Source organism: Arthrobacter sp. 2RAF6 (assembly GCF_052115205.1).
Classification (GTDB): Bacteria; Actinomycetota; Actinomycetes; order Actinomycetales; family Micrococcaceae; genus Arthrobacter.
Map to the genome: position 1 here is coordinate 56,930 of NZ_JBFRGF010000002.1, position 189,734 is coordinate 246,663.

The 189,734-nt window shown below is 63.6% G+C and carries 175 protein-coding genes, 4 tRNA genes, 1 other RNA gene, 1 pseudogene and 1 riboswitch (1 of these 182 cut by a window edge); of the genes and pseudogenes, 71 read left to right on the forward strand and 110 right to left on the reverse strand.

Annotated features, from left to right (window positions below):
• On the forward strand, nucleotides 1-520 hold the final stretch of the coding sequence (locus AB4Z38_RS01745) for a hypothetical protein (RefSeq protein WP_441428113.1). The gene continues 944 nt to the left of window position 1, outside the view; 520 of the gene's 1,464 nt are visible here — the last part of the coding sequence; its start codon lies off the left edge, out of view; it ends in the stop codon at nucleotides 518-520.
• A gap of 11 nt (nucleotides 521-531) precedes the next feature.
• Here AB4Z38_RS01745 and AB4Z38_RS01750 read toward each other — a convergent pair whose 3' ends face one another.
• The 4 genes from AB4Z38_RS01750 to AB4Z38_RS01765 form a co-directional block, all read right to left on the reverse strand.
• Nucleotides 532-1,245, reverse strand: coding sequence for an HAD family hydrolase (locus AB4Z38_RS01750; protein ID WP_253257138.1), 714 nt, complete (start codon nucleotides 1,243-1,245; stop codon nucleotides 532-534).
• An 11-nt stretch (nucleotides 1,246-1,256) separates the two neighbouring features.
• Nucleotides 1,257-2,771: a glutamate--tRNA ligase gene (gene gltX, locus AB4Z38_RS01755; protein WP_441428114.1), complete on the reverse strand. Its 1,515-nt coding sequence runs from the start codon at nucleotides 2,769-2,771 to the stop codon at nucleotides 1,257-1,259.
• A gap of 86 nt (nucleotides 2,772-2,857) precedes the next feature.
• On the reverse strand, nucleotides 2,858-3,634 hold the full coding sequence (locus AB4Z38_RS01760) for a fumarylacetoacetate hydrolase family protein (protein WP_441428115.1): 777 nt from the start codon (nucleotides 3,632-3,634) through the stop codon (nucleotides 2,858-2,860).
• Between the two features lie 55 nt (nucleotides 3,635-3,689).
• On the reverse strand, nucleotides 3,690-4,472 hold the full coding sequence (locus AB4Z38_RS01765) for an MBL fold metallo-hydrolase (RefSeq protein WP_441428116.1): 783 nt from the start codon (nucleotides 4,470-4,472) through the stop codon (nucleotides 3,690-3,692).
• A 154-nt stretch (nucleotides 4,473-4,626) separates the two neighbouring features.
• Here AB4Z38_RS01765 and AB4Z38_RS01770 point away from each other — a divergent pair, with 154 nt between their 5' ends.
• Nucleotides 4,627-5,367: an SGNH/GDSL hydrolase family protein gene (locus AB4Z38_RS01770; protein ID WP_441428117.1), complete on the forward strand. Its 741-nt coding sequence runs from the start codon at nucleotides 4,627-4,629 to the stop codon at nucleotides 5,365-5,367.
• A gap of 117 nt (nucleotides 5,368-5,484) precedes the next feature.
• On the opposite strand, the gene AB4Z38_RS01775 is transcribed toward AB4Z38_RS01770, so the two are convergent.
• The 12 genes from AB4Z38_RS01775 to ilvD form a co-directional block, all read right to left on the reverse strand.
• On the reverse strand, nucleotides 5,485-6,597 hold the full coding sequence (locus AB4Z38_RS01775; RefSeq protein ID WP_441428118.1) for a branched-chain amino acid aminotransferase: 1,113 nt from the start codon (nucleotides 6,595-6,597) through the stop codon (nucleotides 5,485-5,487).
• Nucleotides 6,598-6,732: 135 nt separating this feature from the next.
• Nucleotides 6,733-7,797, reverse strand: a complete 1,065-nt coding sequence (locus AB4Z38_RS01780) for a 3-isopropylmalate dehydrogenase (RefSeq protein WP_441428119.1) — start codon at nucleotides 7,795-7,797, stop codon at nucleotides 6,733-6,735.
• Between the two features lie 71 nt (nucleotides 7,798-7,868).
• Entirely contained in the window at nucleotides 7,869-8,657 is a 789-nt protein-coding gene (locus tag AB4Z38_RS01785; RefSeq protein WP_441428120.1) for a class F sortase, read from the reverse strand.
• A 72-nt stretch (nucleotides 8,658-8,729) separates the two neighbouring features.
• The gene (locus AB4Z38_RS01790; protein ID WP_441428121.1) at nucleotides 8,730-9,494 is read right to left on the reverse strand and encodes a hypothetical protein; all 765 of its coding nucleotides are present in this window, start codon (nucleotides 9,492-9,494) and stop codon (nucleotides 8,730-8,732) included.
• Nucleotides 9,495-9,928: 434 nt separating this feature from the next.
• A complete protein-coding gene (gene metG / locus AB4Z38_RS01795) occupies nucleotides 9,929-11,488 on the reverse strand; it encodes a methionine--tRNA ligase (protein WP_441428122.1) in 1,560 nt (519 codons plus the stop codon).
• A 77-nt stretch (nucleotides 11,489-11,565) separates the two neighbouring features.
• On the reverse strand, nucleotides 11,566-12,321 hold the full coding sequence (locus tag AB4Z38_RS01800) for an ABC transporter ATP-binding protein (RefSeq protein WP_441428123.1): 756 nt from the start codon (nucleotides 12,319-12,321) through the stop codon (nucleotides 11,566-11,568).
• Nucleotides 12,318-15,122, reverse strand: a complete 2,805-nt coding sequence (locus AB4Z38_RS01805) for an ABC transporter permease (RefSeq protein WP_441428124.1) — start codon at nucleotides 15,120-15,122, stop codon at nucleotides 12,318-12,320. The genes AB4Z38_RS01800 and AB4Z38_RS01805 overlap by 4 nt, the downstream gene beginning before the upstream one ends.
• A gap of 210 nt (nucleotides 15,123-15,332) precedes the next feature.
• Nucleotides 15,333-16,928 carry a phosphoglycerate dehydrogenase gene (gene serA / locus AB4Z38_RS01810; RefSeq protein ID WP_236811602.1) on the reverse strand — a complete coding sequence of 532 codons (1,596 nt, stop codon included), beginning with the start codon at nucleotides 16,926-16,928 and terminating at the stop codon, nucleotides 15,333-15,335.
• Nucleotides 16,929-17,112: 184 nt separating this feature from the next.
• Nucleotides 17,113-18,138 carry a ketol-acid reductoisomerase gene (gene ilvC, locus AB4Z38_RS01815; RefSeq protein WP_078108575.1) on the reverse strand — a complete coding sequence of 342 codons (1,026 nt, stop codon included), beginning with the start codon at nucleotides 18,136-18,138 and terminating at the stop codon, nucleotides 17,113-17,115.
• An 80-nt stretch (nucleotides 18,139-18,218) separates the two neighbouring features.
• Entirely contained in the window at nucleotides 18,219-18,731 is a 513-nt protein-coding gene (ilvN, locus tag AB4Z38_RS01820) for an acetolactate synthase small subunit (protein WP_028264679.1), read from the reverse strand.
• A gap of 2 nt (nucleotides 18,732-18,733) precedes the next feature.
• Nucleotides 18,734-20,635, reverse strand: a complete 1,902-nt coding sequence (locus tag AB4Z38_RS01825) for an acetolactate synthase large subunit (RefSeq protein ID WP_441428125.1) — start codon at nucleotides 20,633-20,635, stop codon at nucleotides 18,734-18,736.
• Nucleotides 20,636-21,042: 407 nt separating this feature from the next.
• Nucleotides 21,043-22,764 (reverse strand): dihydroxy-acid dehydratase, encoded by a 1,722-nt coding sequence (gene ilvD / locus AB4Z38_RS01830; RefSeq protein ID WP_441428126.1) that lies wholly within the window; start codon nucleotides 22,762-22,764, stop codon nucleotides 21,043-21,045.
• Nucleotides 22,765-23,078: 314 nt separating this feature from the next.
• Between ilvD and AB4Z38_RS01835 the strand changes: the two genes are divergently transcribed.
• From AB4Z38_RS01835 to AB4Z38_RS01850, 4 genes are all read left to right on the forward strand, one after another.
• On the forward strand, nucleotides 23,079-24,188 hold the full coding sequence (locus AB4Z38_RS01835) for a sunset domain-containing protein (RefSeq protein ID WP_441428127.1): 1,110 nt from the start codon (nucleotides 23,079-23,081) through the stop codon (nucleotides 24,186-24,188).
• Nucleotides 24,189-24,245: 57 nt separating this feature from the next.
• Nucleotides 24,246-25,355 (forward strand): PQQ-dependent sugar dehydrogenase, encoded by a 1,110-nt coding sequence (locus tag AB4Z38_RS01840; protein ID WP_441428128.1) that lies wholly within the window; start codon nucleotides 24,246-24,248, stop codon nucleotides 25,353-25,355.
• 113 nt (nucleotides 25,356-25,468) lie between these two features.
• A tRNA-Lys gene (locus AB4Z38_RS01845) sits at nucleotides 25,469-25,544 on the forward strand.
• A 70-nt stretch (nucleotides 25,545-25,614) separates the two neighbouring features.
• Nucleotides 25,615-25,690: transfer RNA gene (locus tag AB4Z38_RS01850), tRNA-Lys, on the forward strand.
• Between the two features lie 98 nt (nucleotides 25,691-25,788).
• On the opposite strand, the gene AB4Z38_RS01855 is transcribed toward AB4Z38_RS01850, so the two are convergent.
• The gene (locus AB4Z38_RS01855) at nucleotides 25,789-26,277 is read right to left on the reverse strand and encodes a MarR family winged helix-turn-helix transcriptional regulator (RefSeq protein WP_441428129.1); all 489 of its coding nucleotides are present in this window, start codon (nucleotides 26,275-26,277) and stop codon (nucleotides 25,789-25,791) included.
• Nucleotides 26,278-26,385: 108 nt separating this feature from the next.
• On the opposite strand from AB4Z38_RS01855, the gene bcp reads away from it, so the two are divergent.
• The 7 genes from bcp to AB4Z38_RS01890 all read left to right on the forward strand — a co-directional run bounded on the left by bcp (nucleotide 26,386) and on the right by AB4Z38_RS01890 (nucleotide 35,470).
• Entirely contained in the window at nucleotides 26,386-26,859 is a 474-nt protein-coding gene (bcp, locus tag AB4Z38_RS01860) for a thioredoxin-dependent thiol peroxidase (RefSeq protein WP_441428130.1), read from the forward strand.
• 118 nt (nucleotides 26,860-26,977) lie between these two features.
• Nucleotides 26,978-27,059, forward strand: a tRNA-Leu gene (locus tag AB4Z38_RS01865).
• Nucleotides 27,060-27,190: 131 nt separating this feature from the next.
• Nucleotides 27,191-28,858: an ABC transporter substrate-binding protein gene (locus AB4Z38_RS01870; protein WP_441428131.1), complete on the forward strand. Its 1,668-nt coding sequence runs from the start codon at nucleotides 27,191-27,193 to the stop codon at nucleotides 28,856-28,858.
• Between the two features lie 79 nt (nucleotides 28,859-28,937).
• Nucleotides 28,938-30,443, forward strand: coding sequence for a malate:quinone oxidoreductase (locus tag AB4Z38_RS01875; protein ID WP_441428132.1), 1,506 nt, complete (start codon nucleotides 28,938-28,940; stop codon nucleotides 30,441-30,443).
• 64 nt (nucleotides 30,444-30,507) lie between these two features.
• Nucleotides 30,508-33,732: an efflux RND transporter permease subunit gene (locus AB4Z38_RS01880; protein WP_441428133.1), complete on the forward strand. Its 3,225-nt coding sequence runs from the start codon at nucleotides 30,508-30,510 to the stop codon at nucleotides 33,730-33,732.
• Between the two features lie 128 nt (nucleotides 33,733-33,860).
• Complete coding sequence (locus AB4Z38_RS01885) at nucleotides 33,861-34,994, forward strand: LLM class flavin-dependent oxidoreductase (protein ID WP_441428134.1); 1,134 nt, start codon at nucleotides 33,861-33,863, stop codon at nucleotides 34,992-34,994.
• Complete coding sequence (locus AB4Z38_RS01890) at nucleotides 34,991-35,470, forward strand: MarR family winged helix-turn-helix transcriptional regulator (protein WP_441428135.1); 480 nt, start codon at nucleotides 34,991-34,993, stop codon at nucleotides 35,468-35,470. The genes AB4Z38_RS01885 and AB4Z38_RS01890 overlap by 4 nt, the downstream gene beginning before the upstream one ends.
• On the opposite strand, the gene AB4Z38_RS01895 is transcribed toward AB4Z38_RS01890, so the two are convergent.
• Both AB4Z38_RS01895 and AB4Z38_RS01900 read right to left on the reverse strand, forming a co-directional pair.
• Complete coding sequence (locus tag AB4Z38_RS01895; protein ID WP_441428136.1) at nucleotides 35,467-36,273, reverse strand: transglutaminase-like domain-containing protein; 807 nt, start codon at nucleotides 36,271-36,273, stop codon at nucleotides 35,467-35,469. The two genes, AB4Z38_RS01890 and AB4Z38_RS01895, sit on opposite strands and share 4 nt — an antisense overlap.
• Nucleotides 36,274-36,339: 66 nt before the next feature.
• The gene (locus tag AB4Z38_RS01900) at nucleotides 36,340-36,819 is read right to left on the reverse strand and encodes a hypothetical protein (protein WP_441428137.1); all 480 of its coding nucleotides are present in this window, start codon (nucleotides 36,817-36,819) and stop codon (nucleotides 36,340-36,342) included.
• 64 nt (nucleotides 36,820-36,883) lie between these two features.
• On the opposite strand from AB4Z38_RS01900, the gene AB4Z38_RS01905 reads away from it, so the two are divergent.
• The 4 genes from AB4Z38_RS01905 to AB4Z38_RS01920 are packed head-to-tail and all read left to right on the forward strand — an operon-like array spanning nucleotide 36,884 to nucleotide 39,345.
• Nucleotides 36,884-37,261 carry a hypothetical protein gene (locus tag AB4Z38_RS01905; protein WP_441428138.1) on the forward strand — a complete coding sequence of 126 codons (378 nt, stop codon included), beginning with the start codon at nucleotides 36,884-36,886 and terminating at the stop codon, nucleotides 37,259-37,261.
• 15 nt (nucleotides 37,262-37,276) lie between these two features.
• Nucleotides 37,277-37,945, forward strand: coding sequence for a DUF1684 domain-containing protein (locus AB4Z38_RS01910; RefSeq protein WP_441428139.1), 669 nt, complete (start codon nucleotides 37,277-37,279; stop codon nucleotides 37,943-37,945).
• A gap of 41 nt (nucleotides 37,946-37,986) precedes the next feature.
• On the forward strand, nucleotides 37,987-38,841 hold the full coding sequence (locus tag AB4Z38_RS01915) for a fumarylacetoacetate hydrolase family protein (RefSeq protein ID WP_441428140.1): 855 nt from the start codon (nucleotides 37,987-37,989) through the stop codon (nucleotides 38,839-38,841).
• Between the two features lie 12 nt (nucleotides 38,842-38,853).
• Nucleotides 38,854-39,345, forward strand: a complete 492-nt coding sequence (locus AB4Z38_RS01920; protein ID WP_441428141.1) for a GtrA family protein — start codon at nucleotides 38,854-38,856, stop codon at nucleotides 39,343-39,345.
• A gap of 89 nt (nucleotides 39,346-39,434) precedes the next feature.
• Here AB4Z38_RS01920 and AB4Z38_RS01925 read toward each other — a convergent pair whose 3' ends face one another.
• From AB4Z38_RS01925 to AB4Z38_RS01950, 6 genes are all read right to left on the reverse strand, one after another.
• Complete coding sequence (locus AB4Z38_RS01925; RefSeq protein WP_441428142.1) at nucleotides 39,435-40,592, reverse strand: cysteine desulfurase family protein; 1,158 nt, start codon at nucleotides 40,590-40,592, stop codon at nucleotides 39,435-39,437.
• Between the two features lie 4 nt (nucleotides 40,593-40,596).
• Nucleotides 40,597-41,493 (reverse strand): carboxylating nicotinate-nucleotide diphosphorylase, encoded by an 897-nt coding sequence (nadC, locus tag AB4Z38_RS01930; protein ID WP_441428143.1) that lies wholly within the window; start codon nucleotides 41,491-41,493, stop codon nucleotides 40,597-40,599.
• Nucleotides 41,486-43,339, reverse strand: coding sequence for an L-aspartate oxidase (locus AB4Z38_RS01935; protein ID WP_441428144.1), 1,854 nt, complete (start codon nucleotides 43,337-43,339; stop codon nucleotides 41,486-41,488). Before AB4Z38_RS01935 ends, nadC begins: the two co-directional genes overlap by 8 nt.
• Nucleotides 43,340-43,376: 37 nt before the next feature.
• Nucleotides 43,377-44,684 (reverse strand): quinolinate synthase NadA, encoded by a 1,308-nt coding sequence (gene nadA, locus AB4Z38_RS01940; protein ID WP_441428145.1) that lies wholly within the window; start codon nucleotides 44,682-44,684, stop codon nucleotides 43,377-43,379.
• Complete coding sequence (locus AB4Z38_RS01945; RefSeq protein WP_441428260.1) at nucleotides 44,681-45,391, reverse strand: NUDIX hydrolase; 711 nt, start codon at nucleotides 45,389-45,391, stop codon at nucleotides 44,681-44,683. Before AB4Z38_RS01945 ends, nadA begins: the two co-directional genes overlap by 4 nt.
• 100 nt (nucleotides 45,392-45,491) lie before the next feature.
• Nucleotides 45,492-45,971 (reverse strand): Lrp/AsnC family transcriptional regulator, encoded by a 480-nt coding sequence (locus AB4Z38_RS01950; RefSeq protein WP_441428146.1) that lies wholly within the window; start codon nucleotides 45,969-45,971, stop codon nucleotides 45,492-45,494.
• 176 nt (nucleotides 45,972-46,147) lie between these two features.
• Here AB4Z38_RS01950 and AB4Z38_RS01955 point away from each other — a divergent pair, with 176 nt between their 5' ends.
• The 5 genes from AB4Z38_RS01955 (at nucleotide 46,148) to AB4Z38_RS01975 (ending at nucleotide 50,939) form a co-directional block, all read left to right on the forward strand.
• Nucleotides 46,148-47,530 carry an amino acid permease gene (locus AB4Z38_RS01955; RefSeq protein WP_441428147.1) on the forward strand — a complete coding sequence of 461 codons (1,383 nt, stop codon included), beginning with the start codon at nucleotides 46,148-46,150 and terminating at the stop codon, nucleotides 47,528-47,530.
• 190 nt (nucleotides 47,531-47,720) lie between these two features.
• The gene (locus AB4Z38_RS01960) at nucleotides 47,721-48,758 is read left to right on the forward strand and encodes a thiamine pyrophosphate-dependent dehydrogenase E1 component subunit alpha (RefSeq protein ID WP_441428261.1); all 1,038 of its coding nucleotides are present in this window, start codon (nucleotides 47,721-47,723) and stop codon (nucleotides 48,756-48,758) included.
• Nucleotides 48,751-49,782 (forward strand): alpha-ketoacid dehydrogenase subunit beta, encoded by a 1,032-nt coding sequence (locus AB4Z38_RS01965; RefSeq protein ID WP_441428148.1) that lies wholly within the window; start codon nucleotides 48,751-48,753, stop codon nucleotides 49,780-49,782. The genes AB4Z38_RS01960 and AB4Z38_RS01965 overlap by 8 nt, the downstream gene beginning before the upstream one ends.
• The gene (locus tag AB4Z38_RS01970; protein ID WP_078108520.1) at nucleotides 49,775-50,104 is read left to right on the forward strand and encodes a biotin/lipoyl-containing protein; all 330 of its coding nucleotides are present in this window, start codon (nucleotides 49,775-49,777) and stop codon (nucleotides 50,102-50,104) included. The genes AB4Z38_RS01965 and AB4Z38_RS01970 overlap by 8 nt, the downstream gene beginning before the upstream one ends.
• Before the next feature lie 4 nt (nucleotides 50,105-50,108).
• The gene (locus AB4Z38_RS01975; RefSeq protein WP_441428149.1) at nucleotides 50,109-50,939 is read left to right on the forward strand and encodes an alpha/beta fold hydrolase; all 831 of its coding nucleotides are present in this window, start codon (nucleotides 50,109-50,111) and stop codon (nucleotides 50,937-50,939) included.
• A gap of 20 nt (nucleotides 50,940-50,959) precedes the next feature.
• On the opposite strand, the gene AB4Z38_RS01980 is transcribed toward AB4Z38_RS01975, so the two are convergent.
• Nucleotides 50,960-51,373: a MarR family transcriptional regulator gene (locus tag AB4Z38_RS01980; RefSeq protein ID WP_441428150.1), complete on the reverse strand. Its 414-nt coding sequence runs from the start codon at nucleotides 51,371-51,373 to the stop codon at nucleotides 50,960-50,962.
• 82 nt (nucleotides 51,374-51,455) lie between these two features.
• On the opposite strand from AB4Z38_RS01980, the gene AB4Z38_RS01985 reads away from it, so the two are divergent.
• Entirely contained in the window at nucleotides 51,456-52,109 is a 654-nt protein-coding gene (locus AB4Z38_RS01985; RefSeq protein ID WP_441428151.1) for a phosphoribosyltransferase, read from the forward strand.
• A gap of 88 nt (nucleotides 52,110-52,197) precedes the next feature.
• Here the strand turns inward: AB4Z38_RS01985 and AB4Z38_RS01990 are convergent, their stop codons facing one another.
• The 6 genes from AB4Z38_RS01990 to AB4Z38_RS02015 all read right to left on the reverse strand — a co-directional run bounded on the left by AB4Z38_RS01990 (nucleotide 52,198) and on the right by AB4Z38_RS02015 (nucleotide 56,627).
• Nucleotides 52,198-52,362, reverse strand: a complete 165-nt coding sequence (locus tag AB4Z38_RS01990) for an RNA polymerase sigma factor (protein WP_441428152.1) — start codon at nucleotides 52,360-52,362, stop codon at nucleotides 52,198-52,200.
• Nucleotides 52,340-52,675, reverse strand: a complete 336-nt coding sequence (locus AB4Z38_RS01995) for an RNA polymerase sigma factor (RefSeq protein ID WP_441428153.1) — start codon at nucleotides 52,673-52,675, stop codon at nucleotides 52,340-52,342. Before AB4Z38_RS01995 ends, AB4Z38_RS01990 begins: the two co-directional genes overlap by 23 nt.
• 678 nt (nucleotides 52,676-53,353) lie before the next feature.
• Nucleotides 53,354-53,494, reverse strand: coding sequence for a hypothetical protein (locus AB4Z38_RS02000; RefSeq protein WP_441428154.1), 141 nt, complete (start codon nucleotides 53,492-53,494; stop codon nucleotides 53,354-53,356).
• A gap of 281 nt (nucleotides 53,495-53,775) precedes the next feature.
• Complete coding sequence (locus AB4Z38_RS02005) at nucleotides 53,776-54,240, reverse strand: hypothetical protein (protein WP_441428155.1); 465 nt, start codon at nucleotides 54,238-54,240, stop codon at nucleotides 53,776-53,778.
• 328 nt (nucleotides 54,241-54,568) lie between these two features.
• Nucleotides 54,569-56,023, reverse strand: coding sequence for a 4-hydroxyphenylacetate 3-monooxygenase, oxygenase component (hpaB, locus tag AB4Z38_RS02010; protein WP_441428156.1), 1,455 nt, complete (start codon nucleotides 56,021-56,023; stop codon nucleotides 54,569-54,571).
• Nucleotides 56,024-56,090: 67 nt separating this feature from the next.
• Nucleotides 56,091-56,627 carry a flavin reductase family protein gene (locus AB4Z38_RS02015; protein ID WP_441428157.1) on the reverse strand — a complete coding sequence of 179 codons (537 nt, stop codon included), beginning with the start codon at nucleotides 56,625-56,627 and terminating at the stop codon, nucleotides 56,091-56,093.
• A gap of 148 nt (nucleotides 56,628-56,775) precedes the next feature.
• Here AB4Z38_RS02015 and AB4Z38_RS02020 point away from each other — a divergent pair, with 148 nt between their 5' ends.
• On the forward strand, nucleotides 56,776-57,510 hold the full coding sequence (locus AB4Z38_RS02020; protein ID WP_441428262.1) for an IclR family transcriptional regulator: 735 nt from the start codon (nucleotides 56,776-56,778) through the stop codon (nucleotides 57,508-57,510).
• Nucleotides 57,511-57,654: 144 nt separating this feature from the next.
• On the opposite strand, the gene AB4Z38_RS02025 is transcribed toward AB4Z38_RS02020, so the two are convergent.
• The 6 genes from AB4Z38_RS02025 to AB4Z38_RS02050 form a co-directional block, all read right to left on the reverse strand.
• Nucleotides 57,655-59,073: an MFS transporter gene (locus AB4Z38_RS02025; RefSeq protein ID WP_441428158.1), complete on the reverse strand. Its 1,419-nt coding sequence runs from the start codon at nucleotides 59,071-59,073 to the stop codon at nucleotides 57,655-57,657.
• An 89-nt stretch (nucleotides 59,074-59,162) separates the two neighbouring features.
• Nucleotides 59,163-62,183, reverse strand: a complete 3,021-nt coding sequence (locus AB4Z38_RS02030; RefSeq protein WP_441428159.1) for an AAA family ATPase — start codon at nucleotides 62,181-62,183, stop codon at nucleotides 59,163-59,165.
• Nucleotides 62,180-63,367 (reverse strand): exonuclease SbcCD subunit D, encoded by a 1,188-nt coding sequence (locus AB4Z38_RS02035; protein WP_441428160.1) that lies wholly within the window; start codon nucleotides 63,365-63,367, stop codon nucleotides 62,180-62,182. The genes AB4Z38_RS02030 and AB4Z38_RS02035 overlap by 4 nt, the downstream gene beginning before the upstream one ends.
• Nucleotides 63,368-63,456: 89 nt before the next feature.
• Entirely contained in the window at nucleotides 63,457-64,383 is a 927-nt protein-coding gene (locus AB4Z38_RS02040; RefSeq protein ID WP_441428161.1) for an MIP/aquaporin family protein, read from the reverse strand.
• Nucleotides 64,384-64,526: 143 nt separating this feature from the next.
• Nucleotides 64,527-64,877: a DUF202 domain-containing protein gene (locus tag AB4Z38_RS02045; protein WP_441428162.1), complete on the reverse strand. Its 351-nt coding sequence runs from the start codon at nucleotides 64,875-64,877 to the stop codon at nucleotides 64,527-64,529.
• Nucleotides 64,874-65,230, reverse strand: coding sequence for a YidH family protein (locus tag AB4Z38_RS02050; protein ID WP_059387628.1), 357 nt, complete (start codon nucleotides 65,228-65,230; stop codon nucleotides 64,874-64,876). The genes AB4Z38_RS02045 and AB4Z38_RS02050 overlap by 4 nt, the downstream gene beginning before the upstream one ends.
• A 77-nt stretch (nucleotides 65,231-65,307) precedes the next feature.
• Here AB4Z38_RS02050 and AB4Z38_RS02055 point away from each other — a divergent pair, with 77 nt between their 5' ends.
• The gene (locus AB4Z38_RS02055) at nucleotides 65,308-66,393 is read left to right on the forward strand and encodes an ADP-ribosylglycohydrolase family protein (RefSeq protein WP_441428163.1); all 1,086 of its coding nucleotides are present in this window, start codon (nucleotides 65,308-65,310) and stop codon (nucleotides 66,391-66,393) included.
• A gap of 12 nt (nucleotides 66,394-66,405) precedes the next feature.
• On the opposite strand, the gene AB4Z38_RS02060 is transcribed toward AB4Z38_RS02055, so the two are convergent.
• The 3 genes from AB4Z38_RS02060 to AB4Z38_RS02070 all read right to left on the reverse strand — a co-directional run bounded on the left by AB4Z38_RS02060 (nucleotide 66,406) and on the right by AB4Z38_RS02070 (nucleotide 68,378).
• The gene (locus AB4Z38_RS02060; protein ID WP_441428164.1) at nucleotides 66,406-66,954 is read right to left on the reverse strand and encodes a DUF4395 domain-containing protein; all 549 of its coding nucleotides are present in this window, start codon (nucleotides 66,952-66,954) and stop codon (nucleotides 66,406-66,408) included.
• 66 nt (nucleotides 66,955-67,020) lie between these two features.
• Nucleotides 67,021-68,046: an exonuclease domain-containing protein gene (locus AB4Z38_RS02065; protein ID WP_441428165.1), complete on the reverse strand. Its 1,026-nt coding sequence runs from the start codon at nucleotides 68,044-68,046 to the stop codon at nucleotides 67,021-67,023.
• Nucleotides 68,047-68,117: 71 nt separating this feature from the next.
• Nucleotides 68,118-68,378 (reverse strand): DUF4235 domain-containing protein, encoded by a 261-nt coding sequence (locus AB4Z38_RS02070; RefSeq protein ID WP_441428166.1) that lies wholly within the window; start codon nucleotides 68,376-68,378, stop codon nucleotides 68,118-68,120.
• Nucleotides 68,379-68,540: 162 nt separating this feature from the next.
• On the opposite strand from AB4Z38_RS02070, the gene AB4Z38_RS02075 reads away from it, so the two are divergent.
• Nucleotides 68,541-69,935 (forward strand): Nramp family divalent metal transporter, encoded by a 1,395-nt coding sequence (locus AB4Z38_RS02075; protein WP_441428167.1) that lies wholly within the window; start codon nucleotides 68,541-68,543, stop codon nucleotides 69,933-69,935.
• Nucleotides 69,936-70,229: 294 nt separating this feature from the next.
• Here AB4Z38_RS02075 and AB4Z38_RS02080 read toward each other — a convergent pair whose 3' ends face one another.
• Complete coding sequence (locus AB4Z38_RS02080) at nucleotides 70,230-71,471, reverse strand: MFS transporter (protein WP_441428263.1); 1,242 nt, start codon at nucleotides 71,469-71,471, stop codon at nucleotides 70,230-70,232.
• Nucleotides 71,472-71,673: 202 nt separating this feature from the next.
• On the opposite strand from AB4Z38_RS02080, the gene AB4Z38_RS02085 reads away from it, so the two are divergent.
• Nucleotides 71,674-72,438, forward strand: coding sequence for a VTT domain-containing protein (locus AB4Z38_RS02085; RefSeq protein ID WP_441428168.1), 765 nt, complete (start codon nucleotides 71,674-71,676; stop codon nucleotides 72,436-72,438).
• A gap of 77 nt (nucleotides 72,439-72,515) precedes the next feature.
• Here the strand turns inward: AB4Z38_RS02085 and rdgB are convergent, their stop codons facing one another.
• The 6 genes from rdgB to clpS all read right to left on the reverse strand — a co-directional run bounded on the left by rdgB (nucleotide 72,516) and on the right by clpS (nucleotide 76,934).
• A complete protein-coding gene (gene rdgB / locus AB4Z38_RS02090) occupies nucleotides 72,516-73,157 on the reverse strand; it encodes an RdgB/HAM1 family non-canonical purine NTP pyrophosphatase (RefSeq protein WP_441428169.1) in 642 nt (213 codons plus the stop codon).
• On the reverse strand, nucleotides 73,154-73,912 hold the full coding sequence (gene rph / locus AB4Z38_RS02095; RefSeq protein ID WP_078108499.1) for a ribonuclease PH: 759 nt from the start codon (nucleotides 73,910-73,912) through the stop codon (nucleotides 73,154-73,156). Before rph ends, rdgB begins: the two co-directional genes overlap by 4 nt.
• Before the next feature lie 83 nt (nucleotides 73,913-73,995).
• The gene (locus AB4Z38_RS02100) at nucleotides 73,996-74,793 is read right to left on the reverse strand and encodes an MBL fold metallo-hydrolase (protein WP_441428170.1); all 798 of its coding nucleotides are present in this window, start codon (nucleotides 74,791-74,793) and stop codon (nucleotides 73,996-73,998) included.
• Nucleotides 74,790-75,860, reverse strand: coding sequence for a glutamate racemase (gene murI, locus AB4Z38_RS02105; protein ID WP_441428171.1), 1,071 nt, complete (start codon nucleotides 75,858-75,860; stop codon nucleotides 74,790-74,792). The genes AB4Z38_RS02100 and murI overlap by 4 nt, the downstream gene beginning before the upstream one ends.
• Nucleotides 75,861-75,964: 104 nt before the next feature.
• Nucleotides 75,965-76,531: a DUF2017 domain-containing protein gene (locus AB4Z38_RS02110; RefSeq protein WP_441428172.1), complete on the reverse strand. Its 567-nt coding sequence runs from the start codon at nucleotides 76,529-76,531 to the stop codon at nucleotides 75,965-75,967.
• Nucleotides 76,524-76,934 (reverse strand): ATP-dependent Clp protease adapter ClpS, encoded by a 411-nt coding sequence (gene clpS / locus AB4Z38_RS02115; protein ID WP_441428173.1) that lies wholly within the window; start codon nucleotides 76,932-76,934, stop codon nucleotides 76,524-76,526. Before clpS ends, AB4Z38_RS02110 begins: the two co-directional genes overlap by 8 nt.
• 269 nt (nucleotides 76,935-77,203) lie before the next feature.
• Here clpS and AB4Z38_RS02120 point away from each other — a divergent pair, with 269 nt between their 5' ends.
• Together AB4Z38_RS02120 and AB4Z38_RS02125 are read left to right on the forward strand one after the other, a co-directional pair.
• Nucleotides 77,204-78,532: a nicotinate phosphoribosyltransferase gene (locus tag AB4Z38_RS02120; RefSeq protein WP_441428174.1), complete on the forward strand. Its 1,329-nt coding sequence runs from the start codon at nucleotides 77,204-77,206 to the stop codon at nucleotides 78,530-78,532.
• Complete coding sequence (locus AB4Z38_RS02125) at nucleotides 78,533-79,159, forward strand: isochorismatase family protein (RefSeq protein WP_441428175.1); 627 nt, start codon at nucleotides 78,533-78,535, stop codon at nucleotides 79,157-79,159.
• A gap of 25 nt (nucleotides 79,160-79,184) precedes the next feature.
• Here the strand turns inward: AB4Z38_RS02125 and AB4Z38_RS02130 are convergent, their stop codons facing one another.
• The 8 genes from AB4Z38_RS02130 to AB4Z38_RS02165 all read right to left on the reverse strand — a co-directional run bounded on the left by AB4Z38_RS02130 (nucleotide 79,185) and on the right by AB4Z38_RS02165 (nucleotide 88,895).
• A complete protein-coding gene (locus AB4Z38_RS02130) occupies nucleotides 79,185-80,963 on the reverse strand; it encodes a DEAD/DEAH box helicase (protein ID WP_441428176.1) in 1,779 nt (592 codons plus the stop codon).
• 257 nt (nucleotides 80,964-81,220) lie between these two features.
• On the reverse strand, nucleotides 81,221-81,559 hold the full coding sequence (locus AB4Z38_RS02135; protein WP_284984673.1) for a DUF3039 domain-containing protein: 339 nt from the start codon (nucleotides 81,557-81,559) through the stop codon (nucleotides 81,221-81,223).
• A 36-nt stretch (nucleotides 81,560-81,595) separates the two neighbouring features.
• The gene (gene nagB, locus AB4Z38_RS02140) at nucleotides 81,596-82,378 is read right to left on the reverse strand and encodes a glucosamine-6-phosphate deaminase (protein ID WP_441428177.1); all 783 of its coding nucleotides are present in this window, start codon (nucleotides 82,376-82,378) and stop codon (nucleotides 81,596-81,598) included.
• Nucleotides 82,379-82,471: 93 nt separating this feature from the next.
• Nucleotides 82,472-84,043, reverse strand: a complete 1,572-nt coding sequence (locus AB4Z38_RS02145) for a transporter (RefSeq protein WP_441428178.1) — start codon at nucleotides 84,041-84,043, stop codon at nucleotides 82,472-82,474.
• The gene (locus AB4Z38_RS02150; RefSeq protein ID WP_441428179.1) at nucleotides 84,025-84,816 is read right to left on the reverse strand and encodes an ABC transporter ATP-binding protein; all 792 of its coding nucleotides are present in this window, start codon (nucleotides 84,814-84,816) and stop codon (nucleotides 84,025-84,027) included. Before AB4Z38_RS02150 ends, AB4Z38_RS02145 begins: the two co-directional genes overlap by 19 nt.
• Nucleotides 84,817-84,972: 156 nt before the next feature.
• On the reverse strand, nucleotides 84,973-86,076 hold the full coding sequence (locus AB4Z38_RS02155; protein ID WP_441428180.1) for an NADH:flavin oxidoreductase/NADH oxidase: 1,104 nt from the start codon (nucleotides 86,074-86,076) through the stop codon (nucleotides 84,973-84,975).
• Nucleotides 86,076-87,041 (reverse strand): co-chaperone YbbN, encoded by a 966-nt coding sequence (locus AB4Z38_RS02160; RefSeq protein ID WP_441428181.1) that lies wholly within the window; start codon nucleotides 87,039-87,041, stop codon nucleotides 86,076-86,078. The genes AB4Z38_RS02155 and AB4Z38_RS02160 overlap by 1 nt, the downstream gene beginning before the upstream one ends.
• 36 nt (nucleotides 87,042-87,077) lie before the next feature.
• Nucleotides 87,078-88,895: a hypothetical protein gene (locus tag AB4Z38_RS02165; protein ID WP_441428182.1), complete on the reverse strand. Its 1,818-nt coding sequence runs from the start codon at nucleotides 88,893-88,895 to the stop codon at nucleotides 87,078-87,080.
• 299 nt (nucleotides 88,896-89,194) lie between these two features.
• On the opposite strand from AB4Z38_RS02165, the gene AB4Z38_RS02170 reads away from it, so the two are divergent.
• Entirely contained in the window at nucleotides 89,195-90,385 is a 1,191-nt protein-coding gene (locus AB4Z38_RS02170) for an AI-2E family transporter (protein ID WP_441428264.1), read from the forward strand.
• A gap of 26 nt (nucleotides 90,386-90,411) precedes the next feature.
• Here the strand turns inward: AB4Z38_RS02170 and AB4Z38_RS02175 are convergent, their stop codons facing one another.
• Together AB4Z38_RS02175 and AB4Z38_RS02180 are read right to left on the reverse strand one after the other, a co-directional pair.
• Entirely contained in the window at nucleotides 90,412-91,206 is a 795-nt protein-coding gene (locus AB4Z38_RS02175; protein WP_441428183.1) for an alpha/beta hydrolase, read from the reverse strand.
• A gap of 150 nt (nucleotides 91,207-91,356) precedes the next feature.
• Nucleotides 91,357-91,689, reverse strand: a complete 333-nt coding sequence (locus AB4Z38_RS02180; RefSeq protein WP_284751215.1) for an ATP/GTP-binding protein — start codon at nucleotides 91,687-91,689, stop codon at nucleotides 91,357-91,359.
• 67 nt (nucleotides 91,690-91,756) lie between these two features.
• On the opposite strand from AB4Z38_RS02180, the gene nucS reads away from it, so the two are divergent.
• The 3 genes from nucS to AB4Z38_RS02195 all read left to right on the forward strand — a co-directional run bounded on the left by nucS (nucleotide 91,757) and on the right by AB4Z38_RS02195 (nucleotide 94,271).
• Nucleotides 91,757-92,452 (forward strand): endonuclease NucS, encoded by a 696-nt coding sequence (nucS, locus tag AB4Z38_RS02185; RefSeq protein WP_284984681.1) that lies wholly within the window; start codon nucleotides 91,757-91,759, stop codon nucleotides 92,450-92,452.
• Nucleotides 92,453-92,516: 64 nt separating this feature from the next.
• Complete coding sequence (gene nagA / locus AB4Z38_RS02190; RefSeq protein ID WP_441428184.1) at nucleotides 92,517-93,764, forward strand: N-acetylglucosamine-6-phosphate deacetylase; 1,248 nt, start codon at nucleotides 92,517-92,519, stop codon at nucleotides 93,762-93,764.
• A gap of 303 nt (nucleotides 93,765-94,067) precedes the next feature.
• Nucleotides 94,068-94,271, forward strand: coding sequence for a cold-shock protein (locus tag AB4Z38_RS02195; RefSeq protein ID WP_028264741.1), 204 nt, complete (start codon nucleotides 94,068-94,070; stop codon nucleotides 94,269-94,271).
• Between the two features lie 73 nt (nucleotides 94,272-94,344).
• Here AB4Z38_RS02195 and AB4Z38_RS02200 read toward each other — a convergent pair whose 3' ends face one another.
• The 14 genes from AB4Z38_RS02200 to AB4Z38_RS02265 all read right to left on the reverse strand — a co-directional run bounded on the left by AB4Z38_RS02200 (nucleotide 94,345) and on the right by AB4Z38_RS02265 (nucleotide 107,817).
• A complete protein-coding gene (locus tag AB4Z38_RS02200) occupies nucleotides 94,345-96,837 on the reverse strand; it encodes a bifunctional lysylphosphatidylglycerol flippase/synthetase MprF (RefSeq protein WP_441428265.1) in 2,493 nt (830 codons plus the stop codon).
• Nucleotides 96,838-96,905: 68 nt separating this feature from the next.
• On the reverse strand, nucleotides 96,906-98,177 hold the full coding sequence (locus tag AB4Z38_RS02205) for an alpha/beta hydrolase (protein ID WP_441428185.1): 1,272 nt from the start codon (nucleotides 98,175-98,177) through the stop codon (nucleotides 96,906-96,908).
• 5 nt (nucleotides 98,178-98,182) lie between these two features.
• On the reverse strand, nucleotides 98,183-98,614 hold the full coding sequence (locus AB4Z38_RS02210) for a DUF2550 domain-containing protein (RefSeq protein ID WP_441428186.1): 432 nt from the start codon (nucleotides 98,612-98,614) through the stop codon (nucleotides 98,183-98,185).
• 10 nt (nucleotides 98,615-98,624) lie between these two features.
• Nucleotides 98,625-98,909, reverse strand: a complete 285-nt coding sequence (locus tag AB4Z38_RS02215; RefSeq protein WP_059387616.1) for a F0F1 ATP synthase subunit epsilon — start codon at nucleotides 98,907-98,909, stop codon at nucleotides 98,625-98,627.
• Between the two features lies 1 nt (nucleotide 98,910).
• Nucleotides 98,911-100,365 carry a F0F1 ATP synthase subunit beta gene (gene atpD / locus AB4Z38_RS02220; protein WP_234747854.1) on the reverse strand — a complete coding sequence of 485 codons (1,455 nt, stop codon included), beginning with the start codon at nucleotides 100,363-100,365 and terminating at the stop codon, nucleotides 98,911-98,913.
• 86 nt (nucleotides 100,366-100,451) lie between these two features.
• Nucleotides 100,452-101,339, reverse strand: coding sequence for a F0F1 ATP synthase subunit gamma (locus AB4Z38_RS02225; RefSeq protein ID WP_441428187.1), 888 nt, complete (start codon nucleotides 101,337-101,339; stop codon nucleotides 100,452-100,454).
• 81 nt (nucleotides 101,340-101,420) lie between these two features.
• On the reverse strand, nucleotides 101,421-103,058 hold the full coding sequence (gene atpA, locus AB4Z38_RS02230; protein ID WP_078108478.1) for a F0F1 ATP synthase subunit alpha: 1,638 nt from the start codon (nucleotides 103,056-103,058) through the stop codon (nucleotides 101,421-101,423).
• An 83-nt stretch (nucleotides 103,059-103,141) separates the two neighbouring features.
• Nucleotides 103,142-103,969: a F0F1 ATP synthase subunit delta gene (locus AB4Z38_RS02235; protein ID WP_441428188.1), complete on the reverse strand. Its 828-nt coding sequence runs from the start codon at nucleotides 103,967-103,969 to the stop codon at nucleotides 103,142-103,144.
• Nucleotides 103,969-104,529: a F0F1 ATP synthase subunit B gene (locus tag AB4Z38_RS02240; protein WP_441428189.1), complete on the reverse strand. Its 561-nt coding sequence runs from the start codon at nucleotides 104,527-104,529 to the stop codon at nucleotides 103,969-103,971. The genes AB4Z38_RS02235 and AB4Z38_RS02240 overlap by 1 nt, the downstream gene beginning before the upstream one ends.
• Nucleotides 104,530-104,583: 54 nt before the next feature.
• Nucleotides 104,584-104,802 carry an ATP synthase F0 subunit C gene (gene atpE, locus AB4Z38_RS02245; protein WP_028264751.1) on the reverse strand — a complete coding sequence of 73 codons (219 nt, stop codon included), beginning with the start codon at nucleotides 104,800-104,802 and terminating at the stop codon, nucleotides 104,584-104,586.
• Between the two features lie 82 nt (nucleotides 104,803-104,884).
• A complete protein-coding gene (gene atpB, locus AB4Z38_RS02250; protein ID WP_441428190.1) occupies nucleotides 104,885-105,685 on the reverse strand; it encodes a F0F1 ATP synthase subunit A in 801 nt (266 codons plus the stop codon).
• 81 nt (nucleotides 105,686-105,766) lie between these two features.
• A complete protein-coding gene (locus AB4Z38_RS02255; protein WP_441428191.1) occupies nucleotides 105,767-106,105 on the reverse strand; it encodes a hypothetical protein in 339 nt (112 codons plus the stop codon).
• Nucleotides 106,092-106,580: a hypothetical protein gene (locus AB4Z38_RS02260; RefSeq protein WP_441428192.1), complete on the reverse strand. Its 489-nt coding sequence runs from the start codon at nucleotides 106,578-106,580 to the stop codon at nucleotides 106,092-106,094. Before AB4Z38_RS02260 ends, AB4Z38_RS02255 begins: the two co-directional genes overlap by 14 nt.
• Nucleotides 106,581-106,707: 127 nt before the next feature.
• Complete coding sequence (locus AB4Z38_RS02265) at nucleotides 106,708-107,817, reverse strand: MraY family glycosyltransferase (RefSeq protein ID WP_441428193.1); 1,110 nt, start codon at nucleotides 107,815-107,817, stop codon at nucleotides 106,708-106,710.
• 213 nt (nucleotides 107,818-108,030) lie between these two features.
• Between AB4Z38_RS02265 and AB4Z38_RS02270 the strand changes: the two genes are divergently transcribed.
• On the forward strand, nucleotides 108,031-108,927 hold the full coding sequence (locus AB4Z38_RS02270; protein WP_441428194.1) for a glycosyltransferase: 897 nt from the start codon (nucleotides 108,031-108,033) through the stop codon (nucleotides 108,925-108,927).
• Nucleotides 108,928-108,949: 22 nt separating this feature from the next.
• Here AB4Z38_RS02270 and AB4Z38_RS02275 read toward each other — a convergent pair whose 3' ends face one another.
• From AB4Z38_RS02275 to argS, 10 genes are all read right to left on the reverse strand, one after another.
• Nucleotides 108,950-109,744, reverse strand: a complete 795-nt coding sequence (locus AB4Z38_RS02275) for a WecB/TagA/CpsF family glycosyltransferase (protein ID WP_441428195.1) — start codon at nucleotides 109,742-109,744, stop codon at nucleotides 108,950-108,952.
• Nucleotides 109,741-110,571 (reverse strand): L-threonylcarbamoyladenylate synthase, encoded by an 831-nt coding sequence (locus AB4Z38_RS02280; protein WP_441428196.1) that lies wholly within the window; start codon nucleotides 110,569-110,571, stop codon nucleotides 109,741-109,743. Before AB4Z38_RS02280 ends, AB4Z38_RS02275 begins: the two co-directional genes overlap by 4 nt.
• Nucleotides 110,572-110,583: 12 nt before the next feature.
• Nucleotides 110,584-111,456 (reverse strand): peptide chain release factor N(5)-glutamine methyltransferase, encoded by an 873-nt coding sequence (prmC, locus tag AB4Z38_RS02285; protein ID WP_441428197.1) that lies wholly within the window; start codon nucleotides 111,454-111,456, stop codon nucleotides 110,584-110,586.
• A gap of 18 nt (nucleotides 111,457-111,474) precedes the next feature.
• Nucleotides 111,475-112,548 carry a peptide chain release factor 1 gene (gene prfA / locus AB4Z38_RS02290; RefSeq protein ID WP_441428198.1) on the reverse strand — a complete coding sequence of 358 codons (1,074 nt, stop codon included), beginning with the start codon at nucleotides 112,546-112,548 and terminating at the stop codon, nucleotides 111,475-111,477.
• Between the two features lie 177 nt (nucleotides 112,549-112,725).
• On the reverse strand, nucleotides 112,726-114,870 hold the full coding sequence (gene rho / locus AB4Z38_RS02295) for a transcription termination factor Rho (protein WP_441428199.1): 2,145 nt from the start codon (nucleotides 114,868-114,870) through the stop codon (nucleotides 112,726-112,728).
• A 301-nt stretch (nucleotides 114,871-115,171) separates the two neighbouring features.
• Entirely contained in the window at nucleotides 115,172-116,146 is a 975-nt protein-coding gene (gene thrB / locus AB4Z38_RS02300) for a homoserine kinase (protein ID WP_441428200.1), read from the reverse strand.
• A 2-nt stretch (nucleotides 116,147-116,148) separates the two neighbouring features.
• On the reverse strand, nucleotides 116,149-117,255 hold the full coding sequence (gene thrC / locus AB4Z38_RS02305) for a threonine synthase (protein WP_441428201.1): 1,107 nt from the start codon (nucleotides 117,253-117,255) through the stop codon (nucleotides 116,149-116,151).
• On the reverse strand, nucleotides 117,256-118,572 hold the full coding sequence (locus tag AB4Z38_RS02310) for a homoserine dehydrogenase (protein WP_441428202.1): 1,317 nt from the start codon (nucleotides 118,570-118,572) through the stop codon (nucleotides 117,256-117,258).
• Nucleotides 118,565-120,043 (reverse strand): diaminopimelate decarboxylase, encoded by a 1,479-nt coding sequence (gene lysA, locus AB4Z38_RS02315; protein ID WP_441428203.1) that lies wholly within the window; start codon nucleotides 120,041-120,043, stop codon nucleotides 118,565-118,567. The genes AB4Z38_RS02310 and lysA overlap by 8 nt, the downstream gene beginning before the upstream one ends.
• Before the next feature lie 5 nt (nucleotides 120,044-120,048).
• Nucleotides 120,049-121,698, reverse strand: coding sequence for an arginine--tRNA ligase (argS, locus tag AB4Z38_RS02320; RefSeq protein WP_441428204.1), 1,650 nt, complete (start codon nucleotides 121,696-121,698; stop codon nucleotides 120,049-120,051).
• Between the two features lie 232 nt (nucleotides 121,699-121,930).
• On the opposite strand from argS, the gene AB4Z38_RS02325 reads away from it, so the two are divergent.
• From AB4Z38_RS02325 to AB4Z38_RS02350, 6 genes are all read left to right on the forward strand, one after another.
• A complete protein-coding gene (locus tag AB4Z38_RS02325; protein ID WP_284984702.1) occupies nucleotides 121,931-122,350 on the forward strand; it encodes an FMN-binding protein in 420 nt (139 codons plus the stop codon).
• Nucleotides 122,351-122,354: 4 nt separating this feature from the next.
• On the forward strand, nucleotides 122,355-123,227 hold the full coding sequence (locus tag AB4Z38_RS02330) for an FAD:protein FMN transferase (protein ID WP_441428205.1): 873 nt from the start codon (nucleotides 122,355-122,357) through the stop codon (nucleotides 123,225-123,227).
• A complete protein-coding gene (locus AB4Z38_RS02335; protein WP_441428206.1) occupies nucleotides 123,224-124,747 on the forward strand; it encodes an FAD-dependent oxidoreductase in 1,524 nt (507 codons plus the stop codon). Before AB4Z38_RS02330 ends, AB4Z38_RS02335 begins: the two co-directional genes overlap by 4 nt.
• Nucleotides 124,748-124,847: 100 nt before the next feature.
• Nucleotides 124,848-124,920, forward strand: a tRNA-Arg gene (locus AB4Z38_RS02340).
• 347 nt (nucleotides 124,921-125,267) lie between these two features.
• Nucleotides 125,268-126,284: a M4 family metallopeptidase gene (locus AB4Z38_RS02345; protein WP_441428266.1), complete on the forward strand. Its 1,017-nt coding sequence runs from the start codon at nucleotides 125,268-125,270 to the stop codon at nucleotides 126,282-126,284.
• Nucleotides 126,285-126,317: 33 nt separating this feature from the next.
• Nucleotides 126,318-126,641 (forward strand): protealysin inhibitor emfourin, encoded by a 324-nt coding sequence (locus AB4Z38_RS02350; RefSeq protein WP_441428207.1) that lies wholly within the window; start codon nucleotides 126,318-126,320, stop codon nucleotides 126,639-126,641.
• Here AB4Z38_RS02350 and AB4Z38_RS02355 read toward each other — a convergent pair.
• Nucleotides 126,638-127,606 carry a GlxA family transcriptional regulator gene (locus AB4Z38_RS02355; RefSeq protein WP_441428208.1) on the reverse strand — a complete coding sequence of 323 codons (969 nt, stop codon included), beginning with the start codon at nucleotides 127,604-127,606 and terminating at the stop codon, nucleotides 126,638-126,640. The genes AB4Z38_RS02350 and AB4Z38_RS02355 overlap by 4 nt on opposite strands.
• 81 nt (nucleotides 127,607-127,687) lie before the next feature.
• Here AB4Z38_RS02355 and AB4Z38_RS02360 point away from each other — a divergent pair, with 81 nt between their 5' ends.
• From AB4Z38_RS02360 to hrpA, 3 genes are read left to right on the forward strand one after another with little or no spacing between them, the layout of a single operon-like run.
• Nucleotides 127,688-127,852 carry a hypothetical protein gene (locus AB4Z38_RS02360; protein WP_441428209.1) on the forward strand — a complete coding sequence of 55 codons (165 nt, stop codon included), beginning with the start codon at nucleotides 127,688-127,690 and terminating at the stop codon, nucleotides 127,850-127,852.
• A 60-nt stretch (nucleotides 127,853-127,912) separates the two neighbouring features.
• Complete coding sequence (locus AB4Z38_RS02365) at nucleotides 127,913-128,899, forward strand: helix-turn-helix transcriptional regulator (RefSeq protein ID WP_441428210.1); 987 nt, start codon at nucleotides 127,913-127,915, stop codon at nucleotides 128,897-128,899.
• Nucleotides 128,900-128,912: 13 nt separating this feature from the next.
• Entirely contained in the window at nucleotides 128,913-132,896 is a 3,984-nt protein-coding gene (gene hrpA, locus AB4Z38_RS02370) for an ATP-dependent RNA helicase HrpA (RefSeq protein ID WP_441428211.1), read from the forward strand.
• Between the two features lie 333 nt (nucleotides 132,897-133,229).
• Here hrpA and AB4Z38_RS02375 read toward each other — a convergent pair whose 3' ends face one another.
• From AB4Z38_RS02375 to AB4Z38_RS02385, 3 genes are all read right to left on the reverse strand, one after another.
• Complete coding sequence (locus tag AB4Z38_RS02375; protein WP_441428212.1) at nucleotides 133,230-133,658, reverse strand: HIT family protein; 429 nt, start codon at nucleotides 133,656-133,658, stop codon at nucleotides 133,230-133,232.
• Complete coding sequence (locus AB4Z38_RS02380; RefSeq protein WP_441428213.1) at nucleotides 133,655-134,857, reverse strand: NAD(P)-dependent alcohol dehydrogenase; 1,203 nt, start codon at nucleotides 134,855-134,857, stop codon at nucleotides 133,655-133,657. The genes AB4Z38_RS02375 and AB4Z38_RS02380 overlap by 4 nt, the downstream gene beginning before the upstream one ends.
• Nucleotides 134,858-134,934: 77 nt before the next feature.
• Nucleotides 134,935-135,789, reverse strand: coding sequence for a sulfurtransferase (locus AB4Z38_RS02385; protein ID WP_441428214.1), 855 nt, complete (start codon nucleotides 135,787-135,789; stop codon nucleotides 134,935-134,937).
• A gap of 115 nt (nucleotides 135,790-135,904) precedes the next feature.
• On the opposite strand from AB4Z38_RS02385, the gene AB4Z38_RS02390 reads away from it, so the two are divergent.
• Nucleotides 135,905-136,993 carry a PLP-dependent cysteine synthase family protein gene (locus AB4Z38_RS02390; protein WP_441428215.1) on the forward strand — a complete coding sequence of 363 codons (1,089 nt, stop codon included), beginning with the start codon at nucleotides 135,905-135,907 and terminating at the stop codon, nucleotides 136,991-136,993.
• Nucleotides 136,994-137,022: 29 nt separating this feature from the next.
• Here AB4Z38_RS02390 and AB4Z38_RS02395 read toward each other — a convergent pair whose 3' ends face one another.
• A complete protein-coding gene (locus AB4Z38_RS02395) occupies nucleotides 137,023-137,679 on the reverse strand; it encodes an MBL fold metallo-hydrolase (protein WP_441428216.1) in 657 nt (218 codons plus the stop codon).
• Between the two features lie 109 nt (nucleotides 137,680-137,788).
• Between AB4Z38_RS02395 and AB4Z38_RS02400 the strand changes: the two genes are divergently transcribed.
• Nucleotides 137,789-138,271, forward strand: a complete 483-nt coding sequence (locus AB4Z38_RS02400) for a Fur family transcriptional regulator (RefSeq protein WP_284983667.1) — start codon at nucleotides 137,789-137,791, stop codon at nucleotides 138,269-138,271.
• Here the strand turns inward: AB4Z38_RS02400 and AB4Z38_RS02405 are convergent.
• From AB4Z38_RS02405 to AB4Z38_RS02425, 5 genes are all read right to left on the reverse strand, one after another.
• On the reverse strand, nucleotides 138,268-139,185 hold the full coding sequence (locus tag AB4Z38_RS02405) for a metal ABC transporter permease (RefSeq protein WP_441428217.1): 918 nt from the start codon (nucleotides 139,183-139,185) through the stop codon (nucleotides 138,268-138,270). The genes AB4Z38_RS02400 and AB4Z38_RS02405 overlap by 4 nt on opposite strands.
• Nucleotides 139,186-140,019, reverse strand: coding sequence for a metal ABC transporter ATP-binding protein (locus AB4Z38_RS02410; RefSeq protein ID WP_441428218.1), 834 nt, complete (start codon nucleotides 140,017-140,019; stop codon nucleotides 139,186-139,188).
• A 118-nt stretch (nucleotides 140,020-140,137) separates the two neighbouring features.
• Nucleotides 140,138-141,094 carry a metal ABC transporter solute-binding protein, Zn/Mn family gene (locus tag AB4Z38_RS02415; protein WP_441428219.1) on the reverse strand — a complete coding sequence of 319 codons (957 nt, stop codon included), beginning with the start codon at nucleotides 141,092-141,094 and terminating at the stop codon, nucleotides 140,138-140,140.
• Between the two features lie 124 nt (nucleotides 141,095-141,218).
• Nucleotides 141,219-142,289, reverse strand: coding sequence for a hemolysin family protein (locus AB4Z38_RS02420; RefSeq protein ID WP_441428220.1), 1,071 nt, complete (start codon nucleotides 142,287-142,289; stop codon nucleotides 141,219-141,221).
• Nucleotides 142,286-143,767 (reverse strand): hemolysin family protein, encoded by a 1,482-nt coding sequence (locus tag AB4Z38_RS02425; RefSeq protein ID WP_441428221.1) that lies wholly within the window; start codon nucleotides 143,765-143,767, stop codon nucleotides 142,286-142,288. Before AB4Z38_RS02425 ends, AB4Z38_RS02420 begins: the two co-directional genes overlap by 4 nt.
• A gap of 542 nt (nucleotides 143,768-144,309) precedes the next feature.
• Between AB4Z38_RS02425 and AB4Z38_RS02430 the strand changes: the two genes are divergently transcribed.
• The 5 genes from AB4Z38_RS02430 to AB4Z38_RS02450 all read left to right on the forward strand — a co-directional run bounded on the left by AB4Z38_RS02430 (nucleotide 144,310) and on the right by AB4Z38_RS02450 (nucleotide 150,612).
• A complete protein-coding gene (locus tag AB4Z38_RS02430) occupies nucleotides 144,310-148,113 on the forward strand; it encodes a multifunctional oxoglutarate decarboxylase/oxoglutarate dehydrogenase thiamine pyrophosphate-binding subunit/dihydrolipoyllysine-residue succinyltransferase subunit (protein WP_441428222.1) in 3,804 nt (1,267 codons plus the stop codon).
• Nucleotides 148,114-148,248: 135 nt separating this feature from the next.
• Nucleotides 148,249-148,848: a GDSL-type esterase/lipase family protein gene (locus tag AB4Z38_RS02435; RefSeq protein ID WP_364533440.1), complete on the forward strand. Its 600-nt coding sequence runs from the start codon at nucleotides 148,249-148,251 to the stop codon at nucleotides 148,846-148,848.
• Nucleotides 148,849-148,968: 120 nt separating this feature from the next.
• A complete protein-coding gene (locus AB4Z38_RS02440; protein ID WP_441428223.1) occupies nucleotides 148,969-149,817 on the forward strand; it encodes a DUF4097 family beta strand repeat-containing protein in 849 nt (282 codons plus the stop codon).
• A complete protein-coding gene (locus tag AB4Z38_RS02445) occupies nucleotides 149,817-150,431 on the forward strand; it encodes a PadR family transcriptional regulator (protein ID WP_441428224.1) in 615 nt (204 codons plus the stop codon). Before AB4Z38_RS02440 ends, AB4Z38_RS02445 begins: the two co-directional genes overlap by 1 nt.
• Before the next feature lie 106 nt (nucleotides 150,432-150,537).
• Entirely contained in the window at nucleotides 150,538-150,612 is a 75-nt protein-coding gene (locus tag AB4Z38_RS02450; RefSeq protein WP_369299106.1) for a 50S ribosomal protein bL37, read from the forward strand.
• 79 nt (nucleotides 150,613-150,691) lie between these two features.
• Here the strand turns inward: AB4Z38_RS02450 and rsrA are convergent, their stop codons facing one another.
• Nucleotides 150,692-150,949, reverse strand: a complete 258-nt coding sequence (rsrA, locus tag AB4Z38_RS02455; RefSeq protein WP_028264789.1) for a mycothiol system anti-sigma-R factor — start codon at nucleotides 150,947-150,949, stop codon at nucleotides 150,692-150,694.
• Entirely contained in the window at nucleotides 150,946-151,785 is an 840-nt protein-coding gene (locus AB4Z38_RS02460) for a sigma-70 family RNA polymerase sigma factor (RefSeq protein ID WP_441428225.1), read from the reverse strand. Before AB4Z38_RS02460 ends, rsrA begins: the two co-directional genes overlap by 4 nt.
• A 215-nt stretch (nucleotides 151,786-152,000) precedes the next feature.
• On the opposite strand from AB4Z38_RS02460, the gene AB4Z38_RS02465 reads away from it, so the two are divergent.
• The 7 genes from AB4Z38_RS02465 (at nucleotide 152,001) to AB4Z38_RS02495 (ending at nucleotide 159,212) form a co-directional block, all read left to right on the forward strand.
• Nucleotides 152,001-152,516, forward strand: coding sequence for a DoxX family protein (locus tag AB4Z38_RS02465; RefSeq protein ID WP_441428226.1), 516 nt, complete (start codon nucleotides 152,001-152,003; stop codon nucleotides 152,514-152,516).
• A 6-nt stretch (nucleotides 152,517-152,522) separates the two neighbouring features.
• Nucleotides 152,523-153,917, forward strand: coding sequence for a 3-phosphoshikimate 1-carboxyvinyltransferase (gene aroA / locus AB4Z38_RS02470; protein ID WP_441428227.1), 1,395 nt, complete (start codon nucleotides 152,523-152,525; stop codon nucleotides 153,915-153,917).
• 2 nt (nucleotides 153,918-153,919) lie between these two features.
• Nucleotides 153,920-155,035 (forward strand): ribosome small subunit-dependent GTPase A, encoded by a 1,116-nt coding sequence (gene rsgA, locus AB4Z38_RS02475; protein ID WP_441428228.1) that lies wholly within the window; start codon nucleotides 153,920-153,922, stop codon nucleotides 155,033-155,035.
• A gap of 59 nt (nucleotides 155,036-155,094) precedes the next feature.
• Nucleotides 155,095-155,907: a histidinol-phosphatase gene (gene hisN / locus AB4Z38_RS02480; protein WP_265977183.1), complete on the forward strand. Its 813-nt coding sequence runs from the start codon at nucleotides 155,095-155,097 to the stop codon at nucleotides 155,905-155,907.
• A 160-nt stretch (nucleotides 155,908-156,067) separates the two neighbouring features.
• A riboswitch (SAM riboswitch) is annotated at nucleotides 156,068-156,180 on the forward strand.
• Nucleotides 156,181-156,215: 35 nt separating this feature from the next.
• Nucleotides 156,216-157,640, forward strand: coding sequence for an aminotransferase class V-fold PLP-dependent enzyme (locus AB4Z38_RS02485; protein WP_441428229.1), 1,425 nt, complete (start codon nucleotides 156,216-156,218; stop codon nucleotides 157,638-157,640).
• A 49-nt stretch (nucleotides 157,641-157,689) separates the two neighbouring features.
• A complete protein-coding gene (locus AB4Z38_RS02490; RefSeq protein ID WP_441428230.1) occupies nucleotides 157,690-158,469 on the forward strand; it encodes a class I SAM-dependent methyltransferase in 780 nt (259 codons plus the stop codon).
• Between the two features lie 29 nt (nucleotides 158,470-158,498).
• Nucleotides 158,499-159,212 (forward strand): metal-dependent transcriptional regulator, encoded by a 714-nt coding sequence (locus AB4Z38_RS02495; RefSeq protein WP_441428231.1) that lies wholly within the window; start codon nucleotides 158,499-158,501, stop codon nucleotides 159,210-159,212.
• Between the two features lie 86 nt (nucleotides 159,213-159,298).
• Here the strand turns inward: AB4Z38_RS02495 and AB4Z38_RS02500 are convergent, their stop codons facing one another.
• A complete protein-coding gene (locus AB4Z38_RS02500; protein WP_441428232.1) occupies nucleotides 159,299-160,750 on the reverse strand; it encodes an MFS transporter in 1,452 nt (483 codons plus the stop codon).
• Between the two features lie 74 nt (nucleotides 160,751-160,824).
• Between AB4Z38_RS02500 and AB4Z38_RS02505 the strand changes: the two genes are divergently transcribed.
• Both AB4Z38_RS02505 and AB4Z38_RS02510 read left to right on the forward strand, forming a co-directional pair.
• On the forward strand, nucleotides 160,825-161,199 hold the full coding sequence (locus AB4Z38_RS02505; protein ID WP_441428233.1) for a hypothetical protein: 375 nt from the start codon (nucleotides 160,825-160,827) through the stop codon (nucleotides 161,197-161,199).
• A gap of 121 nt (nucleotides 161,200-161,320) precedes the next feature.
• Nucleotides 161,321-161,461 carry a hypothetical protein gene (locus AB4Z38_RS02510; RefSeq protein ID WP_172465476.1) on the forward strand — a complete coding sequence of 47 codons (141 nt, stop codon included), beginning with the start codon at nucleotides 161,321-161,323 and terminating at the stop codon, nucleotides 161,459-161,461.
• A gap of 82 nt (nucleotides 161,462-161,543) precedes the next feature.
• On the opposite strand, the gene AB4Z38_RS02515 is transcribed toward AB4Z38_RS02510, so the two are convergent.
• Both AB4Z38_RS02515 and AB4Z38_RS02520 read right to left on the reverse strand, forming a co-directional pair.
• Complete coding sequence (locus tag AB4Z38_RS02515) at nucleotides 161,544-162,542, reverse strand: S1C family serine protease (protein WP_441428234.1); 999 nt, start codon at nucleotides 162,540-162,542, stop codon at nucleotides 161,544-161,546.
• A 111-nt stretch (nucleotides 162,543-162,653) separates the two neighbouring features.
• Entirely contained in the window at nucleotides 162,654-163,124 is a 471-nt protein-coding gene (locus tag AB4Z38_RS02520) for a MarR family winged helix-turn-helix transcriptional regulator (RefSeq protein WP_441428235.1), read from the reverse strand.
• Nucleotides 163,125-163,247: 123 nt separating this feature from the next.
• Between AB4Z38_RS02520 and AB4Z38_RS02525 the strand changes: the two genes are divergently transcribed.
• The 6 genes from AB4Z38_RS02525 to AB4Z38_RS02550 are packed head-to-tail and all read left to right on the forward strand — an operon-like array spanning nucleotide 163,248 to nucleotide 169,796.
• Complete coding sequence (locus AB4Z38_RS02525; protein ID WP_441428236.1) at nucleotides 163,248-164,189, forward strand: SDR family NAD(P)-dependent oxidoreductase; 942 nt, start codon at nucleotides 163,248-163,250, stop codon at nucleotides 164,187-164,189.
• Between the two features lies 1 nt (nucleotide 164,190).
• Complete coding sequence (locus AB4Z38_RS02530) at nucleotides 164,191-165,087, forward strand: amidohydrolase family protein (RefSeq protein ID WP_441428237.1); 897 nt, start codon at nucleotides 164,191-164,193, stop codon at nucleotides 165,085-165,087.
• Nucleotides 165,080-166,300, forward strand: a complete 1,221-nt coding sequence (locus AB4Z38_RS02535; RefSeq protein WP_441428238.1) for an acyl-CoA dehydrogenase family protein — start codon at nucleotides 165,080-165,082, stop codon at nucleotides 166,298-166,300. Before AB4Z38_RS02530 ends, AB4Z38_RS02535 begins: the two co-directional genes overlap by 8 nt.
• A gap of 28 nt (nucleotides 166,301-166,328) precedes the next feature.
• Nucleotides 166,329-166,784: a MaoC family dehydratase gene (locus AB4Z38_RS02540; RefSeq protein WP_441428239.1), complete on the forward strand. Its 456-nt coding sequence runs from the start codon at nucleotides 166,329-166,331 to the stop codon at nucleotides 166,782-166,784.
• A 44-nt stretch (nucleotides 166,785-166,828) separates the two neighbouring features.
• The gene (locus AB4Z38_RS02545) at nucleotides 166,829-168,196 is read left to right on the forward strand and encodes an MFS transporter (RefSeq protein ID WP_441428240.1); all 1,368 of its coding nucleotides are present in this window, start codon (nucleotides 166,829-166,831) and stop codon (nucleotides 168,194-168,196) included.
• 40 nt (nucleotides 168,197-168,236) lie between these two features.
• On the forward strand, nucleotides 168,237-169,796 hold the full coding sequence (locus tag AB4Z38_RS02550; protein WP_441428241.1) for an acyl-CoA synthetase: 1,560 nt from the start codon (nucleotides 168,237-168,239) through the stop codon (nucleotides 169,794-169,796).
• A 728-nt stretch (nucleotides 169,797-170,524) separates the two neighbouring features.
• Here AB4Z38_RS02550 and ssrA read toward each other — a convergent pair.
• From ssrA to AB4Z38_RS02615, 13 genes are all read right to left on the reverse strand, one after another.
• Nucleotides 170,525-170,893, reverse strand: a transfer-messenger RNA (tmRNA) gene (ssrA, locus tag AB4Z38_RS02555).
• Between the two features lie 152 nt (nucleotides 170,894-171,045).
• Nucleotides 171,046-171,516 (reverse strand): SsrA-binding protein SmpB, encoded by a 471-nt coding sequence (smpB, locus tag AB4Z38_RS02560; protein WP_028264808.1) that lies wholly within the window; start codon nucleotides 171,514-171,516, stop codon nucleotides 171,046-171,048.
• Nucleotides 171,517-171,580: 64 nt separating this feature from the next.
• Nucleotides 171,581-172,936: a peptidoglycan DD-metalloendopeptidase family protein gene (locus AB4Z38_RS02565; protein ID WP_441428267.1), complete on the reverse strand. Its 1,356-nt coding sequence runs from the start codon at nucleotides 172,934-172,936 to the stop codon at nucleotides 171,581-171,583.
• Nucleotides 172,937-173,010: 74 nt separating this feature from the next.
• A complete protein-coding gene (gene ftsX, locus AB4Z38_RS02570) occupies nucleotides 173,011-173,925 on the reverse strand; it encodes a permease-like cell division protein FtsX (RefSeq protein ID WP_441428242.1) in 915 nt (304 codons plus the stop codon).
• Entirely contained in the window at nucleotides 173,922-174,686 is a 765-nt protein-coding gene (gene ftsE, locus AB4Z38_RS02575) for a cell division ATP-binding protein FtsE (protein WP_059387583.1), read from the reverse strand. Before ftsE ends, ftsX begins: the two co-directional genes overlap by 4 nt.
• Before the next feature lie 171 nt (nucleotides 174,687-174,857).
• Nucleotides 174,858-175,973, reverse strand: coding sequence for a peptide chain release factor 2 (prfB, locus tag AB4Z38_RS02580; RefSeq protein WP_441428243.1), 1,116 nt, complete (start codon nucleotides 175,971-175,973; stop codon nucleotides 174,858-174,860).
• A gap of 67 nt (nucleotides 175,974-176,040) precedes the next feature.
• A complete protein-coding gene (locus AB4Z38_RS02585; RefSeq protein WP_441428244.1) occupies nucleotides 176,041-176,493 on the reverse strand; it encodes a pilus assembly protein TadG-related protein in 453 nt (150 codons plus the stop codon).
• A gap of 23 nt (nucleotides 176,494-176,516) precedes the next feature.
• Nucleotides 176,517-177,035, reverse strand: coding sequence for a hypothetical protein (locus tag AB4Z38_RS02590; protein ID WP_441428245.1), 519 nt, complete (start codon nucleotides 177,033-177,035; stop codon nucleotides 176,517-176,519).
• A complete protein-coding gene (locus AB4Z38_RS02595; RefSeq protein ID WP_441428246.1) occupies nucleotides 177,016-177,432 on the reverse strand; it encodes a TadE family protein in 417 nt (138 codons plus the stop codon). The genes AB4Z38_RS02590 and AB4Z38_RS02595 overlap by 20 nt, the downstream gene beginning before the upstream one ends.
• A gap of 4 nt (nucleotides 177,433-177,436) precedes the next feature.
• Nucleotides 177,437-177,700: a hypothetical protein gene (locus tag AB4Z38_RS02600; RefSeq protein ID WP_441428247.1), complete on the reverse strand. Its 264-nt coding sequence runs from the start codon at nucleotides 177,698-177,700 to the stop codon at nucleotides 177,437-177,439.
• Nucleotides 177,701-177,811: 111 nt separating this feature from the next.
• Complete coding sequence (locus AB4Z38_RS02605) at nucleotides 177,812-178,750, reverse strand: type II secretion system F family protein (RefSeq protein WP_441428248.1); 939 nt, start codon at nucleotides 178,748-178,750, stop codon at nucleotides 177,812-177,814.
• Entirely contained in the window at nucleotides 178,747-179,598 is an 852-nt protein-coding gene (locus tag AB4Z38_RS02610) for a type II secretion system F family protein (protein WP_441428249.1), read from the reverse strand. The genes AB4Z38_RS02605 and AB4Z38_RS02610 overlap by 4 nt, the downstream gene beginning before the upstream one ends.
• Nucleotides 179,598-180,821 carry a CpaF family protein gene (locus AB4Z38_RS02615; RefSeq protein ID WP_441428250.1) on the reverse strand — a complete coding sequence of 408 codons (1,224 nt, stop codon included), beginning with the start codon at nucleotides 180,819-180,821 and terminating at the stop codon, nucleotides 179,598-179,600. The genes AB4Z38_RS02610 and AB4Z38_RS02615 overlap by 1 nt, the downstream gene beginning before the upstream one ends.
• Nucleotides 180,822-181,472: 651 nt before the next feature.
• On the opposite strand from AB4Z38_RS02615, the gene AB4Z38_RS02620 reads away from it, so the two are divergent.
• The 6 genes and pseudogenes from AB4Z38_RS02620 to AB4Z38_RS02645 form a co-directional block, all read left to right on the forward strand.
• Nucleotides 181,473-183,851 carry a polysaccharide deacetylase family protein gene (locus AB4Z38_RS02620; RefSeq protein ID WP_441428251.1) on the forward strand — a complete coding sequence of 793 codons (2,379 nt, stop codon included), beginning with the start codon at nucleotides 181,473-181,475 and terminating at the stop codon, nucleotides 183,849-183,851.
• Between the two features lie 342 nt (nucleotides 183,852-184,193).
• Nucleotides 184,194-184,370: a hypothetical protein gene (locus AB4Z38_RS02625; RefSeq protein WP_441428252.1), complete on the forward strand. Its 177-nt coding sequence runs from the start codon at nucleotides 184,194-184,196 to the stop codon at nucleotides 184,368-184,370.
• 94 nt (nucleotides 184,371-184,464) lie between these two features.
• Nucleotides 184,465-186,561, forward strand: a complete 2,097-nt coding sequence (locus AB4Z38_RS02630; RefSeq protein ID WP_441428253.1) for a lysozyme — start codon at nucleotides 184,465-184,467, stop codon at nucleotides 186,559-186,561.
• A 140-nt stretch (nucleotides 186,562-186,701) separates the two neighbouring features.
• Nucleotides 186,702-187,766 carry a substrate-binding domain-containing protein gene (locus AB4Z38_RS02635; protein ID WP_441428254.1) on the forward strand — a complete coding sequence of 355 codons (1,065 nt, stop codon included), beginning with the start codon at nucleotides 186,702-186,704 and terminating at the stop codon, nucleotides 187,764-187,766.
• 92 nt (nucleotides 187,767-187,858) lie between these two features.
• The gene (locus AB4Z38_RS02640) at nucleotides 187,859-189,493 is read left to right on the forward strand and encodes a DUF2142 domain-containing protein (RefSeq protein ID WP_441428255.1); all 1,635 of its coding nucleotides are present in this window, start codon (nucleotides 187,859-187,861) and stop codon (nucleotides 189,491-189,493) included.
• Between the two features lie 142 nt (nucleotides 189,494-189,635).
• Nucleotides 189,636-189,734 (forward strand): annotated as a pseudogene (locus AB4Z38_RS02645) (IS5/IS1182 family transposase); the annotation flags it as partial.

Below are 189,734 nucleotides of genomic sequence, written 5' to 3' on the forward strand. Positions count from 1 at the left end.
CAACAGCCAGGATCCAGCGTCCCCGGGCGTGGTTCTTGGAACCCAAATGCTCGCCGATGGAACCGCAAAGATCCGCGTGGGCATGGACGGCGTACCCGGCGACCCTGAGCATCCGGGTCTCCTCAAGGCGACGGCCAGCATGACGGACGGCACATCCCGCTTGGCTGCGGGCACGGACTCGTTGATGACGGGAATCAAGGGCAGCCCTGCTGATCCCGCCTCCCCCGGTCTCCTGGACGGTTCCACTGCGTTGGCGGCGGGCGCCTCCAAGTTGTCCGATGGAAATGCCAAGCTGGCCGCGGGCTCGGCCCAGTTGTCCACCGGCGCCGACAAACTCGCGGACGGAAATGCGCGAATCGCGGCGGGCACAGCGGAACTGCATCAAGGAGCTGCGGCGGTATCGCCGTCGAGCATGGCCGAAAAGTCGGACACCGGCACGGCGCTCGGACTGGTGGGCGTCCTGGGAGCGGGTTCGGTCGGAACGTTCGTCTTCCTGCGGAAGTTCCGGCTGGGCGCGTAGCCGCGGAAGCCTCAGGCGAGCAGTCGCGTCAAGGAGTCTATTTCCCGGCCGGAAAAGTCGGAGGCGAGCTCGCCGGTGCGGTTCAGCCAGATGCCCAGCAATCCGGCGGCCGTGGCGCCGTCGGCGTCGAGAAGGCGGTTGTCGCCCACAAAAAGGGTCTCGGCCGGGGTGGTGCCCAAGCGACGGACCCCTTCCAGGTAAATGGCGGGGTCCGGCTTGGGCACGCCTACGGTGTCCGTTCCAACAAGGACCGAGACCCGGGCGAGTCCCGCACTGTCGAGCTTGACGCGCTGGTAGTCATGGACGTTGTTGCTCACGGCACCATAGGGGATGCCCGCGGCATCCAGTGCATCGAGGACGGGCAGGACATCGCTGAAGGCCCTGACATAACTGGGCTGCAGGCGCGAGTAGTCATTGAGCCACGTGTGGGAGTCCTCTCCCCCGAGTTCCACGCCGAAATGCCCGAGGGCTGCGCGGCCGCGCAGGAGGCGCTGCTCGTTGAACGTCAATTCACCGGCGAGGTACCGGTCATAGAAATGCGTGGTTTCGTGGGTGAAGATCCGTCCGAACTTCTCCCACCCGGCCTGGTCCAGGCCGGGCAGGAGGTGTTCGCTCACGTCACGAAGGGCCGTGGTCATGGCGTACTCAAGGTCCACCAGGGTGTCGTCGATGTCGAACAGGACACCCCGGACCGTGCCGAATGACTCATGAAGTGCGTTGATCACGGAGTGCCTGACTAGCCGCGAAATGCGCGCAAGCGGGTGAGCGAGGAATCCTTGCCCAGGATGACCATAGATTCGAACAGCGGCGGCGAGATCCGGCGGCCGGAGATTGCCGTGCGCACTGGGCCGAACGCGAGGCGCGGCTTGATGCCGAGATCCTCCACCAGGGCCTGCTTGAGCGCTGTCTGGATGCCTTCAGCTGTCCAGTCCGCGAGGGGCTCCAAGGCCGCCAACGCAGCGTCCAGCACCTCGCTCAGGTTCTCCGGCAGACCCTTGCGGGCGTCGTCGGCGACGTCGATTGCTTCGTCGTTCTTGAACAGGAAGGCGAGCATCTCGGGAGCCTCGCCCAGCAGGGTGATCCGTTCCTGGACCAGCGGTGCGGCCTCGGCAAGGATCTCTTCCTGGCGCGAAGTCAGGATCTCCCCCACGAAGCCTGCGGCACGCAGGTACGGCACGAGCCGCTGACGGAAATCTTCCGGAGTGAGCATCCGCACGTGCGTTCCGTTGATGGCTTCGGCCTTCTTGATATCGAAGCGTGCGGGGTTGCCCAGGACGTGGTGGATGTCGAAGTTGGCCACGAGCTGCTCTACCGTGAAGATGTCCTCGTCGGCGCTCAGGGACCAGCCCAGGAGGGACAGGTAGTTGAGCAATCCTTCGCGAATGAAGCCGCGTTCACGGTGCAGGAACAGGCTGGATTCCGGATCGCGCTTGGAGAGCTTCTTGTTGCCCTGGCCCATGACGTAGGGAAGGTGGCCGAACTCGGGCATGTACTCAGCCACGCCGATGGCGTAGAGGGCACGGTACAGGGCGATCTGCCGCGGAGTCGAGCTGAGCAGGTCTTCGCCGCGGAGGACGTGCGTGATGCCCATGAGTGCGTCATCAACCGGGTTCACCAGCGTGTACAGCGGGGCTCCGTTGGCACGAACCACGGCGAAGTCGGGCACGGAGCCCGCCTTGAACGTGATCTCCCCGCGCACAAGGTCGTTGAAGGTCAGGTCTTCGTCCGGCATGCGCAGGCGCAACACGGCATTGCGGCCCTCGGCCTTGTACTGGGCGAGCTGCTCCTCGGTAACGTGGCGGTCAAAGCCGTCGTAACCGAGCTTCGGATCGCGGCCGGCGGCGCGGTGCCGAGCTTCAATCTCCTCGGGAGTGGAGTACGACTCATAGATGTGACCGCCGGCCTTGAGCTTGGCGATGACGTCCTGGTACATGTCGCTGCGCTGCGACTGGCGATACGGTTCGTGCGGCCCGCCAACCTCGACGCCCTCGTCCCAGTCGATGCCGAGCCACTTCAAAGCGTCAAGCAGTTGGTGGTAGCTTTCCTCGCTGTCGCGGGCCGAGTCGGTGTCCTCGATCCGGAAAATCAGTTTGCCACCGGTGTGCCGCGCGTAGGCCCAGTTGAAGAGGGCCGTACGGATCAACCCGACGTGCGGAGTTCCCGTGGGTGAGGGGCAGAACCGGACGCGGACCGGGGTTTCGGCGTTCACGGCAGGAATGGCGGCAGAGTTCGACGCAGCAACAGTAGTCATAATGGTTCCAACTTTACCCCGTGCCGCCGGGCGGAAAGCCCAGTGCCACTTGGCAGAAAGCCACTCTCGGGCGGGCCGCCAAACCTCTATCGGCGGACTACCGGGTTGGACAAGCGGCCGATGCCTTCGATCTCGATCTCGTAGCGGTCGCCCTCCTGGACCAGGCCGACGCCGGCAGGAGTCCCGGTCATGATGACATCACCCGGAAGGAGGGTGAAAGCCTGCGAAACGATCGACACCAGCTCCCGCACGCTGCGGATCATCTGGTTCGTGCTGCCGTCCTGGCGGAGTTCACCGTTGAGCCAGCCCTTGATGGCGAGGTCCTCGGGGTCGAGTTCGGTCTCGATCCACGGGCCGAGCGGCGCGGAGGTGTCAAATCCCTTGGCACGTGCCCATTGCAGGTCTGTCTTCTGGACGTCGCGGGCCGTGAGGTCGTTGCCGCAGGTGTAGCCGAAAATGACATCGTCCACCCGGTCTTCGGGCACATCCTTGCAAATGCGGCCAATGACAACGCAGAGTTCGGCCTCAAAGGATATTTCCTCCGAGAACTCAGGCAACACGATGGGATCGTTGGGGCCAACGACGGCGGTGTTCGGCTTCAAGAACAGCAGGGGGTGCTGCGGGACCTCATTGCCGAGTTCTCGGGCATGCTCGGCAAAGTTCCGTCCGACGCCGATGACCTTGCTGCGCGGAATGATCGGTGCCAGCAGGCGCACGTCTTCCAGCTTGTGGCGGACCGAGGTCCGCTCGACGCCGTTGAAGAAGGGGTCGCCATGGATGACAGTGATGACTTCACTGCCGGGCTCACCTTCGACGACGCCGTAGACGGGATCAGAATCAACAACAAACCGGGCGATACGCATGGGTTCTAGCGTACCGTCCGCAGGTGGCCACTATGCGCGCTGTGGGAGGTGTCCGCTAGCCGCGCAGATAGTCCAATTGCGCCGCCACCGAAGTTTCAGCCGCCCACCGCACGGAAGGATCGACGTCGGGATACACCGCATCGGTGACGGCCTGGACCTCGGCTTGGGTCCCGAGCCGCGCGAGGACTTCGCGGATCTGGTCCAGCCGCATCTCCCTGTGGGCCCGGTACTCGCGGCACACGGCGTCGACAGCCGGCAGCACTGGTCCGTGCGCGGGCAAGAGCGTTGCCGGACCAAGGCTTTCGAGTGTGTCGAGGCTGGAAAGGTAGTCCCCCAATCTTCCGTCGGGATAGTCCAGGACGGTCGTTCCGCGTCCGAGGATGGTATCGCCCGTCAGCACAGAGCCATGCGTTCCGTCGCCCGGAAGGTGGAAGCAGACCGAATCCGACGTGTGGCCCGGCGTGGCAAGCACCCGGATCTCAACGCCTGCAGCCTCGATGACCTCGCCACCGCGCAACGGTTCGCCCCCGTGGCAGTGCGCAGGATCCGCCGCGCGGACGGGCGCGCCGGTGAGTTCGTGGAAGCGGGCAGAGGCTTCCGTATGGTCCTTGTGGCGATGGGTGATGAGAACGAGCTCCATAGTTCCTGTGGCGGCCAAGGCCGCGAGATGCGGTTCGTCAAGCGGCCCGGGATCGACGACGACGACTCCGGCAGCTTCCGGCGCGGCAATGACGTACGAGTTGGTGCCGTCGAGGCTCATCGGACCCGGATTTGGCGCGAGCCGCGAACGGGTGAGCAGGCTGCTGTTCTGGAAAGAGGCGTCATTGACCGGATTCACTTCTCCATCTTGGCACACGCCCATGCGCCGGACCCGGCAACGGGAAGCCCGGTTCCAAGAGGCAGGAGGCAAGAAGCAGGCACGGCACACGACGTAGCATGGTGCCAAAGCACTGGGACGGATACATCTGGACAGTTGCGGAGGAGGAGTCGAGGTGTTGCGGAGTCGAACCCGACGAAGACAACCTCTGCGGACGACGACGGCGATCGCCACGGTCTGCTTTTCCGTCCTCGCACTCCTCAGCGCCTGTTCCTCCGATACTGGACCCCGGTCCGCCGCGGCCCAGGCCCAACCCACCGTGGTGATCATCGGAGACTCCCTCAGCACGGGTCACGGCACCTCCCCTGCCGAGGCATGGCCCAATCTGGTGGAGAACGATCCCGGGTTTCAACAGTTCCAAGCGACCATCGTCAATGCCGCGCATGATGGCAGCGGCTATGTCAGCGTCGGCGAGAACGGATCGACCTTCGGTTCCCAAGTGGACACGGCGGTAACCGACAAGACCCGCTTGGTGTTGTTCTTTGGTTCAGAAAATGACATGGGCACCGGCCCCGGAGAAACCGAGGCTGCGGCCGCCCGGGCGTTCGCCTCAGTCAAGTCCCGCGCTCCCCGAGCCGACATCCTGGTGGTCGGGCCGCCGTCGTACACGAGCACGCCCGAAGCGGAAAGGCTCGACATCCGCGACCAGGACAAAGCGGCTGCCCTGAAAGCCGGCGCCGAGTTCGTTGATCCGATCGACCTCGGCTGGATCATGGACGATGCCGCGGACCTCATTGGTCCCGACGGCGATCACCCGTCCGCCGCGGGCCAGCACTATCTGCAGGCCACGATGGAAGCTCTCATCGGAGCGCGGATCCAGCAAGCCAGCCCCGGTAACACCCCGCTCGCTGGTTAAACGGCGACGGCGACCCGCCCACCAAAGTGGGAGGCCGCCGTCGGACACTCTCAAAGAAGGGCCCACGCCGGCGAGGGACCCGAGCCGAGCTTGCGAGGCTTGGGAGCCGGTGGGGACTTAGGCCAGGCGGGTGAGCCAGCCGTGCTTGTCCTCGACCGTTCCGGTCTGGATACCGAGCAACTGCTCGCGGATGGCCATGGTGGTTTCGCCTGCCTTGGCGTCCTCGGAGCCGATGAACTCGGTCTTGTCCTTGAGCACGCCGATCGGGGTGATGACGGCCGCGGTTCCGCAAGCGAAGACCTCGGCGATTTCGCCGGAAGCCACGCCATCACGCCATTCCGCGAGCGTGATCTTGCGCTCGGAAACCTCGCGGCCCATGTCCTTCGCCACCTGGATGACGGAAGAACGGGTCACGCCTTCAAGGATGGTTCCGGTGAGTGCCGGTGTGGCGAGTGAGCCGTCCTTCATGACGAAGAAGACGTTCATGCCCCCGAGTTCCTCGACGGCGTCGTCGTTGAAGTGGTCCAGGAAGAGGACCTGCTTGCAGCCGTTCTCCTCGGCTTCCATCTGGGCAATCAGGGATGCGGCGTAGTTTCCACCGCACTTGGCTGCACCGGTTCCGCCACGGCCGGCGCGCGCGTACTCACGGGAGATCCAGATGGATACCGGCTTGAGTTCGCCGCCGAAGTAGTTGCCGGCCGGAGAGGCGATGACCCGGAAGGAGACCTCGCGGGCGGCGCGGACACCTAGGAATGCCTCAGTGGCGATCATGAACGGGCGCAAGTACAAGGCTTCGCCGTCGCCGGACGGAACCCATTCCTTGTCCGCCTGCACGAGTTCGCGGATGGCGCCGAGGAAGTATTCCTCGGGCAGTTCCGGGAGGGCCAGGCGGCGGGCCGACTTGTTCAGGCGCGCGGCGTTGGCCTCGGGACGGAACGTCCACACTGAGCCGTCAGCGTGGCGGTATGCCTTGAGGCCTTCGAAGATCTCCTGGCCGTAGTGCAGCACTGCAGCCGAAGGATCCAGTGAAATCGGTCCGTAGGCCTCGACGCGGGCACTGTGCCAGCCGCCCTTGCCCTCTGCGTCGACGCTGTAGTCGACAATGACGGTGTTGTCGGTGAAGTAGTCGCCAAATCCCGGGTTTGCCAGGATAGCTGCACGCTCCTCAGCAGACTTCGGGGTCTCCGAGAGCTGCTGGCTGAATTCGACGCCGTGGGCAGTCTGAGTCATGTTTCCTCCAGTCGGCTACCAGGCAGAGCGAACCATCTCTTGGAGGATATGGTTCAGCGACGGACCACGGCAGCAGGTAAATAATTCAAGTAAAGCTTACGCCCGGGCACAGACCCTCAAGTGCCAGTGCAGGCCCTAAAGTGCGGCCGCAATAGCGTCGCCGATGGCCGCGGTGCTGCGGCCATCGCCATTGCGGCTTTCGATGTCGGCGACGACGGCGGCTTCGACCCTGCGGGCAGCGGTCGTGTAGCCGAGGTGGTCCAGCAACAAGGCCGCGGACAGGATGGCCGCGGTGGGATCCGCTTTTTGCTGTCCGGCGATATCCGGGGCGGAGCCGTGGACGGGTTCGAACATGGAGGGCGCGGTGCGGTCCATGTTGATGTTGCCTGAGGCTGCCAGTCCGATGCCTCCGGTGATGGCCGCGGCAAGGTCGGTGATGATGTCTCCGAAGAGGTTGTCGGTGACGATCACGTCGAACCGGGAGGGGTCGGTCACCATGAAGATCGTCGCGGCGTCGATGTGCAGGTAGTCGTGGGTGACCTCGGGGAATTCCTTGGCCACGGCCTCGACGGTGCGCTTCCACAAGTGGCCCGCGAAGACGAGGACGTTGTGCTTGTGGACGAGGGTCACGTGCTTGCGGGGCCGCTCGCTGGCGCGGCGGAAGGCGTCCCGGACGACGCGCTCGACGCCGTGGGCCGTGTTGAGCGACACTTCGGTGGCAACCTCATGGGGCGTCCCTCCGCGCAGCGTACCGCCGTTGCCGACGTACGGACCCTCGGTACCTTCTCGAACCACGATGAAATCGATGATTCCGGGATTGGCCAGCGGGCTGCCCACCGTGCCATAGAGCCGCGAGGGGCGCAGGTTCACAAAGTGGTCCAGGCTGAAGCGGAGCTTGAGCAGCATCTCGCGTTCAATGATGCCGGAAGGAATGCGGGTGTCCCCCGGGGCGGCGCCGACAGCGCCGAACAGGATGGCATCGCGGGTACGCAGATCGGCCAGGACCTCGTCCGGGAGGGTCTCGCCGGTTTCAAGCCAGTGCTGGGCTCCAAGCTTGTATTCGGTCTGCTCCAAGGTGACGCCTTCTTCGGCGACGACCTTTTCCAGGACCTTGAGGGCTTCGGCAATGACTTCGGGGCCAATGCCGTCGCCGGGAATGACAGCCAGGTTGATCGTTGCGGAGGGATGCGTTGCGCTCATGTTTTCAGACTGCCAATGCATCCACATGTTGGTCAAAATCGTCTCACCATTCGGAATCCATTCAGTTTTCCTCAACGGCCGGGAACAGGTGAAGCAACCACCGCGACATTCTTGCCCCAGAGATCCTGCGTGTAGCAGCTGATCAGGACCAGGCGGTTGGGCACCGCCGTCCAGATGGGACTGTCCTTCAAGGTCGATTTTGTGTATGTCGTGACGGATTCGACTTTGTATGTCATCGCTCCGGTTGCCGTGACCACTTTGAGCTCATCCCCGGGGGCTGCTGCCGTGCTGAGATGGTTGAACGGCGCATCGAGACCTTCCCAACTGTGCCCGATGACGTAGGTGGTATTCGTTGATCCCGCCCCGGGGGTTCCGAACGTACTGAGCCAATATCCGTCCATCGTCTCTGGCGGCTCAATGCTCTGCCCGCCAGCGGGGTCCGGTCGCAGCGGGTGAACCACCACATTGAGGCCAACCGCCGGGTATGTAATCTGCAATGGGGCCGAAGCCGCAGGTAGAGGCGTTCCCGCCCCAGTGGCCGGAGCGCCCACCGCCGCACGGTTCGCCTCTGGCTTGTTCACAGGAGCCGGCGACGAAAGCGCCCGTTGCCCTGCGACGGAATCGGGCGCAGAACCCTGGGGCGAAGGCAACGGGACGGCCGGGGCGATCACGAGGGACGTCCCTGCCGTCTGCCCCGCGCCGAATGCGGCCGGGTTCGCGGGACCGGATACGCCATAGACCAGCCAGGACGCAAGCAGCCCCCCGACGCAGATCGCCAACACGAAAAGATCCCTGGAACTGACCAGCTGGCCGCGGATCCCCACCGCGCGAGACTGCCGCGTGTAGCGGTGACTGGCCATGATCACTCCTCGGGATGGTGGAGCAGGTGGTTGGGTGCCGCACATCGTATTGCGGCACCCACCGGGGTTTGCCTAGCGGGCGGCCTTCCGTACCCGCACACCGCTCCTCACGATTACGAACGCGGCCACTGCGCCGAAGAGACCAGTCAGGCCGGCAAGCCAACCGGGGATACCTGCGTCCGCCTTCCCGCCAACGGCCGTCTGGACGTTGTAGCCCACGTTGGTTACCGGGGCGGCTGCGGCCCCTGCACCTGCCGCGGCCGGAGCGATGGCTGCAGGCACGGGGGCTGCCGGCACAGCGACGGGTGGAACCACAGGCGTGACGACCGGTGGGGCCACGGGCCCTGCCTGCTCCACCGGCGGGCTGACCACCGGATCCACCGGCGGGCTCGTCACCGGCGGGCTGACCACCGGGTCCGTCGGCGGGGTGACCACCGGATCCACCGGCGGGCTCGTCACCGGCGGGCTGACCACCGGATCCACCGGCGGGCTCGTCACCGGCGGGCTGACCACCGGGTCCGTCACCGGCGGGCTGACCACCGGATCCACCGGCGGGCTCGTCACGACGCAACCGGCGTTAAGGATGGCGATGTTTTCCGGGGTCAGGTTTTGACCGTTGGGCATAAAGTCGCCCGCGTTTACGGGAACGATGTCGGCAGTGTCTGCGACATGCCCGGACAGCGCCGTCAGGCTGATGGTGACTGCTACGTAAGGATGCGACGCCGAATGGGTGGCGTGGCAGATGGTGATCTTGTCTGAGGGTGCAGCGTTCGCCGACACTGTGGCACCCAGCAATCCCAGGCCCACAACCCCCATGGTGGCAATAGTTCGTCTCATTTCGGTCCTCCAACCACATCAGGTTCGAGCTGACCAGACTTTGCGGAGTAACCGTCTTCGAGACCCAGGAAAGACAAATACGGGAGACCTCAACAAGCGAGATGAATCTTGACAGTTACTCCCCAGAAAGTGTCATCAGTTCGCTTGCTTTTCAGGCTAGGTTTCCGGCTACTAATTAACGCGAGTGGCGGGTACGCGTTTACAGGTAGGATCCAGGCCGCCTTGTCCCGGCCGCTACCTGCTCCGGCTGGATCTCCACCCGCCGGCGCGAAGGTACCACTTGGAAGTCCAGCCACCCGACGGATCCGCCGCTGAACACCGACCAGTCATGTGACGGGAAAGAAACACCCCCTCACCCGGCGAGGTGAAGGGGTGTCACGCACCGCGTATGTGAGCGGGCGTCCGCCCAAAAGGCGATATAAGTGAGCGGGCGTCTAGGACTCGGCAGGCTCCTCGTAACGCGGGAAGACCGGGGCCGGGGCCGGGAGCTCAGTGCCGGGGACGATCGGCGTTGCGATGGCCGCGAACTGGCGGGCCTCGCCTTCCGGCTGTCCCAGGACGTCAAGCAGCCTGGCGGCCGACGTCGGCATGACCGGCTGGGTGAGGATCGCCACGATGCGGACAACCTCCAGCGTGACGTACAGGACTGTGTTCATGCGCTCGACGTCGGTCTTGCGCAGCACCCACGGGGCTTGCTCGGCGAAGTACGCATTGGTGTCGCCCAGCACGGCCCAGATTGCCTCGAGGGCTCGGCTGAATTCCTGCTTCTCGAAAGCGGCGCGGGCCACGTCCAGCAGTCCGGCGGCCTGGGAAAGCAGCGCGGTGTCCTCTGCCGAGAAATCGCCGGGAACGGGAACCTTGCCTTCGCAGTTCTTGGCCACCATGGACAGTGAACGCTGGGCCAGGTTGCCGAAGTTGTTGGCGAGGTCTGCGTTCATGCGGCCCACGATCGCCTCGTGGTTGTAGCTGCCGTCGGCGCCGAAGGGCACTTCGCGGAGGAAGAAGAAACGCACCTGGTCCAGGCCGTACTGCTCGACGAAATCCTTGGGCGCCACCACGTTGCCGAGGGACTTCGACATCTTGACACCATTGTTGGTCAGGAAGCCATGGATCATGACGCGCTTCGGCAGTTCCAGGCCCGCGCTCATCAGGAAGGCGGGCCAGAAGATCGCATGGAACCGCGAGATGTCCTTGCCGATGACGTGGACGTCCGCGGGCCAGAACTTACGGAACGCCTCCGATTCGGCATCCGGGTAGCCGATGCCCGTCAGGTAATTGGTCAGGGCATCAACCCACACGTACATAACGTGCTTGTCGTTCCCCGGCACCGGGACGCCCCAGTCGAAGGTCGTCCGGCTGATGGACAAGTCCTGCAGCCCCTGCTTGACGAAGCTGATGACCTCGTTGAAGCGGTACTGGGGCGCGCCGAATTCCGGCTGCTCCTCGTACAAGGCCAACAACCTGTCCTGGTAGGAGGACAAGCGGAAGAAGTAGCTCTCCTCCGCAGTCCACGTCACTTCGGTGTCGGTACCGCGCGAGTAGCGGACGCCGTCGTCCTTCAGTACGGTCTCGTCCTCGGTGTAATAAGCCTCGTCGCGGACCGAGTACCAGCCCTCGTACTTGGACAGGTAAATGTCCCCCTTGACTTCCATCTTCTTCCAGATGGCCTGGGAAGCGGCGTAGTGATCGGCGTCCGTGGTGCGGATGAAGCGGTCGTAGGTAATGCCCAAGGCAGCGTGGGCGGCCTTGTAGATTTCGGCATTCCGGTCCACGAGTTCCTTCGGCGTGATGCCTTCCTTCTCCGCCGCCTGGGCAATCTTCATGCCGTGCTCGTCCGTACCGGTCAGGAACATCACGTCATAGCCATCGAGGCGCTTGAACCGGGCCATCGCGTCGGTGGCGATGTACTCGTAGGCATGCCCGATATGCGGCTCGCCGTTCGGATACGTAATGGCGGTGGTGATGTAGAACGGGGGTTTATCTGGAGACGTCACGCTACGAAGTTACCTTCTCTTGGAGATGGAAAGACCGGACCGGTCGCATGCGACGGCCGGTCCGGAGGCATCGGCTATTAGTTCAATTCAGTCAGCGTATCGCTGAGCCTGACAAGCTCGTGGTCGTGCGACGCCACGAGCACGGCAATCCCGTCCTTGGTGGTGTCCTTCAGGATGCTGATGATGCGGTTTGCCGAGGTACGGTCCAGGCTGGCCGTTGGTTCGTCGACCACCAGGACGCGGGTGCCCAGGATCAAGGCCCGGGCGATCGCGACACGCTGGCGCTCACCGCCGGACAGCTGTGCCGGACGGTGGCGCATACGCCGGCCCAGCCCCACAAGGTCCAGCAGGTCCTTGGCCATTTCGGTGCGCTGCTCCACTTCGCCGTCGGGAACGGCCGGCAACAGCACATTCTCCAAAGCGCTCATGCCGTCGATCAGGGCGCCGCCCTGGTCCACGTACCCGATCAGGGCGCGGCGGCGGTCGGCGATTTCGTCGTCGCCCATCTTCTCGAGGGAGTCGCCCTCCCAGAGGACACGGCCCGACGTCGGAAGCGTCAGTCCCGCTCCCACTGTCAGGATGCTGGTCTTGCCTGAGCCGCTTCGCCCGGCGACGCAGTGCATCTCACCGGCGTGCAGGCTCAGGTTGAAGTCCTCGACGACGGTGACTGGCTCCGCGCCACCCTTGTCGCCGCCGTAGCGGATGGTGATGTTGCTCAACTGCAGGGGCATACCGTGGTCCGCCGCCCGCACGATGGTGTTGGCGCGGGTCTGGAACGACTCGTCGGTGGATTCCGTGGTCGCGGTCAGATCGGGTTCGAGATTGTCAGTCATTTGACCACTTTCGTTGCAATGGGAATCCAGCAAATTACGGCCAACACTCCGGCCAAGGCGGCCCAAAGTGCGGCATAAGGAGCGAGCAACAGGCCCAGGCCCAGCGCCCCCAGGACGCCCAGGATCAGGGCCACGGCTCCGACCAAGGCATTTTCGAAGAATCGGACCTGCCCCAGCATGTCCGGGTTCCAGCCCATGGCCCGGAGCGTGCCGAGCTGCTCGCGCCTGGCATGGAGTTCGAACCGGCCCGTGACCAGGGTCAGCACGAGGCCCACGAGCACCCCGCAGACTGCCAGGATGACACTCGGCAGCGCGACGGTAGCGGAGGCAAGCCCGCTGAGGGCGCTGGCTCCAGCTGCGCGCGGGATGTCGATGAGCAGGGCGATCAGGGCACCGACGGCCGCCCCGAACACGCCGACGGCCACGGCCAGCGCTACTGAGCTGAAACGGTGGGTGACCAGTTGGCGGTACGCAAACGTCAGCGGTGAATCCACCGCGATGAGGCGTTCATCGTGTTGGGGTTCCTGGTCAACGACGTCCCGGTGCCGCAATTGCTGGGCTGCGATGTAGGCGGCAGCGCAGTAAATGAGCAGCACGGACGCGGAAACAATGACCGTAGCCAGATTCCAGCTCAGAAGGCTCAGCGCGATTCCTGCCACGGCAACGATCCCCGCACCGATGCCGAATTCCTCCAGGACCCAACTGCGGATCTTCCTTTGGGTCCAGCCCATGGCACGGAGGATCCCCGCCTCGCTGCGTCGCTGGCGGATATAGCTGACTGTGGAAGCGCCGGTCAGGAGGGTGGCTCCGCACAGCGTCAGGAAGAGGAGGGTGATGTTGGTGCCCGTCAGGGAACCGGAAACGGCATCGGCGGCATCCTGCCGCACCCACGACTGCTGGACGGTGCCCAGTGCGGATTCCTTGCCGGCGTCGTCCTTGGAGTATCCCGGGACGAAGATGTTGGCGTCTTCACGCGCGGAGCCGGCCACCACTGTGGCTTCGAGACCCATGTCGCGGATCTGGGCTGCGAGCTTGTCGACCTCCGGTTGGGCTTGCTTCCAGTTGCCCGGCGCGCTGGCGCGGACCCGGACCGCATCGATCACGTTGGCGTTGGAATCGTAACCGCGCGCGGCAGCAAGGCCGTAGTAGTCGGTAATCGCCCCGGCAGACTGGCTGACCAGGCCCGTGTCGCTCAGCGAGGGCTTGAGGCCCTTAACTGGGGTGTCATTGCCGGACGCGTCCTTCTGGAGCGTCATCGGGGCCGGATCGTAGCCACCCAGGGGCAGCTTGTTGACGTCGCCTGCTGCTTTCTGGATCTGGGCCGGATCAAACGTCCCGTAGACCATCGGCAGCGGGGTAGCGGGCTTCGATCCTGTGGAAAGGTTCTCCCGGTACGAGCGCTCGTCGACAGGCTTGCGCTGGCTCTGGTCCACAATTGCCCCGAAAGCCGATTTCTCGGGCAGCTTGTTGACGGTAACCCAGTCCCCCGGGGTGGCGGACTTGCCGACGGCTCCATTCGCGGAGGTTTCGCCGTCCTTGTACTTGGGTGCGGCTGCGAAGTCCGTGCTCCACTGGGCTGGCTGGTACAGGCCTTGGCTGAAGTTGCCCATGTTGCCCAGCAACTGGCTGTGGTCCGTGGATCCTGGCCATGACAGGGCGAACGGCGACTTTGACACGAAGGGCAGGTAGTCCTTGTCCAAGGAACGCGAGACTGTGCCGACGTCGTTGACGACCTTGCCCGAATCATCGATTTCCTCGATCTTGACCGAGTATTTCAGATCCAGTGAAGTTCCCTGCCGGACGATCAAAGGAATGGCCTGCGAGGCATCCGTGATCTGCCCGGACAGCTTTGCCTGCTGGTACTGGGTCATGAGGGGTGCCCAGTATTTGAGCTTGACACCCATGAAATCCGGCCCTTGTTCGAGTTCCTGCTGCGTAGGGCTCTTGGCGAAGAGTTGTTCGAAGTAGCGGCCGATGGCACCGGCGTTGCGGGTGTCCGCCGGCGGCGCCTTTTGCAGCGGCGCGAGGAAGTCTCCGGCCGAGCCCAAGAGGGCGCGTTCAGCGGTCGGGTCGACGGCGACCACCGACTCGGTGACCTGTGGAGCCATGGGCAGCGCCACCGAAAGATTGAAGAGGTTGTGTTCCGAGCCACCGGCAGGAGCAGGGAACTTAATGCCGGTCTCCCCCGCAGGGCCGGCGATGCGGATGCTCTTGCCCCCGGCAGTCTGCTGCTCTACGACCTGCCCCTTGCCGAGCGTGCCTTCAGCACTGGTCTGGAAGAGGGTTTGCTGGGACACTCCGTCGGAGCTCACGGCAGTGGCGGTCAGGCGGTACTTCTTGGGCTGCGCGGGAAGCACGGATTCCGGCGCGGGCCAGCTCTTGGAGTCCGTTCCGGTCGGATCTCCCGCTGTGGCTCCGCCGGCCAGCCCGGCGTTGTAGCCGAGGTAGTCCATTGCATCGAGACGCGGGGTTTCCAGGTTCTGCGTCACCCGGGAAACGAGGCTGATGGGTGCCGCGACGGACGCACCGCTCAGCCCACGGATCTTCTCGAGTTGCGGGAAGCTGATGCCGCCCTGCCCGTTCGCGATATCCGGCTGGAGGAGTGCCCCGCCGTCCTTCGTATTCGCGGACTTGGCCTGGACCAGGATGTCGTACAGGCCGCGTGAGTTCTCATCCACTGTCCGGTTCAGCGCGGCCTGCGACTGGCTCTGGATGAATACGGACAAACACATGGCGACGATCAAAATGGCCGCGGTCAACAGAAGCACACGGCTTCGGATGAACCTCTGGACGGCGTTCATAGGGCTCCCTGAGTCCTGGATTGCGGGTGTGCACACTGCTGTCCCTGGAACCATGCCGAGGCAAGAGAAATCCACCGGGTGCGTGCAAAAGTTATTGGCCGGCCTGCCGCCGGTTCCGAATTTCGGACCAAGCCATTGTAGGCAGACCGGCCAATGATATGTGGCCGATGTGAACTGCGGCACACTTTTCTAGCTCAAACGGTGAGGACGCTAGTCCTCCAGATCCACTTCACGAACCATGTCGGCGCCGATGCCTGCCTTGATGGCTTCAAGGACCTGCTGCGGCACCGAAGTGTCGATCGTCAGCAGCGCCAAGACCTGGCCGCCTTCGCTCTGGCGGGCCACCTGCATGCCACCGATATTGATGTTGTTCATGCCCAGGATGTGGCCGATGGTACCGATGACACCGGGCCGGTCCGCGTAGGAAACAACCACCAAGTGCTCGCTGATCGGGATTTCGACGTCGTAGCCGTTGACGCCTACGAGCTTCTGGACCTGCTTGGGCCCGGTGAGCGTGCCCGCCACGGAAATCTGGGAGCCGTCGCTCAGTGCCCCGCGGATAGTCAGGACGTTGCGGTAGTCCTCGGCTTCCGGCGTCGTGATCAGGCGGGTGTTGATACCGCGCTGCTCGGCGATGACGGGGGCGTTGACGTAGGAGACCTGCTCGGTCACGACGTCGGCGAACACTCCCTTGAGCGCTGCCAGCTCAAGGACCTTCACGTCCAGGCTGGCGATTTCGCCCGCGACCTCGACGTCGATCTGCGTCAGGGATGCGTGGGTCAGGGCAGTGAAGATCCTGCCGAGCTTCTCGATCAGCGGGATTCCGGGGCGGACGTCGGAAGCGATCACGCCACCTGCAACGTTGACTGCATCCGGGACGAGTTCGCCGGCGAGGGCGAGGCGCACGGACTTCGCCACGGAGACGCCGGCCTTTTCCTGGGCTTCGTCCGTGGACGCGCCGAGGTGGGGCGTCACGATGACATTGTCCATGCCGAAGAAGGGAAGGTCGGTGCTCGGCTCCTTGACGAAAACGTCAATGCCGGCGCCGGCGATCTGGCCGTCTTCCAAAGCCTCGTGGAGGGCTTCCTCGTCGATCAGGCCGCCACGGGCGACGTTGACAACGTAGGCCGTTTCCTTCATCTTCTTGAAGGCATCGGCGCCCAGCATGCCCACGGTTTCCGGGGTTTTGGGCATGTGGATGGTGATGAAGTCCGACTTCTCAAGCAGCTCGTCCAGGGTGACGAGCTTGACGCCGAGTTGCGCCGCGCGTGCGGAGGTGATGTAGGGGTCGTAGGCGAGGATTTCGGTCTCGAAGCCTTGGAGGCGGGCAGCCACGAGCGCTCCGATGCGTCCGAGGCCGATGATGCCGATCTTCTTCTCGAAGAGTTCGATGCCCGTGTACTTGGAGCGCTTCCACTCGCCGCCCTTCAGGGCGGAACTGGCCTGCGGGATATGGCGGGCGAGGCTGAGGATGTGGCCGACCGTAAGTTCGGCGGCGGACACAATGTTCGACGTCGGGGCGTTGACCACCATGACACCGGCCTGGGTGGCGGCCTTGATGTCTACGTTGTCCAGGCCGACACCGGCACGTGCGATGATCTTGAGGTTCTTGGCTGCGGCAATTGCCTCGGCGTCCACCTGGGTGGCTGAACGCACGAGGATGGCGTCGACGTCGACGATTGCGGAGAGCAGCTGGGAGCGGTCCGCGCCGTCGGTTTGGCGGATCTCGAAGTCCGGACCAAGGGCCTCGATCGTGGCGGGCGAAAGTTCCTCAGCGAGGAGTACTACTGGCTTGGTGCTAGTCACCGGTGACCTCTTTAGCTCTCTTTTTCAGGTGGGGTTTTGGTGAAACGATTCTTTGACGACGAAGGCCGGACCCGGTATACCGGGTCCGGCCTCCATGCCGGGCGGCTTCATTTCGAGCCTATCCCGAACGGCGTTCTGTGTTGAATTGCTACGGCTCCTGCCGCGGCTTCAACGGGTGCCTTGACTAGCGGGCTGCTGAGCCTTCGACGTAGTCCTCGTCCTGCTGCTGCCAGGAGAACAGGGAACGCAGCTCGCGGCCGACACCCTCGATCGGGTGCTGCTCTGCCTTGGCCCGCAGTTCCTTGAACTCGACTGCGCCGTTGTCCTGGTCGTCGATGAAACGCTTGGCGAAGGCACCGGACTGGATGTCGGCGAGGACGCCGGCCATGTTTTCCTTGACCCGGGGGTCGATGACGCGCGGACCGGAGACGTAGTCGCCGTACTCTGCGGTGTCGGAAACACTCCAGCGCTGCTTGGCGATGCCGCCCTCCCACATGAGGTCAACGATGAGCTTGAGCTCGTGAAGAACCTCGAAGTAGGCGATCTGCGGCTGGTAGCCGGCTTCCGTCAGGGTCTCGAAGCCGTACTGGATCAGCTGGGAGACACCGCCGCACAGGACAGCCTGCTCGCCGAAGAGGTCGGTTTCGGTCTCTTCGGTGAAGGTGGTCTTGATGACGCCGGCGCGGGTGCCGCCGATTGCCTTCGCGTAGGACTTGGCCAGTTCCCAAGCGGAACCGGAAGCGTCCTGCTCGACGGCGATGATGTCCGGGATACCGCGGCCGGCTTCGAATTCGCGGCGCACGGTGTGGCCCGGAGCCTTCGGGGCGATCAGGATGACGTCAACGCCCTCGGGCGCCTCGATGTAGCCGAAGCGGATGTTGAAGCCGTGGGCGAAGGCAAGGGCCTTCCCGGCGGTCAGCTTGTCCTTGATGGAGTCGTTGTAGATCGCGCGCTGGTGCTGGTCCGGCGCCAGAATCATGATGACGTCGGCCCATTCGGCGGCGTCGGCAACGTTCTTGACCGTGAAGCCTGCGTCCTCGGCCTTGGCGATCGACTTCGAGCCTTCCTTGAGCGCGATGACAACCTCGACGCCGGAGTCGCGCAGGTTCAGCGCGTGGGCGTGGCCCTGGGAACCGTAGCCGACAATGGCAACCTTGCGACCCTGGATGATCGACAGGTCTGCGTCGTCGTCGTAGAACATTTCAGTCACTTGCGTAACTCCTCTTGAGTGGTTTGTAGATATTGTCTGTGGTTCGGTATCGGGCTACTTCGCAGTACCTAGGACCGTGCCTAAGCGCTGCGCAAAGCCCTGTCACTCATGGAGCGGGATCCCCGCCCAACGGCCAAGGTGCCGGACTGCACTATTTCGCGGATGCCGAACGGCTCAAGCACTGAAAGCAGCGCTGCAAGCTTTTCCGGGGTCCCGGTTGCCTCAATGACCACCGAGTCTGTGGAAACGTCAACCACTGAGGCACGGAACAAGTCTGCAGCTTGGGTGACCTGCAGGCGTGTCGCGGCATCCGCACGTACCTTGACCAGGATGTGGTCACGTTGCACGGAAGATTCTGAAGTCAGCTCGACAATCTTGATCACGTTGATCAGTTTGTTGAGCTGTTTGGTGACCTGCTCGATGAGGTCGCCATCGGCGTCGACGACGACGGTCATCCGGGAAATCCCGGACACCTCGGTGGGGCCGACGGCCAGGGAGTTGATGTTGAAGGCCCGCCGGGCGAAGAGGCTGGCCACGCGGGTCAGCACGCCGGGCTTGTCTTCGACCAGAACGGACAGTGTGTGGCGGCTCATGGCTAGTCCTCCTCTTCCCATTCCGGGGTCATGTTGCGGGCAACCTGGATCTGGTCGTTCGAGACTCCGGAGGGGACCATCGGCCACACCATGGAGTTCGGGCTGACCACGAAGTCGATGACCACGGGACGGTCATTGATTTCCAAGGCCTTCTGGATGGTTGCGTCGATGTCCTCATCCCGCTCGCAGCGGAACGCGGCACAGCCGTACGCGTCTGCCAGCTTGACGAAGTCCGGGATACGGACGGTGTCGTGGCCGGTGTTCAGGTCGGTGTTGGAGTAGCGGCCTTCATAGAAGAGGGTCTGCCACTGGCGCACCATGCCCAGCGAGGAGTTGTTGATGATGGCAACCTTGATGGGAATTTTGTTGATGGCGCAGGTGGCCAATTCCTGGTTGGTCATCTGGAAGCAGCCGTCGCCGTCGATCGCCCAGACCACCCGGTCGGGTTCGCCGACCTTGGCGCCCATGGCTGCCGGCACGGCATAACCCATGGTGCCGGCACCGCCGGAGTTGAGCCAAGCATGGGGACGCTCGTACTTGATGAACTGGGCGGCCCACATTTGGTGCTGGCCAACGCCTGCAACGTAGATGCCTTCCGGACCCGTGAGCGCACCAATGCGTTCGATGACCCGCTGGGGGGCACTGAGTCCGTCGTCCGGTTCAGTCCAACCCAGGGGGTAGGTATCGCGGAGGTTGTTGAGGAACGCCCACCAACCGTCGAGGTCCGGGGTGCCGGACTGTTCGAAAGCGTTCCGGACGGCCTCGCTCAGTTCCGGAATGATCTCCTTGACGGAGCCCACGATCGGAACGTCAGCCGTGCGGTTCTTGGAAATCTCCGCGGGGTCGATGTCCGCGTGGATGATCTTGGCGTGCGGAGCGAAGGTGCTGAGGACACCTGTCACCCGGTCATCGAAGCGCGCACCGAGGGTGATCAGCAGATCGGACTGCTGCAGTGCGGTGACCGCGGAAACCGTGCCGTGCATGCCCGGCATGCCGACGTGCTGCGGGTGGGAATCCGGGAACGCGCCGCGGGCCATGAGGGTGGTCACCACGGGTGCGCCGGTCAGCTCTGCGAGTTCGCGTAGTTCGGCCGAAGCGTGCGCCTTGACCACACCCCCACCGACATACAGGACAGGCTTGCGTGCCGCAGCAATCAGCCGGGCAGCCTCGCGCACCTGCTTGTTGTGGCCACGAACCACCGGCCGATAGCCCGGCAAATCGATCTTGGGTGGCCAGGAAAAGGTCATGGTGCCCTGCTGGGCGTTTTTGGCGATGTCCACCAGTACCGGACCGGGACGCCCGGTGCTGGCAAGGTAGAAGGCTTCGGCCATGACATGCGGAATGTCATTTGGATCCGTCACAAGGAAGGAATGCTTGGTGATCGGCATGGTGATGCCGACGATGTCTGCTTCCTGGAAAGCATCCGTGCCAATGACCGAAGCCGATACCTGGCCGGTAATGGCAACGAGGGGCACGGAGTCCATGTGGGCATCCATGATGGCGGTAACGAGGTTGGTGGCACCGGGGCCCGAGGTGGCGATGCAGACGCCAACCCGTCCGGTAACCATGGCGTAGCCTTGGGCTGCGTGGCCGGCTCCCTGTTCGTGACGGACCAGGACGTGATTCATCTTGGAGGCCATCAAAGGGTCATAGGTGGGGAGGATCGCGCCACCGGGCAAACCAAAAATATCGTCCACGCCGAGTTCTTCGAGCGAGCGGACAATAGCTTCCGAGCCGGTCATCACCGTTGGGGGTACAACGTTGTTCGGCCCGAGTACAGGAGAGAGAGTTGCAGCATTGTCGACGACGGCGTCAGCCGTGCGGTCGACCTTTTCCGGAGCCTTGGGGGCTCCAGCGGACTTTGCAGCCATCAGCGAGGGGCTGATCGGCGATCCTTTGCTCATCGGACTCTTCCTTTGGGGATCTTCAATTAGTGAAAGTTACTGCGTGGGTACTGCGTTCATTCGGGTTCTTGCTTCGCGCCGTCCCCTGCGGGAAATAAAAAAACCCCTCAGCCTTGCGGCTCTTCGAGGGGTTGCGCGTGACGGTTCGTTACCAGTCGGGCTAGGAGGCCACGCGCTTGGTAAGTACGACAGTGCCCACGGTGGCGCCGACAGTAACGAATGCGATCATGCGTTCAGTGTTCCCTCTTTGTGAGATAAGTGTCAAACGGTGAAGATCTCATCTCACTATGTGGACCCCATTGTCCACGGACTGGTCCTACCCCGGCCGCCCAACTGACTCGCAGTTGTTGTCGTTATGAGGCGTCAAAACGACAACAAGTGCGAGTCAGTTGGGCCGGAGCCCGGAATCAGCCGCAGTACGCGCCTGTGGAGGCGCTGTGCACCAGTTTGGCGTACTTGGCGAGGACGCCCTTGGTGAACTTGGCAGGGAGGGGCTCCCAGCCGGTCTTGCGGGACTCGAGTTCGGCTTCGTCCACCAGGAGGTCGAAGGAACGGGCGGCGATGTCCACGCGGATCTTGTCGCCGTCCTTGACGAAGGCGATGGGTCCGCCGTCGACGGCTTCTGGCGCAACGTGCCCGATGCAGAGACCGGTGGTACCGCCCGAGAAGCGGCCATCGGTCAGCAGTAGCACGTCCTTGCCCAGGCCCGCCCCCTTGATGGCGCCGGTGATGGCGAGCATCTCACGCATGCCCGGGCCGCCCTTGGGTCCTTCGTAACGGATCACGACGACGTCCCCGGCCTTGATCTCACCCTTGTCCAAGGCGTCGAGGGCACCCTGCTCGCGTTCGAACACGCGGGCGGTTCCTTCGAAGACATCGGCGTCGAAGCCGGCGCTCTTTACGACCGCACCTTCCGGGGCCATGGAACCGTGCAGGATGGTGATGCCGCCGGTCTTGTGGATCGGGTTGTCCAGGGCGCGCAGGATCTTGCCGTCGAGGTCCGGCGGGTTGATGGAGGCCAGGTTCTCGGCAAGTGTCTTGCCCGTGACCGTCAGGCAGTCCCCGTGCAGCAGACCGGCGTCGAGCAGCGCCTTCATGATGACCGGCACGCCGCCGATCTTGTCGACGTCGGTCATGACGTAGCGGCCGAAGGGCTTGAGGTCGCCCAGGTGCGGGATCTTGTCGCCGATGCGGTTGAAGTCATCCAGGGTCAGGTCGACCTCGGCTTCCCGGGCGATCGCGAGCAGGTGCAGGACGGCGTTGGTGGAACCACCGAAGGCCATGGTGACGGCGATGGCGTTCTCGAACGCCTTCTTGGTCATGATGTCCCGGGCGGTGATGCCGAGGCGGAGCAGGTTGACCACTGCTTCGCCGGACTTGCGGGCAAAGTCATCACGACGGCGGTCTGCCGAGGGCGGGGCAGCCGAGCCCGGCAGGGACATGCCGAGGGCTTCGCCGATGCACGCCATCGTGTTGGCCGTGTACATGCCGCCGCAGGCGCCTTCGCCGGGACAGATGGCGCGTTCGATGCGGTCCAGGTCCCCCTTGCTCATCTTGCCAGCGGCGCACGCGCCCACGGCCTCGAAGGCATCAATGAGGGTGACTTCCTTTTCCGAGCCGTCCTCGAGCTTGACCCAGCCCGGCATGATGGAACCGGCGTAAAGGAAGACGCTGGCGAGATCCAGGCGGGCGGCTGCCATCAGCATGCCCGGGAGGGACTTGTCGCAGCCGGCCAGCAAAACGGAGCCGTCAATGCGCTCGGCCTGCATGACGGTTTCAACGGAGTCGGCAATGACTTCGCGCGAGACAAGGGAAAAGTGCATGCCCTCGTGGCCCATGGAAATGCCGTCCGAAACGGAAATGGTGCCGAACTGCATCGGGAAACCACCGCCGGCGTGAACGCCTTCCTTGGCGCCCTGGGCGAGTCGGTTCAGCGAGAGGTTGCACGGCGTAATTTCGTTCCACGAACTCGCGACGCCGATTTGCGGCTTGGCGAAGTCGTCATCGCCCATGCCTACGGCCCGGAACATGCCTCGCGCGGGGGCGGCATGGATGCCGTCCGTTACGACCCGGCTGCGTGGCTTGATGTCCGGCTGGTTGTCTGTCGCAATTGGGGTGTGGTCACTCATGGGCACGAGTCTATGACTCTTGAGCTGTGGCCAACGAACATGATTGGTGGGTTAAGGCGAATTTAGCGCTATTTCATTCAATATTTCATTCAAATAATGGACAGTCGTCTCGATATGTGAGACATCAGTCTCATTGCCGGCCGCGGTTCCATCGGACAGGAACGCGGGCGCGCTAAAGGCCGCGAATCGATTGACTAACCTAGACAGCCCCGTGACACGGACGTAACGTCAAATCACGACAACTGCGCCACTCGAACAGACATGCGCCAATTGAACAGACATGCGCTAATTGAACAGACAGAAGGGCTCCTCCCATGGATTGGTTGATCTGGGTCATCGTCATCGTGTTGATCGTCGCGATTGTTTGGTGGCTCCTGAGCCGCAATAGCGCGAAGTCTTCCTCGGGAGCCATGGCCCCGGCTTCACCGTCGCCGACCGCCTCCTCTCCACAGATGGACGTCACAGCAGCCGCCTTGACGGGTTCCGCCCCATTGGTGGCAGCGGCCGCGACCGCTGAACAAGACCTGGCTGAGCAACGCACGGCCGCACCCGAAGCCGAGCCCGCACCCGAAGCCGGGCCGGAAGCGGCAACTGAGGTGGGCGGCGTCGACGTCGACGACTGGGAGCGCCCCGACCCTCCCCTCAAGACCGGAATGGCCGCCCCGGAAGAGTCCTCCGCGTCCGGAACCTCTGCGGAAGAACCCGTGTTCGAGGAGCCCACGCTCTCGGAACCCGTGCTGTCCGAGGACGCGGTTTCCGAAGCCGCACTTTCCGAGGCCGCAGTTTCCGAAGCCGCACTTTCCGAGGCCGCCGGGCCGGTTGCTGCCGAGCCGGAACTTGAGGGAGGCGTGACGGCCGACGACGTTACAGCGGCCGACGGCGGACCCGCCGCTCCCGCCGCTGCCGGCGCTCCGCCGTCGTCGAGCACGGAACCAGCCACCCCCGGACAGTTGGCCGACAGCGCCGAGTGGGAAGCCACCTGGAGCGAAGGCGGCGCACCCGCGGCCCCCGTTCCGATCCACCACCGCGAATACACGGACGCCCACGCAGCGACGCTTCCCGGTGCGGAATCCGCCGCGGCGGAGGCCGTCGACACGGCGGAAGGGGTGCAAGAAGACCAGGCCGAAACTCCCGTCGCGGTCCCGGTGCCTGTTGAGGCAACCACCCTGGCCCAGGATTCCGCGGGCGCGTCGCCGCTGGGCGGGCATCTCGCCGCCGAGCAGCCGTACGGTGAAGGCTCGGCTGCGGCAGGCGCTGACGGGAGCGGCCCCGACGGCTACACAGTCAAAGGCAACGCGGACACCATGACCTACCACGATGAAGACAGCCCGTCCTACGACGAAGTCAAGGCCGAAGTCTGGTTCATTTCGAGCGCCCATGCCGAGGCAGCGGGTTTCCGGCCGCCTCGCAGGAACCGCCGCTGAGAGCCCCCAGGACCTGAAGACCCAGGGAAGTAAGCGGCCCTGCAAGCAGGACAACTAATGAACCAGGCAAAGGCGGGTTCCGGGAGCGTTTTCCGGTCCCGCCTTGCGCTTGTCCGGGCTGCGACAGCCGTGGCATGCCTCGCCGCTTTGCTACTGAACGCCTGCACAGGGAGTCCTCCGGGTCCAGGGCCCGGCCAAGGCAACGGACCGGAGTTGCTTCGGAAGCTTGACCTCAACCTGACACTCCCGTGGTCCATCGTGTTCCTCGACGACGGCACTGCCATCATCTCCGAACGCGACACCATGCTGATCAAATCGGTCCGGAACGATCTTGCCACGACGGTAGGCGAGTTTCCCGGCGTCGTGCCCGGCGGCGAAGGCGGACTGCTGGGGCTGGCGCTCTCCCCGACGTTCGCCAGTGACCGCCTGCTCTACGCCTATTTCACCGCTGAATCGGACAACCGGATTTCGCGCACCCGCCTCGAGCAGGCCGCGGACGGGCGGTTGGGTCTCGGCACACCCGAAGTCATCTTCTCCGGCATTCCCAAAGCCTCGACCCACAACGGCGGGCGCATCCGTTTCGGCCCCGACGGGTTCCTCTACGTCGGCACGGGCGATGCGCAGCATCCGGAGCGGGCACAGGACCGGAATGCGCTCGGCGGGAAGATCCTGCGGCTCACCCCCGAGGGGAAAGCCGCGCCGGGCAACCCGTTCGGCAACAACCCCGTTTACAGCTACGGGCATCGCAATGTGCAAGGTCTGGCATGGGACAGCTCCGGGAGGCTGTGGGCGAGCGAATTCGGACCCGACGTCAACGACGAACTCAACCTCATCGAAGCGGGCGGCAACTACGGTTGGCCACAAGTGACCGGGGCGCCCGGCCGCACCGGCTACATCGACGCCAAAGTGGTCTGGCCGTCGACGGCGGATGCCTCGCCGAGCGGACTGGAAATCGTGGACGGAACGGCGTTCACCTGCGCACTGCGCGGGCAGCGTCTGTGGACGGTACCGCTGAATGGAGAAACGGCGGGGAATCCCGTGGCATACCTCACAGCAGGCTATGGACGCCTACGGGACGTTTCGCTTGCGCCGGACGGCACACTTTGGGTCCTCAGCAACAACCAAAACCCTGACTTTGCACTGGTCCTGAAGCCTCCCCGCCGGTGACGCGCAGGAGGCCCGGGCCGATTTCACACTTCGGCAAGTGTCGTGTAGAGTTACATGTCGTTGCGGAGATCAACGAGGGAAGAAAAGCCCTCAGCTGATCGAAATCGACAAATGCACCTCTAGCTCAATTGGCAGAGCAATTGACTCTTAATCAATGGGTTCCGGGTTCAAGTCCCGGGGGGTGCACCAAAGGGAAGGACCCTTGAGCGGCAGCAACCGCTCAAGGGTTATTTCTTTGCGTTGCGAGCAACAAACAATTGCACCTCTAGCTCAATTGGCAGAGCAATTGACTCTTAATCAATGGGTTCCGGGTTCAAGTCCCGGGGGGTGCACCAAGGGAAGATCCCTGGATGGCTGAATGGCTGTCCAGGGATCTTTTTGCTTTCGGCCTGCTTCGCCCCGGACCAGCTTCGCCGGCAAGGGCTGCGGAAGCCTAGTTGGAGGCTTCGCCCGGCGCCGCGACTGAATCCGCTGCTGCCACAATGTCGTTTACGACTGCCGAGGAATGGTTGTTCGCCAGTTCGCGTACCAGCGACTGGAGCTCCCGCCGCAGTTTGGCGGTGTCCACGGGTACAGGTGCAAGCACTTCGCGCTCCAACTGCGTGGCGAGCCCGAGGGTGTGCTCCCCTGCCTGGGTCAACCTGACCACTTGGCTCCGGCGGTCGGACACGCTGCGGGCGCGGCTGACGTGGCCGTGGGCCTCCAGCCTGGTGAGCGTCTTCCCCATTGTCTGAGCCTGAACCCTGACAATCTGTGCGAGCATCGACTGGGTGGTCGGTCCGTTGACGGCAAGTACTTCCATGACAATGACCCCGGCATGGGTCAGGTCCATACCGCGCAGTTTCTCGTTCCAGGCATGCTCCACGAGTCGCGCGGCCGTGGAGAGCAGGCGCCCGGTGGGCCACCGTTCCATATCAGGCATAAGGGCCAGTATATAGACCGCTGCGGGCGGTTCAGGCCGGGGTTCAATTCGTGAAGCGACCAGCCCGTCACTAAGCTGAGTGATCGCGAACGCTAGCAAGGAGCACAAATGGCTGAACGACTCATTCCGGGCGACACTGCGCCGGACTTCACTCTCAAGGACCACCGGGGTCTCGAGGTGAGCCTGGCCTCCCACCGCGGCCGCAATACGGTCATCTACTTCTACCCCGCGGCTTCCACGCCCGCATGTGCCAAGCAGGCCTGCGACTTCCGCGATTCGCTCGCAACCCTTCAGGCCGCCGGTTACGACGTGCTTGGCATCTCTCCGGACAAGGTGAAGGATCTGGAAAAGTTTGCGGCCGAAGAGTCACTGACCTTTCCCCTGCTGTCCGACGAAGGGCACCACGTGGCTGACGCCTATGCGGCTTGGGGCGAGAAGAAGAACTACGGGCGCACCTACCAAGGGCTGATCCGCTCAACGATCGTGGTGGACCCCGACGGCAAGGTGGCCGTGGCCCAATACAACGTGCGGGCCACCGGCCATGTCGCCAAACTCCGCAGGGACCTCAAACTCGACAAGTAGCCACCGCACAGCCGCATGGGCGAGGCTGCAACGGCTCGCGCGAAACCGCGGGTACAATGGAGGGCGGTATATGACCGGAGCGGGAATCCCTGGATCCCGGTCCGGGTACCAAACACCAGCGCGAGTGGTGAAATTGGCAGACACGCAGGATTTAGGTTCCTGTGCCTTCGGGCGTGGGGGTTCAAGTCCCCCCTTGCGCACATTCAGGAAGTGCCCCGGTCCCTGGCCGGGGCACTTCCTGTTTCCAGCTGGGACTCAGTGCCCTGAACTAGACTGGGCTGCGGTCCGGCTGCCGGGCCCCAGCCCGTCCAACTGCCTTGAGGGGACAAGAGTGGTAAGCAGCAAGCTTCGCCGAGTCACGCTACAAATCGGCGCGGGCCTTCTGGCCGTGGCCTTGACCTCGTGCACGGTAAGTCCTGGACCGACACCGTCGACATCGGCTGCGGGCAGCGCTTCGGCAGAGCCAAGCAAGACTTTCAACTTCGGCACCCCGTCGATGCCGCTTGGGCTCGATCCCGCCGTGACGAACGACTCCGAGTCGTATCGCATCACCCGGCAAGTGATGGAAGGCCTCGTAGGGGTCGACGCGTCCACTGGCCAACCAACTCCCCTGCTTGCCACCTCTTGGTCGCAAGGGAATGACGGACTCAGCTACGACTTTAAGTTGCGGTCAAAAGTCACCTTCCACGATGGAACCGTCTTTGACGCCGCCGCCGTCTGCAGCAACTTCAACCGTTGGTTCAACTTCCCTGCGACCGTGCGCCAGCAGGCACCGGGCATCGCATTCAAGAGCGTCTTCAAATCCTTCTCGGACGACGCTTCGCTTTCGCTCTTCAAGAACTGCAAGGTTGTCGCTCCCGACCACGTCCAAATCAACCTGGCGAAGCCCTTCACGGGGTTCCTTCAGGCCTTGACGCTGCCGGCGTTCGCGATGTCATCGCCGAAAGCAATGGCCGACGGCAAGGCCGACGTCCTGGACAAGAAACTGTCAGGACAACCGGCGTCGGCCTACGCCTCCCACCCGGTGGGCACGGGCCCTTACGTTTTCTCCTCATGGAGCCAAAACCGCATCACACTCACCAGCTACAAGGGCTATTGGGGCGACCGCGGCGAGATAGCCACGGTCAACTTCATTCCGTTCGACTATCCGCAGGCCCGGCTCCAGGCCCTGCTCGCAGGAACCATCGACGGCTACGACCTCGTCACCGCCGGCACCTTCGACCAACTGGTCAAGAAGGGCATGCAGATCGTCCAACGGGATCCGTTCTCCGTGATGTACCTGGGGATGAACGAGTCCGTGGCGCCCCTCCAGAATCTTGGGGTGCGCCAGGCAATCGAGATGGCCATCGACAAAGACACCCTCATCCACAAGTTCTTCATCGACAACACGTCACCGGCGACCCAGTTCGTTCCCCCCAAGCTGAGCGGCTTCAACAACAACGCACCGTCCTTGGGATACGACCCGGACAAGGCCAAGCAACTGCTCGCCAAGTCCGGCTACAAAGGCGAGGAACTCAAGTTCTACTACCCGCTCAATGTCACGCGCGCCTACCTTCCCACTCCGGAGAAGATCTACGCGGAGATCAGCGCGGAGCTCACCGCCATCGGACTGAACATCAAGCCGGTGCCCGTGAATTGGGACGACGGCTACCTCCAGAAGGTCCAATCCCCCGGTGACCATGCGCTCCATTTGCTCGGCTGGAATGGCGCCTACGCGGACCCGGACAACTTCGTGGGCACGCTCTTCGGTGAAAACAACGGGGAGTTCGGCTACAGCGATCCACAAGTGTTCTCAAAGATCGACCGGGCCCGGGGACTCCCCGACGGCGCTGACCGCAACTCCCAGTACCAGACCATCAATGCCCAGATCGCTGCGACCGTCCCGGCAGTACCCATCGCCTTCCCCATCTCGGCTTTGGCCCTTTCCGACCGCGTCGAGAAGTACCCCGCGTCGCCTGTCTTAAACGAAGTTTTTACAAACGTTCGGCTGAAGTCTTGACGTCCCGCCGCAATTTCAGTTATGCGCCCACGCGGGGATATTCTGTGACAGCCAGTGCCGCCGCTATCGGAGATTGATCGTGACCTTCATTTCCAAGACACACCACGCTGACGTCGTCCTTATTGGGGGCGGGATCATGAGCGCAACCCTGGGTGCGTTCATCAAGCAACTCGAACCCAGCTGGACCATCTCCCTCTTTGAGCGACTTGACGAAGCCGGCCTGGAAAGCTCCGGACCGTGGAACAACGCGGGAACCGGGCACGCAGCGCTCTGTGAGCTTAATTACTCGCCTGCAGCGAAGGACGGCTCCGTTGACCCGTCCAAGGCCCTCCACATCAACGAGCAATTCCAGCTTTCCCGGCAGTTCTGGTCCCACCTCGTGGACAACAAGTTGATCGGCTCCCCCAAGGGCTTCATCAACACCGTTCCGCATATGAGCTTCGTCATCGGCGACAAGCACGCAGACTTCCTCAAGACCCGCTACGAGGCGCTCAAACCCAACACGCTCTTCCGCAGCATGGAATACACGGAAGACCAGGCACAGATCGCCAAGTGGGCTCCGCTCATCGTAAGGGGCCGCGACGCCAAGCAGCGCGTTGCCGCCACCCGCGCCGCGGAAGGCACCGACGTCGACTTCGGCGCCCTGACCCGCGAACTGACCGGCTACCTCGCTGCCAACGGCGTTGAAGTCAACTATGGCCACGACGTCACCAATGTGAGCAAAGCCTCCGACGGCGGCTGGGACCTTTCGCTCAAGCACCCCGCTTCCGGCGAACACGGCCAGATCCACGCCAAGTTCGTCTTTGTCGGCGCCGGCGGCGGAGCACTCCACCTGCTCCAGGCATCGGGCATACCGGAAAGCAAGGGCTATGGCGGTTTCCCGGTATCCGGGCAATTCTTCCGCTGCACCGACGAGGCCATTGCCGGCCAGCACAGCGCCAAGGTTTACGGCCAGGCCTCGGTGGGCGCCCCGCCCATGTCCGTACCGCACCTTGATACCCGCTACGTTGGCGGCAAGCGTTCCCTGCTTTTCGGCCCGTACGCCGGTTTCTCCACCAACTTCCTCAAGACGAGCAGCTACCTTGACCTGCCGCTGTCCATCCGCCCGAGCAACATCATCCCGATGCTGGCCGTGGCCAAGGACAACATGGACCTGACGGCGTACCTGATCAAGGAAGTCGCCAAGCGCCACGATGCCAAGGTGGAGTCCCTCCGCGAGTACTACCCCCAGGCCGACGGCGGCAACTGGGAGCTCATCACCGCAGGCCAGCGGGTGCAGATCATTAAGAAGGACTCCAAGAAGGGCGGGGTGCTGCAGTTCGGCACCGAAGTCATCACGGCTCGCGACGGCTCCATCGGAGCACTGCTTGGCGCCTCCCCCGGCGCTTCCACCGCAGTCCCGATCATGATCGAGATGCTCCAGCGGTCCTTCCCGAAGAACTTCAAGGGCTGGCAGTCCAAGCTCAAGGAAATGATGCCGGGCTACGGCGTCAAACTGAACGACAATCCGGACCTTGCGACCGAGCTGGAAGCGAGCACTGCCCGTTCGCTCCAACTTGAGCCTGCCGACGCCGTTCAGCACTAGCAACCGTCCGGGCTGCGGCCGGTTCGAAACAAGAAACAGACCGTAGATCCCAGGAGACAGTGCAATGTTCCGTCTGGCAAAGCTTTCACTGGCGAACAGGGCACTGATCGCGCTGATCACCGTCTTCGCGGCGGTGTTCGGCGTGATCACCATGTCTTCCCTCAAACAGGAACTCATTCCCTCGATCGAGTTCCCGCAGATCTCGGTGATCACGGCCATGCCGGGCGCGTCCCCGGAAGTTGTCGACAAGCAACTCAGCCGCCCGCTCGAAACCGCGCTGAACAGCGTCGAGGGCCTGGAATCGACCACGTCGACCTCGCGGAACGGTGTTTCGCAGATCACCATGGTGTTCACGTACGGTTCCAACCTGGACCGCGCGCGCAACCAGATCGATCGCGCCATTTCCAACGCCAAGCGTGTCCTGCCGGCCGACGTCGAGCCCCGGTCTTTTGCCGGCAGCATCAGCGACTTCCCGATCGTCTACCTGGCGGTGTCTTCGGACAAGCCCCTCAGCGAGCTCAACACTGACCTGCAGCGGTTGAGCGTTCCCCGGCTCCAGAAACTGGACGGGGTCCGCAGCGCCGATGTGACAGGTGGCGCCACCCAGCACATCCTGATCCAGCCCAAAGCCCAGGCCATGGCCGCGAACGGCGCAACGGTCCAGTCGCTCACGAGTGCCCTCAAGAACAACGGGACACTGGTCCCGGCCGGAACCATCGAGGATCAGGGCAAGACGCTCTCCCTGCAGATCGGCAGCCCGGTGGACTCCCTCGACGTCATCAAGGGCTTGCCGCTCACCGGCGCCAAGGGCGGAACCACGATCGGCACCGTTGCCGACGTGAGCATCAAGGACGACGCCGCAACCTCGATTACCCGGACCAACGGGAAGCCGACGCTGGCCCTGTCCATCACGAAGAAGCCCGACGGCGATACCGTCGCCATTTCGCACGCTGTCAAGGATTCCATTCCCCAGATGGAAGCCGAACTCGGCTCCAATGCGCACTTCACGCCGGTGTTCGACCAGGCACCGTACATCGAAAAATCCATCAAGGACCTCACCACGGAGGGCCTTCTCGGACTTGGCTTCGCGGTGGCAGTCATCCTCGTGTTCCTGATGTCCGTACGCTCCACGCTCGTGACGGCGGTATCCATTCCGCTGTCGCTCCTGATCACGTTCATCGGCATATCGGCAACCCACTACTCGCTCAACATCCTCACGCTTGGCGCATTGACCATCGCAATCGGCCGCGTGGTGGACGACTCGATCGTGGTGATCGAGAACATCAAACGGCACCTCAGCTACGGCGAGCACAAGCTCGCAGCCATCCTCAATTCGATCCGGGAAGTTGCCGGCGCCATCACGGCGTCCACCCTCACCACGGTTGCCGTCTTCCTGCCGATCGCCTTTGTGGGCAACCTGGCGGGCGAACTGTTCCGGCCCTTCGCCCTGACGGTGACCATCGCCCTGTTGTCCTCGTTGCTCGTCTCCCTCACCATCGTTCCGGTGCTGGCGTACTGGTTCCTCAAGTCGCCGTCGCCAGCCTCGGCTGCGGAGGACGTCCGGGCTGCGGAGAACGCCCGAACCAAGGCGCACGAGGCAGAGCAGCGCAGCCGCCTGCAGCGCGGCTATTTGCCCATCCTGGTCAAAACCCAGAAGCACCCTGTCGTGACGATCGTCGCCGCGGTCCTCGTGTTGGGTGGAACTGCTGCCATGTCCCCGCTGTTGGCCACGGACCTGCTCGGAAACTCCGGCCAGAACAGCATGACCGTGCGCCAGGTCCTTCCTGCCGGCACCAGCCTGGAGCAGACCGGCGCCGCCGCTGCGCAGGTGGAATCGGTCCTGCGCGGGATCGACGGGATCAAGGACGTCCAGGTCACTTCGGGCAACGCCCAAACGGGATTCGCCGCACTCACCTCAAGCGGCGCTTCCAACTCGACGTTCACCGTGGTGACGGACGACAAGGCTGACCAGCAGAAACTACAGGACACAGTCCGGTCCCGGCTCGCCAGCGCCTCGGCTCCCGGGAAGGTCACTGTGGGTGCACAGCAAGGCGGCCTGGGCACGTCCTCCAGTGTGGACATCACCATCAACGCCGCCAACTCGGCGGATCTCAAAACCGCAAGCGACACCGTAGCGAAGGCCATGGACGGAGTGCCCGGGAGCGCCGAGGTGGCCACCAACCTGGATGCCAGCCAGTCGGTGGTCCAGGTAAAGGTTGATCGGGCCAAGGCCGTTGCCGCCGGCCTGAACGAAGAACAAGTCGCCGGCGTCCTGGCGTCCGCGGTCAGTCCCATCCCCGCTGGCACCGTCCGTATCGACACCACGGACTTCCCGGTACAAATCGGCGAAGGCACGCACTTCAGCAGCATCGCCGATGTCAGGGGCATCAGTCTCCCGACGCCGGCCGGGCCCGTTCCCCTGTCGAGCATCGCTTCCGTAGACCAGGTAGATACCCCGGTCTCCATCACCAGCAGCAACGGCCAGCAGAGCGCGAAGGTGACCGTCACGCCGTCGGGCTCCAATCTTGGTTCCGTCAGCACGGCAGTCAGTGACCGGCTGGCCTCCGTGCAGCTGCCGGCAGGCGTTACCGCCACGATCGGCGGCGCCACCACGCAGCAGGCGGACTCGTTCCGGCAGCTGGGCCTCGCACTCCTGGCCGCCATCGCCATTGTCTATGTCATCATGGTGGCCGCTTTCAAGTCCCTCATCCAGCCCCTCATCCTGTTGGTGTCCGTGCCTTTTGCGGCCACGGGCGCCATCGCTCTGCTCCTGGTCACAGGTGTCCCGCTCGGATTGCCTTCCCTGATCGGCATGCTGATGTTGGTGGGAATCGTGGTGACCAATGCGATCGTCCTGATCGACCTCATCAACCAGTACCGCAAACCACACGACGGCCGGCCCGGGATGAGCGTGGCGGATGCCATCACGCACGGCGCCCGGCAGCGACTACGTCCCATCCTCATGACAGCGCTTGCTACCGTATTCGCCCTGACGCCCATGGCTTTGGGCCTCACGGGAGGCGGCGGGTTCATTTCCCGGCCGCTCGCGATCGTGGTCATCGGCGGCCTTGTTTCGTCCACGGCATTGACGCTCGTCCTTGTGCCTGTCCTCTACAAACTGGTCGAAGGCCGGCGGGAGAAGAAGTCGCTGCTCAAGGCACTCACGCAACGTCCCGACGTCGCGAAGGACGGCATCGCAGGACACGGTGAGGGCGACGAGCTGGACTGGACCACTGGAATGATTCCCAAAGTCACCGGCCGCCGATCGGCCTCGAGCCCTGCCGAGTAAAGCGACACACAACGGGAACAAAATGATGCCGTACCCTGTTGCAGGCAGTGATACATGCAAATGCATCTATCTTGGGATAGACTGTTGGCAGAGCCCGGACACCAATCGGACAGGCAGAAAGGCACATCATGGAGATCGGCGTATTCAGCGTCAGCGACATCACCACTGACCCCACCACGGGCCACACCCCCACGGAGAACGAGCGCATCAAGGCCGCCGTGGCGATCGCCAAGAAGGTGGAAGAGATCGGCATGGACGTCTATGCGATCGGCGAGCACCACAACCGCCCCTTCTTCTCATCGTCCCCCACCACCACGCTGGCGTACATCGCAGCGCAGACTGAACGCATCACGCTGTCAACGTCCACCACGCTGATCACCACGAACGATCCGGTCAAGATCGCCGAAGACTTCGCGATGCTCCAACACTTGGCGGATGGCCGCGTGGACCTCATCATGGGCCGCGGCAACACCGCCCCCGTCTACCCTTGGTTCGGCAAAAACATCCAGGACGGGATTGAACTCGCGGTGGAGAACTACTCACTGCTGCGCCGGCTCTGGGATGAGGACACCGTCAATTGGAGCGGCAAGTACCGCACCCCGCTGCAGAACTTCACCTCCACGCCCCGCCCGCTCGACGGCGTCGCGCCCTTCGTCTGGCACGGCTCCATCCGCAGTCCGCAGATCGCGGAACTCGCCGCGTACTACGGCGACGGCTTCTTCGCCAACAACATCTTCTGGCCTAAGGAGCACTACCAGCAGCTGATCGGCCTGTACCGCGAACGTTATGAGCACTACGGCCACGGCAATGCAAACCAGGCCATCGTGGGCCTCGGCGGGCAGTTCTTCATGCGCAAGAACTCCCAGGACGCCGTGAAGGAGTTCCGCCCCTACTTCGACAATGCACCGGTGTACGGCCACGGGCCCTCGCTCGAGGACTTCACGTCCCAGACGCCCCTGACCGTAGGCAGTCCGCAGGAAGTCATCGAAAAGACCCTGACTTTCCGCGAGTACTTCGGCGACTACCAGCGCCAACTGTTCCTGGTGGACCATGCCGGCTTGCCGCTCAAGACGGTCCTGGAGCAACTGGACCTCTTCGGCGAAGAAGTCCTGCCGGTCCTGCGCAAGGAATTCGAGGAACGCAAGCCGGCCCACGTGCCTGACGCGCCTACCCATGCATCCCGGGTGGCAGCCTCCGTAATCGCCTCGGCCAGGGATGACGCAGCCGATGCTGTCAGTGACAGTGTAGGGCGGACCCTGTGACGACCACAGCGCCCACCTCGTCCGCCGTGCGCCTCGCCGCCGAAACCTGGGAGTCCTTGTTCCGCTCCCAGGTGGCGGTGATGCGCCGCCTCCAGTCCGGGCAGGCATTCAAGAAGCTGCCCATCAAGGAGTACGACGTCCTGTTCACTCTTTCCCGCTGCCCCACGGGCAAGCTGCGCCTGAACGAGATCAACGATCACGTCCTGCTCAGCCAATCCAGCCTGAGCCGGCTGGTTGACAGGTTGGAGAAGCGCGGGCTCGTGGAGCGCAGCATCGCCCCCGACGACGGCCGCGGGATCCTGCTGGGGCTTACCGCGGCCGGGCAGGAACTACAGAAAGAGATCGGCCGCGAGCACATCCGCGACATCGCCGAACTTGTGGCTCCCGCCCTGACAGCCGAGGAGCAGCGTGAGCTTCTCCGCCTGACAGAGAAACTGCAAGCGTTCGTCGCACACAAGCAGCCGCGCGAAATCTAGCGGAGGACGACGAGCTTTGCCGGATCCTCATCCGGCAGCTCGTCGGCCACCACTGCGGTGACCTTCAAGCTCTTCAACGACAGGCTGCCGCCCACCGTGGAGAGGAACGCGGTGTCGGAGGAATCGCGTCCGGCCGTGATGCGCAACATGGATTCGCGCGGAGCCAGTCCGGTGGGATCGATCACGTACCACGTTCCGTCGATGTGGGCCTCAGCCACGGCATGGAAGTCCATGGGGCTCAACCCGGGCGCATACACCGCGGCGAGCCGGGCGGGGATGTCCTTCGAGCGCAGGAGGGCAATGGCGAGGTGGGCGAAGTCCCGGCAAACACCCTTTCGGTGCAGAAGCGTCTCGACCGCGCCATCCGTCCCCCGCGAGGAACCGCTGACGTACCGCAGCTCGTCGTGGACCCAGTTCCGGACTGCCTGCAACAGCTCCTCGCCGTGCAGCCCGCCGAACTCGGCGTACGACGTCGGAAGGAGCCGGTCGGACTCGGCATAGCGGCTGGGCCGCACATAGCGGATGAGCTCCATACGGGAGGACTCATCGGGGACACCAAAGCCCTCCACCGAGGCGCGGTAATCAACAGTTACCTCGCTGGGTTCGGCGAACTCCATGTACTGGAAACGTCCACCGTGATGGTCCGTCAGCTCGGTGAACGGAACAGCTTCGCCTTCCACCGTGACTGACAGCTCTTCGGTCAACGACTCATAGCCAGGATTGCTGGCCACGGCTATTGCCATGGCCACTTTCGTGTTGGCGACGGTCTTGAAAACGAGCTGGGCAGCAACGTTGCGTTCCATGGATCTCCGGAGTGTTGCGGCTGGACAACCCCCACTGTCGCCGATCTGTGTGTGTCAATCGTGGTTCTACAGACTGACCTTCAGAGACAATAGCATCCGCTGGACGTTGGCGAATTCCGAACTCTGGTCAACGTACTTGGCGGCTTGGTCCAAGGTGTCAAAGGACTTCGCGGGAGCAACGACTTCGTCCGTCGCGAAGGCATGCACGGCGGGCATGTCCCCGAAGTAGTAGTTGCCCTTTCCTGCGGGCCCCACCACAAGGTTCCGCAGCTGGCAGGCCTGGCCATCAGATCCGGCCACCAAGTTGGTGATGCCGTACGAACCGAAGAATTTGTAGCCTTGGATGACCCGGAACACCACGTGCGGGGGGATCGTGGCATCTCCGTCCGCATGGGGCAGGTCAATGGGCACGCTGCTTACCACCACGTAGGGACGCTTGGCGGCCGGATTGCAGTCAGCCGGACTCGCCGAGGGCAGTCCCGTGTGCAGGGTCGCCAGATACCCGCCCTTTGCGTCTTTGACCTCAATCTTCAGTGCGCCCGGCATGGAACCCGCGTCGGGCGCGACCGATTGCGCAATCCAGTCACTCGGGAGATCGAAGCTGACCTTCTTGGCCGCATCCGAGTATGTCTTCCACGCGGAGGCGGTCGCTCCCGACGTCGCTGTACTTCCTGCAGAGGGGCTCCCCGACGTGGTGGAGCCGCTCGACGGCGGGGCCGTACTGGAGCCCGACGGCGCCGCGCTCCCGGGTGCCGCACTGTTGGACCCGGCAGTCCAGACGGGTCCGCCCTTGCCCTCGGAACTACAGCCAGCCGTGGCGATCACGATGAGCGCACCGAGGACGGCGACTGAAAACTTCAACGGGATCCGCTTTGCTCTCATGCGCACCAGCCTAGCGGCGCCGAGCCGCAGCCTGCCCGTCCGGATCGGCGTTTCGCTCGTGCAAACCGGGCCGATGCACGCCGGGCCGCTTCGGCCTGCGGCGTAGGACTAGGCTGGACCCATGGCTCCCGATCAGCTTGATGAGGACGAAATCAGTGTGGCGGACATCTCCGCGGTGGACATCGCCGACTGGCGCTTGCGCACATTTGCGATGTACGACGACGTCCGCAAGATCGCGATGGACGATCCTTTCCAGGCCCATGTCTACTGGCGCCAGGAACGGGACCGCATGTTCGGAACCCATCCGGCCTCGGCACTTACTCACGCCAGCAAGCAGGCTTTTTCGGGCCTGCGCACCGCGGACTACGATTCCCGGTTTCGCCGCTATGCCTCCCTTTCTCCGGAAGGCGCAGGCCAGGAGATGAACGTCCGGACCGGAACCGACGGCGTGGTGCCGTTTGTCCGCCTCGGCACCTTCGACCTCGACGAGCTTGGCTCACTGGCCGTGTGGCGCCTGCGCAGCTACGGCGGCGGCATCTTCGTACCCTTCCGCGACGCCACAGCCGGAAAACCCGGAGGGAGCTACGGCGCAGGCCGGTACTTGCTGGACACCATCAAGGGCGCTTTCCACGGCCTTCGAGGATCCGGGCAACAGGAGTTCGTGCTGGACTTCAATTTCGCCTACAACCCGTCCTGCGCATACAACGAGGCCTGGGCCTGCCCCTTGGCCGGGCCGGCGAATCGCCTGGCCGCGGATATCCCTGTGGGGGAGCTCTACCTGCCCGTCTAAACCGTCCCGTCTCAATAGGCGCAAGGACGTAGGATGTCTTCATGACTTTCTCACGTCGACGCCGGATAGCCCGCGTCCGCCCGCTCTCACCCACCTCGCCGGACGAACACTTCTTCGTCGCGAACGACGCGGCCGACTTCGCTTCCGCAGAAGGCCGGAACTGGACTGTGGTGGACAGCCCGTTCCCCGGCTCGCCGGCAAATGGCAGCAGTGCCGGGCGGCCCGGGTGGGTTGGAGGCGCCGAGGTTTCCGAGGATGCGTTCACGTTCCTGGCGCCGTCTGTTCCCGCCAACGTGTTCGGCATGGCGCACAACACCGGCCAGCCGGGCCGTGACCTGCCCGCGCAGGCATTCCACAAGGCCGCCACAAGTGTCATCGGACCGGGCGACGCCATCGAACTCGCCTCCGACGTCGGCTACGTAGACCCCGAAGCGGAACTGACCGTCGTCGTCGGACGCAAGGTCCGCGGCCTCACACTCGATAACGCACGCGACGCCATCCTCGGTTTCACGATCGGCAATGACGTCTCGGCGAGGGACCTGCAAAAGACCGACGAACTGTGGATCAGCGCGAAAAGCCAGGACACGTTCACTCCTGCGGGACCGTGGATCGTGACGGACCTCAATGACGGCGACCTTTCGATCGGCATAGTGCACAACGGCAGGGAATTGCGCACGGCAAGCACCGCAGACCTCGGATGGAAAGTCGACGAGATCCTTGTCTACCTCACCTCGTTCATGACCTTGCACCCCGGGGACCTGGTCCTCACGGGCTTCCCGGCCGAGTGCGCCAGGATCGAGCCCGGAGACCTTGTGACCTGCCGGATTGAGGGCATTGGAGAGCTCAGCAACCCCGTTATCGCAGCGTCTTGGGAGAAAATTCCCAGCTTGATATGACAGGCTTGAGCCATGGAGCCTCCTGCCGTGCCGGCAATTGAGACGCGGCAGACGTCCCTTTCCAGGCCAAATACAAGCAAGCGCCGCAAAGGCGTGCTGCGCTATCCGGTAGTCAGGCAGCTCATCCGTTTCACCGGCGTCGGGATCATCTGTACCGTCACCTCGCTGGCGCTGTACGCGCTTTTCCGGCCGTGGATGGGACCCCAACCTGCCAACGCCGCAGCTCTGATCATCACTTCTCTCATGAACACGGCCCTGAACCGGCGGCTGACCTTCAAGATCAGCGGCAACCGGAAGAGAACGCAGGACCACCTGAACGGGCTCATCGTGATCGCCGTGGCGCTGGTCATCACGGGCGGGAGCCTGGGCGTGCTGCATGCGTTACGGCCCGAGGCCACCCTCGCCGAGGACCTCTGGACCACTACGCTGTCCGGGTTCGTCGCGACGGCCGTGCGGTTCACGATGCTGCGGCACTGGATTTTCCGCAGGGCCCGCCACGTTTGATTGACTGCCGGGTTCCCAACTGGCTAGCAGTAGATGCCGTTTTGAGCCCTCTAAACGACACCTACTGCCAGTCAGTTGGGTGGGGACGGTCAGCGGCGACCGAGCCCCTGCACGCTCCCGACGGCGGCAGCCACGGCTTCGGCGGCTTGCTCCAGTTCCGCTGACGTCACCGTGGAGTCGAAGCTGAACCGGACAGCAGTGTAGGCCACCTCAGGCTCGATTCCCAAGGCCAGCAGGACCGGCGACGGAGCGTCGGATCCAGCGGCGCAGGCCGATCCGCTCGAGCACACCACCCCAAGCCGCTCCAGTTCAAGCAAGACCGACTCACCACTCGTGCCGGGGAAGCAGAAGGACGCTACCGATGGCAAGCGCTGCGAAGGGTGGCCGGTCAGCATGGCACCGGGAACAGCCTCAAGGACAGTGCGGATGAAGGCATCCCGCAACTCCGAAACACGGCCAGCCAGCTCGGACTGCCCCGCGTGGGCGAGGGTCAGCGCAGTGGCCAGCGCGACGGCACCCGCCACGTTTTCAGTCCCGGAGCGCCTGCCCCGCTCCTGGCCGCCGCCATGGACCAGCGGCTCAAGGCGCAACCTGCCCTTGGCATAGAGCACGCCGCTGCCCTTGGGCGCGCCGAGCTTGTGGCCCGAGATGCTCAGGGCGTCTACTCCCAGTTCCTTGACGCCTGTGGGTAGCCAGCCGGTAGCCTGGACGGCGTCCGTATGGAACGGCACGCCATGTTCCGCAGCTACCTCGGCGAGTTGGCGCACGGGCTGCACGGTCCCGATCTCATTGTTCGCATACATGATGCTGACGAGGGCTGTCGCCGGACCCAGCACAGCCCGGAGCGCCTCCGCCGTCACGACACCGTGCCGGTCCACGGGGACCACGTCCACCTCGAACCCATGGACGCGTTGCAGGTAGAGCGCGGATTCCTCGACGGCGGGATGCTCTATGGCGCTGATGACTACGCGGTTCAGGCCAGGATCCGCCGCACGTCTCGCGAGGGCGATTCCTTTCACTGCCAGGTTGTCCGCCTCGGTGCCGCCGGAAGTGAAGGTGATCTCCCCAGGCCGGCAGCCCAGGGCCTTTGCAACCGCCGAACGCGCCCCGGACAACGCGTTCGCAGCAGCCTCGCCGAGGCTGTGATGGCTTGAGGGATTGCCGAACTCCCCCGTCAAATACGGCCACATCGCTTCGAGCACTTCCCTGCGGACGGGCGTCGTCGCTGCTGCGTCGAGGAAGATCATGGCGTCAGCCGAGACCCAAGGAGGGGTCCGGCGTCACATCGAGCGTCACGTCCAGGCCCAGATCCAGCGCGTTGACGCTGTGCGTGAGTCCGCCGATGGAAATGACATCGACTCCCGCGGCGGCGATGTCCGCCACAGTGTTGACGTTGACGTTTCCGCTCGCCTCGACGACGGCGCGGCCAGCCACCTGATTCACGCCGGCACGCAGCTCCTCAAGGGAAAAGTTATCCAGCATGATCGTGTCCACCCCGGCCGCAAGGACGGGTTCGATCTGCTCGGCGCGGTCCACTTCCACTTCGAAGTGCGTGGTGTGTCCCAGCTGGGCCTTGGCGGCCTTGAGCAGTGCGGTGAGCTTGGCGGAGTCGCCACCGGTCATCACGGCCAGGTGGTTGTCCTTGGCCAGAACGGCATCGGACAGGCTGTAACGGTGGTTGGCTCCCCCGCCGCAGCGCACGGCGTAGCGTTCGAGCACCCGCAACCCGGGCGTGGTTTTCCGCGTGTCCGTGATGCGGGCCTTGGTGCCATCGACCAGCTTGACGAACTCCGCAGTCTTGGTGGCAATGGCGCTCATGCGCTGGGCAAGGTTGAGCCCGACGCGTTCGGCGAGCAGCACCGAGCGGGCGCGGCCGCTGACCCGCGCGAGGTGGGTTCCGGCGTCGAACGCTTCACCGTCTGCAAGCAACAGCTCCACTTCGGTGTCCGGGTCGACGAGCAGCATGGCGTCCCGGAACACCGTCCCGCCGCTGAAGACCCCTGGAACCCGGGCATCGAGCACGGCGGTGGCACGGGCTTCGGCGGGAATGAGCAGCTGCGACGTGATGTCGCCGCTCGGCGCGTCCTCCGCGAATGCCCGCTCCAGAATGTCCCGGACGGGTGCTGCGGGGAGGGTCAGGCTAGTCATTGACGAGGCTCGCTTTCCGGCGGATCGTGTATCTCTGAACAATTTCTTCACGTCGGGTTTCGACGGCGTCACTCCGGTAATGCGCCCCCAGCGACCCCCGGCGCGCCCCCGCAGCCCGCACCAACAACTGCGCGGCCAGGAGCAAATTAGCATCCTCGTGCCCGCGCGGATCCGCAGAGTCAGGCATATTCTCAGGAAGCACGACGTCGGCCCAAGCGTCGAGTGCCTCAGCGGCTTCCCGGAGCAACCCCCCGGTCCGGAGAACCCCCGCTTTGGCAGTCATAAGCCGCCGAAGGGCAGTCCGGGAGAAGGGCTCAGGGACCAGCTCAGGCTGCCACGCGGTGAGCGCCCCTGCCGGCTCGGTGGTTCCCGACGGGCCAAGTATGAGTGTGGCGTCGAGCTGCCGTCCAGCGTTGGTGCGCTGAGCGCCGTCGTGCGGTATCCCGGAAGCGTGCGTAAAAGCGAGGCCGCCCGCGGCCGTGGGCCCACGCGATCCGGGTTCCCTGGCCGAGCTTGCGAGGTTAGGGAGATCGTGGGGAGCACGCGGAGGGGTGCCGTTCGACGGCGCCCACCCAAGGAACCCCTCGCCAAGGAACCCCTCAACAGCCCGCCGCCCGAACACGAGCCCTTCGAGCAAGGAGTTGCTGGCCAAACGGTTCGCACCCTGGACCCCGGTGCAGGCAACTTCGCCGGCGGCAAGTAACCCGGGAACCGAAGTACGGCCGAACAGATCGGTGACTACGCCTCCCATCCAGTAGTGGGCGGCAGGGGCAACCGGAACGGGCTCGAGGGTCCATTCGAGGCCGGCTTCGCGGGTCCGTGCGCTGAGCGTGGGGAAGCGCTTCTCAAGGAAGCCCTCCCCCTTCTTCGCTTCCACGACCCGGGCGTCGAGGAAGACGTGGCCGTTGGGATCACCGAGTGAAGCCAGGTGGAGGGCGATGCTGCGGGAGACGACGTCGCGCGGCGCCAGTTCGGCGTCGGGGTGGTAGCCAGGCATGAATCGCTCGCCGTTCGCATCCACCAGGATGGCGCCTTCGCCGCGGACCGCTTCGGAAATGAGGAGCGGATCGGCGCCGAGGGGAGCTGATCCCCCGGCAGCGGGGAGAACCATGCTCGTGGGGTGGAACTGGAAGAACTCGAGGTCTGCGAGCTCGGCGCCTGCCCGCCATGCGAGCGCGAGTCCGTCGGCCGTTGCGACCGAGGGATTGGTGGTCTGGGCGAACAGCTGGCCCGCCCCGCCTGTGGCGAGCAGCACGGCATCACCGAATGCGCTCTCAAGGCGGCCGTTGCGCAAAAATTCGACGCCGGTCACGCGCCCCTCGGACTGGATCAGGGAAGTCGCTTGGGCATGTCCCAGCACCTGGATTTTCCCGGCGTCCTGCGCGTCAAGGACCGCCAGGATGAGCGCGTTCGCGACCCCGGCCCCGGTGGCGTCTCCGCCGGTGTGCAGGATCCTCGGCGCGGAGTGGGCGGCTTCGAGGCCCAAGGCAGGATCGCCGTCGTCGTCCGCGTCGAAACGGACACCGAAACGCTCGAGCCCCATGATGTCGAGGCGCGCTTCGGTGCACAGCACCCGCACGGCCTCCCCATTGCAGTGGCCCGCGCCGGCCTTGAGGGTGTCCGTGATGTGCGCGGCGACGGTATCGCCGGGGGCGGGCTCGTCCAGCACAGCCGAAATCCCGCCCTGGGCAAAGAAGGTGTTGCTGTCCGCAAGCGCCCCCTTGCTGAGCAGGACGACGTCCGCACCGGCCTCGGCGGCCAGCAGCGCGGAGTAGAGGCCGGCGATGCCGCTTCCGACGACGACGAGCCGCCGCGCCGGAGCGCCGGGAATGCGTTCTGCAGTCATGTGAGGCTCGATTCGACTGGTTGGTACGGGGTGTGGCCTAGAGCGGCCGTGCTGCGAGCATGCGTTCGAGGGCGATCTTGGCGTTGTCCTTGACGGAGTCGTCCACTGTGATGCGGTTGACCACGCGGCCTTCCACCAGTTCCTCGAGTACCCAGGCGAGGTAGCCGGGGTGGATGCGGTACATCGTGGAGCAAGGGCAGATCACCGGGTCAAGGCAGAAGATGGTGTGCTGCGGGTTCTCCGCGGCCAAGCGGTTCACCATGTTGATCTCGGTACCGATCGCGAAGGTGGTGGGTTCCGTTGCGGCGGCGATGGCCTTCTTGATGAAGTCGGTGGAGCCTGCGCCGTCTGCCGCGTCAACAACCTCCATGGGGCACTCGGGGTGCACGATGACGTTCACGCCCGGGAATTCGGCGCGTGCCTTCTCGATCTGGCCCACGTTGAAGCGCTTGTGGACGGAGCAGAAGCCGTGCCAGAGGATGACTCGGGAATCCAGCAGGGTCTGTTCGTCGTTTCCGCCGAGCTCCTTGCGCGGGTTCCACATGGGCATCTGCTCCAGGGGCACGCCGAGGGCCTTGGCGGTGTTGCGGCCCAGGTGCTGGTCAGGGAAGAAGAGGACCCGCTGGCCGCGTTCGAAAGCCCATTCGAGGACCGTCTTGGCATTGGAGGACGTGCAGACGATGCCGCCGTTGCGTCCGCAGAAGGCCTTCAATGCAGCCGAGGAGTTCATGTAGGTAACCGGGATGACCGGGGCACGGCCTTCGGAATCGGGGGCGGTCCCGAAGAGCTCCTCGAGCTGCTCCCAGCATTCCTCCACCGAGTCCTCGTCCGCCATGTCCGCCATGGAGCAGCCAGCGGCCAGGTTCGGCAGCATCACGGCCTGGCCCTCGCTGGACAGGATGTCCGCAGTCTCTGCCATGAAGTGCACGCCGCAGAAGATGATGGCCTCGGCGTCGGGCCTGGTCAGGGCAGCGTTGGCGAGCTGGAAGGAGTCGCCCACGAAATCCGCGTACTGGACAACTTCGTCGCGCTGGTAGAAGTGGCCCAGGATGACGGCCCGGTCCCCCAGCGTCTCCTTGGCGGCGCGGATCCGGGCGTCGAGCTCGGCGTCGCTGGCCAACTTGTACTCTTCGGGCAACTGGCCTTGGCGGGGCGTGGCCTCCGGGGCGTTGTCGGAGCTGGACGCGCCGGGACCGTAAGCCGGGATGCCGGCGAGGGCTTCAGCGAGGTCGTACTCCCACGGGCCCTTGGCCAGAGCGGGACTGCACGTCGACCCGGCCGTGGAACGGCCGCTTTCGGCTTCTTCCCGCGTGATCAGCTGGATAGCTGTGTTGACGCTGCTCATGGTGTACTCCTGTTGTCTGGCCCGAGTCCGGGCGTGCCGGTGAAGCGGTAGAGGCGGGGCGGGCGGTGTTTTCCGCCTTGGAGGTATTCACCGGTTTCCTCGATTTCCGGTGTTCCCTTGACTTGCCGGCGGAAGTTTGCCGGATCCAGCTGACGGTCCAGGACAGCCTCGTAGACTTCGCGGACCTGTGCCAGGGTGAAGAATTCTCCCAGCAAGTGATAGGCGATGGACCCATAGGCCATCTTGTTGCGCAGCCGCCACAGGGCGTAGTCCACGATCGCGTTGTGGTCGAAGGCCAATTCCGCGAGCCGGTCCGCCCGGAACCAACGGACGTTCTCGGACTCGTCGGCCAGGGCGGCTTCCGTGGGCTGCACCAGGGCCCAGTAGACAATCGAGACGACCCTTTGCGCGGGCGAGCGGTGCAGGCCGCCGAAGGCGTAGAGCTGCTCAAGGTATTGAGGGGCCAGCCCGGTGGTCTCGCGCAGGTTCCGGGATGCGGCATCCTGGAGGGATTCGTCGTGCTGCAGCGGGCCACCGGGCAGTGCCCACATGTCTTTGAACGGTTCGCGGATGCGGCGCACCAGCGGTAGCCATAGTGTGGGTCGGCCGGAGCTTTCACTCGGGCGGAGGGCGAAGATCACCGTCGATATGGCCAACGACGGCGGCGCGAGCCTGCGCTCTGCGACATTGGCGGAGGTGGCGTACACGGTATTCACCCCGCTTCTTTGCTGTAGGACGAGAAAGCTAGTTATAGTCAAAATGACTAGAACTAATGGTACGACTGTCAGCGCACAGTGTCCAAATGTTTCAGCCCGCATTCTCCTTGGCAGCAGCTTCCAGGAGGGGCAAAGTGCGGCCCTGGAAATGGGTATTCAGCACAATCACCGAGGACGAACGGAGCACGGTCTTCGTGGCGATGAGCTTGTCCAGGACCCGTTGCAGGTCCGAGTTCGACTTACCCACCACCCGCACCATGAGATCCGAACTACCGGAGACGGTGTGGACCTCAATGAGCTCGGGAATGGCGGCCAGAGCTTCGACGACGGCGTCGTGCCCCAGGTCCTGGTTGATAGTCAGGGAGCAGAAAGCGACCACAGGATAGCCGAAGCCGGCGGGATCGGGATGCGGAACCCAGGGGGCCACCACCCCGCGCTCGGCCATCCGGTCCAGCCGGGACTGGACCGTGGCGCGGGCGACCTTCAAGACCCTGGATGCCTCAAGGACAGACGCCCGCGGGAAGTCGGTGAAAAATCGGACAATTTTGGCATCCAGCTCGTCGACAACCATCAGTTATTCCTACTTCCGCCCATGAGCTGTACATATCGGCACTCCATGCCCAGATGCCGCACCAGATTGTAATCATCCTCTCACGAGTGTTTTTCGCCACTTTCCTCCGGAAGCGGTAAATTCGATAAGTCCTACGAGGACCAGCTGACAAACCATCCACAAGAAGGCAAACACGAATGACAACGAAGTCCACCGCTGTTCGACCCTCCATTCCTTCGCAAGGCCTTGGCCACTCGATGAAGCCGCGCCAGCTCACCATGATGGGCCTGGGCAGCGCCATCGGCGCGGGACTCTTCCTCGGCTCGGGTGCCGGAATCCACGCGGCTGGCCCGGCCGTACTCATCTCCTACCTTGTGGCGGGCACCCTGATCATCGTGGTGATGTGGGCGCTGGGCGAGATGGCGGCCGCCAACCCCAACAGCGGCGCCTTCTCGGTCTACGCGGAAAAGGCCCTGGGAAAGACGGCCGGATCCACGGTCGGCTGGCTTTGGTGGCTGCAGTTGGTGGTGGTCATCGCCGCAGAGGCGCTCGGCGCAGCAGGGCTGCTGTTCTCCGTCTGGCCGGTCGTTCCTGTCTGGGCGCTGGCCTTGGTGTTCATGGTGGCCTTTACCGCGATCAACCTCGCCGGGGTCCGGAACTTCGGTGAGTTCGAATTCTGGTTCGCCATCCTGAAGGTCGCAGCCATTGTCGCCTTCCTCGTCATCGGCGCGGCCTTGCTGTTCGGCTGGCTACCCGGCGTAGCTTCCCCCGGCCTCGGAAACCTCACCGGCAACTTTGCACCGTCCGGCTGGTCCGGAATTGCGGCGGCGCTCTTCGTCGTGATTTTCGCCTTCGGCGGCACCGAAATCGTGAGCGTGGCTGCTGCGGAGACGCAGAACCCCGCACACAGCGTCGGCAAAGCCATCCGCACGGTGGTGTGGCGCATCCTGGTCTTCTACATCGGTTCTGTCTTCGTCATTGCCGCAGTGCTGCCCTCCGACTCCGAAGGCTTGAAATCACCGTTCGCCGGTGTCCTGAACCTTGCCGGCATCCCGGGGGCAGGCACGGCTATCACCCTCGTTGCCGTCGTGGCCCTGCTTTCCGCGCTCAACGCCAATCTGTACGGTGCCTCGCGCATGGTCTTCTCCCTGTCTGAGCGCGGCGAAGCGCCGGCTTTCCTGTCGCGACTGCGCGGCGCCCGGGTGCCCATGGCCGCCGTCGGGGTTTCCGTTGCTTTCGGCTTCATCGCGACCATCCTGGAACTGCTCTTCCCCGACCACGTGCTTCCTGCCTTGCTCAACCTCGTAGGCTCCACCTGCCTCGTGGTCTGGGGAACGGCGCTCGTGTCCCAGTTCATCCTGCGCCGCCGCGCCGACCGCGAAGGAACCGAACTGCCGCTTCGCATGAAGGGTTTCCCTTTCCTCACGATATTCGGACTGGCGCTGCTTGCCCTGATCTTCGTGGTGGGCTTCTCGAATGCCGAGAGCGCGGGCCAGCTGATCGGCACGTTCCTGTTGATCGCGTGCATCGCCGTGGCCTGCAGGATCGGCGCGAAGGCGAAGTCGGCCCGAAGCGCCTAAGCAAAGCAACTAGCTCGCAGTTGTTGTCGCTCTGAGCCCTCATAACGACAACAACTGCTAGTCAGTTGGGTGAGCGGGTGCTGCACAAACTGCTATGCATTCCGACGGGAAAGCTAGCAGTCCATGGCAGTTTGACTAGGGCTAAATAGGCGGATTGCCTACGATCCAAACAGTGACTACGGTCACGTCCATGGACTCACTTCTTCCCGTCGTGGCCGCAGCCGACGCCGCGCCCTTGTCCCCCGGACAGCTCAGGGAACTCTATTCCCTGATGGCTGCCGTCCGATACCTGGATACCTCGGCCGTCGCATGGCAGCGTCAGGGAATCATCCCCGGCTACGCTCCGGAACTCGGCCAGGAGGCCGCCCAGGTCGGCAGCGCCTACGCCCTCGACACTGCACGCGACTTCGCCTTTCCGACGTACCGCGAAATGGGCGTCGCCAGGACCATGGGCGTGGACATGGTGGCGTACATGTCCACCCACAAGGCAACCTGGCACGGCGGCATGTACGATCCCCTGGCAAGCCGACTCGCGCCCATCCAGGCCGTCGTGGCAGGCTCTGTGCTTCATGCCGTTGGCTGGGCCCACGGCCAGACCTTGAGCGGCGAGCACGGAGTGGCCCTCAGCTACTTCGGCGACGGCGCCTCCTCCCAAGGAGACGTCCACGAAGCAATGAACTTTGCCGCCGTGATGAAAGCACCCGTTGTCTTCTTCATCCAGAACAACGGCTGGGCGATTTCCGTGCCCACGGAGCGGCAGGTGGCCGGCGGCTCGGTAGCTGCACGAGCCGCCGGCTACGGGATCCCGGGCATTCAGGTGGACGGCAACGATGTGGTCGCCGTCTATGAGGCCACCCGCAACGCCTTCGCCCACTGCCGCGCAGGAAACGGTCCGGTTGTGGTCGAGGCCATGACCTACCGCCGCGGGCCGCATTCCACGGCCGACGATCCCGGCCGGTACCGAAGCCTCGACGACGAGCGCATCGACGCCGGCGAGGACCCGCTGGAACGCCTCCGCAAGCGTTTGCTCGCCGAAGGCGTAGCCGACGAGGCATTCTTCACCGCCGCCAACCAGGCAGCCCGGGCAGAGGAAGAAGCCGTGCGCACTGGAATCGAAGCCCGCGGCCCCCGGCCCGGCAACGAAATGTTCGATTTCGTCTTCCAGGAAACCACCCCCGCCCTTGAAAACCAGGCCACCCGTTGGCGCGAGGAGTCCGAACATGTCTGAGGGCACCACTGCCATTCTTGAAGCCGGGGCACGGAACGAACAATCCGTCAAACTTTCCATGCAGCAGGCCCTCAACCGGGCGTTGGACGAAATCCTCTCCACCGATCCGATGACGGTGGTCTTCGGCGAGGACTGCGGCCAATTGGGCGGGGTCTTCCGCATCACCGACGGACTGCAGGCCAAGCACGGAGAATCACGGGTCTTTGACACCCCTCTCGCAGAATCGGGCATCCTGGGCATGTCCGTGGGTCTGGCCATGGCCGGCTTCCACCCGATTCCGGAAGTGCAGTTCGACGGCTTCGCGTATCCCGCGATCAACCAGATCGTGTGCCAGATCGCCCGGATGAACTACCGCAGCCGCGGCACCCTGCCGATGCCTATCACGCTCCGGGTCCCCAGCTTCGGCGGCATCCGCGCCCCCGAACACCACGGCGAAAGCCTCGAGGCGCTCTTCGCGCACGTCCCGGGCCTCAAGGTTGTTTCGCCGTCCGACCCACACGATGCGTACCACTTGCTCAAGTACGCGGCCTCGCGGCCGGACCCGGTGATCTTCATGGAACCGAAGTCCCGGTATTGGCAAAAGGGCGACGTCGACACACCCGACGGCGGTACCCTCACCGGCGCCCGCATTGTCCGGCCGGGCCGCCACCTGACCCTCGTAGCCTGGGGTGCCATGTTGGCGCGTTGCCTGCAGGTCGCGGAACTCGCCGCGGAAGACGGAATCGACGTCGAGGTCCTCGATCTGCGCTGGCTCAAGCCGATCGACGCCGAAGCACTGGCGACGTCCGTCGGAAAGACGCGGCGCGCCGTCGTCGTGCATGAAGCTCCGCTCACCTCCGGACTGGGGGCCGAAGTGGCCCAACTCATCACGCAAAGCTGCTTCGACACGCTCAAGGCGCCCGTCGAACGGGTCACGGGCTTCGACGTGCCGTATCCCTCCGGCGACCTGGAGGACGAATACATTCCGAACATTGACCGCATCCTCCTGGGGATCCAACGAGTACTGGAGTATCGACGTGGCTGAAATCAGCTTCCCCCTGCCCGATCTTGGCGAAGGCCTCATCGAAGCGACCGTGCTGGACTGGCTCGTCTCCCCCGGCGACCAGGTGGAACGGAACCAGCCGCTCGTGGAGCTGGAAACCAGTAAATCCGCCCTCGAGTTGCCGAGCCCGCAGGCGGGTAAAGTGATCCGTATCCACGGCGCGCCGGGCGAGACAATCAACGTCGGTGAGCCGCTGGTGGTGTTCGAGGTGCCGGACAATACTGCCGGCATCGTGGGCACCGTTCCCCAGGATGACGCACCGAAGCGCAGGGTCCGCCTGAGCGCTGTACTTGATGAGGACTGACACCATGAGCGGCAGGCACACGGAAGAGCACATCCACACCGTGGAAGGAACGGATCCGCATCTGTTCGTGGAAGTCCATGAGCCTGCCGAAGGCACCGACGCGGGGCTGCGTCCTGTCCTGCTGCTGCACGGTTTCTCCTCGTCCACCAAGCTCAATTGGGGCGACACCGGCTGGATTTCCGCCCTCAAGTCCGCCGGCCGGCGTGTCATCACGGTAGACCTTCCAGGGCACGGCCAGAGCAGTTCGCCCGAGGACCTGGACTCCTACTCCCCGAGCCGGATCCGCGCGGACCTGCTCCAGATAGTCGCCGACGCCGGTGCGCGCCCTGTGCGCGCCGGTGACCCTACCAGCGGGCTCGACGTCATCGGCTATTCTTTGGGCTCCCGGCTCGCCTGGGAATTCGGGGCAACCCAGCCCGAACTCGTGCACCGGCTGGTGTTGGGCGGCCCGAACAAGGAAGACCCCCTGGCGTCCTTCGATCTCGCGGCAGCCCAGCGCTACCTCGCGGACGGCACACCCATTGAAGACGAGTCCACCGCAGGCTTGCTCAAGATGGCACAACTCTTGCCGAGCAACGATCTTTTTGCGCTCTTGTCTCTCGTCGAGGCCATCAAGGGCGAACCATTCGATCCTGCCGAAGCCGTGCCCCACATGCCGATGCTCCTGGTGGCCGGCGAAAAGGACGAACGCGCCGTCACCATGCCGGAGCTAGCTTCGATCGCTTCCCACGCCGGGGGCCTGGTTGAACAGCTGCTCGTGCCGGGGCGGAACCACAGCAACGCCGTGACCAGCCGGGTTTTCAAGGACGCTGCACTGGCGTTCCTCGGCGTCTGAGTGGTGGCAGAGCGGCGGCGTTAGCCGGCCAGCCGCTCCGCATTGAGCGTCATGCGCTCCAGCACGCTGACGGCCATGGCATATTCATCGATACCGATCCCCGTCGAGAGGTCCCGCCGGGATTCTTCAACGAGCCTTTGGGCTTCCGTGTGTTTTGCATGGCCCAGTTCGCTGAGGCTGATGCGATCGTCCACCATGATGATCATGCCGCGGCCTACGAGCGCGGCGAGTTCGCTTTCGCGACGTCGTGTGTCACCGCCCCAAAAGGGGCTGAGAGTTCCGTCAAGATCCTCGGGGCTAAGGGGTGTCTCAGCCAGGATATTGAGGGTCTGCCACTGCCTCCGGCTGAGTTTCAACCTCGCCAAGGTGCTGTCCAGATGCGCCTCCAATGCGGCATCCAGGCGTTTGGTCCAGTAACCGATGGGCTTGTTCACATGGCCCATCGTGGCAGCGCAGAGCGGGCCCGGCAACACAGGTAGGCTTGATTCAGCGCTGGATGACGTGGAAGTGAGACGAATGGGCATGCGCTTCAAGGACCGCGCGGACGCCGGACGCCGCGTGGCAGCAGGGCTTCCGCAGCTCCGGCAACGCCCGGACACCATCCTGCTGGGCCTAGCCCGTGGTGGAGTCCCCGTGGCGGCCGCTGCCGCCGTCGAACTCCACCAGCCATACGGTGCCATTCTGGTGCGTAAGCTCGGCATCCCGGGGCGTGAAGAAACAGCCTTCGGCGCCCTGGCCTGGTCCAACAGCAGGATCGTCCGCATACTCAACCGGCCCCTCGCCGAACGTATGCTGCGGCACGGAATCACCCAGGCTTCGCTCGACGCGGTGGAGGTACGCGAGCGGGGAGAACTCCTGCGGAGAGTGAAGACCTACCCGGGTATCAACTTCGACCTCTCGGGCAAGACTGTTGTTCTTGTCGACGACGGACTCGCCACGGGCGCCACGATGCGTGCCGCCGTCGAGGCCGTCCGCGCGGGCGGGGCCGCGACTGTCGTGGCCGCCGTCCCCGTGTCGTCCCTCGAAGCCCAAGCGTCCATCAGCCGGGTGTGCGATTTCATGATGTGCCTCCACACGCCGGGCAAGTTCCACGCCGTGGGCGCGTTCTACGAGCACTTCGAACAATTGACCGACGACGACGCGGTGCGGCTGTTGGAGCAGTCGGGGTAGTCATGGGTCGACGACGCACTCGCATTTCATGAGGGTAGCTGCCGCGAGAGAAGAGAAACTAAACTGAGTGTCCGGTAGGCAGGTGGGTTCATGCTTCCGAAAGCAAGCTCCTCAGTTGTGCCCTTGCCCGGCTCAGACGCTTCCACATTGCTCCTTCGCTGCACCCGCAGAGGATCGCCGCCTCTGCGGCGGACAGACCGATCCAATAAGTCAGAACGATGGCCGCCCTGTCATCGGGGTGCAGCTCTTCCATTTGCGATCTCCAGATCCGGCTGCTCGCAGGAATCTGGGGGACTTCGGGAGATCCTGCCTATCGCAAGGATCAGCTTGTCCTTCTGGGCACGGCGTCGGTATTCGGTGCCAATCAGATTCCGCGCCGTTACATAGAGCCATGAAGCTGAATCTGTGCATTCGCACCCGAGGATCTTCCAGGCCAGCAAGAATGACTCGCTGCAGATGTCCTGAGCCGTTTCATGATCGTCCACTCTCCGCTTCACAAACGCGAGGAGTCGCGGATAGTGGATCCTAAAGTAATCAGCAAAATCGTCCTCGGGATGTTCCCCCACAGCGCCCCAAGCCGCCTTCCTTAGCTCACTTGCATACGCCGCCGTACATCGGCACGGATACTGTGGATGTCGCTCCCGTCACGCGGTCGGTGACCCTAATTACAACGCAGGCGGGTCCGAGGACAAGGATCATCCCCGGGAACTCTGTTCTGCGGTTCTGGCACCCCTTGATGGAGTAAGATCGATGCACAACCATATTCCCTTCCCGCAAGGCAGGTTTAGTCCCCCAATCCTTGCTGGAGACAACCATCAGAACAGCGTCGTCGGGCCCCTCAATGCTCACAGCACGCTCGCCGATGCCCGGCTCCAGAGTCAAAGGCGCTTTCCATCCGCCGTACCGGACGCCAGCGATGGTGACCGCAAAACCGCTTAGATCGTCCTTGATCGGCCACGTATAGCCCGCCGGGCTGCCGATCCAAGACCTGGATGCGACCCCTAGCGCGCTGGGCGTGTCTGATCCCGGAGGTTCCGGCTCGCGGTCTGCGTCCGCACTAAACGCGTCGGGACATTCGAGGCTCGACGCTAATGTCAGCGCCGGCGGAGAAAACCCTTCCGTTCGTCGCGATGTACCGGAGGGCTCGCATGCCGAGAGCCCCAATGTCACTGATGCTGCGAGTGCCATCCATTGGCCCGATTTCATTCGATTTGTACCCCTCCCCGGCGAACGGCAACCAGTCTCTATATCAACAACAACACCCCGGTCGCAACGCCCGCAATGCCTTCGAGGATTCCAAACGGTGTAATAGCGCGCACGACTTTGTCGGCCGCCGACGTATCGCAGGCGAAGGATTCGTCAAAGGTGGTCACGACGGTGGTCATCAAACGACCTGCTGCGAAGGCCAAGAAAGTGTATACGGTCACCGGCCATTGCCCTTGTGAGAGGGTCCACAGTGCACACACGACAAACAGTGGCGATGCCATAGTTGTCACGCATCAGGACCGTCGCCGTCGTGAGCGCCCCAAGCACAAGTCCGACGGAATGGGCCAAGATTGTGACCTCCGATTGTCCAGGCTTACCTGCCAGCCGAAACTCCGAGCGGCGCTGAGTTTGCCCGCGACCGCAAGAAGAAAGACCATCGTCACTGCGATTCGTAGAACGGTCATACAGCTGCCTCGACAACCGGAATGGATCGCGCGACTCCAAGCAGGGAAGCCAAGCCAGGAAGGTACTGAGGGCTTGATCGAATCGCCAAGGAAGCCCCACTCGGCAGGCTAACGGCAAGGGAATGCTGAGAATCAGTGTCCCAGTGGACAGGACCCACGATTGTGTCCCACTGGCCGGAACCGGGACCCGGCACCCAGTGGCCGTCGAAGTAGAGGGCGCTAAGCTTCCCCAACTTAATCTTGATGGGCGGTTTCGTCTCCACGCATGTCAACGCGGCCCCGGCCGGTGAGTAGCAAATTGAGAGCATCTTTGCCTGCGCGAATCCAGACCCAGTCTTGTACCTCACGATTAGCTGATCAGGGTCATCATGGAACTCGATAGTCGAGTCGCCCTCCGCGACGCCGAAATATGCGTAGCCGTCGGGGAGAGTTCTCAGCTTCAAAGAACTGACGGAGATCATTGTCACATCCTTCCCTTGCTTGTCCCGCCGCCCAAAGGGTGGCAGGACAACATAATTGCCGGGCTTTATGACCTAGTAGTTGCGCCAGATAGCAGATTCCTGACTCCTTGTCGTAAAAGCGCGACCCGCTATCTTTGCCAGTCGACTCATGGCGAAGGGACGGGGTGTGGGCATGTCGGCTTGAGTGCCGCACTTGCGGGCCTGGCTTCTCCCGGTGCACAACAGAGGCCGGGGCGACAGCGCAACCACCCTGCGCCTCCCGGTCCCGGACGGCACGAAAACGACGACGGCGAAACCCGCCGCCGTCGTCGTACGTGCCGTGGCGCGCTCAGTCCTTTCGCTCGAGGAACTCCCGCACGCGGGCGCGGGCCGGCTCGCGGTCATAACTGTTCACAAGGGCGGCCGCCATGCGGACAGGGTCACCGAAGAAGAAGTACTCATACAGGGCCTGGCGCCCGGCGAACGCGGAAATGCTGGCATCGAAAGCGAGCTTGAAGAGGCGCACGCGCTCTGGCCCGGTCAGCGTCTTCGCCTGCATGTACAGCTCGATGTCCGGCAATGCCTCACTGGCCACGTCCGCTTCGCCCGGCAGGGCCATGAGGCCGGATGCCGAGAACTTCCGGATGATGGCGGGGAAACGCTGGGCAACCTTGGGGTACCAGTTGCGGGCCGCATTCAGCGTGGGCCAATGCGGCAGGAACACGCCGTCCGGGCTTGGTGCCGCCTGGGCTTCAGCGGCGACCATGAGGGCCTTGCCGATTTCAACGGTTTCGATAAGCTCCGCAAGGTCTTCCTGGATGTGCTGGAAACCGTCAATCCCGATCGACGCCGCAATCTCCGAGGCAAGGCCCAGGAAGAACTCGCTCTTGGCGATGGTCCGTGTGACCACTTGGTGGGTCATGAGGGCCCCGGCGCCGGTCTCGGAGTAGAAGGCATTGCACAGTTCGGGATGGCCGAGCATGAAGATGCGCTCGTTGGGAACGAACACATGGTCGAAAACGACGACGGCGTCCATCTCCTCGAAGCGGCTGGCGAGCGGCTCGTCGTGGGTGCCTCCGCCGTTGTAGAGCGAGGTCCGGCACAGGTAACGCATGCCGGGCGCATCGTTCGGGAGGGCGAACGCGTAGGAGTAGGGAGCATCTTCCGGCGTCGAGCGCAGAAGCGTCGAAGGGAATACGAGGAGCTCGTCGGCGATCGGCGCGATCGTGGCGAGCATCCGCGCGCCGTGGACCACGATTCCATCTTCGCGCTCCTCCACCACCCTGGCCGAGAGCTGGCCGCCGAGCTGCTCGGAACCTGACACCGAACGGTTGACCTGCGGCGGGATCAGCGTGTGCGTAGCCAGGAGATCGTTCTCGCGGCAATGCTCGTAGTATTTGCGGATGTTTTCGCCGAACATCGGATCGGCCTGGGCAAACCATTTTTCTGCGGCCGCGAGCGCCGTGAGGGCGCCATTCATGTAGTCACCCGTCCGGCCCAGGAATCCAAGGGAGTACTCAGCCCAGGTGCGGATGGCCGCATGCCGATGTTCGAGGTCTTCTTTGCTGCGCGGTATCAGGAACGAGGCACTCACCCGGTCACCCGTCGTCGGGGACTCGTAGGTGAGGGCGTCCGCATACTTCGGGTCATGCTGCATGTCGAAGAGCTTTGCGTACGTGCGGGCCACATTCCTGAAGGACGGGTGGTCGGCGATCTTCTCGGTGACCACTTCGCCGTCGATCAGGACGTGGGGGTTCATCGAGTTGAGCTTGTCCAGGTACTGCTGTCCGGTCCGGATTCCCATGGTTGTCTCCAATGATGGTTGAGCTGAAACGGCGTGTGGCTGCGACGCTTGGCGGGCGCCGGGGCAACTACAGAAGATCCTCCATTCCCAATTGGCTTTCCGGGATGGTGGTGAAAGAGCTGTTGGCGAAGGCGAGCGCGTCGCCGCTGCGGTAGTTGAAGTCCACCACTTCACCCAGGTAGAGGGTGTGGTCTCCGCCGTCGTAGGCCGCCCATGGCGTGCATTCGAAATAGGCGAGGACGTTGGATAGCCGGGGCGCGGTGTCGCCTTCGACCCACCGGGGCTCGGGACCGGGACGGCCCGAGAAATGCAGGGCGAGCTGCTTCTGTTCCGCCCCCAGGATATTGACGCTGAAGGGGCGCCCGGCGAGCTCGTCGTGGGCTTTGGTGTTGCGGGCGATGCTGACCAGGACCAGGGGTGGTTCCATGGACACAGAGGTGAAGGAATTGACGGTGATGCCATGCCGCTTGGTGGCGCCGTCGAACGTCACGATGGCAACGCCTGTGGCGAAGCGGCCAAGGCTGCCGCGGAAATGATGTGCCCGCGGACGCGACGTGCGGTTCAGGGGTCCCTGCTCCGCATTCTGGCTGGACTTGGCAATCATCGTCGATTCCTGCTTGGAGATTGTTCCATATGTGAATTTGTTCTATATTTGAACAACAAATTCTCATACAGAACCATAGTCTTTTGTGTGCCACGGCACAAGACGGCGGGTTAGCCACGTAAGGCCCCAACATAGGATGGAGCGCATGATGTCTCCCAGCGCCGCGAAAAGTCTGCAGGAAACGACGGCGACCGTCTCGCCGTCACAGACCCTCTCCCGCGGAGTCCAAGCCCTGGAAATCCTGGCCGCCGCCGAACGCCCCCTGACGATTGCAGAACTCGCCGGCGCCCTGGGCGTTCATCGCTCGGTGGCTTACCGGATCCTTCGGACGCTGGAGGATCACTCCCTCCTGGTGCGCGACGACGCCGGACGCGTTCAGCCCGGTCCGGGCCTTGCGGTCCTGGCCCGGGGCGTCTCCCGCGACCTCCAGACGGCCGCCCTCCCGGAGCTGACCCAGCTTGCCAACACCCTGAACATGACGGCCTTCGTAGCAGTCTGGGACCATCAGGATTGCGTCACGCTGGTCACGGTGGAGCCCCGCCACTCAGCCGCGACGTTGGCACAGCATCCCGGCACGCGCCACCCCGTGAACACCGGGGCACCCGGAATCGCGATCCAGTCCACCATGAGCGAGGATGAATGGGCCACCCGCGCTCCGGGCCTGCCGTATCGCCCGGAAGCGGCAGAAGCGCGCCGGCTCGGCTATGCGGCAAGCCACGACGAAGTCATCGCAGGCTTGTCATCCTTGGCCGCCCCCATCAAGGTGCCGGGCGGCCGGCCCGCGGCGATCGCCGTCGTCTACATCCGCCGCGAACAGGATCAGGCCGCCGTTGGCGAAGCATTGGCAGCGAGCGCAGCCCGCATAGAGTCCCAGCTGGCCTAAGGACCCCGCGTTTCACCCTTTGGTGAGTGCGTTCGTTCTCTTTCTTCCAACGCTCGCTCACTTTTAAGGCCAAAGCCGGGAACGCTCGTGCAGATGATCTGAGCGAGGGTTGCCAAAAAGTGGCCCATAAGTGAGCGGGCGTCGTTATTGTTGGGTGCTTGGCCTGCGCCGGAGGACCAGTCCTGCGACGATACCGAGCACCAGGAGCGCGCCCGAAGCAGCCGTGGACACCACAAAAGCGGCGGCGGGACCTTGGGTTTGGGCCAACTGCCCGGCAAGGTAGGCGCCCAACGCCGTACCCGCCACGATGCCGCTCGCCAGTGCGGTCATCACGGTTGCCATACGGCCGGCCGGTGCCACGACTCCCCCGATGCTGAAGACTGTCACCATGACGGGTCCTACGGGAATTCCGAGCACCAAAAGAACGATGACCATCGGCCAGATCCCGGCGGGAAGGAACAACAGAAGACAGAACGCCGACATCGCGGCCGCGGCGAGCACCCAACGGATGGCCAGCCGAAAGCGCTGCGGCCAATAGGCAACAGACAGCGCAGCGACGGCGGAGCTGAGGCCCATGACGGAATACATCAGCCCCGCAATTTCCGCCGTGGCGAACTGGGCGGAGAACGCGCTCAACGCATTCTGCGTCGCACCAAAGAATGTTCCCATGCAGACCATGGCCAGCACCGGAACAGCGACCTTCAGCCAGGCCAAGGAACGGACACTTGACTTCTGCTTCGCAGGGACGCTCCCGACGCCGGTGCCCGCCTTGCGCTTTGCCGGCACCACAGCCAATTGTGAAGGATGCACGGCGAAAGCAGGGACGAGCGTGGCGGTAAGGACGGCCGCCAATGCGAGCGGAAGCCAAGGGGCTACGAGGCTCGCGAGAATACCGACCAGCGCAGGACCGAGGACGAAAGTGACTTCGTCCGCGGTTCCCTCGTAGGACAACGCGGTATCAAGGTCTGCGCGGCCGGACGCCACACTTCCAGTGCCGGCGGCATTCTCGCCGGCTCCGGGCTTCGAATTCCGGGTGTTCAGGTTCAGGGTAGTCAGCGCCATCCAACGGACACGGGCCATGGGCCCCACCTGCGGGCAACTCGCTCCGGCAAGGAAAGCCGTCACCAAAATGGCTATCGCGTCCGTGGGGGTGTTGAAATCGGGCGTCAGGTACGCGGCAACGAGCAATGCGATGACGGTCACGGCGTTGACAGCCGCGGCTACGAGCAGGACAGGACGCTGGCCTGACCGGTCAGCGAGCGAGCCGAGTACCGGTGCGCCCAAGGCCGACCCGATACCGACGGCTCCGGCGGCCAACCCGCCGATGGCGTAAGAATGGCTGACGGCCGTGACAAGGGTAAGGGTGCCGACGGTCAGCATGGCGAGGGGCAGCCTCGCGAACAGTCCCAGCGGCAGGAAGTTGCGGCCAGCGAGCTCTGGCAAGCGGGCGAAGCGTCCGGGCAGACGCGAGCGGCGGGGCGCGGCCGACGGGGGCGCAGAAGGAAATGAAGGGGCAGCCTGGAGTGCGGTGTTCGCCGCGGAGTTCTGTGGGGAGGAGTTCATGATTCCGGGTTCGCTGAATGATGCGCATCGTCCCTCCTCCCGATGCGCGCGACCCGGTGTAACCCTCCAAGTCTACCGGACGGCCCGCCCTAGGCTGCCGCGGCGTCGACGATTCGCACGGTGGAGCCGTTCCGGTTCTTGATTACCTGAAGCTGGCTGCTGATTCTCTGTTTCATCTCGGCAACGTGGCTGACCAGCCCTACTACCCTGCCGCCGTCGCGCAGTCCCTCCAGTGCATCCATGACCTGCTCGAGGGATTGCTCGTCAAGGCTCCCGAAGCCTTCATCCACGAACAAGGTTTCGATGTCTACGCCGCCGGCCTCCTGCTGCACAACATCCGCGAGCCCCAGGGCCAACGCGAGCGAAGCCATGAACGACTCCCCTCCGGACAACGTCGCAGTGTCGCGCCGCTGACCTGTCCACTCATCCACGACTTCCAGGCCCAGGCCGGATTTCGCGCCACGGGCTGCCTTGGCGTCCGTGTGCTGCAGGGTGTACCGGCCATCGCTCATGGCGATAAGCCGCTCCGACGCAGCTGCCGCGACTTGTTCGAGCCGGGCAGCCAGCACGTAGCTGTTGAGGCTCATTTTGTAGCCGTTGTCGCCTGCCCCTCTGGCGGTTTCGGCGAGCTCGTTGAGTACCCGGGCGCGTTCGCGGGGGCCGCGTCCCGAGGCCGCAGCTTCTTCGTACTGCGAGCGGATCGCAGCCAGGCCGGCCACCGTCCTGTCTGCGAGTCCTGCTGCAAGATCCAGGCGGCGGGCAGTTTCTTCAGTCTGTCCGGCCTCCTGTTCGAGGGCAGCGAGCTCGACGGCGGTCAGGGGCACCTCCCCGATCTGCACTTCTTTGGCAGCGAGCATGAGATCCTCGGACTCGAAGAGTTCCGCGAGACGGGCGCTCTCGGTCTCCGCCGCCCTGATGGTTTCGTCGAGCCGGGCGGCGTGCTGCTCGTCGAGGATTTCGAGCCGCGCGGCCTCCGCGGTGTGGAATCCGTGTGCCGAAAGGGCACGGTCCAAGGCTGTGGATGCATCATCCAAAGCCTCCCGGGCTCGTTCCGACTGCACGCCTGCAGTCACAGCGGACTGCAGGAGTTCGCGTTGCCTGGTCAGGGCCTCAATCCGGCCGTGCAGTGTGTCGAAGCCATCACGAAGCCCGCGAAGCAAGGTGTCCAGGGACTCACGTTGTTCGCTTAGCAGGACCATGGTTGACCCGGCCTGCGCCGCAGCCGTGTCCTCCTGGAGTTGTTCTTCCTCCAAGCGGGCAATGCGTTCCGTCATCCGGACGAGGTCTGCTTTGCCCCGTTTGAGCCCTTCCACGGCAGAACGCGCCGAGGCCAGGGCGTCTTTGGCCAAGGCCTCCGCCGAAGCGGCTTCCTGTGGATCGATGTCTCCGCCCTGGGCGGCGAGCACGGCAACTTCCTGCTCGGCGGACGCTAGCTCGCCTGCCGCTTGGAGAAGTTCGTGCTCGCTCTCGTCATAGCGTTCGTGGGCGGATTGCTCTTCCTCGGCAAGGGCCAGGGCGGTTAGCCCCGCTGGCGCCGGAGAAGGGTGCTCGGCGCTTCCGCAGACAGGGCATGCTTCGCCGTCATGCAGCTTTGCGGCGAGCTCGGCGGCGGCATTGGCCAGCCGGGATTCGCGGAGATCCAGCCAGAGTTGTCGGAGGTCCTGGGAAAGCGCCCGGGCAAACGCGTGGCGCTTCACTGCCGCGGACTGCGAATCAAGGGCGCCTGCGTAGCGGGCTACGGTCCTGACGGCGTTCTGCGCTGCCGCGGCTTCGCTTTCGCGAAGGGGCAGCTCCAAAGACTCCACTTCCAGCGGGCCCAGCTCACCTTCCAAGGCAACCGCCTCCGAGCGAAGCCCGGCCAACGCAAGGGACCGCACCGCTTTGGCCGACTCCCTCTGCCGTGCAGCGAGGTCGAGCGCATCAAGCCTTGCAGTGATGTCTTCGAGCTTTTGTTCGTCCCCGACCCTGGCCTCTACGACAGCCATCGTCTCTTGAATCTTGGCCAGCGACGTGCCGGGATCGCTCGCGTCAAGAGAGGCGGCAAGCAGCTTCGCCGTCGCCGACTCCGCCTTCGAGCCCGCCAGGTCGAGGGCCTTCGCGGCGCGGTCTACGGCATCGAGCTGTCCGCCGAGGACGGCGGCTTTGCGGTGGCGTCCAAGTCGCTCGCGGAATTCCTGCACTTCTGCCGCGCGTGCGGAGAGCGCTTCGTGCCGGCGCGTGGCGGCGTCGAGCTTCGCGTGCCGTTGAACCCGTTCCCTGGCGGAGTTGAGCTTGTCCGCCATCTGAAGCCGGACGGCGTCGGCAGAGCCGGCAGCTTGCTGCCGTTCGAGAGATTCGGTCCGGGCCCGGGCCGCGAGGTTCCTGAGCCGAAGTTCAGGTGTGGACTCACTGGATTCGGAGTCATCAGGATCCGGGTCAACGGCGTCTTCGATGCCGAGTTGCGCGTACTCCGCCTCCGCCCGCTGCACGAGCAACTGAAGTCCATTCTGGTTGTCCTGAACTTTTGCGCGCGCGGCGTTTGCTTGGAGTGCCAGCTGCTGCTCGATCGCTTCAAAACGCTGGGTTCCGAAGAGCTTCTGCAGAAGATCCAGCCGGTCGGACGCCTTGGAACGCAGGAAAGCCGCGAAGTCTCCCTGCGGGAGCATGACCACTCTGGTGAACTGTTCCCGGTCCATACCCAGGACGTCACCGATTTCCATGCCGGCTTCGTCGTTGCGGGAGGTCTTTTCTTCCCACGAGCCATTAACCCGTTCGCGCAGAAGCGTTTTGGCCTGTTGGGTGGTGAAGCCCTTGCGCCCACGGGCACTTGGCCTGTCCCACGCCGGGGAGCGGGTGACCTCGAAGCGTCTGCCTCGCGCCGAAAATTCGCAGACGACCCGGGGCTCCGCTGCCGGTTCAGCGTGGTCGCTCCGCAAACGTTTGCCGTCCTGGCGGGCGCCCGGCACGGAGCCGTACAGCGCAAAGCAGATAGCGTCGAGTACACTCGTCTTTCCCGCGCCCGTGGCACCGTTCAAGAGGAACAGCCCTTGGGCCCCCAGGTGGTCGAAATCAATCGATTGAACCCCGGCAAACGGCCCGAAAGCCTCAATTTCAAGGCGGTGGATTCTCACAGCTCCGCTCCTTCCAACCGGACCGCTTCCAAGGCTTCACGAAGTGCCGAAAGTTCTGCTTCGTCAGCAGGCCTTCCCCGTACATGGTCGAGGAAGCCGCAGCAAACACCAAGATCGTCCTCGGCCTCGGCGAGCCTGCTGCTGTAGCTGGCTTTGGCCTTGCCCTCGGCGTCTTCAGGGTCAAAGCCCAGCACCAGCGTGTCCGGGAACCGGGCACGCAGCTGTTCCATGGCCTGCGCGGGCCGCACGGAGTCCGTGAGAGTGATCTGGCAATACGCGGTCTCGGCCCAGGAATATTCCCCTGATTCCAAAAGCTCAGCGAGCTTCCCGCGGAGAATCGCCAGCTCCCGTGGTGCTTTCCACAGAATTTCCTCGACGCTCTCAACACCGTCGACGCCGACGTCAATCAGCCAGGCACCCTTCCGGTGCTTGGCCTCGGAGAACGAGTATGCCAGCGGCGAACCCGAATACCGGACGTGCTCCGAAAGTTCCTGGCGCCCGTGCAGATGCCCAAGGGCCGTATAGCCGAAGCCATCGAAGAGATCCAAGGGCACTGCCCCCAAACCGCCGATACTCAAATCGCGTTCGCTGTCCGAGGTGATGCCGCCGCTCGCGAAAGTGTGTGCCAGCACAACGGAGTGCACCGGTCCTGTCTCGCTTCTCCGGGCAATGTCCTCACGGATGAGTTGGACCGCGGCTTGGGTGACGTCAAAGTGACTCGCCGTTTGGGTACCGAGCCGTTCGGCGACAAGCCTTGGTTCAAGGTACGGAATCCCGTAGACGGCAAGCACCGGGGCACCCGTCCGAGCCGCGCGGTGGTTGCTGTCCAGTGGAAACGTGACAGGGGAATCGAGATCCTCTACGCGGGTCCGCAGGTGGACTCCTCCGCGCTCCAGCAGGCGTGAAGCGAAACCAAGGCGGATTGCGGAATCGTGGTTGCCGCTGGTCAGGACCACCTTGGCTCCGGCGTCCGTGATCCGCACGAGGGCGTCGTCGAGCAGCTTAACGACATCCAGGCCGGGAAGGGCACGGTCATAGACGTCCCCCGCAATCAGGACGACGTCCACCGACTGCTCCCGGATGACTGCGAGCAACTGCTCGATGAAGTCGCGCTGGGCGTCGAGCATACCGACGCCGTGGAACGAGCGTCCCAGATGCCAATCCGAAGTGTGCAAAAGCTTCATGTTTTCAAGCTAACTGGAGGCACTGACATTATTGGCGCGGCGCGGCGGCACCGGCCGTAACAGGGCCCTCCCGGCAGCTAATTCCTGCGTCAGCCCCGCTTGCCGTCGAAGAAGTCACGGGCCGGGTCGACGTCGGGCTTTTCTTCGGCTGGAGCCGCGGCGGGCGCCGCAGCCGGCGTGGAAACCCCGGCCGCTCGTTCCGGGGCAGCCGCTTCGGCGTGGTCGTCGGACTTTTCGTCCCAGCCGTCGGCCGGAAGCGGTTCTTCGACCTCTGCCACGACTGCCGGAGTGGACTCACCGAAACCGCGGAAGATGAGGCCTGCGATCGCCGCACCCACAAGCGGTGCGACCCAGAAGAGCCAGAGCTGCTCCACTGCCCAGCTGGAGCTGAAGATGGCGGATGCGGTGGCACGGGCCGGGTTGAAGGCAAGGTTGCCGGTTGATTGGCCCAGCTGCAGCAGGACTGCGACAGTCAGGCCGACGGCGAACGGTGCCGCGATCTTGCTGGGATTGCGTCGGGCAGTGACGCCCAGGAAAACCCCCACCAGGAGCGCAGCGCCGAGGACCTCAATGAGCATCACGCCGGTCACGGGAACCTGGAAGCTCGAATGGGTGCCGAATCCGGACGTTGCCGTGTCGAAGACAGTCCGGCTGTCGGTGATCCCGGGAACGGTCCGCACGACGGCGAAAATCGCCAGTGCGCCCAGCAAACCGCCCACGATCTGGGCCCCAAGGTATACGGCCCCATCCACAAGCTTCATCCGGCCGGCAACCAAGTGGCCCACCGTGATGGCCGGATTGAAGTGCCCGCCCGACAAATAGCCGAAGGCAAGCATGGCGGCAGTAACCGTCAGGCCGCTGGCCAGCGACGCCGGCATCGGAACCGCCTGGGGGTTGATGAAGATCAGCACACCCAAGCCAATAACCACAAGGAACAGCGTCCCCAGAGCTTCAGCGGACGCCCGGGCAAGGAGCCGGGTACCGCGGGAGGAGGGAACGGACACAGTTGTGGTCATGTCGAATGATTCCTTAGTTCGAAGTTCGGGTGGTCTGTTGCGGAGGAGAATGCTCCACGCACGGCAACGAGCCATGCCGCGGACCGCGCATTTGCCCTGCTGGCATCCTGTCAGCCGAGTCTGGACGCTTCCTGAATCCGAGCCTAGCCGCCCAACGCGATTGCGGCGACCGCAGCGCAGGCGAGCGCGACAATGGACAGGGCGCTTGCAAGCATCAAGACAGCCGACGCTTCCTCCGCGCCATGGTGCAGCTGATGGGACCTGACCCAGACGACGCAGCACAGGACGATCGTCGCTGCGGCGGCCGTCAGGGCGCAGATTCCCTGGTAGTCGAGTCCCGGTATCCCGGTGGGAAGTTGCCCCGCGCCGGACTTGGCCGTCAACCATCTTCGCCAGATGAAGAGATCCACCACCAGAAGCGAAATCAGGGTCCGGCGCCAAGCGAGCGTGGTGCGCTCAGGTTGCAGCCCCGGATCCTTGGCGTCAATGGTCAACGCGCCACCAGGATCAGCACGGCAAAGGTGAAGGCTGCCACGGCAACCACGATGGTCATCAGCAACATGACCCGTGAGAACGGCAGGGCTTGGTCGTTGCGCATCGCTGCCTCCATCTGCGCCCACCGGCGGTAGGCAAGCGTCGCGAGGCCCGCGCCGATCATGGAAAGCACAACGCACAAGACGATGCGCACGGGCTGCGGCGCGATGTTCGGAGCAAGCTGGTCGATGGCGACGGCACCAGCCAGCAGCGCCAACGACGTACGGATCCATGCAAGGAAGGTCCGCTCGTTTGCGAGGGAGAATCTGTAGTCCGGGGTCTTTCCGGTTTTCCGCCACGCGGGTTCACGCATCACTGCCTCCTGGTTCACGAGCCACCGTATCAGCGGGGATGTGCAGACCGGCGAAGCAGCCACGGTAAATTACCACTATGAGTGCTGAACCGTCCCCCACCGCCGTGCCATCCTTCGAGTCCCGGGTTCACGGCTGCCTGCTGGGAGGCGCCTTGGGCGATTCGCTCGGCTACGCCGTCGAGTTCGACGACGTAGCCGCCATCCGCTCCCGCTTCGGCGCCGCGGGCCTCACCTCTTTTGGCCAGCTCGACGGCGGCAGCCACTTTTCCGACGATACCCAGATGACGCTGTACACCGTTGACGGCCTCGTGGAAGCCCTCGAATGGGCCAACGACGGCGTAGCGGCGGATGAAACTGCATGTCTCTGGTTGGCTTACCTGCGATGGCTCGCCACCCAAGGTGTGGCCTTGCCGTCGTCGGCCCCCGTTCCCCAACCGCGTTGGATCGACAGCCAGGAGGTACTCCGGCACCGCAGGCATCCGGGCAAAGCGTGCCTGAGCGGGCTCGCCACGGGACAGATGGGGACCAAGTTTCGCCCTGTCAATCCGGAATCGAAGGGCTGCGGCACGGTGATGCGGTCCGCCCCCTTTGGACTGGTCCCCCATATTTCCGAAGCCACGGTCTACAAGCTGAGCACCGATGCCGCGTCCTTGACCCACGGACACCCTTCGGCGCGGCAAAGTGCCGGTGCCTTCAGCGTGCTGGTGCACAAACTGAGCGCGGGCTCGGATGTACGGACAGCGGCTGAGCATGCGTTGAGTGTGGTGTCAGCACTGCCGGATCCAGCTCCCGAGCTCCTGGACCGCCTCCGCCAGGCACTGGAACTGTCTTCCGCCGGCTCGTTGCTCAGCCCGGAGGAACTCACTGAGCAATTGGGCGAGGGCTGGGTCGCAGAGGAGGCACTCGCCGTCGGGCTCTATGCGGTGCTGGCAACCAGCGCGGCAGCGGAGACACGGCGTGATCCGGCCGCCCATTTCCGCCAGGCCATAGCCGTGGCGCTAAACCACAGCGGCGACAGTGACTCCACCGCGTCGATCGCGGGCAATATCCTCGGAGCACTCCATGGCGAAGAGGCGCTGCCCTCGGACTGGCTTGAAGCCCTTGAAGCTCCTGACGTCATCCGCGGGATGGCGCAGCGGCTTATCGCCGTCACCGTGGGCTAGGAGGAAAACGGGTCAAAGCCTGCGAAGGGCGATGTTGTTGCACGCTTCGCAGACGTCCTCGGGAATGAACCCGTGCCGCTGCAGCAAGCCGAAAATCGCACAGCCGAGGCAGAATCCTACAAACGACTCAAGCGACGCCGCCACAATCAGCAAGGCGAGCAGGATCCAGGCACCCAGCGCGAGACCGGTGAAGAACAGGACCACGGCCGCTGTGCTGAGCACCGCTCCGATTCCCTGTGCGAAACGCTTGGGCGGGCCCGGAACAAGCTTGGCGGGACCCACCCGGGGTGCCAGGACCTTGACAGACAGCAAGGCAAACGGCGAGATCCTCGGTCCGAACAGCACGCGGAGCCAGAAACCGGCAGCAATCAGCACGAGTCCCCAGCCAAGGCCGCTCACGAGGGTGGCCACCGCCGCCAAAACCACAAGGCCAGCCGTGATCCTCGCAGCGTACTCATTGACGGGATTGGGGAAAGCGAAGACGGCGCGCCAACCGGTGGCCGCCGCAGCCAGCGTCCCTGCGGTGGGCCGCACGGTGTCAGGCTGATTTCCCTGTGTCATGGCTCAAGGCTAGGAGCGCGGGGAAGCTACGGGAAGCTTTGTTGCTCCGTGTGAATTTTGGCGCGGCTAGCGCCCGCCGACCATCTGCAGGAACTCACCCTCGGAAAGAACCTCGATCTGCTGGCCTCGGCTGTGCAACTCCAGGACCCGCTTTGCTTTGCCCGTAAGGCGCCCGTTCCGGAGATCGCTGGCTACAAAGCCGTCACCCACCACCAGGACCGTGGTCCTAGCGGTCACGCGGCTCTCCGGTCGCGCGCCCATCTCCGCTGCCCGCTGTTTCGCTTCCGGCCGGGCAATCGCAAGCTCACCGGTGAAGACGACGGTCTGCCCGAACAGGGGGTGGCCCGGTTCCGCTGCAGGATTGGGCGCCGGGTTGGTGCCCTCTTCCGGCCAATTGCTCCAAGCGCGCCCAAGCTGGCCCGCACTACGCTCGATGCTGGACTGGCCTGCGACCGCGTCGCGCCCTCCGGCGACGGCCGCGAGCGCAGCGAGCGTTTGCTTGGACAGTCCGTCTCCTGACTGGAAGGCCTGCTGCTTGGGTATGGCCAGGCCGAGGGACAAGTAGAGCTCAGCGATGCTGTTGGCGTTGTTCCGGTGCGCGATGTCCACCAGGATTCCGGCGCACGCCCGGGCGTCCTCGGCGGCGTCGTGATGGTTCACGAGTGGCACGCCCGCCTCCTCCGCGGCGTAGGGCAAGGAATTGGATACCAAGGAGTAGCAGCGCCGGGACAACATCACCGTGCAGACGTACTCGTATGCGGGGCCAGGCAGGCCGGAAACTTCGAGTCCGGAACGGATGACTCCCAGATCGAACGCCGCATTGTGGGCGGCAAGGATGTCTCCGCCGATGAAAGCCCCGATTTCAGGGAAGAGTTCGCCAAAGCGTGGAGCCCCTGCAACGTCCTCGGCGCGAATGCCGTGGATCCGGGTGTTGTGGTACTCGAAGTGGTCGTGGTTTTCCGGCGGCCGCATGAGCCATGAAGCTTCCTCCACCACGACGCCGCCACGGACCTTGCTCAGCCCGACCGAGCACGGAGAACCCCTGAAGCCGTTCGCAGTTTCAAAGTCGATCGCCGTAAAGTCCAATGCCACTGGTCAAGGTTACAGGTGGAAAGAGGTCCAAATGGCGCTGGTGATGGCCGCCACTTGCTACGGACCATCGTTCAGACCTCGTCCGCCGTCTCCTGCAGCTTGTTCAGCGCCTTCTTGGTTGCTCTTTGGGTCAGGACATGGATGACCGCTCCCGCGGCGCCCCCGGCGAAGGCGAACAACACCACGCCCGGTAGCGAGTCCTCCAGATTGCTCGCATCCTTGGGCGCGGGCTTCCCGGTGGACTTGCTCCAGATGGCCTCCAGGGCCTTGTTCGCCGCAATTCCGGCGCCCATGCCCACAACAAGGCCAAGTAGTTTGATCAGGACGTTCATCTCGTTCCTCCGATTGTGGCCTCACGGGCCCGTTCACGCGCCTTCGGTCCTGCCTGTCGCGCTTGTGGCCAAGCAACCCCCGGTCTTTTGCCCTAAACTAATAGACTACTGGGGATAATCAGCATGCTTAGTATCAGCATAGGTGATGAACAGGAGGACAAAGTGAGTTCTGTCGAATCCACTGAACCTGAATTCCCCGAGACTCCGTCGAGCAACAGCAAGCCAGACGATTCTTCCGGCGGCGATCAGGGTCCTTCGGGCGGAAAGCCCTCGCCGATCCGGCGGTTCCTCGGTTTGCTCGGTCCAGGCCTGGTCACCGGCTCGGCCGACGACGACCCCTCAGGTATCGCGACCTATGCCCAGGCCGGTGCCACTTTCTCCAACGGGATGCTCTGGACTGCGCCGGTGACTTTGCCGATGATGATGGCCGTCCAGGAAATCTGCGACCGTACCGCCCTGGCCACCGGGGACAGCCTGGGCAGGTTGGCCCGCCGGAAGTTCTCCCGCAAGCCACGTGTGGTGATCGGAATCCTCATCGTGGCCTTGCTCGGGGCGAATACCCTGAACGCGGCGGCGGACCTGATGGCAATCGGGCAGGGCATGGAGATGCTCGGGGCCGGCCCGGGCCACCTCTGGAGCGCCATTGCAGGAGTCGGCATAGGGGTTGCCCTGATGGTCGGGGGTTTCGACATCATTTCCAAAACCTTCAAGTGGCTCTGCATGGCGTTGATGGCGTATGTGGCGGTCCTGTTCGTCGCCAAGGTGGACTGGGGTGACGTCGTAGCCGGCACGTTGGGCCTGCAGTTCCGGCCGAGCTTGGAGTACGTGGCACTGATTGTCGCTGTCCTGGGCACCACCATCTCCCCGTACCTGTTTTTCTGGCAAAGCGCCCACAGGATCGAGGAACTCCGCGAGGAAGACGACGGGAACGCTCAAGAAGTCAGCCTGGAGGAAAGAGCCCAGGCATCGGCTGAGCGCAAGCTCCGCAACGCCCGCGCCGACGTCTTCACCGGCATGTTCTTCTCCGTTCTGGTCATGTTCGCCATCATTGCGGCAACCGCAGCGACCCTCGGCAAGAACGGCACGGACGTCAAGACCGCCGCGGACGCCGCCAAAGCACTGGAACCCATCGTGGGACCGGCCGCCAAATTCCTTTTCGCAGCCGGGTTCATCGGCTCAGGCATCCTGGCAGTCCCCGTCCTCGCCGCCGCCGGATCCGCCGGACTGGCCGGTCTCCTCGACAAGAACTGGGGATTCGACCGTCGCCCCAGCAAGGCACGCACCTTTTACGTGCTGTTAGGCGTGGGAACCATCGGCGGCGTCATCATCAGCCTCTTCGTCTCCGACCCCATCGGACTGCTGGTCTTGAGTGCCATCATCAATGGGATCGCCGCCGCACCGTTCCTCATCGTCACCATGCTCATCTCCCGGGACAAGGACCTCATGGGCAAATATCGCAACGGAAGACTTGCGGCCACACTCGGCTGGTCAACCACCGCCATCATGGTCGTCGCCGGCGCCGTCGGCATCTGGACCACAGTCACCGGCTCAGCCTAGGAGGGCTCCATGAGCGGACACGCCAGCCCCTCTTCCGAACCGGCGGGCACCTCAGACAACAAAAAGCCTGATGATCCTGCACGCCAGTTCAGCGGGTTGACCGGCCCTCCCCAGGGGCGTGTCCTCACCGAAGTGGACTATTTTTTCGCTCGGGGCAGCGCGGCTTTGGTCAGCCGGAAAAGCGCATAGACGTTGGACTTGAAGGCTTGCGGTACCTCAAACCACCGGCCGGAGTGCACAAGATCCTCAGCACACTTACGTTCCTGATCGAACACCTTGGACGGGCCGGAAGCGCTAGCGTCTCGGTTCCTTGGCTGTGGGGACTGCGACTCGATTCTCCCGGGGGCCGGCGGGGTAGCCGCCGTGGCGGCTGGCCAGGATGATTGCAAGCGCTGCCGCCGTCGGGACGGCTGCGGCTAGCGGCACCCACAGGGCGCCGACGGTAGTCAGGGCCAGAGCGCCGTAACCGGCGCCGACGGCGATGCCGAGTTGAATGGTCACCACGGTCAAGCCGTTCGCGGCGTCCTTGTGCTCTCCGCCGGCGCGAAGGATTGCTGCCTGGTTGTAGATACCGATGGCCCCAAAGGCCGTTCCCCATATGGTCACCAGGACGAGTTCACCCAACCACGTGCCGCCCAGGAACGGCAAAAGGCCGAAGGCCAGCACGAGCAGGGCGACCGCGGAAAGCAAGGAGCGCCGCGGATGGGAATCGGCGGTGAGGCCGGCGATCCAGATCCCCACGAGGCTGGCGGCCCCCACCACGGACAGCGAAATGCCCGTGAAGGCATCCGGCAGTCCGGAGACGTGGAGGAACGGCGCGATGTAGGTGAAGAGGGTGAAGTGACCCAAAAGCAAGAGAGGCCAGGCTGTGGCTACCGCGATTACGCCGGGCAGCTTCAGGGCTCCGCGGAGGGTCGGCGTCGTATTGCCGTCCTCGTCGGGGGCTGCGGGGAGCACCCAAACGGCCAGCAAAGCGAGAACCGCACCGACGCCAGCCAGGATAAGGAAAGAAGCCCGCCAGGTGAGCACGGATCCCATGAGTGTGCCGATAGGAGCTCCGACGGCCAGCGCGATGCTGTTACCGCTGAAGACCATGGCCATGGCTTTTCCGACAGAGTGCGCTGGAACGATCCTGGCAACGTAGGGGGCCATGCTTGACCACAGCATCCCGTGGGCCACGCCCCCGAGGAGCCTCGCGGCAACTGCCAATCCCAGGCTCGGGCTCGACGCCAACAGAACATTGCTGAGTGCGAATGCGAGCACGGTGGCGATCAACAACGCCTTGCGGGGGACTCGTCCGCCGAGCAGCCTCGACAAGGGAAGCGCTGTGAAAACGATGACTGCTGCATAGGCGGCCGTCAGCGACCCTACGGCCGATTCGTCTACTCCCAGGTCCCGGCTGATCTGGGGCAGCAGCCCGGACGGGAGGAGTTCAGTGGTAACGGCGGTGAAGCCTGCTGCGGCGAGGATCAGAAGACCTCCCCACGGGAACACCGGCGCTGACGCAGCAGCGACCGTCGCCGGTGTCCTGGATATGGCTGCGTCTCGCTTCAAAAGTTTTTCCTCGTCAGTCATGTTCAGTTAGCTGCGGACTCAGAAGTCTTCGTGTCTTCTGTCCACCTCCACCACGCTACCCATGCGGGCCGACTGGAGGCAGTGTCTGGCAGACACCCCCAGCCGATGCCCCAAGGGCCCGACGGCGGTTGTCCCGTACCCTTGAAGGGTGACCCTTTCTGCGATGAACGACTTTGCCGTATCCGCTTTGGGGGGTGCAGGACAGGTGCAGCCGCATATGTCCGCGCTCCTCCCCGACTGGTTGAACCCCCAAATCTTCCTGGCCGACCCGGCTTTGGCTCCATGGGTGGTCCTGCTCGTGTGCGGCATTGTGTTCGCCGAGACGGGACTGCTGGTGGGCTTCTTCCTGCCCGGCGACTCGATGCTCTTCACCGCAGGGCTCCTCGTGGCCACGGACACTATCAAGTTCAATATCTGGGCACTCGCCGCCCTCATCGTTGTGTCGGCGATCATCGGCAACCAGAGCGGCTACTTCATTGGCTCCAAAGCCGGACCTGCCATCTTCAACAAGCCGGATTCCAAGCTATTCAAGCGGGAGAACGTCGAAAGCGCGCACGCCTTCTTCGAAAAGCACGGCGGCAAGGCCCTGATCCTGGCCCGTTTCGTTCCGATCATCCGCACTTTCGTCCCGGTGATTGTCGGCGTCGCGCAGATGGACAAGCGCAAGTTCTTCATTTTCAACGTCATCGGGGCGGTGCTCTGGGGCGGTGGCGTCACGCTGCTCGGCTACCTGCTTGGCGACAAGGTGCCGTGGGTCCGGGACAACCTCGACATCATCTTCGTGGTCATCGTCCTTATCTCGGTGGTCCCCGTGGCCGTCGAGGTCATCCGCGGCTTGCTGGCCAAGCGCAGGGCCACGGACCGTGGAACTGAACCCGTCGAGGAGCTCATCGAGGGACACGAAGCTGGAAAGCACGGCGAGCGCTAAGCCCACTGGCTTATAGAACGAGGCACCCCGCAGTTCGTTTGCGGGGTGCCTCTGCCGTTAAGGCCTACCCACGAGTTTCAGCGCAAGGCGTCCACAATGGCCGGGAGCAGTGCCCTGAACGCCTTGCCGCGGTGGCTGATGGCGTTCTTCTCCTCGGAACTCAGCTCGGCGCAACTGCGGTCCAGCCCCTGCGGCCGGAGCACGGGGTCGTAACCGAATCCACCGGCACCGCGCGGTTCACGCAAGAGAGTGCCTTCCAGCTGGCCGTACTCGACCACCTCGCGCGCCCCGCCGTCGACGGCGGCCGGTACAGCGAGTGCCGCCGCGCAGACAAAGGCGGCTCCCCGGTGTGCGTCGGGAACGTCCGAGAGTTGCGCCAGCAAGAGCTGGAGGTTGGCGGCGTCGTCACCGTGCCGGCCGGACCAGCGGGCCGAAAAGATGCCCGGGGCTCCACCCAGGACGTCCACGGCCAGCCCCGAGTCATCGGCAATCGCCACCATTCCCGTGGCCTCAGCCACGGCCCGTGCCTTGAGAAGGGAGTTCTCGGCGAACGTCACGCCGGTCTCGGCAACATCGGGAGCTCCGGCGGCAGCCGCGTCAATCACTTGGGTATCGACGTCGAGTCCTGGCACCTGCCCCCTGAGGAGTTCCCTGAGTTCGCGCAGTTTTCCCTTGTTGTGGGTGGCAAGAACGAGCCTCGGCGCAGTGTCGATGCTCACGGGGCCTCGGCCAGGGTCTCGCGCTGGATTGCTGCCAACTCCCCCGTGCCGATGAGGGCAAGGTCCAACAAGGCATTCAGTTCATCGCGGTCGAAGGGGGCTCCCTCGGCGGTGCCCTGGACTTCCACGAACTTGCCGGAGCCCGTGACCACCACGTTCATGTCGGTTTCCGCACGAACGTCCTCGACGTAGGGCAGGTCCAGCATCGGGATACCGTCGATGATTCCCACGGAGACAGCAGCGATGGTGTCGATCAGCGGCTGCGCGTTCTTGGCGATCATCTTGTTCTCGCGGGCGAAGCGGATCGCCTCGGCGAGCGCCACGTAGGCGCCGGTGATCGCGGCGGTGCGGGTGCCGCCGTCGGCCTGGAGGACGTCGCAGTCCAGCACGATCGTGTTCTCGCCCAGGGCTTTGGTGTCGATGATGGAACGCAGCGAGCGCCCGATCAGGCGCGAAATTTCGTGGGTTCGCCCGCCGATCCTGCCTTTGACGGACTCACGGTCGGAACGGGTGTTCGTGGCCCGCGGCAGCATGGCGTATTCGGCCGTGACCCAACCGCGACCTTCGCCTTTGAGCCAGCGCGGGACGCCCTCGGTCAGGGAAGCCGTGCACAGCACCCGGGTGTTGCCGAATTCGATCAGGGCCGAACCTTCAGCCTGCTTCGACCAGCCTCGGGTGATGCTGATGGGACGGAGTTGATCGGGCGTACGGCCGTCGGCACGGATGACGGGGACAGATGTGGCTTCGGAAGTCATACTGCAAGCTTAGCGATCCCCCCGGCCTCCGCTGGACTGCTCAGTCGGACTACGCAGCTGGACTGCTAAGTCGGACTCCGGGTTCAGACAGTGTAGTGGACTCCGGCAACCGCGACGGCGACATCGCCGGCGAACTCGGGCCGCGCCTCCGCCATGACTTTGGTCTGCGATGTCCAGACCGGGATGTGGGTCAGCAGGAGGCGCCGGGCTCCGGCGGCTGTCGCTGCCTGGCCCGCGCGCTTGCCGGTCAAGTGCACATCCTTGATGTCATCGTCGCGCCCTTCTTCAAAGGCGGCCTCGCACAGGAAGAGATCGGCGTTTCGGGCGGCGTCCTCAAGGCCCTGGCACGAGTCGGTGTCTCCCGAGTACGTGAGGATCCTGCTCACCGCTTTGCCTTCTTTGTCCGGCTCGGTGACCTCGACGCGCAAGGCGTAGGCCTCTTCCACCGGGTGGTTCACGGCATACGGCGTCACGGTGAACGGTCCGAGCTGCACGGATTTGCGTTCGCTCCAGTTGCTGAAGTCGAATTCCTCGTGCATTCCGGGGTCCAGGTCCAAGCCGTAGGCAGTGGCCATGCGGTCGGCTGTCGCGGCGGGACCCCAGACGGGGATCCTGTCCCGTCCCCAGCCGCCCGGCTTCCAGCGGACAGCCACGTGCAGTCCGCAAAGGTCCATGCAATGGTCGGGGTGCAAGTGGGTCAGGAAGATGGCGTCGATATCTTCGAGGTCCGTGTAGCGCTGGATGGCCCCGAGGGCACCGCTGCCGAGGTCCATGACGATCTTCCACTGGCGTTCGCCATCGTGCGCGGTCAGCAGATAGCACGACGCCGGAGAGCCGGGACCGGGGAAGGAACCCGTGCAGCCAACAATGGTCAGTTTCACTGGATGCGGCCCCCGCGGGCCGCGCCGAATTCGTTCACGGTGAACACTGCAGGGTCAACGAAATTGGACGTCCTCGCATGATGGCCTCCCGCGCGGGCGGCTTCCAACATTTCCGGGGTGATACGCGCGAGGCTTCCGGTCGGGTACTGGGCGGCTACATGGTCCACGTGGCGCACGGAGAGGACCTCCGGGCCGAGGAAACGGCGCGCCAGGGTTTCGAACTGCACGGCGTCGCCGGTGGCCATGAAGTCGTGCCGGGGCAGGCCGGGATCGGTGCGCTGGATCCCGTGGGTGGCCAAGGCGCGGTAAACGTCCTTGGCAGTCTCCTCGGCGCTCGACACAAGAGTGACGTCTTCCCCCATGACGAAGGAGATCACACCGGTGAGCAAGGGATAGTGCGTGCAACCCAGCACGACGGTATCCACACCGGCATCCCTGAGCGGTTCCAGGTATTCGTGGGCCGCAGCCAGCAGCTCGGGACCGGTGGTGATGCCGGCCTCCACGAAACTCACAAATTCCGGACAGGCCACCGAGGTGATGCTCAGGTCCGGGGCAGCGGCGAAGGTGTCTTCGTAAGCGCGGGAACCCACCGTGGCCGATGTCCCGATGACGCCGATCCGGCCGGATCTCGTGGCGGACACCGCCCGGCGGACTGCTGGCTGGATCACCTCGATGACGGGAATCCCGTAGCGGGCCGTATAGCGTTCGCGGGCATCGCGCAAGACTGCGGCCGAGGCAGAGTTGCAGGCGATGGTCAGGAGTTTTACGCCGGAGTCCACGAGTTCGTCCATGACGCCGAGGGCATTGGCACGGACTTCGGCGATGGGGAGCGGCCCGTACGGTCCGTTGGCAGTGTCCCCTACGTAGATGATTGACTCGTTGGGCAACTGGTCAATGATGGACCGTGCCACGGTGAGTCCGCCGACTCCGGAATCGAAGACACCGATGGGGCGTGATCCCAGCAAGGGGTTGTGTGCTTTGCTGTTCAGTGTTTCCGGCTTGCACTGGGATTCAGGCGCCGCTGCGGCGCTCTCCCCATCCGATACCGGGTCCGATGCTGAGTTCATGATTCTTAGAGAATAAGCCAAGGCATGTGCTGCAGCCATGACATGTGGCGGGGGCCTCGTGTCTGTTTTGTCACACGGACGGCCAAAAGCCCCGCCAATTCCACTCAGGGCTTCCGGTCCATCGAGGCCATCATGGCCTGGACCAACGATTCCTGGAGCCAAGTAGTGAAGTTGTAGACGAGCGCCAGATAGCTCTCTACGTCTTCGGCCTGGGACCAGTCCTGCATGGCGTGGACGTGGTCAGCATCCGCTTCGTCGCGGATATCGAGGCGCTCCGCCAGCACCAGACGAACATCGTTGAGGGCCATGGACCAGAGTTTCGCCTCTTCCGGGGTGAGGACGAGCTCGTTTCGGTCCAGCCCCATCGCGGCTGCCCGAAGCGCGCCGATTTTTCCTTCCCGCAGCGAACGCTCGGTGAGCTGGCGGAACTCGAGGGACGCGGCGTCGTCGTTCTTCATGACGTTCGGCAAGAGCCGCAACAGGGCGCGATCGGACGGTTCCTTGACGTTCATATCCAGGCCGATCAAGGCCGTCAGGGGATCTTCGTTGCTGGACAGCTGCGGTTCCAGCATTGAAATGACATCGTCCAGGAGTCCGCGCAGGAGTTCGCGCTCGGCGGGCTCAAGGTAGCCGGCGATGCCTTTGAGTCCGTACTTGAAAGCCTTAGCCACGTGCGCCGCCCTTGCGTCCCCGGCCGTCGCCGCTGCTGCTTGCCTTTTCAACCGTTGCCCACAAGCCGAAGCCGTGCATGGCAACCGCGTGCTGCTCCACTTGTTCCTTGCCACCGTACGCCACGATGGAACGGCCCTTCTTGTGGACCTCGAGCATGAGTTTGTTGGATTTGGCCTCGGAATAGCCGAAGTAGCTCTGGAACACATAGCTCACATAGCTCATGAGATTGACGGGATCGTTCCAGACAACCAGGTTCCAAGGGATGTCAGCAGCGCTGAGGACGTCGGTGGACGACTGCTCCGAGACATCCGTCCGTTCCTCTCCCTTTAAGCCTGCGTCTGTCACGGTGCAGGTGGCTGTATAGATGCCGGGGGCTGTGCCGGGGCCGACGGTAGTGGTCATCTGTCCATTCTAATGGTGGTGGACGGGCCCACACTGGCGAGGGACCCGGGTCGAGCGGAGCGAGACCTGGGAGCCAGTGGGTGGCCCACACTGGCGAGGGGCCCGGGTCGAGCGGAGCGAGACCTGGGAGCCGGTGGATGGGCCCACGCCGGCGAGGGGCCCGGGTCGAGCGAAGCGAGACCTGGGAGCCGGTGGATGGGCCCACGCCGGCGAGGGGCCCGGGTCGAGCGAAGCGAGACCTGGGAGCCGGTGGGGACTAGAGTGAATTCGTGAGTAGATCCGTCGCCTGGGACCACCCCCGCACGTCGTTGTACACCGATCACTATGAGCTGACCATGCTGGAAGCCGCCCTCCATTCGGGCGCGGCGCACCGGCGCTCCGTCTTTGAGGCCTTCGCCCGCCGCCTGCCCGACGGGCGCCGCTACGGCATCGTCGCCGGCACCGGCCGGCTGCTTGAGGGAATCAAGGACTTCCGTTTCGGAAACGCCGAGCTCGCGTTCCTCGATCAGCACAAAGTAGTTGACAGGCAGACACTGGACTTCCTCGCCGACTACAGGTTTTCCGGCGACATCTGGGGCTATCCGGAGGGCGAGGCCTACTTCCCCGGCTCCCCCATCCTGATCGTCGAATCCACGTTCGCGGAAGCGTGCATCCTGGAAACGTACATCCTGTCCGTGCTCAACCATGACACCGCGATTGCTTCGGCTGCCTCCCGGATGACCAGCGCGGCCGGCAACCGGCCGTGCATCGAGATGGGCTCCCGACGCACTCAGGAGGAATCCGCGACGGCGGCAGCCCGCGCCGCGGTCATCGCCGGTTTTGGCAGTACCTCCAACCTTGAGGCCGGCCGCCGTTACGGCATCAAGACCGTGGGCACGGCCGCCCACTCGTTCACGCTCCTGCACGATACCGAGCGCGAGGCCTTCGAAGCGCAGATCGCCGCCTTCGGACCGGGGACGACGCTTCTGGTGGACACGTACGACGTCGAGGTCGGGGTACGGACAGCGGTGGAACTCGCGGGTGACAAACTCGGGGCAGTCCGCCTCGACTCCGGCGACCTCGTGGCCCAAGCCCAATGGGTCCGTGAGCTGCTGGACAACCTCGGCAACACCAACACCCGGATCGTCGTCACCTCGGATCTCGATGAATATGCCATCGCAGCCCTGCAATCGGCGCCTGTGGATGTTTACGGCGTAGGTACCTCCCTCGTCACGGGATCGGGAGCCCCGACGGCCAGCATGGTCTACAAGCTGGTCAGCCGGACCAACGATGCCGGGGAATTCGTTCCCGTGGCCAAGGTTGCCAAAAACAAGGCCAGCGTGGGCGGCCGCAAATACGCCCTTCGTAAACTCAACGAACTCGGCATCGCCACCCAGGAGATCGTGGGCATCGGACACCGGCCGGAAGACGACGGCAACGACCGCCCGCTGCTCCAGCAGTTCATCAAGAATGGCGAACTGCTCCCGGGATGGACGGGACACGAGGGCGTGGTCCGGGCACAGGAGCGCCATACTGCGACCATGGCAGAACTCCCCCCGGTAGTCCGGAGGCTGCAGCGCGGCGAGCCAGCTATCCCCACCGTCTACGAGGAGGACTGAATGTCCCGTGCCCTGATTATCGTCGACGTCCAGAACGATTTCTGCGAGGGCGGGTCCCTCGCAGTGGAAGGTGGCGCCGCCACGGCTGCCGCCATCAGCGAATACCTTGACGCGAACCACCAGCACTTCGACCACGTCGTGGCCACGCAGGACTGGCACGTGGACCCGGGCAGCCATTTTTCGGAAACACCGGACCTCGTGGACAGTTGGCCACCTCATTGCCGCGCCGGGAGCAAAGGCGCCGAACTCCACCCGGATCTCGACGCCGAGTACATCCAGGCCTACTTCCGCAAGGGGCAGTACACCGCGGCCTATTCAGGGTTCGAAGGAGTCCTGGCACCCGAAGACGAAGTTCCCATGGGCGAACTCGCGCCCGGTGCCGTCCCCTCCGTCGAGCTGGACGAGGACGCCCTCGGCCTCGACGACTGGCTGCAGAGCCACGGAGTTGAGGAAGTGGTGGTAGTGGGCATCGCTACGGACTACTGCGTCAAGGCCACCGCACTGGATGCCGTGCAGGCGGGCTACGCCGTGACCGTTATCGGTGAACTCACCGCCGGAATCGCGGAGGATCTTGACCAGACCTACGCGGAAATGGAAGAAAACGGCGTCGAACTGGGTCAGAGCTAAGGACCGGGAGCCCTGCGAAGCAGAGCTACTTCCGTCCGATGAACCAATCCTGGAGCTTGCGCAGCCGCGACTGCAATTGCTCCTCGTTTGCCTGCGCGACTGCCGGACCGCCACACACCTCACGCAACTTGTTGTGGACGACGCCGTGCGGGGTACCGGTGCGCGCCGACCAGGCCGCGACGTTCTTTGCGAGCTCATTGCGCAGGTCCATCAGCATGCGGTGATCCGGAACCGCGGGTGACGCGGCGGCAGCCAACGGAGATTGGCGCTTCTTCCTCGACTGCTGATCATGCTGCCGCTGCCGGAGCAACGTTCCCACTTGTTCGGCGTCGAGCAGCCCGGGGATCCCGAGGAAATCAAGTTCGTCCTCGGAGCCGATATCGGCTCCCGTGCCGAATTCGCCACCGTCGAACAGCACCCTGTCAAAGGATGCCTGGGAATCGAGGGCCTCGAATTTGCCCTTCTCCAGGGAGTCCGAGGCCTTCTCTTCGCGGTTGGCCTCGGCCATCAGGCTCTCTTCGGGGTTGAAGAGGCCGTCCGCGTCTTCCTTCTCTGGCCGGTCCAGCGCGTGGTCCCGCTCGGCTTCCATGGAGTTGGCCAGGGCCATGAGGGGCGGCACGGACGGCAAAAAGACCGACGCCGTTTCCCCACGTCTGCGGGCACGGACGAAGCGGCCCACGGCTTGGGCGAAGAACAGCGGCGTGGACGTGGACGTCGCGTAGACGCCGACTGAAAGCCTGGGGACGTCAACGCCTTCGGACACCATGCGGACGGCCACCATCCAGCGCTTGTCGCTCGCGGTGAACTCCTCGATTTTGTGCGAAGCCTTGGAATCATCGGACAAGATCACCGTGGGCGACTGGCCCGTGATCTTCTTGAGCTGACCGGCATAGGCGCGGGCGTCGTCGTGATCCGTCGCAATCACCAGGCCACCGGCGTCGGGCACGGTACGCCGCACCTCACTGAGGCGCTTGTCGGCGGCAGCAAGAACGGCGGGGATCCATTCGCCGCCCGGGTTCAGCGCGGTACGCCATGCCTGGGAGGTGATGTCCTTCGTCACAGCAGCCTCGCCGAGGGAAGCCGCCATTTCGTCGCCCGCGCTGGTCCGCCAACGCATCTGGCCCGAATACGCCATGAACAGCACGGGACGGACAACGTGGTCCCTCAAGGCATTGCCGTAACCGTAGGTGTAGTCCGCCTTCGAACGGCGGATGCCGTCGCGGTCTTCGGCGTATTCGACAAAAGGGATGGGAGAGGTATCGGAACGGAAAGGCGTGCCCGTCAGGGCCAGGCGCCGCGCAGCAGGATCGAAGGCCTCGCGCAATCCGTCGCCCCAGGACAACGCTTCGCCACCGTGGTGGATTTCGTCGAGGATGACCAGCGTGCGTGCGGCCTCGGTCTTGGCCCGGTGGAGCATGGGCTTGCTGGCCACCTGCGCATAGGTCACCGCGACGCCGACGAAGCCCCTGCCGTGCTGGCCGTCGGAATTCTTGAAGTTCGGATCGATGGCAATGCCCACCCTGGCCGCGGCGTCCGCCCACTGCCGTTTCAGGTGGTCGGTAGGAGCGACGATCGTCACGCGGTTCACGCTTCCACTGTCAAGGAGCATTGACGCAATCCGCAGGGCGAAGGTGGTCTTGCCTGCGCCTGGCGTTGCCACGGCGAGAAAATCGCGCGGGCTGGCGTTCAGGTACAGGTCCAGCGCTTCCTGCTGCCAGGCGCGCAGCTTCGGGGCGGTTCCCCAGGCTGCGCGTTCCGGATACGCGGGGGGCAGCGCAGGGCCGCCGAAGAGTGTTTCAGTCACGCGGCTTCCCCTCGACTGGCGTCCGCCTGACTCGCGGCAATCAAGCCGGGGGCCACGCCGCCAGGCACAGCTCCATACAGGCTGCTGCGCGACGCAGCAACGATTCCAAGCAAGGCCGCTGCAGCCAGCGAAACCCAAATAACCACAAAAACACCAATCTGTTCCGGATGCGCCGAATCACGCAGGGCAGCAAACAGGCAGGGGAAATCGCTCCCCCGCCTAATACCAGGAATTACCCGACTACTGGGGCTTACTCGCTACTTGGAGTTGCCCGAGCCGCCTTTGTCTCCGCCGTCGTTACCGGGGCGAAGTCCTTCATAGATTTCTTTGCACTCGGGGCAGACCGGGAACTTCTGCGGGTCCCGGCCAGGGGTCCACACTTTGCCGCACAGGGCAATCACGGGTTCGCCTGTCAGGGCGGACTCCATGATCTTTTCCTTGCGGACATAGTGCGAGAAACGCTCCCGGTCACCGGGTTCCACTTCCTGGCGCACTTCCTCGCGCTCAATGGTTGCAGTGGAAGTTCCGGCTCCGGAAAGCTCGCGCATGGGATCGTTTTCGAATGGGTCCGGAGGCAGCGTCGTCATGCCATCCATCTTAGCCGCTGATGCTTCGCGATCAGATGCAACGCGTCAGATGCTCTGCCATTTCGGCTTGTTGTCATAGGTGTGGCGATAGTAGTCGGCGAGCTTGAGCGAGGACGCCGCAGCCTCATCGATCAGGATGGTGGCGTGCTGGTGCATCTGCAGCACCGATGCCGCGCAGATGGCTGCCACCGGCCCCTCGACGAAGTCCTTCACCGCCTGGGCTTTCTGGGCCCCCGTGGCAATCAGGACCACGTGCCGGGCATCCATGATGGTTCCCAGTCCCTGGGTCACCACGTGGTGCGGAACGTCGTCGATGCTCTTGAAGAACCGCGCGTTGTCCTTGCGGGTCTGCTCGATCAGCGTCTTGATCCGGGTCCGCGAAGCGAGCGATGAGCCTGGCTCGTTGAAACCGATGTGCCCATCCGTCCCCACGCCAAGGATCTGCAGGTCAACGCCGCCGAGTGCCCGCATGGAGTCCTCGTACGCTTGGCAGGCCGCAGGAAGGTCGGCCGCGGTACCGTCAGGGCTGTGGACATTGGCGGGGTCGATATTGACCCGGTCCGTGAATTCACGGCGGATGACTTCGCGGTACGACTCCGGGTGCCCGGGTTCGAGCCCGACGTATTCATCAAGGGCGAAAGCGTGTGCCTGGCTGAAGTCGAGGCCTCGTTCCTGGTGGCGGCGCGCCAGTTCGTCATAGACAGGGAGCGGAGAGGACCCTGTGGCAAGGCCCAGGACGGCGTTCGGCTTTCGAAGGAGCAGCGCCTCGATGGCATCCGCGGCAAGCGCCCCGATCTGCTTGCTTCCCGGAAGGATGACAACTTCCATCGTCCACGACCTTTCTAGCTGTGTTTCCCGGATCGACTGATTCAAACTCGAGGTTATCCCATGTCCCATAACTTGTCATTGTTGCTCATGGAATCAACGATTAACGGTCAATTGCGCGAAGAGCTCCGGCCCGCGCCGGTCAAGCCAGCGTCCGCCGATCCGGACACCCGACACGAACAAGCCCACCCCAAGAACCGTACCAATTGCCAGGTTGATCCATCCCCACAGCGGATCGCCTGTGATCGACTGGACAATCACCAGGACAAGTTCAGGAAGGACCAGGAGGAAAAGCACCGCCATTCCCCCGAACTGGACCGCCAGCGTCTGGGCAACGTTTCCCGGCGGCTTCTTGAACGGGCTGTCACCGGGCAACGGGACGCTGGACGTGTACCGCGCCGACACGATGGAGGCCAGGCCCAGGCCTGTGAATAGCACCCCCAGGGAAAGACCCAGGACACCGGGCAACCAGCCCCATTCTCCCGTCAGGAAAAAGGGCCCGACGGCGAAGATCAACACCACCGGGAGGGCGAATACCAGGCAGGCCAAGGCCCTGCCGAGCCGGTCGTGGATGCCGCGGACCCCGGTGGCCAGATGCAAGGCAAATGCGGTGTTGTCGTAGGAAACATCCGCGGCAATGGACCACGCGAGGACGAAGGCAGCCATTGGCCCCAGGATCACCAGCATGGAGTAGCTTCCGGACTGCCCGGACTGGAACAGGAAGATCACGGGCAACAGCGGGACCACGATCAGCGAGGCCGCGTAGCGCGGATCGCGGATCCAGTAGCTGAGGGAGCGTGCGGCAATGGCCCCCGTGGGATTTGCCGGCAGCAGTCCGAACAAGCCAAGTTTCCCGCCGCGCTTTCCCGACCCACCGGAATATGGCGGAGTGACCAGCGCCCGTTTGAGCAGGGCATTCCAGGCGGCAAACAACACGAGGAGAGTGGAGAGGGCGATCAGGGCCTTCAGGCCGGCGGCACCAACATCTCCGGACGCCAGGTCGCCGCCAAGAGACCAGGAAGCTCCGAGCGGAGTCCAGGAGACCGTCCGGGCAAGTTCGGGGAGATAGCCGGTGGAACCTGACACTCCCCTGAAGACGCTGGCTACGATCGGTCCCATCAGCACGAGTGGCACAAAGACCACAATGCTGCTCACGTCCTTGAAACGGCGGGACGCTGCGAGGCTGGCCGTCGCCGTCGTGGTCACTTTCGACAGGACCACGCAGCTCAGCAAGCCCAGCACGGCACCCAGCAGGGCTCCGAGCACCGCCGGCACGCTTCGCCACCATGTTGCCGCGGTGAATAGCGCCACGAGCATCGTGGACAGCCCGGGCACTCCGATGAATCCGGCGAGGGCAAGCCCGGTCAGCAGTTGGCGCATGGGGATCGCCGACGTCGTGAAGCGGGAAGGGTCGAGGGTCATGTCCGCGGCCGAGGCCATCAGGGGCACCACAGCCCAGGCCAGGATCGCGGCGGCACCACCGAGGACGACGGCGGTATGCGCCGTCTCGGGGTCGCCCCACCGCAGGGCGATGAGCGTCCCCACGAGGGTCGCGACGACTCCCAGCGCATAGAGCCCACCGATCGCGATTCCCACAAGCTGGCCCGGGCTGCGTCGGAAGCCGTTCAGCAGGAGCCGCCACTTCAGGCTCAGAAGGTGCGCAACCATTCCAAGCCCCCCGACTGGTTTCCGCCGCCCACCAGCTGCACAAAACGGTCCTCGAGCGTGGCGCCGTCGCGGACCGCATCTACGGTTCCGGCGGCGAGGACCCTGCCTGCAGCCACAACGGCCACGTGGTCGCACATGCGCTGGACGAGGTCCATGACGTGGCTTGAGACGATGACCGTCCCTCCCGAGCCCACGTAGTTGTCAAGAATTCCCCGGATGTTGGCGGCCGACACAGGATCCACGGACTCAAAGGGCTCGTCCAGCACCAGCAGCCTGGGCGCATGGATGAGCGCCGAGGCGAGGGCAATCTTCTTTGTCATGCCAGCGGAGTAGTCCACCACGAGGGTGCCGGCGTCGCCGCTCAGGTCGAGCGCGGCCATCAGCTCTCCCACTCTGTGGGCAACAACGTCCCTGTCCATGCCCCGAAGCAAGCCGGCGTAGGTGACCAGCTGTTCACCCGTCAAGCGGTCGAAGAGGCGGACTCCGTCGGGCAAAATCCCCATCAGCTTCTTGGCTTCAAGCGGTTTCGCCCAGACGTCCACGCCGTGGATGTACGCCGTCCCGAAATCCGGCCGCAGGAGCCCGGTGGCCATGGACAACGTCGTCGTCTTACCCGCCCCGTTGGGACCAACGACCCCGTAGAAGGAGCCGGCCGGCACATCCAGGCTGATGCCGTCGACGGCGATCTTGCCGCCGAAGCGTTTCGCAAGTCCGCGCAGGGCCAAGGCAGGCACCGGGGAGCTAGGAGGAGAACCGGGAAGCTGGACAGTCATGCAGCCAGCCTAGCCCCGGGGACGCTTCCGGGGGTCGTCCCGGAGGGGGAACTACTGAGCCGTTTTCCGGAGCCACCTCATCCCAAAGGACTAGTCCCCACCGCCACCCTAGCCTCGCAAGCTCGGCCAGGGAACCCTGGCGGCGTGGGCCCACGCCTAGAAGCTGTGCCGCGGAACCGCGCGCTGATACTGCGGTGCCCAATCCAAGGGGAAGCCGAGTTCAAAAGCCGCACGAAGCCACCAGTGCGGATCGCGGAGGGCTGCCCGTGCCATGAATACGCCGTCGGCTTGGCCCGTGGCCACCGTGTGTTCGGCCTGTCCTGGGGATGTCAGGAAGCCGACTGCCCCGGTGGGAACCCCTGCTTCGCGCCGGATCTGTTCCGAGAATCCCGTCTGGTATCCAGGACCCGCCTTGATCCGCTGATGGGCCACAGCGCCACCGCTGGAGACGTCCACCAAGTCCACGCCGTGCTCGGCCGCCGCCCGCGCGAGGCGCACAGAGGCGTCAATGTCTACGCCACCCTCGGCCCAATCACTGGCGGAAATCCTTAGCAACAACGGCATCGAATCAGGGATGACAGCACGGACGGCATCGATGACCTCAAGCATCAAGCGGTTTCGGCCGGCCTCGCTGCCTCCCCACGAATCGTCGCGCTTGTTGATCAGGGGGCTTTGGAATTCGTGCAGAAGGTAGCCATGCGCGCCGTGGATCTCCACAGTGTCGAACCCGGCATCCACGGCCCGTGTGGCTGCCGCCGCGAAATCCGAAATCACGGCGTGGATGTCCGCTTCGCTCAAGGCAAGAGGCCGTGCAAGCCCGGAAAACGCCTCGTTACCCGGACCTCGTGCAACCCACCCGCCGTCGGACTCCGCTACGGATCCGCTCTCTTCAGCGAAGGGCCAGTAAGTGGAAGCCTTGCGGCCGGCGTGCGCCAACTGGACGCCGATCTTGCCGCCCACGGCACTGTTGCGGTGGACGAAGTCCACAATCCGCTCCCAAGCGGCGGCCTGCTCGTCCGTGTACAGTCCGGCGTCCCGCGGGCTGATCCGCCCCTCGGGGCTGACGGCCGCCGCCTCCGTGAGCATGAGGGCTGCGCCGCCCGTGGCAAACGCTCCAAGATGCACCAGGTGCCAATCGTTGGGTACGCCGCCCCCGCCGTCGGGCGAGCAGCTGTACTGGCACATCGGGGAAACCCAGCCACGATGCGGCAACGTCAAAGAACGCAATTGAAGCGGGCTGAACAACGCCGGCTGCGTCATTAGAAGAGGACCCGCGCCAGACCTTGCCGGGCCTTGGCCACTCGTGGGTCCGAAATGCCGACGACGTCGAACAGTTCCAGCAGGCGCACACGCGCCGTCTCACGCTCGGGACCGAAGTTGCGGCCGATGAATGCGATGATGCGGTTGAACGCGTCCTCGATGTGCCCACCCGAGATGTCGAGGTCGGCCACCGTGAGCTGTACGTCGATGTTGTCCGGCTCCTCCGCCGCCCGCTGACGCATGGCTTCGGCTTCCGTTGCCGTCAGGAGCTCGAGCCTGCCCATCAGTTCCACTTGGGCGAGTCCGGCCTTCGCCTCGGCATCAGCCGGTTTCTCGGCCAGCGCCTGGCGGTAGGCCGTGGCCGCAGCGGCGTAGTCTCCGGCTTCAATGGCATCGAAGGCTGCCTGGTGCAGCGGCGGCAAAGGACGGGCCTCCGCGCCAGCGGCGCCCGCGCCGATACTGCCCGTTACTCCGTTGGCTTCAGCCACCTTGAGGAGTTCATCGATGAGGCTGCGGATTTCCTGGTCCGAAGCGGGCCCCTCGAAGAGCGGCACGGGCTGGCCCTTCAACACGGCGACGGCGGTGGGGATGGCCTGGACCTGGAATGCCTGCGCAAGCTGCGGGAACGCATCAACATCCGCTGCGGCCAGCACGACTTTGCCCGCGTAGCCTTCAACCACCCCTTCGAGGCTGTGGAGGAGGGTCGAGGCCTCCAAGGAGCGGTTGGACCACAGAAGGAAGAGCACGGGAATCTGGGCGGACAGCTGGACGAGGTCCTGGAAATTGGCCTCGGTGGCATCTACGCGAAGTGGCTGGCTGCTTCCGGAGCTTCCACTAGAGGCAGCCGGGACACCGCTCGGTACCGCCGGCGCAGGGCGCCGCAATGCAGAGAGGTCGACGGCGCCGCGCAGGTTGAGCTGGCTGGCAGCGGCTGGAGAGACGGGACGGGATCCTGGCGAACTCATACCGTCCACTCTAGCCGCTGCGCCAACAGCATTTGCCTACTGGAAGCTGGCTCCCACCAGGCCGCGGACCGCGGCAACGAGCTTCATGGGAGCAGTGGAGCCTGCCGGCGGAACGTAAATGGCCACCGACTCCGCGAAGGTCTGCACGAGGCCCACTTTCGTTGAATCCCCGCCCGCAAGCACTGCTGCAGCTTTCTCCACGCCGATGGTGTCACCGTCGGCCTTGGGCTTGCTGGTGAAAGCGAAGTCCAGCTTTCCCACCACCACGGCGCCGCCGTCGGAGGTCCGGAACACCGCTGTGTCCGCCGGAGAGGGCGTGTGCGTGAAGGTGAAATTGCCGTTGGTGCCGGACTTGACGGTACTCGCCTGGTAGTCCAGGACATCGGCGATGTAGGGCGAATTGGTGCCTTCCACGAGCTTGTCCTTGAACGCCGAATCCGCCTTGGTCAAGCGATCGCCCAGGGCGGCCATCGCTTCGGTCCCGCTGTACTGCAGCCCGGACTTGTCTCCGGCCGCCATCTGCGCGGTTCCGCCCAAGGGGATCGCCGGGAAGGACGTTCCGGGCTGCAGCGGGGACGTGCTCTTCAGCTTGTAGTTCTCCCGCGGCGAGGCCTGCACGAGAGTCAGGACCTGGGGAACTACGTTGCCATCGCCCTGGGTCAAGGCGATCACTGTGCGTGGCCAGGTCCGCTGGGTGGAGATGACGCTGCCCAGCAATTTGCTGGACCGGACGGGCATCCGCGCCTCGTGCGTGGCAACCTGGGAGCGGATCTTGTAGTTCTGCGTACGCACCTGAAGTTCCGTGCCGTCAACCCTGGGGGCAAGCTTGGAGGCGTCACGTGCAGCATCTCCAGCCGCAACTGCGCCGGCGACCTGGTCCAGGATGCGCTTGAGCTGCGCGTCCACCAAGTCCGGGGCGGTCTGCGCACCGGCGGTCCCCGCAGGGCTCGCCGTCGCGGATCCAGTCGGAGAAGTCGCGGATCCGGAGGGAGAAGGAGTCTCGGCCGCTTGGGCGCCTGCCGCGGTGCCACCGACGAGGGCCGTCACAACAGCTGCGGCTACAAGCGAAATACGAAGTGCGGGTCCACCGCCTGTGCCCTTTTTGGTGTCCTCGGCGGGTGCGTCTTCGCCGGCGATGTCCTTGTTGGCCTCCTTGGCGGTGCCTTCGCCGACGGCCTCCGGGTCGGTTTCCGTGTTCCCGCCGCCCTGTGGACCGTTCGGGCGGGAGCCCGTGCCCCGGCCCCTGGTGAACTTGCTGACGAACGGCAACGCCGCACCCGCCGCGATGAGGATCGCGCCAATCACAATGAGCGGGACGGCCCACGGCATGGTGGCATCATTGGCGAACGTTATGGCGACCGACGACGGCGCCGGCTTGGTTCCGTCGCTAGCCAGGAGGAGGGACCAGTTGCCACTCGCGGGAGGGGTAAAGGTGTAGTCCAGCTGTCCGTTGGCGTTCTCGGTTTGCACCCACAGGTCCGATCCGGCAGGCGACGGAGCGCTTGCTTCGCCGTCGGTGCCGGCGACCTGGAGGGACTTGCCGTCCTCGGAGACGCCGGTGATGCTGTTGTGCGCGGTCTTGCCAACCCACGCATCGACGTCGTCGGGACGTCCGACAGCCAACACGAACTTGCCGTCGCCCTTGATGCTGATTTGTCTGGGACCACCCTTGTGGGTCAACACGTCTTGGGTGATCACGGTCAGCGGAGCGGCTTTGGAGTCGCCGGGGGCGGAAGCGGTTACGGTCTCGGCCGGGGCCCAAAAGGTCAGCTGGCCAATGCCGGCCAACAGTGTCAGCAGGCCAAGCAGCACCAGCGAAACTGCAGTCTTCAATCGCACAGGAATACCAATCATCAGCGGTCGTTGAACTTCAAGGGTAACGGTTTTGTTACCAAGGAGTCAGTTCGGGGCCCTCCCGAAGGGCTTCCCGCGGCACGGCTCACCCTCTAGAATTCGCCAATTCCGGCCTGCTGATAGTGTGGCGAACAACATGACATCGGGCACTCCTGGAGCCTGACCGCGGAACGAAAAGGCAGCTGAAGCACGTGAAAGAGCGCAAGGATCCCACCCCCGCCGGACAAGGACCGGGGACCGGCCCGGATGGCTTGGCCGATGGGTCTGGCCGGGACGGCAGGGATCACGGCGAGGGCCTGATGGCGCCCTTCGTACGCCGCCTCCGCCAGCCCATTCCCGGCGCCCAACCACGGGTCCGCTTCGAAATGCCTCCCGAACTTGAGCACGATGCAACAACCGAGCCCGCCGAGGATGAATCCGACGGTCCACGCTTCGGTTCCCCCGGCCCGAGGATGTCCGCGCAACATCCGCTGTATGTCGGCTTCATGGGCACGGCCGGCGTCGGCGTCGCCCTCATGCTGTATTACATCGGCACCAATACCGTCCAACTGCTGTTGTGGATAGTTACGGCCCTGTTCATCGCCCTGGGACTGGACCCCGTGGTCCGCTGGCTCGAAGACCGCAAGGTGCCGCGCCCTGCCGGCGTCGTCATCGCCGTCGGAGTCCTCGTTGCCGGAGTAGCGGCGTTTTTCGCCACCCTTATCCCCACCATCGTGGAACAGGTCTCGCAGATCGTGCGGCAGGCTCCGGACTGGATCCGGGGCTTCGTGGATTCGGATTTCTTCCGCTCCCTCGACAGCCAATTCGGCGTGCGCGACAAGATCAGCCAGGAGCTCGACAAGTTCGTCAAGAACCCCGACGCCATGGGCGGTATTTTCGGCGGCGTCGTCGGTTTCGGATCCACGGTGGCCAACGGGGTCTTCGGGACGCTGATCGTCCTGGTCCTCAGCCTGTACTTCCTCGGTGCCCTGCCTGCCATGAAGAGATGGGGATACCGGCTCGCACCGCGGTCACGCAGGCCCCGGGTGGAGGCGCTGTCCGAGGAGATCACACGCTCGGTGGGCAACTATGTGATCGGCCAGGTTTGTGTTGCCTTGCTCAACGCGTTGTTCGCGTTCATCGTCATGAGCATCCTGGGAATTCCGTTCAGCGTCCTGCTGGCTTTCGTGGTTGCCCTGCTTGCGTTCATCCCCTTGGTGGGCGGAATGATTGCCGCTGTGGTGGTCATCCTGGTAGCCCTGACCGCCGGCTGGCAGACCGCCGTGATCTACGCAATCTGCTACTTCGCCTATCTGCAGTTCGAGGCTTACTTCATCTCCCCGCGCATCATGCAGAAGGCCGTTGCCGTTCCAGGTGCTGTTGCCGTGATCTCCGTGATCGCGGGCGGCAGCCTACTGGGCGTGCTCGGCGCCTTGATCGCCATCCCGACGGCGGCAGCCATCATGCTGCTGATCAAGGAAGTCTTCATCGTCCGCCAGGACCGCCACTAGGCCGTAACCATTTAGAACGGGGGCCATTAGGCCGTCGCCACTGGGCCTGTCCAGTGGCGCGGCAGGCCATCGGGCCCGGCACCGGCTTCCGTCACGTCGTCCACGATCTCGTCCAAGACCCGGGCCGCGTACTTCTCGCCGACCCATAGGTGCTTGGCTCCGTCGATCCCCAAGACCCGGGCCTGCGGCACCAAGCTGAATCGTTCGGCGGCCTCGGCGGGCTGAAGATAGTCGTCGTGTTCCGGAACCAGGACTGTCAGCGGCTTTCCCGAAGCAGCCCATTCCTTCAAGTGCACGTCCGTCGCCCGGTGCAGCGGCGGAGACAGCAGGATGGCTCCCTCCACTTGGGAAGCCACCGGCTCAACGGCACCGTACATCAAGGCCAGCTCGGTGCCGAAGGACCAGCCAACCAGCCAGCGATGAGGAAGCCCGCGTTCAACCGCGAAGCGAACAGCAGCCTCGACGTCGTACCGCTCACCGATTCCTTCGTCGAACTTCCCCTGGCTGGTACCCCGAGGCGAATGCGTTCCCCGCGTATTGAAGCGCAGAACCGCGAGGCCGGCCAGCGCCGGAAGCCGATAGGACGCCTTCCGGTAGACGTGCGAATCCATGAATCCGCCGTGCGTAGGCAAGGGGTGCAGCGTAATAAGCGTGGCCGAGATCTCTCCGGACTCCGGCAGCGCCAGCTCACCCACAAGCAACTTGCCGTCTTCGGTGAGGAACTCCACGTTTTCGCGGTGCGCCGGCAATACGGTTGATGCCCTGATGTCCGTGGCAGACTCCGGCTGGCTGAAAACGAGGGAAGCAGGATCGAAACTCATGTTTCCAAGCTTAAGTGCTCGGCGGCGGGGCCGTCGTCGTGGAATCCCCGCTTTTGGCCGTTCGCGCTGTCCGGATTCGTTGTCTTTCCAGGTATTCCGAGGCGCCACCCCGGCCAAAGGTAGGGAGATTCAGCGGGCCATCTCTAATGCTTAGCGGTACCTGTAGGTTCGGCCTGTCCAGCAGTTGTTGTGCCAGTGGCGGCGTTCCGCCAACCCCGCGGCATCGCCGAAGAGGTGCGTCTCGGACCACACCACCAAGTGGGCGATTCCGGGCATGATGGCCATCGAACAACCGGGACATATATAGGTCTTCTCGGCATTGCGTGCGGTCATGGTCCGGACCATCCAGTCGCCGTCGGGGGCGCTTTCCCTGCGGGCAATGCCCGAACGGGCACGTTCCAGATCCAGTTCCGGCGACTCGCCTGTCCGTTTCCAGCTTGCCTTGGCTGATTCGGTGCGTCGGGGGCGGTTGGAGCGGGGCATGACTCCATTCTGCCCCAGTCGCTAGTTGCGCGCGGCAGGAAGCTGCCGAGGAAGTAAAGTGGAGCGGGTGCGACTCGTCATAGCCCGTTGTTCCGTAGATTACGTTGGCCGCCTCAAGGCCCACCTTCCGCTTGCCACCCGGCTTTTGCTCGTCAAATCCGATGGTTCCGTGCTGGTCCACTCCGACGGCGGCTCCTACAAGCCGCTTAACTGGATGAGCCCGCCCGCTACCCTGCGGGTGACCACGCCGGAGGAGACTGAGGTCGAAGAAGGCGTGGTGGAGCAGTGGACCGTGCAGTCGGCCAAGACCGATGACCGGCTCATCATTAACATCTACGAGCAACTCCACGACACGTCCCACGACCTTGGAACGGACCCCGGGCTCATCAAGGACGGCGTCGAAGCCGATCTGCAGCGACTGCTCGCCGAGCAGATCGAAACCCTTGGTGCCGGCTATTCGCTCATCCGGCGCGAGTACTTCACTGCCATCGGTCCGGTGGACATCCTCGCCCGGGACGGCGACGGCAGGACAGTCGCCGTCGAACTCAAGCGGCGCGGCGACATCGACGGCGTCGAGCAACTCACGCGCTACCTTGAACTGCTCAACCGCGATCCGCTGCTGGCCCCGGTGCGGGGCATTTTCGCCGCCCAGCAGATCAAGCCGCAGGCAAAGGTCCTTGCCAATGACCGCGGAATCGACTGCATCACGCTGGACTATGACGCCATGCGCGGCGTAGACGACAGCGAGTCGCGCTTGTTCTAGGCGTCCCGGCCCTCATCCCGCGTAGACCGGGTCAGGCGCGGGCCACGGCAACTAGAATCAAAGCATGACTGTCCCAGACCGGCCTCTGTCTTCTTCTGCGCCTGTGCGCCACTTGATTACCGGAACCATCGTCAGCGACGGTGCGGTGATCGAAGACGGCCTGGTAGCGGTGGAGGACGACCGCATCGCCTTTGCCGGTCCGGCCGCCGAATTCCACGAAGCAGCCTTCGAAGGGTTCGAGGAAACTCCCCGTACCGATTTCCCTGCTGAGCGGTACATCGTTCCCGGATTCGTGGATGTGCACTGCCATGGCGGCAACGGAGGCGACTTCCCCGGGGCCGATGAATCCTCGGCTCGCAAAGCCATCGATTTCCTGCACCGCTCCGGTACCACCACCCTCCTCGCCAGCATGGTCACGGCACCACGGGAGGATCTGCTCCGCGGCATCGAGCTTTTCGTACGCTTGGCCGATGAAGGACTCGTAGCGGGAATCCACCTGGAGGGGCCTTTCCTCTCCCATGCCCGCTGCGGCGCCCAGAACCCCGCCTATCTGCTGGAGCCGGACCTGGACCTCATGACCGAGCTGGTTGAAGCCGCTGCCGGCAAGCTCGCCACCATGACCTACGCCCCCGAACTTCCCGGCGCCGCGGCGCTCGTGGACCTGATGACGTTCCACGGAGTGACGCCCTCTCTCGGCCACACGGATTGCGACGACGCGACGGCGGCAGCCTCGCTCACTGCGGCGCGGGAGGGTTTGGAATCCGCTGGTTTCGACGGCGTCAGCTCTTTGCCGACTGTCACGCACTTGTTCAATGGAATGCCTCCCATGCACCACCGCTCCCCCGGGCCCGTGGCTGCGTCCCTGCGGACGGCCCAGGAAGGCAAGGCCGTCGTGGAACTGATTGCGGACGGCACCCACCTTGACCCGAGCACCGTCGCAACCGTTTTTCAGCTCGTAGGCGGCGCAAACGTTGTCCTCGTGACCGATTCAATGGCGGCGGCCGGACTCTCCGACGGAAACTATATGCTGGGGCCCTCCCCGGTGACCGTAACGGACGGCGTGGCTACCTTGGATGCGACGGGATCCATCGCCGGTGGCACTGCCACCATGCTCGACGTCGTCAGGCGCACCGTTGCGGCCGGCGTCGGGCTCGCCGACGCGGTTGCATCGGCGACGGCGGTTCCCGCCGCCGTCCTGGGGCTCTCCGATGAACTTGGCGGCCTTCGCCGGGGCCTGCGGGCCGATCTCGTCGTCGTGGACAAGGAGCTCCGACTCGCGGGTGTATTGCGCAATGGGGATTGGCTCGCATAGGCCGAATTTGCAGACTCCCAATGCCGCATCCCGTGGCGGGCGCGCTTTCTTCCGTTACCTTCTTTTTACTTAAAATTTGTCGGAATTCCCCAGCAGACCGTTGACCTCCAGTATCCGCCATGAAAGTGTTGTAGCAGTCTTTGTGTAGGTGTGATTCATGCTCGCAAGACGTGTTGCGAGCGTGAAGCTCCTGCTAAGCCAACCAAGCTTTGCTTGGACGGAAAACCAGGTCTTCTCGCGGAGTAACCAAGGCCGGCACGCGGTGTGCCGGACTTAAAAGTTCCACAATGAGGAGAAACAAAAATGGCACTGGGCACCGTCAAGTGGTTCAACGCTGAAAAGGGCTTCGGCTTCATTACCCCGGACGACGCAGAAGGCGACGTCTTTGTCCACTACTCCGAGATCCAGACCGGCGGATTCCGCACGCTCGACGAGAACCAGCGTGTTCAGTTCGAGATCGGTCAGGGCGCAAAGGGCCCGCAGGCCACCGGCGTAACCGCCGTCTAGTTTGACTCTTTGAATTCTGCCTGGCAGGTTCAAGGAAGGGGTTCCGCACAGGTTGCGGGACCCCTTTTCCTTTTCAGGCAACGAGGGTGCGGAGAAGCCTTGCAGTTTGCCGGACGGACAGTCCTGGCAAATATGCCCGGCTGAGGGCGGCGCCGATCGCGGGAATCTCCAGACTGTCTTGGTAGTACATATACAAAGTCCTGTACTCCGGCTGGAACCTCGATTTGAAGCGGGCCAGCGAGCGGAATCCGTAAACAGGCTCCAAGGTCCTGCCAACGAGGTCGAGAATGCCCGCCAAGCCGGCTTCCCCGCCGGAGAATTCCTCGGTCTCCCCGGCCAAAGGCGAGCCCGACAGGGAAATGACTTCCACTCTCTGTCGCAACTCGTGGACCGCCGAGGCAATCATGAATTCCATGAGCCCAGGGAAGGCGTCGCTGCGCCGACGCATGAAGTCCAATGTCCAGCTGATCACCTTTCCGTCACGAAACACCGGAAGCCAGCTCGTGACCCCGTAGACAAGACCTTTGCCGTCAACGGCTATGCAGCAAAGCACTTCATCGTCCATCAGCTCGTCGAGGGAACCCAAGGTAAAGCCCATTTCAGGCACTTTTTTCCTGGCAGCCCACTCTTCCGAGACTTCTCCGAGTTGGGAGCGTATGTGTTGAGGAAAGTCCGTATAGCGTCCCCACCGGGCTTCAACGCCGGCCTTCAGGGCACGGTTCCTGGCCGTGCGGACGTTTTGCCACGCTTTGCCCGTGAACTCAAGGTCGCGGATGGAGAGCCTGGTTTCCTGGGCGACCGCAATTCTGCGAAATCCCGTGGATTGCAGCATCGGCCACAATTCCTCAGTGCAGGAATAGAGGCACGGCACCAATGCATGGTGCGCGCAATAGTCCAGGAATCCCTCGGTCGCGGCAATGGCTTGTGGAGGATCACCAAACGGACCGGCCAGGGTCAGTGCGACGTTTCCATGCTGCTGGTAGGCAATACCGGCGTCCATTCCGGGAGTGAACCAGAACTTGTTCGGCTCCCATAGCGCCATCCACGACAGGGACTCCCCGCCGCGTTTGACCAAATCCCTGGCCGCCAAGCGGGCCGGATCGTCACCGCCGGGGCCGTGCTGCCGTTTGAGAAGCAGCGTCCACACCGCGCCCATGGCCACGAGCCAGAAGATGATCCCCGACCACGCGAACAATATCGACTCGGCGGCGCTTCGCTCTGCGAACACGCGGCCGAAAGCCGTGGGTATCGGCAAGGGAAGATACTGTCGGGCGAGTTCCGCAATGAGGCCCAGGATGCCGCCGTCGTGCGCCAAACCGCCCGAGCCGAGCCAGGCCCCGGTGTAGCCACTCGCCAATATGAGCCATGTACCGCCAACCAGCCACGCCATCTTGCGGCGTAGCGGCGCCCTTGAGCCCACCACAAAGTTGCCCCTGAACAGGAAAAGCAGAACCGCCAGGATAAGGGGAACCAGGGCGAGGGTTAGAATGTGGAACACCGCGGAGCCCATGACGACGGTACGGCCCCCTCTTGGAAAATGCGGAATGCTGGCAAACAGCACCAAATAGGCAAAGGACAGCGCCACCACGCCGAGTTGCACGCTGATGGCGATTTTCAGGGCCAAGCGCCTTCCCTGGCGCATGCCCACCGCGCAGATCAAGAGAAGCAACGCGGGTACCACCGCGAGGGCCACGCCGGCGGGCCCGGGATAGCCCTGGCGTCCAAGTTGAAGGCAGTTGATGTCCACCGTTCCGCCGCAGTTGGCCTGCAATTGGTTGAGCGTCGGTACGGGGTTCAGGACCATCTCGCGGAGCAACGCCAGCGGCCCCGCAGGGCTCCGCACCGCGCCTGCCACTAAAGGCCCGACGCCGAAAATCGCCACCATGAGCGACAGCAGGTTTCGCGTTTCGCGCCTGGTCGCCCGGTGGCTCGGTTGAATGCCGTGGTCGAGCTGGAGCCACAGACCGGTTCCCAGCCCGAGTACGGCACCGGTCAAGGCCATGACAGCCGAGGGGTCGCCAACATATAGGACCAAGAGAAGCGCCAGGGACACAACCGTCGCCCTCAGGCGCCGACGCCATAGAGTCGGTAAAAGGCCGCTCGCCGCCATCGAGACGAAGAGGGTCGCCGGAACGGGCCCGGAGGTCCTGGCATCCATCATCCGTCCCAGCCAGCCGTCGTCGGCGTAGGCTGCCAACTGGACCACCAACAAAAAGGCGGTGACCGCGGCAAACTGCCCGCCAAGGAACCCGGCCGCGGTGCGGAACCACCCCAGCTTGCGCTCTGAAGAACCTAGAAGCACGACCAACAATAACGAGGTCATGACGTAGTCGAAGGGGTTGGCGGCAAAAAACATCGAGGTCCAGATGGACCACCAGTCCCCCGACTTCAACCCTCCACCGCTCACGCTCGAAAGATGCCGCAACACATCAGGGCCGTACCCGAGATCGGAGTCGAAGATCGCCGGAGTGAGAAGGTACAGCGCGAGCACAATCACAGTGAACGGGATGGCGCCAATATGGGCAGCAACGTTGCCTAGGATGGCGCGGGCGAGGGTTGCCACCATCTTCCGGGCGGGCTTGGCATCTCCGGGGTCAGCCGCCTGGTCCTTGGACAACTGGGCTTCCTGGGTACTCACTGGACGAGTCCCCACCGGGGGGCTAGGAATTCCATTGCTGAAGGAAGCTCTTGCACGGCCACGGCCCACGAATGGCCGGCTCCGGAAACTGAAGCATGCCTGATGTCGAACCCCGAAGTGCGGGCGGCTGCCGCCAGCTCGGTGGCGTAACGGACGAATTCGCCGTCTGCAGCCCCGACGGCGAAGAACCCTGCAAGGCCGTCATAGCGTCGCTGTCTCATCAGGTTCAACGGCGTGAGGGCGTCGAAGGCGGCAGAGTCCCCGCCAAATGCGGTCTGGATGGTCCGCTGGCGATCAGGACCAAGTGAAGGCTCCCGCTCTCCCGAGAAGGCGATGAAGGAAGGGTAGATTTCCGGATGCAGCGTGGTCATCTGCACGGCACAGGTTGCACCGAAGGAGAACCCACCCACCGCCCACTTCCTTGGGTCGGCGGAAACCTCGAGCGTCGAGTTGATCCAGCGCGGAACATCGATCGCGAGGTAGGTGTCGGCACGTGCGATCCGGCTATCCATGCACATGGTGTTTGCGGTATCGGAGCCGTTTGGATCGACCACCACGACGACGGGCGCCACGCCTCCGTACCGGGCGGCGAAGGTATTCATGGCCGGTTCAAGCAGGCCGCCGCTCAACCAATCGGCGGGACGTCCAGGCTGGCCGGCAAACAGGACCAGCACGGGTAGTTGGCTGCGATCAGCGGCTTGGTAGGCCGGTGGCAGGTAAATGAAAGCGTCCTGGGCCTTGAAACCGGATTCGATTCCGGGAATCGGTGCCCTGCGGACGATTCCCCCGTCAGGCAGTGACACCGGCAGGGTTCGGGAAAAACCCCTTTTGAACCCCTCTTCAAGCTGCGGGATCCGTCCCACGTTGTGGCCGAAGAGATCAGCCGCCGTGTGGTTGAGACCGAAGTAGCTGTTGATCTGAAGAGCGGAGAGGAGCAGCACCGCGACGAACGAGACCCCTGAGGCGCTCCTGCCGCGCCACGAGGAGCCAGGGAGCCTAAAAAGGAAAAGGGCCAACGCGGAGAAGGCAACTGTCGACCAAACGAGGACATCGAAGGGGAGATCCTCCGGGAACACGGTCAGGACGTTGACGAGCAGCCAATGGATGACTGAGACGACTCCACTCGCCACGGCAAGCGAAATAACTGTGAAAACCAACCAGCGCCGGTCTCGTCGCAGGAGGAGGAATGCGCTTCCGGCAATTCCAGCGCCAAGGATGGTCCAATAGAACGGACCATCAACAAGGCTCAGGTTGCACAGGAATTCCACTGTCCTCAGCGCCAGGTGCCGACGCCCACCACAGGGCCGGCCTCCAGCCAAGACGACAACCCCGCGTAGGCATCAAATCTCATAGCCAGCATGAACCGCTGGCCTTCATGCTGGAGTTCGACTACCACGACGCCGGGCTGAAGCCTCGTCAGTTCTTCCTCCGTCGGCTTCCGGCGACCCAAGAGCTCCAAGGAGCTGCGGCGGAAGCTGTGTTTTGGACGGAAGCTGAGGGAGAGCAGGCGGAACCACTCGAGCTCCGAGTCCTGATAACGACAAACCCCCATCCGCCAGCTGTTTCCAGCCGTGCAAATGGAGGCGTCGACTGTGCCCAGGGCGCGCCGCAAATTGAAGCGGCGCACCCCGACGAGGCACAGTGTAAAGATCAGCAACGCAAACGCCGTTGCCAAGGCGATGAACGGAATAGCAGAATCGTCCATCAAGGTCGTGCTATCGGATCCCCGCAGTAGCTGAATCGCCCAGCTGGGCGTTGTCAGCGACGATCACCACGCGGTTGTTGTCAACGGAGAAGAACCCGCCGTCCACAACTACTGCAAGGCGGTCTCCGGTAACCGGCTCGATGGCCAGCTCGCCCGCGGCCAGAATGGCGAGGAGCGGCGAGTGGCCCGGCAGGATCCCGATTTCACCATCGCTGGTGCGGGCCTTGACCATCTTGGCCGCACCGGACCACACGAAGTGGTCCGCTGCGACAATCTCAACCTCGAGCTCAGCCATACTACTTGGTCTGTTCCTGGATCTTGGCCCACTGGCGCTCGACGTCATCCAGGCCGCCGACGTTGAAGAACGCCTGCTCTGCGATGTGGTCCAGCTCGCCGTCGCAAATCGCCGTGAAGCCTTCCACGGTGTCCTTGATGGACACGGTGGAGCCTTCGACGCCGGTGAACTGCTTGGCGGTGTAGGTGTTCTGGGACAGGAACTGCTGGATGCGGCGTGCACGCGACACGACGATCTTGTCTTCTTCGGACAGTTCGTCAACGCCGAGGATGGCGATGATGTCCTGGAGTTCCTTGTTCTTCTGCAGGATCTGCTTCACGCGGACAGCCGTGTTGTAGTGGTCCTTGCCGATGTACTGCGGGTCCAGGATGCGGGACGTCGACGTTAGCGGGTCAACGGCCGGGTACAGACCACGGGAGGCGATTTCACGGGAAAGTTCCGTGGTCGCGTCGAGGTGTGCGAAGGTCGTTGCCGGAGCCGGGTCGGTGTAGTCATCAGCAGGCACGTAGATAGCCTGCATCGACGTGATCGAGTGGCCCTTGGTCGAGGTGATGCGCTCCTGCAGGAGGCCCATCTCGTCGGCGAGGTTCGGCTGGTAACCAACTGCGGACGGCATACGTCCGAGCAGCGTGGAGACCTCGGAACCGGCCTGGGTGAAGCGGAAGATGTTGTCGATGAAGAGCAGCACGTCCTGGTTCTGCACATCGCGGAAGTACTCCGCCATGGTCAGCGCGGACAGTGCCACACGCAGACGCGTTCCCGGCGGTTCGTCCATCTGGCCGAATACAAGGGCAGTGTCCTTGAGGACGCCTGCCTCTTCCATTTCAACCCAGAGGTCGTTGCCTTCACGAGTACGCTCGCCAACACCGGCGAATACCGAAGTACCACCGAAGTTGCGGGCAACACGGGTGATCATTTCCTGGATCAGAACGGTCTTGCCGACACCGGCACCACCGAACAGACCGATCTTTCCACCCTTGATGTAGGGGGTGAGAAGGTCGATGACCTTGATACCGGTCTCGAGCATCTCCGTGGAGCCCTCGAGGGACGCGAAGGCCGGAGCCTTGCGGTGGATCGGCCAGTAAGCGTCAGCGTGGATCTCGGACTCGTCAACGTCCAGCGGCTTGCCGAGAACGTTGAAGATGTGGCCCTTCACACCGTCGCCGACAGGCACGGAGATCGGGGCACCGGTGTCCTGCACCGAGGTGCCGCGGACGAGTCCGTCGGTGGCCTGCAGGGCGATGGCGCGGACGAGGTTGTCACCCAGGTGCTGGGAGGTCTCGAACGTGATGGTCTTGGTCTCACCGTTGAGAGTGATCTCAGTGGTAAGGGCATGGTAGATCGACGGGATTGCGTCAGCCGGGAATTCGACGTCGACAACCGGGCCGATGACACGGGCAATGCGGCCGGTGGCGCCGGCCGTTGCAGCTACGTGCTCGGTAGCGGTGGCAGTCATCTCTCTCACTTCACTCAGTAGAAGGCGTGGGGTTAAGTTTATCTATTTGGTGCAGGTGCAGCTTGCGCCGAACCAGACACCGGCGGCTACGCGCTCAGGGCGTCGGCGCCGGCCACGATTTCGGAAAGCTCCTGCGTGATCTCAGCCTGGCGGGCCGTGTTGCGCAGACGCGTGTACTTCTTGATCAGATCGGTCGCGTTGTCGCCTGCCGACTTCATGGCACGCTGGCGGGCGGCGAGCTCGGAAGCTGCCGCCTGTAGCATTGCTGCGAAGATGCGGGACTCGATGTAACGCGGCAGCAGTGCGTCAAGCACCTGCTCCGATTCCGGTTCAAACTCGTACAGCGGCAAAAGCTCGGACTCACTGACTGTCTGCTCTTCAACTTCGAGCGGCAGCAGACGGACAACTGTGGGCTCCTGCGTCACCATCGACTTGAAGCGGGTGTAAACGACGTGGATTTCGTCCACGCCACCCTCAGCGAAGTCGTTGGCGAACTCTTCGAGAAGAGCGCCGCCGATTTCCCTTGCAGTCTTGAATTCCGGTGCGTCCGTTCCGCCGGTCCATACGCGGGAGTACGGACGGCTGCGGAAGTCGAAGTATGCCTGGGCCTTACGGCCAAGCAAGTAGGTCTTGACTTCCTTGCCCTCTGCCCTGAGAAGTTCGTTGAGTCCTTCGGCCTGCTTGAGCACGCTCGCCGAGTAAGAACCAGCAAGGCCACGGTCCGAGGTGATAACAAGGACGGCGGCACGGCGGATCTGCTCCGGCTCGGTGACGAGCGGGTGATCGATTTCGCTCTGGCTTGCGACAGCAGAAACGGCGCGGGTGATCGCGTTTGCGTAGGGCAGTGAAGCTGCCAAGCGGGCGCGGGCCTTACCGATGCGCGAGGTAGCGATCAGTTCCATCGCCTTGAAGATCTTGCGCATCGACGTCGTCGAGCTGATCTTCTGGCGGTAGACCCGGATCTGGGCTCCCATACATTTCCTTTCCTAAGATCCCGATGGATCAGCGGCTAAGGCCCCGGGCCTGCGGATTCCGCAGGCCCGGGAACCAATGCTCTAGCGCTTCTGCTTGACGATCTTTTCCTGGTCGACTTCGCCACCGGAGATCGCTTCGTGTTCTTCGTGTCCGGCACCGACCAAGCGGTTGTCGCCTTCTCCGAAGAAGCCCTTCTTGAAGTCGATGATCGAGGACTTCAGCGCTTCAGCGGTGTCGTCGTCCAGGACGTTGGTCTGCGCCAGCGTGGTCAGGATGGAGGACTTGTGCTTGAGGTGCTCCAGGAACTCGGACTCGAAACGGCTGACATCCTCAACCGGGACATCGTCCAGGTAGCCCTTTGTACCGGCCCAGATGGACACAACCTGGTCCTCTACCGGGAACGGCGAGTATTGGCCCTGCTTGAGCAGTTCCATCAGGCGGGCGCCACGGGTCAGCTGCTGGCGTGAAGCAGCGTCAAGGTCGGACGCGAACATCGCGAACGCCTGCATGTCGCGGTACTGTGCCAGGTCCAGCTTCAAGGTACCGGAGACCTTCTTCATGGACTTCACCTGTGCCGCACCACCAACACGGGACACGGACACGCCGACGTCAACAGCGGGGCGCTGGTTGGCGTTGAAGAGGTCCGACTGCAGGAAGATCTGGCCATCGGTGATGGAGATGACGTTGGTCGGGATGTAGGCCGAGACGTCGTTTGCCTTGGTTTCGACGATCGGAAGACCGGTCATCGAGCCTGCGCCCAGCTCGTCGGAGAGCTTGGCACAACGCTCCAGCAGGCGGGAGTGCAAGTAGAAAACGTCACCCGGGTACGCTTCGCGTCCCGGCGGGCGGCGGAGCAGCAGCGACACTGCACGGTAGGCTTCGGCCTGCTTCGACAGGTCATCGAAGATCACCAGTACGTGCTTGCCGCCGTACATCCAGTGCTGGCCGATGGCCGAGCCGGCGTACGGAGCCAAGTACTTGAAGCCGGCGGGGTCGGATGCCGGGGAAGCCACGATGGTGGTGTATTCCAGCGCGCCGTGGTCTTCCAGGGTCTGGCGGACAGCGGCAATGGTGGAAGCCTTCTGGCCGACACCGACGTAAACGCAGCGAACCTGCTTGGTGACATCGCCCGAAGCCCAGTTGGCCTTCTGGTTGATGATGGTGTCCACTGCGATGGCGGTCTTGCCGGTCTGGCGGTCACCGATGATCAGCTGGCGCTGGCCACGGCCGATCGGAATCATGGCGTCGATAGCCTTGAGACCGGTCTGCATGGGCTCGTGCACCGACTTACGCTGGGTCACGCCCGGAGCCTGGAGTTCCAGTGCACGGGTGGTCTCGGCCTTGATCTCGCCGAGGTCATCGATGGGCTGGCCCAGCGGGTCAACTACGCGGCCCAGGAAGGCGTCGCCTACCGGGACGGACAGGATTTCACCGGTGCGGTGGACTTCCTGGCCTTCTTCGATACCGGTGAAGTCACCGAGGATGATGACGCCGATTTCGCGGACGTCGAGGTTCTGGGCCAAGCCCAGGGTGCCGTCTTCGAAGCGAAGCAGCTCGTTCGCCATGACCGAGGGAAGGCCCTCAACACGGGCGATGCCGTCACTTGCGGCGGTCACGCGGCCGACCTCTACGCGCTCTGCGTTTCCGGGTTCGTAGGACGCCGCGAACTCGTTCAACGCATTACGGACGTCGTCGGCGTTGATGGTCAATTCGGCCATCTGCAGTCCCTGCTCTCCTGTTTTCGTGATCATCGTTGCTCACGATGACCGGTGTTTGTATCAGTTAAGTTGTGCTTGTCTGGCTAGCCAGCGAGTTGCCGGCGGAGCTCGGACAGGCGGGCTACGACGGAAGCATCAAGCACTTCGTCCGCCACCTGGACCCGGATTCCACCGATCAGAGTCGGATCAACGCTGACGTTGACCTTCAACTCGCGGCCGTAGAGGGCATCAAGCCCGGCCTGCAGACGGCTGGCCTGCGCATCCGTCAACGGACGGGTAACGCGGACAGTTGCGATCCAGCGCTGCTGGCGCTTGGCTGCAAGCTTGGCGAAATTGTCGATGAGCTTGCTCGGCTTGACGCCGCGCGGCTGTGACACGGCCTGGCCAATGAGGAGCTGGGCTTCCGGGCTTCCGCCAGGAAGCAGCTTCTCCGCCAGGCCGATCTTGGCCGCAGCACTTGCCTGCGACTCTCCCAGAGCACGTTGTACCTCGTGGCTGGAAGCAACGGTCTGGTTGAAAGCAAACAGATCGTTTTCCAGCTCTTCCAGCCCCGTGATTCCGGAGGCAGAAACGGCCGACTTGTTTTCAGCCACGGCGATGACCACCGTGGCGGCAAGAGTCTCGAGTGCATCGCCGATATCGCGTGCCGATGCCCAGCGCAAGCTGGCCAATCCACTCGCGATTTCCGCAGCATCAGCGGAGACTTTCCCGCCAACCAGCTGCTTGACCAGCGCCGACTTTTCTTCTCCGCTGCGGGAGGGGTCAGTCAGGGCGCGGCGCAAGCCAGCCGAGCTGTCCACCGTTCCCAGGATTCCGAAGAGGTCCTTAGCCAACTGCAGCGAGGCCGTCGGAAGCGTGGCTTCCAACTGCTCCAGCGCCGTGGTCAGCGATTCGCTCGATACACCTGCCATTACTTAGCTGCACCTGCGCTCTGGGTCTCCAGATCTGCGAGGAAGCGGTCCACCACGCGGGCGGCACGCTCGTCATCGCTGAGCGATTCGCCAACGATGCGCTCTGCCAAAGTCGTGGCCAGGGTGCCCACCTCGGAACGCAGCGAGACAACAGCTGCCTGGCGCTCCGATTCGATCTGAGCGTACGCCTGCTCGGTGATGCGTGCCGACTCGGCTGCTGCCTTGGTCTTCAGCTCCGCGAGGATCTGGGCACCTTCGGCTCGAGCTTCTTCGCGGATGCGGTTGGCCTCGGCGCGGGCATCGTGGAGCTGCTGCTTGTACTCTTCGAGAGCTGCAGAAGCTTCAGCCTGGGCCTTTTCAGCCTTGGCAATGCCGCCCTCAATCGCCTCTGCGCGCTCGGCAAAAGTCTTCTCGAACATCGGGACAACAAACTTGACCACGATGTAAAAGAGGACCCCAAAGCCGACGAGCACGACGCCCATTTCCCAGGGATTGGGAACGAGCGGATTAGCCGACTCGGCGGCGCCTTGTGCGGCGGCTGAGATGATCTGCTGATTCATGTTTCACCCGTCCTTATCTACTCGGTTCTGAATGTTCGCTTGGTTCTTAGCGGTTTACTTGAGAACGAAAGCGAAGACCAGGCCGAGGATGGCGAGGGCTTCAGTCAGAGCCAGACCAAGGAACGCGATCGGCTGGAGCACGCGCTGGGCTTCCGGCTGACGTGCAACACCGTTGATGTAAGCAGCAAATACGAGACCCACACCGATACCACCGCCGATTGCGGAGAGACCGTAGCCAATGAGGTTAAGGGAGCCGTTGATATCGCCGTTCATTGTTTTCCTTTCAAGATGCCGCAGTCGCGGCAGGTTGTTTGGTTTGCTTCAACCCCCGAGGGGGAAGATTGAGGGGTTGTGCCTAGTGGCTGTCGGCGTGGAGCGCGCCTTCGATATAGATCGCAGTCAGCAGGGTGAAGACATATGCCTGGAGCACCATGATCAGGGCTTCGAGCATGTACATGGCGACGGCGCCAGCGAGCACGAGCACGGACGCGCCCTTGAGAAGGACGTTTTCCTGCATGACGAGGAACTCGATACCCGAGCCGGCGATCATCACAATGAGGTGCCCTGCCATCATGGTGGCGAAGAGACGGAGGCTGTGGGTTACCGGGCGGACCAGGAAGTTGGAGATGATTTCGATCGGCACGACGATAATCAGGATGGGCCACGGAATACCGGAAGGAACCGTGGCCAGCTTGAAGTACTTCAGGCCGTTCTTCTTGATGCCGATGCCGATCCAGGTGATGTACACGACTACGGCCAGCACATAGGCTCCGCCGACGTGCGAGAAGCTCGGCAGCTGGATCACGGGAATGGCGCCGTAGATGTTGTTCACCAGAATGAAGAAGAACAGGGAGAACAGGAGGGGCACGAACTTCATGAAGTCGCGTCCGCCGATAATGTCCTTGGCGATGCTGTTGCGGACGAAGCCGTAGGCCATCTCGCCCGCGAACTGCAGCTTGCCGGGAACCAGCTGCTGCTTGCGCGCAGCGAGGATGAAGAATGTAGCGATAAGGACGACCGACAGGATCACCAGCAACATCTGCTTGGAGAAGCCATCGCTCGCACCCCACGGCAGGATAGCCGGCAGGTGCATTTGGTCGATTCCGGGAGGAGTGAAGGTCCCTGAATCCTGGGCCGGGAGCGCAAGCACGATCAACGCGTTTCCTCTCTGCAGTGTCCATCATTGGGCGTTGTTGAGGATCCGGCCGCGTTTCTTGCAGCCATTTCCCGTGTGAAATTATTTGGCATTACTGTTCCCGTCCTGGGACGGACCACTGTCTGCTTTGCTTCCACCGGAAGACGAGCGATGACTTGTGAGGCCGTGCATATGGGAAAGATAGAACCCTCCTGCGGCTCCAAGCAGAGCGCCAAGGAGCACAATCCAGCGAGTCCCCCACAGATTATCCAGACCCCAGCCTATCAAACTCCAGACTATGATTCCGCCAACAATGTAGCTGAAGACGGCGATGCCGGCGTTGTATCCGCCGTCGTTTCCCTCGCTCGCAAACTCAGTGGAATCGCCGGGTTTTGCGGCACTGGGCGTGGTGGAGCGCCGCTTGTTCCTAGGAGTGAACATCGTCGCCCCCCTTGCCTGCTGCGGGGTCGTTGTAGATCTGGAGCCGGGCTTTGCTGAAGCCGTAGATTTCGGCCGCTTGCCACGAGACAACCGTGACGACGGCGCCAATCACGAACCAGCGTCCGTGCAGCCATGCGGGGGCTCCCAAGACGAACAGCACCACCGCGAAGCCGACGACCTTGACAAAGTAGCTGGCGACAAAAAGGCCGACCGCGCCAGAGGGGTTATCCCGGCCGACAAAATGGCCGATCAGGAGGCTGATGGCAAAAAATGCCATCACGATCGCCCCGCCGAATGCGGCAGAAAGGATTCCTACGCCACCGTTCATGACCGCCGCAACAGCCGAGGTGGCCGCGAGAGCCGCCACCGCCGTCGTCGAGCTGAGGAAAAGGAGCCGCAGCCACAGCGAAGACGTGGAGCGCGGGGCAGCAACGCCGCTCGAGTCGGACTGCTGTCCGCCGGCGTTGGAGGTCATGGGGATGCCAATCGTCGTGGCAAAAATGCCAAAGTCTCAAAAGGGTGGGTGCGCGGGCGAGTGACTGTCCGCCCTAGAATTCTACATGAGATAGAACTGTGATGTTAACGCCCTCGTCACACACCGTCTACTGGGCGGCGCGCCCTTTTCGGACAAAGTACGGCCAGGCTGTCACTCCGGCCATGATCAGCGCCGCCGCGATGTCGACGGTGAGGACCATCTCCCAAGGGAAGATGGCAAACGCCAGGCCGCCGAACGCCAGGATGCAGGTCCACACGTACATCATGAGCACCGCGGTGCGGTGGGTGTGGCCGAGCTCGATGAGCTTGTGGTGCAAGTGTCCACGGTCAGCCGACCAAGGCGACTGGCCACGTGCTGTCCGCCGCAATACCGCCAGGCCGAGGTCCAGCAACGGTAGCGAGAGAATCGCGAACGGCAGCAGGATGGGCACGATGGTCGGAATACCGTTGGCACGGTCGTACAGTCCTGAACTGATCTGGCCCGTGGAAACCACACCGGCCGAGGCCATCACGAGGCCCAAAAGCATGGCACCGGAGTCGCCCATGAAGATTTTGGCCGGGAACCAGTTATGCGGCAGAAATCCGATGCAACAGCCCACGATGATGGCCATCAGCAGCGCTGCCAGATCCGAGCGGTCCGTGAGTGTTGCGTTGCGGTGGACCCAATACGCCGTCAGGAAGAACGCAACCCCGCCGATCGCGGCGACGCCGGCTGCCAGGCCATCGAGGCCATCGATGAAATTGACTGCGTTCATGGTGGTCACAATGAGGAGGGCAGTCAGGACGATCCGCAGCGGTTCCGCCTCAATCCGTATGGGCTCCGGAACAAAGGGAATCACGGACATCTGCACGCCCCAGACCGCAACGATGGTAGCCGCCGTGCATTGGCCGATCAGCTTGACCCACCAGCGGATGTCCATCACATCGTCGGCAACACCGACCGCGACGATCACAAGGGCACCTGCGAGGATTCCCCACGGCGCAACGTTCCCATGGAAGATGTCCTTCACGAAGAACGAATTGCTGGCTACCACGAGGGCCACGGCAAAGCCGGCGAAAAGTCCCAGGCCACCGAGTCGGGAAATTGGCACCGAGTGCATATCCCGGCTGCGGATGGGGGCAAAAAGCCGAAGTTTGTTACCCATCTGGCGGGCTACCCACGTAGCGAGATACGACACGACGGCAGCCGTGAGCATCATGAGCGAATACATGATCACGTGGCGGCTCCTGTTGGCGGTGGTGGTGGATTCTGTCCCTGGCGACTAGCTGCCGGCACAACACCTGCAACACCTCTGCGCACCGCCGAATATTGCTGTACTACAGTTGGACACTGTCAAGATACTAGCGGCAACGGCGGCTTTGCTCCGTTTCACGCGCCCCTAGGGCGAGCCGGGAGGACCCTCCCCGCAACTGCCCGGAAGGAACCCTACATGCCTGTCTCCGTTGCCGTAGCGGCTGTCACCTTTGACCGCCCCGGAGAGCTAGCAGTCCTGCTCGACGCCATCAACAAGCAGTCCATGCCCGTGGACACCATTTGCCTCGTGGACAGCGGAACCACCCCTTCGCGGGAGCTTGCTTCAAGCCATCCAAAGGTGGACTACATCCGCTCAGAGGCGAACCTGGGCGGCGCGGGAGGCTTCGCCCTTGCGATCCTCAAGGCAGTGGCCAGCGGCGCCGAATGGGTCTGGATCATGGACGATGACGCCGAACCCGCCGATCCCACCTGTCTCGAAACCCTGGTTCGAGAGGCGGAGGCCCGCGGACTGGATGCCGTCGTGCCGCTCGTCGTGGCCCCCGGCCACCCGGACAAGCTCTCCTTCTTCTTCCGGATTGACGGCAAAGTGACCCACGAGCGCGCCGAAGTCGAGAAGGCGGGGTTCCTGCCCGACGTCGGGCACTTCTTCAACGGTGCGCTCATCCGTTCCACTGTCTTCTTCAAAGTGGGAGTGCCGGATATCCGGCTGTTCATCCGGGGCGATGAGGTCGACTTCATGATCCGCCTCAGGAAAGCGGGAATCCGCTTCGGTACGGTCGCCACGGCGTGGATCACCCACCCGCACGCGTTTTCCGAGACAAAACACGTCTTCGGCGCGCGCTGGCACGTGATCGTGCCGGATTCAGCGTTCAAGCGCTACTTCTACTACCGCAACCGGGGCTATTTGATCCGCCGCTACCGCCGCGGCAAGTCGATGGTGGCCGACGTCGGAGGCTACTTGGGCTATTTCCTCCCCCGCGGTGACTTCCGCGGGCTCGCGGAATGGTTCCGGGCATTTTCCGCCGGTTTGCGGGACAAGGGCTTCGGCCCGCTGGAAGACCAGAAGTTCTAACTGCCCTACTGGGCGCCTCGATTCAGGGTGCTGTTCCTGCCTTGCGGTTCTTGAAGGAGAGCCGACGGCGGACCAGCAGGCCTAGAAGCACCCATGGCTCACCGAAAACCCGGTAAGCGACGCGTCCCGGATGCAGGACGAGTCGCCAGGCCCATTCGAGCCCGAGCCGGCCGAGCCAGCGTGGAGCGAGCTTCTGGAGGCCCGCCAGCTGCTCGATGGCGCCGCCGACCGTGCAGTAGACGGCAGGCGGAAGCTCGTTGAGGCGGCGGTGCAGGACCGATTCCTGCAGCGGCATTCCCAGGCCAAGAAGCACCAGCTGCGGGCGGAATTCCGCGAGCCAGGCGACGGCGGCCTCTTCGCTGGCATCGTCCCAATTCTCGCCGGGCCGCCCCGCAACTTCGGCGCCGGGCACGATCTTGCGGAGGCGTTCCACGGTCTTGCTGTTGGCCTCGGGGCCGGCGCCGACGACGGCGATCCGGCGCAGTCCCTCGACGCCGCCGAGCGCAGGCACCCAGTCGGTGGATCCCAAACGGTATTCCATCAACCCCCCGGCTTCGCCGCGTGAACCTCCGCGGCGTCCAAGTCCCCAGAGCATGGCGACGGGCGCGCCGTCCATCAGCACCACATCGCTGCGTTCATAGAGACGGCGGAAGTCCGGGCTCGAATGAAACAACGTGACGCTGTGCAGATTGTGTCCGAGGACAACCTTCGTGGTGCCGTCCGAAACGTACCCGCTGATGGCCTCGATAAGTTCCTCGGCGCATAGTGCAGTGACGTCTACGTCCAGAAGGGGAACACGATCCCGGACCAGGCTCATTCGGCCCTGGTCTGCGTGTGAACAGCAGTCTCCGTGTGAACAGGGGCCTCCGTGTGAACAGCGGTCTCAGCCTGGTCCACCGGGGCCGTTTCCGGTTCCGCGGCTGACTCAGACGCGGTTTCAGTTTCCGGCGCGGTTTCAGTCTCCGTCGCCGGTTCCGGCGCGGTTTCGCCCAAGGCAAGCACCCCGGGAACAATCCCGCGAAGGCGTTCCAGCGAAATGGCACCATCGCGGACCACGCGGAGCGGCAGGGTGGTGGCGTCGACAATCGTGGACGCTACGGACTCGGTTCCCTCGGCTGGCCGGAAGCCGCCCTCAAGGTACACCTCGACCGATTCGGCAAGCTGGGTCCTCGCTTCGGCGGCTGTCTGCGCGGCCGCCTGACCGGTGCGATTTGCCGAGGACACCGCCAGCGGTCCGGTGCGGTTGAGCAGTTCGAGCGCAATTTCGTCGTCGGGCATCCGCAGGGCCACGGTTCCACGGGTCTCCCCCAGGTCCCAATCCAGGGACGGCTGCGCGTGGAAGATGAGGGTCAGGCCGCCCGGCCAGAAGGCTTCTGCCAGTTTGCGGGCTTCTTCCGAGACATCGGTTGCCAACCCGTCGAGCGCATTGAGCCGCGGGATCAGTACCGGGGGCGGCATATGGCGGCCACGGCCCTTTGAGACAAGCAGCATGGTCACGGCCTGCGGCGAGAACGCGTCGGCGGCAATGCCGTAGACGGTGTCCGTCGGCATGACGACACACTTTTTCTCGCTGATGGCACGCTGCGCGTGCTCCAGGCCTTCGGCGCGTTGTTCCTCTGACGTGCAGTTGTAGCTTGTGGTCACAGCGCTATTCTTTCATTTCCCGGAGGCAGCGATTGCCAACACTGCGCTCGTGGCACGTTCCTTGCCGTTGAGATCGAGGTGGGTGGTGACCTGCGTCCAGCAACCGGCGGCCTTCAGATGTTCGGAAATCCATCGTGCCTGTACCTCGGCGTGCTCCATCACGAAGAAGCCGCCGCCCTTGAGGAGCCGGGCGGCCGAGGCGGCAGCCGCCGTCGGAAGCTCCATCCCGTCCGCTCCCCCGCCGTACAGGGCCTCGGGCGGATCGTGCAGCGCCACTTCAGGTTCGTTCGGAATTGCTTCGGCCGGGATGTAGGGCGGATTGGAAACGACGACGTCGAAAGTTCCGTCGTGTTCGGGCAAGGCATCGCGGAGGTCTCCCTGCACGAGCTTCACCCCGAGTGGCTTCAGGTTCTTGGTGGCCCAGGCATGGGCGAACGTGCTGAATTCGACGGCGTGGACCTCTGCCCCGGGCACTTCGTGGGCGATCGAAGCTGCAATGGCGCCGGAGCCGGTGCCAAGGTCAACCACCTTGGGGCGATTGATTCCCTGGAGGTGGTCGATGACCAGTTGGACCACGGATTCCGTTTCCGGCCGCGGAATGAACACGCCCGGGCCCACGGCAAGCGTGAGGTAGCGGAAGTGTGCGACGCCGGTGATGTGCTGGAGCGGAACGCGCTGTGCCCGCTCGGCCACCAGGTCCGCGTAGCCATCCGGGGCGGCGGAATCACCAAGCAGCATGGCGCGCAGGCGGCCGAGGCCGACACCCAGGAGATGTTCCGCAAGGAGTTCCGCGTCCACGCGCGGAGTGGGGACTCCGGCGTCGGACAGGATGGTTGTTGCCTCACGCACGGCGTCGGCGAGGCTTTGGCCCGGAAAGAGCGTCATGAAGATCCTTGCAGGCTGTTACTCGCCCAGGGCATCCAGGCGGGACTGTTCATCCATTTCGATGGCCGATTGGATGACCGGCTCCAGGTCGCCGTTCATGACGGCGTCGAGGTTGTAGGCCTTGTAGCCGGTACGGTGGTCGGCAATCCGGTTTTCCGGGAAGTTGTACGTGCGGATGCGCTCGGAACGGTCCATGGTGCGGATCTGCGACTTGCGCTGGGCCGAGTTCTCGGCGTCGATCTGCTCCTGCTGATGGGCGAGGATACGGGCACGGAGGACGCGCATGCCGGCTTCACGGTTCTGGAGCTGGGACTTTTCGTTCTGCATGGCCACCACGATGCCCGTGGGGAGGTGGGTAATGCGGACTGCCGAGTCCGTCGTGTTGACGGACTGGCCGCCGGGACCCGAGGACCTGTAAACGTCGATCTTGAGGTCGTTCTGGTTGATTTCGAGCTCTTCGGGCTCGTCCACTTCCGGAAGGACGAGTACACCGGCCGCGGAAGTGTGGATGCGGCCCTGCGACTCCGTGACGGGAACACGCTGTACGCGGTGCACGCCGCCTTCGAACTTCAGGCGGGCATACACGCCTTCCGCGGGATCGTTCGAGTTGCCCTTGACGGCCATCTGGACGTCCTTGTAGCCGCCCAGATCCGATTCGGTGGCCGAGATGAGCTCGGTCTTCCAGCCGCGCGACTCCGCATAACGCGTGTACATGCGCAGCAGGTCCCCGGCGAAGAGCGCAGCTTCGTCTCCGCCTTCGCCGCCTTTGACCTCGAGAATGACGTTGCGGGCGTCGTCGGGATCGCGCGGGATCAGCAATCGCCTCAGTTTCTCCTGCGCTGCCGGGAGCTTCGCCTCGATTTCGTCTACCTCGGCAGCAAATTCGGCGTCCTCGGAGGCCATTTCCTTTGCCGCTTCAAGATCGTCCATGAGCCCGCGCCACCGGTTGTACGCCTCCACAATGCCCTGCAACTGGGCAGACCGCCGCCCCAACTTGCGGGCCAAAGCCTGGTCGGCATAAACAGCAGGATCGCTCAACTGCGCCTGGATAGCAGCATGCTCATCAAGCAATCCCTGTACGGACTCAAACATTTCAAAACCTCTTTCGACTTCTACAAGTCTAATAACTGCAACGCGGGGTCACTTACGGCCCATTCCGAGGGTCCGGATGGGCCGTATCTGACCCCGCGTTGCAACGGGAAGGGGCGGGGGCGGAACATTCGCGCGGCACCAACCGCACGAACGAACCAGCGCCCGCCCCTAAAACAGCTATTTGTCGTTGTCCGACTTGGCTCCAAGAGTCGTCTTCTGTACCTGCATGAGGAACTCGACGTTGCTCCCGGTCTCCCGGATCTTGTTGGTCAGGAGTTCAAGGCTCTGCTGGGTCTCGAGTCCGGACAGGACGCGGCGCAGCTTCCACATGATCTTGACTTCTTCAGGCGAAAGCAGGTTCTCTTCGCGACGGGTACCCGAAGCGTTGACGTCCACGGCCGGGAAGATGCGCTTGTCCGCCAGCTGGCGGGACAGGCGGAGCTCCATGTTGCCCGTGCCCTTGAACTCTTCGAAGATGACTTCGTCCATCTTGGAACCGGTCTCCACGAGGGCGGTTGCCAGGATGGTCAGCGAGCCACCGTTTTCGATGTTGCGCGCAGCACCGAAGAAGCGCTTCGGCGGGTAGAGCGCAGCGGAGTCGACGCCACCGGACAGGATGCGGCCGGAGGCCGGCGCTGCCAGGTTGTAGGCGCGTCCCAGGCGGGTCATGGAGTCCAGGAGGACCACCACGTCCATGCCCATTTCCACGAGGCGCTTGGCGCGTTCGATGGAAAGCTCGGCAACCGTGGTGTGGTCATCGGCGGGACGGTCGAAGGTCGAGGCAATGACCTCACCCTTGACGGTGCGCTGCATGTCCGTGACTTCTTCGGGACGTTCGTCGACCAGCACCATCATGAGGTGGACCTCAGGGTTGTTGGTGGTGATCGCGTTCGCGATGGACTGCAGGATGAGCGTCTTGCCGGCCTTGGGCGGGGAGACGATCAGGCCGCGCTGGCCCTTGCCGATCGGGGCCACTAGGTCGATGACGCGCGGGCCGATCTTCTTGGGATCCGTTTCGAGGCGCAGGCGCTCGGACGGGTACAGCGGGACGAGCTTGGCGAATTCGACGCGGTCCTTGAGCTCTTCGGGCGTCTTGCCGTTGACCGAGGTGACCCGGACGAGCGCGTTGAACTTCTGGCGCGCGGACTGCTGGCTGCGGTCCTCGCCGTCACGCGGGGCGCGGATTGCGCCGACGACGGCGTCACCCTTGCGCAGGTTGTATTTCTTGACCTGGGCGAGGGACACATACACGTCGTTGGCGCCGGGCAGGTAACCGGACGTGCGGATGAACGCGTAGTTCTCCAGTACATCGAGGATGCCGGCAACCGGCAGCAGGACGTCGTCCTCGGTGACCTCGACGTCGTCGACGTCCGGGCCCTGGCCGCGGCCGCGACGGCGTTCGTTGCGGTCGCGGAAGCGGTCGCTGCGGGTGTTCCCATCTCGGTTGTCACGGTTGTCCTGCGGACCCTGGCGGTCGTTGCGGTCGCGACGGTTGCGACGATTGCGGCGGTTGCCGGTGTCATCGCCGTCGTTCGTGTCTTCGCGACGCGTACGGGTGGTGTCGCGGCGTTCGCGCTGGCCGAGTTCGCCGGCCTCAACCGAGGCCTGCTCGCCCTGGCGCGGCTGGGTTTGACGCTGCTCGGCCTGACGCTGTTCGGGCTGGCGCTGCTCGGGCTGACGTTGTTCGGCCTGGCGCTGCTCGGGCTGACGCTGTTCGGCCTGGCGCTGTTCCACGCGGGGCTGTTCTGCCTGGGGCTGCTCGGCAGCGCGGGTCTCATTGGCTTCACCGGTCTCCGCAGGAGCGGCCTCGCCACGACGACGGTTCCGCGTGCGCGGCTGGCGGCGTTCGCCTGCGGCCTCGCTTGCTTCGGCGACGGGAGCGGCAGGAGCCTCGACGGCGACGGCGGGAGCCTCCGCGGTTTCCGCTGCGGCAGGAGCGGCAACAACACCGTCGCTGGTGGCGCGACGGCTTCGGCCACGGCCACGTGCCCGGGTGCCGTCCTGCGCGGGAGCTTCGGTGGATGATGCGGCAGGTGCGGCAGTGGTCTCAGCTTCCGGGGCAGGCGCGGCTTTTGCTGCCACGGCCTTGGCCGCGGCAGGAGCCTTGCTCGTGGTTGCGCCGGCACGGTGGGCCGAGATAGCCGAGACCAAGTCCCCCTTGCGCATCCGGGATCCGCCCGAAATGCCCAGCTGACTGGCGAGAGCCTGGAGCTGCGCGAGCTTGAGGCCTGCAAGGCCGCTGCTCTTAGCGGTTGCGGCCGTTGATTCAGCTGCAGAAGATGTTGTGTCCACAGCTGAAGCCAGCTCAGTGGTTTCTGTCACGAAGGATCCTTCCCCCTCGACGGCGTCCAGACCTAGAGCTGGACGCGATGATTTGTTCTGGACTGCAGTTCAGATCTGCAGCCGTGATTTCGGTCTTGCCGGTTTAGTTTCAGCAGGGCCGGATACTAATACGTCTTCGATGCTCCGGCGGGCGGGGCGCGGGCTGACGGTTCGGGTAACAGAAAGGGTTCTGTGGCACCTGCGACAGGCCGATAAGGAGACGACACCGGCAGACTTCGACACAGTAGGAGACGGGAACGGCATTAAGCCGGGATCCAATGTCAGGGAACTGCCCGCGGTTCTACCGCCAGTGCAAGTCCACTCTAGCACCTTCAACGTCCACTGCCAGTGTCATCACGCGCCACGCAACGTCCGGAGTGTTATCCGCGGTGAACGTGGTGATCATTTCGGCAATCGCCTCGGCTTCGTCCGCGCCGTTGGCCAATGCCAGAACTGTGGGTCCGGCTCCCGAAACGACAGCCGCATGGCCCGAAGACCGCAATGCCTTGATCAGCGCCGCACTTGGCCGCATTGCCTCTGCACGGTAGCTCTGGTGCAGGTAGTCCTCGGTTCCGGCAAGCAGGAAACGGGGGTCGGCCGTCAATGCGTGGATCAGGAGCGCAGCGCGTCCTGAGTTCATGGCCGCTGCGTGGTGGCCGACGGAGGCGGGCAGCAAACCGCGGGCAGTCTCGGTGGACAGTTCGTAGTCAGGCACGGCCACGATCGGGATGACCGATGGGACCACCTCTGCACGGGTGCTGCTGTACTGCTCGCTGTCCTGCCATGACAACGCCAGTCCGCCGAAAATCGCGGGTGCGACGTTGTCCGGGTGCCCTTCCATCTCGCTCGTAAGTTGCAGGATCCATTCGCGGTCACGCTGGTCGGATTCGGGTACCAGGGCGTTGGCCGCGGTCACGGCGGCGACCACTGCCGAGGCCGAGGAGCCAAGTCCGCGCCCGTGCGGGTTGACGTTGTCCGCAATGATCCTGAGGCCGCTGTGCCGGAAACCAAGTCGTTCCAAGGCCGTGTTGAGGGCACGCACGACGAGGTGGCTGGCATCGCGGGGGAGGGTCTCGGCTCCCTCACCGGAGAGCTCGAACTCGAGCTCTCCGGTGGTGAGTGTTTCGACAGTCAGGGTGTCGTAGATCGACAATGCCAGGCCGAGGCTGTCATAGCCGGGGCCCAGGTTGGCGCTCGTACCCGGGACCCTGACGGTCAGCTGCTGGCCTGCCGCGACAAGCTTAAGACCGGTCGCGGTGGGCTGCGTGGTTTCCACTCTTAGTTTTCTTCCAGTCCCAGTTCGGATGCCACGGTCACGACGTCGTTCGGTACCTTGACCGGCTGGACCTCGCTGCCGTCTTCGGTGCGGAGGGCCCACTGCGGGTCTTTGAGTCCGTGTCCGGTGACGGTGATGACAATCGTCTTGCCGGTGGGAACCTCGCCTGCCGCGTGCTTCTTGATGAGGCCGGCAACGCCTGCCGCGGAACCGGGTTCCACAAAGACGCCTTCCTTGGCGGAGAGCCAGCGGTGGGCATCGAGGATTTCCTCGTCGGTCACGGCGTCGATGAAGCCGCCGGATTCATCGCGTGCTGCGATGGCCGTGTCCCAGGATGCCGGGTTGCCGATACGGATGGCCGTGGCGATCGTGTCCGGTTCGGTGATGGGGTGGCCTGCCACGAACGGTGCCGCGCCTGCTGCCTGGAATCCCCACATGGCCGGCGTTTTGGTGGAAACGGCGGGAAGGGTGCCGGCGGTTGCGGACTCGAAGGGCGCGGAATACTCCTTGTAGCCCTTCCAGTACGCGCTGATGTTGCCCGCGTTGCCCACCGGCAGGATGTGGATGTCCGGAGCGTCTCCGAGGGCGTCGACGATTTCGAAGGCACCGGTCTTCTGGCCCTGGATACGCGCCGGGTTGACGGAGTTCACAAGGAACACCGGGTAGGACTCGCCGAGCTTGCGGGCGATGTCCAGGCAGTTGTCGAAGTTGCCGTCAACCTGCAGGAGCGTGGCACCGTGCGCGATGGCCTGGCTGAGCTTGCCCATGGAGATCTTGCCTTCGGGGACCAAAACGGCGCACTTCAGCCCGGCGGCCGTGGCGTAGGCTGCGGCGGAGGCCGAGGTGTTGCCCGTGGAGGCGCAGACGACCGCCTTGGCGCCTGCTTCGACAGCCGCCGTCATGGCCATCGTCATGCCGCGGTCCTTGAAGGACCCGGTGGGGTTCATGCCCTCCACCTTCAGGTACACAGTGGATCCGGTGAGTTCGGAGAGCTTCTGCGCGTGGACGAGCGGAGTTCCGCCCTCGCCGAGGGTAATGACCTTCGTGGCTTCCGTTACGGGCAAACGATCAGCATATTCGCGGATTACTCCGCGCCATTGGTGAGCCACTTAGACCCCTTCTACCCGCAGGACGGATGTCACAGAATTGATGACGTCCAGGCCCTTGACGGCCTCGACGGTTGCCGCGAGTGCGGCTTCGGATGCGCGGTGGGTGACGATCTTCAGCTCGGCCGACTCAACCTTCGAGGCGGCATCGCGGTGGATCGTCTGGCGCATGATTTCGATCGATACGCCGTGCTCCGCGAAGATGTGGGTGATCCGGGCCAGCACTCCGGCCTGGTCGGCAACGTCGAGGCCGATGTAGTAGCTCGTGGTCGAGGCGTCGATCGACAGCGCGGGCACGTATCCGGTGGTGGTCTCGGTACGACCGGGACCGCCAAGCACCACCCGGCGGGCCGCCGAGACGAGGTCGCCCAGGACGGCAGACGCCGTCGGGGTTCCACCGGCGCCCTGGCCGTAGAACATCAGCTGGCCAGCGTTCTCGGCTTCGATGAAGACTGCGTTGAACGCACCGCGAACGGCTGCAAGCGGGTGTTCGCGAGGCAGGAGGGTGGGGTGGACGCGGACTGAGATGCCGCCTTCGCCGTTGGGGTTGTCGATCTTCTCGGCGATGGCGAGCAGCTTGATGACGAAGCCTGCTTCTTTCGCAGCAGCGATATCCGCTGCACTGACCTTTGTGATGCCTTCGCAGTAGACGTCTTCGAGGGCGAAGCGCGTGTGGAAGGACAACGATGCGAGGATGGCGGCCTTGGCGGCGGCGTCATGGCCTTCGACGTCGGCTGTCGGGTCGGCTTCCGCGTATCCGAGCCGTTGGGCCTCGGCCAGCGCGTCGGCGAACTGCGCACCGGTGCTGTCCATTTGGTCGAGGATGAAGTTGGTGGTGCCGTTGACGATGCCCAGGACCCGGGTGATGCGGTCGCCGGAGAGGCTGTCGCGGATGGGACGCAGGATCGGAATGGCTCCGGCGACGGCGGCCTCATAGGAGAGCTGGACGCCGGCCTTGTCGGCCTCTTCGTAGAGCGTGGGGCCATCCTGTGCAAGGAGCGCCTTGTTGCCGGTCACGACGCAAGCGCCATTCTGCATCGCGGTCAGGATGAGCGAACGGGCCGGCTCGATGCCACCCATGAGCTCGATCACCAGATCGGCGTCCTTGACCAAGGTATCGGCGTCGGTGGTGAACAGCTCGCGCGGCAATTTGACGTCGCGCTCTGAATCAATGTTTCGCACGGCGATGCCTGACAGCTGCAACCGTGCGCCACTGCGGGCCGCCAGGGCGTCGGCGTCGTCAAGGAGAATCCGCGCTACCTGGGCTCCCACGTTGCCACAGCCCAGCAGGGCCACCTTCAGGGTTCGCACTTCAGACATTCGCCACTCCCATGTCGCGGTTCAAGAGATCTTCTTCGGTTTCCCCGCGGACGATCAGCCGGGCGGATCCATTGCGCACAGCGACAACGCCAGGCCTGGCCAGATAGTTGTAGTTGCTTGAGAGGGCCCAGCAGTAAGCGCCGGTTCCCGGTACAGCGAGCAGATCACCGGCTGCCACGTCTTCGGGCAGATATACATCTCTAACAACTATGTCGCCGCTCTCGCAATGTTTGCCCACTACTCGGGACAGTTGCGGGGCGGCGTCCGAGGTCCGCGAGGCGAGAATGGCCGAATAATCCGCGTCGTACAGCACCGGACGGGCGTTGTCGCTCATCCCACCGTCCACCGACACATAGCGGCGCGGGAACGTAACGTTTTCCTTGCCCGCGCCATCTGCCGGCGCATCAACGCGAACCGTTTTCAGCGTCCCGACCTCGTACAGGGTGAAAGTGCTGGTGCCCACGATTGCGCGGCCGGGTTCGATCGAAATGCGCGGCGAGGTGATGCCCAGTTCAGCGCACTTGGAGCGTACGACGGCGGCCATCGCCTGCGCGATTTCGGCCGGCGGGCGGGGGGTGTCCACCGGCGTGTAGGCAATGCCGTAGCCACCGCCCAGATCCAGCTCCGGCAAGACGATGGAGTACTTCGCCTGCATCGCGGCGAGGAAATCCAACAGTTTCTCGGCTGCCAGGGCGAAGCCGTCAGGTTCGAAGATCTGGGAGCCGATGTGGCAATGCAGGCCCAGGAGTTCCACATTGGCGTACGAGGTGGCCGCAGCGACGGCTTCTTCGGCGGCCGAGAGGCCGGCTGACTCCGTAGTATCCCCGGCCATGGAGAGACCGAACTTTTGGTCCTCGTGGGCCGTGGCGATGAATTCGTGGGTGTGGGCGTGGACGCCGGGAGTCAACCGCAGCATCACCTTCGCCGTCTCGCCGCGGCCGGAGGCAATCTTGGCAACCCGCTCAAGCTCATCGAGGCTGTCCACCACGATGCGTCCGAGCTTCATGTCCAATGCCCGGTTGATCTCGGCATCGGACTTGTTGTTGCCGTGCAGCCCCAAATTGGCGCCGTCGATGCCGGCCCGGGCCGCGACGGCGAGCTCGCCGCCTGAGCACGTGTCCAAGCGCAGGCCTTCCTCGGCCACCCAGCTGGCCACGGCGGTGCACAAGAAGGACTTTCCGGCGTAGTAGACGTCCACTCCCCCGCAGATGTCCTCGAAAGCTGCATCAAAGGCATTCTTGAAGGAGCGGGCACGGGCACGGAAATCGCCCTCGCTCATGACGAACAGCGGGCTGCCGAACTGCGCCTTGAGCTCACTGACGGGAACCCCGTCAATGGCGAGTTCGCCTTCGTCGTTCCTCTGCACGCCTTCGGCCCACATCGTCGCGTGAAGCGCGTTCACGTCCTCCGGCACGGCGAGCCATTCGGGGGCAAGGGGTGAGGCTGTGGCGCTGTTTGGGCTTTGCTGCACGCCGATCACATCCGTTCCGGAGCTGAAACGCCAAGGAGTTCAAGTCCATTGGCCAGTACCTGGCTCGTGGCGTCGTTGAGCCACAGCCGCGTGCGGTTGACGTCCTGCACCGGTTCGTCGCCGAGCGGCGAAACACGGCAGGCGTCGTACCAGCGGTGGTAGGCGCCGGCGATGACCTCGAGGTGGCGGGCCACCCGGTGCGGTTCGCGGAGCTCCGCGGCCTTGGCCACGATGGACGGATAGCTGCCGAGGTAGGACAGCAGCTCGTTCTCGGTGGCGTGGTCAAGCAGGGACGCGTCGAATGCGCTGTGGTCCACGCCGGCCTCGATCGCGTTGCGTGCTGTGCCGCGGGAGCGGGCATGCGCATACTGCACGTAGAACACAGGGTTTTCGTTGCTGTTCTTCTTGAGCAGTTCCGGATCCAGCGTCAGCGGCGAATCAGCGGGGAAGCGCGCGAGCGAGTAACGCACGGCGTCCTTTCCGAGCCACTCGATAAGGTCCTTGAGCTCGATGATGTTGCCGGCACGCTTGGACAGCTTGGCGCCGTTGACGGACACCAGCTGTCCGATCAGGACCTCGATGTTGACCTCGGGGTCATCGCCCGCACAGGCGGCGATGGCCTTGAGCCGGTTGATGTAGCCGTGGTGGTCGGCCCCGAGCAGGTAGATCTTCTCGGTGAAGCCGCGGTCCTTTTTCGACAGGTAGTAGGCGGCATCGGCGGCGAAATACGTGGGTTCGCCGTTGGCCCGGATCATCACGCGGTCCTTGTCGTCGCCGAAGTCCGTGGTGCGCAGCCAGACTGCCCCGCCGTCGTCGAACACGTGGCCCTGCTCCCGGAGGCGGGCAACGGCCGATTCGATCGCACCGCCGTCGTGCAGTTCCTGCTCGGAGAAGAAGACGTCGAAAGCCACGCCGAACTCGGCCAGCGTGTCCTTGATGTCCTTCATCTGGGCCTGGTAGGCGGCGAAACGGATCACCGGCAGTGCTGCCTCGTCGGTCAGCTCGCGGATTGCCGGATGGGCCTTGAGGACCTCGTCGCCGAGTTCCCGGATGTATTCACCGGGGTAGCCGCCCTCAGGAACGCCGCGTCCGTGCAGGCGGGACAGTACCGAGTTCGCAAAAACGTTCATCTGCGATCCGGCGTCGTTGATGTAGTACTCCGCAGTGACGTCCGCACCGGAGGCGCGAAGGACGCGGGCAATCGAGTCGCCCAGGGCGGCCCAACGCGTGTGGCCGATGTGCAACGGTCCCGTGGGGTTGGCCGAGACGAATTCCATGTTGACCACATGGCCTGCGAGCGCCTGGTTGGTTCCGTAGGAGCTTCCCGCCGAGACGATGACCTTGGCCAGCGCGCCGGCGGCGGCTGCATCCACGGTGATGTTGAGGAAGCCCGGGCCCGCGATATCCACGGCGGTGACGCCGTCGATCGCTTCCAGTCGCTTGCTCAGGATCGTGGCGAATTCACGCGGGTTGGTCCCGGCATGCTTGGAAAGCTGCAAGGCAATGTTGGTGGCCCAGTCGCCGTGCTCCCGGTTCTTCGGTCGCTCCACGCGCACGTCCTCGGGGAGGGCAGATTCGGAAAGCGCAAGCTCGCCGGCGGCGACAGCGTCTTTCAGGCAGGCGGATATGGCGGCTGAGAGTTCTTCGGGAGTCACCCGTCTAGCCTACCGGTGGGGCTTGCAACTGGTGGAATTCTTATGCTTAGCAATGCGCACACGCGGGCACCAGCGCGCACCCAGCCGGCGCTCAGCTTCGGCCAGTAGAGCTCCCAGACTGAACCGATAGGCTGAAATCAACGTCAATCGTGTGATCGGCCCACGGCCCGGAGCACTTGCATTGACCCTTTTTCTTGTCCAGATGACTTGTCCAATTGAAACGAGCAAAACCATGACTACGCCGCTCCGCAAGGGCCTTCTGGTGGGCGCCGCCGGCCTCTCCCTGGCCAGTTCGGTGGCAGCTTGCGCCCCCTCGGCCCAAGGCAGCACCCCTCAAAAGACCTCCACGATTTCCGGCCCGTACAAGGACGGTACCTACAGCGCGGACGGTGACTACATTTCACCCAACGGCGGCGAAACCGTGGGCGTCCAACTGACCTTGGCCGGTGGCACTATTTCCGCGGTGGACATCACCGTCCATGCCAACAACCCGAACACCAAGGAATTCCAAGGACAGTTCAAGAACGGCATCGCCGCGCAGGTGGTCGGCAAGAAACTGGACGAGATCAACGTCTCAAAGGTGGCCGGCTCCTCGCTGACCAGCGAAGGATTCAACAAGGCCGTGGAAACCATCAAGTCCGAGGCCAAATAGGCGCATGACGCACACGGGGTGGGCCGTTTTCGGCTTCGACGGTATCGGGACCAAATGGGAAATCTCGACGCCGGAGGAACTCCCGGAGCGGGTGCGGGCTAGTCTGCTCGGTGTTGTTGAGGACTACGACCGAAGCTACTCACGTTTCCGGGACGACTCCCTGCTTGCCAGGCTCGCCCGTGAACCCGGCACCGTGACCCTCCCGGCCGGGGCAGGAGAGCTGGAGCAGCTTTTCACAAAGCTGTACCGCCTCAGCAACGGCGCCATGACGCCGCTCATCGGTGGCAGCCTCGAGCGACTGGGCTACGGGGCGGACTATGCCTTGCGGGCCCTCGGCCACCCGGTACCGGCACCGCGGTGGGAAGACGTCCTGGAGTGGAAGGGCACGGCGATCTCCGCTTCCGCACCGGTGGTGCTGGACATCGGTGCCGCCGGGAAGGGCCAATTGGTGGACCTTGCGGCCGGGGTCCTGCGCTCAGCGGGAATAACGGAGTTCCTTGTCGACGCCAGCGGCGACATGCTCCATTCCGGGGCGGAACCATTGGGCGTAGCCCTCGAACACCCCTACGACCCCGCCCAGGCGATCGGCGTCGTCGAACTCCACGGCGGCGCCCTGTGCGCTTCCGCAGCGAACCGGCGTGCGTGGGCCGACGGACTGCACCATGTCCTCGACGGCGCGACTGGTCGCCCGATAGAAACGGTAGTGGCCACGTGGACCATGGCTGCCACCGCGATGGAAGCCGATGCCCTGGCCACGGCGCTCTTCATGGTGGATCCGAAGGTGCTAGAGGGAGAATTCGATTTCTCCTGGCTCAAGGTCTATTCGGACGGACACGCCGCCTATTCGGCCGGCTTCGAAGGGACACTGTTCTCATGATTGCCATCAAAGCGCGTGTTGATGCCTGGCTTGGCCGTTTCACGATGTACCGGCTGATCCTCTGGGTCCTTGCCGTGCTCGCGGTGTACAGCATGGTGTTGAACGCCTTGGGCTGGCTGAGCTTCGGGCTGCCTGAAATGCTGGTCCACCTGGCGCTGTGCCTGGGTTTAACGTATGCATCCAACCGGCTCGTGGCCATGCTCTTCAAGGTCCAGCCGCATTCGGAGTCCTCGCTCATCACGGGGCTTCTGTTGTACTTCCTGTTCTGGCCCACTGAGCTGATTCCCTCGGTCCAGATCCTCGATCTGGCCGGAGTCGCACTGGCGTGTGTCCTCGCCTCGGCCTCCAAATACGTCGTGGCCTTCCGAGGCCGGCATATTTTCAACCCCGCCGCGGCGGGCGCCTTCATCGCCGGGCTCACCGGATTGAACATCGCCACGTGGTGGGCGGCAACTCCGGCCATGCTGTGGCTCCTGGTCCCCGGAGTGCTGCTTGTGCTGTACCGGACTCTGAAGGTGCTTATGGCCTGCGCTTTCCTCGTGGTGGCGGTGTCGGTGGTGTGCGCCGTGCTCCTGCGGGGCGGCATGGCCTTCGGCCCGGCCTTGTGGCAGCCGATCTCGCAGCAGCCGCTTCTGTTCTTCGTCGGCTTCATGCTCACCGAGCCCCTCACCCTGCCTCCCCGTCGTTGGCAGCAGGTGACGCTTACCGTCGTCGTGGCCTTGTTGTTTGCGGTGCCTTATAACCTGGCCGGCGTCGTCGCCAATTCGCCGGAGCTCGCGCTGCTCATCGGGAACCTCCTCGCCTTCCTCGTGGGACAGCGGGGCCGAATCATGCTGACCTTCAAGGGTTCGCGTCCCCTGACGCCCTTCACCACCGAATTCCGTTTTGAGCCACGACGGCCCGTCCGATTCCTCCCGGGGCAGTTCATGGAACTCAACCTGCCGCACTCGCGCTCGGACGGGAAAGGACGGCGACGGGTCTTCAGCATCACCAGCGCGCCGGACTCGCCCGAGATGACATTCGGCGTCGGCACGGCGGAACCTGTCTCGGCCGCCAAGCGCGCGTTGCTCGCACTTGAGCCTGGAGAGTGCGTCCAGGGAACCGCCGTGGGCGGCGACTTTGTCTTACCGCTCGACGCCGGCAAACCCGTGCTGCTCATCGCCGCGGGAATCGGGATTGCCCCTTTCCTTTCCCAGCTGGCGTCCGGCGATTCCGCGCGAAGGGACATCGTCGTGTTGTATCTCGCCCCCAGCGCCGCCGAACTTGCCGGGAGCGATGTCCTGGCGGCCTCCGGCGCACGGGTCATCGCCCGCCTTTCGGACGGTTCCCCACCGCCGTCGTTCATGCACGACGCCGGGCGGAGCCGCATCGACGGCGACTCGCTGCGGGAGCTCATCCCTGATGTCGCCGAGCGTGACGTGTACGTCTCCGGGTCCCCGGCAAACGTGGACACCCTTCGCTCTGCCGCCCGCCATGCCGGAGCCCGACGAATCCATGTGGACGCTTTCGCGGGCTACTGACGGCTCGCCGCCGCCCGTTTTCCATTGCGGTTTTCCATTGCACTGCGAGGACCTGCTAAGCTCGTGGACGTCCCTCCGGCAACGGACGGGAGCCCCGGATGCCCTCGTAGCTCAGGGGATAGAGCGTCTGCCTCCGGAGCAGAAGGCCGTAGGTTCGAATCCTATCGAGGGCACAACAGAAATCCCCGCCAGTTCAAGGAACCGGCGGGGATTTTCTTTGCCTCGCCGGGTTTCGGGAATGTCGGATTCTGCTCAATCATTCGAATGGACAAATTCCGGGCCCGCGGGATCACGGGACCGGCAACTTCGGGCGGAGAGAATGATCCAGCAGAATCCGACGCTATCCAAGCAAGCCCCTCCCATACACAGGTTTTGTCCCATAACCCGGGCCTCGGGGTCGTAGACAGCGGACATGCCGCACCGGGCCGGCTAAAAAGTCTGTGGCCGCTCCTAAGCTGTTCGTACCCGTCCAACAGGTACGAAAGGGTTCGCCGTGATTTGTTCCATCATTCCTCCCTATATGCTGCGAAGGCTGGCGGCCCAGCGCGAGCCGCGCCTGCGGGTGATTGCCCGCGCGGCCAAGGAATCCCTGCTGCACATCAAGAACCTCCAGGCGGTCCGGGCGCTTCCGGTGCCGGTCCCGGTGCCCACAGCGCGCCAAGCCAAGCCCGGGCCGCCCAAGCGGACCATCTACGACGCCGGCTCCACCGAAGCCTTGCCCGGCAAGCTCGTCCGAAAAGAGAAAGGTCAGGCGACAGGCGACCCAGCCGCCGATGAAGCCTACGACGGGCTGGGCGAAACCCACGCCCTTTACTCAGGGGCGTTCAGCCGGAACTCGATCGACGGCGCCGGGCTGAAACTCGATGCCACTGTCCACTACGGCGAGCTGTATGACAATGCCTTCTGGAACGGCAGCCAAATGGTCTTCGGTGACGGCGATGGCGAGATCTTCCAAAGGTTCACGAAGTCGCTCAGCGTGATCGGGCACGAGCTCGCCCACGGCGTCACCCAGTACACGGCGGCCCTCGCCTACCGGAACCAGGCCGGGGCCCTCAACGAGTCCATGTCGGATGTTTTCGGGGCACTTGTGGAGCAGTATGCCAAAAAGCAATCCGCTGCCGAGGCCAGCTGGCTGATCGGTGAGGGCTTGTTCACCGACGCCGTCCAAGGCACCGCGCTCCGTTCCATGAAAGCACCAGGGACTGCGTATGACGACGACGTGCTCGGCAAGGATCCGCAACCGGACTCCATGGACAAGTACGTCCGCACCGCCGCGGACAACGGCGGTGTGCACATCAACTCAGGCATCCCCAACCGGGCGTTCTCCCTTATTGCCCTGGAGCTGGGCGGCAATGCCTGGGAGGCGCCGGGACAGATCTGGTACAACACGCTGACCAGCGGCTCACTGCCTGCCACGTGCACCTTCGGACGCTTCGCAAAGGCCACAGCGGCGGCGGCGGAGGAGCTCTTCGGCGCCGGTTCAAACGAGCATGACGCAGTCCATAAGGCGTGGGAAACTGTGAAGGTAAAGCTCTAGCAGCACCCTCCAGAGCAGTGGAAGCCGCAGAACATGAAAATCACTGTCCAGCGCAGCGGCGGCGTCGCCGCGATCACACGCGTCTGGACCGTGGATGCCGCCACGCCCGAAGACAAGCGACGCTGGACGCCGATCGTGGAGGCCTGCCCTTGGGACCAAGTGCCATCCCACAGTCAAGCCCGCGCACTAGCGGCCGCGCAGACAGCCGGGACAGCAGCCGGGCAGGCCGACCGGTTCATGTATTCGATCCGCGCCGGACAACATCGGGCCACAATTCCGGAGACTGATGTCACCGGGCCTTGGCATACCCTCGTGGAGAACGCCAAGGTAGAGGGCCGGGAGACCCTCCGCCGCTAGCCCACCTCCGCCAACTGGCCGCGGAAAGCCCTGCGGTACGACTGCGGGCTCGTGGCCAGGACCTTGGCGAAGTGGTGCCGCAGCAGCACGGAATGCCCGAACCCGGCTTCGCGCGCAACCTCGTCGATGTTCAGCTCCGTGGTTTCCAGGAGTTCCTGGGCCCGGAGCACCCGTTGCGAGTTGAGCCAGGCCGCCGGCGTGGCACCCGTTTCGGCCCGGAACCGGCGGGCGAAGGTCCGGGCGGACATGTGCAGCCGGGTCGCCAGTTCGTTGACGCTGTGGTCCCGATCGAGGTTCTCCACCATCCAGCGCAGCAATGCCTCCATGGGCGCAGAGCCGCACGCGGGCATGGGCCGGTCAATGAACTGGGCCTGCCCGCCGTCGCGGTGTGGCGGAACCACCATGTCGCGGGCAATGGCAGCAGCGACATTGGCGCCCAACTCCACACGGACCAGATGCAGGCAGGCGTCAATCCCGGCGGCCGTGCCGGCACTTGAGATGATCGTTCCGTCCTGGACGTAGAGCACATTTTCGTCCACGTGAATCTTCGGGTACCTGCTGGCGAGGTCCTGTGAATAGTGCCAGTGCGTGGTGCAGCGGCGCCCGTCAAGGAGTCCTGCACGCGCAAGCGCGTACGCCCCGGAGCAAATCGACATGACCCAAGCCCCGCGCACATGCGCCGCCCGCAGCGCATCCAATACAGACTCCGGGACGTCCTCATCCCGTCCATACGGGGCCATGATGACCAGGTCGGCGTCGGCCGCCGCTTCCAGGCCCAGGCCGACATGCATCGACAGGCCGGACTTCATCTTCACGTCTCCGGGGACGGGAGTGCAGACCCTGAAGTCAAAACCGGGAACGCCACTCCCCCGGTCCGCTCGGTCAATGCCGAAGACCTCGCAGGCGGTTCCGAATTCGAAGATCGAGAAGTTGGGAACAACAATGATTGCCACCGTTTTCAACATAAATCCAGTGTGGCAGAAAATGGCTTAAACGGGTCGTTTCTGCCACTGTTTCTTGAAGGGGATCGGGAACACGATGGAGTCATGGAATTCATCGGAGTCTTGCTCTTCATCGTCCTCATCATCACCGCCGCCGCTTCCATCTCAGCGGTCCTTCGGGACGGCCGCGGCCACCTTCCCGACCGTTCCGAGCCTTGGACCGCGCGGGACCTGCCTGACAACTCATGCTGGACACTGCGCGCCTTCTAAGCACAGCCTGCTCCCCAACACCGACGACTTTTGTCCGCATCGTGGGCTAGATTCAATGCCATGATCCAGACGTCCGCCAGACTGCTGCAATTGCTGTCCTTGCTGCAGGTCCGGCGCGAATGGACCGGCCCGGCATTGGCCACGCGGATGGGTGTCACCGAGCGCACCGTCCGCCGCGACATCGACAAGCTCCGGAACCTTGGCTACCCCATCCATGCCTCGCCGGGCATAGCCGGCGGCTACCAACTGGGCGCCGGGGCGCAGCTCCCGCCGTTGCTGCTCGACGACAATGAAGCACTGGCGGTCGCCCTGGGGCTGAACTCAGTGGCGGCGGGTCCCGTGGCAGGTATCGGCGAAGCATCCGTTCGCGCCCTTGCCAAGCTCGAGCAGGTGCTGCCCGCACGACTCCGCCCGAAGTTCGCGATGCTCAAGGCCGCTGTCACGACTCTGCCCAGTAACGCGGCGTCGGTGGACCCGCAGCAGCTCACGGTGGTCTCTGCTGCGATTGCGGACAAGCGACAACTCAGTTTCGATTATGTCAAGGCCGACGGCGAGGCCGGCCGGCGCCTGGTGGAGCCATACCGGCTGGTGGACACCGGGCGGCGCTGGTACCTGGTCGCTTGGGACGTGGACCGGGAAGACTGGCGCACGTTCCGCGCCGACCGGATCGCCTCACTTCCGGCTGAACGGAAAAAGTACGTGCCGCGCCCCTTGCCGGCCAAGGACCTCGCGGACTACGTCCAGCGCTCCGTAACCCGCTCGCCTTACCGCTACGACGTCGTCGTGCGCCTCCACGCCCCCATCGGCGAGGTGGCCGCCGTCGTCGGCCCGCAGCTCGCGAGCTTGAGCGACGACGGCGGGAACGCGACCCTGCTCCGTGCCGGCTGGGACAGCCTGGCGCAGCCAGCGGCGCACCTCGCAGCGCTCGACATGGACTTTGAGATCATCTCTCCGGAGGAATTCAAGGAGTACGCCCGCACCATGGCCGGGCGATTGGAAAAGGCCGCAGGGAACCACGCACTGCAAGGCGACGTGCCGCCACAGTAGACTGTCAGCAGCCATGACACTTCATATTTCCTACCCCGCAGAGCTGCCCGTCTCCGAGCGCCGCGAGGACTTGATGGCGGCCATCGCCGCAAACCAGGTGACCATCATCGCCGGCGAAACCGGTTCCGGCAAGACCACCCAGATCCCCAAGATGTGCCTGGAACTGGGACTCGGGGACAAGGGCTTGATCGGCCACACCCAGCCGCGGCGCCTCGCCGCGCGTACCGTTGCCGAACGCATCGCCTTCGAGATGGGCGTGGAGATCGGGCAGGAAGTGGGCTTCCAGGTCCGTTTCACAGGCGAAGTCAGCAGGGATACCAAAATCAAGCTCATGACCGACGGCATCCTGCTGGCCGAGATCCAGCGGGACAAGCTCCTGCGGAAGTACAGCGCCATCATCATCGACGAGGCACACGAGCGCAGCCTCAACATCGACTTCATCCTGGGCTACCTCAAGCGGATCCTGCCGCAAAGGCCGGACTTGAAGGTCATCATCACCTCGGCGACCATCGACCCCCAGCGTTTCGCGAAGCATTTCGGCAGCGAAGAAGAACCTGCGCCGATCATCGAGGTCTCGGGCCGGACCTACCCGGTGGAAATCCGCTACCGGCCGCTGTCCCAGCCGGCGGGCGGCGCTTCCGGCGAGGATGAGGACGCGTCCGACGACGAGCTCGAGGAAGACCGCGACCCCCTCGACGCCGTGTGCGACGCCGTCGACGAACTCGCGCTTGAGGCACCGGGAGACATCCTGGTGTTCTTCTCCGGCGAGCGCGAGATCCGCGACGCCGCGGAAGCCCTGAACGGCCGGATCCAAGCCAACCGAAGGCTGGCAGGCACGGAAGTCCTGCCGTTGTTTGCCCGATTGAGCCTGCAGGAGCAGCACAGGGTCTTCAACCCGGGCGGCAAGCGGAGGATCATCCTTGCCACCAACGTCGCGGAAACTTCCCTGACGGTGCCCGGCATCAAGTACGTCATCGACACCGGCACTGCCCGCATCTCGCGCTACTCGCACCGCACCAAAGTGCAACGGCTGCCGATCGAACGTGTTTCACAGGCCTCGGCAAGCCAGCGTTCCGGCCGCTGCGGGCGTGTCTCCGAGGGTATCGCCATCCGGCTCTATTCCGAGGAAGACTTCGAGTCCCGCCCCCCGTTCACTGATCCGGAGATCCTGAGGACCAACCTTGCCGCCGTGATCCTGCAGATGACGGCCATGGGCGTTGCCCGCGGCCCCAAAGACGTCGAAAACTTCCCCTTTGTTGAGCCGCCGGACTCCCGTGCCATCAACGACGGCGTCACGCTGCTGCGCGAACTCGGCGCCCTCAGCGCGGCGCGCACGGGTGACGGCGGCACTCCCCCAACCATCCACGGCGGCAACGCGCGTACCAGCGGCGGCCTGACCGCCGTCGGGCAGAAGTTGGCCCAGCTCCCGGTCGACCCCCGGCTCGGCAGGATGATTGTGGAAGCCGGAAAGCGCGGTTGCGTCAAGGAAGTCATGATCCTCGCGGCAGCGTTGACGATCCAGGATCCGCGAGAGCGCCCGAGCGACAAGCAACAGCTCGCGGCGGAGAAACACGCACGCTTCCGGGACGAGAACTCGGACTTCACCGGATTCCTTAACCTGTGGAATTACATCCAGGAAAAGCAGCAGGAGCTGTCCTCCACGCAGTTCCGCCGGCTGTGCAGGAACGAGTTCATCAACTACCTGCGCGTCCGCGAATGGCAGGACCTCTTCCAGCAATTGCGCCAGCTCGCCAAGCCGCTGGGCATCGCTATCGACACCAAGCGCGAGGCCGACCCCGTAGGCAACAACGAGGGAGTCCACATCAGCTTGCTCTCGGGACTGCTGAGCCACATCGGCATGCTGGATGAACGCAAGCGCGAATACGCCGGAGCACGCGGCAGCCGGTTCGCCATCTTCCCGGGCTCGGCGTTGTTCAAGAAGTCGCCCGCTTTTGTGATGGCCGCGGAGTTGGTTGAAACAAGCCGCCTCTGGGCCCGGGTCGCGGCGAAGTTCGATCCTTTGTGGGCCGAGCAGGTTGCACCGGATCTCGTGAAGCGTACCTACAGCGAACCCCACTGGTCCACCCGGACGGGCTCGGTCATGGCGCACGAGAAGGTCATGCTCTACGGAGTCCCCATCATCCCGAACCGCCGCATCAATTACGGCAGGATCGACCCCGAGCTCTGCCGCGAACTCTTCATCCGGCATGCCCTCGTAGAAGGCGACTGGAAGACCCACCACAAATTCTTCCACCGCAACCGCGCCTTGCTCCACGAGATAGAGGAACTCGAGACGCGGATGCGCCGCCGGGACATCCTGGTGGACGACCACACGCTCTTCGAGTTCTACGACGCCAGAATCGGCAAGGACGTGGTCTCCGAACGCCACTTCGACAAATGGTGGAAGGAAGCCCGCCAGCAGGACCCCGCCCTGCTCGACTTCGACCAATCGCTGCTTATCAGCGAGGACGCCGAAGCCCTGGACGATTCCGCCTACCCGAAAACCTGGCTGCACAAGGGCTTTGAGCTGCCCCTGAGCTACGAGTTCCATCCCGTGGCTCCCGGCTCGCCGCCCAACCCCTCGGACGGTGTCACAGCCGAGGTTCCCGTGTTGCTCCTCAACCAGCTCGACGACGCCGCCTTCCGATGGCAAATACCCGGCCAGCGGGTGGAGCTCGTCACGGCGCTGATCAAGTCGCTGCCCAAACACATCCGCAAGAACTTCGTGCCCGCCCCGGATGTGGCCCGGCAAGCGGCCGCTGCCTTGGAAACCGACTTCGATCCTGCGTCAGATGATCTTGAGGCCTCGCTCGAGCTGGTGCTGCGCCGCATCCGCGGACACATCATCCCTCCGGGATCGTGGAATTGGGACGCCGTTCCGGCGCACCTGCGTGTCAGCTTCAAAGTTGTGGACAGCCGCGGCAAGGTGCTCGACGAAGGCAAGGACCTTGCCGCGCTCCAGGAGCAGCTGGCCCCGGCTACCCGCCGGGCCATCGCCGAATCCCTCGGGGCAACACCCGCGACGACGGCACGCGCCAACGGTCCGAAGGGCGCCCCACGTGCCGGAGGTGCCGGATCCCCCAATGGAAACGGCGGCGGCGCAACCCCGCAGGCCGCCGGTTTCCTGTCCGAGCAAACCGGGCTCACCGCTTGGACTTTCGGAGCTATCGAACGCCAAGTGACGCGTACGGTGAAGGGGCACGATGTCACGGGTTTTCCCGCTCTCGTAGATGAGGGCAAATCCGTTGCATTGCGCGTGTTCCAGACCCGAACGGAGCAGGAGTCGGCAATGCGCGGCGGCGTGATCCGGCTGCTCGCCCTACGGGTTCCCGCCCCGGACCGCTACGTCCTGGAACATTTGAACAACACGGAGAAGTTGACGTTCAGCCAGAACCCCCATGGTTCGGTGAGCGCCTTGATCGCGGACTGCGTCCTGGCGGCCATCGACAAGCTGACTCCGGCCGAACTTCCTTGGGACAAGGCAGCGTTCGATGCCCTGTACGAGCTGGTCCGTGCAGAACTGATCGACACCGTCTTCACGGTGACCGCCGTCGTCGAACGCATCTTGGGGACCACCCGGCGGATCGAGAAGCAACTCAAGGGCAGCACGAGCCTCGCCTTGATCAGTGCGCTCAACGACATGAAGAGCCAACTGGAGCAACTCGTGTTCCCTGGTTTTGTAGTACGGACGGGCTACGCCCAGCTGAGCCAGCTGCCGCGGTATCTGGCCGGAATTGAGAAGCGCCTCGAAAAGCTTCCGAACAATGTCCAGCGGGACGGGTTGAACATGTCGGTCGTGCAGGGCTTGGAGGATGACTACGACGACGCCGTCTCCGCGCTCCTGCCCGGCCGACGGGCAGGAGCCGAGTTAGCACGGGTGCGCTGGATGATCGAGGAACTACGCGTGAGCCTCTTCGCCGTCGAGCTCGGCACGGCCTACTCGGTCTCGGAAAAGCGCATCCGGACGGTTCTCAACCAGGCGCTGGCACCCGCGTAGGCGGTGCGACGGGCTAAGACGCTCGCTCATGCACTTATGAGGGTTAGGCCCGAAACCTTCCTGCACATCTCACGCAGGAAGGTTTCGGGCTTTCCCACCAAGGTGAGCGAGCGTTTGGGAAAAGGGCAGCAAAGGTGAGCGAGCGTCAGGCAAGACAAACGCTCGCTCACATATACGGCACTTCCCCCCGACGCTCGCTCACATATAGCGGTCATCCTGTCGACCCTCATGCACTTATGAAGGGGGTCAAAACCGAAACCTTCCTGCCCATCCAGGCCAGGAAGGTTTCGGACTTTCCCATCAAGGTGAGCGAGCGTTGCCCCGGAACAAACCTCAGTCCGCCGGAACGAACTCTCCGTGTCCGGCGGCGACGAGTCCGGCCCGCAGTTTCGCCGCATTCGCGTCGAGCCGGGCAGGGTCCGGGTTGTGTTCTACGGTTCCGAAGTCGAAATCGGCCAGGGACGTTGCCGGGAACACGTGCACGTGGAAGTGCTCCACTTCGAAGCCCACAACGGACAGGCCTGCCCGGGGTGCGCCGAACGCCTTCACTTGAGCCTGTCCGATTGTCTGCGCAACGGCCATGACTTTGTTGAGGAGCTCAGGGGCGACGTCGGTCCAGCGGTCCACCTCCTGGCGCGGCACCACGAGCGTGTGGCCGTCAGTGAGCGGGGCGATGGTCAGGAAGGCCACCACGTCGTTGTCCTTCCAGACAAAACGTCCGGGAATCTCGCCGTTGATAATTTTGGTGAACAAGGTGCTCATGCGTCTGCCTTTTCCGAAGCGGGCTGAAGGGTCTTGGTGTCAAGGACGAATCGGTACTTCACGTCGCCGGCAACCATGCGATCGTAGGCCTCATTGAGTTGCCTCGCAGTGACCATTTCGATATCGCTCACTACGCCGTGCTCGGCACAGAAGTCCAGCATTTCCTGGGTCTCGGCAATGCCGCCGATCAACGAGCCTGCGTAGGAGAGCCGGCGTCGGATCAGCGCGCCGGGACTGACCGGCGGCATGTCGGTAGGAGGGAGCCCCAATTGGAAGAGGGCACCGTTCAGCCGCAAGGTGCGGAAGTACGGGTTCAGGTCATGCGGCGCCGCCACGGTGTCGATAATGACGTCGATGGAGCGGTTGGCGCCTTCCATCGCTTCAGGATCCTTCGAGAGGATCACGTCGTCGGCGCCAAGTTCTATTGCCGCCTCGAACTTAGTGTCCGACGTAGTGAAGACCACGACGTGCGCCCCCATGGCCTTCGCAATCTTGACCGCCATGTGGCCCAGTCCGCCGAGTCCAACGACGCCCACCACGTCCCCCTCCTCGACGTCGAAGTAGCGCAGCGGCGAGTATGTGGTGATGCCCGCGCACAGCAACGGCGCCGCCGCGGCCGGGTCAAGGCCCTCGGGCAAGCGCAGCACGAAGCGGCGGTCAACCACCACTGAGGTCGAGTAACCGCCTTGGGTGATAGAGCCGCCGTTCCGGGCATCCTTAACCCCGTAGGTGCCCACGTTTCCGCGTTCGCAATACTGCTCCAAGCCTTCGAGGCAGCTGCCGCACTCGCGGCAGGAATCCACCAAGCAGCCGACGCCAACCAGGTCTCCCGGCGAGAAGTCGTCGACGGCGGAGCCCACACTGCGGACCCGGCCCACGATTTCGTGGCCCGGAACCAGCGGATAGCTCTGGGCCCCCCATTCGCCCCGCGTCGCGTGGACATCGGAATGGCAGAGGCCGCAGAAATCGATCTCGATCTCGACGTCGTCTTCCTTGGGGACACGGCGGGCCACGGTCAGCGGGACAAGACCGCTGTCACCAGAAGTGGCGCCGTATGCAGCCGCGAGCGTCGGCGTGCCCTGCGCGGCAGCGGGTGCTGATGCCGCGGCCGCGGGTGCTGATGGGGCGGGCTCCGCTGTCTCGCCACTCACGACGAGCGGCTTGCCAAGGGGCGGAGGAACGGGGCGTCCGGGAGTCATGCTTCGACGCTACCCCTGCGGGCTGATTTTTTTCCACTCCGCGCTGTCACGCCTGCCGGCTTCGCCGCGGCCAAGGCTTACTCGCCCGGAATACCTTGGGGCGCTGCTCCGGTGACAACCCGGTTGGCGTCGAGCGAGGACCACTGCGAAAAGGAGCCCGGGAAGAGGGCTGCCCTGAATCCTGCGATTTCGAGGGCAGCGATCTCGTGGGCTGCCGTTACCCCGGAGCCGCAGTAAACCGCTACCTTGCTGCCTTCGTCGATGCCCAGGGCAGCAAATCTATTGCGGAGCTGGGCCGCGCGGAGGAACGTGCCGTCCGGTCCGAGGTTTCCGGCTGTGGGGGCACTCACCGCGCCGGGAATGTGTCCCGCGCGGGGATCGATGGGTTCGATTTCGCCGCGGTAGCGCTCCCCGGCCCGGGCATCGAGAAGGATTCCGTAGTTGCGCCACTCCGCTGCCTCGTCCATGGTGATCGCATCCATGTGGCCGTGTCCCAGCACCACCTCGCCCGGAACCGGCGGCTGTTCGTCCTGCGCCAAGGGGTAGCCGGCCGCGCGCCAGGCACCCAATCCGCCGTCGAGCAGGAAGACGGAATGGAAACCGGCGTCCCGGAGCAGCCACCACAACCGCGCCGCCGCCGTGCTGCCGCTGTCGTCGTATGCAACGACGGTGTCACCGTCGTTGACGCCCCAGGCCCGGGCGCTCCGCTGCAGCGCAGCGGTGGGCGGCAACGGGTGCCTGCCCTGGCCCTCGGCCGTGGGATCCGCGAGTTCATTATGCAAGTCCACATAGACTGCGCCCGGAATGTGGGCCTGGCGGAAATGCGAATGACCGTGCGGATCGCCCAACACCCAGCGAACGTCGAGCAATACGGTCCGCTTGCCCGCATCCATGCGGTCCTTGAGTGCGGTGACGTTCATGATCGTGGCCATCAAATCCCCTTCGTTTTGCCGTGTCTACCAAACGACGTCGAAGCTGCCACCGTGCAGCTGCCAACCGGCTACCAGCCTATCCTTGGGCGGCAGCCGACGCCGGTAGGCTGGATCGGTGAGCACTTTACGCAACCAGAACCGGGCATGGGCCAGCGAGGCAATCCGACGCATCGAAGCCGAGAACAACCGCTCGGCGGATACGCACCTCTACGCGGTGCCGCTCCCCGAACACTGGGGTGTCCAGCTCTACCTCAAGGACGAATCCACGCACCGTTCGGGCAGCCTCAAGCACCGTCTCGCCCGCTCGCTCTTCCTTTACGGCCTGGTCAACGGATGGATCATGGAAGGGACCACCATAGTGGAGGCTTCCAGCGGGAGCACCGCAGTGTCCGAGGCCTACTTCGCCAGGCTGATCGGGCTTCCGTTCATCGCCGTCATGACCCGGACCACCAGTCCGGAAAAGATCGCCCTCATCGAAGAGTTCGGCGGCGCCTGCCTCCTCGTGGACCACGCCTCGGAGGTCTATGCGATGGCGGAGGACGTTGCCCGGACTTCGGGCGGCTACTACATGGACCAATTCACTTTTGCTGAGCGCGCCACCGACTGGCGGGGCAACAACAACATCGCGGAATCGATCTTCGAGCAGCTCGCCCTCGAAGAGCATCCGGTGCCCGAGTGGATCGTGGTGGGCGCCGGCACGGGCGGAACCAGCGCCACCATCGGCCGGTACCTGCGGTACCACTGCCACTCAACCCGGCTGGCCGTGGTCGATCCGGAAAATTCCGCGTTCTATCCTGGCTGGCGCGACGGCGTCCCGGACTACTCCACGGGCATGCCGTCCAGGATCGAAGGCATCGGGCGTCCGCGCATGGAGCCCAGCTTTGTCCCGGCCGTCATCGACACTATGATCCAGGTTCCCGATGCGGCCTCTGTGGCCGCCATGCGGCACTTGCGCCGGCTGGCCGGGCTGCACGCCGGACCCTCCACGGGAACCAACCTTTGGGGTGTTTGCCAACTGATTGCCGAAATGGTGGCCCAGGGAAAGCGCGGCTGCATTGTGTCACTCATGTGCGACGCCGGCGATCGCTACGCGGGAAGCTACTACAACCCGGACTGGATCGCGGAGCGTGGCCTGGATCCGGCCCCGTACGAGGCCGTGCTGGCCGACTTCTTCGAGACAGGCACGTGGCCAAGCAGCATATAGACAGAGCAGGCCACTGGCCCAGACCTCGGCTAGACCTCCACCGATTCCCGCGGCGACAACCTCGCATAGCTGGTACCGTATTTCGCGCCGATCCGGGTCACGTGGCCTTCCACCAATCCGCGTCCGAGTTCGTTGAGGAGGCCATCGTGGACCGGGTAGGCCTTGGGTGCGCGGACCGCGATCACGAAGTCAACCACCTCCCCCACCTTTGACCAAGGCGCGTGAATGGGCACCAGCAGGGTTTGTACGGCAATGCCATCCGGGACAACGAACGAATCCCCCGGGTGGAAGACGTTTTCGTCCACGAGGTAGCCGATGTTGGCCACTACCGGAATCTGCGGGTGGATGAGGGCATGCTGCCCTCCGAAAGAACGTATCGCGAAGCCCCCGGCTTCAAAGGAGGTGCCGGGTTCGACGGCGTGTACCCGATCGCCGTCGTCGCCCGCCTTCGCGGCCAGCTGGGAAGCGACTCCCGAGGGTGCGTGCACCTGCAGTCCGGGGTTTCCCTTGAGGGCTCCGACGACGGCGTCCGCGTCCACATGGTCCGCGTGCTCGTGGGTGATCAGCACCGCGTGGGCGCCTGCGAGGGCTTCCTCGGACTCGGAATAAGTCCCGGGGTCGATCACGAGGACCTGGCTGTCCTTTTGCAGGCGGACACAAGCATGGGTGAACTTGGTGAGCTTCATGCAGCCAGCCTAGGGGCGAGCCTCCAACAGTGTCCACGAACCGGCGTCCAAGCGCGGCCGGCTGGTAACCTTGGTATTTGCGAACATCCACATCGAAATGAGTCAACGAATGTCACAGGGCGCCAATGCCGCCACGTCCGGGCCTGCAGCCCAGTCGCTTCCGGATGCGAAGGATCCCGCGGTCAAGGAGCAGCGCGTCACGAAGCAACGCCTGGCCGTCAGCGCCGCCCTGGACGAACTTGACGATTTCGTGAGCACCCAGGAACTGTACCGACTGCTCCAGAACCAGGGCGTATCGGTGTCCCTGGCCACCGCGTACCGGATTCTGCAGTCGCTTGCCGACGACGGCCTCATCGATGTGCTGAGAAATGCCGATGGCGAAGCCGTCTACCGCCGCTGTGCGGTGACGGGCCACCACCACCATTTGCTGTGCCGCAATTGCGGCAAGGCCGTCGAAGTGGAAGCTCCGGCGGTCGAGACGTGGGCAGCCCGGGTGGCTGCCGAGAACGGCTACACCGAAGTGGCGCACACTGTGGAGATTTTCGGGCTCTGCCCCGAATGCACTGCTAAGAAGGCAGCGGGCCGGCTTTAGCCGGCTACCGTCTGGTCTTCCACGGCTTGGCCCACAGCAGCCTGGGGACGGACTATCCTGCCGTTGATTCCCCGTTTGGCGCGCACGTTGCCGATGATCCGGCACACCACATAGATCAGGAACGACAACGTGGTGACATACGGGCTGATGGGAATCCTGCTGCCGAGCGCCAGGAGGATCCCGCCTACGGTGGCAGTGATCGCAAAGACCACGCTCAACAAGACCACGAGCCGCGGCGAAGTGGTCACACGCAGGGCGGCGGCCGCGGGCGTGATCAGCAAGGCCAGCACCAGAAGCGCGCCTACTATCTGGATGGACAGGGCAACGCTGACGCCGAGCAAAACCATGAAGGCAATCGCCAAGCCACGGACAGGCACTCCCCTGGCTTCCGCCATCTCGGGGTCCACGCTGGCGAAGCTGAGCGGGCGCCAAATTGCGGCAAGTGCGAGCATGACCACCACGGCCGTGCCAGCCAGGACCTGGAGCTGGACAGTGTCCACCGAAACGATCTGGCCGGTCAGGAGCCCGAACTTGTTGGCCGCCCGGCCTTGGTAGAGGGCCAGGAACAAGATGCCAAGGCCCAGCCCGAACGGCATGATGACGCCAATGATCGAATTCTTGTCCCGCGCCCGGACGCCCATGAGTCCCAGAAGCAGCGCAGCCGCGACGGATCCCGCGAGCGAACCGAAAATGATGTCCGCCCCGATGAGCAGGGCGAAGGAGGCACCGGCGAAGGACAACTCCGAAATGCCGTGCACCGCGAAGGCGAGGTCCCTCTTCATGACAAAGGTGCCTATGAGCCCGCCGAGCAGGCCGAGGACTGCACCTGCCCAGATGGAATTCTGGACCAACGCGAGCAGTTCGCCGTAGTTTTCAAAGTTGAAGATGGTGTGCAGGATGCTGCCGAGATCCATTTAGTGACCTTCCTCCACACCGGCGTGGGCGTCATCGTGGTAGTGGGTAGTCGCGTCCGGAAGCCCGACGACGACGATCCTGCCGTTCGCGCGGATGACCTCAACGCGGCTGTTGTACAGCTCGGAGAGGACCTCGGTGGTCATGACCTCCTCGGGTGTTCCCACCCGGAACCTGCCGCCGGCAAGGTAGAGGACGCGGTCTACGTAGTCGATGACCGGGTTGATCTCGTGGGTCACGAACACCACGGCGCTGTTCCGCTCGTGGCACTGCTGGTTGATGAGGGAACTCACGGCCTGCTGGTGGTGCAGGTCCAAGGACAGCAGCGGTTCGTCACAGAGCAGGAGGTCAGGCTCCGCGGCAAGGGCTTGCGCAACACGGAGTCGCTGTTGCTCTCCGCCGGACAATTGACCAAGCGGTACGCGGGCGTAGTCACTCGCACCGACCAAGTCCAGCAGGGCGTCGACGCGCTCATTGACGGCCTTGGCCTTGATCCGCAGGCCCCAGCGGTGGCCGTCGACGCCGAGGGCAACCAAGTCCCTGGCACGCAAGGGCGTATCCGGAGCAAAGGACTTTTGCTGCGGTATGTAGCCGATCTTCCGGCTGCCACGTTCCACCGGGCCTCCTGCCACAGCCACGGTCCCCGAGTGAAGCTGCTGCAAACCGAGGAGGACTTTGAGGAAGCTGGTCTTGCCGCTGCCGTTGGGGCCGAGCACTGCGAAGAACTCACCCGCCTGGATGTCCACGTCGAGGTCCTTCCAGAGGGCCCGTTGGCCAAACTGGAGGCCCGCGCCGCGAAGGCTCACTACCGGTGTCAAAAAGATTCCTCGATCCATGGGGTTCGCGAAGCGATGTTGCTGGTGGCCTGCTCTTGGATGAACAGAGAGGGCCCCGCAGCCGCCCTGTATATCTTAGGACGATTGCGGGGCCCGTCTGGTCTGCTGCCGGCGTCGATTACTTGTTCAGGGCAGTAGCAACGTTGCCCACATTGTCCGTCATCCAGGCGACGTAGTCCTTGCCCTCGGGAAGTGTCTCGGTGAAACCGATCACCGGAACACCGGCAGCGGTCGCCTCGGCCTTCAGCTTTTCCGTCTCGGCGCTGGCGGTCTGCTCGTTGTACGCCAGGAAGCGAACGGACTTCGAGGTAATCAGATCGGCCGTTTCCTTGACCGCTGCCGGTGGAACGTCCGAGCCGACCTCAATGGCGTGGCTGAATTCCTCGGGCGTCTTGTTCTCCAAGCCTGCAGCTTCAAGCAAGTAGCCCGGGACGGGCTCGGTGATGGCGACCGGGGCGGAACCCTTGGATGCCTTGATTTCAGCGACTTTGGTGCTGAGTCCGGTCAGCGAGGACTTGAACTTCTCTGCGTTGGCAGTAAAGGTCTTGGCGTCGGGCGGGTTCAGGCTTCCGAGCTTCGCAGCAACAGCATCGGCCACTTTCGCCATGGCGTCGAAGTTGTACCAGACGTGCTCGTTGAACCCTTCCGGCACCCCTGCGGGAGACGCGCTGGTTGTCGCCGCGGGCAGGAGCCCCGAAACGTTGACAGCGGTGATGGTCTTGTCCGCAGCCACCTTGCTGTCCTCGGCCAGCTTGCTGAAGAAGTCGTCGTAGCCCGCGCCATTGTCGATCACCAGTTGGGCTTTGGAGACGGCCAGTTTGTCCTGGGTGCTTGCCTCGTACGAGTGCGGATCCTGGCTGGTCTTGCTGATGATGGACGTGACGGACACCTTGTCACCGCCGATGCTCTTGGCTATGTCGCCGTACACGCTCGTGGAGGCGACGACGTCGATCACTCCGGAGGACGACGACGGCGCCGTCGCGGCGGGTGCCGCGCATGCGGCAAGCAGGACGGCAACTGCCGCGCACGCGGAAGACACTGCGACAAGGGAAGGGCGGGCGGCGGTACGGCGCACGGGAAACCTCGGATCTACCGAATCAAAGCACAACAGGGGACTCAATGAGTGTACCCACAAATAGGAATGATTCCTATTTAGAATTCCGGGCAGGTCCTGCCGGCCCTTTGGGGCCGGCAGGAGACTACGCTGACTCGGGTCCGCCCAGCCGCCGGATTCCCCTGGCCTGGGTGGCGTCACGGATCTCGCCCACGAGCTGCTCGATGACGTCCTCCAGGAACAACACGCCCAGGGTCGCGCCGCCTGTCCCGACAACCCGGCCGAGGTGCGAGCCGGTCCGCTGCATCACGGCCATCGCTTCTTCAATCTCGTCCTCGGGTGCGAGGTTCACGAGGGACCGGATCCTGCTCTCCGCGATCGGATAGCGGCGTCCTTCCTCGGGGATGGAAAGCACATCCTTGATGTGCAGGTAGCCGGTCAACTCGCCGTCGTCGTCCAACACGGGGAAGCGTGAGAAACCGGTGCGGCTGACCGCCTTCTCGAGTTGCCGCGGCGTAGAGCCAGGCTTGAGCGTTACGAGTTTGTCCAGCGGCACCATGATGTGCGCCGCGTTGTGCTCGGAAAACTCCAAAGCGCCGCTCAGCAGGCCGGCGTCGTCGTCCACCAGCCCATGGCGGGTCGATTCCTGCACAATGGACTGCACTTCTTCGAGCGTGAAGGAGGAGGTCACCTCATCCTTGGGCTCGATCTTCATCAGGCGGAGGATGCGGTTGGCCAGCCAGTTCAGAGTCCAGATAACAGGTTTCACGAAACGGGCGACGTGGACCAACGGCGGCGCCAGCAGCAAGGCCGCTTTGTCCGCGACCGAAACAGAAATGTTCTTGGGAACCATCTCGCCAAAGGTCACATGCAGGAAGGTGACCGCCAGCAAGGCAACCGCAAAAGCGATGATGTCTGCCAATTCAACAGGGACGCCCACGGACTCCAGCGGCGCCCCCAGTAAATGGTGGATGGCAGGCTCGGCCACAAGGAGAATCAGCAAGGAACACACGGTGATGCCAAGCTGGGCACACGCCAGCATCAGCGAGACATGTTCCATCGCATACAGGGTGGTCTGCGCGCGCTTGGACCCGCGTTGGGCCAAAGGCTCAATCTGGCTGCGGCGCGCAGACATCACGGCAAACTCGGCGCCGACAAAGAAAGCGTTGCCGATCAACAGCACCACGAGCCACAGGATTCCTGCCCAGTCGCTCATGCGGCACGTCCTTTGCGGCTGGTTTTGGCCACGGGGTTGCCAACAGCATCGCCTGCCGAACCGCCGGAGCCCTTAATCAACCGCTTGCTGGCCTGCTTCCTGCTCTGCCATCCGCTCGAATCGCTTTCCGTTGCGCCTATACGATCAGTGCCTTTATCGTCGTCGCCGTCATCGTAGGTGTCGGGCGCCGTGGGGCGGAAGCAAATGCGGTCGATCCGGCGGCCGTCCATTCGGGTGACGGCCAGGGTGCCGCCGCCTGCCTCTACGACGTCGCCGACCATCGCGATCCGTCCAAGTTGGCTCATGACGTAACCACCCACCGTTTCGTATGCGGGGTCGTCGGGAACCGTCAGTCCCGGGATCTGTTCGCTGACCTCGTCCGGACGCAACAGTCCGGGGAAATACCAGTCCCCCGAGGCGCTCTGCAGCAATCCGGGCCGGACTTTGTCATGCTCATCCGCCACTTCGCCGACGATTTCCTCCACGAGGTCCTCAAGCGTCGCGATACCCGCGGTTCCGCCGTACTCATCAAGCACGACGGCGAGTTGCAGGTTGCCCTCGCGGAGTTCCAAAAGCAGGGCGTCAAGGTGGATGGTCTCGGGAACGCTCAGGACCTCGGACATAATGGCTCCGGCTTCCAGCCGGCTCCTGCGTTCCGACGGGACGGACACGGCTTTCTTGATGTGCACCACGCCGCGGATGTCATCGGCCGATTCGCCGATGACCGGGAAGCGCGAATATCCGGTCCGCCGGGCCGCCTCGATGATGTCCGATACCGGCTGATCGGCGTCGATGGTTTCCATGCGGATGCGCGGGGTCATGACGTCGGCCGCCGTGCGGGCCGAGAAGTTCAGGGTCCGGGCAACAAAGTTGGCCGTCCCGGCGTCGAGGGTTCCCAGCTCTGCCGAACGGCGCACGAGGGAGGCCAGTTCAGAAGGCGAGCGGGCACCCGAGATCTCTTCCTTGGCCTCGAGTCCGACGAGGTTGAGCATCTTGTTCGAGAAGCCGTTGAGTACGACGATTGCCGGCTTGAACACGGCCGTGAACATCAGTTGCGGGCGGGCCAACGCCCGGCCTAGCGGAAACGCCAAGGCCAATGCCATGTTCTTCGGGACGAGTTCGCCGATCAGCATCGACAAGACGGTGGCGAAGGTCATGGCCAGGATGAGTGACAAGGACTGCGCAGCAGCCTCAGGCAGCCCGGCCCAGAGTAGCGGTCCGTGCAAGAGAGAGCCGACGGACGGCTCCATGACGAAGCCGGTCAGCAAGGTGGTGAGGGTGATCCCCAATTGGCAGCTTGAGAGCTGGGTGGAAAGGGATTTGAGGCATTTGAGCAACGCCGCGGCGGCGTGGTCGCCGCCGTCGACCGCCCTTTGGACCGTTGACTGGTCGAGTGCGACGAGCGAGAACTCGACCGCGACAAAGAAGCCGGTGCCCAGAATCAGGAGTACGCCGGCGAGAAGGAAAAGCCACTCCATTAAAGGCCGCCGGATGGTGTGAACGGCTGGAGCAGGGCACCAGGAAGGCTAAGGGCTGATTGACCCGGCGGGGGTTGGTCGGACGCGGCGGATGAAGGGTCCGCCGACCGGCCGGCCTGGAGCTCCGGGGGGCGATGGGCATGTGTACGGGCATTGCCGGCTCGGCGGGTGCGTTGCACGGGGATTGCCGAACGGCTTCCCCCGCAGCTCCCAGGCCGGCACCTAGAATTACTGTCCATAAGAATTCAAGTCTACAGTCCGGCCGCAGCGCGGCTTCACGCGACTTCACCGGCCGGGCTCGAGGCCTGCGACGCTAAAAACGGCAGGAAAATCCCGGGAAAGAATAGCCCTTCAGGGCGTGGAAGCCGAGGCATACAGCGATTGGCATGATTTAGGTCACCACTATTGGCAGATAGCCGCCGCTCGTCACTAGACTGGCTAGGGTCTGAGTTCGCGGGACCCAGACCCTGGCTCGCCTTTGCACCTCCTGCAGTTCCCCGGGCCAGCTGGAAATCAACACTCATGGAAGAGGCGTATTTCAAGTGCCAGAGCAGCCAAGCCACCGTCTACCCGAGGAATTTGGCGGAAACGAGTGGCTCGTTGACGAACTGTACGAGCGGTACCAACAGGACAAGAATTCGGTCGACGCCAAGTGGTGGCCGCTTTTCGAGTCCTTCGACACCGCTGACGGCACGTCTTCCAACGGAACATCCGCAGCCCCTGCAAACCCTCCCACCCGTGAAATTCCTGTCGTGGCACAGGCCGCAGCAACGGCAATGACGCCGGTCGCGCCCGTGGTTGCCCCGGCAGCTACCCCTGCCGCCCCCGCGTCTGCTCCTGCAACACCGGTCAAGAAGGCTCCGGCCACTGTCGCCAAGGACGGCGCGCAGAAGCCATCCGACGGCAGCCAGTCCCAGCCGATCCCGGCCCAGCTTCCCAAGAGCACCAAGGCTCCCACTCCCCCGGAAGAGGACGTCGTCTCCGTCCTCCGTGGTCCGGCCAAGGCCATTGCGTCCAACATGGTCTTGAGCCTCGAGGTTCCTACCGCCACGAGCGTCAGGGCCGTTCCCGCCAAACTCCTGATCGACAACCGCGTTGTCATCAATTCGAACCTTGCCCGCGCCCGTGGCGGAAAGGTCTCCTTCACCCACCTCATCGGCTACGCAGTGGTCCGCGCCCTGTCCCAGTTCCCGTCGATGAACGTGTACTACGACGAAGTAGACGGCAAGCCCGTTGCCGTGCAGCCCGCACACGTCAACTTCGGCATCGCCATTGACATGCCCAAGCCCGATGGCACGCGCCTCCTGATGGTTCCCAACATCAAGAAGGCGGAGACCATGAACTTCGCGGAGTTCTGGCACACCTACGAAGACCTCATCAAGCGCGCGCGCAACGGCAAGCTCACGGCGGACGATCACGCGGGCACCACCGTGTCCCTGACAAACCCGGGTGGCATCGGTACCGTGCACTCCGTGCCCCGGCTCTCCAAGGGACAGGCCGCCATCATCGGCGTCGGAGCCCTCGACTACCCGGCTGAGTGGCAAGGCGCCAGCGAGAAGATCATCGCCCAGAACGCCATCAGCAAGATCCTCACGCTGACGTCCACCTATGACCACCGCGTCATTCAAGGCGCCGGAAGCGGCGAGTTCCTCAAGCTCGTCCACCAACTCCTCCTCGGTGCGCAGAACTTCTACGACGAGATCTTCGAAGCGCTCCGCATTCCCTATGAGCCCGTCCGTTGGAGCCCCGACCTCCAGGTCGACCCCGCTGACGAGATCAACAAGGTTGCCCGCATCCAGCAGTTGATCCACTCCTACCGGGTCCGCGGCCACCTGATGGCAGACACGAACCCCCTCGAATACGTCCAGCGCAAGCACCCGGACCTCGACGTTCTGACGTACGGCCTCACCTTGTGGGACCTCGACCGCGAGTGGCCCACCGGCGGCTTCGGCGGCAAGCCGATGCTCAAGTTCCGCGACATCCTGGGCGTCCTCCGCGACGCTTACTGCCGCACCACGGGCATTGAGTACATGCACATCCAGGAGCCTGAAGAACGCAAGTGGTTCCAGGACCAGGTGGAGCACCCGTACTCCAAGCCGAGTCGCGAAGAGCAGCTGCGCATCGTTTCCAAGCTCAACGCAGCAGAGGCCTTCGAAACCTTCCTGCAGACCAAGTTCGTGGGCCAGAAGCGCTTCTCCCTCGAGGGCGGGGAGTCCCTGATCCCGCTGCTGGACACCATCATTTCCGACGCCGCCGACGACGGACTCGACGAAGTCGCGATCGGCATGGCCCACCGCGGCCGCCTCAACGTGCTCACCAACATCGCGGGCAAGACGTACGCCCAGGTGTTCCGCGAGTTCGAGGGCACCCAGGACCCCCGCTCCGTGCAGGGCTCGGGCGACGTCAAGTACCACCTCGGCACCGAAGGCACGTTCACTTCGGACAACGGCAATGAGACCAAGGTCTACCTCGCCGCGAACCCGTCCCACCTTGAAGCGGTTGACTCCGTGCTTGAAGGTATTGTCCGGGCCAAGCAGGACCGGCTGGACCAGGGTGAGGCATTCCCCGTGTTGCCGATCATGGTCCACGGCGACGCCGCCTTTGCCGGCCAGGGCGTTGTGGCGGAAACGCTCAACTTGTCCCAGCTGCGTGGTTACCGTACCGGTGGAACCATCCACATCATCGTGAACAACCAGGTCGGCTTCACCACCGCACCGTCGTCGTCGCGTTCCTCGACCTACTCCACCGACGTGGCCAAGATGATCCAGGCCCCGATCTTCCATGTGAACGGTGACGACCCCGAGGCCGTGGTGCGCATCGCGCAGTTGGCCTACGAGTTCCGCCAGCGCTTCCACAAGGACGTCATCGTGGACATGGTGTGCTACCGCCGCCGCGGACACAACGAGGGCGACGACCCCTCGATGACGCAGCCGCTCATGTACAACCTGATCGAAGCCAAGCGTTCCGTCCGCAAGCTCTACACGGAATCCCTCATCGGCCGCGGCGACATCACCGAGGACGAAGCCGAGCAGTTGCTGCGCGACTACCAGGAACGCCTCGAGCGCGTCTTCGCGGAGACCCACGCCGCACAGACTTCGCCTATCCCGATTATCACGGCGGACTCCGCCGCGGTTTCGGACATCGAGCGTCCCATCGCCCAGCAGGCGGACTTCGGCACCAACGCGCCCGCCACCACCGCGATTTCAGCCGAAATGCTGCAGAGGATCGGCCAGGCGCACCTCGACATTCCGGAAGGCTTCACGGTCCACTCCAAGCTCAAGCAGCTCCTCGAGAAGCGCGAGCAGATGTCCCGCGAAGGCGGCATCGACTGGGGCTTCGGCGAGATCGCGGCCTTTGGTTCGCTCGTCATGGAGGGCGTACCGGTTCGCCTCGCCGGCCAGGACTCCCGTCGCGGCACGTTCGTGCAGCGTCACGCCGTCTTCCACGACCGCGCGAACGGCAGCGAATGGATGCCGCTGGGCCACCTGAGCGACGAGCAGGCCAAGCTGTGGATCTACGACTCCTTGTTGTCCGAATACGCGGCCATGGGCTTCGAGTACGGCTACTCCGTGGAACGCCCGGACGCCTTGGTGTTGTGGGAAGCCCAGTTCGGTGACTTCGTCAACGGTGCACAGACCATCATCGACGAATTCATCTCCTCGGCCGAACAGAAGTGGGGCCAGCGTTCCTCCCTCGTGCTCATGCTGCCTCACGGCTACGAAGGCCAGGGACCGGACCACTCGTCCGCACGCATCGAGCGCTTCCTGCAGCTTTGTGCCGAAGACAACATGGTCGTGGCGAACCCCACCACGGCTGCCTCGCACTTCCACTTGCTGCGCCGGCAGGCCTACAGCCGTCCGCGCAAGCCGCTCATCGTCTTCACCCCGAAGCAGCTTTTGCGCCTCAAGGGCGCGGCTTCCGCGGTGGAGGACTTCACCACGGGCGGATTCAAGCCGGTCATCGGCGAACACGAGCCCCTTCAGGCACAGAGCGTTGACAGGGTGATCCTGGTTTCAGGCCGTCTCTACTACGATCTCCTGTCGAACCGCCAAAAGACCGGCGACACCTCGACAGCAATCATCCGCCTGGAGCAGCTGTACCCGCTGCCCCAGGCCCAGATCGAAGCGGAACTGGCCAAGTACCCGAACGCCGACATCGTCTGGGCGCAGGACGAACCCGCCAACCAGGGTCCGTGGCCGTTCATCGGCCTGAACCTGCCGCAGGCACTGGACCGGAAGGTCCAGCTCGTTTCGCGGCCGGCATCGGCCTCCACGGCAGCCGGTTCGATGAAGCGCCACAGCGCCGAGCAGGCCACGTTGCTCAAGCAGGCATTCGAACGCAAGTAAGACGGCGGCTGCCCGGCTGGAGGTTCAATACCCACTTCCAGCCGGGCAGTTCTGTTTAATGGGACAAGTGTCCGGTGATCCAGCCGCCCGGCCGGGCACAGTGCAAGGACCGCAACGTTTGGTGAAGAGGTAACTGTGGAAGACAGGAAGCTGCGCATCGCAGCTGTTGGTGATGAACTACTCGCCGGGCTCGGTGACCCCAGGGCCTTGGGCTGGCTCGGAAGGGTTCTTGCTCGGACTCCCCAGGACTCCGTTCTTGTGGAGAGCTATTCTCTTCCCTGCCCCATGGAGGGCACAGAAGGCCTTGCGGCGCGCTGGCTCGACGAAGCCGGGAGACGCTTCAGCAACGTCCACGAAAACCGCTTGGTGATTGGCCTGTCCGGCCGCGACATCGAATTCGGTGTCTCCACGGCACGTAGCCGCCTCAATCTGGCCAATATCCTGGACGGGGCGTCGCAAAGCAACATCGAAGTGTTTGTCGTCGGACCGCCACCCACGCTTGACCCGGCCAAGAACCGCCGGATCGCGGAACTCAACGCCGCATTTGCGGACGTCACCACCCGCCGCAACCACCAGTACGTCGACACGTTCTCCCCGTTACTCAACCACGAACAATGGCGCACGGACCTCTCCGCAAATGGCGGCACTCCGGGCCAGGCGGGTTACGGGCTCATGGCCTGGCTCGTGTTGCACCGCGGCTGGTTCCAGTGGCTGAGGATCGCCCAGCCGGAATAGCCGGGGCAGGAGACGCCGCCGTCTCGCATGTGGAACCCATTGCCAACGTCAATATCGCGATATATCGTGAATACATGAACGCGATATATCGCAATGATGTAACGCAGCAATGGAGGGGTCATGTCAGAAGAAAACTGGACCATTACCGGTCCGCAGACCATCGACGTCGACGGCGTCCGCTCACTCAAGCTGGGGATCGTCAAGGGACGCTTCGACGTTGTCACGCACGACGAAGCAATCACCAGGATCGAAGTCTCGGAAATCGGCGGCGATCCGCTGAGCGTCAGCCTCGTTGATGGCCGGCTCGAAGTCCGCCACCAGTTGCACGGCCCCCAGGGCTGGTTCCGCAACCTCATGGGGACCGTCAACAACACCAGCACCAACACGATCGTCATCAGCATTGCACTGCCTGCCGGCGTCGACGTCGAAGCAGGAACCGTGGGCGGTGACGGCATGGTGTCGGGCGTCACCGGTCATATCCGCCTCAACACGGTGTCCGGGTCAGTCCTCGCGGACGGCACGCGGGGCGAGCTTCACGTCAACACCGTCAGCGGCGAAGTCATCGCCCGCAACCACGACGGCGTCATGACCGCCAAGAGCGTCTCGGGCGAAGTCACGGCTTCGGGCCGCTTCAAGAACATCCGGGCCAATACGGTCAGCGGCGACCTCAGCTTCGACCTGCACGGCTACACCCAGGATTTCGGAGCCAATTCCGTTTCAGGCGACCTCACCATCCGCCTGCCGCACGACGTAGGCGTGGACATCGTGGCCAAGACGGCCAGCGGCACCGTGATGATCGATGACCAGCTCTACGCCCAGTCGGGAGGCAGGGTCCAGACCATCGTTGGCCCCGACGAGCGGCTTATGGTGGCGCGTACCAATTCCGTGTCCGGAAAGACCTCCATCATCCATGGCAGTGCGCCAACACCCGGAACAACGCACTCAGTCCCCGGAGAAGAGGAAGTCTAATGCCGCCCGTCTTTGCCCACGGCGCCCTCAGGCTCTATCTGCTGGCACTCCTGGAATCCGGTCCCAAGCACGGCTACGAGCTTATCAAGGACCTCGGCGAGCGCTTCGGGGGGACCTACTCCCCCAGTGCCGGAACCATCTACCCGCGCCTTGGCAAACTCGAGGAAGAAGGACTGGTAGCCACCACCAACGACGGGCGCCGCACCAACTACTCCATCACGGCGGCCGGACTGGCGGAGCTCAACAGCCGGCGGCAGGAACTGGCCGACGTCGAGGACAACATCTCCGCCTCCGTGCGGCGGTTGGCCGACAATCTCCGCGACGACATCCGCAGCAACATGCGCGGCCTGCGCGCAGACCTGGCCGCAACAGCCGAAGCCGCACGAGCCAATGCGAAGTCCGCGGAATTCCAGTCGTGGGCTGGAAGCTACTCGCCGGAGGGACACCGCATCCTGAAGGAGGCTGAGATGATGGTCCAATCCTTCCGCGATGACATCCGTGTGGAATTGCGACAGCACGCCGGCTCCAAGGCTCTGACTCCAATCGCCCTTGAAACCGTGCGCACCGTCCTGGACCAGGCCAGGATCTCCATCCTGAATTCCCTGCGGGGCTGAGTCCGAGTCCCCGCGGGGCTGGCCGGCACGGTTCGCGGGGCGGCCCCGTGATGTGGGAGACTGGAGGGCAGCTTTATTGAGTATCAAGAATCTAAGGAGGCCAGCTATGAGCAAGCGTGCACGTAAGCGTCGTGACCGTAAGCGCGGCGGCGCAAACCACGGCAAGCGTCCCAACACCTAAGCCAGCGGCTTAGCGTAAGACTTAATGCGGAGGGCCCCGGAAACCATCAGGTTTCCGGGGCCCTTGCCGTTCCAGGCGCTTAGACGTCCACGGACTTCATAGCGTGGATCCTGTCCAGGATCGAGTTCTTGAGATTCTCAGGAGCCGCTTCCGTACAGGAGCGTTTGACCACGGTGCGAATGACGCACTCAAGGTCGTATTGCTCGGTGCACTCCGGGCAGTCTTCCAGATGCACTTTGATCTCTGCGATGTCTTCGCGGGTCAACGCACCATCGAGGTACTCGTAGATACGCTGCATCCGAGCATCGTCGCAGTCACCCAATCCTTGGCAGCTCATTTCCTTTTCTCCTGTTTTTTGCTTGTGGCCGCGCCCACGGCCAAGACCTTTTCTTCCGCGCCGGCGCTGATTCCCCGTTCTGCGGCATAGTCCGCCAGCAGATCGCGCAACATTTTCCTGCCGCGATGAAGCCGGGACATGACCGTCCCGATCGGGGTATTCATAATGTCTGATATTTCCTTGTATGCGAAGCCTTCGACGTCAGCGAAGTACACCGCGAGCCGGAATTCCTCCGGAATGGACTGCAGGGCGCTCTTCACGTCCGAGTCCGGCAAATGATCCAGTGCTTCCGCCTCCGCAGAGCGCAGCCCCGCGGACGTATGGGATTCCGCCCGCGCCAGCTGCCAGTCTTCGATGCTGTCCGAGTTCGACTGCAACGGTTCGCGCTGCCGCTTCCGGTAGAGGTTGATGTATGTGTTGGTCAGGATGCGGTACAGCCACGCCTTGAGGTTGGTACCCGGCTTGTACTGATGGAAGGCGGAGAAGGCCTTGGTGTAGGCCTCCTGGACCAAGTCCTCGGCGTCGGACGGATTCCTGGCCATGCGCATGGCAGCCGAATAGAGCTGGTCGACATACTGCATGGCGTCGCGTTCGAAGCGCGCCCTCCGTTGTTCGGGGGTCTCGGTTGCGAAGTCCACTGCAATTTCGACGTCGGCCCCAACAGGTGCGTCGCCGTCGGACGTTGCGTCCGTGACTTCCGTCGCTGCTTTGTACATGGCCGCTGCGGCCGGATCCATGGTGCTCATTGCATCCAAGTCTACTGTCACCCTCCGGGAGTCCCTTGGCAGCTCCTGCCCAAGCGCCAAGTGTCCCTCGCGGTCCTTAACCAAGGCCAAAAAACCATCTCCACTCAAACGACATGACCGCGCGGCACAACACACACGCCACAATCCAAGGTCCAGCCCACACCGCACCTTCTTCTGACAACGGCAAGCTCCGGGCAAATATTCCGCAAAGATGCAAGACTAGATCCGACTGCACCCCGTGAACACCGCACCACTTGAACGCAGCACCACCTGAACACCGTGGCAAGCCATCCAGGAGGCAAAACATGTCCCTCGTCCGTTTTCTCGCCAGGCCAATGTTGGCTTCCAGTTTTGTCGTCGCAGGGCTGGACAAGCTCAAGAACGCGGATGACACTGCCAAACAGCTCTCTCCGCTGCTCCGCCGCGCTTCCGAATCACTGCCTTTCCCGTCGGACGAGAAGATGCTGGCGCGGGTCATCGGCGGCGCGCAAGTGGGCGCCGGCGCCTTGCTGGCCCTCGGCAAATGCTCCCGGTTCTCGGCAAGCCTGCTTGCCGGCATCTCGGTCCTGAATACCTTTGTTGAGTGGCGTTCTGCCGACATCAGCACCAAGGAAGGCCGGCTCGCCCGCCGCGCCCAGTTGCTCAAGAACATTTCGCTGACGGGTGGCGTCTTCCTTGCCGCCGTCGACACCGCGGGCAAACCGAGCCTGGCATGGCGTGCCGAACACCTCGCCATGGACGCAAAGAAAGCCACGGGCAAGCAGTTCAAAAAAACAGACCGGGCCGTCCGCAAGGCCGTAGACAACGCAGTTGGAGCATAAGGAAGCATGCCAGGAACCCCCGCCACGCAGACAGACGATTCAGGGAGCACCACAGCCTCTGCACTCCCCCTGTGGCCGGCACCCTTCGCCAGCCGCCCTGTGGATGCCACGGTTACGGTTCCTGGTTCGAAGTCCCTGACCAACCGGTATCTGGTCCTGGCGGCATTGGCCAACGGTCCAAGCAGGCTGCGGGCACCCTTGCATTCGCGGGATTCCGCCCTGATGGTCGAGGCCCTGCGCCAGCTTGGCGCCACCATTACCGAGGTTCCCGGCGATGGACACTACGGCCCGGATCTTGAAGTCACCCCCATCGACCCGGCGGCTGCCGCATCTGAGACCGCCATCGACTGCGGCTTGGCCGGCACGGTCATGCGCTTTGTGCCGCCGCTCGCGGCCCTCCGCAACTGTGCGTCGGTGTTCGACGGCGATCCCCACGCACGCCAACGTCCGATGGGCACCATCATTGAAGCCCTCCGGACACTCGGAGTGGAAGTCAGCGCCGTGGACGGGAACACTGCGAGCTCCCTGCCGTTCAAGGTTTCCGGAACGGGCTCTGTCCGCGGTGGCCATTTGGTGATCGATGCGAGCGCTTCGTCGCAGTTTGTCTCCGCCTTGCTGCTGGTCGGTGCACGCTTCGATGAGGGCCTTCACCTGGAGCATGTCGGCAAGCCCGTGCCGAGCCTGGACCACATCAACATGACCGTCTCGGTCCTGCGCGGCGTCGGAGTGCAGGTGGATGACTCCGTGCCGAACCATTGGCGCGTTGCCCCGGGCACTATCCAGGCCTTTGACGAGAGGATAGAGCAGGATCTCTCCAACGCTGGTCCCTTCCTTGCCGCGGCGCTGGCCACGAAGGGAACTATCCGGATCCCGAACTGGCCGGTCAACACCACGCAAGTCGGGGACCTCTGGCGGGACATCCTCGCCACCATGGGTGCCACTGTCACCCTGGACAACGGCACGCTGACAGTCACCGGCGGACCGGAGATCCTGGGCGCGGACTTCGACGAAACCAGCGAACTCGCCCCTACGGTGGCGGCATTGTGCGCCCTGGCTTCCAGTCCTTCCCGGCTCAGCGGCATCGCGCATTTGCGGGGACACGAAACGGACAGGCTGGCCGCGCTCGTCGCAGAAATCAACGGGCTCGGCGGCGACGCCAAGGAAACCAGCGACGGCTTGGTGATCCGGCCCGCGGCGCTGCATGCCGGCGTCGTGCACAGCTACGCCGACCACCGCATGGCTACCGCAGGCGCCATCCTGGGGCTTGCCGTCGAGGGTGTCGAGGTTGAAGACATCGCGACGACTTCCAAGACCATGCCCGAATTTCCGCAAATCTGGGCATCCATGCTCAGTGCGGGCCAAGCGGCCACGGACACCGGTTCAACGGAGACAAGCAACTGACGATGGCTCGCGATGCAAGCTCCTGGGATGAGTCCGATGTCCGGATCCGCCCCAACAAGAAGGGCACACGCCCCCGCACGAAGGACCGCCCCAGCCACGACGACGCCGTGATCGGGCGCATCATTACAGTCGACCGCGGCCGCTACACCGCGATAGTGGGCGAAAGCTCGGACAACGAGCGCATCGTCATCGCGGCCCGCGCCCGGGAACTGAGGCGCTCCCCCGTGGTTCCGGGAGACTTCGTCGCCCTCGTCGGCGATGTGTCGGGAGCCCCGGACACCCTCGCCCGCCTCGTGCGCGTCGAGGAGCGCAAGACCCTCCTGCGGCGAAGTGCCGATGACACGGATCCGATCGAACGGGCCGTCGTCGCCAACGCCGACCAGCTCGTGGTGGTGGTCGCGGCCGCCAACCCGGAGCCGCGCACCGGATTCATCGACCGCGCCTTGGTGGCAGCGTACGACGCCGGAATCGAGCCGCTGCTGCTCGTCACCAAGGCCGATGTCAAGGATCCGACGGAATTGCTCGCCAACTATGTGAGCCTTGGTTTCCCCATCATCATCAGCCGGACGGCGGACGCAGGCGCCTCCGGCATCGACGCACGTTCCGACGACGGCTTGTCGGCCCGCCTCGATGGCGACGCCGTCGGCCAATTGCGGGACTACCTCGACGGCAAGGTCACCGTGCTCCTGGGCCATTCCGGCGTCGGGAAGTCCACCATGGTGAATGCCCTCACCGGCGCCGAACGCGCCACGGGCGGGGTCAACGCTGTGACGGGGCGCGGACGCCATACCTCGTCCTCTGCCCTTGCCCTGAAACTCAGCGACGCCCCCGGCGGCAGCTGGATCATCGATACGCCCGGCATCCGTTCCTTCGGCCTCGCCCACGTGAACCCGGACCGCATCCTGCATGCCTTCCCGGATCTGGAACCCGGAACGGAAATGTGCGAGCGAGGCTGCAAGCACGATGCATCCGCAGTTCGATGCGGACTGGATTCCTGGGTCGCCGACGGCCACGCTGGCGACGCAGGCCCCGCCCGCTTGGCGTCGTTGCGCCGGCTCCTCGGCGCGGACCCGCGCATGGAAGCCCAAGAGGCAAAGGAACTGGGCACGGTCAATTAACAGCCCGGTTGCCGTCCTACCTCCCCGGCTCACCCGCGAATAGACGGTAGTTTGGAACCATGACCCAACCCGATTCGAGCTACAACGACGACCTGCGGCTGGCACACGTCCTGGCCGACTCCGTCGATTCCCTGACAATGGAGCGGTTCAAGGCACTGGACCTCCAGGTTGAGACCAAACCCGACCTGAGCCCCGTCACCGATGCCGACAAAGCCGCCGAGGAAGCAATCCGCGGGCAGCTCTCCCGTTCCCGCCCCCGCGACGCAGTCCTTGGCGAAGAATTCGGCAGCACGGGCCACGGCTCGAGGCGTTGGATCATCGATCCCATCGACGGGACCAAGAACTTCGTGCGTGGCGTACCCGTCTGGGCTACGCTGATCGCCCTCGTGGACGAGGGCGAGGTAGTAGTCGGGCTCGTGAGCGCTCCGGCACTCGGCAAGCGTTGGTGGGCGGCCAAGGGCTCGGGCGCTTACATGGGCCGATCGCTGGCCGCAGCCACCCGGCTGAAGGTTTCCAACGTGTCGCGGCTTGAAGATGCGTCGCTTTCCTACTCCGAGCTGTCCGAGTGGAAGCAGCATGGTTCGCTGGACAACTTCCTGGGCCTTGAGAACGATGTCTGGCGCAGCCGCGCGTACGGTGATTTCTGGTCCTACTGCCTGGTGGCCGAGGGCGCCGTGGATATCGCCGCCGAGCCGGAACTCCAGGTCTACGACATGGCGGCCTTGGTGCCGATCGTGACCGAGGCCGGGGGACGCTTCACGTCCTTGGACGGCGCGGATGGTCCCTTCGGCGGAAACGCCGTCGCCACCAACTCGATCCTGCACTCCGAGGTCCTCAAGAGGCTCAACCCCGAGCTCGACGACCTCCTTTAATCCATCGTCTTCACTGAATAAACGACGGCGGACGCCCCCTTTTGGGAGCGTCCGCTGCTTTTTCTTCGGCGGAAGGCACATTTTTCCGGCCGTGTAACAATCCGCTTAACAATCCGGGTCACATTGGAACCAGCCTTGCCGGTGTCCTACGCTCTTTACAGGTCACGAGTGCCAGCGCGAAACCCCGGTTTGCTGGCCGGCAACCCTCCATCGCGGCGGGGTGCCCCGGGTGACGACCCGGCCGGTCCGGAACGGATGCGGCAAGCGCGGACCCCCTGCACGCAGGGGTCCCTCTTGAGTGAGGTCCCATGAGCACAGCCATATTTACTTCCCCGGCTCTTTCGGTGAACAACGAATCTGCACAGCAGCGCGCTGAATCCCCGCCTCGGGCATCACGCCCACTGGCCGCTGTCACGGGCGCGGAGTTGCAAGCACCCCTGATCCAGGGCGGCCACATACGCTACGCCAACCTTGACTACGGCGCGTCCGCACCCGCCCTTACCGTGGTTTCCGCGTACCTCAACGAGATCCTGCCGTACTACGCGAGCGTCCACCGCGGCGCAGGCTATGCCTCCCAGATCAGCACCTCGGTCTACGAAAACGCCCGCAACATCGTCCGTGACTTTGTTGGCGGGCGGCCGGACGATTCCGTCATTTTCACCCGCAACACCACCGATTCCCTCAATCTTCTGGCCGGCTGCTTGCCGGTTGAGGACGGCAGGCATACTGGCGAGGTCCTTTACCTGGACATCGAGCACCACGCCAATCTGCTCCCCTGGCAAGGCGTCCCCCACCGCAGCATTGTTGCCGCGGGAACGTTGTCCGAGACGGTGGCCAACGTCCGCACGGCACTCTCCCATGGTGGCATCAGCCTCCTGGCAGTCACCGGCGCGTCGAACGTGACCGGCGAGATCCTGCCCATCAAGGACCTCGCTGCGTTGGCCCACGAATTCGGTGCGCGGATTGTGGTGGACGCTGCCCAGCTCGCTCCACACCGCCGCATCGACATCGCCGCCGCGGATGTTGACTACTTGGTTTTCTCGGGGCACAAGCTTTATGCGCCGTTCGGCGCGGGTGTCCTGGTGGGCCGCCCCGACTGGCTCGACGCCGGAACACCGCACCTCGCCGGAGGCGGCGCCGTCCGCGAGGCTCGCCTCGATTCCGTCAGCTGGGCCACGGGCCCGGCCAGGCACGAAGGCGGCTCGCCGAACGTACTCGGCGCTGCCACCCTCGCCCGGGCCACGCAGGTCATCGCCAGCCTCGACCACGATGAATGGCACGCCCACGAGGCCGCGATCCGCTCGCATCTGGTCGAGGGCCTCAAGGAAATCGACGGCGTAACCGTGCACCAGATCTTCAGCGACACCGATCCCCAGGACACCATCGGCGTCGTGAACTTCTCGCTCCAGGGCTACGATGCCGGACTCGTCGCGGCCTACCTTGCGGCCGAGCACGGCATTGGCCTGCGCGACGGACGCTTTTGCGCCCACCCGCTGCTCAAGCGCCTCGGCCTTCCCTCCGGATCCCTCCGCGCCAGTTTCGGCGTGGGCTCGCGCTTGGAAGACGCCACCCGGCTCATCGCGGGCATCCAGGCGCTCAAGAGCAATGGCCTTGGCTGGGACTATGTGGTGGATGCCGGCCGGTGGGTACCGGCGAACGACCACCGAACTTACCCGGAGTGGGCTCCCAACACTCCCGGGACCGCGGGTGCCGCTCCCTGCAGCATCGACTGATTGCGGTAGATTCGTAGGGTATTTTCCTGCCCTACGAAGGAGTTCCTGCGTGGCCCCGCGACCCCCCAAAGGCACGTCAGCCGGCCCGAAACTCTATGAGGAGCGGCGCCTTGAACTCGGCCGGAGTTTCCAGGACGGCGGAGAACACTATGACCGCGTCCGGCCCGGCTACCCTGCGGATTCGGCTGACTGGCTGCTGCCTGAAGGCGCACGGGACGCGGCAGACATCGGCGCCGGCACCGGAAAGTTCACCTCGCTCCTCGTCGAGCGAGGGCTCACGGTGTCCGCAGTGGACCCTTCCACGGACATGCTCACCCAGCTGCGCAAAACATACCCACAAGTGACCGCATTGGAGGGCACGGCCGAGGCAACTGGGCTGGCGGACTCAGCATTCGACGTCGTCAGCGTTGCCCAAGCCTGGCACTGGTGCGATCCCCTCGCCGCCAGCATCGAGATCGCCCGGATCCTTAGACCCCAGGGCGTCATCGGCTTGATCTGGAACCAATTGGACACTTCAGTGCCCTGGGTCCATCGCCTGTCCCGCATCATGCATGCCGGCGATGTCCACAAACCGGACTTCCGGCCTGTGGTGGGCCCGGAGTTCGCCGGTCTCGAAAGTCACCTGACGCGCTGGGCGGATCCCGTGACTCCGGCCGACATCCTCGAACTCGTGAAGTCGCGCAGCTACTATCTGAGGGCGAATGACGCCGTCCGGGCCAAGGTCATGGGCAATCTTCAGTGGTACCTCTTCGAACATCTGGGGCATATCGAGGGCGAGATCATCCCGTTGCCCTATCTCACGCAGAGCTGGCGGGCGCGGAAAGTCTGATTCGACCGGTTCACGATAGGCTTGGAACCGTGAAGACCAGTGCGCCCTCCTCCTCGATCGAGGACTACGTCAAGGTCATCTACTCCTTTACGGAGTGGCAGGACAAACCCATCACGTCCTCGCAGCTCGCGCAGCGGCTCGGCGTCGCCAATTCCTCCGTCTCGGAGATGGTCCGAAAGCTCAAGGACCAAGGCCTCGTGGACCACCAGCCCTACAGCGCCATTACCTTGACCCCCCAGGGAATGCAGCTTGCCTTGGGCATGGTCCGCCGGCACCGCCTGATCGAGACGTACCTCGTGAGGGAGTTGGGCTACAGCTGGGATGAAGTCCACGACGAGGCCGAGATGCTCGAGCACGCCGTCTCGGAGACGTTCATCGATCGCATGGCCGCCAAGCTGGGCAACCCCGGACGCGATCCCCATGGTGACCCCATCCCCGCTGCGGACGGTTCGGTCAGCCTGCCGCATGCGCACCGTATGATCGAGCTCGACGACGGCCATTCCGGGAAGATCACCCGGATCAGCGACGAAAACCCGGAGCTGCTGCGCTACCTGTCCGCCGAGGAAATCGACCTTGATGCCAGCGTCCAGGTGATTGGCCGCAAACCATTCGGAGGTGCGCTCGTGGTCCGGATCGGAAAAGGTCCGCGCAGCCGCGACTACGATCTCGCCGATGAGGTCGCCTCGGCGTTGTGGGTAGCCACGGACACCGTCCACGAAGGCTGCGTCCTCGCGGAACGCTGACGAAGCTGTGTTCTGGAAAGCTGTGTCTTGGAAAGCTGTGTTCTGGAAAGCTGTGTCTTGGAAAGCGGTGTCTTGGAAAGCACAGTTCAGGCGCGCTGGGCGGCCGTCCCGCCGTCGTCGGGTGCTGGACCTTCCGGAGAGTCCACCACTGCAGCGCCCAGCACCGGGTTCCGGATCCCGACGGCGGATGCCGCCGCCCCGAGGAAGAACAGTACGGCGGTGACCACCAAGGCATTCATGAGACCTTGGCGGCTGAAGACCGGGCCGATGATGAGCCCGGCAAATGCTATGCAGATCAAGCCGGCAATGCGGGCCACTGCGTTGTTCACTGCGGAGCCGATCCCGGCCTCTTCGGTGGGTACTGCGCCGAGGATCGCCGCGGTGAGGGGCGCCACCAAGGTGCTGAGGCCGATCCCGAAAACGATCTGCCCTGGCAGCACTTCGGTCCAGTAGTTCAGGGGCTCTTGGACGGCCAAGGTCATGAGAAAACCGATTCCACAGATGAACGGCCCGGCCGTCATGAACCATCGTGGACCATACTTGCCCGCCAGTCCACCGAAGAATGAGGCCGTGAGCATCAGCAGGACCGTCGCGGGGAGCAACGCGATGCCCGCAGTTGTGGCTTTCATCCCTCCCACTTGCTGCAAGTAGATGCCTACGGCGAAGAAGCCGAGGGACAGGGCGCCGTAAATGGCCAGTGTGGCGATGTTTCCCCATCCGAAATTACGGATGCCGAAGAGCCGCAGGGGCAACATTGGCTCGGGCGTCCTCGCTTCGTGGATCAGGAAGAGGACCAAGCCAACGGCTCCGACGGCGAGCGGCATCCAGACCACCATGTTGCCCCAGCCCATGCGCCCTTGTTCGATGAAGGCGTAGACCGGTCCACCGAGTCCCACCATGGCCAGGAATGCGCCGAGGTAGTCGATCTTCTTGCTCGTGTCCGTCGCGGCATCGGACCTCCGCAACCCGGCGAGGATCGGCCAGACGGCAACGGCCGGAACCACATTGATAAAAAAGATGACGCGCCAGGACAGTAGATCGACCGACACACCGCCGATCAGCGGGGCGACGATGGCGGCCGCGCTGGTCCAGCCGGACCATTGGCCGATTGCCTTGGACTGGGCCGGCCCGGAGAAGAACGTGACGATCATGGCGAGCGAACTCGGGACAAGCAGCGCCCCGGCGATCCCCTGCAGGGCCCGCGATACCACGAGCACCTCCCCGTTCCAGGCGAGACCGCACGTGACGGAGGTGATGGTGAAGCCGGCGAGTCCCCATTCCAGGATGCGAGCGCGGCCGAAGTGGTCGGAGAGGGATCCGGCGACCAGGATCAGCGCGCCCAGGGTCAAAAGATAGGCATCCACGACCCATTGCTGGATGACAAGGCCACCACCGAGTTCGCGGCCAATCGCCGGGAGCGCGAGGTTCACCACGAAGCCATCCAAAATGGCGATGAAGGAAGCCACAATAGCCACAACAAGGACCCGCTTTTGGAGCGGAGTGCTTGGCAGCAGGGCCGCTGCGTCGGTCATGAGCACAGCCTACGCCTGCTTGTCCGCTCCCGTCCGGATTCCTGCCCGGTCCTGCCACGGCGAAAGTCCCGTATCGTTGAATGGTGATTAGCAGACGTGACGCCGCACTGGCCCTTGATATTTCGATGGAAATGGCCCAACGCCACGGCATTCCCCCCAGGCTTTCAAAAGCCGAGCTGAGCGAGCTGCAAGACAATCCACCGCAGTGGCTCGTCCAATCCCGCGCCAACCGCACCGGCAAACGTCCTGTTTGGGTGCACCTGAGCTGCGTTGTCTGCGGTTACACCGAGGCTGCCCGTCCCAAGAAATGGTGGCCGGAGTTCACCTACGTTTTCTGTGGCCACCACCGGAACAGCGAGGTTCCCGGAATCCTGCCCGGAGAGGTCCGCAGCGAGTACGAAGGAATCGGCTCGCGGTTCGTGGGCATAGTGGACGTTCCGGCTTCCGAGGCCTAATCACTTGAGCGTTTCGCAGCCGGTTGCTTTCGCCTGAAACAGGCGTAGCTTACAGAGAGAGGGCCTTTCAGGACCCTCTTTGCAGGATCTTCAGGGAAGATCCGGAGTTAGGGAGCATGACATGCCTGACAAAGCGCCGCACCAGCACGAGACGAAGAAGAGTATCAAGTCCATCAAGGAGAAACGGGCAGTGAAGCGTGCCAAGCACGAATCCGATGCCGCCGTGGATCCGGTGGCCCATTTGAGGATGAGGAAGAAGTAGCAAAAAGCCGGAGCCATCTTGGCCCCGGCTTTTTAGCGGACTGGTCTTTTTAGCGGACTGGTTCCCTCGTGACCCCGGCTCCTCACGAATCCGCGTCGGTCATTTCGCTGGGCACGGCCACAATCGCGTGGATCTTGCCGTCCCGCAGGACCGTGAGGAGGAACGGCTCCCCTATGGCCTGCGAAAACAAGAGTTTTTGAAGGCTCTCGGCACTGGATACGGCCCGCGATTGCGCACTGAGGACCAGGTCGCCCGCGAGCAGTCCTGCACGCTCCGCCGGAGATCCGGCGATGACTTCCACCACCCGGAGCGCTTCCTTCTGGCCGGTCCGGATCACCGCACTCGTGTCCAGCGGAATAGGGGTGCTCACCAAGCCAAGGTATGCCCGGCGGACCCGGCCGTCCTTCAGCAGCGCGGCGATGATCCGTTGGGTGGTGGTGTTGATGGGCACTGCGAGTCCGAGGCCCAAGCCAGCCACGGCGGTGTTGATTCCCACGATCCGTCCCTTGGTGTCGGCCAGGGCTCCCCCGGAATTGCCCGGGTTCAACGCGGCGTCGGTCTGGATGACGTCCTCGATGACCCGGCTGTGCCGGCCGGACCTGACCGGAATGGAACGTCCGAGGCCGCTGACGACGCCAGCGGTCACTGATCCTGCCAGTCCCAGCGGATTACCCACAGCGATCACCAATTGTCCTACGTGCAGGGATTCCGCGTTGCCCAAGGTGGCCGGCGGCGGCGTGTGGTGCCCGCGGACAATGGCGAGGTCGGACAGGGGGTCCGCGCCGACGAGTTCGACGTCGGTATGGGTTCCGTCCGCAAAGATTGCCCGCCCGGAACTGAGGCCCGAAACCACGTGGGCATTGGTCAGCAAGTAGCCATCCCCAGTGAACACGACGGCCGATCCACTTCCGATCCTGAGCTGGCCGTTTCTGCGGGCGCTGCTCATCTCCAATGCTGCAACATGCGGCGTGACTGTCTCTGCGACGCGCATCACTGTCCGCGAGTAGGCGTCCAAGGCTTCGTCATCTGACGGGGCGTCAGGGATGTCCTCGGGAAAAACTTGTTCCGGCAACGTACTCATCGTGCACCTCCTGTAACCGGTGGTGTCTATATCAACGAATACGCTGCTTCGGTTAGTCCGTTCCGTCCTACGCCGTGGGTGAACTCTGTCACGCCACTGATGAATGGGAAACTAACCCCACAACGCCTTTCGCAGCAGCACCTTAAGCTGGGCGGCCTCCCGGTCGTCCAGCGCCGCCAGCACTTCGGATTCCGCACGGCGGGCTGCAATGGCTGCTTCGGCGAGCAATTGGCTCCCCTTCGACGTCGCCGTCACGGTCTTGGCCCGGCGGTCCTGTTTGCCAGGCGCCCTGGCCACCAGTTTCCGCTTTTCAAGTTCGTCCACCAAGGCGACGATCTGGCTGGGGTCAAGGCTCAGGAAGTCCGCCAGCTCCCGCTGGGTAGGCTCCAGGCCGCTGTTGGCCAGGAGCAACACCGAATAGGACCTCTCCTTGAGGTCGAACTCAGCAAGAGCCCGGTTGTTCACGACCGAGCCGCCTGCATGGAGCTTGGCCAGCAGGAAACCCACGTCCTGGCTGATCGGAGCGGCTACCAGCCGGTCCTTCGTGGCGGCCTGCTGCTCGTCCTGCGCCTCGATCGTCATAACAAACTCCAATAATCTTCAAAATCAATCGTTGACATTTTCAACTATACGTATTCTCATGGATACAGAACAGCATCCCACGCCGAAGGCCTGGATGCACGGGGATCGAGCAAAGGAGCAGCGATGAGCCTGTCAGGAAAAGTAGCGATTGTCACCGGAAGCGGTCGGGGCCTGGGGCTTGCTTACGCCCGGGAACTCGCCCGTCAGGGCGCGGCGGTGGTCATCAACGACGTCGACGCCGAGGTGGCCGGCGAAGCGGTCCGGACCATCGAGGCCGACGGCGGCCGGGCAGTCGCCGTCGTCGCTCCCGTAGGCAGCACAGAAGCAGCGAAGCAGCTGGTGGAAGCGGCTGTCGCAGGATTTGGCCGCCTGGATATCCTGGTCACCAATGCCGGCATCCTGCGGGACAAGAGTCTGCTGAAGATGACGGACGAGGACTTCGACCTGGTCATCAACGTCCATCTCCGCGGCACCTTCACGTGCGCCCGCGAAGCATTCGGCTACTTCAAGGAAAACGGGATCGGCGGCCGCATCATCGCCATCGGCTCCCCGACCGGGCAGCGCGGCAACTTCGGCCAGAGCAACTACGCCGCTGCGAAGGCCGGAATCGTGGGCATGGTCCGGACCTGGGCGCTGGAAATGAAGAAGGCGGGCGTCACTGCCAACGCCGTCATCCCCGTGGCCGCGACGGCAATGACCAAGACCATCCCGTACTTCCGCAAAGCTGTGGAGGCAGACGAACGCGGCGAGGCCATGCCGCACTTCTTCCGCCACGAACTCGGCTTTGGAACGGCCGACGACGTCTCCGGACTCATCGCGTTCCTCGCCTCCGACGAAGCGGCCGGCATTACCGGCCAGGCCATCGGCGCCGGCGGTGACCGCCTCCAGCTCTGGACCCACCCCGAAACCGCCGCCACCGAATACCACGAGGGCGGTTGGGGATACCAGGACCTCGTGGAGAACTTCGACCAGCTGTTCGGAGACAAGCTGCAGAGCGTCGGCGAGGAATTCCTGCCCCTCCCGGCGGAACTGCAGCCCGAAGCCGCCCCCGCACAGGTCCGCTGACATGCCCGCACTCCAGCGCTACGAACTCGGCATCGACGCCGCGAAACTTGACGCGATCGACATGCACGTCCATCTCGAAGTGGACGGCCACGGCCACGAATCCCTGCCACCGGCCCTGACGGAAGCCTCCGCCAAGTACTTCAAGGCCGAGGACCGCACACCCTCGCTGGACCGCATCGCCGAGGTCTACCGCGAACTGAACATGGCCGCCGTCGTCTTCACCGTGGACGCCCGCACCCAGCTCAAGCACGAGCCCAACAGCATCCCCGAGCTGATCGCGGGAGCCGCAAGGAACAATGACGTGCTGATCCCCTTCGGCAGCGTGGACCCCCGCACCGGCGCCGAGGCCATCCAGGGCGCCAAGCACCAGGCGATAGACTTGGGCGCCCGCGGCTTCAAGTTTCACCCCAGCCTGCAGGGCTTCGATCCCTCCGGCGAACAGTTCTACCCGCTCTGGGAAACACTGCAGGAACTGGGCCTCCCGGCCATCTTCCACACCGGCCAGAACGGCATGGGCGCCGGTCTCCCCGGCGGCTACGGCATCAAGCTGGCCTACTCCAACCCGCTCCTGCTCGACGCCGTCGCGGCGGACTTCCCTGGGCTGCAGATCATCATGGCCCACCCCTCGGTGCCCTGGCAGGACGAAGCGAATTCGATCGCCACGCACAAATCCAATGTGTTCATCGACCTCTCCGGCTGGTCCCCGAAATATTTCCCCGAGTCGCTGGTACGCATGTCCAACTCGGTGCTGCAGGACAAGGTCTTGTTCGGCACGGACTTCCCGCTCATCACGCCGCAGAAGTGGCTGGCCGCCTTCGCTGAGCTCCCGCTCAAGGACGAAGTCCGGCCCAAGATCCTCAAGGACAACGCCGTCCGCCTGCTCGGATTGGATGGCTGACATGAGCCTGGAGACCCGCGCGGAGTCAAGGGCGGCGGAGCGCCTCTACAGCGTCTGCGACTATTACGACGCCGAGTCCCTCCTCACCGAGGACGAACGCCGCGTCCTTGGCCGCTTGCGCAACTTCCTGGACCGCGAAGCGAAGCCGCTGTTGGCCGACTACTGGGAGCGCGGCGAATTCCCTCACCAGCTGGCCCGGCCGCTCATCGAGCTGGACCTCATGGAACCGGCGGATCTGACGGTTCACGCTCCTGCCCGCGGCATCTACCAAGGCTTCAGGATCTTCGAACTCGCCCGCACGGATGCTTCGCTGGCCACGTGGTACACCGCCCAGGCCGGCCTCTTCCGCACCGCCATCCGGGTGGGCGCCTCGGCGGAACAACAAGCCGAGTGGATGCCGAAAGTCATCGACTTCTCGCTAAAAGGTGTCTTCTCCCTGACCGAACCGGAATCCGGATCGGACATTGCCGGCGGGCTCTCCACCACCGCGCGCCACGACGGCAGTGCCTGGGTGCTCGATGGTGCCAAGCGCTGGATCGGGGGCGCTTCGACCGCGGATGTCCTCGCGGTGTTCGCCCGGGACGTCGCCGACGGACAGGTCAAGGCGTTCCTCGTAGACCGCCAGGCAGCCGGGGTGACCTTGGAGAAGATCCACCGGAAGTCCTCGCTGCGGATGATGCAGAACGCCCACATCACGCTCGACGGTGTCCGGGTCCCCGAATCCATGCGCCTGCACAACGTGAACTCCTTCAAGGACGTGGCGACGATGCTCCGCGCCATGCGCTCTGATGTCGCCTGGATTGCCACCGGCATCCAGGCCGGCGCCTTCGAAGCAGCCCTTCGCTACGTTCGCGAGCGCCAACAGTTCGGCCGCCCGCTGGGTTCCTTCCAGCTGGTCCAGGAGAAGCTGGCCCGCATGTTGGGCAACCTCACGGCAAGCTTGTCCCTCGTGGTCAGGCTGACCGAACAGCAGGCCCGCGGGGTCTACCGCGACCAGGACTCCGCCTTGGCGAAAATGCAAAGCTGCCTGGCGATGCGGGAAACAGTCGCCCTGGCCCGGGAGCTGGCAGGCGGCAACGGAATCACGCTCGAGAGTGATGTTGCCCGGTTCCACGCCGACGCCGAAGCCGTCTACTCCTACGAAGGAACACACGAAATCAACGCCCTGATCGTCGGGCGTGCCCTCACAGGCGAGAGCGCCTTCGCGCGCTAACCCCAAAAAACAACCACAGGAGGCAACAATGGCCCATCTCGTCGTCGACTTCGACAAACTGCTCACCCTCGCCGGAACCGATCTCGGCGTCACCGAATACCGCGAAATCACCCAGGAACAGGTCAACAAGTTCGCTGACGCCACCGGGGATGACCAGTGGATCCATGTCGATCCGGAACGCGCCAAGGACGGCCCGTTCGGCACCCCGATCGCCCACGGCTTCCTCACGCTCTCGCTCATCATCCCGTTCTGGGGCGAGCTGTTCGACGTCGACGGTGTCACCACCAAGGTGAACTACGGCCTGGACAAGGTCCGTTTCACGTCCCCGGTCAAGGTGGGCGCGCGGATCCGCATGCAAGCCACCATCGCCGAAGTCACCGAGGTCAAGGGGGGCGCCCAGATCAAGGTCACCAACACCATCGAAATCGAAGGCCAGGAACGCCCCGCAGTCGTGGCCGAATTCCTCGCCCGTTTCTACAAATAGCCCGCTTCCGCAGGCATCCCCACCCTCTGCCGTAAGGAACAACGATGTCCCAAATATCGCAGCTTCAATCCTTGGACGTGGCCACCAGGCGCAAGGAGGCACGCACCGTCATTGCTTCCAGCTACCTGGGCAGCACCATCGAGTACTACGACTTCCTGCTCTATGCCACAGCCGCGGCCGTGGTCTTTCCCAAGGTCTTCTTCTCAGGCATGGACGACTGGGTGGGCGTCGTGGCCGCCTACGGAACTTTCGCCGCAGGATATGTAGCGCGCCCGCTGGGTGGAGTCATCTTCGGGCACTTCGGCGACAAGCTGGGACGCAAGGGAATGCTCATCGTCTCCATGCTGGTCATGGGCTTGGCTTCCGCGCTGATCGGCCTGGTCCCGGGAGCCTCCGTGGCCGGTCCGTGGGGCGCCGTGATGCTTGTGGTGCTCCGCGTCTTCCAGGGCATCGCCGTGGGCGGCGAGTGGGGCGGGGCCGCCTTGATGGCGTTGGAGCATTCGGAATCGGGGAAGCGCGGCTTTGCTGCCTCGTTCGTCAATGCGGGAGCGCCGTCGGGCGCCGTGCTGGGCACCCTCATCATGGGCGCCTTCTCGGCCCTGCCGAACTCCCAGTTCCTTGCCTGGGGCTGGCGCGTTCCCTTCCTGTTCTCGTTTGTCTTGCTCGCAGTGGGCATGTTCGTCCGGCTCAAGGTTTCGGAGAGCCCCATCTTCAAAGCTGCCATTGAACAGGAGAGGATGGCAGAACAGGAAAGGGTGGCCCGGAACGCTGACAACCGTGCCGCCGCGAAGCCCGTCATGCCGCTCCTCCAGGTACTGCGCCGGCCCAAGACCTTGATTTTCACCATGCTCGCCGGGGCCGCCGGTTTCGCCCTCCAGGTGGTGCTGGCAACGTTCGCGGTCACCTTCGCGGTCTCCAAGGGCGCCGACCGCCAGGGCGTGCTGTACGCCTTCGCCGCCGCTTCCTTCATCTCCATCGCCTTCGTGGTCCTTGGCGGCAGGCTCTCCGACAAACTGGGCCGGAGGCCCGTGATGATCGGCGGGCTCGTACTCTTCATCGCCTATCTGGTCCCGATGTTCCAGCTGTTGTCCTCGAACAACATCCTCCTGGTCTTCGTCGCCTTCACCATCGGCCTGATGATCCACTCAACCCTCTTCGGGCCACTGGCCGCCTTCGTGTCCGAGCAGTTCGGCACCACTTCCCGCTATACGGGAGCCTCGCTCGGCTACCAGCTCGCGACGCTCCTCGGCGCGGGCTTCACGCCGGGGATCGTGGCCCAGATCTTCAAGGATTCGGGCCAGAACACGGGATCGGTGGTCTTCTACCTGGCTGTGATGTCCGTTGTCTCCATCATCTTCATCCTGTTGACCCGGGAACCGAAGAACAACGATTTGCAGACCGTCCGGCCTTGAGGCCGGGAAGGGTCTAGCTTGGGAATCAGAAAGGACCGTCATGGAGAATTTTGGCATCGGTTCGTGGCTGCAGCGCCGCCGCCCGAAGTCCGGAAGCAAGGTTGCGCTGATCTCCGGAGACCGCCGACTCAGCTATGAAGAATTTGCGGAACGATCGGACAGGCTCGCCAACGCCCTCAAATCCGGTGGCGTGGCCAAGGGCGACAGGGTGGCCTATCTCGGGGAAAACCATCCCGCTTTCCTGGAAACGCTTTTTGCTTGTGGGCAGCTCGGCGCGATCTTCGTGCCCCTGAACACTCGGTTGGCGCCCCCGGAGATCAATTTCCAGCTTGAGGACTGCGGTGCGGTTGCACTGATCCACTCAGCGAGCCTCAACGGCCTTGCGGCCAGCGGCGCGGAAGGCACCCACGTGAGCCGGCGCGTCGTCGTCGGCGATTCCCTCATGGGCGACAGTAGCGCCGCTTCCGGAAGCGAAACCCCGACGGCGGCGGAGGACTATGAGGACGTCGTCGCCTCGGGAGCGGCCCGGCATCTGGATGAGGAAGTCGGACTCGATGACGGCGCCATGATCCTTTACACATCCGGAACCACGGGACGCCCCAAGGGTGCATTGCTGACCCACGGGAACATCATCTGGAACTGCATCAACGTGATTGTCGACTTTGATTTCTCGTCCAGCGATGTAGCGCTCATGATCTCGCCGATGTTCCACGTCGCCTCGCTCGACATGGGAGTGTTGCCTACGCTGCTCAAGGGCGGGACCGTGGTCCTGGAGTCGAGGTTCGATCCCCAACGCACCCTTGAGCTCATCGAGCGGCACGGGGCCACCACTATTAGCGGGGTGCCCACCACCTACCAGATGCTCTGCGAGCATCCGGCCTGGCCGACGTCGGACCTTGGCTCCCTCAACAAGCTGACCTGCGGCGGATCGGCAGTTCCCATGCGCGTCCTCGAAGCGTACGAGGCGCGCGGACTGCACTTCTCCAACGGCTACGGAATGACCGAGACGGCGCCGGGCGCCACAACGCTGCCCGCCGCCAGGTCCCGCGACAAGGCGGGCTCTTCCGGGCTCCCGCACTTCTTCAGCGACGTCCGGATCGCGGACGTGGCAGGCGGCCTTGCCGAGCAGGGCACGGTGGGGGAAATCCAGATCAAGGGTCCCAACGTCATCCACGAATACTGGAACCGGCCCGATGCCACGGCCGAATCATATGCAGACGGCGACTGGTTCAAGTCCGGAGACATGGGCTACAAGGACGCCGACGGATTCGTCTTTGTCTCGGACCGGCTCAAGGACATGATCATCTCGGGCGGCGAGAATATCTACCCGGCCGAGGTGGAACAAGCGATCAGTGAACTCAACGCCGTGGACAGCGTGGCAGTCATCGGCGTGCCGGACGAGAAGTGGGGAGAGGTACCACGCGCCGTGGTGGTGCTGCGCGAGGGAGCCTTTTTGACCGAGGACGAACTCAAGGGGCACCTGGCCGGCCGACTGGCCCGCTACAAAATCCCCAAGACTGTGGTGTTTGTGGACGACATGCCTCGAACGGCCAGCGGAAAGATCCGCAAGAGCGAGCTGCGCCGGAGCACCGTTTCCTGAAGGATCCGCTGACAGGGTGCGTGGTACTTGTTAATAAGCACACTCGACGAACCGGCCCGGTTGCCACGCAGGAACCCCGAAAAACAAGCAATAACTACTCAAGACAATCATCTCCGGCAGTCCTACCATGTCGGAGAGCGTCCATGCCAAACAGATGGGCGGATCGCCACGGCTGGGCTCAGACCGGCGAGGGGCCGTAGCCAAAAACTTGCGAGGAGCCTTGCTGGATGGACAACCCGCATTCCAAAAACCGGGGTCGGTGCATCGCCTACGCAAACTATCAGGAGAAAGACTGACTCCTTACCGGGCCCGCCCTCCCAGCCTAGGCCGAAGGAGCGAGGGCCTTTCGCAGCATAGTGCCGGACCCAGCCGACAGGCTGAGATTGGGGCGAACGTGGACGGGCAACAATGGATATGGGTCGTGATGGTCCTTGTCGGAGCAGCACTGGTAGCCCTTGTAATGGTCTTTGGACACCAGCGGCGGAGGCTGGCTGATCCCAAACGCGCCGCCAAACATCGCGACAGGGAACCCGGAAGCCCCCCGGACGGCGTCGACAGCTCGGATGACGAGCCGGCAACTCGGAGTCCGAACCACTGAGACCGCCCAGGAATGGAACGTCGAACCCTTCCCGGGACCACCAACCCAGGCAAAGAAAACACCCCGGTCAGAGACCGGGGTGTAACCGATGACCCGACGCATCCGTGGAGGATGTCTCGACTCATCACAAAAGTGGAGATGGGGGGAATTGAACCCCCGTCCGATGTCGTGTTGTCAGGGCTTCTCCGGGCGCAGTTCGCGTCGGATTTTCTCGGCCCCAGCTATCCTGCGAACAAGTAGCTGATCCGGGCCCAGTCATCTAAGAGTCCCGTTTGCCTCGATGACGAAGACAAGCAGCAGTGGCTATCTAAATGACGCCAGGATCCGGGGCAATAGCAACCTCGGGCTGACGGACTGTCTTACTGCTTAGGCAGCAAGAGCGAAGTCAGTGCGCTTAGAATTGGCACTTATTGGTTTGCAGACAGCGTTTACGAGATAATTCTGCATCCTCGGCCCGCTTCACCTGTCGCGACTAACATCGTCGAAACCGATCATCCCCGTATTTTGTTATCAATCCCCGCAGAACGACTACCGCCCGAAAGCGACCATCCAAAAAACCTGCCGGGTTAATCATCATAACGCATCGCTGCACCCGAACATTCCGGGACACGCTTTGGCTGCCGACCCACTTGGCGGCGCTTTCCCCGCAAGTCAGCGGCGGTTGCGCTCGCGCAGTTCACGCAGCGATTCGCGCTTGTCCTGCTGCTCGCGCAACGTCTGCCTCTTGTCGTAATCCTTCTTGCCTCGAGCCAAAGCAATCTCGACCTTGGCGCGTCCGTCCAGGAAGTACAGCTGGAGCGGGACTACCGTCAGCCCGGTCTCGCGGATCTTGCCGGAGATTTTGTTGAGTTCCTCGCGGTGAAGCAGCAGCTTCCGACGGCGGCGAGCGGCATGGTTGGTCCAGCTCCCCTGGTTGTACTCAGGGATATGGATGCCCTCCATCCACAACTCGTCGTTATAGAACGTACAGAAGCCATCGACCATAGATGCATGGCCTTCACGCAGGGACTTTACTTCGGTTCCCATGAGGGCAATGCCAGCCTCATAGGTATCCAATATGTGGTAGTCATGCCGAGCCTTGCGATTGGTGGCCACTACCTTACGGCCACTTTCCTTGGGCACGGTAGAACTCCTTGGTTGTCGAAGAATCACACTAGTCTACGCCAGCGGAACCTTGTCGGGTGGGCTACAGAAGGTTCATCGGGTCAACAGCCTGCCCGTTCACCCAGGTTTCAAAGTGCACGTGGCAGCCGGTGGAGTTACCCGTGGTACCCGAATATGCGATGAGCTGGCCTTGGCTCACCTGCTGTCCGGACGAAACCACCACGCTGGTGTTGTGGTAGTAAACCGTGGTGAGGGAATCTCCATTGATGACTCCGTGCGATATCTTGACACGGTTGCCACCGCCATCGTTGCCCCAGCCCGCTGAAAATACCGTGCCGGCAGCGGCTGCGTATACGGGCGTTCCACAGGGGGCACCGAAGTCGATGCCCGTGTGCATGTATCCGCCCTGGCCGTAGAAATCGATGGTTCCCGGCGGCGTCGCGCGCCAACCGAAGCCTGAAGTGATCGGGATGTTCGCAGGTACCGGGTGGATCAGGCCGAAGTTGGAGCGCGGGTTGCTCGCTGGTGGGATAAAAGGTTGCGGGGGTGCCTGGTTCTGCGCCTGGGCGGCTGCGGCAGCGGCTGCAGCCAGTCGCTGCTGTTCGGCCAACCATGCTTCGCGCAGTTTGCGGTCACGCTCCGAGATTTCCGCAGCGACTGCATCCTGATTCGCCTTCACTTGTTGGAGCTGGGCTTGGATCCCGGGCTTGGCCGCTTGGAGCTGGGCGTTGAGACGGGTGGTGTCCGAGATGAGCTTGTCCACTTGCGCCTTCTTGGCAGCGGCATCGTCGCGAGCTGCCTTTTCACGCTCAAGTGCCGCGTCCGCTTTCGCCTTGAGATCGCGGATTTCCTGTTCGACGGCGGTGAGCCGGGCCTGCGAGTTCACGTTCGTGGCGCTCTGCTGCGTCAACTTCGTCATCGTAGCGTTCTGGCTGCGCATCGCCTGGTTGGCGAGGTCCATGGTTTCCGTGAGGTTGCCGCCGTCGTTCGCTCCGAACAGCAAGGCAACGTTCGTGGGAACGCCGCCGGATTTATATGCCTGAGCCGCGATCTGGCCGATGAGCTTCTTGCTGTCGCTGATCTTTTGCTTATCGTCTTCCAGTTGCTGGGTGATCTGGGCTTTACTCTGCTGCGCCAGGTCCACGCGGGCTGCCAAGGCATCCGCCTCCTTCACCGCTGTGGCAACCTTGCCCTGGGCTTCGAGAAGTGCCTGTTGTGCTCCGGGAAGCTGTCCTTGGTAGACCACAAGGTCGCCGGCCGCCTTGGCAATGTTGGCGTCAACGAATTCCAACGACTGCTGCACGCGCGCCGATTCCGCGTTCAGGGCGGCCTGCTGGTCATCGAGGTCGTCAGCATGTGCCACGGGCGCGGTGCCAAGGCTCGCCGCGAGTGCAACGGCCAGCACGGAGCCGACAACCTTCGCACGGACGCTAACCATGCGCAGCTGTAGCGCAACCTGGTACTTCCGTTGCATCGGCTGTCCTGTTCGCCCGGGATCAGTGCTCTTCATGGCTAGACCTTAAGATATCGGCGGAGAGTGAGGAGTGAAGATATCCCGGCCAGACCGCCGCCCAACGCTATCAGGACCGGAGCAATTACGAGTACCTGGGCCGAGGAAATGAACGGAGTATTGAGGAACTGCTTCGACAAGTCTCCATTAAGCCAGAATTGTGCCACCAGCCATAGTGTGCCGGAGGCCAGGACTGCACCCACGACGGCGGCGATGACGCCTTCGAGGATGAACGGCAGTTGGATGACGGTCTTCGACGCTCCAACGAGGCGCATGATGCCTGTCTCCCGCCGCCTGCTAAACGCGGACAACCTGATGGTCGTGGTGATGAGCAGGACCGCGCAGAAGATCATGACTCCCGCCACCACCATTGCCGCCACGGAGGCGCCGTTCATCCACTCAAAGATCCGTTCAAGGACCTGGCGTTGATCGCTCACGGTCTCCACCCCGGCCTGGGACGAGAATGTCTCGCTGATGATCTGGTACTTCTGGGGGTCCTTCATGTTGATCCGGAAAGACGAAGGAAGCTGGTCCTGGGTTACCGAATCAACAATCGGAGAGTTGGAGAACTGTTCCTTGAAGTGCTTGAACGCATCCGCCTGCGATTCGAATTGGTAATCGGTGATGTACTGCTTGACTGTCGGCGAATCGAGCATTTTGGCCAGGTTGTCCTGCTGCTCTTTGGTCACCGCGCCCGAAGCACATCCCGTCGACGTCGAGGAATCGTTGCAGAGGAAGATGGCGACCTGGACCTTGTCGTACCAGTAGCCCTTCATCTGGTTGATCTGCATCTGCAGCATGCCGGCCGCGCCGACAAAGGTGAGGGAGACAAAGGTCACCAGGACGACGGAAATCACCATGGACAGGTTCCGGCGCAGGCCGCTACCGATCTCGCCCAGAATAAAAGCGGGCCTCACTGCTGGACCCCCTGTGCGCGGTCGATTTCCGCATCGCTCGCGTCCTTCATTCGCCGGGACTCTCCCACCACCGGAATCATCGAGGTGTAGAGGGCCCTTGCCTCATCACGGACCACCACTCCGTTCCGCAGCTCCACCACGCGTTTGCGCATCTCGTTCACAATGTCGTCGTCGTGCGTTGCCATGACCACAGTGGTGCCGTTCTGGTTGATTTTGTCGAGCACACCCATGATGCCCATCGAGGTGATGGGGTCCAGGTTTCCGGTGGGTTCGTCCGCCAGCAGGATGCCGGGGCGATTGACGACGGCGCGGGCAATAGCCACGCGCTGCTGCTCACCACCGGACAGCTCATGGGGCATGCGACGTTCCTTGCCTTCAAGCCCAACAGTCTTCAGCACTTCCGGAACTGTCTCCCGGATGATGCTCCGGCTCTTGCCGATCACCTGCATGGCGAAGGCCACGTTGGCGAAGACATTCTTCTGCGGCAACAAGCGGAAATCCTGGAAAACGACGCCGATTCCGCGGCGAAGCTTGGGGACCCGCCAGCTTGAAATGTTGGCTACGTTCTGGCCTGCGACGTAGACCGAACCGGATGTTGCCCGGTCTTCCTTCAGAATGAGTCGTAGAAACGTCGACTTGCCGGAGCCCGAGGCCCCGACGAGGAAGGTGAATTCTCCACGGTCAATCTCAAGGTTGACAGCATCCAGCGCCGGACGGGCATTGGGGTCGTAGACCTTGGTGACATTCTCAAATCGGATCATGACTCTTCAGAACCCCGCCGGACATGCCACGTTCGGCCAGTCCAACCGCCAGCGCACGGGCTTTCGTTGGGGGAAGTTGAGCGCCGGCTCTCCGACTATACGCACGCTCCGCGATGGAATCGCAGGCTTGGAGCGGTGTGTCGCCCAATCAGGCAATCAGCGCGGCGGCCCTTATCCCTCAGCGTTACGGTTGCCTGTGCGCCAGCGAATGCCGGCGTCGATGAAGTCGTCGATGTCGCCGTCGAACACCGCTGACGTGTTGCCCACTTCGTGTTCAGTCCGCAAGTCCTTGACCATCTGGTACGGATTGAGCACGTACGAACGCATCTGGTCACCCCATGATGCCTTCACGTCCCCTGCGAATGCCTTCTTCTCAGCATCTTCCTGCTCCTTTTTCAGGAGGAGGAGCCGCGACTGGAGCACGCGCATTGCGGCTGCGCGGTTCTGCAGCTGGGACTTCTCGTTCTGCATGGAGACGACAATCCCTGAAGGGATATGGGTCAAACGTACTGCGGAGTCCGTCGTGTTGACGGACTGGCCGCCAGGGCCGGAAGAGCGGAAAACATCGACGCGGATCTCATTGTCCGGAATGTCGATCGAGTCGGTCTGCTCAATGAGCGGGATGACTTCGACGGCGGCAAAGGACGTTTGCCGGCGGCCCTGATTGTCGAAGGGGCTGATGCGGACAAGTCGGTGCGTCCCGGCTTCGACACTGAGGGTACCGAACGCATACGGCGCTTTGACCTCGAAAGTGGCTGATTTGAGGCCGGCCTCTTCGGCGTACGAAGTGTCCATGACGGTAGTCGGGTAGCCATGGCGTTCCGCCCAGCGCAGGTACATGCGCATGAGCATCTCGGCGAAGTCCGCCGCGTCAACACCACCGGCGCCCGCACGAATCGTGACGACGGCCTCGCGTTCGTCATACTCGCCCGAGAGCAGCGTTACCACTTCAAGTTCCTTGAGGGCCTTGCGGATGGAGTCGAGTTCCGTGGCGGCTTCGACCATGGAGGCGTCGTCGTCCTCATCCTGGCCCAGCTCGACAAGAACCTCGAGATCGTCGATGCGGCCCATCAGCCTGTTCAACCGTTCAAGTTCTGACTGCCGGTGGGACAACTTGGAGGTAATCACCTGCGCGGCAGCTGGATCGTCCCAGAGGTTCGGTTCACCAGCCCGCTCGCTCAGTTCTGCGATCTCTTCCTTGAGCTTCTCGACATCGGAAACCTGTTCGATGGAGCGGTAGGTGGAGCGAAGCGCGCGGATTTCTGCGGGAAAGTCAATCTGAGCCATGGTTGTTCCAGAGTACGCCATCCGTTGGCGGCCTTGGCACGGGGTCTGGACGTGTGACGCCCGGAACTCAGCGGGTCAGCCGGGAACGCGCAGTGGAACGGGCCTCGATCGGAACGCCGTCGGGCAGCAGAAAGCTGACCACGGGCGGATGGGCAACCGCGCTGAGCACCACTTCGGCCGTGGTGCTGTCCGGACTTCCAGTGCCCGGTGCGACGGCAAGTTGATCGAACCGTGAATGGGCGCTGTTTTGGCTGAGGTATGACTCGGTAACGCCGCGCACCCGCTCGCTGTTGAGGACGGCCGAGGGCGTTTCGGCGCCACTGTCCACTTGGCCAAGGGTATAGCTGTCCGCAGCTGCCACCGAAGCTCCGTCCGCCACGGAGAGGAGCTTCTTATGTTCGATGTAGATGGCGGACGCCGCAGCAACGACCGTTGCCAGCAACAACGCGATCACGACATAACCGACGGTCAAGACCATCAAATGGCCGTCTTCCCCCTCCGATTTCCGGGACCTCTGCATGTCCCTCCTCGCGGGAAGGTCCCTCACCTGAACCGCCCGACGATTTGCGTGGCCGACGCACTCAGATTCGCGGCGTCCAGATTCAGGGTGTCCCCAAAGGGCAGCATGGGCAACGGCACCGTGAGCTTGACTGTCACCGTGACCGCAGCACCCGCCGACAGGCAATCGCCGCGGTCGCACGCGACGTCGACAAATGCCCGCTCCGCGGAATGGCCATAGTCGGCAAGGGTCAGAAGGGCAGCCTGTTCAGCGGCGAGGCGCCCCTGGGAGTTGTCCTTCTGCATGACATAGACCTTGGCGGCTTGATCCGCTGCCCCCACGACGGCGAAGGAACCGCCCTGGATCTGTCCAATAGTGACGATGAAATAGACCACGGGAACCATAAGCAGGAGGGACAGAAGGATGAACTCGACCACTGCGCTTCCCCGCTCAGAGGCACACCGACGGCCGGTGGATTCCCGGCCCTCGGCGAGTGGCAGGCAGGCCGCCTCCCGGAAGCGGGAAAGCGCTGCACGGCCAAGATCAGCCGGGAGTCGCAGCATGCCCCCTCACCTCCAGCGCCGCTCCGGGTCCTATCAGCCCGATGACGGGCAAGGGTGCCCGGACTGTCACTTCCAAGGTGCGGATTCCTTGGAAGCTAGTCTCGGACGTCGAGATTTCCCGGGCAAAGTCCGCGTTCAGCGCCGTTCCGATCAGGTCTGCCGTGCGCTCACGTGCATCGGCCGGTGTCCGGTCGGCGAGAGTGCCGTAACGGGCTCCGGACGAGGCCGCATCAATGAGGGTGTTGCGTACGTGCAACACCAGGGCCAGTTGAATGACGGCGAGGAAGAACACCGTCAACAGACCGCCGACCAGGACAAAATCCACGATGGCGGAGCCTTGTTCATCGCCGGCACTGACGCCACCGCCATCTTCCGCTCCCCGGCTGCGGAACGGCATGGACTTACTTTCCGACCTTGCTCATGGCCTGGTTGAAGAGTCCCTCAAGAGCCGGGGCGGCCAGCGCCAGCAGGCCCGCGACGAGGGCGGCGGACATCAGCGTGATCATGACCCAACCGGGTACATCGCCCCGGTCTGGATGGTCGTCGTCGGGGATCAAACCTTCGCTCGGGGCCGTTCTCAGCGACGGTCTGGACGGCGGGAGTGTCCACAACTGCCACAGAAAAAGTCCTGAAGCGGGCAGGCTTCGGCGTCCGAGCTTCTTCATTTTTCCCCATTTCGTTGTGCAGGAATCCGTTGTGATCCGTGCAGTTTTTTGTTTTGGCATTCAGGCGGATGCCCATGTTATGGATGTGTAAAGGCTTGACGGAGACCGTCATCAGAAGCCAAGTTCCAGCGCGGCCAGGCCCGGATAGACGGCGAAGATCACGGTGAGGGGCAGGACGCCGAAAACCAGCGGCACCATCATGGCGATTTCCTTGCGGCCCGCCGCTTCCATCAGCTCCCGTTTGGCTGAATCTCGCACATCCGCAGCTTGGGCCCGCAAAACATCGGCCAAAGGAGTACCCCGTTCGACAGCAACGACGATTCCATCCACGAACCGAACAAGCGGGCCGATCTCGGCTCGTCCTGAAAACTCGTGCAGGGCTTCGACCAAGGGCGTGCCGGCCCGGGTGGCGGCCAATACCAGGGCAAACTCCTTCGCCAACTCGCCGCGGGCTGTGCGACACACCCGATCGAGGGCACCGCTCGCACTCTCCCCCGCGCCCACCGCAAGGGCCATCAGTTCGGCAAGGCTGGGGAATTCCGCCAGCATCCGCCTTTCCCTTCGTTTGATCCGCACTCCCAGCATGTAGTCGCGGAAAACAAACCCGCCAAGCGCACAAACCAAGACCGAGGCAACCGAAAGCCCCGGACTGAACCGTCCCCCGGTCGCAGCCGCGACCACGACGACCACCGCCATGGCAAAACCCGCCGCCGCCCAGAGCAACTGCTCCGCGCGGAAATCCAGCGCGGACTTTCCAGAGCCGGCCTTTGCCAGCCTCTTGTTGAGGGACGTGGTACCGAGGTTGAACTTCGCCAGATAGCGGAGGGCGTCCCGGAACACCGGCCGCAGAATGCGCTCCAAAGGGCCGAACGGTGCGATGTCCGGGGTTGTGGACAGCAGGCGCGATTCAAGGTTCTGGGACCTGAGTTGCGGCTCGATGCGCTCCGCGAAGGGAGTGGCCCGCATAAATGGCATGCGAACAAAGATGAGCCACAATCCGGCTCCCAAAAGAAGTCCGCAGAACACAGTCAGGGCAGTCAACGCAGTCATCGAAGCACCCTTTCATCTTCAGGAAGGGCGGCGATGCGCAGCATGACCCAGTAACAGAAGCCCGAGACCAGCAATCCGCCTCCAAGAACGCTGACTCCGGCCGCCGAGTTGTACGCGGCAACCGCTTCCGGCCTGCTGGCCAGCAGCATCAGGACGATCCAGGGGGCGGCAACGGCCAGGCGCGCCCCATTGATGGTCCATGATTGTCGTGCCTCGAGTTCACTACGGGTCCTCGCGCTCTCACGAAGGAACTCGGCAAGAGTTCCCAAAAGGCGACCGAGATCGGATCCGCCCACATCGCGGGTCAGTCTGAGCGCCTCAATGATCCGGTCGGCAACGGGATCGGCCAAGCGATCTTTTAACTTGCTCAACGCCGAATCGAAATGGCCGCCGGAACGGTAATCCGCACCAAACTCCCGGAAGAGGGATCGCAGCTCTTCAGGGCCCTTGTCCCCGAGCTGGACAAGCGCCTCGGGCAACGAAAGTCCCGCGCGGATTGCCGAGCGCAAATGGTCGACCACATCGGGCCAGAGCTCCCGGAGCATGGCGGTCCGCTTGCGCGCCCGCCAGCTGACAACGGCCAAGGGAAGCCACGCACCGAACAGGCCGAAGCACGCTGCGATCGAAAAGGACGCCGTCACGATGTAGATCACCAGAGTAGTGAAAAGGCCCAATCCGAGGCACGACGCGATGAATCCCCCGCCGCTCACCTTTTCGATCCCGGCCGTAAGCAACAAAGACTCAAGGCGTTTCGGTTTTGGCTCCTTGACCGCGAGCGGGTGTTCCCATGCAGACCACCAGATGAGAAACACACCCAGGCCGCAGAGAACGCCCAGCAGCGGCGCCATCAGTAGTGCTCCAGGAGCGCGGCGACGTCAAAACCTGCCCGGGCGAATTTCTCCGCGGCCGGCATCGAATTCGAGGTGGGTTGGAGTCTGCCGTCCTGCATCGCGAATACTTTGGACGACTCAATGATGCCGTTCTCCACGCGTCGACCCAGCGAAAGAATCTCTGTGACCTGCCGGCGTCCGTCCGCGTGGCGGCTGCAATGGACAACAAGGTCGATGCAGGACGCCACGGTTGGAACGACGAACGCACTCGAAATATTGCCTCCGGCCAGCAGCGGCAGGGTGCAAACCTTAGTCACGGCGTCATGGGCAGAATTCGCATGGACGGTGCACATGCCGGGAAGCCCCGAATTCAATGCAATAAGCATGTCCAGGCTTTCGGCTTCCCGGACTTCGCCCACCACGAGACGATCCGGCCGCATGCGAAGAGCCTCTTTGACGAGTCGGCGTAAGGGAATCTCGCCCTGACCCTCGAGGTTCGGCTGGCGGCACTGGAGGCCAACAACGTCACGCAGCGGGAAGTGGAGTTCGAAGATCTCTTCCACGGTGATGACCCGCTCCCGGGAGCCGATGTTGGCCGCCAGGCAATTGAGCATGGTGGTCTTTCCTGCCTGGGTGGCTCCTGAGACGAGAATGTTCAGTCCGCTTGCCACCGCGGCTCCGAGGAATCGGGCCGACTCGGGCGTCAACGTCCCCAGCTCCACTAGATGCTCGAGCCGGGTCGCTTTGACCACGAATTTGCGAATATTGACAGCCCAATGACGGCGGGTGACGTCGGGAATGACTACGTGGAGCCGGGAGCCATCCGGCAGGGCTGCGTCCACGAAGGGTGACGAGAGGTCCAGCCTGCGCCCGGAACTCTTAAGCATCCGCTCAACGAGGTCGCGAACCTGCTGCTCGGTGAGGCTGATCGAGGTAAGTTCGGATTCGCCATTCCGGGCAACGTAAACCTCGCTGGGCGCGTTGAGCCAGACTTCTTCGATGGCGGGGTCATCCAGAAGGGGCTGGAGCGGCCCGAAACCGGCAACGGCGTCGAACACGTACTTGCGTGCAGTGTCCAAATGTCCCAAAGGAGGCAAGGGGGCTAGAAGCGCCCGCTCATCGTAGTCATTCACGGCGGCCTCGACGAGCCGGTGCACTTCGACTGCTTGACTCAAAGGATCCAGTCCACGCCGACGAATCAGCTCGCGGACTTCATCCTCGACGATACGCAAAGCCTCCATGTTCCCCCCAATGCAGCATGCGCCCACGCGCTGCGGAAACCTTCAACAAGGTTAAAAGTAGGGGAGGTTGCAACATCCTGCCAAGTCAATTTGGGGTGGTTGTGGATAACCACCGACGACTAGTCACACTGGATTGAGTTTGGCGCTCTGGGAATACCTTACTCTTGGCCGGATTCTTGCGAGCCTACCGGCGGGACAGCATCCACGAAATCGGAACGAATTCCGCCCACTACTCGAGTGATGGCGGTGATTAAATGCGAGTGTTGACACCCTGATTGGCCACTCGTAGCGTCAAATAATCAGCCGCGCGCCATGGGCCGAAGCAGACCAAGCGCCTTTGATCCACGCCCTTGACGCGCTGCCATTTCAACAATGAATGCCCACGATGAGTACTGGCAACCCCGAATTGTGCAAGCGAATCACACAAGCACTGAAGGTCTCACCAGTCAGGTTGCAGGCGCGACGAACGGACTTGGGATGCAAAACAGGTGGATGGTGGCCTCCCCCCAGGGGCGGGGGCTCCCCTATGAGGGTCAACGGACCCATCGAAAGTCGGCTGCCATGGGGGCAGCCGCGCTTCTTTTAGCAACACTCTTCAACGCTGCCATTTTGACCCAACCTGCACAAGCTGCGGGTCCACTTGTAGTCACATTGACATTTGATGACGCCAACGCTGATCAGGTTGCCGCTGCGAACTACTTGAATTCCAAAGGAATGATGGGGACATTCTTCCTTCCATCCGGCTACCTCAATGCCACCGATCCCAATGGTGGTCCGGCCCCTTACATGACCACCGCACAGGCACTCGCCCTCCAATCGGCAGGCAATGAGATTGCCGGGCATACGGTCACGCACCCCGACCTTGCCCAGATGGACGCGAACGAGGTGGCACGCCAGGTATGCAATGACCGCGTCAACCTGACCAACATGGGCTTCCGGGTCACGAACTTCGCGTACCCGTTTGCGTCCGCCACCCCGGCTGTGGAGCAAACAGTCGCCAACTGCGGCTACAACAGCGCACGCGGCCTGGGTGACTTGAAGAGTAAAGCCGCTCCGACCTTGACTGAGGTCGCCGAACCGCTGCCAGTTCCGGCAGCAGACCTCTACTTCACCAAGGCACCCGACGAGGTGGATAACACTTGGGCCCTGAGTGACTTGCAGACGGTTGTGACCCAGGCAGAAGCTGGTGGCGGATGGGTCCAGTTGACTTTCCACCACTTCGACTCCACCACGGATCCGTTGACAGTGACAACAGCGAATTTCCAAGCCTACGTGAACTGGTTGGTGACTGAACAGACGGCCGGCCGGATTGTCGTCAAGACGGTACGCCAGGTCATGGCTGCCCAGTTCCCTGACCCGTCGAATCCGGCGCTCGACGTAGACAAGCCACTTGTCAATGGACCGGCTGCACCGCCACCGATCACCGTTGGAAACCTGCTCCAGAACCCAAGCTTGGAGACAGCCGGGCCGGTGGCATCCGGCCTGCCATACTGCTGGGCGATCGGCTCCTACGGCACGCAAACCTCGACGTTCACCAGTGTGACTCCCGGCCACACGGGAAGCGTCGCAGAACAGATGGTGACGACCGGCTACGTTGACGGCGACGCCAAGCTGCTACCGACCCTCGACCTTGGCCAATGTGCTCCAAGCGCTACGCCCGGTCACACCTATCAGATGTCCGCTTGGTATAAGTCGACAGCCCCGACCCAATTCGAGTTGTACTACCGAACGGGCCTCGGCACGTGGACGTATTGGACGGCCAGTCCGAACTTCGTGGCGGCTACGGCTTGGACCCAGGCGACATGGACCTCGCCCCCCGTCCCGGTGGGGGCCAGCGCCATCAGCATGGGCCTGAACCTGCTGAGCAACGGAACCCTGGTTACCGATGACTACGGCCTGTTCGACTCGATTGCAGTGCCTAGCGTCTTCAAGTCGATGACACCTACCAGGATGCTCGACACCCGCAACAACCCGGCGCCTGTGGCACCGAACGGGACCGTCTCCTTCCAGGTCGGCGGCGTCAACGGCATCCCGGCAAACGCCACGGCAGTGACCTTCAACCTCACGGTGGCCAATCCGACGTCGTTCGGATTCGTTACCGCATACCCGTCCGGAACGACCGCGCCGAACGCGTCCAACCTGAACTACGCCACCGGGCAGATTGTCCCTAACCTGGTGACTGTGCCCGTGGGGTCGGATGGAAAGGTCACGCTCCTTAACGCGTCCGCCAAGGGCACCGCGGAACTCATAGCAGACGTCTCCGGCTATTACGTCCCGGCGGCCGCTCAGTCCCCTGGAGAGTTCCAGCCAATGACGCCGAGCAGGTTCCTCGACACCCGCAACAACCCGGCGCCTGTGGCACCGAACGGGACCATCTCCTTCCAGGTCGGCGGCGTCAACGGCATCCCGACATCAATTTCGGCCGTGACGTTCAACCTCACTGTGGCCAACCCGACGTCGTTCGGATTCGTCACTGCGTACGCGTCCGGAACCGCACGGCCGAACGCCTCCAACCTGAACTACGCCACTGGACAAATCGTGCCAAATAGTGTGACTGTGCCAGTAGGTGCGGACGGAAAGGTCACCCTTTTCAACGGCTCTGTTTCCGGAACCGCGCAACTGATCGCAGACGTGTCCGGCTACTATCTTGGCGGCGGCGCGGCAACGGTTTCGGGGGCCTTCCAGCCCATCACACCTACTAGGTTCCTCGATACCCGAAACGGCACTACTCCTGTGGGGGCCAACGGAACAGTATCGTTCCAGGTCGGCGGCGTCAGCGGGGTTCCCGCAACCGTCGGTGGGGTGACGTTCAACCTCACTGTGGCCAACCCGACGTTGAACGGGTTCGTCACGGCTTTCCCGGCCGGGGCCAGCGTGCCAAACGCCTCCAACCTGAACTATGCACCCGGGCAGATCGTCCCGAACCTTGTGACCATACCGGTGGGGACCGGCGGGCAGGTCAGCCTTTTCAACGCATCGAAGGGAACGGCGCAACTGATCGCAGACGTCTCCGGATACTTCATTCCATGAACGGCTGACATTACAAAACTGAACGATAAACACTTCGCCCTGGCCCGCACGTCGCGGGTCCGGGCGAAGTTGTTTTGCGTGCGCTATGGCAAAGCAAGCTAGTCACAAATATCCCATTGGCCACATTAGCACCACCTTGCACATCAGTGTTATGGTTGCCTTCGAATTAGAAGTGGCAGCAGCCAATTACCGTCGCGGCTTTGAAACGGCGGAATGAATCAAGTGCCGCCCCATCGGAGCCGGCAATCTCGTGTGGAGCCAAGAGATGAAGACCTTTCAATTTAAAGCCCCTTCCTCCACTTCCCGGGTGCGCCGCGTTCAAGACCTCGCGCTAACAGCGATGTGCGGCGCGGCGGTCTTGCTCCTCTCGGCAACGACGGCGGTTGCCGCACCGGTTCCTTCCCCGACACCCTCCCCCTCGAGTTCCCCGACCTCGTCTCCCGCGGTCTCATCGCAAACGACGGCGACACAGTTGCCGACCGCAAGCTCAACGGCTTCACCGACGCCGCCGGCAAATAGCCAGACGGCAACGCCGTCACCAGCCGCGACGAACCAAAACGGCGTAGATCGCCAAGCCGCAATGCGCGCGGCTGCCGGACCCGGGGGCGCGCAAATGGGCCAACGCTCCCCACGACTCCAGGGCGCGCTAACTGCCCAAGGCAGCTGGACTCCCACCTTCGGCATACAGGGTCTCGATGTCAGCTACTACCAGGCTGGCGTCGATTGGCAGCAGCAATGGAACATGGGAGCGCGATTCGCCTACGTCAAGGCCAGCGAGGGAAACTACTACACCAGCCCCTCGTATAGTTCGCAGTACCAAGGTTCACGGGCAGTCGGAATGATCCGCGGCGCTTACCACTTCGCGATTCCCAACTGGTCCTCAGGCGCGGACCAAGCCAACTACTTCGTCCAAAACGGCGGCGGATGGAGCTCGGACGGCGCAACGTTGCCGCCCGTCCTGGACATTGAGTTCAATCCGTATGCCGGTCAGACCATCAACGGCGTCTACATGGGCAATACCTGCTACGACATGTCACCCGCCCAGCTCACGTCGTGGGTACAGAACTTCGGCAACACCATGCGTTCCCTGACCGGCCGGCTCCCGATGATCTACACCAACACGAGTTGGTGGAAGCAGTGCACCGGAGATCCTGCCGTATTCGGGGACTACCCCCTCTGGGTCGCCGCATACCCAGGCGGCCCGTCGAACGACGCTGGAATTCTTCCATCCAGCTGGGGTACATACAGCTTTTGGCAGTACAGCAGTACAGGTCCCTTCAGCGGCGACTCGGACGTCTGGAACGGCGACTATGCGTCCCTCCAAAAGTTTGCCGGAGATCCAGCCAGGGGTTCGTTCGATTCGCTGTCCCTCGTCCGGGACACCACCTCGGCATACCTGAGGGTCACGGGCTGGTCTGTAGACCTTTCCAGACCCTGGGTATCGACTCCCGTCAATATTTCGGTCACCGATCCGGGCAACGTGACCACGGGGTACTCGTTCTTGGCAAACGCGTATCGGCCGGACGTGGATCAAGCCTTCGGTTATGGCCCGGCACACGGATTTGACAACAACATTCGGATCACCGCATCGGGCACATACAAGGTTTGCGCAAGCGCCGTCAGCGTCAACGGCAATGTTGACCTTGGCTGCAAGAGTTTTCAGGCAAATGGAGTCGAACCTCCGATCGGGTCGTTCGACACCCTCGGACAGGTTCGTACTCCCGACGACGTTTCCCTTCGCCTGACAGGCTGGGCCGTAGACCGTGCCAACCCTCAAACAGCCTCGTTCGCCGACGCCTACGTCACCGACCCGAGCGGACAGACCACGGGCTACCGCATCACGGCCAACACCTACAGGCCGGATGTGGGAAGCGCTACGGGCTACGGTTCGAACCATGGCTTCGACAAGTCGATCAGCCTTAGCAAAGCCGGCACCTATCACGTGTGTACCTACGCCATTGGGCAGTACTACAACACCGCGCTCGGCTGCAAAGACATCACTGTCGGATCGAACCCGCCGCCGAAGGGATATTACGACTCCATTCGAATCTCGCAGGCACCTGGCGCGGCCAACCTCGTCGTGACGGGCTGGGCATTCGACCCCACGAACCCCGCGGCCAGCATTCCTGTGCACGTCTACGTCCAGGCACCGGATGGAAGCAATGTCGGCACCGCATTCACGGCAAATCAATCCCGTGCCGACCTGAACAACTCGTTCGGAATAACCGGTAATCACGGCTTCAGCGCCTCGCTGGCGACAAAGGGCACCGGCACCTACACCGCTTGCGCCTATGCCATCCCAGTTGCCCCGCTCGCTTCCGGGAACACGGCGCTTGGATGCATGTCCATTCAGGTAAGCAATACGCCGGTCCCGGTCGGCTATCTCGACTCCGTCGGAGTCGCATCGGTGTCAGGGCAAGCCAATATCAGGGCGACGGGGTGGACATACGACCCAGCGGTCCCGGGCTCGTCCAATCCGGTGCATGTCTACATTACGTATCCGGACGGGAGCCGCCTGGGGTACGCCTTCACGGCCAACCTTCTTCGGGGTGATGTGAACAACGCTTTCGGCATTACCGGAAACCATGGCTACTCGACCCTGGTCCCCATCACCCAACGGGGCAGATACACGGTTTGTACTTATGGCATCGGGATAGCGCAGTACAGCTCAGGCAACTCGCTCGCAGGCTGCCAATCCCTGAATTACTAAGTCTCCTGCACGGAGCAGGACCTGTGTACCGCGCCTCGACCAGCCGGCGTCGAGCCGAAACGGGCTACGACGCTCAGGTTGAACGGTTAGGGTTATCAAGACGCAAGTCTCAGCTATACCCGTAATCGAAAGGACCCCCGGTGCATCATCGGTCGATTCACCGAGCGGCAGGATGCCTCCTGCTTCTCGGTATCAGCTTGGCCGCCTGTGCCAGTCCCCCAGCCAAACAGCAAAATATCCGCGGCGCGCTCACTGCGATTGGAAGCCCCATTCAGAGCGATCCGATCGGAGCCTGGTCCAGCGCTTGGAAAAAGACCTTCACGGCCACGTCCTTGAGCTACTCTCCGGACGGCTCTGACGTTGGGCTGACAGCCTTGGCCACCGGCCAAGCCTATTATGCTGCCCTCGACGCCCCCTTGACGGCTCAACAACAAGACGCAACCAAAACCGAGTGCGGTCCCGGTGGGGCGTTCAGCGTTCCGACCTCGGTGACCTCTATCGGCGTCGTCTTTAATATGCCAAGCATCCGTAGCCTCAAGCTCACGCCAGACGTGCTCGCCGGTATCTTCATCGGAGATATCAATCGCTGGGATGACAAGGCGATCGCAGCGATCAATCCGGGAACCGCGCTCCCGGACGCGCCGATCGTCCCCGTGACAGCGAGCACAGCTTCAGCGCTCGCCTCGGCCAGCACGGGCTACCTGGCGTCCTCCCCCAGGTGGCCGTCGGGTGTGACCAACAAATGGACCAAGGTACCTGGTGGCCAACAAGTAAAGAACCTCAGCGACATCGCCAAAAAAGTCGACAGCACTGCCGGCGCAATAGCGTTCATGGATTCGGCGTCCATCGGGTCCAGGTTTGACACTGCGCTGCTGTCGTTCGGCGGCAGCTTCGTCAGAATGTCCAAGGATTCGGTGGCAGCGGCCGTCCAGGATGGCACCACAACAACGGTGGCCACGGGAGTCGAGTTTCGCCTTCCGGACAAAACCGACCACGGCTACGCATTGGGAAACGTGAACTACCAGGCATTTTGTACGAGCTATAAGAACGGGGAGGTTGCGTCCCTCGTGAAATCCTGGGCAGACTTCGTTGTCAGCCCCGATGGGCAGGTCGCCTCGACCTATTTCGCCGGGGTGGCATCCCCGAGTGAACAGTCTTTGCAGGATGCGTCACGCCTGATTAAGAAGATCGGGAGCGACCAGTGATCGACCAACCAGCTGCTCAAGGCCCCATTCGTCCCGACCTTCTAAAGCAGGCTCTCCCCCCGGCAGGACGGCTGCGGTCCAGGGCGCGCAACGTGTCGCCCGCCACCAAGGCCGGATTCGGATTCTTCATCCGCGTTTTTGCGTTGCTCTCAGCGCTGATCACGCTGTGGATCCTGGCCACGCCCCTGATGGCGTATCCCGATGAGCCTGCCCACACCATTAAGGCTGCAGCAGTGGCGAGGGGTCAGTTCTTCCCGGGTCCCGGCGAGTCCTATGGCAACGGGATCCACGTGCAGGTTCCCTCCTACATCGCCAACGTCGAGTCCCAGCGGTGTTTTGCCTTCCTCAAGGAAATGCCCGCGGGCTGCGCGCCCGATATCCCCCTTGGCGACACGTACACCACCATCGGCGTGACCTCGGCGGGCTTGTACAACCCCTTCTACTATTGGTTCGTCGGGCTCCCTAGCCTGTTCATGTCCGGCGCCCCCGCAATCTTTGCCATGCGGATTGTCAGCGGACTCATGTCGGCCGCCTTCTATGCGGCCGGCTTCACCGCGTTGTCCAGGCTGCGGCATCCCAAGTGGCCCATGGCTGCGGCCGCGGTTGCGACAACGCCCATGGTTTTCTTCCTGGCCACCGGAGTCAATCCGAACTCCTTGGAAGTCGCGGCGTCCATGGCGGCCTTCTGCGGCCTGGTCTCCGTACTTGAGAACTCAAGGCAGCTCCATCTTGCCCGTCCGGGAATCCTGGCAGTCGGAATATCGGCAGCGACCTTGGCCAATACCAGGAATGTGTCGTTGTTGTGGCTCCTTTGCGGAGCGATTGTGGCCTGCCTCTTCTTCCGGGGCGCCGACATCGTTGCAATCTTCCGCAATCGGCTATTGCTCATAGTCGCCGCATTGTCCGCAATCGGGGTTGCCCTGGGTGTCATTTGGAACTTCGTCATGTTGACGGCGCCTCCTTCGGCTGGCGAGGCACCCGCCGGAATTTCCAATGCGATTGAAGGCCTCCGCCCCTCCAACGCCTTCGCCACCATGCTGGACAGATCGTTCGACTTCGTCAACCAGTACATCGGCGTCGCGGGCTGGCTTGATGCTCCGGTGCCGCAAGCCGTCCTGATGTTCTGGAACATGCTTCTCATTGCCCTGCTGCTGATGGTCTTCCTGATGCGTCCGGCTCGATTGCAATTGGGTTTTTGGGCCGCCATCGGAATGCTTGCGGTAGTTCCCGCTCTGGTCCAGGCTGCGTTGGTCACCAGCAGCGGTTTTATCTGGCAAGGAAGGTACAGCCTCCCGTTGTTCGCGATCGCCGTCATTTCGGCGGGGTTGGCGCTTCGGTTCCGCAAGTTCCACGCGAATCTCATCAGCCGCAGGCTCACCAAGATTCTTCTCTGGGCAACCTGCGCTGCCCACGTGTACGGCTTCGTGTATATCCTCCGACGGTATGTGGTGGGAATACCGGACTTCGCGAACTGGCTGGTGATGTTCACCAAGCCGGATTGGCAACCGCCCCTTTCCTGGGAAGTCCTCGCCCTCCTCTTCACCGTCGCATTGATAGTTGCGGCCGCCCAGCTATACCGGTTCCTCTACCCCGGTCTGCCGTTCCTCCCGGTCCCGGTGATCCGCGCACTGCGTTGGGCGGCGCGCCGACCGACGACGGCCGCCGCCGCCGACCAGCCAGCCCAGCAAGCAACCCGGGAATCCTCGGAACGCCAGCGCGTCGAGTAAAGACAACTCCAATCGCAAAACCAAACGCAAAAGGTCTGGCCAGGCATTGCCTGACCAGACCTTTTGCATTGACGCGGTTGCGCTCCGGAATGCTAGAGCGTGTCTCCTAAATGTTGGCACGGTGGTGAGGGATGCTCGAAGGGTGTCTCGTACTTCTGTTTTGACTGATGGGCAGTGGGCCCGGATTCAGCCGTTGCTGCCTTCGTCCTCGGGCCGGCGTGGACGGCCGTTTCGGGATGAC

What these genes read in the sequence shown, in the direction of transcription:
- gltX (WP_441428114.1), bottom strand. Translation starts at nt 2,771, where the DNA reads ATGACTACTGTTGCTGCGTCGAACTCTGCCGCCATTCCTGCCGTGAAC.
- AB4Z38_RS01760 (WP_441428115.1), bottom strand. Translation starts at nt 3,634, where the DNA reads ATGCGTATCGCCCGGTTTGTTGTTGATTCTGATCCCGTCTACGGCGTC.
- AB4Z38_RS01775 (WP_441428118.1), bottom strand. Translation starts at nt 6,597, where the DNA reads ATGACTCAGACTGCCCACGGCGTCGAATTCAGCCAGCAGCTCTCGGAG.
- AB4Z38_RS01780 (WP_441428119.1), bottom strand. Translation starts at nt 7,797, where the DNA reads ATGAGCGCAACGCATCCCTCCGCAACGATCAACCTGGCTGTCATTCCC.
- AB4Z38_RS01785 (WP_441428120.1), bottom strand. Translation starts at nt 8,657, where the DNA reads ATGGCCAGTCACCGCTACACGCGGCAGTCTCGCGCGGTGGGGATCCGC.
- AB4Z38_RS01790 (WP_441428121.1), bottom strand. Translation starts at nt 9,494, where the DNA reads ATGAGACGAACTATTGCCACCATGGGGGTTGTGGGCCTGGGATTGCTG.
- AB4Z38_RS01800 (WP_441428123.1), bottom strand. Translation starts at nt 12,321, where the DNA reads ATGACTGACAATCTCGAACCCGATCTGACCGCGACCACGGAATCCACC.
- AB4Z38_RS01805 (WP_441428124.1), bottom strand. Translation starts at nt 15,122, where the DNA reads ATGAACGCCGTCCAGAGGTTCATCCGAAGCCGTGTGCTTCTGTTGACC.
- ilvN (WP_028264679.1), bottom strand. Translation starts at nt 18,731, where the DNA reads ATGAGCCGCCACACACTGTCCGTTCTGGTCGAAGACAAGCCCGGCGTG.
- AB4Z38_RS01825 (WP_441428125.1), bottom strand. Translation starts at nt 20,635, where the DNA reads ATGAGCAAAGGATCGCCGATCAGCCCCTCGCTGATGGCTGCAAAGTCC.
- ilvD (WP_441428126.1), bottom strand. Translation starts at nt 22,764, where the DNA reads ATGAGTGACCACACCCCAATTGCGACAGACAACCAGCCGGACATCAAG.
- AB4Z38_RS01835 (WP_441428127.1), top strand. Translation starts at nt 23,079, where the DNA reads ATGGATTGGTTGATCTGGGTCATCGTCATCGTGTTGATCGTCGCGATT.
- AB4Z38_RS01840 (WP_441428128.1), top strand. Translation starts at nt 24,246, where the DNA reads ATGAACCAGGCAAAGGCGGGTTCCGGGAGCGTTTTCCGGTCCCGCCTT.
- AB4Z38_RS01855 (WP_441428129.1), bottom strand. Translation starts at nt 26,277, where the DNA reads ATGCCTGATATGGAACGGTGGCCCACCGGGCGCCTGCTCTCCACGGCC.
- bcp (WP_441428130.1), top strand. Translation starts at nt 26,386, where the DNA reads ATGGCTGAACGACTCATTCCGGGCGACACTGCGCCGGACTTCACTCTC.
- AB4Z38_RS01880 (WP_441428133.1), top strand. Translation starts at nt 30,508, where the DNA reads ATGTTCCGTCTGGCAAAGCTTTCACTGGCGAACAGGGCACTGATCGCG.
- AB4Z38_RS01885 (WP_441428134.1), top strand. Translation starts at nt 33,861, where the DNA reads ATGGAGATCGGCGTATTCAGCGTCAGCGACATCACCACTGACCCCACC.
- AB4Z38_RS01895 (WP_441428136.1), bottom strand. Translation starts at nt 36,273, where the DNA reads ATGGAACGCAACGTTGCTGCCCAGCTCGTTTTCAAGACCGTCGCCAAC.
- AB4Z38_RS01900 (WP_441428137.1), bottom strand. Translation starts at nt 36,819, where the DNA reads ATGCCGGGCGCACTGAAGATTGAGGTCAAAGACGCAAAGGGCGGGTAT.
- AB4Z38_RS01910 (WP_441428139.1), top strand. Translation starts at nt 37,277, where the DNA reads ATGGCTCCCGATCAGCTTGATGAGGACGAAATCAGTGTGGCGGACATC.
- AB4Z38_RS01915 (WP_441428140.1), top strand. Translation starts at nt 37,987, where the DNA reads ATGACTTTCTCACGTCGACGCCGGATAGCCCGCGTCCGCCCGCTCTCA.
- AB4Z38_RS01920 (WP_441428141.1), top strand. Translation starts at nt 38,854, where the DNA reads ATGGAGCCTCCTGCCGTGCCGGCAATTGAGACGCGGCAGACGTCCCTT.
- AB4Z38_RS01925 (WP_441428142.1), bottom strand. Translation starts at nt 40,592, where the DNA reads ATGATCTTCCTCGACGCAGCAGCGACGACGCCCGTCCGCAGGGAAGTG.
- nadC (WP_441428143.1), bottom strand. Translation starts at nt 41,493, where the DNA reads ATGACTAGCCTGACCCTCCCCGCAGCACCCGTCCGGGACATTCTGGAG.
- AB4Z38_RS01935 (WP_441428144.1), bottom strand. Translation starts at nt 43,339, where the DNA reads ATGACTGCAGAACGCATTCCCGGCGCTCCGGCGCGGCGGCTCGTCGTC.
- nadA (WP_441428145.1), bottom strand. Translation starts at nt 44,684, where the DNA reads ATGAGCAGCGTCAACACAGCTATCCAGCTGATCACGCGGGAAGAAGCC.
- AB4Z38_RS01950 (WP_441428146.1), bottom strand. Translation starts at nt 45,971, where the DNA reads ATGGTTGTCGACGAGCTGGATGCCAAAATTGTCCGATTTTTCACCGAC.
- AB4Z38_RS01955 (WP_441428147.1), top strand. Translation starts at nt 46,148, where the DNA reads ATGACAACGAAGTCCACCGCTGTTCGACCCTCCATTCCTTCGCAAGGC.
- AB4Z38_RS01960 (WP_441428261.1), top strand. Translation starts at nt 47,721, where the DNA reads ATGGACTCACTTCTTCCCGTCGTGGCCGCAGCCGACGCCGCGCCCTTG.
- AB4Z38_RS01965 (WP_441428148.1), top strand. Translation starts at nt 48,751, where the DNA reads ATGTCTGAGGGCACCACTGCCATTCTTGAAGCCGGGGCACGGAACGAA.
- AB4Z38_RS01975 (WP_441428149.1), top strand. Translation starts at nt 50,109, where the DNA reads ATGAGCGGCAGGCACACGGAAGAGCACATCCACACCGTGGAAGGAACG.
- AB4Z38_RS01985 (WP_441428151.1), top strand. Translation starts at nt 51,456, where the DNA reads ATGGGCATGCGCTTCAAGGACCGCGCGGACGCCGGACGCCGCGTGGCA.
- AB4Z38_RS01990 (WP_441428152.1), bottom strand. Translation starts at nt 52,362, where the DNA reads ATGGAAGAGCTGCACCCCGATGACAGGGCGGCCATCGTTCTGACTTAT.
- AB4Z38_RS02000 (WP_441428154.1), bottom strand. Translation starts at nt 53,494, where the DNA reads ATGACCACCGTCGTGACCACCTTTGACGAATCCTTCGCCTGCGATACG.
- AB4Z38_RS02005 (WP_441428155.1), bottom strand. Translation starts at nt 54,240, where the DNA reads ATGATCTCCGTCAGTTCTTTGAAGCTGAGAACTCTCCCCGACGGCTAC.
- hpaB (WP_441428156.1), bottom strand. Translation starts at nt 56,023, where the DNA reads ATGGGAATCCGGACCGGACAGCAGTACCTGGACAAGCTCAACTCGATG.
- AB4Z38_RS02015 (WP_441428157.1), bottom strand. Translation starts at nt 56,627, where the DNA reads ATGATTGCCAAGTCCAGCCAGAATGCGGAGCAGGGACCCCTGAACCGC.
- AB4Z38_RS02020 (WP_441428262.1), top strand. Translation starts at nt 56,776, where the DNA reads ATGTCTCCCAGCGCCGCGAAAAGTCTGCAGGAAACGACGGCGACCGTC.
- AB4Z38_RS02025 (WP_441428158.1), bottom strand. Translation starts at nt 59,073, where the DNA reads ATGAACTCCTCCCCACAGAACTCCGCGGCGAACACCGCACTCCAGGCT.
- AB4Z38_RS02035 (WP_441428160.1), bottom strand. Translation starts at nt 63,367, where the DNA reads ATGAAGCTTTTGCACACTTCGGATTGGCATCTGGGACGCTCGTTCCAC.
- AB4Z38_RS02040 (WP_441428161.1), bottom strand. Translation starts at nt 64,383, where the DNA reads ATGACCACAACTGTGTCCGTTCCCTCCTCCCGCGGTACCCGGCTCCTT.
- AB4Z38_RS02050 (WP_059387628.1), bottom strand. Translation starts at nt 65,230, where the DNA reads ATGCGTGAACCCGCGTGGCGGAAAACCGGAAAGACCCCGGACTACAGA.
- AB4Z38_RS02055 (WP_441428163.1), top strand. Translation starts at nt 65,308, where the DNA reads ATGAGTGCTGAACCGTCCCCCACCGCCGTGCCATCCTTCGAGTCCCGG.
- AB4Z38_RS02060 (WP_441428164.1), bottom strand. Translation starts at nt 66,954, where the DNA reads ATGACACAGGGAAATCAGCCTGACACCGTGCGGCCCACCGCAGGGACG.
- AB4Z38_RS02070 (WP_441428166.1), bottom strand. Translation starts at nt 68,378, where the DNA reads ATGAACGTCCTGATCAAACTACTTGGCCTTGTTGTGGGCATGGGCGCC.
- AB4Z38_RS02085 (WP_441428168.1), top strand. Translation starts at nt 71,674, where the DNA reads ATGAACGACTTTGCCGTATCCGCTTTGGGGGGTGCAGGACAGGTGCAG.
- rph (WP_078108499.1), bottom strand. Translation starts at nt 73,912, where the DNA reads ATGACTTCCGAAGCCACATCTGTCCCCGTCATCCGTGCCGACGGCCGT.
- murI (WP_441428171.1), bottom strand. Translation starts at nt 75,860, where the DNA reads ATGAACTCAGCATCGGACCCGGTATCGGATGGGGAGAGCGCCGCAGCG.
- clpS (WP_441428173.1), bottom strand. Translation starts at nt 76,934, where the DNA reads ATGACCACTACCGTCGGCCCCGGCACAGCCCCCGGCATCTATACAGCC.
- AB4Z38_RS02125 (WP_441428175.1), top strand. Translation starts at nt 78,533, where the DNA reads ATGTCCCGTGCCCTGATTATCGTCGACGTCCAGAACGATTTCTGCGAG.
- AB4Z38_RS02135 (WP_284984673.1), bottom strand. Translation starts at nt 81,559, where the DNA reads ATGGATGGCATGACGACGCTGCCTCCGGACCCATTCGAAAACGATCCC.
- nagB (WP_441428177.1), bottom strand. Translation starts at nt 82,378, where the DNA reads ATGGAAGTTGTCATCCTTCCGGGAAGCAAGCAGATCGGGGCGCTTGCC.
- AB4Z38_RS02145 (WP_441428178.1), bottom strand. Translation starts at nt 84,043, where the DNA reads ATGGTTGCGCACCTTCTGAGCCTGAAGTGGCGGCTCCTGCTGAACGGC.
- AB4Z38_RS02150 (WP_441428179.1), bottom strand. Translation starts at nt 84,816, where the DNA reads ATGACTGTCCAGCTTCCCGGTTCTCCTCCTAGCTCCCCGGTGCCTGCC.
- AB4Z38_RS02155 (WP_441428180.1), bottom strand. Translation starts at nt 86,076, where the DNA reads ATGACGCAGCCGGCGTTGTTCAGCCCGCTTCAATTGCGTTCTTTGACG.
- AB4Z38_RS02160 (WP_441428181.1), bottom strand. Translation starts at nt 87,041, where the DNA reads ATGAGTTCGCCAGGATCCCGTCCCGTCTCTCCAGCCGCTGCCAGCCAG.
- AB4Z38_RS02165 (WP_441428182.1), bottom strand. Translation starts at nt 88,895, where the DNA reads ATGATTGGTATTCCTGTGCGATTGAAGACTGCAGTTTCGCTGGTGCTG.
- AB4Z38_RS02170 (WP_441428264.1), top strand. Translation starts at nt 89,195, where the DNA reads ATGGCGCCCTTCGTACGCCGCCTCCGCCAGCCCATTCCCGGCGCCCAA.
- AB4Z38_RS02175 (WP_441428183.1), bottom strand. Translation starts at nt 91,206, where the DNA reads ATGAGTTTCGATCCTGCTTCCCTCGTTTTCAGCCAGCCGGAGTCTGCC.
- AB4Z38_RS02180 (WP_284751215.1), bottom strand. Translation starts at nt 91,689, where the DNA reads ATGCCCCGCTCCAACCGCCCCCGACGCACCGAATCAGCCAAGGCAAGC.
- nagA (WP_441428184.1), top strand. Translation starts at nt 92,517, where the DNA reads ATGACTGTCCCAGACCGGCCTCTGTCTTCTTCTGCGCCTGTGCGCCAC.
- AB4Z38_RS02195 (WP_028264741.1), top strand. Translation starts at nt 94,068, where the DNA reads ATGGCACTGGGCACCGTCAAGTGGTTCAACGCTGAAAAGGGCTTCGGC.
- AB4Z38_RS02200 (WP_441428265.1), bottom strand. Translation starts at nt 96,837, where the DNA reads ATGGTGGCAACCCTCGCCCGCGCCATCCTAGGCAACGTTGCTGCCCAT.
- AB4Z38_RS02210 (WP_441428186.1), bottom strand. Translation starts at nt 98,614, where the DNA reads ATGGACGATTCTGCTATTCCGTTCATCGCCTTGGCAACGGCGTTTGCG.
- AB4Z38_RS02215 (WP_059387616.1), bottom strand. Translation starts at nt 98,909, where the DNA reads ATGGCTGAGCTCGAGGTTGAGATTGTCGCAGCGGACCACTTCGTGTGG.
- atpD (WP_234747854.1), bottom strand. Translation starts at nt 100,365, where the DNA reads ATGACTGCCACCGCTACCGAGCACGTAGCTGCAACGGCCGGCGCCACC.
- AB4Z38_RS02225 (WP_441428187.1), bottom strand. Translation starts at nt 101,339, where the DNA reads ATGGGAGCCCAGATCCGGGTCTACCGCCAGAAGATCAGCTCGACGACG.
- atpA (WP_078108478.1), bottom strand. Translation starts at nt 103,058, where the DNA reads ATGGCCGAATTGACCATCAACGCCGACGACGTCCGTAATGCGTTGAAC.
- AB4Z38_RS02235 (WP_441428188.1), bottom strand. Translation starts at nt 103,969, where the DNA reads ATGGCAGGTGTATCGAGCGAATCGCTGACCACGGCGCTGGAGCAGTTG.
- AB4Z38_RS02240 (WP_441428189.1), bottom strand. Translation starts at nt 104,529, where the DNA reads ATGAATCAGCAGATCATCTCAGCCGCCGCACAAGGCGCCGCCGAGTCG.
- atpE (WP_028264751.1), bottom strand. Translation starts at nt 104,802, where the DNA reads ATGAACGGCGATATCAACGGCTCCCTTAACCTCATTGGCTACGGTCTC.
- AB4Z38_RS02255 (WP_441428191.1), bottom strand. Translation starts at nt 106,105, where the DNA reads ATGTTCACTCCTAGGAACAAGCGGCGCTCCACCACGCCCAGTGCCGCA.
- AB4Z38_RS02260 (WP_441428192.1), bottom strand. Translation starts at nt 106,580, where the DNA reads ATGACCTCCAACGCCGGCGGACAGCAGTCCGACTCGAGCGGCGTTGCT.
- AB4Z38_RS02270 (WP_441428194.1), top strand. Translation starts at nt 108,031, where the DNA reads ATGCCTGTCTCCGTTGCCGTAGCGGCTGTCACCTTTGACCGCCCCGGA.
- AB4Z38_RS02275 (WP_441428195.1), bottom strand. Translation starts at nt 109,744, where the DNA reads ATGAGCCTGGTCCGGGATCGTGTTCCCCTTCTGGACGTAGACGTCACT.
- prmC (WP_441428197.1), bottom strand. Translation starts at nt 111,456, where the DNA reads ATGACGCTCTTTCCGGGCCAAAGCCTCGCCGACGCCGTGCGTGAGGCA.
- prfA (WP_441428198.1), bottom strand. Translation starts at nt 112,548, where the DNA reads ATGTTTGAGTCCGTACAGGGATTGCTTGATGAGCATGCTGCTATCCAG.
- AB4Z38_RS02310 (WP_441428202.1), bottom strand. Translation starts at nt 118,572, where the DNA reads ATGTCTGAAGTGCGAACCCTGAAGGTGGCCCTGCTGGGCTGTGGCAAC.
- AB4Z38_RS02325 (WP_284984702.1), top strand. Translation starts at nt 121,931, where the DNA reads ATGACTACGCCGCTCCGCAAGGGCCTTCTGGTGGGCGCCGCCGGCCTC.
- AB4Z38_RS02330 (WP_441428205.1), top strand. Translation starts at nt 122,355, where the DNA reads ATGACGCACACGGGGTGGGCCGTTTTCGGCTTCGACGGTATCGGGACC.
- AB4Z38_RS02335 (WP_441428206.1), top strand. Translation starts at nt 123,224, where the DNA reads ATGATTGCCATCAAAGCGCGTGTTGATGCCTGGCTTGGCCGTTTCACG.
- AB4Z38_RS02345 (WP_441428266.1), top strand. Translation starts at nt 125,268, where the DNA reads ATGCTGCGAAGGCTGGCGGCCCAGCGCGAGCCGCGCCTGCGGGTGATT.
- AB4Z38_RS02350 (WP_441428207.1), top strand. Translation starts at nt 126,318, where the DNA reads ATGAAAATCACTGTCCAGCGCAGCGGCGGCGTCGCCGCGATCACACGC.
- AB4Z38_RS02355 (WP_441428208.1), bottom strand. Translation starts at nt 127,606, where the DNA reads ATGTTGAAAACGGTGGCAATCATTGTTGTTCCCAACTTCTCGATCTTC.
- AB4Z38_RS02360 (WP_441428209.1), top strand. Translation starts at nt 127,688, where the DNA reads ATGGAATTCATCGGAGTCTTGCTCTTCATCGTCCTCATCATCACCGCC.
- AB4Z38_RS02365 (WP_441428210.1), top strand. Translation starts at nt 127,913, where the DNA reads ATGATCCAGACGTCCGCCAGACTGCTGCAATTGCTGTCCTTGCTGCAG.
- hrpA (WP_441428211.1), top strand. Translation starts at nt 128,913, where the DNA reads ATGACACTTCATATTTCCTACCCCGCAGAGCTGCCCGTCTCCGAGCGC.
- AB4Z38_RS02375 (WP_441428212.1), bottom strand. Translation starts at nt 133,658, where the DNA reads ATGAGCACCTTGTTCACCAAAATTATCAACGGCGAGATTCCCGGACGT.
- AB4Z38_RS02380 (WP_441428213.1), bottom strand. Translation starts at nt 134,857, where the DNA reads ATGACTCCCGGACGCCCCGTTCCTCCGCCCCTTGGCAAGCCGCTCGTC.
- AB4Z38_RS02385 (WP_441428214.1), bottom strand. Translation starts at nt 135,789, where the DNA reads ATGGCCACGATCATGAACGTCACCGCACTCAAGGACCGCATGGATGCG.
- AB4Z38_RS02395 (WP_441428216.1), bottom strand. Translation starts at nt 137,679, where the DNA reads ATGAAGCTCACCAAGTTCACCCATGCTTGTGTCCGCCTGCAAAAGGAC.
- AB4Z38_RS02400 (WP_284983667.1), top strand. Translation starts at nt 137,789, where the DNA reads ATGTCACAGGGCGCCAATGCCGCCACGTCCGGGCCTGCAGCCCAGTCG.
- AB4Z38_RS02405 (WP_441428217.1), bottom strand. Translation starts at nt 139,185, where the DNA reads ATGGATCTCGGCAGCATCCTGCACACCATCTTCAACTTTGAAAACTAC.
- AB4Z38_RS02410 (WP_441428218.1), bottom strand. Translation starts at nt 140,019, where the DNA reads ATGGATCGAGGAATCTTTTTGACACCGGTAGTGAGCCTTCGCGGCGCG.
- AB4Z38_RS02420 (WP_441428220.1), bottom strand. Translation starts at nt 142,289, where the DNA reads ATGAGCGACTGGGCAGGAATCCTGTGGCTCGTGGTGCTGTTGATCGGC.
- AB4Z38_RS02425 (WP_441428221.1), bottom strand. Translation starts at nt 143,767, where the DNA reads ATGGAGTGGCTTTTCCTTCTCGCCGGCGTACTCCTGATTCTGGGCACC.
- AB4Z38_RS02440 (WP_441428223.1), top strand. Translation starts at nt 148,969, where the DNA reads ATGTCAGAAGAAAACTGGACCATTACCGGTCCGCAGACCATCGACGTC.
- AB4Z38_RS02445 (WP_441428224.1), top strand. Translation starts at nt 149,817, where the DNA reads ATGCCGCCCGTCTTTGCCCACGGCGCCCTCAGGCTCTATCTGCTGGCA.
- rsrA (WP_028264789.1), bottom strand. Translation starts at nt 150,949, where the DNA reads ATGAGCTGCCAAGGATTGGGTGACTGCGACGATGCTCGGATGCAGCGT.
- AB4Z38_RS02465 (WP_441428226.1), top strand. Translation starts at nt 152,001, where the DNA reads ATGTCCCTCGTCCGTTTTCTCGCCAGGCCAATGTTGGCTTCCAGTTTT.
- aroA (WP_441428227.1), top strand. Translation starts at nt 152,523, where the DNA reads ATGCCAGGAACCCCCGCCACGCAGACAGACGATTCAGGGAGCACCACA.
- rsgA (WP_441428228.1), top strand. Translation starts at nt 153,920, where the DNA reads ATGGCTCGCGATGCAAGCTCCTGGGATGAGTCCGATGTCCGGATCCGC.
- hisN (WP_265977183.1), top strand. Translation starts at nt 155,095, where the DNA reads ATGACCCAACCCGATTCGAGCTACAACGACGACCTGCGGCTGGCACAC.
- AB4Z38_RS02485 (WP_441428229.1), top strand. Translation starts at nt 156,216, where the DNA reads ATGAGCACAGCCATATTTACTTCCCCGGCTCTTTCGGTGAACAACGAA.
- AB4Z38_RS02505 (WP_441428233.1), top strand. Translation starts at nt 160,825, where the DNA reads ATGGTGATTAGCAGACGTGACGCCGCACTGGCCCTTGATATTTCGATG.
- AB4Z38_RS02510 (WP_172465476.1), top strand. Translation starts at nt 161,321, where the DNA reads ATGCCTGACAAAGCGCCGCACCAGCACGAGACGAAGAAGAGTATCAAG.
- AB4Z38_RS02515 (WP_441428234.1), bottom strand. Translation starts at nt 162,542, where the DNA reads ATGAGTACGTTGCCGGAACAAGTTTTTCCCGAGGACATCCCTGACGCC.
- AB4Z38_RS02520 (WP_441428235.1), bottom strand. Translation starts at nt 163,124, where the DNA reads ATGACGATCGAGGCGCAGGACGAGCAGCAGGCCGCCACGAAGGACCGG.
- AB4Z38_RS02525 (WP_441428236.1), top strand. Translation starts at nt 163,248, where the DNA reads ATGAGCCTGTCAGGAAAAGTAGCGATTGTCACCGGAAGCGGTCGGGGC.
- AB4Z38_RS02530 (WP_441428237.1), top strand. Translation starts at nt 164,191, where the DNA reads ATGCCCGCACTCCAGCGCTACGAACTCGGCATCGACGCCGCGAAACTT.
- AB4Z38_RS02535 (WP_441428238.1), top strand. Translation starts at nt 165,080, where the DNA reads ATGGCTGACATGAGCCTGGAGACCCGCGCGGAGTCAAGGGCGGCGGAG.
- AB4Z38_RS02540 (WP_441428239.1), top strand. Translation starts at nt 166,329, where the DNA reads ATGGCCCATCTCGTCGTCGACTTCGACAAACTGCTCACCCTCGCCGGA.
- AB4Z38_RS02545 (WP_441428240.1), top strand. Translation starts at nt 166,829, where the DNA reads ATGTCCCAAATATCGCAGCTTCAATCCTTGGACGTGGCCACCAGGCGC.
- AB4Z38_RS02550 (WP_441428241.1), top strand. Translation starts at nt 168,237, where the DNA reads ATGGAGAATTTTGGCATCGGTTCGTGGCTGCAGCGCCGCCGCCCGAAG.
- AB4Z38_RS02565 (WP_441428267.1), bottom strand. Translation starts at nt 172,936, where the DNA reads ATGGTTAGCGTCCGTGCGAAGGTTGTCGGCTCCGTGCTGGCCGTTGCA.
- ftsE (WP_059387583.1), bottom strand. Translation starts at nt 174,686, where the DNA reads ATGATCCGATTTGAGAATGTCACCAAGGTCTACGACCCCAATGCCCGT.
- prfB (WP_441428243.1), bottom strand. Translation starts at nt 175,973, where the DNA reads ATGGCTCAGATTGACTTTCCCGCAGAAATCCGCGCGCTTCGCTCCACC.
- AB4Z38_RS02585 (WP_441428244.1), bottom strand. Translation starts at nt 176,493, where the DNA reads ATGCAGAGGTCCCGGAAATCGGAGGGGGAAGACGGCCATTTGATGGTC.
- AB4Z38_RS02590 (WP_441428245.1), bottom strand. Translation starts at nt 177,035, where the DNA reads ATGCTGCGACTCCCGGCTGATCTTGGCCGTGCAGCGCTTTCCCGCTTC.
- AB4Z38_RS02595 (WP_441428246.1), bottom strand. Translation starts at nt 177,432, where the DNA reads ATGCCGTTCCGCAGCCGGGGAGCGGAAGATGGCGGTGGCGTCAGTGCC.
- AB4Z38_RS02600 (WP_441428247.1), bottom strand. Translation starts at nt 177,700, where the DNA reads ATGAAGAAGCTCGGACGCCGAAGCCTGCCCGCTTCAGGACTTTTTCTG.
- AB4Z38_RS02605 (WP_441428248.1), bottom strand. Translation starts at nt 178,750, where the DNA reads ATGACTGCGTTGACTGCCCTGACTGTGTTCTGCGGACTTCTTTTGGGA.
- AB4Z38_RS02610 (WP_441428249.1), bottom strand. Translation starts at nt 179,598, where the DNA reads ATGGCGCCGCTGCTGGGCGTTCTCTGCGGCCTGGGTGTGTTTCTCATC.
- AB4Z38_RS02615 (WP_441428250.1), bottom strand. Translation starts at nt 180,821, where the DNA reads ATGGAGGCTTTGCGTATCGTCGAGGATGAAGTCCGCGAGCTGATTCGT.
- AB4Z38_RS02630 (WP_441428253.1), top strand. Translation starts at nt 184,465, where the DNA reads ATGGGCCAACGCTCCCCACGACTCCAGGGCGCGCTAACTGCCCAAGGC.